The following is a 230,686-nucleotide window of genomic DNA, read 5'->3' as shown; positions in this document are numbered from 1 at the left end:
ACAAGCCGACGAACAAGGCGAGCATTCTGGTGATCAGGGTAGTACGGACAATCATGAGGGGCCTCAGTGGTGAGCGCTGATCGGGATTTGGAGTGGTTTTGGGTAGGTCTGGAATTATAGCGATGCCCCGGCAGAAAGCCATGCCTGGGAGCGGAAGGCTGTGCCCGACACCTGGCGCTTTTTGGGGAGAAATCGCATTATTCATGTGTGCGCGGATGGGCGTGGACCGACATCAGGATACCCAACCCGACCATAAAGGTCAGCATAGCTGTTCCGCCATAGCTTATCAGCGGCAGAGGCACTCCTACCACGGGAAGGATCCCTGTGGTCATACCCATATTGATGAAAATATAAAGGAAGAAAGTCAGGCTCAGGGTGCCGGCAATGAGACGACCGAAGGAATCCCGGCACTCATAGGCGATTACCAGGCCGCGCAAGACAATGAGCAGGTAAGTGGAGATGAGGACAATGACTCCGACCAAGCCAAACTCCTCGGCAAATCCCGCAAAAACGAAGTCGGTTTGGGCTTCCGGCAGAAAATCGAGGTTGACCTGGGTTCCGTTGAACCAGCCCTTTCCCCAAAATCCACCAGAACCTACGGCGATCATGCTCTGAATGATATGGTATCCCGCACCGAGAGGGTCGCGTTGGGGATCCAGGAAAGTCAGGATGCGCTCTTTTTGGTATTCGTGCAGAAAATGCCAGAGTATCGGCCCACTGATTGCGGCTAGGGTGATGAGCCCAATAAACCAGCGGCGGCGTACTCCCGCCAGCCACATCATGAAGATCCCAGCAGCGCCAATTTGGGCGGCTGTGCCAAGGTCTGGTTCCTTGGCGATGAGCAAAAAGGGGATGGCAATGAGCACAAATCCCGCGATGGCAGAGAGCCAGTGGCGGACGTTTTCCTGTTGAGAATAATAATAGGCGAGGAACAGGGGCAGGGCGAGTTTCATCAGTTCCGAGGGCTGAAAGGTCAACGGCCCGACTCCCAGCCAGCGGCGTGCGCCAAGATTGGTTTTGCCCGCCACGAGGGTGATAGCGAGCAGGATGATACCTATGACGTACAAGGTGGGCGCCCAGGCGCGGATACGTTCAGGTGGCGTGTTGGCGACGGTTACCAAGACGACGATACCGATAGCGAATCGCAAAAATTGGGCAAGCACCACGTGGACGCTTTCCTGGCTGCCGCTATACAGCACCGCGAGGCTGATGAGCATGAGTATCACGATGCCCGTCATGAGTGCCGGATCCAGTTTCCGCAGCGGCCGCAGCAGGCGAGTGTGCCAGTTCATGGGTTGATCCCCGGCGCTGTCACCATATGGAGATGGGTAGCGATTGCCGCCCCGGCAAGGAGGTCGGCGATACGCGGATGATCGGCTGGCGCGTAGGCAATGACGAGAAGCCGATGAACGAATGGTCGATATTCATGGGCGGGCTGCAATGTGCTCATGTATGCCGCGGACGTAATGCGTGACGCAGAGAATCGAGGACTAGCGTAAAAAGCGGCCACAGCAGAGCGCCGATCAAGGGTCCCAGGAGCAGCGAAAAGTGCCATGTGATAAAACCTGCCCAAGCCTGCCACAACCAGACCAGCAAACGGTGCGTGAGCAGTAACAGAAATATAAAGAACAGCTGCTCCCAGGACGGTAGGCGACGGACTCTGCCAAGGCTGGTGTAGAGCAGATAAATCATAATAACCCCGGCGATGGCTTGTGCTCCCAGCATATCTCCGAGCACCATGTCCTGAAACAGACCAATCAGCCAGACGATGGTGAAGCTCAGTTCGGAGTTGCTGCTGATCGCCCAATAGATGAGCAGCAGAGCAACAAAATCGGGATGGAGTAACGCATAAAGCGGGCCGCAGGGAATGATTTCCGCGGTAAGTGCAAAAAAAAGGCCGAGAATGAGCGCGATGGCGATCATGGCGTGGTTGCGGGCTTTGGGAATGGACGGTCCCAGAGCATAAGCACCGTATTCAACTGTCCCAGGCGAACGGCTGGTTGCACTGCAATCTGTGCAAAGGGTTGGTCACCATTATGGATAACTGCGGAAATCGTACCGACGTTCAATCCTGGTGGATAACGCCCGCCTAAGCCAGAGGTGACGAGTTTGTCACCGACTTTGAGGGCGGTGTTGCGCGGTTGAAAGGGGATTGCAAGGCGATCGATATCCCCCCTGCCGTCTACCAGCAAGGGCGTATCCGCGCCAGCGGGCTGTACGGGAATGCTGCTGTCCAGGTCGGAAAGCAGAGCCACCTGACTGCTCATAGGAGAAACACGGATTACCTGGCCAGCTACTCCCCCTGCGGCAAGAACGGGTTGCCCGACAAATACGCCGGCGCGCGCACCCATGTTGATGGTTAACAATTGGCTCCCAGGCAAGAAATTCTGCGCGATAACCTGTGCGACGGTTACCTTCCCAGGCGGCTGGGGGATGCTGTCAAGTAGCGCAAGAAGTTGACGGTTTTCGTTACGCAGGATATCTGCTTCTAATAGTTTGGGCTGGGCACGAACGATCTCCGCGTGTAGTCTGATATTTTCGGATTCTAGCGCAGCACGACTTTGCAGGTAATTGTCAGCTTGCCGCCAGAAGTCGGCTTCCTGCATGCTTACCCATTGCACCGGATAAGCCATGGTTAAAGAAACACTTTCCATGTTGGGATATTTTTTGCTGAGCACCGAAACAAATACGGACAACAGAACAAGCACCGCTACGCGAAGGAGCGGCGGGTAGCGATGAGGAAAAAACAATGCAGGCATGGTAGCTCAGGAAGGGCCGTAAGCTTAATCGTCAGCAAACACCTCACCCAGCAGTTCCAGCTCTTCGAGCGCCCGGCCGCTGCCCCGCGCCACGCAGGTTAGCGGATCCTCCGCAACGATGACCGGTAGTGCTGTTTCCTCCATGATCAGGCGATCCAGGTCGCGGAGGAGGGCGCCACCGCCGGTCAACACCATGCCCCGTTCAGCGATGTCGCCAGCGAGTTCGGGGGGGGTCTGCTCCAGCGCGAGTCTGATGGCGCCGACAATTGCACCCAATGGCTCCTGAAGGGCTTCAAGAACTTCATTGCTGGTAATCGTAAAAGTCCGCGGAACGCCTTCAGCGAGATTGCGTCCGCGTACTTCCATGCTGTGTACTTCCTGACCGGGATAGGCGCAGCCCACCTTTTTCTTGATCTCTTCGGCGGTAGTCTCGCCAATCAGCATGCCGTAATTGCGACGGATGTAGTTGACGATCCCCTCATCCATTTTGTCGCCACCGACACGTACGCTCTGGGAGTAGACCACCCCACCCAACGCGATGACACCGACTTCGGTGGTGCCACCGCCAATATCCACCACCATAGAGCCGGTTGGTTCCGCAACGGGCATCCCGGCCCCGATGGCGGCCGCCATCGGCTCTTCAATCAGGTGTACTTCACGTGCACCCGCACTCATCGCCGACTCGCGGATGGCTCGCCGTTCTACTTGCGTTGCTCCATAGGGTACACAGACGATAATCCGCGGGCTTGGGCTCAGAAAGCGTTGATGGTGCACACGTCTGATGAAGTGCTTGAGCATGGCCTCGGTAATCTGGAAATCGGCAATCACGCCGTCTTTCAGGGGTCGGATTGCCGTAATATTTGCTGGTGTGCGACCCAGCATACGTTTGGCTTCTTCCCCGACATACATCCGACGGCTGGTGGCCCCATGCCGCCCGGTATGGATGGCTACTACGGAGGGTTCAGACAGCACGATACCCTTGCCGCGCACGTAAATCAGGGTGTTGGCAGTGCCCAGGTCCACGGCGAGATCGGTGGAGAAAACCCCAAGAATTCTTTTAAATATCATCAAGTTGAAGGCCTTGCTGAAAGTGGAAGAAATCGCTTCGAAGGGACAGTAAGGTCACTGCATCCGCAACAAGCCATGTGCATGGAGCAGTCTAGCATGAGCAATGGCCGAGACCAAAGCCATGAAGCCTGTGGATGGATGGCCACAGCATCCGTTTTGAGGTGTGCCTGAACCTTTGGTGGATGCCGGGCAGGCTGAGTGTTCGGCAGAAATCAGCACGACGGGCACAAAAAAGCCGGCGCTGAGCGCCGGTGCGTTACGCGTGTTATCTGCAACGAAGTTTATAAATCGTAGGACTTCGGGAAGGCAATGCCGTGGTTGCTGGCCATATCTTTGTTGAGCACTGGCAGATCCAGTTTGTCTACGCGCACCTGCTTTTTGGACTGTAGCCAATGGGCGAAAACTTCCCAAATGGGTTTACCCTCCACGGGTTTCATGGCTGCCCATCCGGCCACTTTATACTTTTTAGTGGGTGATATGGATTTACCGCCAACCCGCATGTTGCTGCAGCGGTGATAAATCTTTTCATCAGGATCGAAATCGTATTGAATATTGCCGACCCGAATCATGTCTCCACCTTGTTGATAATAAGGGTTGGGGTTGAAAATATTATCAGCGACCTGTTCCATGATGTTTTTGATTTCTTCGCCTGTATAGGTATTAACGGTTACCTGGGGATAAGTGATGGCAGTTTGTCCCATCACATCCTCCATGGTGATGGTTTCGCCTGGAAGTTTACAGTAACCCCAGCGGAATCCCGGAGAGAAAGACGCTTCACAGTCCATTTCTTCACACAACGCGTTGCAGATAAGTTGGTCAAAAGTACCGTTAAAATTGTCACGCCGATAGAGGAGGCTTTCGGTGATCGCCAAAGGCTGCGCAAGCTTATCTTTGTAAGGCGCGCGGACCTTTTGAATGTATGCGGACATTTCAGCATCCTCTTTGATCAGATTAGAGAATACCGGCAGGTAGTGGAAACGCCAGCCATTCAGCTTGCCTTTACCCACATCCAGATCGAATCGGGCCAATATCTTGCCGTTTGTGCTGGTATTTATGATCAGGGTTTTATTCACCATAAATGGCTTTGGGCCCATAATATCGTGAGTATGCCCGCCAAGAATGATGTCAATACCGTTCACCAGAGACGACATTTTTTTATCTACATCAGCGCCATTGTGAGAGAGTACAACGACCAGATCAACATGATGTTGTTCACGGCATTCCGTTACCATTTTTTGCATATGTTCGGTGTGGATGCCGAAGCCCCAGTCCGGCATAAAATGCCTGGGATTGGCGATGGGCGTGAACGGAAAAGCCTGACCGATCACCGCGATTTTGCGTCCGCTTACTTCATGAATGTGGTAGGGCTTGAATACTAGTTCCTGCCAGGTATTGCTAAAGATATTCTGTGCCAGAAAGTTTGCCTTCAGTTCGGTTTTGATCAGATGTTCCACCTGATCTTGACCGTAGGTGAATTCCCAGTGACCGACAAAATCGTCAACGCCAAGTAAGTTCTGGGCACCGACCATATCCGCGCCTTTGGTCCAGAGGCTGGTTGCAGAACCCTGCCAGCTATCGCCACCATCCAACATGAGTACTTTGTCTCCGCGTTGCGCACGGTACCGCTTAACCAGGCTGGCGATGTGAGCATAACCGCCAATTTTCCCATATTTGTGGGCCAGGGTGTCATAGTCGAGGCAAGAATAGGCATATTCGTTAGATGCCGGGGTGGCTACTCCATAATAATCCAGCATCCATTTCCCACAAAGATGGGGCGTTTGGTTAAGCACGGGCCCAATACCGATATTCGTATCGGGTTCCCGCCACCAGACCGGTAAAAGCTGGGCATGGGAATCGGTCATGTGTAATAAAGTCACATTACCATAGTCGGAAATTTCATAGGGATCAGCATCAGCACCCCAAGCAGATTGCGCAGCACCGGGCGAAAAGAAGCTTGCGGCACCTGCGATGCCCATCAACTGCAAAAAATCACGTCTTCCTAAATTCATGAAATCCTCCAATAGTGCTTAAAGCCCACCAGCCGCAGCCTGCTTCATCACTGTAATGATCTGCCGATCCAATTCGTTGGCGACCTTCGCGGACTCGGCATTTTTCGGAAAGTATCTCAGGGCATAGGTGGGTAAATAGGTCATAAGTTTAAGTTGACCTCCCTGTTCATACATCACAATTTTACAGGGTGCAAAGGCCCCGAATTCTGGAGTGGTTTTGAGAATTTTAGCTCCCAACACCAGATTGCATACCTCATAGATAACATAAGGCTGACTGTTCTTGATGCCGCGTGCTTTGAGCCCCTGCTGAACGTCCAGGGAACCTACGAGATTCATGTTCTCTGCCTCCGCACCACTCTGGATCCCCATCTTTATTTGTGCAGGGGTAACCCCCTTTTGCACATTCACGATGTAGAGGGGGGTATTGGTATTGATAGCTGGCATCCCGGACACCGGTGCCGCAATGCTTGCGGCGGCCGCAGGCCCGCAAAATAACAATGCACTGCATAGGAGGGTGGCTGGTATGAATGGAATCGACTTGAGTATATTCATATTTGTATTTCCCGTTAGTTGGTTGTTCCAGGGGGGCAGTTCCAGAGGAAGAGTTGTCGCCCGGCGGCTTAGATGTGGGCCGATAGCCCGGAACATTGATCCTGATGCCAGTACTTAAACGGCCCATAAAATGTTCCGGATTACAATAGTCCACGCTTTCCGGTACCGTCCCTGCTTTTTTGTCACATCCTTGCATATGTTTTTGCAGCGTGTTCTGGGCAGATCATGTGACCAGACAGGTCGGGAAGTAAGCGCTTTCTCCCGATATCGACAGTCCTCGAAAAGGGGGTAAGATTGATCTGCAACGTACTCATATCGGCACTGCCGTTTGATATTGGCTAGAGATTTCCGGACGGTACGCACAAAATCAGGCTACGGTCAGTTTGGCGTCGGCGCTCCAAACCCCACCTTTGTTGTCTTTCCAGACCATCTTCAGGGTGCCACTGTCTTCCGCACGTAATTTAAAGGCCAGGTAGGGATTGGCGCTCACTGCGGTGCTCCAGTCGACATCCAGGAGTGGCTTGTCATTGAACGTAATATTTACCGTCTGGATGATATGAGCGGGAATAATCTTACCCGCCTTATCCTTCATCAGGCCGGTGCTCATAGGGTGCATGATCAATGACCGCACTTCGATAATCTCCCCTTTTTTTGCATTGCTTGCCATGCGAATCATTGGGTTACCGATATTCTTTGACATGAATGATATCCTCTATAAAGTTTGGGTTTTTCTGAATTAACCGCCGCAACCGCCGATAGTAACTTTGACTTCACGTGGTGCTGAGGCCATGAATTCACCTTTGTTGGTTTTTGCTACCACGCGGACGTTATCCGTCTTGGCCATCTTGATGCGTTCCTGAATATAAGCCTGTCCGCAAGCCGGGGTGAAGGTAAACTGGCTGGTAAGGGGGGTTGGATTGTGATCCACGAATAAGTAAACCGTGGCAATATAGTCATCGGCGGTCATCGGCGAATCAATTTCGATAGTGACGGGTACTGCACCACCGTTTTCGGCGATAGAGGGTGCAGTCAGTTTAACCTTGGATGAAACAGCCACTTGTGCTTTGCCTATGGTATTGCTCATAGCATCTTTAAGGACCTTGGCATCGAAGGCCTTGGCTGGCCAGCCCGGTACATTATCTGCAAAGGCCAGTCGGGGCTTTATCAGACCGATTCCCGCTGCGGTGGCGACCGCCCCGGTGGCTAAGGTGGTACCCAAAAACTGGCGTCTATGTATCGTGTTATTCATCACAAAAAGTCTCCTTAGGTTTGTTCTCTGGTTTAATTCAAAGACCACGTTTCTGCTAAATCCTGGTACCATGCGTAAGGGAACAGATTTTCAGAATACCGAGAAATATAGGTCAATCTTTACCTGACTTCGAAACCACTGTGGAAAGCTGATTCCCTTTGTGGAATCAGCGACGGTGGTGTACGCATCTACCCCAAAAGGCAGAGCGGGTGAAGAGCCAGCCAGTAACATCAGGTTGACAAGTCGACGCAGGCTGCGCTTCATTAATATGTTCCTCTGACGCTGAAAATTCCACGGGTGCGGCAATAATATCTAGCAGCTTTCATGCCAGAGAAGGTTTGCGTGTTTGCTGCCGGGCGACAATCGCTATTGTCGTCGATGATGTGGGGGATGTGCCGACGCAGGGGTTTGAACACCAGATAAAATCAGGCTGTTTTAATTCAAGTTACGAAAGAGATGTGGGGTGTCGGGTTGAATTCCTGTTATCTGGGATCGGCAGCGCCGATTGCAGGAGCGTCGTGTGGTGCATTCCGGGTGGCTTCTGCTGCGCCAAAAGGGCCAGTTCGTTATGGCGTGTCCCGTTTATTGCTTCCATCAGGTGTCGATGGTGTCGTCTTCACCATCCTGATCACCCAGAAGTCCGATGTTTTTCATTTTGGTGCGCAACTGTTTGCGGCTGATTCCCAGGAGAACCGCAGCCTGGCTCTGGTTGAACCGGGTCTTTTCGAGCGCGTTGAGCACGGTTTGGCGCTCGAGCGCCGGCAGGTCGAATGGACTGCTAGAAGTAGGGAAAGCGTTATCGCTTTGGTGTCGGGCGATTTCGGTGGGTAGATCACTCCGCTGGAGGTGGCCATGGCGATTGAGGACAACCATTCGTTCCAGAAGATTCTCGAGTTGACGGATGTTCCCTGGCCACTCATATGCCTCCAGGGCGGCTAGGGCATCTGGAGCGATGGTGACCATGGGATCCCGGCCGATAACCGTACAAATTTGGCGCAGAAAATGGTTTACCAAAGGTGCGATATCGGCTTGTCGCTGACGCAACGGTGGGATAAGGAGCGGAATCACATTGAGGCGATAGTACAGGTCCTCACGAAAGTGGCCTTCACTAACTGCCTTCGCAAGATCAACATGTGTGGCCGCGACGATGCGGGCCGCAAGGCGTTGGGGCTGATGGGTGCCGAGGCGGGTAAATTCCCGTTCCTGCAAGGCACGTAACATCTTGACCTGCATGGGCAGTGGCATATCACCGACCTCGTCGAGGAAGAGCGTGCCACTGGCCGCCATTTCCAACTTGCCCGCCTGAGCTCGGGTGGCGCCGGTAAAAGCGCCGCGCTCATAGCCAAAAATCTCACTTTCCACCAGTTCCAGGGGAATGGCACCGCAGTTGAACGCGACAAAAGGCTGTTCGGCCCGTGGCGATGCCTGATGCAGTGCGCGCGCAACCAGCTCTTTCCCGGTACCGGATTCTCCGGTGATGAGTACATTTGATGGCGCCGGTGCTACCAGATCGATGGTCTCCAATAACGTCTCAATGGCGCGGCTCACGCCAATCAGGCCATATCGGCGCAACTCCCGGTGCAGCGGGGGCAGAGATTCCCCGTGCCGAGCCAAAGTCTGGCGGATGAGGGCAATCAGCTCGCCTTCATCGACCGGCTTGGTCAGATAATGCTCTGCCCCCGCCTTGATGGCTTCTACGGCCTGTTCAATTTCTCCGTAGGCCGTGGAGATAATGACCGGGATCTCTGGGTGCGTTTCCTTAATCCGGCGCAACAGATCTGTTCCCGACAGTCCGGGTAGTCGCTGATCGCTCAGAACCAGGGCGGGATGCTTGGTCTGTATCATGTCCAGAGCTTCTTCGGCATTTTCCGCGGCGATGGTCGGGTAGCCTTCTGCCTCTAGGACAGCGACAAGTACCCGGCGCAGATTCTTTTCGTCTTCTACAATCAATACAGGATTTGTCATGGACTACTCGCTGCTGAATTTCGAATGGCTCTAACTTAACCTATTTTTGACCTGAGCGGGGGAGACGCAGCGGCAAATGCAGGACAAAATCTGCTCCGCTTGCTGTGGAGCGTAGTTCTACCCCCCCATCATGCACCATCATGATTTTGGTAACCACGGCCAGCCCGAGTCCGCTGCCTTTGGTTTTGGTGGTGACGTAAGGCTTGAAAATAGTGCTGTGTTTTTCATCGGGTATGCCAGGACCGTTATCGCGGACACCAATATTGAGTTGATAGTATGGCAGCGACTCTGCGTAAAGGAAGATATGCCCACCTGTTGGTGGTAGGGCATCTATGGCATTGAGGAGCAGGTTGCTGAGTGCCTGCCCGATCAGTGATGGGTCGAGCAGTGCGTGTAGCGACGGAGGGCAATCCACAGAAATAGCGATGGCTTTAGCCTCCAGATCGATGCTGTGGCGCTGTACGCTATGTTTCAGCAAACTGTGGATTTCTATATCCACGGGCATGGCGGCATAGGGCCTGCCAAAATCGAGAAAGCCCTGAGTCATGTCGTAGAGGCGTTGTACTTCCTCTTCAATGATGCAAATAAAATCCCCTTGATTTTCCTCATTCCCATGGCGTACCAGGTAGCGTGCGGCACCGCGCAGAGATGACAAGGCATTGCGAATTTCATGCGCTACCTGCGCCGACATCTCACCGATAGTGGCCATACATTGCATGGCCTGTTGGCGTTGATGTAGCTGCCGAAGTTCCGTTAGGTGCTCTTTGAGACGTTGCTCTGTCAGGCGAAAAGCACGTGCCAGGCGATGCAATTCATCACCGGACAGGGGTTGGCACGGTGTTGTCGGGCGCTCCTCAAGGCCTAGCCGTGCTCCCATATTCTCAATCTCGCCAAGGAGCCGCAGTACCGGACGCGTCATTGCCAAACTCACCAGGTAAGCACCCAGTAAACCCAGTAAAGCTGTAATCAAGCCAAGTATCAGCAAACGGCTGGTCGTGCGATTCAATCGTTGGTTGACCAGTTCAGCAATTTGCTGGCGGTCGCTATTCACCCAGACAGCCCCGAGGCGATGCCCGCCCGCCAGGATAGGGGCCATAAACTGATCGGTCTGATGACTCGCCATATCGGGTAGTGGCAGCCGAATGACCTGCCCCAGTTGCGAAATATTCTTGCTGGCGACAATAACGCCCAAGTGGTTGACCACCACGATCGAGCGCACTAAGGGGTTATTGGAGTTTGCTAGCTTACTGAGTTTGCCGCCATCTTTGAGGAGCAACGGATCTGCGGCGTCGCTAGCCAGATTCTGGGTCAGGCGCATCAGTTCAGTCTGCACCTGACTGGTAAGATCCGTACGTACAGAGGTATACAGAAAGAGGGCAATCAAAAGATAGATGAGCGCCACCAGCAAGAGCACAAAAGCCATGCTCTTGGCACGCCAGGTCATATTCTGCCAAGACCGCAAAATGGGATGCACCACCACGATATAGGACCGGGTCAACTTGCGCAGGATGTGCGCCAAGAAGGTGTGTAATGTGCTTACCTCACGCGGGTCCGGAGACGCGCTGTGGAGCGCCGATACCTGGTTGTCCTTGAAAGAACTGTTCATGGTCTGGGCGAACTAAAGTTCTGAAAGCCCGTGTCCTTCATGGCCTCCGCGGGTAGCGCCAGGATCTTCTTTTCCACACGATCGCGCAACTCCGGCGACAACCGCCGATTGGCGGCCAGTGTCCAGGCTGGTGCATCCCCCCCGTTTTGTATAATAGACCAGGTTCCAGGTAATTCCTTTTCCCGGGCAGTGATGGTTGCTACCCGCACAACGCCCAATTGCGCTTTGTCGTCGGCCAAATGGGTGAATACGGCGCGTTCCGATCCTACGGCCAACCAAACGATGGTGCGTCCGTTTGCGAGTTTATGCAGCTTTTTCGTCACAATGGACTTCCCACTGCAATAGGGGCTGGCGTAGGCGACCGATAGCGGGTCGGATAATCTAAATTTGGTCCCCTGCGCGGCTTCGCGCGCGATGATGGCTAGCCCTTGTTCGCGTTTGTTCGGCACAGATTCCGCGAGCGGAATCATCCAGTTGTTCTCCGCCGGTACCATTTTTGGCGTCAGTAACGCGAAGTCAAAACGGCCCTTGCGCCCATCTGCGACATATGTCTCCTCATTACGGGGAATGACCATTCGGACAGGGCGCTGGGTGATTTGAGATAACGTCGCTTGCAGCGGCGCAAAAATACGATAGGCAGAGAGGGGGGTGAACGTGGGCGGGATACCGAGTGTCAACGCTTCCTGCCGAATCTTGGGATTCAAGGCGACCCCATGTATGTCCTTATAGAGCGTGCGCAGCACATTGTAGTCTTCATCGCTGATGGGCTGAAAGCCCGCAGCCAGCCCCCCCAAGGCATGGAGAGCGGCTGGATCAGCCCGATAAGCCTGTAAAAAAGCGGCGGTCAGGCGCGATCGTACTGCCGCCGGAACCTCGGATGAGGCGGCTAGCAGGTCGCCTGGCCCTACATCAGCGCGGGCGATAACGCGCAAACTGCCTGAACGCAGGTAGGGCGCTGCCACGTTTTCTGCCACGGCCGTTGCATCATAGAAACGTGCGGCCACGTCCATCAGAGCGCTTTGGTCAGAGCCGCTCTGGCGAAAGGTGCTGAAGCTTTTGCGCGTGAGTCCCACTTCGTGGAACAGCGACAGGGGAATCAGCGATGAAGCCGCACAGGCCGGATCTCCCATCACGAAGCTCTGGTTGCGGAGTTGGAGGATCCTATGAATGTGGCTATCCTTGCGTACGACAATCACACTATGATTCCCGCCAGGGGTGGGTGTCACCGCGACCAGTGGTCGGTAGGCTTCGGTATGCGCGGTGCGAATATAGGAAATCGGGCAGAACAGGGCAATCTGTGCCGTCGGTTTCTCGGCCTCATTATAGAAGTTTTCCAGGTTGGCACTGAAGCTGAGGGTGACCTTTTGGCCTACTGTCTGGCTCAGATACTTGGCGAGCGGTGTGAACGCGGCATACATCACCGCCGGGCTGCTGACCGGCGGCAGCAAAAAGCGCAGATCGGCTTGCGCAGAGATGCTGAAAAAAAAGAGAATCATCCACAGCCAGAGGCGTTTTGGAAAGGTCATGTCCGCTTCCTGAGTTGCGTATGTCCATAGTATCAAGCAAAAGGAGTGCCAGATTTATGTCAGGTCTCGATAGTCTCAGTCATTTTAATGTGCTTGGGGAAGCGCACATGGTCGACGTCGGCGAGAAAACGGTGACCAATCGGGTGGCACTGGCGGCGGGCGAAATCGTCATGGCGGTAGCGACGCTGGAGTGCATAGAATCTGGACGGATGGGGAAGGGCGATGTCCTGGGTGTAGCACGCATCGCAGCCATCCAGGCCACCAAAAAAACGTGGGAACTGATCCCTTTGGCACACTCTCTGCCCCTCACGGGCGTCGAGGTCGAATTGACGCTTGCGTATGATCCGGCGCGGATTGTTTGCCGTACCGAAGTGCGCTGCGTCGGCCAGACAGGTGTCGAGATGGAAGCGCTCACGGCGGTTTCCGTGGGGTTGCTTACTATTTACGACATGTGCAAAGCCATAGATCGCGGGATGCTGCTGCAAAATATCCGCCTCTTGCGGAAAGACGGCGGCAAGACGGGCCTCTGGGAGAGAGACCAGACGTCCTGTCCGCCTTCCGCCTGATACCTTACTTGCCGCAGCTTGGTGAAGAACTGTAACGCATCATCACATCCCGATCTTTCCAGTTCGCCTCTTTCAGGACTTCATCAGGGATCATGTAGCGATCTTGCGGCGCCACGTCCTGAAACTTCACCACGCGCAGCACGTCGCTGAAGGCAAGTTTGCGTAATAAGCCGTCTTTGTCCGTGGCGCGGACGATCATGGCGTCCTTGAGGAGGGCATAGACGTAGAAATTGCCGGGGCGCAGCTTGCCTTCTCTATCCTTCCAGGAAACGGTAATGCGCGAATGTTCTTTGAACTCGTTGCGATTCATGCGTGAATCTCCTCGGAATTAGGTACCCCTAAGCTACTCACCACGTCGGGTACAAAGCAAATAAGGACTACTTATTACAAAATCAAAAACGCTGACTTGCTTTATCAGACTTGCTCCGCCAACATCCCGGGGATAACAGGATGTTTCTAATTTGGTGCACGCAGACGCGAGGTACAAGATGGCTAGCGCCACAGAATTTGAAGACCACAGCAAGCAGGAAGTTAAATACACGACTTGCTACATGTGTGCTTGCCGTTGTGGCATCAAGGTCACGGTAGAAGATAATAAGGTGCGATTTATTCAGGGCAATCGCAATCACCCGATCAATCAGGGCGTTCTCTGTGCAAAGGGTTCCGCCGGGATTATGAAGCAGTATTCCCCTGGGAAGTTGCGTAATCCGTTGCGGCGTAAGCCGGGTACCGAGCGCGGTGCCGGTGAGTTTGAGGAAATCTCCTGGGATGAAGCTATCGGTACCCTGACTCAGCGGCTCGCCCACCTTCGTGCCACGGACCCCAACAAACTCGCCTTTTTTACTGGCCGAGACCAGATGCAGGCACTTACCGGTCTTTGGGCGCAGCAGTTCGGTACGCTCAACTGGTCCGCCCATGGCGGCTTCTGTTCGGTGAATATGGCCACCGCGGGCCTGTATATGTTGGGGCATGCCTTCTGGGAGTTTGGCGACCCAGACTGGGAGCGCACCAAGTACTTCATGCTTTGGGGGGTGGCTGAAGACCATTCTTCCAATCCCTTGAAGATCGGGCTAGAGAAACTCAAGCGTCGCGGCGGTAAATTCGTCGGCATCAATCCGGCGCGTACCGGCTATCAGGCTATTGCGGACGAATGGGTGCCAATCAAACCGGGCACTGACGGATTGCTGGCACTCTCCATGGTGCATGTACTCTTGCAGAACGAACAGTTCGACTGGGATTTCCTCCTGCGCTACACAAATGCACCCTTCCTCGTGGTCAATACCCCCGGTAAAAAGGGTGATGGCCTGATTCTGCGGGATGCCGAAGGGCATCCCATGATTTGGGACCTCAAAAAAGAGGCTTTCGCCAACGGGATGGAAGCCGGTTCCACTGGCGCCCTCTTTGGCGCGTATAGCGCGCCAGACGGGAGACCTGTGCGCACCGTTATGTCCGTGCTCGCTGAGCGTTATCTGGACGATCGCTTTTCGCCCAAAAATGCCAGCAAGATTACCGGGATTCCTGCCGAGACCATTGAACGACTGGCCCTGGAAATGGCCCATGTGGCCTTCAAGGAGAGCATTGAAATCGAAGTGGAGTGGACCGATTGGGCGGGTCGCAAACACGACAAATTCATCGGACGTCCCGTGTCCATGCATGCCATGCGCGGTATCTCTGCCCATTCCAACGGTATGCAGTCGGCTCGCGCTATCCATCTGCTCCAGGTTTTGCTGGGCACCATCGATTGCCCCGGCGGCTTCCGTTCCAAAGCGCCGTACCCAAAGCCGATACCGCCACCCAACAAGCCAGCCCAACACAGCGCACCCAATACACCGCTCAAGTCCTTGCCGCTGGGATTCCCCACGGCACCGGAGGATTTGGTCATCGACGAAAATGGCCAACCCAAACGCATCGATAAGGCGTATTCGTGGGAAGCACCGATAGCTAATCATGGCCTGATGCACATGGTAATCACCAACGCGGTCAACAAAGACCCCTATGCTATCGACACGTTGATTTTCTTCATGGCTAACATGAGCTGGAACTCCACCATGAACACGGCTAACGTGCAGGAGATGCTTAAATCTAAGGACGACGATGGCGAATACAAAATCCCCTTCCTCGTGGTCGTGGATGCCTTCCATTCCGAAATGGTCAATTTCGGCGATCTGATTCTGCCCGATACCACCTATCTGGAGCGCTACGACGCCATTTCTCTACTTGATCGCCCTATTTCGGAGCCGGATGCCATTTGTGACTCCATTCGTCATCCCATTCTCCAGCCCGACCGTAACGTGCGGCCCTGGCAGGAAGTGATGGTGGATATTGCTGGTCGTCTCAAATTTCCGGCATTCACCAAAGAGAATGGCGAGCCCCGATTTACAGACTATAAAGACTTCATCATCAACTATGAGCGGGCGCCGGGTATTGGTTTCCTGGCGGGTTGGCGCGGCACGGATGGTAATAGCCATCTGCGTGGCGAGCCGAACCCCAACCAGTGGGATCGGTATATCGAAAATCAAGGGTTCTTCAAGTATCACCTGCCGGAACCCATGGCCTTTTACCGCTTTGCCAATAAGGATTATCTGGAGCTGGCGCAGCGCGTTGGCTTCAATCCGACGGCTGATCCTATTGTTATCGAATTGTATTCTGAGACTTTCCAGCGCTTCCGCTTGGCGGGACAAGGACTTTACGATGGGCCGCAGCCCAAAGATCCGGTGGATCGCGAACGTCTGGCAACCTACTTCGATCCGTTGCCCGATTTCTATGAGCCTTTAGAACAGCAGCGCATCGATAAGAAGGAATATCCTTTCTACGCCGTCAACCAGCGACCGATGATGATGTATCACTCCTGGGACAGCCAGAATGCCTGGTTGCGCCAGATCATCGCCCAGAACTACCTCTATATGAATCGTCAGCGCGGCCTGCAGATGGGTATCGAGGACAAAAGCTGGGTTTGGGTAGAGAGTCACAACGGTAAAATTCGTGTGCAGGTCAAGCTCATCGAAGGCTGCCAGGCAGATACGGTGTGGACCTGGAATGCCATTGGCAAGCAATCAGGTGCCTGGGGATTGAAACCAGAGGCTGCCGAAGCGACTCGTGGCTTCCTGATGAACCATCTCATTTCCGAACTGCTGCCAGCCAAGCAGGGTGAAAGGCGTCTGACGAATTCCGACCCAATCACCGGTCAGGCTGCTTGGTATGACCTGATGGTCAAGATCTCTCCGGCAGCACCGGGAGAAGAGGGCACCTGGCCGGTATTTCCAACCATAAAGCCTCTCCCTGGAGATACCCCTGCCCCTGATGTGCTGCGTTATCACACCCACCGGCCCGTCAACCTGAAATCCTGAGGCGCCAAGGAGAATGCCATGAGACTCGGTTTGGTCATTGATCTGGACACTTGCGTAGGTTGCCATGCCTGCGCAGTGGCCTGTAAGGAATGGAATACCAGCGGTACAACAGCGCCGTTGACGGACTACGACCCCTATGGCGCCAAGCCTTCGGGCGTATGGTTCAACCGCATCCGTCACTTTGAGGTGGGCGATTACCCCCACAATAAAACCATTAATTTCCCCATGTCCTGCATGCACTGCGAGAACGCTGAATGTGTGACCGTGTGTCCGACCGGGGCCTCCTACAAACGCGCCGAGGACGGTATCGTACTGGTCGATCAGAATAAATGTATGGGCTGCAATTACTGTTCCTGGGCCTGTCCTTATGGCGCCCGCGAACTGGATCGTGTCTCCGGCACCATGAAGAAATGCACCCTTTGCATCGACCGCATTTACGACATGGAGATTCCGGAAGAAGAACGGCAGCCCGCCTGCGTGCTGACCTGTCCGGCACACGCCCGTATGTTCGGCGACGTGGACGATCCGGAAAGCCCGGTGAGCCGGGCGGTACGCGACCGAGGTGGTTACCAGCTTATGCCCGAGCTTGATTACAACCCCACAAATCACTATTTGCCCCCCCGTGTCCACGCCCCCATCCCGACCGAAGAGCTCAAGAAAAAGGCTGTTCGCAAGATGAAGGAGTGGGTCAATCGCGTGGTTGAGCGTTAAGGAAATCCCATGCATCCGGCTCTCGCAGTTATATTCCTGACCCTGTTCTCCGGCGGCGGTTTTGGCATCATGGCCCTCACGGCCATCGTCAATGACTTCCAGATTGATGGAGGTCTTAATCCGTTGCAGACGATGGTCGCGGTGATTCTCTCCCTTGTTTTCGTCAGCATCGGGATGTTGTCCTCCACCGCCCATCTCGCGAATCCCAAGAATGTCTGGCGGGCTTTTACCCGCTGGCGCACTTCCTGGCTGGCGCGGGAGGGCGTTTTTGCGGTGCTCTATTATCCATTCGCGGCGCTTTATCTGGGCTGGGTTTTCTTCACCGGTGGTACCCACGACACCGCGGGGCTGATTCTGCTGAATCTGGCTGGGGTGGTCGGGCTGGTGACCATTTTCTGCCAAGGCATGATTTACGCGGTATTGCGTACGATTCGTCAGTGGAATACAGCGCTGGTCCCCGCCAATTTTTACGCCATGGGCCTAGCTATCGGTGCTACGGTGTTGGCCGCGGAGCGAGTTATTATGGGCGCTCCGGCGGACACTCTGGTGGGCATCGCTCTGGCCCTGCTGGCTGCGTCCGCCGTTATGAAAGGAATCTATTATTTTTGGATTGCCCGTCCAGGCGGACCGACCATACGTACCGCCATCGGTTTCAATCGTTCTACCGTGCGCATTCTGGAACAGGGGCATACCTTTGGTACCTTCCTGACGGAAGAGTTCGGACATACCTTGCCAAAGGCTAAAGCGCGGAGCATCAAGGTCATGATGTTTGTCTGTGCCTTTGTCATTCCTATTGCCGCACTGATGATCAGTTTGGCCACCGGAGATCCGGTCTTCGCCTGGGTTGCCGTTCTGTCGGTCATTTTCGGAATCGGTGTGGAGCGCTGGCTGTTTTTTGTCGAAGCGCAGCATGTGGTCAACCTCTATCATGGTCGCCAGCAATGTTGAACTCGGTCTTAAAGAAGGTCTAGTATAGATTTCCGAGGGAGAAATCTCCAAGGAGTGGAAGGCATGTTGCAGAGGTTCCTTGCAGAACCGATACGGGAATCCGCATTGGCGGACCAGTTCGGTCGGTATGTCACCTATCTGCGAATTTCGGTGACTGAGCACTGCAACTTTCGCTGTAATTATTGTTCTCCTGAAGAGGGGACCCCCTTCTTCGCGCGGGACGATCATCTTCAGGCAGAAGAATATGATCGCCTGATTCGTGTCTTCAGTGAGCTCGGTGTCCGCCATATGCGGTTTACGGGTGGCGAACCGCTCATTCATCCGCAGATTCTTTCTCTCGTCGGTTCCGCACGTCGTCACGGTGTGGGCAAGATCAGTATCAGCACAAATGGGTTGCTGTTAGGGCGTCACGCAGAGGCTTTGCGTCAGGCAGGCGTCAATAATTTAAATATCAGTCTCGACAGTCTTGATCCTGAAGTCTTTGCACGGGTGACCAGGGGTGGTGACTTGCAGCGTGTGCTGAACGGTATCGAAGCAGCTATTATCGCAGAAATTCCACGGATTAAGCTCAATGTCGTACTGCTTCGCCAGGATAACGGAAATGACCTGCCCGCGCTGGTGGAGTATGCGATACAGCACGGTATCGACATACGCTTTATTGAAACCATGCCCTTGGGCGAGGCCGGGGCGGGTGCCCAGGACGTGCAATTTTTGAGCGCCGCGGAAGCACAGCAAGTCATAGAGCAGCAATTTGGTCCACTGCAACCCGTGACCAGGCCTGCGGATAATGGCCCGGCCCGTCTTTATCAGCTTCCGGCAGTGCGCTCCCAGGTGGGTTTTATTACCCCCATCAGCGATAATTTTTGTGCAACTTGTAACCGAGTACGCCTCACGGCGGCGGGGCGCCTGGTGCATTGTCTGGGTCAGGATAACGGATTGGAACTTTTGCCCCTTGTACGGGGATCGAATAGTGACAGTCAAATTGCCGAAGCCATTATTCAGGGTATCTGGCGCGATAAACCGGAGCGGCATCAGTTTGTAAATGACCCAAGCCGTTCTGCGAGGGTGTTCATGATGCGACTCGGGGGTTAGCCTTTGAGGTTCTGATGTTGCCGGTAACGGCGCTACACGCTGTGCGGAGCATCGTGTAGACTGATCAATTCACTTTTCTTTCATGTAAACGAGCGACGCATGTACGGTTTTCAAGAAATCACCGCAGATCAGCTTAATACCTTAGCGGAACAGGGGAGTGTGTTCACCTTGATTGATGTGCGCTCGCCCGGCGAAGTTGCCCGGGGGGTCATCGATGGTGCCAAACACCTGCCCTTGCACCTACTGCCCATGTCACTGCAGCATTTGGATAAATCGCAACCGATCATTTTTTACTGTCTGAGCGGTGGGCGCTCGGCACAGGCAGCGGCCTTTGCCGCGGCACAGGGTTTTGGGCAAGTGCTCAATTTACAAGGAGGAATATCCGCCTGGGCCAATCGGGGCTTTCCCATTGTACAGCTGCCTGATCAATAAGGATATTCTAAAATAGGGGTGCTTAATCATCAAATCAAAATATTTGCCTTGCTGTTCATGCTGTTCCTGATAGAGTCTTGCAAGTGGTTTTTTAGGCATTATAACTGAGGAGGTTAACTCATGGTACAAGAAGACAAGATACTCGACGCCCGCGGACTGAATTGCCCGCTACCGATTCTCCGCACCAAGAAGGCACTTGGTGAACTGTCCTCCGGACAGGTCTTGAAGATTGTTGCTACCGATCCGGGCGCCGTAAAGGACTTCGAAGCATTTGCCAAGCAGACCAAGAATCCTCTGCTAGAGCATGCGGAAGCAGCTGGCGAGTTCATCTTCTTTATCCAGAAGGCCTAAATTTAATAAGGTTGGGGAGCGAAGCCCGACCGGGAGCACAAAGCAATGGACGAGAAAAAATTAGCAATTATTGCCACGAAGGGCACTCTGGACTGGGGTTATCCGCCCTTCATTCTGGCATCTACCGCAGCAGCACTCGGCTATGGAGTGGAAATATTTTTCACTTTCTACGGCTTGCAGTTGTTGAAGAAGGACTTGGGCCATCTGCGCGTGAGTCCGCTCGGGAATCCCGCAATGCCCATGCCGATACCGATGCCGACGCTGATGATGGTGCTTCCGGGCATGGAAGGAATGGCCACTTCCATGATGAAGAGCAAAATGAAGGCCAAGGGTGTTGCCAGTCTTGAAGAACTGCGTGGGCTCTGTGTTGAAGCGGAAGTACGGATGATCGCCTGTCAGATGACCGTTGATCTTTTCGAGTTTGATACGACCGATTTTATTGACGGAATTGAACTTGGTGGCGCTGCCTCGTTCTTTGAGTTTGCCGGAGAGTCTGATATCACGCTCTTTATGTGAGCTTATTGATCTGCACTGCAACAGGTATGACGTATTAATTGCTAGCGAGGAGCGAGTAAATGGCGACTTACGCTGAGATGAAGGAGATGTTTGACGAAGTCCGTGCGGATTTTCGTTATGACCATGAACTCAATGGATGCTTGAATTGTGGCATTTGTACGGCTACCTGCCCGTCTGCGCAGTTCTATGATTACAGTCCGCGCGAGATCGTCCAGTTGCTGTGGACCGAGAACGTCGAGCAAATATATGACGCGATGCAGGAGAAAATCTGGGCTTGTGCACAGTGCATGACCTGCGCGGCACGTTGCCCATTCAAGAATTCTCCTGGTGGGCTGGTCATGATTCTGCGCGAAGTGTCTATTCGTCATGGCATGCAGTCGGCGAAAGATGTGCTGCGGCCCTTCGGTCGTGTCATGCTCAAGCTGATCACCACGGGCAATCAACTGTCCCCGGATATGATTCAGCCCGATCACTTCCCAGACTGGGGGCCTAATATCCAAAAAGTGGAAGGTGACCTACGAATCCTGCGTAAGGCCATCCCGGTGCGCACCTTGCAGACTGTGGAAACGGCGTGGGAAGTATCGCTGAAGACATCCGTAGAGATGTATACCATCTGGGAAATGACGGGTGTACTTAAGTCATTGGAAACCATGGATGAAAATCTGTTCGATGTCATCGAGGACTTCATTGACGAGAAGCGCGAAGATTACGAAGACTGGCTTGAGAGCCAGCGTGATAAGGACTGAGGAGACCATCATGAGCGACAACAGCACGCAGCAGGGCGTAGCGGGTCACGGCGCCTTTTTTCAGGATACGAATCTTTCGGCGAACGAAGCTGAGGCGGCTACGGCCTGGGTGCGGAATCATGTTGACCGGCGCACGGTGGACCTGGGTGAGCGGCTGGACGACATTCGCGATCACATGTGGGAACTGGAGAAGGAAGGCGAGATCATCGTCCATCGCATCACCGACGATCATAAGGCGGTTGAGGTGGATACGTTGTTTGGCTGGAAAAAACGGGTTCCCACCAACAACCTCTGGCATCACAAAAGCTGTGGTCAGTGCGGCAATATCCCCGGCTACCCCACCAGTCTCATGTGGTTCATGAATCACCTTGGGGTCGATTATCTGGACGAAACCGACCAGACCTCCTGCACCGCCTGGAACTACCACGGTTCCGGCATCGGCAACGTTGAATCTCTCGCCGCCGTTTTCCTGCGCAACTTCCATCAGGCGTACGTCTCCGGCAAGCAGCACGGCTTTGCGAACGGTCACTTCTTCCCTCTGGTTCACTGCGGCACCTCCTTCGGCAATTATAAGGAAATCCGCAAGTATCTGATCGAATCCGCTGAACTGCGCGAAAAGGTCAAGAAGATTCTGGGCAAGCTTGGCCGCCTGGTCGACGGCAAGATCGTCATTCCCGAAGAAGTGGTGCACTACAGTGAATGGCTGCACGTTATGCGTCACCGCATTGCCTCGGAGATGCAGACCATCGACCTGAGCAACCTTCGCGTCACCGTCCATGCCGCCTGTCATTACTACAAGATGGTGCAGGAAGACGCCGTGTACGACAACGCGGTGCTCGGTGGCAATCGCACAGCGGTCGGCACCTCCGTCGCGCAGGCCCTGGGTGCGCAGGTTATCGACTACTCCACCTGGTACGACTGCTGTGGCTTTGGTTTTCGCCACATCATTTCCGAGCGTGAGTTCACCCGCAGCTTCTCCATGAATCGCAAGATCAAGGTGGCCCGGGAAGAAGCCAAGGCCGACGTCATGATCGGCATCGACACCGGTTGCATCACCACGCTGGACAAGAACCAGTGGATCGGCAAGGCGCACGACATGAATTACTCCATGCCGATCATCGCCGACGTGCAACTCGCGGCTCTGGCCTGTGGCGCCGATCCCTTCAAGATCGTCCAGTTGCAGTGGCACGCTTCACCCTGTGAAGACCTGGTCGAAAAAATGGGCATCAGTTGGGATAAGGCCAAGGCCGATTTCCAGGAATATCTCAAACAGGTGGAACAGGGTAATGTGGAGTACCTCTACAACCCCGAACTCGCCATTAATCAAAATATTAATATGAAAGCGAGCGCTTAAGGAGGAAGTTCAGTGAGTGCACAAGATACAGTTTTAGTCGTAGGTGCGGGTCCAGCCGGTTTGTCGGCAGCAGCCACCATCGCATCGATGGGTAAAAAGGCGGTCATTGTCGAAAAAGAAGATATTCTTGGTGGCGCTCCCATCATCTCGGGCTACGCCAAACTGGTACCGTCGGGCGAGTGGGCTAAAGATGCCATCGGCCGTATGGTCAGCCGTGTGGAAGGCGACGGGAACGTCAGCATCCACAAGTCTGCTAAGGTCACGCAGGTGGCGGGCGAAGCCGGTAACTTTACAGCCACCCTGAGCAACGGCGATAAAGTCGAAGCGGGCGCAATCATTCTTGGCACTGGATTCACCCATTTCGACTCCATCAACAAGCCGGAATGGGGCTTCGGCACATACGAGGACGTACTTACCACTACCCAGATGGAGCAGATGGTGAGCGCAGGTCAGATTCGTTGCCCCTCCGATGGCCGGGTTCCAGAGCGTGTGGCTATCCTGCTTTGCGTCGGTTCGCGTGACCGCCAGATTGGTCGTGAATGGTGCTCCAAGATCTGCTGCACCGTTTCCACCAACTTGGCCATGGAGATCAAGGAAATTTCGCCGAGCACTGACGTGTTCATTTACTACATGGACATCCGCACCTTCGGCCTTTATGAAGACAAGTTCTACTGGAAGAGCCAGGAAGAGTATAAGACCAAGTTCGTCAAGGCGCGTATTGCCGAAGTCACCATGTCTCCCGATGGCCGTTTGCTGGTCAAGGGTGAAGATACTTTGGTCAAACGTCCGATCGTCATTCCGATGGATCTGGTCGTGCATGCCATCGGTATGGATCCCAACACCTTAAATCCAGAAATCGCCAAGACCTTTGGTATCGGTCTGGAAAAGCATGGATTTATCGATCGTGCGGAACAGTACACGAATAGCCAGGGCACGACACGCAAGGGTATTTATGTGTGTGGCGCGGCGACTGGTCCAGAAGATATTGATAGCTCTATCGCTCAAGGCCAATCCGCCGGTGCGCGGGCGGTAGCGGATCTCTACGGACAACAGCAAGTTGCCAGCTGACATCTACCACAACGGGAACGCAGAGCATATCGTTCCCGCCTCGCTGCCGATCAATCTCGATAAGGGATTACTCAAGCAATCCTTTTATGAGCTTGAAGCGGCATTTGAGGGACAGCAGGGCCTTGCTGCCCTGGTGAGTAGTCTGGCAGAGAAGACGGCGAGTTTTCGCCGTCTTCTTCTGGAGGACCAGCAGCCGCTGACCGATGCGCGAATGGTGCATCTCGTTGAACAGATGTTCACCGCGAGACGCAAAATCTGGCCGGTTATAGAGGAGCAGGGTGCTGCGCGAGTGGGTGAAGTGATGCGCGATTTGCTGGGTGGTCACGGCGATCTGGCACAGCGCATGATGCGTTTTGAAGAGGCTTTGCCTGCTACAGGGAAGGCGAAACGCGTTATCAGGGATATGGGGGCCGAACTTTTACACTTCAGTGATCCCGAGCGGTATCCGCTGATGACGCGTTGGGTTTGGGATCAAAGTACGAACTCAGGCGCAGTGCGGGAATTCATCCGCGGCGGTGACTACCTGACTGATTTCCCCTTCGGCGAAAGTCCGGAAATGTTTGAGGGCTTGCGCCAGTGGATGCGGGAGGCACTTTTGGAGTTGGGGGTGTATCGTGATGTACCTTATATGGTCGATATCATCCTGGCCCACCAGTATTCGCAATACATGCGCGCTATGGCAGAAGGCTTTTTGCGTTCCGATTTTGGCGGCCAAACAGATTTTACGGAACAGATCCGTAAGTTGCTGGGCGTAGAGGTACACCGGCGGATGGGTGGTTCTCGTATCAAAAGAGACGACATTCATTAATGAATTAGGGTATAGGAGCAGCTATGGCTATTCATGAGAAAACACTGATCGATCCCGATCGGATTTTACAGCACGATCACCTGGTGGTGGATGGGGTGGATGTTTCCGGTTCCTGGAACACCATGATTACACCGCGGACGCTGACGGACTACGAAGAGCATTTTGAAGAGATCATCCAGAGTTACAGCGGCGGTGAGAACGTGCATCGCTGCTGGCAGTGCGGTTCGTGCACAAATTCCTGCACCATGTATGCGCAGAATGTTGATTTTAATCCGCGTTACTGGATTTATCTGATTCGTCTAGGGCTGAAAGCCGAGTTGATAAAAGATAAGGACATCATCTGGCAGTGTGTTTCCTGCAATAAATGCACCAATATTTGTCCCAAGGATGTCCGTCCTGAAGGGGTTATGAAAGCAACGGCGCATTGGTTGGAAGATAACGGCTTAACCCCGAAGACGTTGTCGACGCATTTTGATGAGGAGTTTACCCATCAATGCATCGAATTCGGGCGCATAGAAGATACCGAAGTCATGGTGGGATTCTTCAAGCGCTCCGGCCAGTCCCTGGTGCAGGCCTGGATCGTCGAATTTGGCAAGCGTTTGACTAAGCACATGCCATTAGGTCAGTTGGCCAAAATGGGAATGAATGTGGTGTTCCGTCCGAAGACCAAATCCTGGGGCAAAACCGGTGAAGTCCTCGCCGAATATGTGAAGGCACAGAAGGAGGCCGCTCATCATGGCTAAGGTTGCATATTATCCGGGCTGTGCGCTGGAAGGTTCCGGCGGGCCTTATGACAAGTCCACCCGCGTTCTGGTGAAAGAACTCGGTTTGGAGATGGAAAACCTCGAAGACTACAACTGCTGTGGTGCGATGGAGGTGAAGAATATTCATCCCATGTTGCAGACCTATATGTCGGCGCGGAATCTGGCCATTGCCAGTAAGCTGCAGGGTTGTGATACGGTGATGGCGCCTTGTAATGGCTGCTATCGCAATCTGAAGCAGACCGAATATGAGTGTGCTACTTCTGAAGAAACCATGAAGACGGTGCAGGAACTCGCCAATAAATCGGGTGACCCTGTTTATGAAGGCGAAGTGCGCAGCTTGCACGCGTTGGAATGGTTCATGGAGGAAGTGGGCACCGACGGCATCAAAAGCAAGGTCAAGAAGAGCTTGAATGGGCTGAAAATTGCCAACTACTACGGTTGCATGTACACCCGTCCCCGGCAGATTTTTCCGGAGAAGGATCAGGGTCCTGACTCCGAGTCTTCTTATGCGCCACATTTCATGGATGATTTGTTGTCCGCTGCCGGTGCCGTCAGTGTGGATTTCCCGCTGAAAACGGCGTGTTGTGGCGGCGCCCATACGTTATCGGATTCGGACACTTCCACCCAGTTGGTGTTGAATATTCTCCAAGCGGCGGAAGATGCCGGTGCGGAAGTGATCGCCACCGAATGTCCTACTTGCCATTCCGGCCTGGAAATGCATCAGGTACGTGCCGAAATCGAGTTTGGTATCAAATCGAACGTCAAGGTGATTTATTTCACCCAGTTGCTCGGTTTGGCCATGGGTCTGTCTGCGCGCAAAGTCGGTATCCCCGACAACGTCAGCGACTCGATGGATCTTCTCGCTGCCAAAGGTATTATCTGACGGTGTAGAAGGGCGCCCCTTTGCGGGGCGCTTTTTTTTACCTGCCGCTGACACCAGGGGAAGGCTATGGAATGTAACGGTTGCGAATTCCGCGCCGAATTATATTACGATCGGGAATGCCAAATCTGGGTGCGACGCGAAGGCGATGGCACACTTACCGTGGGTATGACCGACATATCTCAGTCGATTGCGGGAAAGATTTTGCATGTCCGGGTACGCAGGCCTGGGACACGTCGTCCGGTGGGTAAGCCGGTCGCCACTATTGAGAGTGGGAAATGGGCGGGTCCGGTACCGAATGTCTTTGATTGCGTGATTGAGTTGGCCAACGAAGATGTGTTGGAAGATCCCAATCTTCTCAATATTGAACCCTACGAAGCATGGATCGCACGGGTACGGCCAGTGGCTTCGGTAGACGTTGCGCTCGAAAAGCTGTCTACTGGAGACGCTGCCTTTGAGTTGTACCGGCAGCGCTGTCTGCGTGATGATATTCATTGTGAACGAGGAATGCGATGAGCGATCACTACCTGGAGGATCAGGGCGAAAAGTCGGTGGTCATCGTGATGACCAGCGGGCCAAGCACGGCACATCGCTGTGCGACACCTTTTTATCTGGGCGCCCTGTTGTCTTCCATGGATGCTGAGGTTAAGATTTTTTGCACGATGGAAGCGGTCAGGCTGATGCAGACGGGTGTTGCGGAAAATCTCTCGGCGATGGCTGGCGGTAAGCGCATTATCGACTTTATTCGTGACGCGAAAAATGCTGGGGTGGAAATTCATGTATGTCGCCCGGCACTTCCAGGCTATGAGATCGAGGCCGACAACCTGATTGAGGAAGTGGATGCGGTGGCGTCTGCCGGTGATCTCGCCGACTTGATTTTGTCCGTGGACCGACTGCTGTTTTTTTAGTGCTGCTTGGCAGCAGGCTCTGTTTACCTAAAATGTAACCCCGAAGGAGAAAATGATGGGAACTGTACGTGGCTGTGAAATCCCCGAAGATCTGTTGTACAACGTGGATAATAACGTGTGGCTGCGCAAGGAAGATGATGGCAGTGTGACCATCGGTATGACTTCCTATGCTTGTGCGTTGGCTGGACAGATCGTTTCTTATACGCCGAAGGGCGCTGGTAAGGACATCAAGAAGGACAAGTCGGCAGCCACGGTTGAGTCTGGCAAGTGGGTGGGTCCATTGAAGAGTCCCGTCAGTGGCACGGTCTTGTCAAGCAATGAGGACGTTGCGAAAGATCCGGGTCTTATTAATAAAGATCCCTATGGCAGCGGTTGGATCGCTAAGCTGACTCCGACGGATTTTGCCGGTGACTCCAGCGAACTGAAGACTGGCGCCGATGTCTTGGTGGCCTTTGAGGAAAAGATGACGACGGATGGTTTTGGCGGCTGCTGACCAGCAAAAGCCCGTCATGATTCAAGAAGACGGCCGCAGATGCGGCCGTCTAGCTTTCTCTTTGTGTAAAGGATGAAATTTCATATGAACCCATGGTTAAACGCGGTTTCTCAAGTAGAGGCTTTGGAGGATTTGGTCCTCAATGCGGATTTGGTGGACTCTATGCGCGAACGGTGGTCCGGCCTGTCCGGTAGCCAGGTGGGTCGTATCAATTTCTATACGCCTTCTTTCAAGCACCATGAAACGTCGGAGGTCTCCGCATGCGGGAAGAATGCCTTCCCGGCCATTTCCATCACCGGTGGGGACTGCAAGTTACAGTGCGATCACTGTAAGGCGAAGATACTGGAGCCTATGATTGCGGTGCGGACGCCAGAAGAACTGGATCGACTGGTGGACCAGATTGTCCTGGATGGGGGTCGTGGGCTGCTTCTTTCAGGTGGCTCGGACCATCAGAATGTGGTCCATTATGAACCTTATTTCCCGATGCTGCGCAAGATTAAGGATCGCTATCCGAATTTACAAATTGCCATGCATACGGGCATTGCGACCCCAGAGTTCGCCCGCGGGATGGAGGATGCGGGTGTCGATGTGGCCATGATGGATGTGATCGGTGCGCAGGATACCATCAATCAGGTCTACCATTTGCGCCGATCGGTGGATGATTTTGAGGCCGCGCTGGAAGCCTTGGTGGCCACCAAAATGAAAGTGGTGCCACATATTGTCATCGGGTTGCATTACGGGGAGCTGCTTGGTGAATGGAACTCTCTCGAAATTATCCGGCGGCATCTGCCCAGTGCGTTGGTGCTGGTGGTAATCATGTCGCAGTATGCTTCTTCGAGTCGGCCTTTTGCGACACCAGCGACGGAAGAAATCGGTAAATTCTTTATGGATGCGCGTGCTGCTCTGCCGGAAACCCCGGTGTTGCTGGGCTGTGCGCGTCCGTCCGGTGTGCATCGTTCCATCACCGACACCTATGCGGTCATGGCGGGACTGAACGGCGTAGCCTTTCCTTCCGATGGCATGCTGGCGCTCGCCAAACATCTGGACCGGGATGTTTTTGTGACGCCTTCTTGTTGTTCCATGATCGTGGGTGAAGAAGTCCTGGCACTCGGTGACGAGACGACCACCATACCCTTGGATCATGTTCCTGTCGCGCCGAAGCGTCGTACACAACTGCGGGATATCCCGATTGTATTTACGGCCTGAGACAATGGTGCTTTCCCTGGGCGCCATTTTTTTCCAGTGGCTTGCATTATGACAGCGCACGCCTCTGATGACTGGCTTGTGGTTGATACCGGACTACGCCCCGCCGACGAAAATATGGCTTTAGACAAAGCGTTGCTTCTGGCGATATTGGAAAGTCGGACTCCCAACATCTTTCGTTTCCTGCGCTTTGAGGAATCCGCGCTGGTCGGTTATCACCAATCACCAGAGCAGGAACTCAACCTGGAGTTTTGCCGTGAACAGGGGATCGTCGTGCAGCGTCGTCTCACCGGCGGCGGCGCACTGATTTTTGATCCCACCCAAATAGGCTGGGAGTTGGTGTGTCGGCGGGACGCACTGCCCCAGGGTGATATGGCGTCACTGGCACGGAAGATCTGTGAAGCGGCAGCGGCCGGCTTGTCACTTTTGGGGGTGCGTGCGCAGTTTCGTTCGCGCAATGACATTGAAGTGGGGGGGCGAAAGATTTCCGGCACCGGTGGGATTATGGATGGAGACGTGTTGCTGTTTCAGGGCACGGTGCTCGTCGATCTGGATCTCCCGCGCATGTTGCGCATACTGCGCGTGCCTTTGGAGAAGCTGGACGCCCATGCAGTTTCTTCGGTGGCGGAACGGGTGACGAGCTTAAAAGCCTTGCTGGGGAAGGCGCCAGAGTTGATGGTGGTGCAGAAAGCCTTACTGGATGGTTTCCATGCGCAGTTGGGGTTGTCTTTTGTCCGGGGCGACTTGCCGGATGCTGTTGCCGCATTGCTGCCAGAGGCATTGGCGAAGGTGCGTGACGCGGAGTGGCTCGGCATCAACCACCGCGCGCGTGACGATATGCCATTGCGTAAAGCGACGTTACGCGCCCCCGGCGGCACGCTGCAAGCGGAAATGCTTTGGGATAAGCATGGGAACAGGGTGCGGCAAGTCCATTTTAGCGGTGACTATTTTATCCAGCCGCAGCGCGCTATCGTCGACCTTGAGGCAGCGCTGCGTAATGTCCATCTGAATGACGTGGATGGCATCATTGCGGGATTATTCGAGGAACAGGCCGTCGATGGCTTCGGCTTACAGCCGGAGCATTTCGCGACGGTATTGCGGATGGCGGCACAAGACGCGTGAACCCTTTAGCCACAGATGTACTGGTGATTGGTGCCGGCCCGGCCGGCGCGGCGGCAGCGCGCGCCGCCGCGAGCCGAGGCCTTACGGTGATCTGCATTGATCGCCGTGCGGAGATCGGTGTCCCGGTGCAGTGCGCCGAGTTTGTCCCCATGCCGCTCTTGCGTACCGTGCATGAAACGGATTCTCGGGTGCAGGACGTGGCAGGGATGCTGACGGTGCTGCCATCCGGGCTACAGCATCACAGCGTCTTTCCCGGTATGATGATTGACCGGGCACGTTTTGACCAGGGGCTGGTGGAATTGGCGCAAGCGGCGGGCGCGCAGGTGAAAATCCGTTGCCAATTCCTCTCCTGGGATGGTGCAGTGGCCCGCTTGCGGTGCGGCACGGATGAAGTGTTCACGGTACATCCCCGCGTGCTGATTGGCGCCGATGGGCCCCACAGCCTGGTGGCGGAGGCTGTGGGCTTGCCGCATCAACAGGTCGTTTATACCCGTCAATACACGGTGCCGTTGCTGCGTCCCTATGCGGATACGGATATTTTCCTTTCGGATGTTTTTCCGGGAGGCTATGGCTGGTTGTTTCCCCGCGGCCCGGTGGCTAACCTCGGACTAGGTGCGGATCGGCGTTTTGAGGACAATCTTAAATTGCCGCTGGAGCAGTTGCATCGGCAGATGGTAGCGCGTGGCATCGTCGGCGAAGCCGTCCTCGGGCGTACTGGCGGCGCGATCCCCGTGGGCGGTATTCGGCGCATGGTGCATGGCAACGTAGTGCTTGCCGGAGACGCGGCGGGGCTTACTCATCCCATTACCGGGGCGGGCATCCCCGCGGCGGTGATCAGTGGTGAGGGCGCGGGATTGGCGGCCGCTGATTGTCTGGCGGGCGATGAAAATGCATTAGAGAGCTACGCAGAAGATATGCAGGATCAGTTTGGTCCGGCCCTCGCGCGGGCGGTGCAGCGGAGAAAATCTTTGGAAGCCGTCTGGCGACAGCCTACGGCCCAGGAAGACAGGGTGATGCGATCCGGTTGGATCGCCTTTGATGAATACTTTGCCGCTTAAGGCGGTATGACAGGAGGAACTTCCATGAGTGCGGTAGCGCAAGAAAATTCCCAGACCTTAAACTTTTATCGCCCGGATTATTTCGTCAAAACGCCGACGATGCGGTCGCCTGAATATGTGCAGTTAAGCACCGCTGCGGCGATTACGCTGGGTCTGGTGCCCGGGGTGATGCACCGGACTTCCTGTACCAATTGCCTGAACCTCTTGATGACCTATCCGGAAGGCTGTCGTGCCAACTGCACCTACTGCGGTCTGGCCCGACATCGTGAAGAGAGCCGCGATTACGCTGACCGCAACTTCATCCGGGTGGACTGGCCGACGGTGCGCGTGGATGAAATGCTCGAACGTATCGCCAAGAACAGCGACAAAGGTCAATTCCAGCGTATGTGCATCAGTATGATCACCCACCCCGATTCAGACCATGATACACAAGTCATGCTGAAGCGCTGGATGGAAGTGGCGCCCCATATCCCCGCCTCCATTCTCTCCAACCCGACCACTATGGACAAGCAGGATCTCATCGACCTCAAGGCAATGGGCGCGGATATCTTTACCGTCGCCCTGGACGCCGTGACGCCGGAAATCTTCGAGCGTACCCGTGGCAAGACAGTGCAGAGCCCTCATTCCTGGGACAAGTACTGGCAGACCATCGAATGGGCGGCGGAGATTTACGGTCCCGAAAAATTCGGTGCGCATCTGATCTGCGGCATGGGCGAGACCGAGCAGGAAATCCTCGCCGTCTGTCAGAAGATGAAAGACATGGGTGGCCATAACCACATGTTTGCCTTCTTCCCCGAGAAGGGCTCCATGATGGAAGACTGGGATGCGGTGCCCCAGGATCATTGGCGCCGGGTGCAGTTGGGCCGCTTCCTGATTGACTATGCCGGTGGCCGTTACGAGGATATGGGCTTTGACATCTATGGCCGTGTTGAAGACTTCGGTTACCCACAGGCCGAATTGGAAGACATCATCAACTCCGGTAAGCCTTTTCAAACCTCCGGCTGCCCAGGAAAGGATGATGAAGAAGTCAGCGCCTGTAACCGGCCTTATGGGGATTCGTCGCCTTCGGATATCCGCTCCTTTCCTTTCGCGCTGAACAAGGAAGATGTGGAAGTCGTGCGGCGCCAGATGCGCTTGCAGGATTTGCAATTCTTGGGCTAATCCCATCCGGGCGTATTATGTAGTGTGCATATAGGGGCTTTGGCCCCTTTTTTATTGGGTGCTGTAATCATTAAATCTCATAATATTTATTATTGCTAATAAACCAATATTTTATGGATTGATAAAAGGATTAAAAAAATGATAGAACCAAAGTCTTGCAACACTGTTCCAGTTCCAACACAATCACCGTGTCATTAGCGATACAACTGAGGGCGGAGGATTAAAATGAAAAAATCACGGATTTTAGGAATTGCGGTTGGCGCGACGTTGGCGATGGGCCTGTCGGCCAGTGCGTTTGCTACAGATGGTTATCAGTTGATTGGTATTGGTCAGTACGCCATGGGTATGGCGGGTGCCGTTGTTGCGGCTCCGGATGATCCTCTGTCTGCGGCCATGAGCAACCCGGCCGGATTGGCGTTGATGACTCCGCAGGCGGCATTTTCGGCGGAGATTTTTAATCCAACCCGCAAAACCAATTTTGGTTTTGGCGAGACGGGCAGTCACAGCAATGTCTACGGTGTACCGGCAATTGGTTGGGTGGCCCCGGCATTCGCCAAAAATTGGGTCTTCGGCGGTGGTGTGTATGGGACTTCTGGCCTTGGTGTAAACTATCTGCAGCAAAACACCCCGTTGGGCACTATGCAAGGGTACAGTAGTATCACATTTATGCAAATGTCACCATCAGTTGCGTTTAAAGCAAGTGATCATCTTTCGGTTGGCGCTTCTCTGAATATAGCTGCGGAACAGGGGTCGTTCCAGCAAACGATCGGACATACGGTTCCGGGTGGCGGAAGCGGTGTGACGGCTTATCCGCCATCTACATCGTTAACTGGCCTTAATCTGGCTAGTCCCTCATGGGCCTATGGTGTAGGAGCGACTTTGGGCGTCCTTTACAAAGTAAATGACATGGTTACACTTGGGGCGACTTATAAGACCCCTATCATTTTTACACCTATGACATGGCAGGAAACTGGAGAGGTTGCTGGCTCGCTAGCTACCCCCGTTCAGGGCGGATCTGGGCAGTATAGCGGTCATTTGAACTATCCACAGCAGGTAGCTCTAGGCTTGGCGATCCGGCCTATTCCTCAGTGGTTGATCAGTGTAGAGGGGCAATGGATCAATTGGGCTGCTACAATGAACAGCTTTAATATTTATGGTCCTTGGGCTGGTCAGTCGCATGTAGGATTGCCAATGCACTGGAGCAATCAGTGGGTAGCCAATATTGGAACTCAGTACGATGTGAACAACTGGTTGCAGGTGCGTGCGGGGTATACGTGGGGTTCTAACCCTATCAGTAATGCCAACACGGCGAATAACTTGCTTTTCCCTGCTGTTGTTCAGAATGCGATTACTTTTGGCGCCACTCAGAAACTGGGAATGGGTTGGAAACTCACGGAGGCATACATGCATGCTTTTGCGAACACTATTTCTGGGCCATCTTCTTACGCGCAATTTGGTGCACCAGATCCCGCCAGCGCCACCCTCGCCGAAAACTCCTACGGCCTTCAGGTCGGTTACGACTTCTGATAAATCCCTCCTCAAGGGTATGCGGGAGACGGGTAACCGTCTCCCTTTTTTTGTGGGCGCGCCTTGCGCGGGGAGGAGGTTTTGGGGGAACATATAACAGAGCGCATTACTAGGGATTATCATGAAGTCGATACCGATTACCGATGTGAGCAGCCTGAAAAATGAGCTGAAAAGGTACAAGATGGGGAAGAAGCTGGAGATCCCCCGGTTCAATCAACTGGCGCGCATGGCCTACATGGGGCGACTGGTGATGACACCGCTGGATCCCGAAGACCCGTCCTGCAAGTCCTTTTTGGTGCATGTTCAGGAGCCGCAAGGACTGGCGGCGCATTTCATCGATCTGGACGAGGACCTGCAGGATACCATTCTGATCCTCGACGGTGAGCAGTCCATGGCCATGGCAGGGATCATGCAGGCGGGCGTGGAAGAGCGGGTGCTCTGGCATCAGACCCTCAATGAGCGTGACTTCTATTTCTCCGCTTTTTATCGGCCGAAGGATAAAGAAGCGCAGGATGGGGCCGTACAGAGCTGATTGGGGCGGATAAGTCGTTTCGACTGGATGCGGTTTTGTAAGTCATGCGAATTCGCCTGATTCATTTGGGGGTGCTTGCCCCGGAGGCTCTGCACCGTGCTTATGTTGGTTTGGCGGAGGCGCAGGGTGAGCAGGATGTGCCCATCCTGCTGTTGGCGCAATCTGCCGCCCATCTGAGTCTGGGGGCCGCGCAAGGGCCGGCTGCGGAGTTGGATCGCTCGGCTTGCGAGCGGCTGAAAATTCCAGTTGTGCAGCGCGCCCTGGGTGGCGGTCTGGTTTGGGTAGATCCTGGTCAGTTGAGTTATTTCTTTATCTTTCCGTCGGCCACGCGGGTGCGCCGCGCACCTGAACTGTTTGCTCTGATTGCCCCTTGGGTGATCGCTGTGCATGCGTATTTTGGCCTGAAAGTGGCGGCGCAGGGGGGGCATGATTTCTGGTGTAAGGGGTGCAAGATCGGTGGTACCGGGGCCGCGACCATCAGGCACAGTCTGGTGTTGGGCGGCAGCTTCATCCTGGAGGCGCAGTGGGCGTCCTTTGTGGACTGCGTGGCGGCGCCTTCGGCAGGTTTTCGCACATGGCTGTTAGAAGCGTTGCAGGAAGGGCTGTGTAGCTGGTCGCCGTTATTGGGCAGGGTGGTCAGTCCCGAGGCTTTGCTGGAGGCCTGCCCGGCGTTGCTCAGTGGCGCAGGCTGGGACGTCGTTTTTCCGACGACGCCTACTGAAGCCGAGCAACGTGCGATGGTGCAGGCGGACTTGGAGGACGTGGACTGGAACCAACCGGCCCGTCGTCGGGTGCCTGCCGGTATCAAGCTCAAAGCGGGTGCTTTCTTGACGGAGCGGCATTGGCTTGATGGTCACTGGCTGCGGGTATGGACGGAAAATGGTACTTTGCGGCGCGTCGCGGGTTCGGTCTGGCCGACGGAGCAGGAGAGCCGGTTAATAGGCCTGCAGCCTGCCTCTGTCCAGCTTGGTGAACAGTTGCGAGAAGTCGTCGGCAAAGATGTTTCGCTCTGGGGTGAACGACTATTAGAAACGGCAGTTTGGGCGGATTGAGTCTGTTGGTGCGGGTGGTTTTTCCAAAATCAATGCAATGGAGGTGGCCTGGTGCCCAGTATCAGTGATCGGATGCGCAAGCGTTTTATTCTCATGGCGAGTGATCCAGAGCTGCGCGCGGTCGTCGTGACGACGACGCCCGAAGGCTGGGAGATGACGGAGGCGACGGATCTGGACGACCTCGGCGATTGGCAGGAAGTCCTACTGCATCGTTTTATGCTGCTCAATCTGGATGATCCGGAGATTGCGGATCCTATTGCACTGATTGACACCTTGCGGCGGGAATATCAGTTGAATATTGCGGTATTTTGTCTGGGCGGAAGTCAGGAACGGCGGGATGCGGCGCGTTCGGCGCGGGCGGATCGTTTTTTTGATCGAGATGTGGGTTTACAGCGCCTACCGGAGTTTTTTGCTCAGTTTGGCTGGTAAGTGTTGGGGGTCCTGCCCATCAGTTGAAGCACCGATGGGCGCTACCGACGGCGAGGTATTAACCGACTTTGGCGTGAGCCTCGGTGTCCAACAGCAGGTCGTGGCTTTCGCTCTGGCCGCCGGCACTGACAGTGAGGGTGGCGATACGGATGCCGGCGTTCTTGAAGGTAATTTCGTAGGAGAAAATACCGGGCAATTCGAGGCTGGCTTCTTTCAGCGTCTTGCCTTCGCAGGTGACGCTGATCTGGGCGCTGCCCTTGCCTTCCAGCATGGCCTGAATCCGGAAAGGATGGCCGACGACGCGGCGATAAACTTGCGGGTCGCGGTTGGCGTTATATTGCAGGTTGTTGAGTTTGACCATTTTGATCAGATTCGTACTCATGGTAGCCCCTTCTTAATCACGCTATAAAATGAATTGTACACACATTCAGTTAAAACTCTTTTATCCTAGATGAAAACCGCCCGGAGTGATAGCAGGCGCGGCTGTAAATCCCATCAGGAGTGATGATGACTAAGTCAAACGAATTAATAAGCACATTAGATGCAGCGCACGAGCGGATTGAAGCACTGGCGCGGCAACAGGTTGCCGGAATGGCATTGCCGGAGTTGGTGGCGGCGGGTGTGGCGGAAGCGGCAGCGATGTTGCGCATCATGCTGACCGCAGAGCACAAGCCCTATGCCAGTGATGCGGATTTGCTGGAGTTATGGAAAACGCTGGTGAAGGGCTTACCCCACTGGAATACCATTCGCGATAATTGCCGTGAACTGGTTTATTACCAGAATTGTTTGAACGCAGAGCGTGCCGATGCGTTGCCCGCGCAGCCGGAGCGCATGGTGATTCATACTTTGCGGCACATTTTTCTATATATGCGCAGTTATGCTGAGCAAAATCATGAGGGCAAGGTATGAGTGCGACGAAAATGGCAGGGGGTAACGGCTTGCGCTTGCTCCTCGAGGAGCCCTTTTATCAGCCGGTGGCGAATGAGGTCGGGGTATTCATGGCGGCCTGGGGTCGGCGTCTGCCGGTAATGCTCAAGGGGCCGACAGGCTGCGGCAAGACCCGCTTTCTGGAGCACATGGCGTGGCGCCTGAAGCGACCGCTGGTGACCGTAGCCTGCCATGAAGACCTCACCAGTTCAGATCTCGTCGGACGCTTTCTGATTGAGGGCGACGAAACGGTCTGGCAGGACGGCCCGCTGACTAAGGCGGTGCGGGAAGGGGCAATCTGCTATTTGGACGAGATTGTTGAAGCGCGTACTGATACGACGGTAGTCATTCACCCGCTGACCGACCATCGCCGTTCTCTGCCCATTGAAAAGCTCGGCGTGGAAATTGTCGCACACCCCGATTTTATGCTGGTCATTTCCTACAACCCAGGCTACCAGACGGTGCTGAAGGACCTCAAACCCTCCACCAAACAGCGGTTTATCGGGATGAACTTTAATTATCCGCCCGCTGATGTGGAAACGCGGATTGTGATGAAGGAGGCCGGTATCGATGAGGCCCGGGCCCGGGCACTGGTAGCCGCTGCAGGCAAGGCCCGTAACCTGAAGGAACAGGGCTTGCAGGAGGTTACCTCCACCCGGGCGCTGATTTATGCGGGCGCATTGATGGTGGCGGGGCTCGATGCGCTGGAGGCCTGTACTGTGGCGATCATTAATCCGCAGACGGACGATCCGGAGTTGGGCGAGGCGCTGCTGGAGATTTTTCGGACCTTTTTCCCGGAGCAGGGCTAAGGAGCGCCCATGTCGGCGGCGACGGAGGATATCCTCGACCATCTGGCGGCCGTCAGCTTTGTGGCAGGGCGGGATGCGCGAGTGGCTTTGCCGGCGGTCACTGCATTGGGGGAGGCGGTAACCTTACATTACTTGGAGACCGGACGGGATTTGTTTTTCTATGACCGGGAAGCAGGCAAGGCGTTTTTCCATGCCACCGCCGATCTGGTAAAGGCCTTCGGAGGCCTGGACCCCTGGCTGGATCAGGCGCGCCAGTTTCTCCGTCAGCGCGGCACCTTTCGGGCGGCGGTGGGTTTCTTCGCGCAGGCCAGTGCGGTACGCCGTGGTTGGGGTGCAGAGGGCGAGGCGTTGTGGTTTGCCTTGGGAGCTGCTTGGATTGACCGGCATGTGGACAGCGCGGCGTCCTATTTCCAGATGCCTGCAGCCATTCTGTTTGGCGATGCGGGAGTTGAGGGGCTGCGGGCGTTGTTGACGCCTGCCGACTCCCTCGCCAAGGGGCGTTTGGGGCTGGGGACGTATCTGGACGGTGCCACCAAAGTGCGCGGTATCTGTGGTCTGGCGGGGGTGGCGGAATGGGCGCGGCGCGGCGGCGATGTGCTGGCGGCGGGAAGGGTACGCGGTGAGGCCTGGTTCCGGCTGGAGAGTGATGAGTCGCGCAGCTTTTTGTTGGAGGTCCTGCCGGGCTTTCGTATGGGAACCCACAAGCGGCTCTTCGGGCTCCTGCTCCAGGCCTGGACCGGGCTGCATCCGCCCCTGGAAGAGGGAGAGTGGAGTCTGGAGGGCGGCCGCGCCTTTGTCGAGACCGACGGGCGCAGCCTCTTTGTGCCGGCGGTGATGCCCGACCGGGAGGAGGCTTTGTTGGCCTTCTATCATACGGGCGCGCATCTGGCCTTCGACAGCTATGAGCAAGACGCCATCCATGCCCTTTTTGCCGAGATCGGCGTGCAGCATCCGCCTTTGGATCCCGACCAACGGATCACCTGGCGGCCACTGTTCGCCCAGTTTGGCGACGATATGATTCGTTTTCAGCTGATTTTCGATCTCTGTGAAGATTTGCGTGTGGATAGCGCACTGGAGCGGGAGATGCCTGGTTATCTGGCGCGGGTGCTGCGGATATCCCATCAGCGCAGCCGGCCGGAGGGGGCTGCCGGGTGCTACTATCAGGCGGCCATGAACATGCTGGAAGATGCCATGGCCGGAAGATTGCCTGGGGATCTTGCCGTGTTGATGACGGCACAAACCGGTATTGTTGACGCTTTCCGGGCAGCGCTCACCCTCTATGCGGCGACGGATTTGCCACCGATCTCCCTGTCTGAGCGCGCCCGCGCCTATCTGCCCGGCCATTCGCCCAATGTGGCACGACCGGTGTATCCGCGCCAGAAGCGCGATACGGATGTTCCGGAGATGGATGGCGGCGGTGAGCTAGGTGCCGCTGGTCATGAGGAAAAGCCGCGAGAGGCCCCGCAACAGGCAGAAGGCAATGATCCGGATATGGATATCCCCCCTGAGGATATCCAGGGGACCGGTGGGCGGGTTGGGGTCGGTATTCCCATGCCCGCCAAGGTCATGGGCAGTGGTCGCGGGATACAAGGGCTTAAAGGCGGCTGGCCTTATCGCGAATGGGATTACCGTCAGCAGAACTATAAAGAGAACTGGGCGCGGGTGCATGAGCGTCCCCTGCGTGAACGCGATGAAACCAAGGCTATCGCCATTGCCGCCGAATATGACGGCACGTTAAGGCGTCTGAAGTGGGCTTTGCAGGCACAGAAGCCGACGCGGATGGCGCCGCGCCGTCGCCAGTACGAGGGTGACGAACCTGATTTGGAGGCGGCGGTGCAGTTTGTGGTGGAGCGGCGCGCCGGGCGTTCGCCCAAAGCCGGTATCTACCTGCAACGGCGACCGCAGCAGCGAGATACTTCGGTACTGCTGCTCGCCGATCTGTCCACCTCCATTATGGCGGAGGCTGGAGATTCCGGTGTGCGGGTGGTGGATCGCCTGCGCGCGGCAATGCTGCTCTTTGGTGAGGCACTGATGGAAGTGGGTGATCCTTTTGCCCTTTACGGATTCGCCAGCAAGTATCACGACGAGGTCTTGCTTTACCCCATCAAGCGATTCACCGACAAATTTGATGCACGCGCGCGAGCCTTGCTCGGCGGCCTGTCTGGGCGGCTGGCGACGCGCATGGGTGCCGCCATCCGCCATAGCTCGCGGCTCATGCTGCGCAGTCCGGCGCAGCGACGTTTGCTCCTGATTCTGTCGGATGGCCGTCCGGCCGATTATGACGATGGCGGTGACTCCCGCTATTTGCAGGAAGATACGCGCATGGCGGTGAAAGAAGCGCAGGACTTGGGTATCCACGCCTTTTGCATCAGTCTCGACCCGCGTGGTGGCGAATATCTGCCGCTGGTCTTCGGGTCGGGGCACTATCTCGTGTTGCCCCATATCGACAGCCTGCCGACGCGTTTGCCGGAGATTTATCTGCGCTTGCGGGGCCACAGCGCATGACGGGCGAGGCGCAGACGGTTGCCAGCAGAGTGAACGAGCAGGAGATGCTGCGTCCGCAAAGCGTCGCGACTCGTCGGGCGGTCTTCGTCGGGGCGGCGCGTTACCGGCGGGCGAGCTATGGGAGTAACCATCCCCTGGCGATTCCGCGGGTGTCCCTGACCCTGGACCTCATCAATAGCTATGGGGCCATGGCGCCGGAAGAATACCGACAGGGTCGCCCGGCCAGCCATCGGGAGCTTCTTGGCTTCCATACCAAAGATTACATACAGGCCTTTGAGCGTGCCCAGTTTCGCGGTGGCGTGGAGGACAGCGATCGTCGGTGCTATCAGTTGGGTACGCTGGAGAATCCTTATTTCCCCGGTTTTTTCGATACCGCCTCCCTGGCTACCGGTTCCGGCGTGCTCGCGGCGGAAGCCGTGCTGGAAGGCGTAACCGCCTTCAGTCCCGCGGGTGGAATGCACCATGCCGCACCGGGCCAGGCCCGCGGCTTTTGCTATTTCAACGATCCTGTGTTGGCCATCCAGCGTTTGCGTCGTGCCGGTTTGCGGGTGCTGTACTGGGATATGGATGCCCACCATGGTGATGGGGTGGAGGCGGCCTTTGCGGAAGACCCCGACACGCTGACGGTCTCCCTGCACATGGATACGGATTATGCCTATCCCTATCAGGGCGGGAGACTCACCGACTGGCCGGGATTGGCAGTTAATCTGCCGTTGCCCAAAGAAGTGAATGACAGTGAGTATGCTCTGGCTTTTGCGGTGTTGTGGCCTCGTCTTTTGCAGCACTTCGACCCAGATGTCGTCGTTTTGCAGGCGGGCACCGATATCCTCGCACCCGATCCCTTGAGCAAGCTCCGGGTTTCCAACGGCCTATTCTGGCAGGTCGTACGCCAGATTGTGGCGGAAAGTCCGCGTCTGCTGGTGTTGGGCGGGGGTGGTTATCATCCCGTTGCCCTGGCGCGTTGCTGGACCGGCCTTTGGGCGATATTAACGGGGCGTTCGTTGCCCGCGGAATTGCCCGCTACCGGGCAAACGCTGCTCAAGGCGGTCGAATGGGAACTGGACGATGCAGACGCACCGGGCTATGGTCAACAGTTCCTGGCATTGCAAGACACACCCCGGCCCGGCCCGGTGCGTGCCGAATTGCGCGAACGCCTGGATTTTTTGCTGCACCATCATCCCCTCTTTGCCAACAGGAGTAGCGCCGCGTGAATGCTGCGGAAAATGGATTGATTCCGGGGGCCGCCAGTAGTGCCGGTACCAAGGCCTATGTGGGGCGCTTCGCCGGAATCCTCGCTGACGAACACTTCAGTGACTTTTTAAACACCCGCATCAAGCTGTCCTCTCTGGGCGTTGGCACCTTCCCCGGCGCCGTGGACGACGTGACGGATGTCGCCGTCGCGGCGATTGTGGCGCAGGCCTTGCAGTCGGGCATCAACGTTATCGACACCGGGGCCAACTATCGTTTCGGGCGGGCCGGTCGGGCGGTCGGGGTGGGAATTGCCAAGGCGATGGCGGCCGGTATTCAGCGAGAGGAATTTTTTGTGGTCGGGAAGGGCGGTTTTTTGACTTTCGCCGACGGACGCCCCGAAGATCCGCTAACCTTTTTTCGGGAAAAAGTGATGGCCAAAGGGCTGGGTAAGGAGGCAGACCTTGCTCAGGGCGTCCATTGCCTGAGCCCCGAATATATCGCCTGGCAACTGGATACCCTGCGTGCGCAGGTGGGGCTGGAGACTCTGGATGTCTACCTGATTGATCAGCCGGAGGTGCATATCCCGGTGATCGGCAAGGGACCGATGTACGATAAGCTGATCGACGTGTTCACCATGCTTGAAGCGGCGGTGCAAGCCAACAAGATTCGCTATTATGGCATTTCCACTTTCAATGCCTGCCGGGTAGCGACGGATGATACCCTGTTCCAGTCCCTGACCAGTCTTATCGGGCTGGCTGAAAAAGCTGCGGGGCAAGGCAACCGCCACCACTTGAGGGTGGTACAGTTACCCTTTAATGCCTTGATGCCGGAAGCTTACACCCGCTTCAGCCAGGTAACGGGGCAAGGCAACATCGGCTCGACCATCCAGGCGGCTTTTCAGCTTAAACTGACCATTATGGCAAGTCATCCTCTCGGTAAAGGATTACTGGCGCGGGAAGAGGTGCCTTCTCTGCTGGAGGCTATGCCGGAACTGGCCGATGCCGCGCAGCGCGCCATCCAGTTCGTGCGTTCGACACCAGGCATCGGTGTGACGCTGGTGGGGCTTAGCATGCCTCGGCATCTCGCCGATTTGCTGGCGGTGGCCAGTCAGCTTCCTCTTCCCAAGGGGCGCTATCTGGCCATGTTTGAGAAGGAGGAATAGCAAGCACCAAGTGGGTTCCGGCTATTTTTTTGCGGAGTCCGCTGGTTCCTGCCCCAGCACACTTTTGGGGGCTTTGGTCATTGCGGCGAGCAGGCGCTCCTGTTCCGCGAAAGAGAGGCGGCGCTGGCCTGGCGCAAAACCCTTTTGGGTGGGGGCATTGGTGGCAGGGTGGCCGACCCGTTCGCCCTCCTTGGCTTGGGTATAGTCTTGCAACTCGCGCTGCCATTGCGCTAGCTGCTCGCCGGTATTCACGCGTCCCTGGTGGTTGGGCGGGGCGGCCGGCGTTTGTTGGGCGAACCAACTGGCCTTGCGCAACTCCTTATTGTTGGCGCTGATCCACAGGCTAACGCGGCTGAGGTCTCGGAGCGCAACGGCGCAGAGGACAACGGCAAGGCCAATGGCCCCCCAAATTAGGCCTAGAAAGGCCAGCATAATCACACCAGCGCTGGCCAACGGAAAGGCCCAGGCCCAAGGCTGTTCCAGATAGAAACGATGCGCGCCAACAGGAAATAAGCACCAGTATAGATAACTCCTGAGGGATTTTTTCTGGAGTTTTTGCAAGCGAATTTGTAAACTCTGTACCCCAGCGCCCTGCAGGTCGAGCTTTTCCCAAGCTTTGGGCATGGGTTATCCTCCATTAGTACTGTATTGAAGCGCTCAGATATTACCTCTAAACTGGTGAAAAGTCGCGGGCGACTTAAGGACTTCCATGGCAGACAGGCGGTTACAGGTTTTTCACACCGTGGCAAAGCTGCTCAGCTTTACCAAAGCGGCCGATACGTTGCATATGACCCAGCCGGCGGTGACCTTCCAGGTCAAGCAACTGGAAGAGCAGTTCAACACGCGTTTATTTGACCGCACCCATAACCGCATCAGTCTTACCGAGGCTGGCATGGTGGTTTATGAGTATTCCGAGCGCATCATCTCGTTGTATACCGAGATGTCCAATCGAGTCGGGGAAATGACGGGTGATCTGCGCGGGTATCTGCTCATCGGTGCCAGCACGACCATCGCCGAATACATGCTGCCCCGGGTGTTGGGCGACTTTAAAATGAAGTATCCCGATGTACAGGTGCGTCTGCATGTGGGTAATACGGATAAAATTGTCCACATGATTGAGGATAACAGTATTGATCTGGGACTGGTGGAAGGTTTGATAACCAACAAGAGCCTCGCCACCCTCAAGTGCTGCATGGACTCCATGGTGGTTATTGCCGAGCCGGATCATCCCTTGGGTGCCCATGAGGGTGTGACCGCGCAGGAGTTGCTGGATTATCCTTTCGTTTCCCGTGAGGAAGGATCAGGCACCCGTGAAGTGACTATGGAGTATTTGCACCAGGTCGGCGTGGACGCCAATGATCTGCATATCACCATGGAATTGGGTAGCCCGGAAGCGGTCAAAGGGGCGGTGGAAGGCGGGTTGGGGGTGGCTATTGTCTCCGAGACGACGGTTCTCAAGGAGTTGGCGCTGGGTACTTTACTGGCGCGCCCCTTGAATCCGCCGCTGGCCCGCCCCTATTCCTTCGTTTATCAGAAACAAAAATTCCGCAGTCTGGTGATGGATGAGTTCCTGGAATTCGCCAAAGACCGCTGTAGCAGGGACATACTATCCGTGCCGGTGCGTCGAGAGGGCTGATATGAAGCATTTTGCCGTGGTGCAGCACAGTTACTCCGAGTTTCTGGGCATCGTGGAGACTCAGCTGGAGAAGCGTGACATCGGTTTCAGTTACTTCCGGGTTTTTCTCAGTAACGAGCTGCCAAGCAACGCGCTGACTTTTGATGCGCTGTTTTTGCTGGGTGGTCCCATGTCTCCGCTCGAATCCGACAAATATAAATGGCTCACTCAGGAACTCAATACCATCACCATTTTCCGCAAGGCAAAGCGGCCGGTGGTGGGCTTTGGTCTGGGCGCGCTCTTGCTGGCCCAATATGAGGGGGCGACGTTGCACCTGCAGCCTTATCATAACGCCTATTTTACCACGGCCCATGCCACGGAAGCAGGGCGGGACGACCCGCTGGCGCAGGCGGTGGACGGCGCTCAGGTAATGGTTTGGTCACCGGGAACCGCTACCCTGCCGGAGGGTGTCAAGCCATTGGTGGTGGATGACGATGGTCGCTGGATCGCCTTCCGCCCGGAAGAGGGGGTGGTGGGATTGCTGTTCCGGCCGGAGATGAAGCCGGGGCTGATCGAAGATATCCTCATGGAGGAAAACCGTGAAACGCCCGAGAATATCGGCGAACTCCTGGGGCAGGCGCGGGCACTGTGGCCGGAGATGCAGAAAACCACGGACCGGGTCATCATCGCCCTGGTTCGCGAGTTGTCTCTCATGACGGAGAAACGCAAGCCACGGGTATTCTCCCTCAAGGTGGATACCGGGAATGATGTATGAATAGCCGGGAGCGCCATTTTCTTCGTGTCATGCGTAAGCTGGGAGACGCGGAGCAGGAACAGTTGCTGGCCTTTGCCGATTTTTTGAGAAGTCGGCAACAGCCAGAAACATCGGTGCTGCATCAGGAACCGAAGATTTTGCCCGCTAAAGAGGGTGAGACCGTTGTTGGCGCGATTAAACGCCTGCGGGAAAGCTACGCCATGCTTGATGCCAAGGAGATGCTCAACGACACCTCCAGTTTGATGTCCAGGCATGTGATGGGCGGGGAAGCAGCGGAAACGATCGTTGTTGAATTGGAGATGATGTTCAAACGTCACTATCAGCGCTATCGCGGCGCTCTGGAAGACGCGTGAATTCACGTTGCTCCGGGTGATTGCGCCAATGTCGGATATTCATCATCTCTTGCAGATTCTGCTGCACTTTGACCAGTACCTGATAGTGTTTCTTCAGGAATATGGGGCTTGGGTCTATGCCCTTTTGTTCCTGATTCTCTTCGCCGAGACAGGACTGGTGATTATGCCGGTTTTGCCGGGTGATTCCATGTTATTTATCTGTGGTACCCTGGCCGGTGCGGGCATCATGAGCGCGTCCTGGTTGTTGGGTCTGCTCGTTACGGCGGCAGTGCTGGGCGATGCGGTGAATTACTGGATGGGGCGCCGCTGGGGTGCCCACCTTTTTGGCGGGCACCTGCTCAATGTCAGGTACTTGGATACGACCCAGCGCTTCTATGCACGACATGGTGGTAAGACGGTGATCATCGCCCGATTTTTGCCCATTATTCGCACCTTCGCACCTTTTGTGGCAGGTATTGCCACCATGCCGTATCGTCGCTTCTTTGGCTTCAATCTGATGGGCGCTTTCCTGTGGGTGGGGGGCTTGCTGGGTGCCGGTTATTTCCTCGGGCGTTTTCCCTGGGTTAAAAGTCACCTGAATATAGTGATTGTCGCCATCATTGTGATTTCGCTGGTTCCCGCGGCGCTGGCTTGGCTGCAACAGCGTTTGCAGCCTTCCGAGCATCCTTCCTCCCGCTAGGCCTTTTTGTCTCGCCGTGTGCTGTTGCGCGTGCCATGCGCCGGGTAGCGCGCTGTACCAGCCAGTTAAACAGGGCCTGCTGGTGCGGGTCATCGGCGGCTGTATGTTCCGGGTGCCATTGGACGGCGAAGATGTCCGGATTGCCGGGCATATCCACTGCCTCAATGATGCCATCCCCGGCAATAGCGTTGATGCGTAGTGTGGGGGCCATATTCGCGATGGCCTGGTGATGCCAGGAGGATATCTCCAGAGTATCTCGCCCGACGATGCCCCCCAGCAACGTGTCCGGCAAGACAATGACCTCATGCATGATGGGATTATGTTCAGCATTGCGGTGGCAGATGCGGGTGCCAATACTTTTGGGCAGGTCCTGGAGAAGGTCGCCGCCCAATGCGACATTAATAATTTGCAGGCCGCGGCAAATGCCGAGCATCGGGATACGCCGGGCGATGGCCTCTTGCGCCAAAGCAATCTCAGCGGCGTCGCGGTCTGGGTGCACGGCATGGATGCTGTCGTCGCATGCTGCGCCATAAAAATCGGGGGAGATGTCGCCGCCGCCAGTGAGCACCAAGGCATCACAGCGCGATAAAATGATGCGGGCTTCAGGGCACTGGGGTAGGAAGACGATGGGTAACCCGCCCGCCCGACAGACGGCGGCGGCATACTGCGGGGCGAGGGAAAAGGCTTTGCTGTTGTGCTCGTATGCGCTCAGAGCGATGACGGGAGGCTGCGGGTCACTCATGGCGCGGACTCCCGTCCAGGGTCAGGATAGGCGCATAGAGTTCAGGACGGCGATCACGGAAGAGGCCCCACTCCAGCCGCTGTGCGGCGAGGGCTTGCAGATCGAGATCGGCGTAGAGGATGGTCTCCTCCTGCTCGGCGTGGACTATAAGCGCGCCGGTAGCATCGCTGATGAAAGATCCGCCATAGAAGGTGATCTCGCTTTCCTGGCCGATTTCTCGGCCCACCCGGTTGGCAGCCACCACGGGGACCAGATTGGCAGCAGCGTGGCCCTGCATAACTCTGGTCCAGTGCTCGTGGCTGTTGATTTCCGGAGCCTGGGGTTCAGAGCCGATGGCGGTTGGATAGAACAGGATTTCTGCGCCTTGCAGCGCCATCACCCGCGCCGCCTCCGGGAACCATTGGTCCCAGCAGATGGCGACGCCGAGGCGTCCGTAACGGCTGTCAAACACACGGAATCCCGTATCACCCGGACTGAAATAGAATTTTTCCTGATAACCGGGGCCATCTGGAATGTGTGCCTTGCGGTAAAGCCCCAGATCACTACCGTCGGCGTCAAAAACCACGAGACTGTTGAAGAAGGCGTTATTGGCGCGCTCAAAAAAGCTGACCGGGAGCACGACCTCGCGCTCCCGCGCCAGCTTTTGCATGGCGAGCAGGGCGGGGTGGCTCTCGCGGGGCTGCGCCAGGGTCAGGAAGTCGGGGTTCTGGTCTTTGCAGAAGTATGGCGTGCTGAAAAGTTCCTGGAGGAGAATGATCTGGGCACCCGCGTCCGCCGCCGAGGTTACTTGGCGCAGCGCCTTGGCGATATTGTCGGTCTCGTCTTCCCCTACGGCCATCTGAATGGCTGCTACTTTTACCCGCATCTACCACCTCGTTCGCCATGGTCGATCAAACACCGCTCTGAGTGTCTTTAAGATAACATAATCGAGCGCAACAGCCAGTTGAGAGCATGCGGTCTAATGGGAGTTATAAAGGGCTACCCTCCTTAATACGATTAAGCTGCACGACATCTGTAATGTTTCTATCCACATGTGGCAGCGGAGCAAGCGATACGATAGCTATCGCTGCTTTTCCTGCGTTGTCGCGCCAGCGGTAGGCCTGAATGGGGGCCGCGGGGGTACTGCTGCAACTGCCGCATCCGCCTGAATCGCAACGAGTGCCACAGTTTTTAGGGGCTCCGACCAGTACCAGTTCTGCCGCGCCTCGGCGCTGCCAGTAGGTCAGCATATCCTCGACCAGCCTGACAGAAAGCCTTAATTCGGCGGCGATCTGGCTGGCGCTGGCCATACCCTGTCTCTGCAGTAGCTCCCGAACCGCGAACAAAGGTTTCATGCTGACGCCGCCTTCTGGTTCAGAGAGGGCTTCGCTAAGGTGGCCGCGCGCTGTCCATAAAGCCGCAGACCAATGACCAGCAAGGCAAAAGCTGCCAGTACCCCTATGATCCATGCTCCAGAGGAGCCCGGATGTTTGGCGAAGGTGCCCGTTTGGTAAATCAGCGTGCTCGCTCCCCAGGCCAGGCTGGAGCCATACAGCAGGGAGAAGATCATCCAACCCCAGCCGACCTCCCGGCGGAGCGCGCCCATGGTGCTGGCGCAGGGCACGTAAAGCAGCACAAAAACCAGGTAAGCAAATGCCGAAAGGGCGGTGAAGCTGGTCGCGATCGCCTGGAGGGTGACGCTTTCCGCCCCCGAGGCCTGTTGGGTGGAGGCGGTGGATTCCATGGCGGACAGGCCCAAAGGATCGTCCAGCGTGGTAATAAAGGTAATGGCATTAGTGGGGATTGTCTTGAGCGCGCCCCAGAGTTGCCCGGCAATGTCGGGATCGCGGTAGGTTGCCATCAGGTCGGCTGCATTCTGCCGCTGATAAACACCATTCAGCGTGCCGATCACGATCTCCTTGGCGGCGGCCCCTGCGATCAGCCCGGAAATGGCTGGCCAGTTTCCTTGCTGAATCCCCATGGGCGCAAAAATCGGCACCAGCGCACGGCTGCCTTGGGCGAGCAGGGAATGGTCAATGTCGGTACTGCGCAGCCCGTGATCTGTCCAGCCTATGCCTGGGAGAATGAAGAGCACCACGCCGATGACCGCAATCACCCGGCCTACCCGGAAGGTGAATATCTTCAGGCGTTGCCAACTCTGCAACACCACGCTCCGGATGCCGGGCAGGCGATAGGGCGGTAGTTCCATGACAAAGGGCAGCGCCTCACCGCGCAAGGCGGTTTTCCCGAGCAGCCAGGCCGTTAGCAGGGCGACGATGATACCCAGCACATAGAGGGCGAAGACTACCTGTCCACCATTGTTGCGAAAGAACACCACGGCAAAGGCCATATAAATGGTCAGGCGTGCGGAGCAGGACATGAAGGGTTGTATCAACACGGTCAGGATACGTCCGCGCGGATCTTCGATGATGCGTGATCCCATGATGGCGGGTACATTACAGCCGAAACCGATCACCATGGGAACAAGCGCGTTGCCGGGCAGCCCCAGACGACGCATCAGACGATCCATGGCATAGGCGGCGCGGGCCATGTAACCCGAATCGTCGAGCAAGGCCAGAAAGACGAAAGTCAGGCCAACGGGGGGAATGAAGGAAATCACGAGATTCAGTCCGCCGCCAACGCCCCCGGCAACGAGAGCGATCAGCCAGGTGGGTAGCCCCGTCTCCAGCAGCACATGGCCGACCCCGTGAATCAGGAGCGCAGCGGAGGCTTGATCGAAGAAATCTAAAAAGATATTGCCGCCGCTGAAACTGACGACGAAGATCAGATAGAGCACCAGCAAAAAAACGGGAATACCGAACCAGTCATTCAGTACCACATGATCCAGCAGGTCGGTGACCCGCTGGCGCATTCCAGTATATCCGTTACGATGCAGCGCCGTGGCGGCCATTTCCTGCGCCCAGCCGAAACGTTGGTCCATGATCAGATCGGCAGGAGTTTCAGCGCTGCCATCCTCCACCTCCGTGATGATTTGTCGCAGAGTATGTTCCATCCTGAAGTCGGCGGGTTCGGCGCTGCCTTCGAGCAGGCGCAAGGCAGCGAAGCGCCGGCGTACGGGATTGCTGTCCGGCAGCAAGGCGGTCAGGACACCCAATGCCCGTTCTATCAACAGGCCATGGGGAGGCGGAGTACCGTGAGGTGCTTGCCTAAGTGCCTGCGTCAGGTTGTCCAACAGATTACCGCGTCCCTTGCCCCTGCGGGCGACCATGGCTACCACCGGTAGACCTAACGCTGCGGAGATCTCAGTCGTGAGCAATCCCAGTCCCTGGGCCTCGGCCTCATCAACCATGTTCATTACCAGAACCATCGGGCGACCTGTTTCCAACAATTCGGCAGTCAGGGTCAGATGCCGCTCGAGATTGGAGGCGTCGACAATGTTGACGATTAGATCGACCGGTCCGTCGAGCAGGTAATCGCGCGCCACTGCTTGATCTTCGCCGCCTCCCCCCAGCAGGCTGTACACACCCGGCAGGTCCACCACGGAGACCTTGCGCCCGTCCAGGCTCATGCTGCCGCTGCGTCGCTCCACGGTAACGCCTGGCCAGTTGCCTACCTGCTGATGGGTACCAGTCAGCAGGTTGAACAGAGTGGTTTTACCGCAGTTCGGATTGCCTGCCAGGGCAATGATCGGCAGTCCCGCTGTGGCTTGAATTTCATGGTTTTCTTCGTGACATGCACTCATGCCTGCCCTCCTGTATTCCGGGAATCGGCCCCCGGCAAAACTTCCACCTCAATACGCTGGATGACGCCCCAGCCCAGTGCAAGACGTGCTCCACCCACCTGCAATACCGCACCGCGTTTGCCCGGACCATGGACCACGCGGATATCGGTGCCTCGGCGGATGCCGAGCATGCGCATGCGTTGCAGCATGCCTTTGCCGCCGGTGACATCGCGTACTCTGGCGCTGTCGCCCAGTTTAAGGTCTCCTACGAACAGGGATGGATTCACTGACTCGGCCTCCGCATTCAGAAAAATTCCACATGCAAACGCACCATACCGACGGTCGCATCAGGAAAATAGCCGTTGGGATGCTGTATATATTGCAGATCAGGCTGCAGGTTGAGGTGCCCCGTGAGTTTCGCGACGTAGGTGAGTTCGTAAGCCGTCTCGGCGTTGCGGATGGCTGTGGTTTCCCTGCCAAGGCTCTCTGCCACTGGATTGGGACGCAGCCAAGTACGCGCCATACCGATGGACAGGCTGTCATCCGGGCGATTGGTGAAGGGGTGACCCAGGCGTAGACCCAGTCCCAGATACCAAGGGACTGGATTGATGTCCTGTGGCGCACCACCCATCTGAACAAAGGCCCCCAGCCGACGTTCTCCCGGCAGGCTCCAGTTCCCTTCGGCGATGGCATAGACGCCCGAAGTTGTGGGGGAGAGCCCGTAGCGACCCGGGTCGGACAGCTGGTAATGCCAGGCACCTGCTTTAAGGATGTACTGACCATAGTTGTCGCTGCTGTCCTCAAGATCGTCTTCCGCCTCTTTGCCCCAGTGCAGACCGCCTTCCCACAAGGCCATGTAGCCACGCTCAAAGGCAGAGACCTGATGCTGAGGAACACCTTGAAACAGTGCGACCTTGCTACTCAGGTGCTCGCCATGGATACCCGCCAGAAGCCCCAGGCCTGAGTAAGGATAGGTGGCGGTACCAGGGACGTTGACGGTCATGGTCGGCGCCATGCCAAAGGAGCTGTTGATGAGTTGCAAGGCGTTGGCGGTGACATCGAAGTAATAGTTCACATCCATGTAACCGACACGGGTATTGAGCCAGTCTGTCCAGTGCTGACGGAAGGCGGCATCGTAAAAACGGACCGCGTCGGGTGCCCAGATGTTACTGGCCGTCTGGATGTCGCCAATATAGTTCTGTTGAATGGCGCTGTTGTGAATGCCCATCAGGGAGAGGGTGAATTTACCGCCTTTCCACAGACCCGCCTTTCCGGTGTCATATCCGACGCCTATCTGCCCGACGATATTGCCCGCGCTGCCCTGCTTGATGCCGCCGGAAAAATTGGTGGAAACCTCGCTATCAAGGTGCCCGGCCCAGGAGAGACCATCGGCAATATAGTTGTAAGTGGGTAAATATTTGGGCGAAATACCGGAGATGTTCAGGATCGGTCCATTTCCGGGGGATGCGGGCTCATCCGCCGCCCAGGCATCGGAGGCGGATACGAGGATGCTGGCGCAGAAGAGGAGAAGCACAGTAGTGGGGCGGGAGAGCAAAGGCACGGGCCACCATTTAATTAATAATAAGAATGATTCGCAATATTATATAAATGGGCGTGCCTGTCAACAAGTTTTGATTCTTGCCGTTGATCTACATCTTAACTCCTTGACTGAGCGGTCTCAGCGAATCTCCTTCAAAACCGCAGGCAAATCCGTCTTGTCTGGAGTGCCTTTAATAATTTTCACGGTGTTATCGCGGCGTGTATAAATCAAGGTGGGAACGATTTTTTGCCCGGTAGCCTTAAGAATCCCCATGTTTGAGTGGAGCGCGTTGGTGCTGGCTGCATCGGGCAGGATTTCGGCAATAGCGCCGTGATGGCTTGTCTTATCAAAGCCGCTTTCGTTTTTTTGCATGGCGGCTAGTGGGTTTTTGGCCTCTAGTATCGCGGCCGCTTTCCCGAAACTGGAGGGGGCGAGGTATCCCACCGGCACGTAGCGAACCGTAAGTTGATCCGGATGGATGTGTGGTTGCAGTTCATCATAGAGGGCATGGCAGTAGGGACAGTTAGGATCAAAGATGACATAGAGGATGTGCGGACCATGTCCCTGAGCGATCCAGCGGGCATGGTCCAGCCGTTGGAGGAGCGGTACAGCGTCTCGTACTGTGCCATTTGGGGCAGCCGCCACCAGAGGGGGCACCAAGAAGAGCAAGAAGGCAAGGAAGCCAGGCAAGAGGGCAGATCGGAACCGGAGTCCATCCCTGGAGCGCATCAAGGTTTTGCCGGTAGGTATTCGCCCCCACCTTTTCACTGTCGAAGTGTGCATCGATTTCCTCTCCATGACGATCATTCCCAAGCTTTATAAGCAATTGTCGGGCCAGTAGCTATAAGGACTGGCTCCATATCATGTCATAACTAGCGATGGGGTCTTGCCTCGAGCATGGATACGACCTATAGTCCCAAACATGGACTATGGAGCATCGATTTTGCTAATGGCTGATTTTCGACTCGATTTGGGAGGGGGCTATCGTGCGGGCGGACGCCCGCACGATACTCTGAGTCGTTGCCGTGCCTCCACGTCCAGTATGCATATCGAGCCGAACTTGTTCGGCTTTTTTATTGTGGGCAAGGGGGTAGCCTCGAAGTTTCTCTGTCTTTAATGAGAGACGGTAATGGCGCTGCATAATCAGCCGGATGGCATATTATGCAGCGGCGATTCCCAGGTGATTCGGGAGATTTAAGGAATGCAGAAGAAGCATCGCTGGCGGATTGCTGTGGCGGTATTGACGTTTCTAGGTGGGATCGGTGTGTGTCAGGCGGCGCCGCACGCGGCAGGCCACAAGGCTTTGCATCGGATCAGTCACCATACCCGCGCGGGGTTCCGCGATAAGAGCGCCTCAAGAAACCCGAAAGCAGTCCAAATGCAGTTCATGCGTAACAAGAGGCTGATGCCTGCCAGGCAGGCGAAAAAGATGGTTTTTCGACCTGTCCAGAGGACGGTATCGCGAGCTTCAAAAAACGATTATATGGCGTTGACACCGACGGCGTTACGCTTGATGCACCTCGCGCCTGTCGAATTTGCCGGAGTGGGTGCGGCGCCGCAGCACGTTGCGACTTATGACTTTAAAGTGCAATCCTTTCCTGCGGCCGATGTGGAGCAGGTGACGAACCCTGCTTTTGTCGATCATTCGCTGACGCCGGTCAAGACAGGTATGGTGACGAATGACGCGTCGGTGGATGCGGTAACCGTTACATCAGCACCAGAGCAGTCTCATTTGCGACTCGCTTTGGCGATGTTGGCCAGCCATGCCTATCATTGGGCACGCCACCCCTTGCAGGCCTTGGAAAGCAGTGGCAATGCCACTGTCGGGCGACAAGCGGTAGCCGAACTAGCCAATGATATCGCGCAAGAAGGGCAGGAGGCGGAGATGGACAGCCACTCTGGTGGCCATTCTTGGCTATCACCTCGTTCGATGGTGCTTGCCGCACTCAAATTTATTGGTGCGCCCTATCGCTGGGGTGGTATGAGTCCATCCTCTGGGTTCGATTGCAGTGGCTTTGTTAAATACATATTGGCGAAGTTTGATATTCAGGTGCCGCGTACCGCTTATGCCCAGGCATCTGAGTTGCGGAAAGTTTCCCTGGTCAATCTGAAACCTGGCGATCTGGTGTTTTTTGACACGTTGCATCGGCCTTATTCCCATGTCGGGATTTACATTGGTCACCAGCACTTTGTCAGTGCCCAGACCCCGCGTACGGGTGTTCAGGTGGCAAGTCTGAAGGACCCTTATTGGGCGGCACGTTTTGACGGTGCGCGGAGCTTGCCGGTATCCAACGCTTCCTGATGACTCAGTAAATATTTGCCCGTCACCGCCAAAAACCCCGCGCCCTGTTTTAGCCCACAGGGTCTTACAATGTGCGCAAACACGGTTGGTCGCGATGCACATGAGTGCTTAGGTGTTCTGCTCCATATCATCCGGTGTCTTCCACTCGTAACGATCAGATGCCTGACTCTGCGCAACCATGAAGTCCTCTGCGCATACAAATGTGATCCACTTTTGGAGAGTTAGTTCAGCTTGGGCGCCTTGTCAAAGGGCGTTGCCGTCTGGCCGGGCGCCGGACTCTGGTCCATGCGAGCGAGTAGACGCAAGCCGCCGAGGACGCCGAGGATGCGCGCGTGTACCGTGTCCTCCCAGCCATCCTGGGGCAGGGACCAGTATTTGCATTGGGTATGCGCCGCGCGAGGGATGCCTGGCGCAGTGTGGCAATCGAGGGCGATCAGGAGATCAGGCCAGGCATGGTCGGTTTCATCCGCCCTCGCTTCCAGCCAGTCCGCACCCAAGGCTTCCGCCAACGCGGCGGCATAGCGGGCCTTTGCCGGATCAGTCGGATGCCAGAATAGGATGCGTGCGCGCCGCTTATACATGTAATGCCCTCTTTACCAGGAAATTGTGTAAAAATAGCAGGACCGATGATAAAACGGGAGCAGAAATGGGGTGTCGGGAGTGATCGGGGAGGGAGAGGACTGGTCCGTGCTGTTGGGGCAAGGGGGGGCGTTGGCCCAGGTGCTGCCGCAGTTCCGGGCACGGGAGCAGCAACAGGCCATGGCCGCGCAGGTGGCCCATACGTTGCGCGACGGCGGTGTCGCCTTGATCGAGGCGGGGACAGGGACGGGCAAAACTTTCGCTTATCTCCTGCCGGCCATGCTTTCCGGGCGCAAAGTACTGGTTTCTACGGGTAGCAAGGCCTTGCAGGATCAAATTCTGGAAAAGGATTTTCCGTTGCTGCTGCGGGCTACCGGAAAGCCGCTGCGGGTCAGCCGCCTCAAAGGGCGGGCTAATTATCTCTGTCGGCATCGTTTGCAACGCTTCAGTGCCGAGGGCGTGGCGCTCGCTCTTGCTGCGCCTTTGGCGCGGGTGGCGGACTGGGCTGGACAGACCCGGGAAGGGGACGTTGGCGAACTGACTTCGGTACCCGAGGATTCGCCGGTCTGGCCCTTGGTGACCTCGACTCGGGACAACTGCCTCGGCAGCGATTGCCCAGAGTATGGGCGCTGTCACGTCATAGAGGCGCGACGGCAGGCGCAGGAGGCGGATATTTTGGTGGTGAATCATCACCTGCTCTTCTCCGATCTGGCATTGAAGGCGAACGGCATGGGGGACTTATTGCCGCGGGTCGAAGCGATGGTGCTGGATGAGGCACATCAAGTGCTGGAGCTGGCCGGCCGTTATTTCGGCCAGCAACTGGGCAGTCATCAGCTCTGGGACTGGGCCCGGGACAGCCGTGCCGAGACTCTGACCGAAGCGGGGGATGATGAATGCTTGCTGGCGGCGGCGGCACAGGTGGAAACCCTCACTACCGCGTGGCGAACCGCATTGGGTCCCGGTGAGGAGCGCGGGTCTTGGACTTTGCAAACGGATAAAATGCAAAGTGTTGCCTTCGCCCGTTTGCGTCAGGCCGTGGCGGAGCTGAACCAGGCCCTGACTGCGGCTGCAACACGTGGCAAGGGCTTGGAGCAATGTGCGGCACGCGGCGCAGCTTTGCTGGCGACGGTCGACTTTTTTACGGCGCACAATACCCCGAACATGGTGTTCTGGCAGGAAAAGAAGACACGTACGGTGCAGCTCCATGCCACCCCGCTGGATGTCTCAGCCTCCTTGCAGAGGCATTTGCTGGAGCCGGTAGAAAGCGTGATTCTGACCAGCGCGACTTTGCGGGTCGGTGGCAGTTTCGCCAGCACTGAGCGGGCCCTGGGCTTGACGGGTGCAAGCACCTTTACCGCCGCATCCCCTTTTGATTACGCCCGGCAGTCCTTGCTGTATATGCCACCGGCGATGCCGGAGCCTAATCATCCCACGTACACCCACGCCTGTCTGGAAGCGGCGGTCCCGATCATTGAAGCCAGCGGGGGACGGACTTTTTTTCTCTTTACCAGTCACCGCGCCTTACAAGAAGCGGCGGCGGCCTTGCCCCAGAGGTTGTCCTTTCCCATCCTGGTGCAGGGGAGCATGCCCCGGCCCCGCCTTCTGGACCATTTTCGCAGTTTGGGTAATGCAGTACTGTTGGGTGCCGCGAGTTTCTGGGAGGGAGTGGATGTGCAGGGTGAGGCGCTCTCCTGTGTCATTATCGACAAGTTGCCTTTCGCAAATCCTGCGGACCCGATTCTGCGGGCCCGCACGGAGCAGTGTCAGGCAGCGGGCGGCGAGCCTTTCCGGGAATTGCAGATTCCGCAGGCGGTCATTGCCCTGCGCCAGGGGGTTGGGCGGCTGATTCGCTCCGAGGCGGATCGCGGAGTGCTCATGCTCTGTGATCCACGCTTGCGCACGAAGGGCTACGGACGGATATTTCTCGATAGTCTGCCGCCCATGCAGCGTGTTTCCGATCTCGATGCAGTCCAGGCCTTCTGGCGGGGAAAAGCCTGATGGACGCGCGCCGTTTCCTGGCCATGGATACAGCTACCGAGGCCTGCTCGGTGGCCGTCAGTACGGCAGATGGGGTGCAGGAAGAGTTTGTCGTGGCGGCTAATGGTCACAGTCAGTTGTTGTTGCCCATGATTAAACGGGTGCTGGATCGTGCTGGCATCACCCTCGCCGATATAGAGGCCATCGCTTGCGGCGTAGGTCCGGGTGGCTTCACCGGGGTGCGCATCGGTGTCAGCACCACGCAGGCGTTGGCCATGGCCCGAGGGTTGCCTGTCTACCCCGTCTCCAGTTTGCAGGCACTGGCTGCGACGGTGCCGCAGCCACAGATGCTGGCGGCGCTTGATGCGCGCAGGGGTGAAGTTTACGCCGGGGTGTTCTGTCAGGATGCGCAGGGGATCCCGCAGTTGCAAGGTACGGAAAAAGTCTGTGTACCCGATGCCGTGGATTGGCCTGCTGCTGGTCAGTGGTGGGGGTTGGGCACTGGCTGGCAAGCCTATCATGCCTGCTGGCAGGGCGCTGGCATACTCGGTTGGAGTGGTGACAGTTTGCCGCGGGCCGAGGCCGTATTGCGCCTTGCCCAGGTGCGCTACCAGGCAGGAGATTGCGGCATTTCCCCAATATCGCTGGAGCCGCACTATATCCGTCCTTCTCTGCCGGAGGAGCAACAAAAATGAATCTGCGCGCCATGCAGGCCGGTGATCTGGATGCAGTGGCGGCACTGGAGTCGCATATTTCGCCGGGACCTTGGACGCGGAACATTTTCCGCGATTGCATGCAGGCGGGCTATGATGCCTGGATTATGGAGGATGACGCCGGTGTGTTGGTGGCCTTTGGGGTCTTGTCCACGGGTGCGGCCGAGGCGCATATCCTTAACCTCGGTGTGGCGCCTACCTTGCGCCGACGCGGTTTCGGGCGACACATGCTGCAACATCTTCTCTGCCGGGCCAGCCAACTGGGTGCGCAAAGGGCCTTTCTCGAAGTGCGGGTGTCCAATACCGGTGCGCAGGATCTGTATCGTTCCCAGGGTTTCCATGAAATCGGGGTGCGTTTGAATTATTATCGCAATGAAGAGGGTCGGGAAGATGCGCTGGTCTTGTCCTTGTCGCTCCTGCCGTCCGTAAATCAACTCAAGGAAGGTTAATCTTTTATGTCGTTATCCCCTGTTGCCGCGGCCCCGGCTGACGCGTTTGTTGACGCAATTCAGCGTCGCCGCACCTTTGCCATCATCTCCCATCCTGATGCCGGTAAGACGACGCTTACCGAAAAACTCCTGCTCTTCGGGGGCGCGATTCAGTTGGCAGGGACGGTCAAAGCGCGCAAAAGCAATCGTCACGCCACCAGCGACTGGATGGCCATTGAAAAGAGTCGCGGCATTTCTGTCGCCAGTTCGGTGATGCAGTTTGAATATGCCGAGCATGTCATCAACTTGCTGGACACGCCGGGTCATCAGGACTTCTCCGAAGATACTTACCGGGTACTGACAGCGGTGGATTCGGCATTGATGGTGATCGACGGGGGCAATGGCGTTGAGGCACAGACCATCAAACTGCTGGAGGTCTGCCGTTTGCGCGATACCCCTATCATCACCTTCATGAACAAATTCGATCGCGAAAGCCGCGATCCCACCGAATTACTGGATGAAGTGGAGTCGGTGCTGGGTATTCAGTGTGCGCCGGTAACCTGGCCCATCGGCATGGGTAAGCGTTTTCGCGGGGTGTATCACCTGTTACGCGATGAGGTGTTGGTTTTCGCCGCTGGTGGGGAAAACCGGGAGCAGACGGTGGAGCGGATTGCCGGGATCAATAACCCGGAGCTGGACCGGCGCTTTCCCGAAGAGATGTCCGAATTGCGGGAACAGGTAGAATTGCTGCGTGGTGCCTCCCATCCTTTTTCTCTGGAGGGTTTTCTGGAAGGGCAGCAAACGCCGGTGTTTTTTGGTTCGGCCATCAATAACTTCGGGGTGCGGGAATTGCTGGGGGCCCTTATCGACTGGGCGCCTTCACCTCGCCCCCGTCCCACCACGGGGCGGACGGTGCGGCCTGAAGAAGAGGCTTTCAGCGGTTTTGTGTTCAAGATTCAGGCCAATATGGATCCCCAGCACCGTGATCGGGTGGCCTTTCTCCGGATCTGTTCCGGGCACTTTCAGCGGGGCATGAAGATCAAACATTTGCGCCTGGGTCGGGATATTCAGGTGCATAATCCCATCACTTTTCTCGCCCAGGAGCGGGAACTGGTGGAAGAGGCCTTCGCTGGCGATATCATCGGCCTGCATAATCATGGCAGCATTCAGATCGGCGATAGTTTCAGTCAGGGTGAGGCCTTGCAGTTCACCGGAATTCCCTACTTTGCGCCGGAGCTGTTCCGACGGGTGCGTCTGCGTAACCCCCTCAAGGTCAAGCAACTGCAAAAGGGGTTGCAACAACTGGCGGAGGAGGGCGCTACCCAGGTCTTCAAACCACTGCAAGGCGGGGATATGATCTTGGGTGCGGTGGGCGTACTGCAATTTGATGTGGTAGCGGAACGGCTGAAAACCGAATATGCCGTCGACGCGATTTTTGATCCGGCGGCGGTGCAGGCGGCGCGCTGGATTCAGTGTGATGATCCCAAAATACTCGCCGAATTTACCCGCAAGCATGGAGAACAGCTCGCCGAAGATGCGGGAAATCGTCTCGCCTATCTGGCGCCTTCCCGCGTTAATCTTGATCTTACTATGGAGCGCTGGCCACAGGTGGTGTTCCACGCTACTCGGGAGCATGCGGGAAGCTGATCCAAAGCGAAGGAGGAAGAAGTCATGCTTCGATGCGTGATATTTATGCTGATTGGCGGCCTGTGGCCCCTCGCGGTGCTGGCGCAGGATCTGGAATCCCTGCGCAATCGGGCCGAGCAGGACCCAGCTGCGCTGGCGCGGTTGCAGCGGGCAGCATCAGCGCGGGATGCCAAGGCCGCCTTCTACCTCGGCACCCTCTATTCGCCCCTGATCACCCGCCAGGAACATACCGTCGTCAAAGGCTGGCCGCAAACTTTGCACTGGTACCGTCAGGCGGCTCGCCTCGGATGCGCCCGGGCGGATTTTGACCTGGGTCTGGTTTATGAAAAGGGCCTGGGTGTCGCCAAAAATACGCAACGTGCCGCAGTGTATTTTTCCCGGATGGCGGCCATAGCCCGTATAAAGACGGCGCCGCCCTCTTCGGCAAGTTCAGCAGTTGGGCAGCACACGGGTATCCATAGGGACTAGGGCGGGTCCGCAGCCGTTGATGCCACTCAAAATATAAGAATTATCCAAATCAGTGGCACGCTATATGTTTGACATTGGTCCAAATAATGTCTAGAAACAGACGGGCGCTTCCCCAGGAGATCGGGTCGGAGCGTTCGGAGCGCATTCACAATTTTGGAGGAGGTGTAACGTGAGCAAATGTCCTATAATGACTACGTCCGCCGGGGTTCCAGTTGCTGACAATGAGAACAGTCTCTCCGCCGGACCGCGTGGCCCGCTCTTAATGGAAGATTATCAACTGTTTGAACGTATGGCGCATTTTAATCGCGAGCGGGTGCCGGAGCGCGTGGTGCATGCCAAGGGCGCAGGTGCCTATGGGCAGTTTGAAGTGACCAGCGATATTTCCCGTTTTACCCGCGCCCACCTATTTTCTGCCATCGGTAATCGTTGTGACTTATTTTTGCGTTTCTCCCACGTGGCCGGAGAGCAAGGCTATGCGGACACCGTGCGTGATCCGCGCGGTTTCGCCATCAAATTTTACACGGAAGAAGGCAATTGGGATCTTGTCGGCAATAACACGCCGGTTTTTTTTATCAGGGATCCGCTTAAATTTCAGGATTTCATTCATAGCCAAAAGCGTCGTCCAGATACTGGCCTGCGCGACAATACCATGCAATGGGACTGGTGGAGTCTATCTCCAGAATCCTTGCATCAGGTCACTATTTTGTTCTCTGATCGCGGAATTCCTGCCTCTTACCGGAATATGAACGGATATGGTAGCCATACCTTCAGCGTCTGGAATGATCAGGGTGAGCGCTACTGGGTAAAATGGCATCTCAAAACCATGCAGGAGATTAAAACATTACGGGCAGAAGATGCGGCGCGCATTGCCGGAGAGGACCCCGATTTTCATCGCCGTGATCTCCATGCAGCCATTGCCCGTGGTGAATTCCCGCGCTGGCAAGTGCAGATACAGATCATGCCGGAAAAAGATGCGGAGACTTATGGGATTCATCCATTTGACTTGACCAAAGTCTGGCCGCATAAGGATTATCCGCCCCAAGAAGTAGGCATTCTTACCTTGAATCGAAACCCGGAAAACTTTTTTGCCGAGGTGGAACAGGCGGCTTTTGAACCAGGTAATTTGCCGCCGGGTTTGGGCGTATCGCCGGATAAGGTCTTGCAGGCACGCCTGTTATCCTATGCGGATACGCATCGGTACCGTATCGGCATTAATTATGCGAGCCTGCCGGTGAACCAGCCTCATTGTCCCGTGCATACGTACCATCGCGATGGCCATATGCGTTTCGACGGCAACTCCGGAGGAGCGGTAAATTATGAGCCGAATAGCTTCTCTGGACCCGTACAGGCTCCTGGATATCGTGCACCGCCTCTGAAGATATCCGGGGATGCCGATCGTTATGATCATCGCCAAGGCAATGAGGACTACCAGCAGGCAGGTGACTTATTTCGCTTGATGAACGCCGATCAGAAAGCGCAATTGATCGGAAATATTGTCGGTGCCATGCGTGAGGTGCCCAGGTTTATTCAGATCCGTCAGATTGGCCACTTTATGAAGGCGGATCCTGCCTACGGAAAGGGTGTGGCGGATGGGTTGGGTATCGATCTTGGCGAAGTGGAATCATAGACCTGCATCATGTCGGTGAGACCGATGGGGTTTCTTCCCATCGGGCCGCTGGTGTAATGACCAGCCATGGTTCTTTCGGCTGAGTTACTGCGCCAGCGTCTGCGCCAGGCGCCGATACTGGATGGCTTCCGCCAGATGCTGGGTACTGATCGGATCACTCCCTTTCAGATCCGCGATGCTGCGGGCGACGCGCAGCACCCGATGGTAAGCGCGTGCGGAGAGGTGCAGGGTCTCGGTGGCGCGGCTGAGCAGGCGGGTGCCCACCGCATCCAGGGCGCAAAACTGCGCCAGCCGTTCGCCCTGAAGTTGTGCGTTGCGCACCTGCTGGCGTTGCCACTGGCGATCAACGGCCTGAGCTATGCGTTCGCGCCAGTAGGCGGAACTTTCGCCCGGTGCCGCTTCTTGTAAGGCGCTCACCGGCAGGGCGGGCACTTCCATCTGGAGGTCGATGCGGTCCAGCAGCGGGCCGGAGAGCCGGCTGCGGTATTGGCTGACCTGCGCCGGAGTACAGCGGCACATCTGCTGCGGATCACCGAGATGGCCGCAGGGACAGGGATTCATCGCCGCGACCAACTGAAAACGGGCCGGGAAAGTGGCCCGCCGCGCCGCCCTGGCGATGTGGATTTCTCCGGATTCCAGCGGCTCCCGCAGTACCTCCAGCACCGCACGGGGGAACTCGTACGCTTCTTACGCTGAAACAGACTGGCCGCATAGCCGTAAGCGTTCAGCGAACCCACCCTTGCGGGTTGGCGCCAATCAGGGTAATGCGGTTTTTTTCCAGTTCCACGGCAGGAGTTCGTGGAGTTTTTTATTGGGCCATGTGGGGAGCTTTTCGAGCACATCGCAGAGGTAAGCGAAGGGCTCGATACCGTTGAGTTTGCAGGTTTCGATAATGCTGTAGAAGGACGCGGCACGCTCGCCACCGGCATCATTTCCAACAAATAAAAAATTCTTGCGTCCAATGGCCACGCCCCGCAGCGCCCGTTCCACCGGGTTATTGTCGATGCTGAGTTGACCTTCTTCCAGGTAGAGGGTGAGTGCCTTCCAGCGTTTGAGGGCGTAACCGATGGCTTTGGCGATGCCACTTTTAGGCGCCACTTGCATCTGGGTTTCGCTGAGCCAGGCGCGGAAGGATTCCAGCAGCGGGCCAGCTCGCTGCTGGCGGGCTTCGGCTTTCTGATCCGGCGGGGAGGCTTTGATGTCGGCCTCGATGCCATAGAGTCTGGCGATCCAGGCCAATGCCTTCTGCGCCACCGGACTCGGACCCCGCTGTTCCACGTCATAGAAGTGACGCCGCACATGCGCCCAGCATCCGGCTTCGATAACTTGTTCCTTGCGGTAGAGGGCATCATAGCCCCCATAGTCATCGGTCTGGAGTATCCCTTTCCAGTCGCCCAGGAAGTGTTGCGCGTGGATCCCCTTACGGTCTGGGGCATAATCAAAGACCACGATGGGATGTGGGGCGTCCGCCTGACTGCGATACACCCAGAGGTAGGCCTTGTTCGTCTTGCCGCTACCGGGATGGAGCACCGGTAAGGGGGTTTCGTCGGCGTGCAGGATAGTGCCCTCCAGCAAGGCCATTTTGCAGGCTTCGGCGAGCAGGCTGATCCAGTATTCGCCCTGGCCCAGCCAGCTGCAGAGGGTGGCGCGGGAGATCGGGACACCCGCCCGCAAGTACTGGGTTTCCTGCCGATATAAAGGCAGGTGATCCACATGTTTCGCCGTCATCACGTGGGCCACCAGGCGCGCTGTGGGTAAGCCCTTGTCGATCACCTGTGCCGGTAATGCCGGACTTTCGATGGTACCGCAGGGGCGGCAGGCCAATTTGGGGCGGATATGACGAATCACCTGGAAGCGTCCAGGGATATAATCCAGTTTTTCGCTAGTCTCTTCCCCGACGGTTTCCAGGAGGCCGCCGCACTGCCCGCAGGTACAGGTCAGAGGATCGTGATGCACTTCCACTCGGGGCAAAGTGTCGGGCAGCTGCATGCGGCCGGGGTGGCGGCGGGACGGGCGTGCAGGCGCTACGGGTGCTTCGGTTCCTGGGCGGGAAGCCGTCACCGCCGCACTGTCTTCCAGAACGGTTTCGAGGATACTTTCCATCGCGGCGATTTCGGTATCCAACGCTTCTTCCCAGAGGCTGATCTGGTCGGGAGAGAGTTTTTCCGAACGGCGACCGAATCGCCAGCGCTGCAGTTTGGCGATGGTGCTTTCCAGGCGGGCGATGGTTTCATCGCGCAGGGCGATAGCCTGTTCCTGTTGGGCGATATACCGGGCGCGTTCTGCCCATTCCGCTTCCTTTTCCTGTTGCTTCTGCAGCAGGCTCAGCACCAGATCGCGCAGCGCTTCTGGCTCTGTAGGAATGGGGATGGAAGTCCTTGGATTCATGGAAGAATAGTACCCAAAAATGGGGATTTATACAAGCAATTTCCGTCACTTATAGCAAGGTAGGCAGGCATTTTTCCAGGGCCGGCAACGGGGTCCACGGCCGCCCCTCCACCAACATCGCCCACTGTGCTGTGGAGAGTTCCACGGCGCCGGTATCGGCTCTAGGCCAGTGCAGTCGCCCCTGATCCAGACGGCGGTAGATGAGCCAGAAACCCAGACCGTCCCAGAGCAAGAGCTTCAGACGGTCACACCGCGGCGATTGCGGAAGACGAAGGCGTGGCCGCAAAAGGAATCCGCTGCCAGTACCCCCTGCACCTTGGCCGCCAGACCATCAAAACCCAGGCGCATATCCACGGGCGCTGCCGCCAGCCAGATACGACTGCCCGGACTCAACCACATGGGCTTTCGAGGACGCGCACCAAGGTGTGCAACCAGCCTGCATCCATCGGCGCAGTCAACTTCAGGCTGCGGCCCGACAACAGATGAATCTCCACGGGCGAAACAGACGGCCGGACCGGTGCCAGAGTGACCGGCAAAAACCCTTCGGTCCCATGGACCATCGGCCGCGGTTCTACCGCATCGGCAAATCGCTTGCGCCAGTAATGCAGATACCGTCTTGGACGGCGTTATGCAACTCCCAATTTGGGGTTAAACGGTTTCCCCGACTTGAGGACGCCAAAAGCCAGATGCAGGAGCTTGCGCATGGCCGCGACCACCACTTGCATGGGGCGTTTGCCTCGGGCCAATAGCCGGTCGCAAAAGGATGCGATGATGGGGTTGTGTCGCTTGGCGACCACTGCCGGCAGGTAGAGGGATTTGCGCAACAAAGCATTCCCCGCCTTGGCGATGGGGGTCTTTCCTGCCCATTGACCCGACTGGCGAATGCGGGGATTGAGGCCGGCATAGGCAACCACCTGTTTGGCAGAGTGGAACCGCTCCAAGGGGCTGAGAAAGGCCAGCAAGGTGGCGGCCGTGTTGTCCCCAATACCAGGGATACTGGACAGCAACTCCTGTTGGTTTTTGAGATCGGGGTGTTTATCGATATGGATCTCGATCTGCAGGCGTACCATCTCGATCTGCTGATGAACAAATTCCAGGACGGCCTCCACAGACTTCCGCGCTGGCCCCTCGGCCGCTTCCAGTCGGCTGTTCTCCATCGTTTGCAGTGCCAGGAGGTCCTCCAGACGTTGGACCAGGGCCTGGAGGGTGACGATCTCCTCAGCCGGCGGCACCCAGGGCGCAGGACGGTGCATCCGGCAATACCGGGCAATGAGCCGGGCATCGGCCTTGTCCGTCTTGGCCCGGGTCAGTTCTGTCTTGCCGAAGGCATGGATCTGGGCCGGGTTGACCACGCTGATGAGGATCTGCTGTTGCGCCAGAAAGCGTGCCAAGTCCCGCCCGTAGACGCCCGTGGTCTCCATGCAAAGATGGGCTTCCTGGGCGTCGTGCCTGGTCAGCCACTCCAGGAACTGCTGATGTCCAACGGGTGTGTTGGGGAAGACCTTACTGCGATACTTGCCCTCAGCGTTCAAGAGAGCCACATCGAATTTGGTCTTGGCCACGTCGATGCCAACGAATAGAGTAGGATGAGTCATGCCAATCTCCTTGAAAAGATAACGGCGATCTACGGACCATGCCGGTTCAACCTTATCTGTGCAGGCTCTTGCCCAGGGCAGGCCTTGGATACCGTCCGAACGGGTGGCAAAGGTGAGGCGAGCGATTAATCTGCATTACAGGATTGATTCCTTGGGTGACAACCAGTTTTGCCCGCCTCGCTCCGGGGATCAGCCGAAGGGTACCAATCCACAGGGACTGGTTCCAAGACATAAGGGTGGCTACGGCGATCCCTTCCTGCGCACAGTAATTCTTGGCGGAAAGGCCGCTCGCCTGAAACCCGTCTACTTGTTGCCGCCAATAAGCGGTCTTCTCGTCCTTCGTCATAGCCATCCCTCCTCGCTGAACGCGGATCAGGATCGGTCAGGCCAGAAAATTTGGGAAGGTGGGTTGCTTAAGCGCTTACGCATAGCCAGCATCATGATGTTTTTGCAGCTTTGCGTATGTATAGAGGATTTCCTGATACCGCGCGATATAAGCGCCCACCAGAAACGCCAAGTGCGCTGTAGGACCATAGGGGTGATACCCATCCACCACGACCAATATGGAAGAGCATCCGCCGAAGAGTGCCATCGCATCATCTGCCGTGATGGACCCCGCTTTATTGAGTACACGGGTCACCTCCTCATGAGCGTCTTTCCAAACCCGCTTTGCTTCGCTATGTTGCGGGGGTGCGTCCGCAGGAATAGCCGCCGCAAACAACGTCCGCAGATAGGATATGGCGGTTTGCCGCGCTTCTTCAATATCACCCATCACTTGACCATGCTTTGTAGTGACGGTAAGGGCAACAAAGAACGTCTGGTCCGTTTTCACCCCCGAGCATGAAGCCGCCCTGCGCACTTGGCTCAAGATTCGTGGCCGGCCTGACCCAGACGAGCGGTTATCTGTTGATGACGGACCAGAGCACACCCATGCAGTCGGTGATCCTCTACCACGAGATCCGCGCCCTCTCCCGGGCCGCCATCCAAAAACCGCAAATGGGTCCGCACTTGCTCCGTCATACCGCCGCCAGTCGCTGGCTGGGCATGGGGATGGATATGGTGCAGGTGCGGGACTACCTCGGGCATGGCAATCTCACCATTACGAGCCGCTATGCGCATCTCCTGATCCCGGAAATGTAGACTTCTTAGGTTTGATATCCGTAGATTGATTTCTCAGAAATGGCACAGCCACTTCTCTTTCGCATAGGAATTGGCCATCTATACGCCTTATGCAATTAATGTTGTAGGATAATTTCTTATATCTCTTATCAGCAATAGCATCATAGATTATTTTATGCGTCACGTTATTCATTACAATTCCATGATAATACTTGTTTTGGGGAATCACACTACTTTTGTTATGAATTATCTTTTCCTTGCACGAAAACAAAGTTTCGTTATGCTCCTTGATAGCATACATAGTGTGGTATGCACATTGATAATAACCATTCGTTGATCCGTCTTCTCTCCATATAGCGCGTGTTAGCCCTCTATCAAGACCCCTATAAACTGGAATGATGCCATTGTTAAGGCGCATAATAACATTTTGAGGTGTATCTAGAGCAAGAAGTGCTATCGAAATTATTACGGAAAACCCTACAAAAGACAGGAATTCCGCAGACGAATCATCTCCATTTCTCATTCCAGCAAACAGCATCAGCAAAACGGTGTCACATAACACAAAGACGCCAAGAATTGTGGCAAAAACACTTGTTGTATGTGAAATTGATGAAGGAATAACATCCATAAATATTATCCATATTCCATATATCCCACCAAAAAAAGCGGCTACAGGAACAATCAACCATGCCCACACACTCCTTTTCGGGTTATCATAAAGAGTAATTGCGAGTAGTCCAAAAAGTATAAGCAAAAATGACTCTACAAGCAACAGCCCTAAATGAGACCAGTGTAAAAACCTAAAAAATTTAACATAGCTCGGCCATTCCTTTATTGGATAGCCGCTAGCGTATATAGATAGTGGTATTAGAAATGATATCACGAACATGAAAAAGATTTTTGTTTTACGTAGCTTTTTACTGGGTGTGGATGAATCAGTTCTCACAAATTCCGATGCAGCAAGCCCCATGAAAATTGGAAATATCGTAAACAATGTGATAATTGCAAATAACATGATAATGACCTCTGGATTTAACTTCCCAAATAGCATCATCATATATTCTGGACTTCCGGTGACTTTGTATGACCACTCAAATGAAGTGGCAAGTCCAAGCATTATCGATACCATGGCTACCGCTACTGAACTTGGTATGGTAATGTGATGAATAAACCTTGCAATAATATAAATAGATGTATTTTTATTTTTTATCTTATGACTGGTTGTGGTTGACAAAATATACTCCCTTATTTATCGGGTTTCTCGTGTCACGCATTGGTCACGGGCACCTTGCTTTGGTGGTGATGAAGTTGAGAACCATTTTTCAATACAATACAACGTATGGTTATGGCTTATGATTTTACTGCTGGACGTCTTCAATTCCTTTTTGCCATATACGCAGTAAGCCTTCGGATATATGTAGCCGCTACCTTTTTCTATCAGTTTCTCTGGATAGTTATCTACATAGACTCCATAATATACTTTCTTTGGTTTATTTTCTACACAAGAAAAATAAACTTTTCCATCATTCGGTATTTCATAGTCGTGACTTTTATCGCATTTTATCGCCTTTTCCCCGTCTACTACCAAGCTGAATGATAGCGGCTTCCGATAGCCAATCAAGGTCAGAAAAAATTGTTGTGGAACTTCGAATATAATGAGAATAGCGCACGCCAATACGATTAAAAATAGTGTCACAACAACGAAATTATCGCGATCACCTATTAATCCGACAAGCATACCACATAACGGGATGAGCAAAATGACGCTTATTAGGACCACAGACATCCAAAAGGAGTTAACCTCTGCAAATGACTGGTCGTGAAGCATACCAATTATCATAACGAGAGAAACTATCTGGGCAAACCAGAAAGTCAATATGGCTATCACGCATGATGACGCAGGAATTTTAACATGGACGGCCTTTTCTTCCTGGAAAATTATCACCGGCGCAACGTTGGCTGCGGATAATGACATGGACGCAATCCAGAATAGTAAAAGAATTACATACAACGGGAGTCCATTGTTGGAAAAAACGATTATTGTCATTACACCGTAGATGGCGGTTAAAAATAGGCTAAATAAACCAAGAATGATATAATTTTTTGCTATGAATTTAGAAGTAGGTCTTGAACCTATAATTAGTCCAGCGAGCCATATCGCTACGAAGAGTGCGTAAATAGTATTATTTTGCCAGTACAGTGGGACCCATTGGGGGCTGTTCCAGATGTATTTAACTAGCCATAATGCAATAAGAATAGGCAGATAAAGTGCCCATACTACCGGCATGATAAGATTGCTATTTCTAACCTTAGTTACTACTGACCTTGTGCCATTCAAGCAATTTTGCATCCAGCCAGTCGTTATAACAGGTTGGCTCAATACTGTATTTACGCTGTACCCAAGCCACCCAGAATATACTATTGCAAATAGAGCTATTGCGAGCAATACAATACCAAAGTGTGTCCCGGAGATGTTTCTGAAAATGGTAAATGGGATAATATTATAGGCTATGTGATTTGACGCAATGAGGCTAGTAGACCACGTAATTATAAATGATAGCGTTATTGATATCACACCCATCAGCCCTAGGTACTTATTTGGTAGATCAATGATTTTTCGTAGCCTGTCCATAACGTCACTAGGGCCGGAGCCTAATCCTCCACCAGGTTGGTTGTTATTAGCCGGTGTCATGGCCGCATCCCCCGCCCGGTCGCGGACTTTCCGGCCCTGCCCCCTGCGGTTCCTGGACCAGGCTCAAGTACTGGGAAATTACAATATTGGGCGTAATCTTCCAATATTACTCTCCAGATGGCAGGAGGTACCCATGGCCGATATCACAATGAACATCGGCCATGGGTGGTTCGGCGCATGGTTCTATCAGTCCTTTGTATCAGACCATGGAGTAGGAATAGAGTTTGGATCGGAAGCAAAGCCTTGGGCAACGTGTTCTGCGCGTTGGTACTCCTGTGGGGTAAGGTGGCCTCTTACTCTCGCCATGTTCTGCATCATAGGTGGAAAGCGTAAGCCGCGAATCATTGCTGCCTGCATCAATGCATAGCCAATAACCGGATTAGAAACGGACCCTCGCCCGGCAGATGTGGTGGTGCCAAGGTTGTAGAGGGCATCGGGTACCCCTGCCTGTGCGGAACGTAGCCACCAAGCGTGTGCCGCACGCGGATCAAGTAAAACGCCCCAGCCACGATTGAAAAGCGTTCCCAGGAAACTCTCGGCAACGGGTTGCCCGGCCTGAGAGGCTAACCAAGCCCAATGAGTAGATGCTATATTGTTTCCTGTGGCGTGCTCATAAAAGGCCATCCAAGTTTCGGCGTTTACATGCCCCTTTCCAGCCGCTCTTCTCAAGTTGTTTAGGTCTTCTGTATTGCCATGCAGCGCGGCTATCATCCATCTATGGTCCTGCACGAATGTTCTGGACGGATGGAAGATAACAAGCCTGTCGCCGTTGTGTTTCTGTTGTATGGCAGGAGCAGGCACGATCCCGGCTATCGCTGCCGCAGCATCGGCATTTACAACACCATATCCAAAGCGAGGTGACCATCCGGGCTGTCCTTGTTTTATAGCGCCCTGCTCAAGATAGCGAAGAATATCGGTGGTTGGGACGTGGGCTGACAAGAGCAATGCCGCCACGCCCGCCGCTGCTGGTCCGGCGGCAGAGTCTCCCAAGAATGGACGCATGACATAACCCTGCGCATTTTGTGCAGGAAACGCGACAATTGTACGATCAGGTGCTGCCAGGAGCGGTTGCTGAAAACGCTCTTCCTGTGACAGACGTGTCCAACCAGTCGCCGAGCTGGGATCTGCCTCATAATCCATGTATTGAGGGCCTTGGTTGGCAAAGGGTTCGTCAATAAATTCGTTGTGATAGTCGCTACCGGGGTCTACAGCGGCTACGGCTACCAAACCTGGTGCGGTTGCCGAATTGCCAGCGCTTCCAGAAGTATGGTACTGAAGATCTAGGGGACTCACGCCTTCGCCTTGGAATATGGCCACTAACTTGAGAGCGAACTGCTCTATTTGTGGTTTCCGATTTAGCAAGACTGCAATGCGGAGCACGCGCGGAGTATCTCTGGAGTTTTGGAAGTGCGCATGAAGTTCAGGGCACCTGCTAGACACGCTTGCTAATATACGATTATTTGTGTTCAGCAGGACTAGGCGCGTAAAGGGATTGGTTGAGCTACAGCGATCATGAAAGGGTGGAAGCGCATTGGTCCCTAACATCACCAATGCGGAGGCATGGGCAGGGAGCAAAAAACGATCATAGGGGGCGCTGCTTGTCCCACTGGATTGGCCAAAGTCTTGGGCAAGATAAGTTTTTCTGTTGATAGCCAAAGGCGTAGGGACCCAACTACTCTCGTAATAGCCACCGTTGTTATTGCCTGCTCCCGTGAAAAAAAGTACATTCGGAAATTCCTTGTGGAGGGTAGAATATCCGAGCATTTTTAGCGTTGGAGAAAAGGAGGTTGGCTGGGGGTTTATATCGTCGACGATGATATTTGCATGAAATTGGGTAATTAGGGTGTGAGCGCAGGCATTTGTTTTTTCCGGTGCACCCCCTGCACAAAATCCCAAGCGTGCAGCAGGAGCGATGTTATGGACGATCTGCATCATCCAGTCTCCTTCATCTCCCTGTGCGGTTGGCCTGCTATAAATCTGTACATTACCTGGAAGAATGTTGGCCTGTCTCAGTGCGGGGTAGTTATTTGTTCCGTTAGAAATGACGCCAACACGTACACCTTGTCCGTCAAAACCCTTGGCTCTCAGTTCGCTGGTATGCAGCAACTGGTTGAGTGGTGGAGGAATGGTTCCCCCCAGTGCCGCGCTCGTAAAAGCCATAGCTGTCATGCCTACGACTGTCTTCCAATGTGCAAGAAACATTGTCTACGATCTCCATGGTCAAAGGTTATTGATTTAGCGATATTTCGTTCTGCGCTGCCGACAAAAGTCGACGAGAAAAAGAGAGCGGATGCTCTGCACGAAATACTTCCCACTGGGCGAGTTGCAGATTGTTGTGTGTCAGGGCAACTGCAAGCGCAGACTGGACATGTGTGCTTTTGGCCTGGTAGACCTGTAAACGATTTGATTGATGGGCCTTCCAGCGGTCAATCGTTAGATCCAACGCCTCTCTTGCCGCATGTTCAGTACGCAGCGCCAATTGCATCTGTTGTTCCGTCTCATCATAGTTTGCCCAATTCGCCAAGCGTCGGCTGGTCACGTTAGCCCAAGCATTGTCATAGGCACCGAAACGGCTTTGAACCTGTGCCTGTGCGGATTGTACCGCAGCTACCGTGGTTACAGTGGGCAGCAAGGGGATGCTGAGGGATAGACCAAAGGTATAATTGCTCCCTTTAGTATCCAAGATGGCAGCAGAAGCCTTGTTGAGGTCCACACCCAGCCAATTATACTGTGCTACCAATGACAATTGAGGCCAAAAACCGGCTTTTGCCTCTGCAACCTGTTCCTGAGCAACATGAATCTGCGCCCGAGCTGATTGAATGGCAGGATCATTAAGGTCAACCTTAATTGGCGGTTTAGTAACAACAGGGGGCGGTGGAAGGGGTTCCACATGCATGATCAGTGCTGGGGGATGGCGATAGCCGATGGAGCGTAATAGCGTCTTGGCATCCTTGATCTGCTGCTGAAAATCGGAAATCAACTGCGTCTCCGCTTGTAATTCCTGCTGCTTTGATTGTAACCATGCGATTCGGCTGGACAGGCTATGGTGGTATCGTAAATATGTCAGTTGCGCCATCTGATGTTTCATGTGAACTAGATGCCGTTGCGCCATGATCGTCTGTTGATCGTTGGCCAGCGCTATATACGACTGAATAATCTGACCGAAAGTTGTATTAAACACAGATATCAGGCTGCTTTTTGCAGAACTGATCGTTTCTTTGGCTGCCTTGAAGTCCGCTAGATCCTTACCGCCGTCGAAGAGGTTCTCACTTAGATTGGCAGTAATGGCGTTATAGTAAAAACTATGCTGTGCCGATACTTGCGTGCCCGCAATGAAGGTGTTTCCTACTCTACCAACAGGTCCGTACAATTGTGCCTGATTACTCAGACTCAGGCTTGGCAGGAATGTGCCAATGGCCGCGAGTTTCCCCGATTGTGCTTGCTGTACATTGGCGGTAGCACTGACGATTGAGCCCTCATGAAGGGTGGCTATAGCAAGTGCATGCGCTAAGGTTAGGGATGGTATTGGTGAGATGTCCACTGATTCCGCAGCGAATGCTTGCGGCGCAGAGACAGCGAGCGCCACGATGGTCGACAGAAACAGTCTCCGCAACACCTTTCTTATGCTTGACATTGAATTATAATTGGCCACTGTCAGCGTATGGTGCCAATTCCAACTCGACGATCAATGACTGAATAAAAGGGGCATATCTTTTCCATCGTGCGATAGATCGTTTATACAAAGGTTCTCTAACTTGCTGATAACTTGCTGTGTTGACTACGCGCTTTGCTTTGTGAAACTGTAAACATTCCGAGTTCCAATCCAGGCCGCAGAATTTTAGAAGCGTACGTACGGTGTCCTCAGGATTGTCAACAAGTGTTTCATAGGAAAGATCAATTATCGGGAAACTCGGGAGTACCTGCCTCCAGTGGACCATCATCTGCCGATATTGGTTAAAAAACCATCCACAATCCTCAAGCTTGTTGCTAAATGCATTTCCCTCAAGAAAGTCCTGCATGTAACAGGACAATGTGGTGTCTATGGGGTCTCTAACACAATGGATAATCCTGGCACGGGGGAAAAGCAGGGCGATCATCCCAATATGCAAAAAGTTGTAGGGCATTTTGTCGGTGACGCGTAGATGTTCCTTCGCATTTTCCGGCAATCTGTTGAGATAGCGGTAAGAAAGCTCCGTTAACCCGGAAATGTCTATGGCTGGAAAATAAGAGGGGTATGGCAAGGGGGGGCGCAGATCGTCACCATCAGGCCACCAACGCGCCGTCCGGTCTAAGGTGGTCAACTCGCCAGCGCCATAAACATCCGGGTGGCTGGATAGTATTTGCTCAGCCAAGCTTGTGCCTGAACGAGGCATGCCCAGGATGAATATCATTTGTTCTCCATCTACTAATGAACGAGGAGAATTTTCCATGAGTTCTGCGGTGAACGTGTTGCGTATGGCGTTGAATTCCATTAATGTGCGATCACGCGAAAATGGTCGGATTTTGTTGCGAAAAGTATTGGCCCTTTCTAGAGCTAAAAAGGCGGCTTCAGGCTCATTAAGGCGATCATGCAGGTTGCCTAACGTATAGTAGAGTTGCGAGCGGCCATCTTGCGGTGTGTGTATTTCGTCGTTATTGAGGCGACTTTCTATATGCCGAATGGCATCTCTTCGCTCATCTTCGGTTTTCGCGATCCGACCAAGCAGTAGAAGTAGTTGTGGGTGATTCGGAATTTTCGATAATGCGGATTCGAGCACCTCCCTAGCAGCGTCAGTCGCGCCGCCACGTTCTAGCATGACAGCTTGAGACACCATAGTGTGCGCATTGCCGGGATCCATCCGGAGGGCATTTTCGAAGCATTTGGTTGCCTGGTCAGTTTTCCCCTGGCTAGCAAACATCTTTCCCAATAGAACGTGCGCATCAACCAATCCTGGTTTCAGCTGGATGGATTTTTGAGCGTACCGCACGCCATCATTGATAATTCCTCGCGCAAACAGTGCAGACGCGCGCCGTAGCCAAAGGTCTGGATTCTGAGGAGCAAGATCTATAGCCCTTTGAAATAATCCTAGTCCTTCTTCAAAACGGCCACTTTCACAAAGGACAGCGCCTTGGCCAATGAGGGATGGTATATGATTAGGGGAATAACTAAGCGCATCCGAATAGTGTTTGATTGCTTTTTCTATTCTGTGGCGGTTATGTTCAACTGCGCCTAATTCATAGTGGATGCGAAAGTCGGTAGGCGATAGCGATAGGGCTTGTTGTAGCGCAAGTGTTGCGCCAGAATAATTGCCTACCGATTTGAGTGCAGATCCTAATGTAAAAAAATATTCTGGCGAATCTTTTTTTAGGCTAACAGCCATCTGAAAATGTGAAATTGCGGCGTATTGGTCATGCACTGCGAGAAGCGATATAGCCAAAGCATGATGTACCCAGTCCACACTTGGACCAAGAGCCAAGGCTGCGCGGAGATTGTCGATTGCTTTTGGATGCTCGCCCTGTTTTTGGTGGGCCAAACCGCAAATTGCCCAGAAACCTGCACACTCTTTTTGAGCCTTTAAGTGGGGCGAGCATTCTGCTATGCACTCTCTATATTTGTTCTGGCGAAACAACCCCCATGTTTTTTGAAATAGAGAGGTTTCATTGCTTGCTGTTGGTTGAGGTTCGTCCTGGTCAATGCCTAATCGGTCAAGGTCCATAAATACTCCACTCTTGTCGGGCTTATCCATTATTTTATTTGGGTCCTATTCAAAAATAGCGCGGTCGCTGACCTAGCGCCGCGCTTACTGTAGATTGCCATCCTGGTCACTGCTTTCTTCTATCCAAACCCTAACAGGAAGGTAAAATACTCGGTTGGGTGAAATCCTGCATTAAATGTTAGAAACTGGAGCTGGTTCCGTAGTAATTGCTTCCACCTGTTCCGGTATAACTACTGCCTCCCGTCCCATAGTAACTGCTACCACTCGTCCCGTAGTAACTGCTACCACTAGTACCATAATAGTAGCTCCCACCATTTCCATAGTAATAACTGCCACCATCTCCGTAGTAACTGCCACCCTCTGTTCCGTAGAGGTAACTATAGCCAGCAGCAGTCGTGGATGAGTAGCCGCTGGAGTAACTCCCGCCTGCCGTATATTGATAACTACTTGAATAATTACCGCCATAGTAAGTCTGGTTGTTATAGTTGTCATAGTAGCCACCGTTGACGGTTAAGCCATAACTACTGTTGCTCTGGTAACCGTTAGCGCTGGTGCTATTAGAACTATACGAATAGGCACCATTGGCTGTGCTTTGATAACTATCAGAGTAGCTTCCACCATAGTATGTCTGCCCATTACCGGAACTATCATAGCCACCATTTGCGGTAGGGGAAGAGCTATAGCTGTCAGAGTAGGTGCCACCGTAATAGGTTTGCCCACTGCTGTAACTGATATATCCGCCATTGATTGTGGAGTCGTAGCTGCTACTACTTTGTTGTCCGTTGGCGTTAGTGCTGCTGTAATTGTCCGTATAGGCGCCGTTTGCTGTGCCTTGATAACTATCTGAATAGCTGCCGCCGTAGTAAGTGCTGCCCTTGCTGGTGCTATCATAACCGCCGTTAGTGGTGGTTGAATAGCTGTCACTGTTATAGCTTTGCTGACCGTCAACGGTGGTGCTGGTAGAGTTGTCCGTATAGGCGCCGTTAGCGGTAGTCTGGTAACTATCGGAGTAACTGCCGCCGTAGTAAGTGCTACCCTTACTGGTGCTATCATATCCGCCGTTGGCAGTGGAATTCAGGCTGTAACTGCTGCTATTCTGCTGACCATCAACCGTGGTGCTGATGGAGTTGCTTGTGTAGGCGCCGTTAGCCGTCCCTTGGTAATTATCGGAGTAACTGCCGCCGTAGTAGGTCTTGCCATTACTGGAGCTGTTATAGCCGCCATTGGCAGTGGGAGTAGAGTTGTAGCTATCTGTGTAGCTGCCGCCATTATAGGTCTGTCCGGTGCTGGAACTGTTATAGTCACCGTTGGCGGTGTAACTGCTGTTATTCTGCTGACCATCAACGGTGGTGCTGCTGGAGTTGCTTGTGTAGGCGCCGTTAGCGGTGGTCTGGTAACTATCGGAGTAGCTGCCACCATAATAGGTCTTACCGTTACTGGAGCTATCATATCCGCCATTAGCGGTGGGGGTGGAGCTGAAGCTATCGGTATAACTGCCACCATTGTAAGTCTGGCCGGTGCTGGAACCGTCATAGCCGCCGTTGGCGGTAGGGCTTAGGCTGTAGTTGGTGTTACTTTGCTGGCCACCTACAGTGGTGCTGGTGGAGTTATCGGTGTACGCGCCGTTTGCAGTGCTCTGGTAGCTATCGGAGTAGCTGCCGCCATAGTAGGTCTGGCCATTACTGGAGCCGTTAAATCCACCATCGGCAGTAGGAGTAAGGCTATTACTGCTATTGTTCTGCTGACCACTAGCAGTGGTTACGGAAATGTTATCAGAGAAGGTACCATTGGCAGTGCTCCCGTAAGTGTCGGAATAGCTGCCGCCATAGGAGGTCTGTCCGTTACTAGAACCGTAGTAGCCACCATTGGCGGTTGGATTGAGGCTGGAACTATTTTGTTGGCCGTCGGCCGTGTTCGTATTCCCGCCGGTTGCTGACGCACCATTACCCTCGACGCTGTCACCTGTATTTGCACTATTTCCAGGAAATGACACCTGAACATTAATTTTTTCTGTTCCTGTACCATTGTTGGTAAGACCGAAATAATCAGCTACACCATTACCGATTGAAGTTCCCAGTCTTCCCCCAATTTGACTCCCTGCTATACCACCAATAAATTCTCCCCCGACTGGATTAAGAGCTCCTCCAACCCCGGCACCAAATGCCAATCCATCCCAAGAACCCAGTGTATTGAAAAGATCTGTTAATGCTGCTTTGTCATTTCCCTGAGAATACTGATAATACGAATTCCCAAGACCATAAATAAGGGTAGCCTTATCAAAAGCATCTCCCAACTCTCCAAGATCAGTTAGAAGAGATGGGTTTTGCTGTAGGGCACTAGTTGCTGCATTGGTATACTGCTTTACTGTCGTCACAAAGACACCTCCTTGGCGCTGTTTGTTATCATGCAATTAAAAATGTGAAACTCACTGGAGCGTATCGCCTATCCATATCTCTTACTCATATATCTCTAGCAACTTACTTTCAGAAACCCACACCCATGATATTTAATTTGACCTGATTAGCACGATGTTTAAGCTATATTTTCATACAGCAGCTCGTTCTGATATAATGCATTGATTCTTATGACAGTGAGGTGTCCCATGGCGATGAATCGTGTGCAGTTTCAGAAGGGATTGTCTATCCCCGATTTCCTGCAACGTTTTGGCACGGAGGAGCAGTGTGCTACGGTCCTGGAATCGGCCCGCTGGCCGGATGGATTCCATTGTCCTCAGTGCGATAGTACCCGTCATTCCATTCTGAAAAGTGGTTCGCGCAAGACGTTTCAGTGCAGCCATTGTCGTCACCAGACTTCGTTGATTGCCGGGACCCTCTTTCAAGGGACCTGCTTGCCCCTGACCACTTGGTTTCTGGCCATTTATCTGATCAGTCAGGCCAAAACTGGGCTGTCTGCACTGGCGCTGAAACGTCAACTCGGCGTCAGCTACCCCACGGCCTGGCGCATCCATCACAAGCTCATGCAGTCCATGCAGGAACGCGAAGCGCTCTATACGCTGCAGGGTTCCGTGCAAGCCAATGATGCCTATCTGGGCGGAGAGCACGCCGGTGGCAAGCCTGGGCGAGGCTCTGAGAACAAAGTGCCCTTTGTCGCGGCCGTCTCGGTCGATGCGCAGGGGCATCCCGTCTACGCACGATTGACCGCCATCCAGGGGTTTAACAGCCCGGCCATAGAAGGCTGAGCGCGCCGTACTCTGGATACAGACTGTCAGGTCCTGACTGAGGGGCTGCCCCGTTTCAACGGAATCGCCGATGCCGGGCGGGCCCATGCGGTGATTGTCGCTGGGGGCCGCAAACCCCGGGATTTGCCCCAGTTCTGGTGGGTCAACACGGTACTGGGCAACCTCAAAACCAGTCTTTCCGGTGCCTACCATGCCTTTCGGTTTCGCAAATATGCCCAACGCTATCTCTCCACTATCACGTATCATTTCAACTGTCGTTTTGACCTTGCCTCGTTGCCCATGCGGTTTCTTCGCGCTGCCGTCAATACTGGACCCCGATCCGAGCGATGGCTCCGCACAGCGGAATCATCGTGCTAATCAGGTAATTTGATATGGCGTGCTAACAACTATTCTTACCAGGATAATGTTTCATTTTATTGCAAAATTTTCTTGTGCCATTTATTAGGATAAACAATCCGGCTATACCTATCACGATGGTGGCCATTAAACTGAAATTTGAATCTCTGGTTATGATATCTATCGCAAATACCAAACTGAGCAAGACCATTAGGATAGAGCGCCTAACTTTTAGTGCCTTTATTATCTCATTCTTTACATTTGCGTCTGGAACAATATATCTATCTTTACTAAAAGATGGTTTATATAAAACCGTTCCGTCACTTAATGTTGTGAAGTACACGTTTTCTATCCTTTGATATAAGGATTGTTCATTTTTTTGTGGCATGTTGTTTATCCTCGCTACAAAACTACTATATAAGCAACCATTGACTACCCCTGAAGTTATAACATCACATTTCATGTACTAAGATAACAGCTATCCATCTGCGAGCGCCAACTCGAACGCATCTAGATGGTTGGCATCCTTCCGAAAACTGATACACAACCCCAAAATGCTGCCAAAAATCAAGATATAACCGGTCAATAACCAGCTATCAACGTATGGAAAGGCCGTTGTTTGCGTACTTGACAATTGGGTCTAGAAAGAAATCCAGTACTGTTCTATCCCCAGTTCGAATATCCACCGTCGCCGTCATGCCTGGTCCCATCGCTTGTTTCTTGCCATCAATACGTAACCAAGTCCGCTCCGGTTGCACCCTTATGCGATAATAAAGAGTGGGTGGCGAAGTCGGTTTCGTTTGATTGGTGCCGGATTTTGCCGCTGTTGCCGACGATGGTGGCGTAGGCTGATGATTCTCACCGGCAGGAAGCTCTTGCAGTGAGTTGGAAGTCTGCGCGTTAGGGCTGATCCAAACCACCGTGCCGGGGATTTCTCCATACTGCTCGAATGGGTAGGCGGTGACCTTGATTTGTGTTTTTTGTCCCACTTTAACGAAGCCAATATCCTGACTGGGCAAGTCTGCTTCGAGGACCAGAGGTGTGTCACCTGGTATAACGGTCGCCACGGTCTGACCGGCCTGGATCACCGAGCCGATGCTGGCCACACTTAAACTCTGTACGGTTCCATCTACGGGTGCACGCAGCCAGTCCATCTGATACTGCTCAGCGGCTTGTGCTTTCTTTTTCGTCAGATCATAGCTGTCATTCACGGCCGTCTCCATTTTTTGGAGTACTGATTTGCGGTACTTCTCTTTTGCTTTATATAGTTGATCTCTGGCTGCTGTCAATGCGTCAGTAAGTTGTTGATCCTGCTTGCGTTGGCTGGCCTTCTTACCTTGATCTCTTGCCGCCTGATCATGCAATTGATCATAGTGCGAACCCGAAAGCGCACCCTCGGATACGAGGGGCGCTGCGATCATGGCGAGATGCATATCAGTGTGCGTGCGCTGCACATATTCTGCTAAGATAGCTTCACCGGCCGCCAGACTATTCTGCGCTTCACGAACTTGAGCCTGATCATCTGCGATTTCCGCCTTCTGATGTGCGAGGCTACTTTGTTCGAGGGAGCGTTCTAGGTTCAGCATTGCGGGTGTGGCTGCAGAGGCATTCAGTGCGACAGGATTCCCTGACAATTCAGCTTCTAATCGTTTCTGCTCCACAGACGTCAATGCCAGCATATCTGTTTCGGCTTTTAGAGCAGAATGGTTCACTTCGGGATTCAGGCGAACCAATTCCTGTCCTTTTTCTACGGTATCACCCGGGTGCACAAGTACTGCCGCCACAACACCCGTGTCGAAGCTTTGAATAACCTGAGTATGCGCTTGGGGCACAAACTTGCCGGGAGCAGTGGTCATGATGGGGAGCCTGCTAAAATAAGCCCACAATATGGCGATCAATAACAAGCTCGCAACGATCCAGAGTATCCATCGTGCGAAGGGGGGTGGCGGAGTTTCCTGAATCGCCAGCGCGTGCGGCTGGAAATCTCGAAGAGTCGAGGGTGTCGCTTGGGCACGGTGACGCATCCTGCGTTTTGGGCTGTTCTGATCCTCAGTGGCCAGATCTTTGGATGTGGGGTCCGTTCTCGCGGCGACGTTCATGCGGCGAGGCCCTGTTGTGTGTAAAGATGGCGGTAGACGCCTCTTTTAGCTAGCAGTTCATCGTGACTACCCATCTCAACGATGCGCCCTCTGTCCAGAACCAGAATGCGGTCCGCTCCGCGCAGCATGGACAGTCGGTGTGCGACGATAATGAGTGTACGGCCCTGACGGATGCGGTCCAAATTGTCTTGAATGATGTGCTCCGATTCATAATCCAAGGCGCTCGTGGCTTCGTCGAGAATGAGAATTTTGGGGTTGGTGAGCAAGGCTCTGGCGATAGCCAGTCTTTGGCGCTGGCCGCCGGAAAGAGACGCTCCCCGCTCACCCACGAGTGTCTCATAGCCCTCCGGTAGGTCCATGACAAATTCATGGGCGCCGGACAATCGTGCTGCCGTGATAATCTGTTCCATAGATGAGCCGGGATTACGGACAGCTATGTTTTCCCGGATGCTCCCGCCAAACAGGAAGCTTTCCTGAGGGACGACGGCGATCTGTCGGCGCAGCCAGCCTGGGTCAGCCTGCGCCATGTCGTAGCCATCCACCAGGATGCGGCCATGTTCTGGTACATGCAGCCGTTCGATCAACTTCGCCAGCGTGCTTTTACCAGAGCCGCTGCGTCCGACAACGCCGATCGTCATTCCTGCGCGCGTTTCAAAGCTGACGTCTTCAAGGACGCGTGGACCGTCCGAATGGTAGCGAAATGAAACTCGATCAAATCGTATGTCGCCACGCAACGGCGGCAGACTGGCTTTGTCGGGCAGCAGAACCGGTTCGGCAGGAGCATCCATAAGGTCCCCCAGCCGGCGCACAGCGATGGCCACCTGCTGGAATTGCTGCCACAAAGAACTCACGCGCAGCATTGGAGCGATCGCTCGGCTGGAGAGCATCTGAAATGCGATGAGCGCGCCCACAGATAGGGTTCCTTCCAACACCAGATGGGCACCAAACCAGAGGATGGCAAGAGTGGCAAGGTTGCGCAGGGTGCGACTAATTCCGTTGGAAATACCTCCCAAACGGTCAGCACGGTAGGCAGCGCTGACGTAACGGGCGAGGAGGCGTTCCCAGCGCTGCACCATGCTCGCCTCGAGGGACATGGCCTTGACGGTTTCCATGCCGGTGACGGATTCCACCAGGAATGCCTGACTGTCCGCTCCTGCGTTGAATCGCTCCTCTAAGCGCATGCGCAGTGCTGGGCGGAATACTGCAGTGGTCAACGCGATGAGCAGCATGGCGGCGACCACTACCAAGGTGAGTTCGGCACTATAGAAAAGTAGTATACCAATATAAACAAACACGAAGAGGCCATCTACCACAGAAAGTAGTGCCTGCCCGGTCAGAAAACTGCGGATGCGCTCCACTTCGCGTACCCGGGCGGTAGTGTCGCCAACCCGACGCTGCTCGAAATAACGTAGCGGGATGCGCACGAGGTGGCGGTAAAGAGCGCTACCCAGAGTGACGTCGATGCGATTGCCGCCATGGGATAGCAGTACGCTCTGGAGGATGCCGAAAATGCCCTCGAAGAGGATGATGACTAGCATGCCGACGGCTACCACTATCAGAGTGGAGCGGTTGTCGTAGACGAATACCTTATCAATGATGACCTGAATGAATAAAGGCAAACCGATGCCGAGAAGCTGGAAAAAGAATGCCGCCACCAGTATTTCCCCGAGTTCCTTACGGAACTTCCAGAGGACGGGCACGAACCAGCCGAAGCCGAAAGGACGGTTGGGGTTGGTGAAGGATAATCGTTCATTGATCAGGATTGCGTGGCCGCTATAAATCCGCTCCCAGGCTTCCTGATCCAGCCATTCTGGTCGGCCGTTGCCTTGGCGGGTGAGGGGGATGCGGTTTTTGCTGATCCGCCCAGCTACCCCAAAATCACCATTTTTCAGTTGCACAATGATCGGAAGCTTTAGCCGCTCTAAATCGGTCCAACCTAGGTTGGACGCCTTAGCTTTAAGATGGATTTCCGCACATGCCAGCAGAATTTGGGTAACGCCGATTGTTTGATGGTCAAAGCCAAGGGCACGCACGATCTGATCGGCGTCGAGAGGCCGCTGATGAAAGGCGGCAATTCGAGTGAGCGCCCATATCCCCGAAGGCGGGACAGCGTGGGTCGCTGGAGCGGACTCAAGGGCGGAAGGCATTGTAATCTAGACTCAGCCAGTGATCGCTGGGCCGTAATGGCGGCTATACATGTTACTTCCTCGTTATTATTCGGCATCCTTGGCCAGACGCTGGATCAAATGGTACCCTTACGTCGCCTTTCGGGCAAGGTAGAGTAGATCCCAAATCCCGCGATTGATGTTGGAGGCTGGTCTCGATGTGTCGCATGACGGGTATGCGAGGGGTGATTTAGCTCTAGGATGCGTTATTTTCTGACGAATCTTCAGTCGTTGGTCGGTTTTTCGCTCGATTGCCGGGGTCATACAGGCACAAATGCGGAGTGCAGGCGCAGATCTACCGCGCCGGAGGCGTTCAATGGGACGGTGGGCGGTACAAAGGAGCGTTCAGGGGGCCAGTTCGTGGAGCGTGGCGTAACCGCGAGCACGAATGTCCGCAAAGTCTTCTGCAAAGGTGGCGGCCACCTTCAGGACCCAGGCACCGGCATGGCGGATGAGCCGGCCCGGCACCTGGAACAACCGCCAACGCACGGTGGCGATGCGATGCCGCTGCCAGCCTTCGCCGAGGGCCGAGTGTTTGAAGAGTACGAAGAGGTTATGGGCAATGACACCGATCCGGAAGAAGGCGGCATTGGCACTCTCCTGACCGCAAGGCATGCGCTCCATGCCAAAGCCGATTTTTGAGCTCCTTGATGCCGTTCTCGGAATACTCGCCCCGCTGGCGGTACCAGATCAGCACGTCGGCGGTACTTCCGGTCTGATTGCTGGCGATGACATGGTAGCGGGGCCGTTCCTCTTCCAGCAGATCCGCCTGATGGCGGGGGCGCACCACGATGAGTCGAAAGGCCTGGTGCGTGGCCTCCATGCTATGCACGGTCTCCGCCACGGCACAGTCCGCATAGCGGGTCCAGGCGGATTCGGGAATCGCGGCGATAGCCACCAGGGTCGGGGCATCCAGCCTGCCGCCGATGGCGAAAGTCCTGCCGGTCTCTTCGCAGTAATTGAAGAGATCGGCCTGATAGCTGGCAGAATCCGCGCGGATCGCCGCGAGGCGATGGCCTTTCGGTAGCCGCGCCTCGCAGGCTTTCACGAAGTCGAGGTTGGCGCTGGCGGGGGCGACATTCCCTGCCCGGAAATCATCATGAATCACGACCCCGGCTTCGGCCAGATGACCCACCATGGGCATGTAACCGCGTTCACCCTTGTAGGTCCATTCGGTCGAGCGTTTTTCCGCAATGATCTGGGTGGCATCCATATCCAGCGTGTGGGCCGTGCGTCCGAACTTCCGGAGCCTGTGCTCCACCACCCGTTGATTCACCCGGTCCAAGCCCGCCAAGCCTTTACTCTCCCCCGCTCGGCGCAACCAATCTCCCGCTGCATCGCTGCTGGGCAAGCGATCCAGATGCAGCAGGCGCCGCAATGCGCTATCCCCGTGCACCATGCGCAGATCTTCCAGAGATCGGCCGCCGCCGGTCAGCATCAGAATCAGCGGCAGCACACGTTCTGTGGCGGTATAGGCATGGCCACTGCCGGGTTTGGGCATCTCCCGCTCCAGCCAGCGATGCAGACCCGCACCTTGGGCAAACTCGCCCAATAACACCAGCCCCGATTGTGCCGTCATGGATTCTTCCGTCGCGGCAAGCTTGAAAGGCAGCACGGTTCGTGCCATTTTCTGCATCGGCCCCTCCTGTAAATCTCCCGGTAGGTGAATCTTTTCGTCGAGACCATTATACCGGAAACCCTTACAGATAGGGGCCTTCAACCATTTTCGACCCTATCCAATCGCGGGAATAGGGTAGATCCCCAAATTTGCGATTGATGTCGAAGGTTGCTCTCTTGAGTGTCGCGCGATGGGTGGCTGGGATGATTTTTCCCATGGGATACGTTTTTGCTTGACGGAGCTTCGGTAGTTGGGCGGTTTCCCGCCCTACGGCTTGGTCGGCAAGGATAGGAAAACGCCGCCCATGCGGCTGGCGCTGGCCAAAGCCAAGGTCAGTCTGGAAGACATCATCTATTTTTGATGGGTACGCGAAAGAAAAACGGGAGCAGAAGCTCCCCGTTTTCATACACACCTTTACGGAACGGCTAGCCTTTTCTCTAAACTGATTACTGCGCCAGCGTCTGCGCCAGGCGCCGATACTGGATGGCTTCCGCCAGATGCTGGGTACTGATCGGATCACTCCCTTCCAGATCCGCGATGCTGCGGGCGACGCGCAGCACCCGATGGTAAGCGCGTGCGGAGAGGTGCAGGGTCTCGGTGGCGCGGCTGAGCAGGCGGGTGCCCACCGCATCCAGGGCGCAAAACTGCGCCAGCCGTTCGCCTTGAAGTTGCGTGTTGCGCACCTGCTGGCGCTGCCACTGGCGATCAACGGCCTGAGCTATGCGTTCGCGCCAGTAGGTGGAGCTTTCACCCTGTGTCGCCCCTTGCAGGGCGCTCACCGGCAGGGCGGGCACTTCCATCTGGATATCGATGCGGTCCAGCAGCGGGCCGGAGAGCCGGCTGCGGTATTGGCTGACCTGCGCCGGGGTACAGCGGCACATCTGCTGCGGATCACCGAGATGGCCGCAGGGGCAAGGATTCATCGCCGCGACCAACTGAAAACGGGCCGGGAAAGTGGCCCGCCGCGCCGCTCTGGCGATATGGATTTCTCCAGACTCCAGCGGCTCCCGCAGTACTTCCAATACCGCACGCGGGAATACTGGGAAATTCCAATATTGGGCGGAATCTTCCAATATTGCCTCCGGGTGGTAGAGAGCCAGCGTCGGAGAAACCATGAGTGAGGAAGCTTCGATGAGACTGTATAGTTGGTCAATGCAAGTAGAATTACAGGAGACCCAGCATGGCCGCTCGTAGAACGGCGGCGGTCTTGTTGACGGCATTTAGCTTGGCTATGGCCTTGCCGATGTGAAAATTGACCGTGCGCTCCGTGATGTTGAGGATATCGGCAATTTCGCCGGAGGTCTTGCCCTCACCTGTCCAGCGCAGGACCTCGGCTTCCCGCTGGTTTAACTTCACGGCCAGTGCCGGCAAGAATTTGGGCGCCACGATTCGTGACATGCAGAGATGGACGGCCTGGACCAACCACATGATATGGCAGGCCTTTGCTTGCCACTCGACCGTGGTGACGGTTTCTCCAGCGCGCGCCAAAGTCAACATGCCGCCCATCCCACTGGCATCGCGGCAAGTGTGGGCCAGTCCGGCCTGCAGCCCAAATGAACGTGCCTCTTCCCATAGCTCGCGTGCGGGCGCAAACAGGTCATCGGACCAGATGACGGGGGACGGCGAACGCATGGCATGCTGTACCGTGGGATCGATGGCCTGATATTCCTGCGCCTGATATCTGGCCTGCCAGACTGCAGGGTAGTTGCTGAACAGGGCGGTTTTTGGACGCGCAAGCGGAAGCGGCATACGTAAGCCGTAGGCGCAGTAATCAAATTCCAGCTTGCGCGCCAACTCGGCCACCATGGCCAACACCTGCCGTTCGCATTCGATAGACTGGAATGTCTGTAGGAGATCTTCCTTCCAGGGGTCCAAATGTCCCTCCTCTCAGGTGGTGCGGGGATATGTTGAGTTGTGTGCGGCCAACCGATACCCTTGCATGGATATGGCATTATCAACCTGTCAGAGTTGACACTACCGCATCATAGGGTGATTCGGTAGCCTGTTCCTAATCAAACTTTCCTGGTAGGTGATCATGACAGTGCAGAACGAAATCGCGGTAAGGCCGCAGGGACCTGGATTCATGAGGTTGTCTCCCGATGGCTATGTACGCCTGACACCGGAGCAGTTTCAGGCGATTCCCATGGTGCATCTTTTATCCGGTCTGGACCCGGATGAACCCCTCCCTCTTCACGAAGGGGCCAGCCAGACCGATATTTCCGGTTATACCGAATGGGTCAGCGAGACGGCGCCCGTCATCACCCTGGGGTGGGACTGGCGGATGGAAGGGGCGTCAGCAGGACAGGCCCGTTATCTCCGGACGGGCTTACCACGAAGCAATATCATGCTGGTGGATAACCTGCGGCAGGACCTGAGTCCCGCCAACACGGCCAAGCTACTGGAAGCGGCCATCGACAAGACGGCCTGGCAGGTCGCTGTCCAACGACAAATCATGGATAGATACGTTTGTCAACCTGTCAAGGTTGACAGCTAGACGGAAACGACGGAGATGGTAGATTCACCTTCATAGATAAACTCTATCGGAGGATAAGATGCAGGTTATATCCGGGCCAGCTGAAGTTTTACCGAGTAATCTGTATGCGAAGGTGGCCGGTTACCGCCATCAGGTCTTTGTCGAGCAGCTTGGGTGGGCACTGCGCACGGAGAACGGGATGGAGTCGGATCAGTTCGACCGGCCGGACACCGTATATGTGGTCGCACAAGACGACCAAGGTCATGTATCCGGCTGTGCCCGCCTTCTCCCGACCACGCGCCCCTACCTGTTGGGTGAAGTCTTTCCCCAGTTGCTCAATGGCCTGGCACCGCCATGTTCTCCCGATGTTTGGGAGCTGTCGCGCTTCGCGGCCGTGGATTTGAATGACCGAGCCAGGACACCAGGGCAGTTTTCGTCTTCGGTTGCGCGAAAGCTGCTGGAGGAATCCATCGCCTGCGCGGTCTCGCATGGAGCGAAACGGCTGATCACGGTGTCGCCGATCGGCGTGGAGCGGTTGTTGTCTCGATCTGAGTTCCATGCGCATCGTGCAGGGCCGCCGATGATCATTGATGGGCATCCGATATTTGCATGCTGGATAGAGATATAAATCCCAGAAAACAAATATCGATACTTACCAAATTATCCGAATACCATAATTGCAAAATTATGACTAGTTGAAACTGGATGGTAGTGTTGTCAATTAATAAAACTATGCATAGTTATTACCGACATAACGAGTTATAAACGATAGAGATGAGGTCTTGAATGGGTAATGTCATCCAGAGCGGGATTGCAACAACGATTAAATGGTCACTTCGCGGAGTGAAAGGACGGGTTGGTGTCTCGCCGCCAATCGGCGACCAGCCCTTTTTTAGTACGGAACATTTTCCTTGGATGAACTGCTCAAACACAAAGAACGCATACCCAGCTTTGGGCAGATATCTCCCGATCTTCGGTGATCACCCACGAGAAACAACTTGGCCATCGCTGGCCAAACTACTGGTGTGTCGGACGCTGAAGGCGACTGATCATGGCGTTGGCCAACGAGATGGCGCCCACAATCTGAGCGTTGCTGGCTGGTAGTTGAACGTACTAGAAGGGCCAAGTGGTGGCTACTGCTTGGAAGGTCAACGAACCGTAAGGATCTAGATTGCTGAAAGGTTGCGACATTGAGGAGTGTACATCCATGAAGACGGCTCATGCAATTGAGGTTGAGTGTAACGCCGATGCTGCGTTCCACGCATGCCTAAATGTTAATTGGTGGCCTGAAGTTTTCCCCCCGTGCCTCGATGCCAAGGTCTTGGAAGAGACCGATGCCAGCCAAATCATCGGCCTTATCGCCAAGGCAAATGATCAGGTATTCAGTTGGGAGTCTAAGCGGCGCATCGACCGCGTCGATCGGACGATCGCTTTCTCCCAATCAAAACCGTCCCCTCTGGTCAGGTACATGGCTGGCCTGTGGAGTATCACGACGAAGGATGACGGCTGTGTAATTACACTGACCCATGAGTTTAGCATGCGCGATGATGTGGCCGGTTTGGTCGATGGCGTGACTGACCATGAGGGCGCTGTGTCCTTCATGCTGCGCACCGTTGAGGAGAATAGCGTGAAGGAGCTTAACGCTATCAAGGCCGAGTTGGAGCGCGACCGTTGGCGGCACGAATTCAGTGAGCAGGTCATCATCCCTCATTCCAAGCGCGCCATCTACCAGCTTCTGCGAAACCTTGCTTTATGGCCGTGGCTCCTTCCTCACTGCAAAAATATCGACATAATTTACGAGGATCGCTGGTACCAGGAGTTCCGCATGGAGGTACTGGTCGGCGAGGTGACAGAGAATATCCGCAGTATTCGCATCTTGAGCGAAGACCGCATCGATTACTTCCAACCTGCCCCGCCACCCGCACTGAAAGAACATCGGGGTCATTGGACAGTCACCGAAACTGACGGCGGTGTGGAGGTCGTCTCGTGGCACTCCGTCGTACTCGACCACCTGTTTTGGAAAGAAATTCCTATTGAAGAGGCCAAGCTAAGGGTAGAGATGGCCATCAACAAGAACAGCCTAGGCACCATGCAGGCCATCATGAACAAACTGGAGGGAACACAAAATGCCCGCGCGTAACGCTCTTATCACTGGTGCCAGCCGCGGTATCGGCAAGGCGATCGCCCGTCAGCTCATTGACGACGATTTTATTTGCATCTTGGTTAGCCGCAGCATCGAAGCGCTGGCGGAAACTGTTGCCGATCTGTCCGCTGACGGCGGCACCGTCGTCGGCAAGAACTGTGACGTAACCGATCCTGTGCAAGTGGAAAGGCTGTTCTCCGACGTGATCAAAACTCTGGGCGGTATCGATGTGCTTGTTAACTGTGCTGGGCGCGCCGGCGGAGGTTCCACCAAAGACCTCACTAATGAACTGTGGCTTGATGTCATTAACACCAATCTCAACTCCGTCTTCTTTGTGACGCGCACTGCGCTGAAGTCTGGCGCCGTGCGCAATGGCGGCAGCATCATCAACATCGCCAGCACCGGCGGCAAGCAGGGCGTCGTCCACGGCGCCCCCTACAGCGCGTCAAAGCATGGTGTTGTTGGTTTCACGAAGGCACTCGGCCTGGAACTGGCTACCAACCGCACTGATATTACTGTCAACGCGGTTTGCCCCGGCTTCGTAGAGACTGAAATGGCAGATCAGGTGCGCGCGAATTACGGAAAACTTTGGGGGGTTTCTCCAGAGGAAGTAAAAAAACGCATCGAGGCACGCATTCCCATCGGTCGCTATATCGAACCCGAAGAGGTTGCCGCAATGGTCTCCTTCCTTGCATCTGACCGTGCGCGGGGCATCACGGCTCAAGCCATGAACGTATGTGGCGGCTTGGGCAACTATTAGGGGGAGTTGATCTCATGAAAGGACACAAAAATATCAGCCACCGCATCGCCATCACTGGCATGGGTGTCATTGCGCCGAACGGGACTAATATCGACACCTTCTGGGCGAACTGCCGTGCTGGCAAGAGCGGCGTGGCGCGCATCAGCGACTTTGACACAATAAAATTTACATCCCAAGTCGCCGGGATCGTCCCTGACTTCGATCCGGCCTGCTACAACATCTCGGAGCGTCAGCGCTCGACTCTGGACCGCTATGCCTTGTTTGCCCTGGCTGCGGCCGAACAGGCTGTCTCCCAAGCGGGCCTAGACACCACCGCCATCGACCGTGACCGTCTGGGCGTGTGCATCGGCACAGCCATCGCCGGCACCAAGTACATGGAGCAAGAGTTTCTGCGCCGCACCAATGGTGGCAAGGATGCCTTCGATGGTGGGGTGCTTGACCGGGTGCTCACGGCTAACGCTGGCTTTCATTCGGCGTCGTCGGAAGTGGCCCGCAAGTACGATGCTCGCGGCCCGGTATACACGCTCGCTACCGGTTGCACTGCGGGTCTGGACGCGCTAGGCGAAGCCTTAGAGATGATCCGCTCCGGCCAGGTGGACGTGGTCATCGCCGGTGCGACCGAAGCGCCGATCACCCCAATCGCCGTAGCCGCCTTCGACATCATTGGTGCGCTCGCCAGCGACCGCAATCATGAACCGGAGCGTGCCTCACGGCCCTATGATAAGGGCCGTGCTGGCTTCGTGCTGGGCGAAGGTTGTGGCATTTTTGTGCTAGAGCGCCTGGATCGTACGCTGGCACGCGGCGCCACCATCCTGGCGGAACTATCGGGCATGGGATCGACCTGCAACGCTTACCACATGACCAACCTGGCACCGGAAGGCTACGACCTGCACCGGGCGATGAAGCTAGCCCTGGCAGATGCTGGCATGGCGCCGGTCGAGATCGAGCACGTCAATGCCCATGGCAGCTCCACTCCGCAGAACGATGTCAATGAGACCAACGCTGTCAAGAAGACCTTTGGGGCACATGCCTACAAGGTCGTAATGTGTTCGGTGAAGTCCATTGTCGGTCACTCACTGGGCGCGGCCAATGTGGTGGAAGCTGTGGCGGCGGTCCTTTCGATTATGCATCAGGAGGTGCCACCGACCATCAACTACGTCACGCCAGATCCGGAATGTGACCTGGATTACACTCCAAAAGGGGCGCGCAAGCTTGAGATAAACCATGTTTTAAAGGACGCGAGCGGATTTTCCGGCGTTCACAGCGCTATCGTTCTGTCGAAGTATCCTACCACTCAATTGGAGGATCTGAACCAATGACTCGCAGCGTCGTAATCACCGGCATCGGCGTCGTGTTGCCGAACACCGATACCCTTGATGATTTGTGGGGCTATCAGGAGGCCAATCGCTCGCTTATTACCCCCACCTCCGAGTATCTGAATGGCACGGTCGTCAACGAGAGCCTCCTGGAAGGGAATTTGTCACCTCGCATGTGGAAGAAGCTCGACTCTTTCACCCGCTACGCCTTGATCGCCGCCCAGCGCGCTATGGGTGACGCAGCCCTGGACATGGCGATGGTCGACAAAGAACGCTGCGGCGTTTTCGTCGGCAACACTTTCGGCGGATGGAAATTCACAGAGGTGGAACTGCGTCACCTGCACTGCGAAGGGCCCCGCATGGTCAGCCCCTTTCAAGCGACGAGCTGGTTCCCTGCCGCGCCGCAGGGTCAGATCACGATTCTCCACCAGATTAAGGGGTTCAGTAAGACCTACATGGCCGACCGGGCTAGTAGCCTAATCAGCGTAGCTTCGGCCGCCAACATGATCCGCCAAGGCAGGCTGGACGTCGCCATCGCGGGCGGTACGGAAAGCACTAACACTGACTTCATCAAGGCGGCACTGGCGCCCCTCGCCTCTTACGAGGCGGACTCGCCTTGGCCGGCCTCCATCCCTCCGGAAGCCTACGGGTTCCTAGTCTCTGAGGGTGCCGTCTTCCTGATCCTCGAGGAACGGGACAGGGCCGCTGCCCGCAACGCGCCCGTTTATGCCGAGGTAAGGGGCTTCGCCACATGCAACGCCCCATGCGAGCCTGACTGCTACAGCACCGAACCGACGTCCGTGATCCGCGTTATGCGGGCTGTTTTAGGCGGTACGCAGCCCGACCTGGTCCTGCCCGACGCTTGCGGCTTGGCGGAGGTCGACGCCGCCGAGGTGGTGGCCCTACGGGAGGTCTGCCCGCAGAGCGTCACCCTGATCCCAAAGATGAAGTACGGTCATACCTTCGGCGCCGAAGGTGCGCTAGATGTGGCCTACGCCTGCTTGATGTTCCGCAAGGGCAAGACGGTGCCTGCGTTGTACAAGCTTCGCACCGCGCCTGGGGCCCTAGAGCCAGCCGAGGGCCCCGTGCGGACCATCCTCATCAATGGTCGCTCATTAGGGGGAGCCATCAGCAGCCTATACCTCAGCAAGGGAGACTAATCACATGAGCATACCAGAAGACTTGCGCACCACCGTCCTGACCTCAGTCGCCAATTTCTTGGGTGGCAATCCGGCAGCCATCAAGCCTGAGTCCAACCTAGAAGAAGATCTGCAGTTGGACTCTACCGATATAGTCGACATCTTTGTCGACTTGGAAAAGAAGCTCAAAATTAGCTTAACCGGAGTGAAGTTCGCTGATCTAAAGACAGTCAACGGACTGATCGAAGCCGTTGCCGCTCGGATGCCGGAACTGCTGGCATGAGCCCCGTCCGAGCCCACCGACTACGCACCGCTGGCTCTGGATCGCGAAAGGCTGGCCTCGCTCCCTTTGTATGTTGTATGGAGGACGTTGTATTCGCACGCTTTCATTTCCTTACAGCCAGACAACACAAGGACCATGGACGGCAGCTCCCCGATGCGCTGATTCCCTCGGAGAGGATCACCCCGGGCCCAGGTTGGCACTTTTGGCTTGAATGTGAGACCAATGGTGGTTTCGCGCGTGGCAATTACGGCTCCCATTCTTTCACGTACGTGAGAATCACCTTTTGTCCACGCAGGACACCATCGGTTCGTCCATCCGTGGACACGGATGTGGGTCCAAACGATATCCTCTGCGACGGCAGGCTATTGATGCATGCTCGCGGAGAGATCACGCCGCGTGCGGGGAGCAATGACTTCTACCTCATAACCACGTGCAAGATTACAGAGCATGACGCGGCGAACTTTCTCACACAATTCGTCACCGCGCGGGAATATATCCGGCACCAGCCGGGCTTCATCCGCCACCACCTTTTCGAGAACCACCATCCGGATGCTGCTTTTCGGTTCATCAACGTAGCCGCCTGGCAGAGCATGAAGGATTTTGTCACGGCATTCTCCAGCCCGGAGTTCAAGAAGCTCATCAAGGGCGGCTTCGACTATAGCAGCCAAATCATCGTCGCGCGCCGGGCCACAGCCCCATGGAGTATCTTCTAATGATCATTCGTGCCGACATCATTTCGCAGGGCAACCCTGACCAAATCGCCGAACGCTGGGTCGCCGCCGTGCGGGCACAAGCTGCCCAGCCAGGCTTCCTAGAGGCCAAGCTGCATGGCGTCTACCGCTTGATTAACAAGACATCCTACTACTTCCTTAGCATCATCGAGTGGACGGGCGCGGAGGCCTATGCCCGATCAGTCGGCAAGACCGACTGCTATGCGTTCCTCGATATTCTGCCAGCCGATCCCGTGGCGAACACCTATACCCTCATCAATTCGGCGCAGCACCAAGACAACCGCTTCTCGCCCGACCATGTGACTGTCATTAACCCATACCGCATCCCGGTCGCCGAGGCTGGGAAATACTCCGACATGTGGAACGAGTCCGCGCGGCACATGGAGGAAAAGGACGGCTTCGTCAGCGCGCAGCTTTACCAAGCGGTCCGGGAAAGCGAGGATTTTCACTTTGTTAGCCGAGCCGAGTGGCAATCCGAACAGCGTTTCATGAACCAATTTGACGGCGCCGACTTCCGTAAGATTATTGCTCCCTTCGAAGGGATATTCTCCATTAGCCTATCGCGCCTTCATGCGCACATCACGAAGGACATCCTGTGGATTCCAAGTCACTAATTGTAGGAGCGTATCATGATTTTCGTCATGGATCTGATCAAGACCGTTAATGTCCCGGAGACGGCACGTGACTGGGAAGAGGTCTGCCGCTTTTTCTCCCGCCAGCCGGGGTTTGTCTCGGGCCGACTTCTGGAAACCATCCAGACGCTGCACCCTAAAGAGGACTATAAACTGACCAGTGTCTGTTGCTGGGAGACGGACAATGCTTGGCAGGCTGCCAGGCAAGCTGCCAAGAACGACGCTGGCCTAACTAACGTCTTGCCTAAGCTGGCCGGCAAGTTCTGCGCCTTTAAGGGGATTATCGACCACGGCAGCGAGTACAACCCGGCCAAGGATGGCGGCGCTGACCACGGCGATCAGATGGTGCTGGTGGACGTGATTTACCTGACTGAAGGCCGGATGAAAGCCTATGCCGAGATGTGGCATAGCGCCAACCTCTACATGTCCAACAAGCCCGGTTACATCGGCGCATGTCTGCACGTCACGACCAACGCTGAGAAGGACAGCAACAAGATAAAGTATATCAACCTCGCCGAGTGGGAGTCGAAGGAAATCTTCTTCGCCTCCGTCGATACGCCAGAGTTCATCGAGATCATCAAGGACTTCAAGAACGACTTTTCCCTCTTCTTAAGCAAGGTCGCCAAGACAATCAAGCCGGCAGTGGAGCACATGATGGCGGAGGCGACGTGACATGCCCTACGCCATCGACGTTATCACCACCAATGATCGCGCGAATCTGGTGTCCGCGTGGTGTCACGCTGTGGAGGACCTCGCCCGCTTTCCGGGCTTCGTCACCGCCGAGTTGTTCGAGATGAAGCGCGACATCCGCAACGCCCACTACGACTTTGTGGGCGTTATCGAGGGGGACGACACAGTCTGCGAGTCCGACGCACCCATCGTGGAATCTGCCCTGCATACTGTGGAACGCACCCTGTGTCGACTGGAAATCCGCCTCGACGGTACGTCGGACCACTGTGACGGTCATTCCTGGATGGTCAATCCGTTTGAGATCACCAACGCGCAGATTCCCGAGGTTTTGGACATGTGGAACAAGGCCAAGGACCATATGGTTGCTAAGGAAGGCTTTATCGACGCCCGCTTGTTCCGCGCCCGGTCAGAGACTGCGCGCTACGGTCTCATCAATGTTGCCCACTGGCGGTCTGCCGAATTCTTCATGGCGGCCCTGGACGATAAGGCATATGTCCGCCACCGCGCGCGGTCCATGAACTACATCCTACATCCATCGCTGTGTTCGCGTGTCGCTGCTGTATTTACGACCGATGTTTCCGCACACCCTCGTAGCCTCGCAAGCCGGGCCGAGAGAGTAGGACCATGATAGGTGTTGCACTCATCACCGGCGCCAGCCGGGGCATCGGCTGCGAGATTGCCCACTACTTCGCGGCCGAGGGGTATTCCCTCATCCTACTGGCCCGCACGTCCGAGACGCTAGAAGACGTCGCAGCTGACCTGCGCTCGGCCTTCAATGTGGAGGTCATCACCTTGCCGCTGGACATCCGCAACCACACCAGCGTGCGTGATGCCGTAGCGACGGCGGTGCATGAGGCGAGACGCCTGGATGTGCTGGTCAATGCCGCCGGCATCTTCCGCTACGGAACTAGCGTTCTGTCCATGGAAGATCTGGATGATCTTTTAGAAACCAACGTTAAGGGCGTCCACAATCTCTGTACCGTCTGTGCAGAAGCACTGAGAACGTCCGCTGGACACGTCTTCAATATCTCCTCCATCGTCGGGCTGGAGGGCTTCGCGCCGGTGGGCGGCTATGCCGCCAGCAAGTTCGCGTTGGTGGGCTACGGCCAGTCTCTGGGAAAAGAGTTTTTGGAGTACGGGGTCAAGGTAACAACGCTCTGCCCAGACGTGGTCGATACCGACATGGCCGCATCATCAGGCCTGCCGCTGGAGAAGATGATTGCTCGGGAAGACATCACGCGTGCCATCGACTTTGTCATGTCTCTTTCCCCGGCGGCTATCGTGGACCAGATCACGATCAAGTGCCGGACCATGGAAGAGATCATGAACGTCCGGAAGTGATCTTCTGCTCTGCTTCCCGGGATATGCAGCTGCAATGAAATGGCATTTGCTTTCGCTGACGGGCCTCGCCCGGCTTGGACCACCGGAGGGTGCGGCGTTCGTTTTCCTTATGGAGGATAAGCGTCCTGGATTTCTGCGGTCATATAGCCGTGCGGTGGCCGAGTACTTAGCCCGGTGTCTGACTGGAGATGCCGACCTGCGGCTGCAAAAAGACAGCTACGGTCGTCCTTTTCTAACCGGCTCCAGGCTCAATGTCAGCATCAGCCATAGCGGACGGTGCCTGATGATAGCCATAGCGACTGCGGAGGTGGGCGTGGACATTGAATACATACGCAATTCCGCTACATGGCCAGACCTCTACCGATGGATCAATTGTCCAGAAGACTGCTGGTCCACTCCGACGGAACAGGAGTTCCTCGCCTGTTGGACCGCGAAAGAGTCCATCCTCAAGATGCTGCCCGGCGGCTTCGACTATGGCGTGCAACGGGTCTCCGTGCCCACCTCGGCCTCGGGCGCCTGGCACCCCGTTTGGGTAGATGAGCGACGCTTTTACCTGCGTCTCCTCCCCTGCTGGAAGAGCATGATCGCGAGCATCGCGTTAACGGACTTGGAGGTGGTACTACCGTTTCTCCTTACCAGCCCCCTACCGGAGGTGCAGAATGCCTGAAACCATCTTCTACCCAAAGGGTACGGTGCCGATATATACAGCTAGCATTTTAATGTGGGGACACGGGTAACGCTTATATCACTGACGAGTACTACCGGAGATTATCATATGCTTAAAAAATTCCATTTTGTTGCCGCTATCATCGCAACATTGACGATTGCGACCTTCTTCACGTCAACAATACTTGTTGAGCTGTTCGGCTCACATCATGCGATTGCGGTAGTGAAAAGCCTCATTGTTATACCTGGTTTATTCGTACTTATTCCTACCCTAGTTGCAACTGGTAGCTCTGGTTTTTTTCTCTCCAAGGGCAGAAATGGGCGCTTGGTAGAGGTAAAAATGAAACGCATGCGCTTCATAGCTGCCAACGGTTTGCTCATTCTTGTGCCTGCCGCAATATTCCTTGACCAATGGGCGTCCGCCGGTTCATTTGATATGAAGTTCATAATCGTACAAGCCCTTGAGTTGTTGGCGGGAGCGACCAATTTAACACTTATGGGGCTCAATATGCGGGATGGGTTGCGGCTGGTGGGCGGTTCGAAAATTCCTACCCTTCTGGGATAACGGTCCCGATCTGGAGAATGCAGAGGCGAGGCCATGGCAGGGCTTCGAAGCCACCCCAGTGGTTACTGGGTTTGAGCGAGACGGCAAGAGGTGAGAAAACCGGGGGATGGTTCGACGATGACGGGAATTATCAGTTATTGGAGCGCGATGAACTTCCGGCTGGCTTTCGGCTTGCGCATGCCGATTCCAGCGTGGACTTCGCCAAAGTAGACGTCCAAGCAACAAGGTGGATCTGGAAAAGGTCGGAGAGGGCGACTACGCCCCCAAGCTGTTCAAAGTGAACGTCAAGGACTGGCAAGAACTGAACCGGCTGATGCTCACCGGAACACGTGGAAGCCAGATTAAAAATGTCACCGACCGTATGATGGCGCTAGTCGGGAACATATATCTGTTGCCGACAGCGAGGTCAAAGCCTATATTTACCGAATCGTCAGCGATATGCTGACCGAGCAATTGCAGGACTGTATGGGGCTTGGACTATGCCTATGCGACCAGGATCAAGAAGAAGATAGCCGACCTGGCGGACAGAGCATGTCCAGCAGGCATTTATCGACGCACTGGACGTTGGGCAAATCAGTATTATGGACAATTTCCGCTTGCCGGAGACCATCGCCCCGTCGGCAAACGCCCCAGACATTCCCAAGAGTCTCTATCGGCGAGAAGGGAATATCGGGAACTTCGAGGCTCGCGTGATTGGCGAGCTGGCCGGAGTCGATTCTGTGGTGTGGTGGCACCGGAACCTGTCCAAAGGCAGCGGGTTCCGTATCAACGGATTCCTGAATCACTACCCGGATTTCATTCTGAGGACCGAGCGGGGCAAGATCATTGTGGTGGAGACCAAAGGCGACAACCGGGACAACTCCGACTCCGAGAAGAAACTGCTACTCGGCAAGAAGTGGGAGGCCAAGGCTGGCGACCAATACCGATACATGATGGTGTTCGAGAATAACCCTATAGAGGGCGCAGATCGGCTGGATGTGGCGATTAGCAAAATTGGGAGGTTGTAATGTATTCGTCTGTTTTGTTCCGAAAAAATCTCTGAACCATGATCCGATCAAGAGAAATTGTTCAGGAGATCGAGGAAATTCGGCAGCGTGGGCGTTACAGTACAACGAGGTCTGAACTTTCAACAAGATTGTTTGATATTGAACGTGCGTTCCAACGTCATGACCAATCTCAAAAAGAATTAACAAAATACTTTCCTGTCGCAATTATTGCCTGTATTGAAGTGTATTTCCGGATGGCAATTAAAGATATGGTAGATTCTGGAGAGCCTTTTCTCGATAGAGCCCAAAGCCTTCCGTCAGGACTGAAGCTGGATTTATCGATATTGAAAGCCGTGCATGGAAAAGTGATTACTATAGGTGAATTTATTGCTCATGGCATAAAAATAAGCCGTCTAGATCATATTGAGAGGGCGATTACTGCGCTTTTGGGAGTTGGCTTTCTAACTGCCATTGGGACAACTACGAATCGTTGGGCAAGCGAAATCAGGGGGAAGCCATTGGCCCCGATTTTGTCAAATCCAGATGAAGTATTTAATGATGTATCCAGAACTTTTGAATTACGCCACATTATCTGTCATGAGATTGCATCTGCTTATGAGATTGATCATGAAGAGGTTGAACGCTGTTTTAGAAATTGTGTAACCTTCCTGAGAGCGGCTAACGAATTAATTTCTGAAACAATACACCCCGGTGCGCCTTTGACGCAAACCGCGATGAACATTGCTGCTGGTGAATCTCTAATGGAAGCTAAAAGGCTGCTGTATAAAGCTTGCGAGAACGTAAGGTCGCGCCTCAACCAGGGGGAGCTTTTGGCCTTTGATGAGTCGCAGGAAAAGTGGCAATCATACTGTGACGCGTGGGCATTGTTTGTTGCCGGGGAACGATCAATGGGTGGAACTATATGGCCGGTAATCTACGCGGGAGTAGCACATGCAACAATAGACCGACGTCTGGAAGAGGTTGGCAAGTGGAAACGGCTCAGTGATCCCGCATAGACATGTGATAAATGTGATTTAAGCATATGGTTGAGACTTACAAAATTCGGCGCATTACGGGAACCCGAAAGAATGGTGTCACAGTGCCATCCCTATGCACGCTGGATGCCGCATTAAAATTCGACAGCACCGAGTCCCCCCATTGTGTCTACAACGAATACGTCGCCCATCGCCTCGCGCAAACCCTGCACGCCCCTGTGGCCGAAGGCGTCTTGACGACCACTGGTGATGGCCAGGCCTACGCAAGCCTCCTGTTGCATTCTCCGGGGATTAATCTGCCAGATGTTCTTGATCCGCAAATTGATCGTATCGCTCAGATGTACCCGAATATGGTGGCCGCCCTGGTGGCCTTCGACCTCTTTATCGGCAACGGGGATCGTGCCCGCAATCTGAAGGCGGCCCTGGTCACTCCTCATGTGCGGCTCTTCGCCGCTTTCGATCACAGTCATGCCCTGCTTGGGGTCGAAAGCAATCCGACGAATAGCATCCGTAAATTGGCCGAGGGGGACCTCATCGTGCGTCGCCATCCCTTTTATGGGCGTGTCCAGGCCGTTTTCCTGGAAGGCTGGATCAGCCGCATCGTGGCATTGCCTGATGACTATATCCGGGAGTGCTGCCGAATGGGTAAGCCCTTCCGGGCCGTGTCCGAAGAGTTGCAACAATTCCTCGCTGACGCAATGATTAAGCGGAAAGCAGCACTCCCCGTCATCGTGCAAGGGCATGCCAGTTTCATCAGGAGTCGCCCATGATCGTGGAATACCGCCTCTTGCAGTATCGAGAGCATCCAGAGCGCCAGGAGGGCCGCAACTTCGCGCTGCTGGCGAGGGCTGGCGGCCAGACCCATGTGCGCGCCATCGGAATGAAGCGGAATGGTTTCATTGATCTGAATTATTATCGGGCGATCGCGCCTCGCCAGATTCAGGAGCACTGGGTGTTCGGGGAGTGGTTGCAGTGGTTACAAGACCTCGCCACCTGGGACGGCGCTTGGAACTCCGATAACCCTCTCGTTGATACGTTGTTTGCCAGCCTTGCTGCTCAGGAACGGCAAATTGTGGCAACCGCACCGCGCACCGAGGAATGGTCAGGATCCCACGATGTGGAGGTCATGCTGGATAACCTTGAAGATCGCCTGATCGGCACGATGACCAAGCCGCCAGAGAAACCCTTCTCTGAATGGATTGAGGATGCCTTACTCACGTCAGAACTGGTGTATCGCAAGGGCTTCTCCCGAGAGGTTGAGGTGTCCTTTGATTTGCCAGGCGCCAAGCCGTTTATCACTACCTTTCCGTATGCCATCACGGAAGAACCGCGTATAGGATTCAAAACCATCGCGTTTCATGGAGCGAAAAAAGACATCCAGCAAAAGGTCAATGATGCCCTGCTCAGTTTCCAGCGGGCCGTAGAGTCCGGGTTTCTGGCAAAAGAACGATGTATCGTATTCACCCAGACCATCCCCAAGGTCAATAAAATCTATGCAGAGGAGTTGGAGGAGATGGCACAATTGGTGAATGTGACTGCTGGAGACGCGACGGATCGCCTGCGGAAGGTGGCCGCTTAATCGGGGCCGGATACGGCTGATGACGGGTCAATGCCTAGCGCATAGGCCGCTGCCCAGCGCCATTTCTCCAGGCAGGAAAGCCTTTTGACGATCCACTCGGCCTGTGCCGCACTCCGATGATCAGGATAAGCTCGACGGACGAGCAATCGTTCCGGTGGATTCATGCGCGTATATCTGGCCCCTTTGCCAGTCGCATGCTGCTGGTAACGTTTTTCGACATCCAGTGCGATACCGGTATAGATACCGCCACCCCGGCACTCGATCAGATACAGCCACCACGTCCTATCGACTGGCAACTCTGGCCTCCACTTCGGCGGTCAGACGAGGATCAATCATTTCCAGATACTTTACGGCGGTGTAATCGCTGATTCCAAAGGCCTTGACCAGCACCTTGGGGTGCCGTAACCCGCCGAGATAGGCGTAGTAAATGGCGGTGGTAAAAAGACTATTCGCTGTCACGCCCTGTTTTTTGAGGTAATAGCTGACAATGGCTTCGTGCAGGTGGCCACCATGCCGACGCCCCGGAAAGAGCCAGTCGGTGTCATCGGTCTCTTCCATGGTCGCCAGCGCGCGACGCCGCTCCAAATAGCGGGCCAGGAGATGGCCCACGCGCGGGTCCAGGGTAATCTCCGTGCGACCGAAAATCACCCGATACATCCCGTCCGTGGCACCCTGCGCCAGATCGGTTAAGCGCAACCGGACGAGACGTTTGGCGGGTTGTGCATACAGCAGCATGAGCGTGCTGATCAGGGAGGCCTTGAGTACATCGTCTGCGGGGTTGAGCCAGGCGCGGAGCAGACCGGTATAGCGATCCCGATCCAGAATAAGGCCCTTGGGCAGATTGCGTTGCACGGACTCGATCTTGAGCTTGCGGAAGAGTTTTTCCTTGCGGTTCAGAAAGCGCACGAAGGCGCGGATATTATCCCGATAACCGGGGTGCTCCACCAAAAAACGGTCCAGTTGCATCTGCTGAATATGCTGTACCCCAGCCGCCGGGCCGACCTCCAGAAAATCCAGAAATATTTTCGCCGCCCGTAGCGCAGTGGTCACAGTGCGCGGCACGAAACGCTGTTGCTTGCCTTGCCACCCCCGGGTCCGGTAGCGGGCATTGATTTCTGCAAGGTGGGCGTGAAAACGCCGTAGCAAACCCGCATACCACCGACCTTCGGATGCCGTCAGCAATGCGATCTGCGCGGCTTCGGCGCTGGCCGCCTGCAGGATTTCATCGCTAAAGGCGGGTACGATGCCATGGCGTATCAGATAACTCTGTGGCACCGCATAACGGCGCAATCCTTCCCGACCCAAGGCCATAATGAGCTTTTCGGCGGTGATGTCGCCGGGGGTGGTGAACAGTGTATCGAGCTTCGCGAAGTACAGGAAATACTTTTCCAGGCGCATAGCCGCTGGCTGGGCACCGACGCGTTCCCGCAATTCCAGCGTAAACCCTGAGAAGGCTTCTTTGGCCCAAGGGCGGGACAAGAGTGCTACGGCGCTACGCATGCGCTTTTCGACAGCATCTTTCCAATAGCACGCCTCGCAGCGGGTTTTGCTGTGGGCACGACCTTCGTGACCGCATTGCGGGCAGATGAAGGGGCCTGCGCGTTCCAGGCATTGCTTGCAGACAATGCGCCCCTGTCCATCCGGCCCGACCGGGCGCCGATGTTTGCCACAGGAAGGACAGGTAATATAACTTTTGCACCGACAATGGTTGCAGACGGGCTCCGTGAACCCCTCCTGAAAATCCCGAGAGAGCCGCAGGCTTTTCTGTCCACAGACCGCGCAAGGCTGGGGTTCTTTGTAATAACGTACACACGAGGGGCACACCACCCCTTCCTCTACTGTTAGGCCGGCGCGGGGCACGGGTTTACCACAACGGACACAGTGCCGATCCTGGGCCTTGCAGGAACGACAGGTCGCCGGTGTTTTACCGCCCAGCGAACGCATGGTTTTTCCGCACTTGGCGCAAGGCACTTTTTTGAACTCGCGGGCATAGCAGGTCGCGCAATAGGCCACGCCGTCCGTTACGGCGACGGCCTTGGCCATCGACCGACCACAACAGCCGCAGATTTTATGCGCTTTGCCGGGAGTCATGGTTGGTGCTCAACGTTTGGGCCGCTCAGGGATGGGAAGTGCCGTGACTTTTGGTCCTGTGACATTCGTGCTTATCGGTTCCCGCGTCCGGCGTACCCCTCGTTTGGGCGATGAATCCGGTGTCGCGTCGTCGGTGGAGCGCGCGTTGGAAACGGTGTCAGAAGGGTGACGGTCATCAGCGTCCTGTTCCGTGGGCGGTGGACGGCGCCGGGCTACCCGTATCAGATCACCGATATCACAACGCAAAACCGTCGTCAGTCCCGCCAGGACTTCCGAGCTGAGGCGTGTCGGAAGGGCATCCACTATCCGGCTGAGTTGTGTCGTCGAAATCTCGACCCCCACCTCCTCCAATTGCTTACGCAGTTCGGTAATGGTTTTGATGTGGCGTTCGGCCATCATCACGCGCACGCGCCATTCCAGTGTATTGAGTGTCGCCAATCTACTCATTCCTTATCCTTATCCTTATCCTTGCCCAGTAAAGCGTCCAGTTGTGAGCCAATCGCTCGGGTGATTTCCTCGTTTACGAATTCGTCGGGATGGTGCATATATCCCTGGGTTGTCGCCTGATAGGTGTGTCCGTGCTTGCGGCGTACCATTTCCCCACTGAAGCGCAGATCCTCATGCGTGACCGAAGAGTGCCGGAGGCAATGCGGCGTAAACCCCCGGTCCTCCAGTCCAGCCAGGGCGATTCCATGCTGAAAGCGCGCCTCATAGGTCGATAAGGCGATGCGGCGGCCACGCTCCGAGAAAAAAAGCGCCTGGTCATTGGCATCTGACACGTCCATAAACAGCGGGCGTATCTCCTGAATGTACCACGCCAGCAAGGCAGAAACGGGTAAATGGGTGACCGGTACCATCCGATGCTTCGGGCCACTGCCCCGGCTGCCCTTACCCCAGGCAGAAATAAACCCGTATTCCCCTAATTCGGGGATATTCGGATTGGGCTGGAAGGAAGTGATGTTTAGTCCGATGATTTCGGAAGCCCGCAGCCCTGCCGCATAGGTCAGATAAAACATGGCCTTGTCGCGTTGCAGCGGGCGGCGATCTTTACTTTTAAAATTGAAGGCTTCCGTAATGGCAGCATCGTAAGCATCAAATAACTGCATGATCTCCGCGTGGGTAAGAGCAGACCTTTCATGGGTTAATTCCCGTTCCGAAATATGGGGTACACAATTTTCCGCGTGGCATATCTGTACCAGATCGACACCATATTCCTGGCGGACAATGTTCCGAAATTTGACGTTTTCTATAAGGTAGGCGAGAAAACCCCGGATTGCACCCTGGTAGTGTCGCTGTGTGGCAACTCCCAAATTGCGTACCACACCGATCTCATAACTCCACTTTTCAAAGCCTTCTTCGGTCCAGTACCACGGCGCCTTGCCACTGAACTGAAGGAACTCCAGGATGGTGCGGGTATCTTGATTAACGCTCTTGAGCTGATGCCGTAGCGCACCTCGTCGGCGGATGACATAGGCTTCCAGCATTTCCCGAAACAGCGCCTCGTCCTTGTCGGGCAGGCGAAAGACTGGCGGCACTACAGGCGCGCTCCGGTGCGACTCGGGGATGGATCTCAGCTTGCGAGTGGCCACGATGTGTTTGCAGTCTCCAGAAAGTGGAAATACCCATATCGGCACTGTACACTATGAAGATATGTTTCGTAAAGAGACTAAAAACCACGTTAGATGAAAAAAAACCGCATAAAGCCATCAAATCAACCTGCAAACATGAGGATCTTCCAACTCATTGAACCTATTTGGGATACTCGGATTGGTGAGAATTTCCAATATGGGAATGACGAATGCGGGAAACCTGCGTTTAATGCAACAAACGCAAAATGTTGAACGCTATTTTATTTTTATAAACAGGGTGTTGAAAATATATCACCAGATATTGTAAAAATTATTGGCAATATTGTAAGGTCCGTATTTCGTCCAGGAAAAGAATACCGTGGTGCGCCAAGCTGATTTCGCCGGGACGCGGGTGCGAACCCCCGCCCACCAATGCCGCTGAAGAGGCACTATGGTGGGGGCTACGGAACGGACGTCTACCCCAATGGCGAATATCGAAGCCGTCCCCTTGCAGGCTGTGGATGGCGGCTACTTCCAGTGCCTCGCTGCGGCGCAGAGGGGGCAGTAGGCCGGGCAGTCGCGCCGCCAGCATACTTTTGCCGGTGCCCGGCGGGCCGGACAGGAGCAGGTGATGGCCGCCTACCGCTGCGACAATCAGCGCCCGCTTGGTCGATTCCTGACCGCGTACGTCACGCAGATCGGGGTAGGGAATGGCGGATTCCTGGGCCTCCGCATCGGAGATGACCTCGGGCAGGCGATCCGTGCCGCGCAGGTGGGCGACGGCTTCTGCCAGATTCGCGCAGGCAAAGACTGGGGTGTTTTGGGCGAAAGCGGCTTCCTGGGCATTGCCTTGCGGCACCAGAATGGCACGATGGGCTTGTCCCGCTGCCAGTGTGCTGGAGAGCGTGCCCGTCACCGGACGCAGGCTGCCGTCCAGCGCGAGTTCGCCAATCATCTCCAGTTTTTTCAGTGCGGTCGCAGGAAGTTGCCCGCTGGCGGCGAGAATACCGATAGCCATGGGCAGATCGAAGCGGCCACCTTCTTTGGGCAGGTCGGCGGGGGCCAGATTGACGACCATGCGCCGCGCCGGGAACTCAAAGCCACTGTTCTGAATAGCCGAGCGCACCCGGTCCCGGGCTTCCTTGACCGCCGTTTCGGCGAGGCCGACGACGGCAAAGGTAGGCAGTCCGGGACCCAGATCGCATTCCACGGTGACGCCCGCCGCCTGCACTCCGGTAAGGGCACGGCTATGGACTATCGCCAGCGGCAACGCTCAGTCCTTGCTGGCGTCTTCGTCTACAGTAGCCTTGGGTGCCAGGGCGTCGACGCGATCTTCCAGCACGGCGACCCGCGCGGCGAGGCGGGAGAGCAGTTCCTGCTGCACATCAAATTCATCGCGAGTGACGAGATCCAGGCGATCCAGCGCATTGGAGAGCATGGCGCGCGCCTGCTTGTCTACGTCTTCCTTGACCGTCCCTAAACGGGCGATGGTGTCGCCAATGGCGGCGGCGATATCGTCAGCAATACGGTGTTGCATCTACAGTCTCCTTAAAGGCCCATGGCCTGACGGATGAGAAAACGTTTGACCGGAGCGATCACCCCCGTCCCCAGCATCCCCAAGTCGCGCAGCCGGGCGAGACCGCGGCTGCGGTTGGAGAAAAGATGACTGAGGGCGCCGCAAGTCAGTACGGTGACGAGATTATCAGGCCGCCGCGCACTTTGATAGCGACGCAGCACGGCGGCTTCGCCCCAGTCCTCATGATGTTGGCGGGCTGCGGTGATGACCTTTATCAGTTGTTCAGCATCACGAAATCCCAGATTGACCCCCAGACCTGCGAGCGGATGAACGCCGTGGGCGGTATCTCCCAGCAACACGCTGCGCTCCCCGACGTAACGGCTGCTGTGCAGGGCCGCGAGCGGATAACTGCTGCGTCGTCCGATGTGTTGGAAATGTCCCAGTTCCGGCCCAAAGGCCTGGTACAGTTCGTGGAGAAAACGGGTGTCATCCAGGGCCATCAGGTGCCGCGCACGGGCATGTTTTGCACTCCAGACGATGGAGGCACGGGCTTTGCCGTCGGCATCATCGCTGAAGGGCAGCACCGCGAGCGGACCGGTGGAGAGGAAGCGCTGATAGGCGATGTGGCGATGGGATTTTTCGATCCAGACCGTGGCGGTAATGGCATCCTGCCCATAATCTTCCCGGAAAACCGGTGCTTGAATGAGCGCTTTGCGCAACGGCGACTGGCGGCCCTCTGCAATGGCCAGCAGGGTGCCGTGGAACTCCGTCCCCGCGGCATCGGCGACGTACATGGTTCTGCTATCGGCAAAGGCGCTGGTGACTTCCCGTCCGTAATGAATGTGTAACCCGGCGCCTTCCAGTGCGGCGTGCAGGGCTTGTTCCAGACGACGATTCTCGACAATGTGCCCGAGCCGGTCTTCTCCACTTTCTTCGGCGTCCAGATGAATGCTGCCCGAACCTTCCCCATCCCAGACCCGCATGCGTTCCACGGCACTGCCCAGCAGCGCGGGATCAATGCCCAGGCTGGCCAGAAAACGTCCGGACCCGGTGGCGATTAAACTGGCGCGATCAAGGGGGTCCGCCGCCGCGCATGCCGCGTTGCTGCGTTTTTCAAACACAGCAACGCGCAACCCCGCCTGTTGGGCGGCCAGGGCGAGGCTGGCACCGACCATGCCGGCGCCGGAAATGATGAGATCGTAGTTGGCACTATCCGACATAGCTTCCGCCCATAGCCAAATCCGGGACGGCGCTTTGCGCCGGGAGATGAATGCCAGCCAGCCGCGCCGCGAGTTCCCGCTTCCCCAACGGTATCTGATCCAGTAGCGCCAGAGCCGCGGCCCGTGCCAGGCGTAGCGGCAGGCGCGGGCTACTGAACAGACGGTTCATCGTTTCGGTAAAGGCGATGGTTTCCAAGCGATCGCGGCGACGGATGCGGACATAGTCGCTGAGTAGCGATTTGCCCCCCGGATCGTCACCGCGCTGCGCCGCTTCCCGCAGCAGGGCACCCAGAGTCAGCGCATCCCGCAATCCCAGGTTATAACCTTGTCCGGCCAAAGGATGCAGGGTCTGTGCGGCATTGCCCACCAAGGCCAAACGCTGATCAGGCTCGCCCCAGAGCCGCTGGAAAAACAGGGGATAGACACTACGCGGGCCAGTCACGACGAGTGGTGGCAATTGCGGCGGTCTCTGACGGTTCAGGGCCTCTATAAATTCTGCGTCAGAAAAGTCCAGTACGCGGCTGGCATCGCCGGGGCGCAGGCTCCAGACAATGGAGAACTGGTTGTTGCCGATGGGTAGGAAGGCCAGCGGACCGCTCTCCAGAAAATGCTCGAAGGCAATGCCGGACAGGGGTTGCCGCGGGCTCACTGTGGCGATGATGGCATGGCGGTTATGATCCCAGCCCATGCGTCGTAGGCTTGCCAGCCGTGCCAGTCCGCCATGGCCGCCATCGGCAATCACCGTCAGCGCTGTCTCGACCCGCAAATCAGGCCAGTCCAGTTGCACCCGATCCGGAAACCATTGCAGGCCCTGCAATGGTCCCGGTGATTCCTGCTGAAGGGTGTGACAACGCGCCAGCGGCACGGCCAGGGCATCATTCAGGGTCTCCAGACCAGCGACTTCACCCAGTCTTTGCTCTGGTGCATTCAGCAGGCTGTGTTCCAGGCGCACCTGCCCACGGATGCCTTGCTGGGTAATCTGCACGGTCTGGATAGCGGCGGCATCGGCCAGCGGCATGGCCACCCCCAAGCGGCTGAGCAGGCGACGGCTACCCAAGGCCAGCGCGACAGTGCGCTCTGTCAGCCGCGGTCGTGCCTGCGTCAGGGGATATGTATCCAGCAGCAACACGCGCAGCGGACTGCCCGCCAGTGCGAGAACCAGACTGCGTGCCACTGGGCCATTACCCAAAATGGCCAGATCTGCCGTCATCGTACGCATAATTTCTCCAGCGCGGTCTCCATTCCGGTCATTTAAGACCAAGATGCCCTTTGCAGCAAGTGCTGAATCTGTCAGTCCGGCACGAAGTGCATGTTTACCCCGGATTTTTGTCACCGTAAAATCAGCAGATGTCTTTTATTGCTTCTGGCGCCGAAAATGTCGCAGATCTGCCGGTGCGTGATCTGATAGACAGCCATTGTCACCTGGATGATGACGTCTTCGACGATGATCGTGATGCGGTTCTACGCCGTGCAGAGATGACTGGTGTCTGTAAAATCATCGTCCCCGCTTATACCCCGAAGTATTGGAACCGGCTCAAAGAAACCTGCCGTCATCACCCTGGACTGTATCCGGCCTATGGTGTGCACCCCCTCTATCTGGATGATCGGGATGACCGATGGGAAGCGACCTTGACTACCCTCCTGACGCAAGCAGTCGCGCTGGGAGAAATCGGGCTCGATGCTGGCGATGGGACTCCTGACGCTGCCCGCCAGCGGTCCGCTTTCACGACTCAACTCGCCATGGCGCGGCAATTGGGACTGCCGGTAATTCTCCATGCCCGACGGAGCCTGGAAGAGGTGATTCTGACCTTGCGCCGCTTTCCTGGTTTGCGCGGTGTGCTGCACAGTTTCTCCGGTAGTCTCGTACAAGCACAGCGATTGATAGATATGGGATTTTTGTTGGGGCTGGGCGGCGCGCTCACCCACCCGCGCGCCCAGCGTCTGCGGGCGACGGCGGCCATACTCCCCGCGGAATCTCTGCTGGTAGAGACGGATGCCCCGTGGCAAACACCCCATGCGCATCCCCGCACCCGCAATGAACCGGCGTATCTCAGCGAAATTATCGCCAGTCTGGCACAGTTGCGGCATACTTCGGCTCAGGAGATCGCGCAGGTCACTGCCCAAAACGCCCTTACCTTATTTCATTTTCAGGACACGCCATAATGCCTCATCCTTTTGCCCGCACCGAGATTCTCCTTGGCGCACCTGCTGTCGCGACCCTGTGTGATCGCCATGTGCTCATTGCCGGCGTTGGTGGGGTCGGAGGCTATGTCGCGGAAAACCTTGCCCGTGCCGGGGTGGGGCACATCACCCTCGTCGACCACGATGTGGTCAGCATTTCCAATATCAATCGTCAACTCGTCGCCCTGCATTCCACGTTGGATCAGCCCAAGGTGGCGGTGATGGCCGCACGGATTCGCGATATTCATCCCGATTGCGTGCTTGAAACCCGCCAGGAGTTTATTAATGCTGATAATGCCGAAGGCCTGCTGATGGGCAGCGGCGCTGAAGTGGTTGCGGATTGCATTGATGCCATCGCCTGCAAAGCGGTTCTTATCCAGACGTCGCAGGCCCTGAATTTGCCCGTCTTTTCCAGCATGGGGGCGGGCAACCGTGTTGACCCCCGCCGGGTTCGCGTCGCGAGGCTCAATCAAACGGAAAAATGTCCGTTGGCCCGTGAGTTGCGCGCCCTGCTGCGCAAGAATGGCGCGTCCCTGGACGTGCAAACCGTCTTTTCTGATGAATCACCGCGCCGGGCCTCCCCTCCGGAAGAAGTGTCCGCGCCGGGTGGAAGGGCCAAAACGGTTAATGGCACCATTTCCTTTATGCCCGCGCTCTTTGGAGTGTTATTGTCCGGTATTATTCTCCAGCATTTGTTAGCGACTGGCGAAAATCGCAATAGCGCCTAATTAGAGGTAAAGTGGGGGATACCACAAAATTGACATATAACAATATATTAAAATACCGTGCTTTTGTGGGGTCTGATAAGCAAGTTGTTGAGGGCGAGGGCGCTAATTATGGCAGAAAAATTTATGAGTACGGAGTGGATTCGTCTGGTGGGTAAGCAGTGGGATACGCATCAGGAAATCCAGAAGGATCTGAAAAACTTCAATGCCACCTGGGAGTATTACATTGAAGATCGCCCAGATATCCCTCATGTTATGCTGTTCTGCAAGGCGGGGAAGATTATCTACGCTGGACCTTCCGATGGGCGCCACCGCGATTTCATCATGTGGACGAACCTGGACCACTGGAAGAAAATCCTGTCCGGAGAGATCAGCGGGAAGTCGGCGTTGATGACCCGGAGACTCAAATTCAAGGGATCCATGATGACGGCGATGAAATACATGACGCCATTTAATATTCACCTCAATATTCTCGGTGAGATACCGGTGGATTTTAATATTTGAGGGCTATGAAATATGCCTACATCCAACACAGCGGGGGAATCTATCCTGCATTTTACGGTGGATCCTAATTATTCCGGAAAAAATCTTCCGGGGTGGTTTTTGATGAATACCTATCTGCAGCGCCACCTCGGGCAGGCGATGCGTTTTCAATCTTATGATGGTTTTGATGCCTGTCGTGCAGCGGTTCTCGCCAATCAATATGACCTGGTTTATGCAAACCCGTTCGACTGGGTACAATATGCTCAGAAATTGGATTTTGTGCCTATTGCCAAGCCTCGTAACCATTTTGATGAGGTGTATTTATGCACTTCGGTGACCACCCAGATACAAGAGATTGCTGATTTGCCGGCGCGCATCCGCGTCGCTTCAGCCCATCCCGCCACGCTGATTCATATGGTAGGGTTGTTTCTGCTGGATAAAGCGGATATTGACCGGGTCCGTCTCGAATTTGTATTCACCGGCAGCTATCAGGGCGTACTGAAAGCTATCTTGCAGGGGCGGGCCGATGTAGGTTTTTTGTTTGACGAAGTGTATGCCTCTGCGAGTGGCCTGATTCGTGATCGACTACGCATTATTGATCGTTCCAATGATGCTTTCGCTTTCCATGCCTTCTGTGTTGGACCACGCTTGTTGTCGCAGCAGGAGCGGCTTGCTCAGGTGCTCTTCCAGATGGATCAGGAAGCGGGTGGGCAGGTGCTGTTGCGGGATATCGGTTTTTCCGGCTTTGCGCCGGTGACCGGTGACGAGTTGTCTTGCCTGACCATGCTTGCCGATGAATACATCAGCGGCCACGAGGCCATCGATCTGCGTGCGACATCTTCTCTGGCTATCGATGACAGTGCCTTTGTGGCCGCTCGCGAGGACCCGGACAGCGGGACAAAGTAGCGTGTCTGTGCTTACAATGCCCGCATGAGCTACCGTGACCTGCGGGCCTTCATGGCCGATCTTGAAAAACGCGATTTATTGCGCCGATTGAGCATGCCTGTCTCGCCCGCGCTGGAGATGACGGAGATTTGTGACCGTACCCTGCGCGCCGCAGGCCCTGCCATTTTGTTCACCCAGCCTGCGGGCTATGATATGCCCGTGCTGGGCAACCTCTTTGGTACGACGGAGCGGGTGGCGCTGGGAATGGGGGGCGAATCGCTTGCTGACCTCCGGCAGATCGGTCAATTACTGGCCTATCTCAAGGAGCCTGACCCGCCCCGCGGCTTGCGCGACCTCTGGGAAAAATTACCCACCCTGCGTAAAATCCTCCACATGGCGCCGACCACTCTGAGCCGCCCGCCTTGTCAGGAAATCGTCCAGCGCGGGGGCGCGGTCGACCTCGCTGCCCTTCCGGTGCAGACCTGCTGGCCAGAAGATGCGGCCCCGCTCATGACCTGGGGCCTGACCATCACCAAGGGGCCACACAAGCGGCGGGCCAACATGGGTATCTATCGGCAACAGGTCATCGGCCGTAACCGGGTGATCATGCGCTGGCTGGCGCACCGGGGGGGCGCTCAAGACCTGCGCGAATTTCAGAAAGTACACCCCGGCGAGCCATTCCCCGTTGCCGTGGCCTATGGGGCCGATCCGGCAACCATCCTGGCTGCGGTTATCCCCATCCCCGACACTATTTCTGAGCATCAGTTCGCCGGCCTGCTGCGCGGCGGACGTACGGAACTCGCCAATGCGCTGAGTGTCCCGCTGCAGGTGCCTGCGCGTGCGGAGATTGTGCTGGAAGGGCATATTTATCCCGATGACATGGCGGTGGAGGGGCCTTTCGGAGATCACACGGGCTACTACAACGAGACCGAGCGCTTTCCGGTGTTCACCGTAGAGACCATTAGTCACCGTGAAAACCCCACCTACCACAGCACTTACACCGGTCGACCGCCCGATGAGCCCGCCATACTCGGCGCCGCGCTCAACGAAGTTTTCGTACCCTTGCTACAAAAGCAGTTTCCGGAAATTGTCGATTTTTATTTGCCACCGGAGGGTTGCTCTTACCGCCTGGCCGTCGTCAGTATCCGTAAAGGTTATCCCGGTCACGCCAAAAGAATCATGTTCGGCGTCTGGGGCTTTTTGCGGCAGTTTATGTACACCAAGTTCATCATTGTGGTGGATGAAGACATCAATGTGCGCCGTTGGGAGGACGTAATCTGGGCGATGACCACCCGGATGGATCCGGTGCGTGACATCACCCTCATTGAAAATACGCCCATAGATTATCTCGACTTCGCTTCGCCGGTTGCTGGGCTGGGCGGTAAGCTGGGTATGGACGCCACCAACAAGTTGCCTGGAGAGACGGCCAGAGAATGGGGTCGTCCCATTCATATGCCTGACGGGCTACGCAAACGGGTAGATGACCTATTGGCAACGCTGGAGCGGCCGCTATTCTAAAACACGCACTGTGGGGGTGCGGGGTTCCTAAAATATGCATATGGGGTTATTCTTAATCACTGATGATGAACAGGTCGGTACTTCGGCGGTACTCTGGACAGAGAAAAAGGGCCTAGGTGTTGTCTTAAGCCCTTGTTTTTAAGTGGAGCGGGTGATGGGAATCGAACCCACGCCATGAGCTTGGGAAGCTCAGGTTCTACCATTGAACTACACCCGCATATGGTGAATTCTATGCGGATGTACCTAAAAAGGCAAGGTGACCGCAGACACTGCGATTTCCGGTAATTATAAACAAAGTCAATAAGATACTTAATAGACCAAGAGGCATTGATTATGGATCAGTTACCAACTCGGGAAGAGGATATTGAACAGGCCTCACGCTCCCTGAAAGCTATGGCGCACCCGCTGCGTCTCAAGGTTTTATGTGTATTGGGTTCAGAAGAAATGAGTGTGCAGGATATCGTAGCCGCTGTTGGTACCACCCAGAGCAACATTTCTCAGCACCTCGCTATTTTGCGTGAAAAAGATATCCTCCGCGCCCGTAAGGACGCCAATAAGGTCTATTACCGCGTGGGTGATCCCCGTACCCTGCGTTTGATCGCCATGATGAGTGATGTCTTTTGCCACATCCGGTAAGCACTGAAGGTCGGCTTCAGACGATGCGATTCAGGGGGTATTCCCGGTAAAATAAGGCTTGAATGCCCATCTATTGTATATAATAATAATCTTATTCTTTGGCCGGTCTTGCTGTGGCTTGGCAGGGGCTGTTTCATGTAGCCGTATATGAAATCACTGTCTCAGCTACAATGAGTTCATTCATCGCTGGATGGCATGAGCGCTTTGCAAGGTCGTCCAGTTCCTCAATTTTGTGTCGCCCGCTGCGGCGAGGGAAGACATGTCCCTGCGTTCTCACAAAAAAATATACCCCGTTTTGGTCGCTCTGCTGATGGGCGTCAGTGTCTCGCTACCAGTCGCCGCTCTGGATTTTAATCAGTGCCTTGATCTCGCCCTCAAACAAAATCCGCAGATGCTCCTGGCGCATGCCCGGCAGGCAGAAGCCAAAGGCGCCGTCTCTGCGGCGCGTGGTCACCTGCTCCCCAGGCTCGTGGCCTCTTTCTCCGCCAGCCAGTCGAACAACGCCCTGACCGTTTTTGGTATGAAGCTGTCGCAACGGCAAGCGACCTTCAGTGATTTTGGTGCGAACCAATTTAACCCTGATGCGCTGGGTGTGGCACCGACGGGGCTGAACCAACCGGGGAGTTACCACAATTTTGGCACCAGGGTGCAGCTGGAGATTCCGATTTGGACTGGTGGGGCAACCTGGGGACGTTTGGATCAGGCGCGGGCCATGTTGGAGGCGGCCCAGAGTGGCGACGTCATGGCCCGCCAGAAGCTGATTTTTGCTGTTTTGCAGGCCTATGACCGTGTTATCGCCGCCAATGCCGGCATGGCGGTGGCGGATAAAGCCCGGCGGGCAGCCGCCTCTTACGTTAAGACCAGTCGCTCCCTGCTGACGCATGGGGTGCTGGTAAAAAGCGATCTGCTGTCTGCGGAAGTGTATTTGGAGAAAGCCGGAATGGCCGTCGAAAGTGCCCACAACGCCCAGGCCAATGCTCTGGACAACCTCGCCATGCTCGTGGGCTGGCCGGTAGGACAGGCCCTGACCGTGGGCGAGCCCGTCCAGCCCACACTGCCTGCGGCGCCTCTCGCCAGTCTACAGGGCGACGCACTGACCCGGAACGCTGGTATCGTCGCCCTCCGTCACAAGGTCAGGGCGGCCCAGGATGGCATTCGCGTCGCCCGTGCCGCTTATCTGCCCCACATCAACGCCATGGCCAATCAGGAATGGAATGGCAGCACTCCGGGCAACGCGGCACCGTCTTATACCATCGGTGGAGAAGTGACCTGGAATGCGCTGGACTTCGCGCGTGGGGGCGGGATGGATCGCGCTCGCGCAGAGCGCGAGCAGGCCGTGGCCGCGTTGCAGGAAGCGCAGGATAAGTTGCGTTTGCAGGTGGCGCAGGTATGGCGGAGCGCCCGGGAAGCCGCGCTGCGCGTCAAAATGCGTGCACTCGCAGTTAGACAGATGGAGGAGGCGCAACGTCTGGTGCGTCTGCGTTACGAAAATGGTATAGAGACCGTGACCGGCTTGCTGCGCGGACAGGCAGAGCTGGATCAGGCGCGTGCCGAGCTCGTCTCTGCCCATTATGCGGAGGCGGTAGAACGCGGCGCCCTGTTGCTGGCCATCGGCAAGTTGAATCCCCAAGAAATCGTCAGTGTGAGTAATATGCCCGCCGCAGAAGGAGCCCCCCAATGAACACATGGAAGCGAACCGCGTTCATCGCTGCCCTGGCATGCTCTGCGACAAGCCTTGCGGCCTGCAGCAAATCGCCTCCTGATGCGCCACAAGTGCAGCGTAAAGTCGCGGCGCCGGTCGTGCAGATGGGGAGCCGGAGCATGGCCGCCTTTGCCCACGTTCCGGGTACGGTCACTGCCCATCAGCAGGTGCAACTCAGTTCCCGTCTGAGTGGTTATATCCGTGCCATGAGCGTGCGTGATGGACAGGCCGTAAAGGCGGGACAACTGCTCTTTGAGGTTGATCCAACGAATGTGCTGGGACAGGTGCAGCAGGCCCAGGCCGGTTTGGCCGAAGCCGAATCCGCGCTTACGGACGCCCGCTCCAATTATTATCGATTCAAGGCCTTATATGCGCAGCAGGCCATTCCCGAGAAGCAGTGGGATCAGGTGAAATCCACCTATGCCATGGCTCAGGCCCGTGTCGCTGCGGCGCGGGGGGGTATCAGCACGGCGCAGTCGCAACTGCGTTATGCCCGGGTAACGGCGCCTTTCTCCGGGATTATCACGCGCAAGTTCATGCAGAATGGGGATCTTGCATCGCCTGGCCAGCCCATTCTGGCCTTGGCGGATACCTCCCGATTGGAAGTCCAGTGTAGTGTTGGCGGGACCTTGTACCGCAGTCTCCACATCGGCCAGAAAATCGCTGTCACCGCCGACGGGAAAAGCATTTCCGCAACCGTTCTGGATCTGGTCGGAGCCGCAGACGCGGTGACCCATACGCACATGGTCAAGCTCGGCTTGCCCGCAGACAGTACACTGCAGGCCGGTGATTACGTGCGCGTGGAAGTGCCGGTCACCCGGCGCCAAGCGATGGTGGTGCCAGTGGCCGCCTTGCTGGATCGGGCCGGTATTCCCGGTGTTTTCGTCGTGGATGCGCGAGGCATCGCGCGCTATCGCATGGTGCGGCCGGGGCAACGTACGCCGGAGGGCATGGAAATTCTTTCCGGTCTGAGTACGGGTGAGACGGTAGTCGTGGGTAACCTCGCCGCGGTGAATAATGGCGACCATATTGAGTCAGTCGGAATCACTCATGGTTGAACCAGGGCAGCGGCACAACTTGGCGGGGCGGCTTGCCCAGTCTTTTTACCAGTCCAAGATCACTGTGTTGATCATGGTGGCCATCGCCCTGTTCGGGGCTTTGGCCATGCTCTTCACGCCGCGCCTGTATAATCCTGAGATCGTGGTACCCGCCGCCGAAATTTTCATCATGCGCCCCGGCTCTGACAGCGAGGAGATTCACCATCTGGTGATACGTCCGTTGGAAGCCCTGATGGCATCCCTGCCTGGCGTCCATCACACTTTTGGCTATGCCGTCAACGATATGGGCGTGGTCACCGTCGAGTTTCAGGTCGGTGCCAACGAAGAGAAGAGCCTGCTCGAAGTCTACAACCAACTTAGCCGGAATATGGACAAAATGCCTCCCGGTACGGCGCAGCCGTTGGTGAAATCCATAGGCGTCAATGACGTCCCGATGATGTCGGTGACCCTGAGCTCCAGTCGGTTGACGCCTTTGGAGTTGCGTCAGGTTGGCGTGCGCTTCATGGACCAGTTGCAGAGTGTGCCGGACGTGGCGAACGCCGAGGTGATCGGCGGGAGTCCTCTGGCTATCAATGTCTGGCTAAATCCGGCGAAGCTCTCCAGTGTCGGCCTGAGTCTGAAAAATATTGAGCAGGCGCTGAAGGGGAGTAATGTCATTCTCCCCGGCGGCAATCTGGTGCATAACAACCAAGAAATTCCGCTGCGCATCAATGGGGCGCTGGGCTCGGCACGGGGGGTTGGCGATCTCATTATCGGCGATCATGACGGACAACCGATATTGCTGAAAGAGGTGGCACGAGTCGTAGCGGGCGCCGCAGAAAACAATACCGTGACCAGTGATACCGCCGGGCGTGCCAACCGGATCGGCGTACCCGCGGGTAGCATCATGCCGGCAGTCACCATCACCCTCGCCAAGCGTCCGGGGGCCAATGCGGTGACCGTGGGGGATGCGATCAAGGCAAAGCTGGGGCGCCTGGAACGGGAGGCATTACCGCAGGGGGTGCATGTTTCCATCACCCGTGATTATGGCGCGCGCTCCGATGACGCCGTCAGCACCCTCTTCGAGCATCTAGGTATCGCTGTCGGAGTGGTCGCCATCATCCTGATGATTTTCCTCGGATGGCGGGAAGCGGGCATCGTGATTCTGACAGTGCCGCTGACTCTGGGCGTCGTGCTGGGCACGGGCTGGCTGCTTGGGCAGACGATCAATCGGATTACACTTTTTGCCCTGATTCTCTCGCTGGGGCTACTGGTGGACGGGGGTATTGTCGTCATTGAAAACATCCATCGCCACCTGCATGACTGCGGTAAGGATGGTTTTGCCCGCTGTATCATCAATGCCAGCAATGAGATTGGCAATCCGACGAATATCGCGACGTTGGCGGTCATCCTCGCCTTTTTGCCCATGGCTTTCGTGACGGGAATGATGGGACCCTTCATGTTGCCCATCCCAATTTTTGTGCCTATTGCGATGGTGGCATCGGTGCTGCTCGCTTATACGGTGGTGCCGTGGGGGGCTTACCGTTTCCTGGGCGGCAAAGCGGGCAGGCAGGCGGACAGTGAGGGCGGCGTGCATGCGGCGCGGCCGGATGCCCTGCAGCGGGGATACCTCCGGGTGTTCAAGCCGCTGCTGAAATTCCCGGGGCGGCGCAACCTCTTTTTCATCGTGGTTATGGTGCTGCTCCTGCTGGCGATGCTGATGCCGATGTGGCAGTTCATCCGCCCCCAAGGTATGAATGGACCCCTCAGTGCGCTTGGCGTCAATCTGAAGATGCTTCCAGAAGGCAATGTCAGCGACTTCATGATTCAGGTGGACACCCCTGCAGGGACCGCCCTGGATGAAACCGGGCGGGTTACCGAAGCGGTGAGCAATGTGCTCAGCCAGAATCGCTATATCGAAAACTTCCAGACCTATCTGGGGCGTTCGGCGCCGGTGGATTTCGCGGGTCTGGTGCGTGGTGACCTGATGCGCCAAGGCAGCAATTACGCGCAGATTCAGGTCAACCTGGTGCCGCGGGATGAGCGGCCCATGTCCCACACCGTTTCCGTGGAAGTCTATAAGGCACTGCGATCGGTCCGGGAACGTTTCCCGGGTAGTGTCATCAAGATGTTCGAGGTGCCGCCGGGGCCGCCGGTACGGGCTCAGGTGGTGGCCGAGATCTACGGGCCGGACTATAACAAACTGCGTCAGGTGGCGGGTACGGTCGAACAGGATTTCCGCAAAGACTATGACATGGTCAATGTGGATGACTCGGTGACGGCTACAGTGCCTGAGTATCTGCTGCATGTGGATCAGCAGAAGGCGATGCTCGCCGATGTCGCGCCGGCGCAGGTGGCTGCTCTGGTGCATGACTATGTGGCCGGTACCAGGCTGGCTGCCCTGCATGTGAAAAATGCCCGCGAGCCGGTGGATATCATGCTTCGCGTGCCTCCAGCGGATCGTGCCTGGCGCCAACAGATCCTCGATTTGCAGGTGCAGAGCCGGAGCGGACAGCAGGTGCCCCTGGCGAGTATCGTGCAGATCGAGCGGACGACGCTGGCCAAGCCGATTTACGATCGTGATCAACATCCCGTGGTGTATGTGACTGGAGATCTCATGGGCTCCAGCCCGGTATATGCGGTGTTGTCGCTGAATCACTGGCTGGATGGCAAAACCATCGACGGTGTGCCTCTCAGCACGGGTAATCTAGGCTTTTCGCCAGCGCAGCCTGATGATGTCACCCATTACCAGATTCTTTGGGGCGGTGATATGCGCCTGACCCTCGATGTATTCCGCGATCTCGGCGCTGCTTTTATTATTGCTCTGGTATTTATCTATCTGATGCTGGTGGCCTATTACCAGTCTTTCGTGATGCCGGTGATTGTCATGGGCGCTATCCCCATGACGTTGATCGGGGTTTTTCCTGGGCACTGGCTATTGAATACGCCGTTTAACGCCACTTCCATGATCGGGGTTATTGCGCTGGCGGGCGTCGTGGTGCGCAATTCCCTGTTACTGATTGACTTCATTATTGATTACCGGCGCCAAGGCTACCCACTGGAAGAGGCGGTGTTGCAGGCCGGTGCGGTGCGTTTCCGTCCCATTTTGCTGACCGCATTGGCCATCATGTTTGGCTCTGCCATCATGGTAACCGATCCGGTTTTTGGCGGGTTGGCTGTTTCCTTGATTTTTGGCACTTTCGCCTCCACACTGCTGACATTGATCGTGATTCCATTGCTCTATTTCCTCTGGGAACGGCGCTTGGAAAAACAGACACCAAGGAGTTTGATTGCAGATGAATACTGAACGTTGGGTACGCGTGATTGCCGGCTTTTTTGTGCTGGCAAGTGTGATGTTGGGCGCTCCGGTCAGCCCGATATTTGTGAGTGAGTGGTTCTTGGCATTTACCCTTTTTGTGGGTTTCAACCTGCTGCAAAGTGGCTTCACCTCTATTTGCCCGCTGGATCGCATCCTGCTGAAGCTTGGGGTGCCGGGTTCCGGAGGCTGCGGACGCTAAGCCATGGAACATAAAATTCTTTTCTTTATAGAGTCCCAATGGCCGCTGTTGATTGGTGCTGTGGCGCTGATCGTCATGATTTTCAAGGGACCGTTGACACGGAAGGTGGCGGGTATTCAGGAAGTGGATCCGGTCGCTGCGGTGCAGTTAATCAACCATGAAGATGCCGTAATCATTGATGTGCGCGAGCAGAATGAGTGGTCGCGGGGACATCTGCCCGGTGCCCGGCACATTCCGCTGGGTGATTTGCCCAAGTATATGCAGGACCTGGAGAAGCACCGCGGCCATCACGTTATCTGCCAGTGTGCGAGTGGTATGCGTTCGGCGCGTGCCGCAGCCAGCCTGAAAAAGGCTGGTTTTGACAAAATTTATAGCCTGAAAGGTGGAATCAGCGCCTGGCAGAGTGCCGGATTGCCAGTAGAGAAGTGATTATGAAGGGGGCGGCGGTGCGGATGTACGCGACTGGCGTTTGCCCTTATTGTCACAGGGCCGAAGCGCTTTTGCGCAGTAAAGGCGTCATCCCCGAGATTATTCGGGTGGACCGGGATCCTGCGCAACGCCAGACCATGCAAAAGCTCGCTCACGGTCGGCATACCGTCCCGCAGATATTTATCAACGGTCAGCATGTGGGTGGTTATGATGACATCGCCGCCCTGGATCGCCGCGGGGTCCTGGACTCCTTGCTGCAGGAAGAGGGTTGGGAGCGTAGATAGTACGGTTCAATGTAAAATCGGGGGAACATATGACATCCGTTATATTGCTTTGTCCTGCTTGCGGCGCCGTCAATCGGGTGCCCAAAGAACGTCTGGGGGAAAACCCCAGGTGTGGCAAATGCCACGCACTGATTTTTCCAGATCACCCCGTTAATCTCAGCAGTAGTCGTTTTTCCGAATATGTTCAGAAAAACGAATTACCGGTGCTGGTCGATTTCTGGGCCCCCTGGTGCGGGCCTTGCCGAACGATGGCGCCGCAGTTTGAACAGGCCAGTCGGGCGATGCGTGGGCGCGTGCTCTTTGCCAAGGTGAATACTGAAGATGAACAGCAAATTGGTGGCCGCTTTCAGATTCGTTCCATTCCTACCATGGTGCTTTTTAAGGCAGGGAAAGAACTGGCACGGGTTAGTGGCGCTATGGGTGCGGCAGAACTTCAGCGCTGGCTGGCGGGGCAGGGTATCTGAGATTATTGTCGGGTGCCCCAATATTCCTAAATTAAGTAGATAGTAGGGGGGGGCGGTGGTCAGGAAATTCAGTGAGAGCTCCACGCGGCGGCAGTTCCTGCGACAAGCGGCGCTGGGTGGAGTCTTGCTGTATGGCTGGAATGTGGCCGCCGCCGGGCGACTCTGCGCGCTACGGGTAGGCAGCCACCAACAGGGCGTGCGTTTGGTATTTGATCTGAATCAGCGTTTGACCGCTGCGCCGGTGATTCGCAGCGTGGGTGAAGTGCTGCATATTGAATTGCCGGGGATAGAACACGGGCTTGGCCGTCCCGGGGTGCCGACGCTGGGTCCCCTGCAAGGCGGTGCGGAGATGAATAAAAGCGCCACCGGGTTGGTGCTGCGTTTGCCTTTACGGGAAGCGGTGCGCTGGCGTAGTTTCTCTTTGGGCCCTGGTAGGGGTGCGTCATACCGCCTGGTGCTGGACTTGATGCCTGTCGCCGGAACTGCGGTGAAATCCCCTCGTGCGCATCCCGTGGGCAGGGCCGGCCGGCCCATTGTGGTCTGTCTCGATCCCGGTCATGGTGGCCATGATTCGGGCGCCATCGGCGCCAAAGGGACCCGCGAAAAAGATGTGGTGTTGGATGTCGGTTTGTCGCTGGCCCGACTGATCCGCAGCACCCCCGGAATGCGTCTGGTCATGACCCGTAATACGGATCGCTATGTGCCGCTCATGGCGCGCATGCATTTAGGCTTTGCGCAGCGTGCCGATCTCTTCGTCTCTATCCATGCCGATGCCTTTCCGGAACGTGCGGTGCGTGGCTCGACGGTATGGACGTTATCAGAAACAGGAGCGAGTAATGCGGCGGCACGCTGGCTGGCCAAAACGCAGAACGCCGTCGATCCTCTTCTTGGCGACATCCAGTCGGGTGTTCATGATCCCATGCTCAATGCAGTGCTTATCAATATGACCCAGACGGCTGCGATGAATTCGGCGGTAGCCGCAGCGGATGTCATGATTCGTGGATTGGCCGCAGTGGAGGATTTGCACAATGCCACCGTGCAACACGCCAATTTCGTGGTGCTGCGTGCCCCGAATGTGCCTTCCATGCTGGTGGAGACCGCTTTTATTTCTAATCCTGAAGAGGAACAACGCTTGCGCGATCCGGATTTCCGTCGGCTACTCGCGCGCACCATGCATGATGCCATTGTTGCCCATTTTGTGAAGGCGCCACCTGCGGATAGCGCCTGGTCGGTGACCCGGCATGTGTTGAGTAAAAAGGAAAATCTGGCGGATGTGGCGCACCATTACGGACTGAGTGTAGAGGCCTTGCGTCTGGCCAATAATCTGCCACGCGGAGAGGGGCAGCCCGGAGAACCTCTCCGCGTTCCCATTACGGGGGCTTGAGTCACCATGGCGAGCGTTTGGGCGCTTATGTTATAACTGCTTGAGCGAATAGAGCGGAACGGTGATGAAACAAGATCTAGATGGCATGGTGCGGAATCAAACCCGCGTCGAGGAATGGATTAACGGCCTGCTGCATGGCGCTGGCGCAGTCGGCGCACTGTTGGTTTTCATGCTATGGATGGTTGGCGCGGGTCTCCACAGCACCCGTCTTGCGGTAGCCAGTATCAGTATATTTGTGGTCACCATTGTGATGCTGTACGGGGCTTCGACCATTTATCATATTCTGCCATCGGGGCGACTCAAAAAGGTCTTTCAGTTGGTGGACCGTTCCGCTATCTATCTTCTCATTGCAGGAACTTACACCCCGGTGACGCTGATGGTGCTCCATGACCCGTGGGGCTGGCTTCTGCTGGCACTGGAGTGGGGTCTGGCAGCGCTGGGCATTACCCTGCTGGCCGTGGGTGGGGCGCGTGCTCAATCGGTTTCTCTCTGGCTGTATCTCGTCATGGGCTGGCTGGCGATCCTTGCCGCAGTGCCGCTCTATAATTCTGCACCTGGCTGGTTTTTATGGTGGCTGGCTGGAGGCGGGCTGGCTTATACCGTGGGTGTCCTCTTTTTCCTGCTGGATCGCTGGAAATATTTTCACTCCATCTGGCACATTTTTGTCATCGCGGGTACCGCACTGCAATTCTGGGCGATTCTGCAGTACGCCGGCTGATTGTGCACCTGCTTATTCTTGCTTTTCTGACCAAAGTGCATATAATCGGCCCGCTTGCTCCCATCGTCTAGTGGTCTAGGACACTGGCCTCTCACGTCGGTAACAGGGGTTCGAACCCCCTTGGGAGCACCACTTTTTCTCTCTGATCGCCCCATTTTGAATGCGCTGAAAGCTGTCTATGCCAGTAGCGTGGCGGTGTGGGTGATTCTTGCCTTGCCAAGCCCGCCGTTGGGCAAGTACCATCCCTAGCAGAAAAGGCATGGGTTAAAGCGGGAGCTGGATCATGTTTCATGGCAGTATGGTAGCTTTGGTGACGCCCATGCGGGCGGACGGCGTGGTAGATGACACTGCGCTCCGCGATCTGGTGGAGTGGCATATCGCCGAAGGGACGCACGCATTGGTCGCCGTCGGTACCACGGGAGAATCCGCCACCCTGGAAATGAGGGAACATGTGGCGGTGATTCGGACCGTCGTGGAGCAGGTCAAAGGGCGCATCCCGGTGATCGCCGGGACCGGAGCCAATGCGACCTATGAGGCCATAGAGCTCACCCGTGCGGCCATGGAAGTCAAAGCTGATGCGGCCCTGCTGGTTTCCCCTTATTACAATAAGCCTACCCAGGAAGGCCTGTTCCAGCACTATTCGGCGATCGCCGAGCAATGCCACTTTCCCATGATTCTCTACAATGTCCCTGGTCGCACCGCTGGGGATATTTTACCAGAGACAGTAGCGCGTCTGGCGCCGCGTGCCGATATCATCGGCATCAAAGAAGCGAGCGGTAAAGTCGAGCGGGTTGCTGAAATTCTGGCTTTGTGTGGGGATCAGGTGCAGGTGTACAGCGGCGATGATGGTGCCGCCCTGGCCGCCCTGGCATTGGGTGCGCGTGGCGTGATCTCGGTCACCGCCAACGTGGCGCCCCGGCTGATGGCGCGGATGTGTGATCTGGCTCTGGCCGGTGACTTTATTGGTGCCCGCGCGGTCAACGCGCAACTGGTGGGGTTACACCGGGATCTCTTTCTGGAGTCCAACCCCATCCCGGTCAAATGGGCACTGCACGAGATGGGCCGCATGGGAGCGGCGCTACGTCTGCCCCTAACCCCTTTTTCGTCTGTTCATCATGAGCGTCTGCGCGAAAGTTTGCGTCGGGCGCAGTGTATCTAAATTATTCTCGCGCCTGGTCGCGTTTAGTGGAGTCTTGCATGCGCCGTTACGTAGCTCTTGCCGTGGTTGCCAGTCTGGGTTTGGGGGGGTGTTCCTACATCCCCTTCTTCAAGTCTAATAGTGGCCCGAAATACCAGGATTCCAAGGTGATGGAACCCCTGAAGGTTCCACCGGATCTGCTGGCGCAGGCGCCGCAACCGGGAGTTACCATACCGGGGGGGGCGGTAACTTCCAGAGATCTGTCGAAGGATACCGGCTCTGGTGGTTACGGGCTGTTTCAGCCCCACGCGGCGGCCGGGCAGCAGCCAGTCGAAGAAAACATGCTGCCGGGTGTGAGCGCACAAATTCTGGGTGCCGGCGCGGATTTGCGTTTGAGCACAACCGCGAAGCCGGCACAGATTTGGGCTGCCTTGAAAGCGACACTGGCAGCAGATGAGACTACGGTGGCGAAATTCTCTCCGCAACAGGACGAACTGGTCACCAACTGGCGGGATTTCCGCAGCGGTCTGGCCTTTGTACTGGGGAACACCGTGGCACCTACCCATCGGGAGAAATACACCTTTCATCTGAATGCGGGGGAAAATGGATCCGAAATCTTGACGATACAGCAGGATCGCGTCTGGAATAACCCTACCGGTGGCAGTGTGGAATGGACGAAAGTACCCGCCGATGCCAGGCACAACCGGCAGATTATGGAAGCGCTGCGAAAGCGCCTGAGCCAGGAATCACCCCTCGCGGAAATGCCGGACATTAAGGTTACCCGTTACCAGGATGATCGTGGCCCTTATCTGGTGTTGAATGTGGTTCCCGCCAAGGCACAGCCGGCGGTACAAATGGTTTTGCAGAATCTGGGTTATCCCGTGCAAAGTGCGGGCATGGGGGTATGGGATGTTCAAGTGCAGGAAGGTGGTGCACAGGCAGATCGGAAACAGGGTTTCATCGGCGGCATCTTCCAGCGGACCTGGGACAACATCAAGGCTATCTGGAGCAGTCCGGAAAAGCGGAAACCCATCTCGGTGCGGGTGAAGCTGTTGCGCATGAAAAACAACGAGGGCAGCGTACTGGAGACGACGCCGGGCGTTGGCAAGGATGCCGCCACATGGTCCGCAGAGATTCTCGACAAGCTGCAGTCGGGTCTGTCTCCCAAGAATGGAGACAAGGCATGATCGAGCGCTATACGCGCCCGGAAATGGGTGCCTTATGGACGCAGGATGCCAAATATCAGGCCTGGCTCGATGTGGAGCTGGCAGTTTGCCGGGCGCTGGCGGTACGGGGGCAGATTCCCGCCGACGCCTTGGCCCAGATCGAGGCGAAAGCGGCTTTTGATAGCGCCCGTATTGCGGAAATTGAGCTGGAAGTCAAACACGACGTCATCGCCTTTCTGACGTCGGTGGCCGAGCATGTGGGGCCGTCCAGCCGCTTCATCCATCTGGGCCTGACCTCTTCGGATGTGGTGGATACGGGGTTTGCGCTGCAATTGAAGCGTTCCGGGGTGCTGCTGCTGGAAGGGATGGACCGCTTGTACCGGGCCTTGGTGAAGTTGGCCTGGAAGCATAAGGATACGCTGATGATTGGCCGCTCCCATGGCATTCACGCGGAGCCCATCACTTTTGGTCTGAAGGTGGCGGTCTGGTGTGCCGAGGCGCAGCGCAATCGGCAACGTCTGGTCAGTGCCATTGCCGCGGTGTCGGCGGGCATGTTGTCGGGGGCTGTGGGCACTTTCGCCAACATCGATCCCGGTGTCGAAGACGCGGTCTGTGCGGAGCTGGGGCTGACCCCGGAACTGGCCAGTACGCAAGTCATTTCCCGGGATCGTCATGCCGAATTTTTTGGCGCCTTGGCGGTGATTGCCGGATCTATTGAAAAGATTGCCGTGGAAATTCGCCATTTGCAGCGCACCGAGGTGTTGGAGGCGGAGGAGCCATTTAGCGCCGGGCAGAAGGGCAGTTCCGCCATGCCCCACAAGCGCAATCCCATCCTCTCCGAGAATCTGACCGGTCTTGCCCGTCTGCTGCGCGGTTATGCGGGCATGGCGCTGGAGGACATCGCCCTCTGGCATGAGCGCGATATCTCCCACTCCAGTGTGGAGCGGGTGATTGGCCCCGACGCCTGCATTGTCATGGATTTCATGTTCCACCGGGCGAGCGGCCTGCTGGAACGGCTGGTGGTCTATCCGCAGCGGATGCTGGAAAACCTGCATAAAATGCACGGCCTGATTTTCTCGCAGCGAGTGCTGCTGGCGCTCACCGAGAAGGGCATGCTGCGCGAAGATGCCTATCGGGTGGTGCAGCGCAGCGCGATGCAGGTCTGGGAGGCGAATGCGGATTTTAAGTCGCTTCTGGCGGCAGACCCGCAGATTCGGCCTTATCTGAATGCGCAGGAATTGACGGAATTGTTTGATCTTGCCTATCACACCCGCAACATTGATGCCATTTTCGCCCGTGTTTTTCCGGAAGGGCAACCCCGATGAGCGAACGCAGCGCCCTTTACGAGGGCAAGGCCAAGATCGTCTATGCCAGCGAATCACCCGATGAACTGGTTCTGCATTTCAAGGACGACACTTCGGCCTTTGACGGCGAAAAGGTCGAGCAGCTTGCTCATAAAGGCGAGATAAACAACGCGTTCAATACCTTCATCATGGAGTATTTGCAGGGTGAGGGTGTGCCGACCCATTTTATCCGTCGCCTCAATGCGCGGGAAAGCCTGGTGCGCCGTTTGGAGATGATCCCGGTGGAGTGTGTGGTACGGAATCGGGCGGCGGGATCCTTGTCCAAGCGCCTGGCTATCGAGGAGGGCCGGATTCTGGAGCCGCCGACGCTGGAATTTTTCCTGAAGAACGATGCGCTGCATGATCCGATGATTAACACCTCCCATATTCGCACTTTCGGCTGGGCAACGACAGAAGAAGTGGAAGCGATGCGCCGCTGGACCATGCGGGTCAATATATTGCTGTCCGCACTATTTGCAAAGGCGAATCTGATTCTGGTGGACTTTAAGCTGGAGTTCGGGCGTTTTGACGGGGAGCTTTATCTCGGCGATGAATTCAGCCCCGATGGTTGCCGACTCTGGGACGCCCGGAGTCTGGAAAAAATGGATAAAGATCGCTTTCGTCGCAATCTGGGCGGGGTGGTGGAAGCGTATATAGAAGTCGCGCGCCGCCTGGGCGTGCCGCTCCCAGCGGTATCATAAAGTCAGTGTCTTTCCAGCGGGATAGCCTGCGGGCTCGTCCTGCCGCTTTTCTTGAATGAGGGATCATCCCATGCTGCTGCTTCGCGGTCCTGCGGCACTGTCCGCTTTTCGTGTGCAACACTTGCTACGCATCCTCGTTGCCGGGGGGGTTCCCGTCCAGAGCGCAGTCGCTCAATACGTCCATCTGGTTGATCTCGGCGCACCCCTGACGTCGGCAGAAATGGGGGTGCTGGCGGCTTTGCTGCATTACGGGGAATCTGCTGAAGGAGATGCAGAGGACGCAGTGGAAGTCTGTGTGGTGCCCCGTCTCGGGACCATCTCACCATGGTCCAGCAAAGCGACGGATATTGCCGGACACTGTGGATTGGGTGCGGTGCGGCGTATCGAACGAGGCGTTTCATATCGCGTGCAGAAAATTGGCGATGCGGCTTTCAGCGCGGCAGAGTTACAGGCGATGAGCCGGCTTCTGCACGATCCCATGACCGAGTCGGTGTTGCCGGACTGGGCGGCGGCAGAGGCACTTTTTGCCCATCCGGAACCCGCGTCACTGATCCGCATTCCCTTGCACAAAGAGGGGCGGGCCGCTTTGCGCGCGGCCAATGCCAGCTTGGGTCTCGCGCTCGCTCCGGCGGAACTGGATTATCTTTTTGATTATTTTTCCGGTTTGGGACGCGATCCCAGTGATGCCGAGTTGATGATGTTTGCGCAGGCCAATTCCGAACACTGTCGGCACAAGGTATTCAATGCGGCCTTCCGGCTGGATGGCCAGGATCAAGCCCTCAGCCTTTTCGCCATGATTCGCGAAACTCACCGCCTGCATCCGCAGGGTACCCTTTCCGCCTATAAGGACAACGCCGCGGTCATGGCGGGCGGCGCGCTGAGCCAGCCTTTCGCGGTGGGCGCGTCGGGAGAATATGCCGTGGCGGAAGAGCGCACCGCCATCCTGATGAAAGTCGAAACCCACAACCACCCGACGGCCATTTCGCCCTTTCCCGGAGCCGCCACGGGGAGCGGCGGCGAGATCCGCGACGAGGGCGCCACTGGGCGGGGCGGCAAGCCCAAGGCGGGTTTGACCGGCTTCTCGGTGTCACATCTGCGGATTCCCGGCTATATCCAGTCATGGGAGTCGAACCCTTACGGAAAGCCGACGCGTATCCGCTCGGCGCTGGACATCATGCGCGAAGGCCCCCTGGGTGCTGCGGCCTTCAACAACGAATTCGGCCGCCCGGCCATCGCCGGTTATTTCCGGGTCTTCGAATGTGATCAGGGTGGGCTGCACCGCGGCTACCACAAACCCATCATGCTGGCCGGCGGTCTGGGGCAGATTCGCCCCCTGCTGGTGGAGAAGAAGCCTCTGCCGGAAGGCGCCAAGGTACTGGTTATCGGCGGTCCGGCCATGCTCATCGGTCTGGGTGGCGGCGCCGCTTCCAGCGTGGCCAGCGGGGCAGGGGATGAGCAACTGGATTTTGCCTCGGTGCAGCGCGGCAATCCGGAAATGCAGCGCCGGGCTCAGGAAGTGATCGAGCGTTGTATTGCTCTGGGAGAGGATTCACCTATTTTGTCCATCCATGATGTCGGGGCGGGCGGGCTCTCCAACGCCGTTCCCGAGTTGTTGCACGATGGTGGTCGTGGCGGCCATCTGCAACTGCGAGCGGTGCCCAATGAAGAACAGGCCATGTCGCCCATGCAGATCTGGAGTAATGAGGCGCAGGAGCGTTACGTGCTGGCCGTGGCGGCGGCAGATCTGCCGCGCTTCACGGAGATCTGCGCCCGCGAGCGCTGCCCCTGGGCGGTCCTGGGAGAGGCCACGGTGGAGGATGCCCTGATTCTGGAGGATTCCCTGCTCCATGACCGGCCGGTGGATATGGCTCTCAGCGCCTTGCTGGGTTGCCCGCCGCGCATGGAACGGGATAGTCGGCATGTGCAGCCCGATTTGCGGCCGCTGGACCTGTCTGGCGCCGATTTGCGTGCTGCCGCCTATGCCGTTTTGCGCCATCCCTCGGTAGCCAGCAAGGAATTCCTGATCACCATCGGCGACCGCAGTGTCGGCGGCCTGATTCACCGCGACCAGATGGTGGGGCCGTGGCAGGTGCCGGTGGCCGATTGCGGTGTTACGGCAGCGGACTTCTGGAATACCCACGGCGAGGCCATGGCCATCGGCGAGCGCGCCCCGGTGGCGGTGTTGAATCCCGCAGCCAGCGCCCGATTGGCCATTGCCGAAGCCCTCACCAACCTGTTTGCCGCCGATGTGGCCGCGCTGGGAGATATCAAGCTCTCGGCCAACTGGATGGCGGCGGCAGATCATCCTGGAGAAGACGCGGCGCTCTATGACGCGGTACGTGCCGCGGCACTGGAACTCTGTCCGGCGCTGGACCTTGCCATCCCGGTGGGCAAAGATTCCCTGTCCATGCGCACTATCTGGCAGGAGGAGGGCGTGGAAAAGGCCGTCGTGTCGCCCCTGTCGGTGATCATCTCGGCCTTCGCGCCTGTGGCGGATTTGCGGAAGAGCTGGACCCCTCAGTGGTCTGCTCAACCTGATACGGATCTCTGGCTGGTGGACTTGGGGTGTGGCCGGCTCGGCGCTTCCATTCTGGCCCAGACTTTGGGGCAGATGGGCGACAGCGCACCCGATCTGGATGCTCCGGGGTTGTTGCGCGGCCTGTTCACCGCATTGCAGGCTTTGCGCATGCGGGAACTGGTGCTGGCCTACCATGACCGCTCCGACGGTGGCCTCTGGGCGACCCTCTGCGAAATGTCTTTCGCCAGCCGTTGCGGAGCAGACATTCAACTGCCTTCGGGGGCGGATAGCTGGTCCTTCCTTTTCGCCGAGGAACCAGGAGTGGTTATTCAGACCTCGGCCGCCCAGCGCGCGCAAATAATGCGGATTTTTGCCGATGCCGGTCTCGCTGAACGGGCTCAGGTCATTGGTCAGGTAAAGACTGACCACTGGCGTTTGTCCGTGGAACAGGATGGCCAATCCGTCCTGAACGAAGCTGCCGCCGATCTGCTGCGCACCTGGGCGGAGACCAGTAACCGGATGCAGGCCTTGCGCGATGATCCGCTGTGCGCTCAAGAGGCCTTTGCTGTGGTGGCCGCAGAGGAAACGCCACTGTTCTCCCGTCTGACCTTCACCCCGCAGATGCCGATGATGCAGACCGGGGCCAGGCCCCGCGTGGCGATCCTCCGGGAGCAGGGTGTAAACGGCCAGATCGAGATGGCGGCGGCTTTCCATCGTGCCGGTTTTGCCGCCGTGGACGTGCATATGAGCGACCTTGCGGCTGGTCGTCACCGCTTGGGAGACTTCCAGGCGATGGCCGCTTGCGGCGGCTTCTCCTACGGAGACGTGCTGGGCGCCGGTGCGGGCTGGGCCAAATCGATCCTTTTCCATGATCGTCTGCGGGATGATTTTACCGCCTTCTTTGCCGATACTTCGCGCCTGGCCCTGGGCGTTTGCAATGGCTGTCAGATGTTGGCGGAGCTGCGCGACATTATCCCCGGCGCGGCGCACTGGCCGCGCTTCGCGCGCAACCGCTCGGAGCAGTTCGAAGCGCGGCTGGCCATGGTCGAGGTCGTGGATTCGCCGTCGCTGTTGTTCGCGGGTATGGCGGGCACTTACGCGCCCATCGTTATCGCCCACGGCGAGGGGCGGGCGCATTTCGCCGTGGATCAGCCTGGCTCAGGGCCTGTTACCATGCGTTTTGTGGATGCCCAGGAACAGCCTGCAGTGCAGTATCCAGCCAATCCCAACGGCTCCCCGCAAGGCGTTACCGGCCTCTGCAATGAGGACGGCCGGGTGTCTATCCTCATGCCGCACCCGGAGCGGGTCGTGCGCAGTTTACAGATGAGCTGGCGGCCACCGGAGTGGGGTGAGGCTACACCATGGATGCAGATTTTTGTGAACGCACGGAAGGCGTTGGGGTAATGTTTGGAGCAAAATAAGATATTAATAAAAAAGGCCCGGGCTATAAGCCCGGGCCTTTTTTATCTGGTGGAGCGGAGGAGGATCGAACTCCCGACCTTCGCATTGCGAACGCGACGCTCTCCCAGCTGAGCTACCGCCCCATTGCCGCGTAGGATAAAGGCAACTCCCCCGTAATGCAATGGGCGGCACAGGGTGCTGGAAATGCGGAGCCTTCTTACGCCCGGCCCACCACCACGACATCGCTGCCGAAGGGAAAAATCTCCGGCTTGAGGCTGGCCTCGCTAAGGGCTGCGGCAATTTCCTCCGGATGCAGGAAATGGTTGCCCTGCACATGTTCGGTCAGATTCTGAAAGGCCATGCCGCGGAGCGGCGGCTCGCGCAGCACGCGGTGGTCGTCGGGCCAGGCCGGTTCCCAGATGACGATGGCGCCTTCGGGTTTCAGGCTGGCGTGCAGTCGTTGAAAAATCTCACCACGGTTTTCCCAGACATGATGCAGGGCGCGATTCATGGCGATGAGGTCAGCGGGCTCTGGCAGGGAAAACTGATGAATATCGCCTTCATCAAAATGCAGGCGATCCGCAACACCCTCGCTTTGGGCTTTTTCCGTAGCCTGGCGGATGTTTTCGGCGAAACCATCCAGCCCCAGACCGCGCAGATGTCCGCAGCGTGCGGCGAGTGCCCGCAAATACCAGCCATTGCCGCAGCCCAGGTCCACCGCCAGCCCGCCGCGTGCATCGACTTCGGCAAAGATGGGGACGGCCGGGCAGATTTTCTCCTCGAACGTCTTGCGAAAATTGTTCTCCAGCATCAGCCCGAACCAGGGCAGAATGGTTTCGCGTTCGGCCAGCACCTGTTCACCGGGACGTTCACCCGTGCGCATGAGACCCGCCGCCCGCTCCGCCATATGTGCAGAAAGCACGGCACCCACCGCTACGCCCACACGGCTGTTTTCGGCTTCCGGACGCATGCTGTCGCCATCCTCGCTCAGCCGCCATTGTTCATTGTCGGTCAGTTCCAGCCAGCCAAAGGCATAGGCGGCGTCACACCAGCGCAGCACGTAGCCGGTATCCATCCCGGCGGCAGACGCCAGTGTGGGGGTGTCCGCATTGCCCAGGGTATGCAGGGCGCTAAAAAGTCCGTTGACGACGCCAATGAAAGCGATGTTCAGGGATAACGCACCCTGAGCCTGCTGCCGAAGTTCATCCATGTTGCGTAAAGCCATGTCACACTCCCACGTTCAGAGAAGATATTTTAGACCGACCACCGCGAGTACCGCGAGGGTCCCCATGAGAAAAGCCCTTTGATTGATGCGCATGTGCAAGTGATTGCCTGCCCACAAGCCGAGCAACACTGGTGGAATCAGCAGGAGAAAACCCACCGTCAGTTGCCAGGTCAACAGGGCCAGCGCGATGTACATAAAGGCCCGCAGGATATTGTCAGTGAGGGCAATGCCTTGAAACGTGGCGCGAAAGGCGCGTTTGTCGAGATGCCGCATTTGCAGGTAAGCGACAATGGGTGGACCCCCGCCGCCATACAGGCTGCCTACCACGCCACCGAAAATGCCCAGCGGCATTCCCCAGGGCAAGGCGACCCGTGGTAGTCGCTCCGGCTTCGTGGCCAGCGCGTAGACCACGTAGGCGAGAATGAACACGCCGAGAAAGCGAGTCAGATTCTGGGCATTGGTATCCGCGAGAATAAAGGAGCCGATGGCCAAGCCGATCACACTGCCGGGAATCAGCCAGCGTAACTCCGGCCAACGCATTTCCCGAAAGTCATAGGCGCCCAGCAGCACGGAACCGAGCAGATCCAGCAGCAGTACCACGGGTACCACTTCTTTGATGGGGAAAATAAGCGTCAGTAAAGCCACCGAAATTAATCCAGAGCCAAAGCCAATCACCGCGCGGACATAAAAGGCGGCCAGAACGATTCCTCCGGCGATGGCCCAGAGCAGCGGGTTTTGGATCAGGGTGGCGTAGGAAAGGGAAGCCTGCGTTATCATACCGACCAGTCTATATGGTTTGTGGATGACCTTCCATATAGGGCTGGTGGGATTGATTCATCAGAGTCGGGCGTTGGTCTATAGGCAACCGTAAAAAAATAGCCTAATATCGAAGCATCCTAAGAAATTGCTTTAATCTGATATAGCCGATGCGGCGAGGTGTTCCCATGCTGGCCTCCATTCCTATACCCGACACAGATTTTGGACCCTCGACGGCAAAATATTTCTCTTCCACAGGGTGGTGGCTCTTTCCCCTCCTTTTGTTGGCGGCGATTTTTCTATTTTGCGCGCCGCGTGCCGCAGCCGGGACCAGCGGCCTCCCACCCATAGATGCGCGGGCTTATATTCTGATGAACGCGGATACCGGCGCCATCATTGCGACGAAAAATGCCTATCGGCCCTATGCCATTGCCAGCATTACCAAACTGATGACGCTATATCTGCTTTTCAAGGACATTGACAGCGGGCATCTGCAGATGGACCAGCGCTTCGTGCCCTGTCACACGGCGCTACAGACGAGGGGCTCCAGTATGTTCATGCACCCCGGTCTGCCCTTTACCGTCGCGCAGATGATTCTCGGAATGACGGTGCCTTCCGGCAATGATGCTGCGGTAGAAGCCGCACATCTGGTGGCCGGCAGCGTATCCGCCTTTGTCACCAAAATGAACCAGACGGCGCGTAAAATCGGGATGCTTTCCACCACCTATTATGATCCCGATGGGTTGCCGCATCCTAATAACATGTCCAGTCCCTATGACGTTGCTGTCCTCACCCGCACGATCATGACCCGGTTTCCGCAGTTCATGTCTTTTTTTGACCACAAAAACTTCACCTACGCGGGCATCACCAGCCCTAACCCCAACCTGTTGGTGGGGCGGGTGCCCTTTATCACTGGCATGAAAAGTGGCTATACCGACGCAGCAGGGCATTGTCTCGTTGCTACAGGAACTCAGGATGGCGTGAAGCTGATTGCCGTGATTCTCGGTGTACCGTCATTTCACAATGAAAGACGGGGGTTTTGGAAGGCATCCTGGCAGAGTCTCAAGTTGCTGGACTGGGGATTCGCGCGCACTCTCTGGCTGCCTGCGGCACCGCATCTTGAGCGGACCTCGGCACCGTAATTGCCAAGCTTCACTTGCTGAGGTTGAGGTGTGCGGGCGGCGCTGAGTCGGTGGGTGGTTTCTTCAGGAATATGATCAGCGGAATCATGACCAGAAAGCCGTAAAAAACGAGTACAAAAGCGTCCAGCGTTCCGCGCATATTCGCCTGGCTGTATAGCACAACATTACCCAGCACTCGCCAGGTGGTCGGATTCTCGGTCATACCCGCTGCTGCGAGATAGTGATTAAAGGCAGGATTGAACGGGTTGATAAAGCCGCTCATCTGGTTCCAACCCACTTGCGTTTCCTGGCTCGTCACCGTAGAGACGATGGCGATGCCGATGCTGCCACCCAATGTTCGCATCAGGTTGAAAATGCCCGATCCTTCGGCCTGCTGTGATTTTTTCAGAGTCATAAAGGCCAGGGTGAAGAGCGGGATGGTGACCAGCCCAAAGCCAATGCCGCGGATAAAGCTGGGCCAAATGAGCCAGGCCATGCTGATGTCCAGGCTGTAGAGTGTCGTGAAGTAGGTACCAACGGCGCCGAAAATAACGCCGACCAGTACGATGTTACGTGGATTGACGCCGCGCCCCAGCAGTCGTCCCGCCAGCATCATGGCCAACATCGCACCAATGCCCTGTGGTGCCATCACCAGCCCCGCAGTGAAAGCCTCATAGTGCATCAGCGTCTCCAGCATGATCGGCAGAATCACCATGGTACCGAAGAGGGCGAGACCGAATATACCGATACCCATACTGCCGATGGAGAGATTACGGTCTTTGAGCAGGCGCAAATCCACCACGGGATATTTTACGCTCAAAGAGCGCCAGACAAAAAATAGCATTCCCAATATGGCACAAATAGTCAGAATGATGATGGTCCGCGAGCTGAACCAGTTATCCTGATCGCCGAGACTCAATACGCCCTGTAGGCTGCCCAGCCCCACGGCCATCAACGCAAAGCCTGTCCAATCCACCGGACGGGGGGTGGTGCTCTTGCCGCCGTCAGGAACGGTCTGCATCATCAGGAACGCGAGGATGCCGAAGGGAATATTCACATAGAATACCCAACGCCAACTGAGCGTGTCCGTCAGATAACCGCCCAGGGTGGGACCCAGAATCGGCCCCAGCATGATGCCCATGCCGAGGATGGCCATGGCCTGACCGCGCTTGTTGGATGGATAGGCGCCGAGCATGATGGTCTGCCCCACGGGCGCCAGCGACGCGCCAAATATGCCTTGCAGGAAGCGCCAGAGCACGACTTCTAGCAGGCTATGGGACTGCCCGCAGAGCACCGAGGAAATCACAAAGCCGACCACGCTCCAGAGCATGATGTTGCGCTGGCCGTAGCGTTCCACCAGGAGCCCGGTGAGGGGCAGGATGATCACATTGGCGACCATGTAACTGGTGAGCACCCAGGTGATCTGATCGCTGTTGGCATGCAGAGAGCCGCGCATGTAGGTCAGCGCTACGTTGACAATGGTCAGGTCGAGTACCTGCATGACTACCGCCAGCATGACTGCTACCGTAATGGTAAGACGTGAAGCGGGGCTCTCTTGCGTCACGGATGGGTTCCTCTCTGGTAAGTTGGAAACGGTAATTAAGCAGCAATGTCGGGATAGACCGCAACCAGGAAAATCCGGGATTGTGGCCCGATGCACCCGTGGTCAGACTTGTTTTGGCGGGAAACGTGCTATGTCATGGGCAAGCGGTGCCTGACGTAACAGGTCTTCCTCATCGCTGCGCAGCCAACGCCATTCGCCGGGACGCAGCGCGCCGAGAGGCAGATTTCCCACCGCTACGCGAAGCAGGCGCAACACCTCCGTGTCGCTGGCGGCAAGCAGACGCCGGATCTGGCGATTGCGTCCTTCCTGCAAAATGAACTCCAGCCATTGGGTTTTTCCACCACAGCGTAACTCTCTTATCCGCAACGGTAAGCAAGGTTTGCCATCGAGCGTGGGGCTGGTCGCTAATTGAGCTGCGGCGCTCGCGGAGAGGGGCGGGCGGATCTGCACATGGTAGGTCTTGGCCACATGCTGATCCGGATCCAACAGTTGTTGCGCCCAATGCGGGTCATTACTGAAGAGCAACAGACCGGAGCTGGCCTGATCCAGACGTCCTACGGGGGCCAACCATGGACTTTTTGGCAGCAGGTCGTAGACGGTGGCACGCCCCTTCTCATCCCGACGAGTGGTAAGAACTCCGCGCGGTTTGTGCAGGAGCAAAACCCGGCGGGTACTGGCGGTGACCTCGATACCGTCGACACAAATTTTGGGGCCGGACAGGGCAAAGCGTGCCTCTGGATCGTGTACCCGGCGGCCATCTACCTCCACCCGGCCGGCCCGTATCCATTCCGCCGCCACCGTCCGTGAGCACACCCCGGTTTTGGACAGGATGCGGGCAAGCCCAAAGCCGGGGGCACTTTGGTTTTGTCCAAGCTTTGGACTATGATTTGAAGGGCGTTTCACTCGTTCGCCCAAAGGAGTTGATTATGGCGCATGAAACTTTGCATGAACCCCTCGAATCGTTGTCCCCCGAAACCGTGGACGTCCATCGGGCCATTTCCTCGCTGATGGAGGAGTTTGAAGCGATTGACTGGTACCAGCAGCGCGCCGACGCCTGCAAGGACCCTATGCTCAAGCAAATTCTGGAACACAATCGGGATGAAGAAATTGAGCACGCTGCTATGGTACTGGAGTGGCTGCGCCGCAAAATGCCGCGGCTGGACAAAGAATTGCGTGAGTATTTGTTCAGCAAGGGTTCCATCACCGGCCACGAGTCCGCGACGATGGGACGAGAGTAAAATGGATCGCGTTGTCACGGGACAAAACGCGCACAAAGGTCGTTGTAAAAATTAAGCCCGAGAACAGTGGGTTGTAGGAATTCTCCTTTGATTTCGACTAAACCCGCGCGCTCGGCCCGGCGGATTTGTGGCTGAACCATAGGCCATGACAGGCCTGTACGTTCCGGGAATAACGCCATGGGGAAGCCATCCGTCAGACGCAAGGCGTTGAGCATGAACTCGAAAGGTCTGTCGGCGACTAACACGGGTTCATAGTCGCCGATGGCGTCGGCATCACTCAGTGCGTCGGTCATGTAACTTTCCGGACGGCTGGGTTTGCGGCTGCGCCAGATGCCATCGGACAGGGTGATTTTGCCGTGTGCTCCAGCACCGATGCCGAGGTAGTCGCCATAGAGCCAGTAATTGCGATTGTGCTGGCAGCGTTGGTCGGGCAGGGCGTGGGCCGATATCTCGTAGCGCGGCAGTCCGACCTCCTGGAGTTGCCGACGTAGGGCATTTTCCATGTCAGCGGCTTGATCGTTGTTCGGCAGGTTTGCCGGTGGATGACTTGCAAAAGGGGTCCCCGCCTCCAGGGTGAGCTGGTAGAGGGACAGGTGGGGAGGGGTATAGTCCAGCGCGATTTTCAGGTCTGATTGGGCAGCGGCGAGATCCTGCCCTGGCAGGGCAAACATGAGATCGAGATTATAGCTTTCGAATTCCGCGGCGATGGCGAGCTCCACCGCGCGGCGGGCTGCCGCTGCATCGTGAATGCGTCCGAGTCGTTGCAGAAAGGCATCATTGAAAGATTGGATGCCTAAAGAGAGCCGGGTGACGCCCGCCTCCCGGAAGGCGCGGAAAGATGCCGCTTCCATGGCTCCCGGATTGGCCTCCAGCGTCACTTCCAGGCCGGGCAGAGGCCGCAGGCGGGCGCGGATCGCGGAGAGTAGGCGATCGATGATTTCTGGCGGAAAGAGGCTGGGGGTGCCACCGCCGATAAAAATAGTCTGTACACGGCGTCCCCAGATGCGTGGCAGTTCCCGATCCAGGTCGGCGAGCAGCGCGGCCAGATAACGTTCTGCGGGAATGCTGTTGGTCGCATGGGAATTAAAATCGCAATAGGGACACTTGGCTTTGCACCAGGGCAGGTGCACATAGAGCGAAAACGACGAAGATGGTTTGAGGGTGAGGCTCATGAATACTCGTAGGAGGAATGATAGGTGACGAAAATGGATTGGACGCCCTTATTTTTACTCCGAACAGTACTTTTTCCCAAGGCATTATTGGGACTGCGTGTTTTTGAGCCGCGTTATCTGGACATGATCAGCGCTTCCCTGCGGCAGGGGCGCGATTTTGGCATTTGCCTCAGCCGCCCTCGCGGTGACGGCCATGCCGGGCCGGAATTGGTGGGTACCCTGGCGCGCATTGTGGACTGGGGTGGTGAGGCGGGTGTTCTCCAGGTGCAGGTGCAGGGGCAGGAACGTTTCACCATTCAGGACTGGCGTTACGATGGACCTTTGGCGGTAGCCGTGATTCAACGCTGGGCTGCGGAACCCATTGTGCCCATGTGTCGCGAAAGTGATGTGTTGCGTTCTATTCTTGAAGAGTTGGTGGGCAAGGAGCCCGCTGCGGAGATGGACGCCAGCAGTGCCGGGATGATTCTGGCGCAGGCACTGCCTGCCTCTCCAGAAGAAAAGCAACAGCTTCTCCTCCTTCAGGATCCCTTGGAGCGACTGCACCGGATTATGGATTTGCTCAATCAACGCGGCCCGTAGGAACAAATCTTAACGCTTCCCTTTGCCGTAAATGTAGGTGGAAAAATCGGTATAGTTTTGTGAAAGATTACGGAAAAGGTGGTCGAGACTGATAATTGCCTGCTCCAGGATATTCACAGTAATATAAGGTTTCTCTACCTTTAGCCGTTGATAACGGGCGCGGGTGAGGACCAGTACCTGGGTATCGTCACTTTTGGCGAGGATGCGGGCGCTACGTGGTTGACGGTCGAAAAAAGACATCTCTCCAGCCATCTCTCCATCATGTACTCGGACCACTTCTACTTCGTCGCCGTCGGCGGTGTGGTGAACGATGGCCATTTCACCCTTGACGCAGAAGAACAGAGCTTCTCCCAGAGTGCCCCATTCGGCAATCACCTGATCCATATGAAATTGGGCATGGGTGACATATTCAGCAAGGGTCTGGACTTCGCTGATGGTCAGCGACTGCGCCAGATGATGCTGTTTGAGAAATTGGGCGATTTCTACATGGGCAATGCCGGGCATGGTGTGTTCCTCTGGGAAGCGGATTTTCTATCATTATAATGGTGGAAGAGGGCTGAGGGACAGTACCGCATTTTGAATCTGGCCGTCGCCTCGGGGTATAATGCAACCTTGCCTCCAACGAGTATTCCCATGACACGTCCCAGTGGAAGAAGTGCCGACGCCTTGCGTCAGGTACAGGTCATCCGAAATTTTACCAAACATGCCGAAGGCTCGGTACTGATAGCCTGTGGCGACACCAAAGTGCTGTGTACCGCCAGCGTCGAAGAAAAGGTTCCGTCCTTTCTGCGCGGTATGGGCAAGGGGTGGGTGACGGCAGAATATAGTATGTTGCCGCGTGCAACCCGGGAGCGGGTCGCGCGGGAATCTGCCAAGGGACGTATCGGTGGACGCACCCATGAAATTCAACGCCTCATCGGCCGTAGTTTGCGCGCTGCCGTAGATTTGCAGGCCTTGGGTGAGCGCACCATCTGGGTGGATTGTGACGTGCTTCAGGCCGATGGCGGAACCCGCACCGCGAGTATTACCGGCGCTTGTCTGGCGGTGGCCGATGCTCTGCAACATTTGCGTGCGACCGGGCGGATTCAGGACAATCCCTTGCGGGACTGGGTGGCGGCTGTTTCGGTGGGCATCTACCAGGGGCAGGCGGTTCTGGATCTCGATTATGCCGAAGACAGTAATGCCGACGTGGATATGAATGTGGTGATGACCGGTGCAGGTGCGTTTGTAGAAGTGCAAGGAACTGCGGAGGGTGCGGTATTCAGTGCGGAACAAATGACCGAAATGCTGGGGCTGGCGCGCAAAGGGATCGCTGAATTGGTGGCGCGTCAGCATCAGGAGTGCTCGGAAGCCCGTTCATGACGCCCTTGTTGTTGGCCACCGGTAACGCGGGTAAGGTGCGTGAGTTGCAACCGGTGCTCGCCGCTCGTGGTTTTGCGGTGGTCGGCCAAACGGGGCTGGGTATTTCCAGTATTGCAGAAACCGGACTTACCTTCGTCGAAAATGCGTTGCTCAAGGCACGCCACGCCGCCTCACAAAGTGGTATGGCAACGCTTGCCGAAGATTCCGGGCTTTGTGTGCCCTACCTGCAAGGAGCACCCGGCCTTCACTCCGCGCGCTATGCGGGTCCAGAGGCTGGTGCCGCCGCCAACAACGCCAAGCTGCTGACGGTGCTGGCTGGCGTAGAGGGCGCGGCTCGTGCCGCTTATTATGTGGCTTGCATGGTCTTTCTGGAATCTGCCGCTGATCCTTCGCCATTGGTGGCTCAGGGTTTCTGGCAGGGAGTTATTGGTGAGCACCCCGTCGGTGGTGGAGGGTTTGGGTACGATCCGCTATTTCGGCCCGCAGGCGGACGGCGCAGCGCGGCGCAGTGGAGTCTGGAAGAAAAAAACGATTGCAGTCATCGTGCGCTGGCGCTACGCAGACTGTTGGCGCTACTGGCGGAACGTCAGGCGCCCCAGCCACTATCACTCAATGATTGACGCAGGCGGGACAGAGCCCGCACCTGTAATTGTCTTACCGCCTCGCGGCTGACACCCATCCGTTCGGCCACGGCTTCCAGAGTCATCGGGGCATCGCCATGCATGCCGTAGCGAAACACCATGACCTCCCGTTGCTTTTCGTTGAGTTCCGTCAAATGCCCGCGCAGCGCTTTGCAAATGGCGTCGCGGTCGTATTCGTTATCAGGACCGGCAATATCGCCGACCACCTGTTCGATACGGCTGGGCCCGTCGGACATTTCCTCGTCGAGAGAAAAGACACGAATATCGGCAAAATCCAGCGCGCGCATGGTGCTTTCGCGCACTCCAAGAGCTTCGCGGCGCTGCTCGCGGCGTACATCGATGTTGCTGTCTTTTTCCTCTCCGCGCTGCGTATAAGCGTGCAGGGATTTGGCAAGATAGTCGGGCAGGCGTATGAAGCGAGAGCGGATGAGTGCCCGTTGCATGGCCTCGCGAATCCACCAGGTCGCGTAGCTGGAAAAGCGTGTTCCGAGCCCTTCCCGAAACCGGTCGGCGGCGCGTAGCAGGCCCATATATCCCTCCTGAAGGAGGTCCTCCTGACTCAGTCCTTTGTTGCGATAACCACGGGTGACCGCCTTCACCAGGGGCATGTGGGCAGAGATGAGGGTGGCGCGAGCGCATTCATCACCTTGGCGCAGCCGATGGATGAGCTGCAGTTCCTGTTTCTGGCTGAGGAACGGTCCACTGTTTTCGTCGTCTATGAAATCACCAAGAGGCGGCGGATCAATGGCGGGATCCATATCAGGAATGTCTGAATCCCTCGATTCCCTAGCTTCGGTATACATTTTGGCCTCTTGTTTCGATCACAAAGTGTTGCAACGTTATAATCTAATAATATAATTTAATAGCGTTTTCACGATCACCAATATTAGGATTCTTTTTGATCCGTCTGTCAAGGGGCTGCAACGGTATTTTGTGATTTTAGCAACAAGGTGCCACCGGCATCGCGGGAAATAAGGTATTTTAGCTTGAGGTGTATTTACGGGCGGCCAGGGTTTTTTGACTATGTCCCTTGATCTGCCTATAATCCTGCCCTTTGTCGTTACCTATATCCAAAGAGGTCGGAATCCTTCTATGCCAACTGTTCGCGTCAAAGAAAATGAGCCCTTCGAAGTTGCGCTGCGGCGTTTTAAACGTTCCTGTGAAAAAGCGGGCGTCCTTACCGAAGTGCGGCGTCGTGAGTTCTACGAAAAGCCCACAGAAGAGCGTAAGCGCAAGGCCGCTGCGGCCCGTAAACGTTCGTTGAAGCGTATGCGGCGCCAGTCCATGCGTCTGGTCCGGCTCTACTGATGACACTGCGCGAACGCCTCCAGGAAGATATGAAGTCGGCCATGCGCGCTCGGGAAGCCGAGCGTCTGGTGGCCATTCGTATGCTTCTGGCAGCGATCAAGCAGCGCGAAATTGATGAGCGCCGCGAGCTTGACGATATTGAAGCGTTGAGCATTGTGGATAAGCTGATCAAGCAGCGCAAGGATTCTGCCAGTCAATTTATTGCTGGTGGTCGTCCGGATCTTGCGGAAAAGGAAGAGTCAGAAATCGTTTTCCTCGCGGTCTATCTGCCGGAGGCGCTGCCGCCTGTGGAAATCGATAGGCTGATTGCTGAGACAATAATGGCCGTAGCAGCCAGTGGTCCCAGAGATATGGGTAAGGTACTTACTGCTTTGCGCCCGCAGATGCAGGGACGTGCGGACATGGCCGTGGTGGCGGAAAAAGTAAAGGCCCGCCTTAGCAGCTAATGGACGAAGACGCGGCTGCGGCCGGGATTACCCCCTGGCAGAACAGCTTCTGGCGGGCTCTGGATGCCAGTGATGTGCAGAGCGCGTGGTCTCAGCATTGTGGTCACATCTATGGTCGCAAGTATGTTGCGGCGACAGCTCCTTGGGTGACGCTCGCGGAAATTCATGATCGTCTGAATTGGTCGACGTGGCTGTCACAGCGTATTACCGCCGGTTTTTTTCTCCCAGTCGTTGATATTCCTGATGTAAACAACCTGCTGGATCTGGTCCAGCGCCCTGGTGCTGTGCTCAGCGGGCGAGATTTGCGCGCGGTGCTCAACGTGCTGACGGCACAGAAAGACTACGCTGCGGCTTTGCGTCAGACTGTGGATGCCCTGACCGGACTGGCGGCTGAGCTTGATCCTCCGGCGGCTTTGTCGCGTAGCCTCAAGATGGCGCTGGATGAGGAGGGCGAACTCCTCGACACAGCCAGCCCTGATCTCGCGCTGCTGCGTCAGCGCCTGCGGGCTAGCCGCGGCGAATTGCAACGTTTCCTGCAAAGCTTTCTGCGCAATCCTGACTGGCAGGAATACTGGCAGGATCAGATCATCGTGCAGCGCAACGAGCGTTACGTGCTGCCCCTCAAAGCCAGTCATAAAGGGCGTATCAAAGCAATCGTGCATGATCGCTCGGCCAGTGGTGAAACCCTTTTTGTGGAACCGCTGGTTGCCGTCGATCTGAATAATCAATTGGTTCAGGACCGACGAGCTGAGTTGCAGGAACAGGAGCGCATTCTTCGCGTCCTCAGCGCGGCGGTCGGGGCAGAAGTGCCGGGCATCGTCGCGGCCCTGAGGCATATGGGCCGCCTGGATGCGGTACGGGCGGGGCTGGAACTGGGCGATACCTATGGCGGGATTCTGCCCAAGGTGGGTGTTGCGGCGGCGTTTGATCTGCAGGCCCTGCGCCATCCGTTACTCTGTCTGCGTCATCCGGGGCAGATTGTGGGTAACTCGGTACATCTCGGGGTGGACGCGCACCAACTGGTGATTACCGGCCCCAATACCGGTGGCAAGACGGCTACCCTGAAAGCGGTGGGGCTCAATCATCTGATGGCCTATATGGGGTTGCCGGTGACGGCGGAAGGCACTCTGGGCTATTTCCGAAAGTGCTTTGCGGTCATTGGCGATGCCCAGGATATTCACACGGATCTTTCTACCTTTTCGGCGCAGGTGCAGCGCCTGCAGGAAGTGCTGAGGCATGCCGATGCCAACAGTCTTGTGCTCCTTGATGAATTGGGCAACGGTACCGATCCCCGAGAGGGGGGCGCACTGGCCCAGGCGGTGGCAGAGGCCTTGCTGGCGGCCAAATCCTGCACACTGCTCACCAGCCATCTGGAAGTGATGAAACGCTATGCCCTGAGCCATGAAGGGGTGGCGTTGGCGGGTATGGGTTTCGATGCAGAGCGCCTGGCGCCCACCTATCGCTTGCAGTGGGGTGTGGGTGGCGCGAGCCAGGGCTTGGCTATCGCTCGGCGGGTGGGGATGCCAGCGCCGCTGATGGCCCGCGCCGAGGCGCTCTATGCCGATGATCGCGAAGACTGGGAACGTTGGGAAGCGCAGCGGGAGGGTTTACTGCGGGCCGCACAGCAGGCCATGGATGAGGCCGCGTTGGCGCGCAACGAAGCCGCAGCATCCGCCCGGCGCTTGGAGCGCGAGTTGGAGGCGGCACGACAAGAGCGCGCAAAAGCCGCCTCCGCTGCGCATGCCGAATGGGAAGATATCCTGATGACGGCACGCCAGCAGGTGCGGCAAACCATCGCGACGCTCAAGTCAGGACGGGATACTCATGCCGCATCAGCGGCCTTGCAGCGTCTGGAAGCCCCTTTCCGGGTGGAAGAGCAGCGTGCGGATAGTCTGCCTGCCGTGGGGGCCAAGGGTCTGTTTCTGCCGCTCCGGCAGGTGACCCAGGTATTGCGTGTGGATCCAGCCCGACAACGGGTGCAGATTCAATTGCGGGGCAAGCAGCTTTGGGTGCCGACCGCACAATTCGCCGTGGATGCAGCGATGCAGATACCCAAGGAAAAGGGCAGCGCTCAATATGCAGCGCCGGAAGATCATCCTTGGCGCCTGGATTTGCGCGGACAGCTTCGGGAAGACGCTTTGCTGGCCTTGTGCCGGCATGTGGATGGTGCCGTGGCCGCCGGTCGCCAACAAGTCGAGATTCTGCACGGTAAGGGTAATGGCGTACTTGCGGAAATGGTGCGCGAATTTGCCGAACAGGACCCTCGAGTCAGCCAATGGCGCATGGCGCGACCAGAGCATGGTGGTGGCGGGGTCAGCGAGTTGGAGTTACGCTGACGAATGGCCAACTTTCCTCCCACATTTGTCAATGCCGTACTGGAGCACAGCGATCTGGTGCGCCTTATCGACAGCCGTGTGCCGCTGAAGAAAAAGGGCAAGGATTTCTGGGCCTGCTGTCCGTTTCATCAGGAAAAAAGCCCCTCATTTTCCGTCAGCGCGGATAAGCAGATTTATTACTGTTTTGGCTGCCACGCGCATGGAAATGCCATAGGATTTTTGATGGCCCACGACCGGCTCTCTTTCCCTGAAGCGGTGACGACACTGGCCGAGGAGGCGGGCATTGCCCTGCCTGAAGACAGTCCCACCGGTGAACAGGAAGACCTCCGGCCACTGCGTGCCATCCTCGAAAAAGCCGTCGCCCTGTACCAGTCCATGGTCGCAGAACATCTACCAGCTCAGGAATATTTGCGTGGAAGAGGGTTGGATGCCGACACTATCGCGCGCTTTGAGCTGGGTTATGCACCACCAGCGGCCCGGTTTCTGAGCCAAAGACTTGGCAATGATGCGTCATCGCGGCGGCAGTTACTGGGGGCGGGGTTGGTCAGCAGTCGCGACGATGGCTCGGTTTATGACCGTTTTCGCGGTCGAGTGATTTTTCCGATCCGCGATGGGCGCGGACAAATGGTGGGGCTGGGAGGGCGTAGTCTTGACGGCCACGAACCCAAATATCTTAATTCGCCGGAAAGTGCCCTCTACCACAAGGGCCGGGTGCTTTATGGTCTGCATCAGGCGAAGGAAGGCGTGCGTCGTGCTGGGCGAGTTCTGCTGGTGGAAGGATATCTGGATGTCATTACATTGCACCAGGTGGGCGTTGACTATGCCGTCGCCGCCAGTGGGACTGCCCTGGGTGATAGCCAGTTAGAGATGCTCTTCCGGGCGGCGGCCGAGGTGCTGCTTTGTTTTGACGGTGATAATGCCGGGCGTAATGCCGCCCGGCGCGCGGTGCAGATGGCACCGGAGCATCTGCGTGAGGGGCGTCTGCTGCGAGTTTTGTTCATGCCCGATGGGGAGGACCCCGACTCACTGGTGCGTCAGCACGGGGCCGCGGCGTTTGAATCACTACTTCCGGGCGCACGTCCGGCCATTGATTTCTTTTTGGAAGATCTGCAACACCGACACAATCTTGCAGCAGAAGACGAGAAGGCTCTTTTCCTGCATGCAGCGCGCGATTTTCTGAAGCGGGTGAGCGATCCGATCCTGCGTGAGGTCTATGAGCAACGGGTGCAGGATCTTTGCGGATTAGCCCCGGTTACCCGGCGGGCGGCGTCGCGCGTGGTACGCAAACCCTCGCTCAACGCGACTCAAGGGCCATCCCTTTACAAAACTGCGTTGCGACTTTTGCTGCATCACCCGGAGGACCCGGCTTGGCAGACGCTGGACCGCGATTTGCTGCCGTTTCTCTTCGACAGCGAGCCTACGGTAAAAAATCTGGCGGGGGCACTTGATATTTTGGCCAACATGACCCATCTAAGTTCTCACGAATTGTTCGCGAGATTATCGGCATCGGAACATGCGGAAGTATGCTATGCATTGGTGATGACTGATGCTGGCGGTGTAGACGATGGTGCATCGACGCAGCTTGAAATTGCGGGCTGTGTGGCGCGGGTCAATCAGCGTCTTGCCGCAGCGCGCAGCCACTTTATCAGCCGGGCAGCGGATCAGGGTGGTTTGAGCGCACTTTCCGAGCAGGAGCGAGCAGAGATGGTACGCTTGTCCCGGCGCGGCAGGCGGAAGGATGTTTGAGCCAGATATAACTGCAGGAAAAGGCTGAGGATGCAGGTCTGTGACGATGAGACCTTTCCAGGCGTATAGTTTTTCTTATATAATGCGCGGCTTTCCGCGAGTGCAGGGTGGTTATGAGAGACGGTGAGAGTGCAGTGGATAACGAATCTCAGCGGTCTGAGCTGAAGCGGCTTATCGCGCGCGGTAAAGAGCAAGGCTACCTGACCTATCGCGAGATCAATGATCATTTGCCCGAAGAGGTCTTCGACCCCGAGCAAATGGAAAATGTCATCTCCATGATCAATGACATGGGTATTGAGGTCTTCGAAGAAGCCCCCGATGGCGAGACCCTGCTGGATGGGGAAGGTGGTTCCGTGGTCGCCGCCCAGGAAGCGGAAGAGGCCGCTGAAGAAGCCCTGGCTGTGGTCGAGGCGGATATCGGGCGGACCAGTGACCCGGTGCGCATGTACATGCGCGAGATGGGCAGCGTCGAACTGCTTACCCGTGAGGGTGAAATCGAGATTGCCCGGCGTATTGAAGACGGCTTGATGCAGGTGCTGCGGGCGGTATCGACTTGTCCGACGACCATCTCTCTTTTGCTGGACGCGGCCGATCGGGTGGAGCGCGGTGAGATACGCCTGGATGAAGTGGTCGACGCCTTTATCGATCCCAATGCGCTGGATGCGGAAGCGGTTGGCGCGGACGAGGATGCCGTACTGGTGGGCGGCGACGAGATTGAGGTTGAGGACGACGACGAAGAATCTGAAGGCGGTGATGTCGAAGTAGATAAAGGCCCACAACTCGAAGAAGCGTTGGAACGTTTTGCAGTTATTCGCGCTGCTTACACCATGTTACTCGTCAGCTATGCCGATGGGGAAATGCATGGGGAAGCCTACCAACGGCAGCGTCGTGAGCTTGCGGAGCGCTTCCTGGAAATCAAGCTCAACGTTCGTCAGATCGATGTCATGACCGATGCGCTGCGCGGGTTGACCGAAGAAGTGCGTCAATGCGAACGGGAGCTGATGGAACTGTGCATTGAACGTGCACGTTTCCCGCGTAAGGATTTTGTACGCAGTTATCCTGGTCACGAAAGTGATGTTGGCTGGGTTGATCAGCAAATTTCCGGTGGATTTTCTTACAGTGCTCGCTTGATCGAGTTTCGTGACGATATCGTGTCGATCATGAAGCGACTGGCGAACATTGAGAAACGTGCAGGCTTGCCGGTTGTTGAGATTAAAGAGGCCAGCCGATTGATGTCTATTGGTGAGGCTAAAGCGCGGCGTGCCAAGAAGGAAATGGTCGAGGCCAACCTGCGTCTGGTGATCTCTATTGCCAAGAAGTATACCAATCGTGGTTTGCAGTTTCTCGATTTGATTCAGGAAGGGAATATCGGCTTGATGAAAGCCGTGGACAAGTTTGAATATCGGCGTGGTTACAAATTCTCGACTTACGCGACTTGGTGGATACGGCAGGCCATTACGCGGAGCATTGCGGATCAGGCGAGGACCATTCGTATTCCGGTACATATGATCGAAACCATCAACAAACTCAATCGGATCAGTCGGCAGATGCTTCAGGAAATGGGACGCGAGCCGACGCCTGAAGAGTTGGCAGAGCGAATGGAGATGCCTGAGGATAAAATTCGCAAGGTATTGAAAATCGCTAAAGAACCCATCTCTATGGAGACACCCATAGGTGATGATGAAGACTCGCATCTGGGTGATTTCATTGAAGATCGAAACGTGACTGCGCCAGCGGATTCTGCCGTTAATGCGGCGATTCGCGAGGTGGTCGAGGAGCTGCTCGATAATGGTTTGACGGCGCGGGAGGCCAAGGTACTGCGTATGCGTTTTGGTATCGGGATGAATACCGACCATACGCTAGAGGAAGTTGGCAAGCAGTTTGACGTTACTCGTGAGCGTATCCGCCAAATTGAAGCCAAGGCACTGCGTAAACTGCGTCACCCCTCCCGATCGGAGCGGTTGCGCAGTTTTGTGGACGGTGAGGTGACGATCCCGTCTTGATGTATGCTTCTGTTGTATACCGGCGTGGATATCGGCGCGTTCCACGCCTTTCTTTAGGGCCTGTAGCTCAGTTGGTTAGAGCAGGGGACTCATAATCCCTTGGTCCACGGTTCGAGTCCGTGCGGGCCCACCAATTAAACAATAAGTTATATATTTGCTGTTGACAATCCTCTGCTCCTCAGGTACAGATTCGGTACAGTGCTGAATCTGGACGGAGGAGATTTGTGTTATGGCCACGATAGTCAAAAACCCGGCGGGAACCTGGAAAGCGGTGATTCGCAAGCAGGGTTGGCCGACGGCTGCGAAAACGTTCCGGACCAAACGGGATGCCGAAGACTGGTCCCGTCAGGCTGAAGATGAAATGGTGCGGGGGGTTTATATTCAGCGAGCGCCGTCTCAGAAACTCTCGTTGGACATGGCGCTGGATCGCTATCTGCGCGAGATTACCCCGACCAAGAAAGCGGGTGACTCCCAGCGGCGTGACCATACGAGTGCAAAAGCACTGCGGGCACGCTTGGGTAAATATGCCTTGGCTGCGTTGAATCAAGAGATCATTGGACGCTACCGGGATGATCGCCTGGCCGAGGGTCGTGCTGGCAACACGGTGCGTCTGGAACTCGCTCTTCTATCCCACCTTTTTACCGTGGCCATCCGTGAGTGGGGCATCAGTCTGCCAGCGAATCCCGTATTGCTCGTACGCAAACCCAAAGGAAATTCACGGGACCGCCGTCTGCAGGGAGATGAGGCGGCATGCCTTCTCAAGAGTGTGCGTGCCCACAGCAACCCCATTCTGGCTTGGGCCACCGAACTTGCTTTGGAAACCGCAGCACGCGTTGATGAAATCCTCTCAGTAGAGCTGCGTGATGTGGATCTTACCCGGCGTATCGTTATTTTTCGGGATACCAAAAATGGGGACACGCGGGGCGCTCCGCTGACTGTGCGTGCCACCGAGATTTTTCGCGAGGCGATTGACACCTATCCTCGGAAAGGTACCAACCTGGTTTTTCCGGGAAATCCAGGTCGGGATGGTATTCGGCGCCCGTACACGATGAACAAAGTCTGGAAAACAGCCCTTGAGCGCGCTGGTATTCAAGGTCTGCATTTCCATGACCTGCGCCATGAGGCCACCAGTCGACTCGTGGAAATGGGGCTGTCCGATACCAAGACACGGCAGATCACAGGGCACAAATCTGCCCAGATGATGGGCCGGTATACCCACTTGCGCAGCGAAGAGTTGGTGCAGGATCTGGACGCGTGCCAGTCAGCGGGTCGACAGAGGGCATCCTCTGCAATCGATACAAGCCAGCCAAAAACGCAAAGTCTACGAAATAAGAGCAATATTGTGCCTTTTATAGGACGCGACCCGCGATGAATTTTCTGTATCGTCATCCTTGTGGATATGGATCATTACAAGGAGGCGGTTGCGATGGAGCAGAAGAAAAATTACTGTTGACCTCGGAAGAGGCCGCAGCAATGGTACGCAAATCGGCCATGGCCTTCCGAGACAGTATGTGCCGCGGAAAGGCGCCCTGGTCCCGTTGGCTTTCGGCACGGCGTGTTTCGTTGAGGCGGCGTTATTACTGTCGAAGGGCCGATGTCGAATTGGTCGCACAGTTCGGCGACGCAGTAGTTGGACTAGAGCAAGGTGAAAGTGGACATGGACGTGTGTTGGAACTAGGAAAGTATGCACGCCGCCAGAGTAAACGGAAGTGATTGGCGGCTTCCGGCAGGGATTTCACAGATGGCCTTTGTTGACTGGCGTGCTCTGGAGCGATGGGTATCACGAGCAGTCTTGTATACGTCGCATGGGGAGGACTCTCGGGATCAAATTGATCCCGAGAGTCAGGCATGTCGGCGATACGCTCAGGCCACCGTAAAATCTTATCAGCATCGGCCAATGGCTCTTTCAGCCTGGAAGCGGTCGTTCGCTGTGCGCAATCATAGTGCGTCAGATTCCATTACGCCCCAAATTGGGGCAACACCCAGCATTGTTTGGTGGCTCCACAAAATAAATAAGCAAATTATTCAATAAGATGCCGATAACTCGCAATATGGCATGTTTCCTGCACGGAAACTATGTCTATCCGGAGGAAATGGCATGGTAACAAATCTCGAGTCAACGCAATCACTCAAAGGATCAAGTCTGGGTTTTATGGAGGCAGTTGGTCAATCCCTTGCTAATATATCTCCAACATTAACCCCAGCACTGAATATGGGGGCTGTAGTGGCCCTTGCTGGACAAGGTACATGGTTGGTATATGTAGCGGCGACAATCGCCCTTATTATAGTTGGGCTTAACATGTCTACCTTGGCAAGTAGATTTTCCGCAGCTGGTTCATTCTTCATCTTCATCTCTCGATCGCTGGGTCCAATGATGGGCGGACTTACAGGGTGGGCGCTGATACTCGCCTACATAGGAACTGCAATGGCGCTGTTGGCGGGTCTCGCGATCTTTGTCAACAATACGCTAGCACCATTTGGTGTGAGCATACCCCCCATAATAAGCTACATTATTTTTGGCTTTTTGGCATGGTATCTAGCATATAGAGACATCAAACTTTCGTCGCGAATCAGCCTAATAATTGAAGCAATATCTGTTGCTGTAATAACAGTTTTAGTCTTTACTGTAGTTGGAAAGGACTACTCTCCATCTGTTGTTTACACCCAGGCTGGAATATCAGGCGCTTCTGTAAAAGGGATGTTTGGAGGCGTGGTTCTGGCAATTTTTTCCTTCGTCGGGTTTGAGAGCTCTGTAACTCTCGGCAAAGAGACTAGAGACCCCACGAAAAACATTCCGCGTGCCGTAATGGGTAGCATGTTATTTGCCGGGGCATTCTTTACGATAATGGCCTTTGCAATGATTACCGCCTACAAGGGAAATGCTACTGCATTTGGTAATGACTCGGCGCCGCTCGAAACGCTTTTAGGTTATCTTAACCTTACGGCCTTGTCAGCGCCTGTTTATGCCATTGCATCATTGAGCCTGTTTGCTTGTGTTTTGGCATCTATAAATGCTGGATCACGCTTGCTATTTTCCATGGGCAGATATCAATTTGTGCATAGATCCATGGGGTTGGTGCATACTACACATCAAACGCCCCATATCGCGGTGACTATTAGTTCCATTCTTGCTGTAATTGGACCAATAGCTCTGATTGGTCATGGATCTATGAATACGTATGATATTACCGGAACGGTGGCGACATTTGGGTTTATATTTGTCTATCTTTTAATCAGTATTTCTGCCCCGATATATCTCGCCAAAAAAAGATTGGGATCGGTTACGTCAGTATTTTTTGGCATAACAGGTGCTGGCCTGATGGTGGCCGCTTTCTTTGGTAGCGTGTACCCAGTCCCGGCCTACCCATTTAATTTATTACCTTATATATTTATTGCATATTTACTCTTTGGTGTAGCTATACTGGTACGCCTTAAGCTTTTCTCTCCGACTATACTTGATCGAGTGGAACTTGATCTCGAAGGGAATGAGGGGGCAATCATAGGAAGGAAATGATTTTAATTTTTAAATTATAACAAATTTGCGCGATAACATCAATTAACGTTGTCGCGCAGTTATTGTCTGGAATAGAAACAAATATTTTTAATTGGTAATGCTTGTATTATAAATTATAATAGATAAGAAGCTTATTGGTAGTTTTATCAGATTTTCTGGGCCGTGTGGAATATCACCGCGAAAGGTAAGTGAATCCCCCTTCTTTAGTACATAAGTCTTTTGACCGTGACGATACTCTATCACACCATCCAAGATGTGGATGAACTCAGTGCCCGGATGCTCAAAAGTTGGGAAGACCTCAGATTCGTCGTTCATCGTTATTAAAAAAGGCTCAAATTGTTTGTTTGGCCCCTGATCATATGCAAGGAGATGATATGTATGGCCGCGCTTGGTGCCTCGACGGACCACTTCCATGCCTTCACCTTGCCTAACCATCTGTGCTCCCCCATCGGGGACATCATAGTTGCGAAAAAGTGTGGAAAGCGAAACGCCGAGAGCTCTGCTAAGTCGCGACAGGGTATCCAGACTCATTGCAGTTTGGGCGTTTTCTATTTTAGAGAGCATGCCCCTACTGATTCCTGTTAGGTCAGACACATCTGAGATCGTGAGGTCTTGTTTGTTTCTGAGCTCACGTATGGTGTTGCCAATATATCGTTCGAGGCCGTGGTTCGAATCTGTATTATCCATGATTAATATTTGTACATCGCCGCCTGGAGAATTGCAAGAAAATTCACTACGAGAAAAAAACTTGCACACAGAGAAACGCGCATGTTATATTTTACCTACTGAAAGAGTTTTTGGGTTGATGCCATGCCTGATATTGATTTTTTTACATTGACAGTATCTTGCCCAGACCAAGTGGGTATCGTTGCTCGTGTATCGGACTTCATAGCGAGTAATGGTGGTTGGATCATCGAAGCCAGTCATTATGCGGACCCAGACCTACGCCGATTCTTCATGCGGCATCAGATTGTGGCCCATTCGCTCCCTTTTGATGTTCATGTGTTTCGTGAGCAGTTCCAAGAAATTGCGCAGGAGTTTGAAATGGATTGGAAAATATCCGACAGCCGCATAAAAAAGCGCGTTGTCATTATGGTTTCCAACTTGGGCCACTGTCTCTACGACTTGCTAGGCAGATGGCGGACTGGTGAGCTGAACATTGACATCCCCTGCGTTATCTCTAACCACGATACTTTCCGGTCATTTGTGGAATGGCACGACATCCCCTTCCATCATGTTCCAGTTGACCCAAAACAGAAGCATATAGCCTTTCAGAAAGTCGCCGATCTTTTCGACACAGCCCAAGGCGATGTATTGGTCCTGGCAAGGTATATGCAGGTGCTTAATCCAGAGATGTGTGAACTGTATCCGGGACAAATAATCAATATTCACCACAGCTTTCTACCTGGATTTGTTGGGGCAAAGCCTTACCACCAGGCCTACGATAAGGGGGTTAAACTCGTCGGCGCCACTTGTCATTATGTCACATCTGAACTGGATCAGGGGCCGATCATAGAACAGGATGTTATTCGTATAGACCACTCCAATGGACCTTCAGAGTTGGTGCGCTCTGGCCGCGATGTCGAAAAGTCGGTACTTGCCCGCGGGCTGCGATATCACTTAGAAGATCGAGTCGTGCTTAATGGATCGAAGACCGTGGTATTTCGATAATGTTCAGAGAGGAATGACAACATGCCCTGGCGTTTAATGCGATTTGCGCTGTCCCCGGAGCATCCCGAAGGTCGGATGTTCAAGACGCATGCCGAACTCAAAGATTCATATGACGTGGTGATTATCGGTGCTGGTGGTCATGGCTTAGCGGCTGCCTATTACCTCGCCCGCGATCACGGTATCAACAATGTCTGCGTCCTGGAAAAGGGATATATCGGCGGTGGAAATACCGGACGTAATACCACGATTATAAGATCAAATTACATCACCCCGGAGGGGGTGCGTTTTTACGATGCATCGGTCAAGCTTTGGGAAGACCTCTCCGAAGATTTTGATTTGAATCTTTTCTACTCCAAACGCGGCCACTACACCCTGGCGCATACGGATTCCGCTCTGCGTACTATGCGTTGGCGCGCCGAAGTCAATAAGCATTACGGGGTAGAGTCCGAGTTGGTCGGTCCGGAATTTATCCAGCGCGAATTGCCCATGATGGATATGTCCTGTGGAGGCCATGCGCCTGTCCTCGGCGCACTGTACCACGCACCCGGAGCCATTGCCCGGCATGATGCGGTAGCTTGGGGTTACGGGCGGGGCGCTGACCGGCGCGGTGTGGAAATACACCAAAAGACAGAAGTCACCGGAATTTCAGTAACTTCGGGGAAGGTCCATGGGGTCCAGACTTCACGCGGATTCATCCATACGGAGAAAGTATTGTGTGCTGTAGCGGGCTCCACACCGCGCCTACTGAATATGGTAGATCTGCAGAGCCCAATCTACATCCATCCCTTGCAGGCGATGGTGAGTGAGCCAACGAAACCGTGGTTAAATCCCATCATTGTTTCTGGCAGCTTGCATGTCTACATCAGCCAATCGGCTCGTGGAGAACTCGTACTGGGCGCTTCTCTGGATCCATATGAGCTGCACTCAACCCGATCTACGCTGGATTTCACTGAAGGCCTTTCCGCCCATATTCTAGAGCTTTTCCCGTTTCTCTCTCACGTAAAGATTGTACGACAATGGGCTGGAATAGCGGATATGACACCAGATTTTGCCCCTATTATGGGGAAAACCCCTGTAGAGGGGTTTTATCTGGACGCTGGTTGGGGTACCTGGGGGTTCAAGGCAACCCCTGTAGCGGGGAAAACCATGGCGCACACAGTAGCATCTGATTCTATACACCCGCTCATTACCGAATTTTCCCTTGATCGCTTCCGCTCTTATGCATTGACGGGTGAAAAAGGCGCGGCATCAGTAGGGCATTAGGCAATATGGAGATCGCATTATGAAGATGATCGCTTGTCCTATTCAGGGATTACGCCCTGTTTCCGAATTTTTCTATTGGGGAGAAGTCCGGGATACCCCTGATCCTGATCCTGATACATGCACAGATCAGGAATGGGCGGACTATGTGTTCAATCGAAACGGTGTCGCTGGGATCAAAAAAGAATGGTGGTGCCATATACCGAGTAATACCTGGTTTATTGCTGAGCGCAATACGGTGACTGATCAGACGGTTCGGACTTTCTTGTATGGGGAGGACGGCAGATGTTGAAACCTTATCGACTTCCTCCTGTGGAAGGAGAGTGGATTGATCGCGATAAGTCGGCTGCCTTCAAATTTGAAGGCAAGTCGTTCTGTGGTTTTGAGGGAGATACCATTACCAGTGCGCTCTGGGCATCTGGTCAAAGACTTCTGGGGCGCAGCTTCAAATATCACCGGCCACGCGGCATATTGTCGCTGGCGAATCATGACGTCAATGTGATGGTGCAATGGGATCAACACTTGAATCTCCGTGCGGATGTCACAGCGCTTGCATCCAAAATGCAGGTAAACGCGGTGAATACGACGGGGGGGCTTGAAAAAGACCAAAGCAAAATATTCAATCATCTTTCGTCGCTGTTGCCGGTCGGATTTTATTATAAAGCGTTCCACAGTAAGAAACTTTTCCCGCATTGGGAGCGGTTGTTCCGCAACATAACGGGCCTGGGGAAGGTCGACCTTGAAACACCCCGGATATTTACTCCCAAAGACTACGATTTTTGTTCGGTAGCGGTTATCGGCGCAGGTCCATCTGGGCTTGCGGCCGCCCTGGCGGCTGCAGAGCAAGGTGCCGACACACTGCTCATTGATGAGAACCCGCAATGTGGTGGGAGCGGGCATTATCAACGGGGTGGAGATAATAGTTTGTGGCATGCCACAAAGCAGCTTTTAGAGAAGGTCGAAGCACACCCGCTGATTCGCGTTCTTGCGAGTACGACGGTGGCCGGTTATTACGCAGATCACTGGTTGGCACTGGTATCTGAATGCAAAATGACCAAGTTGCGGGCGAAGTCTGTGGTGTTTGCAACCGGTGCTTTTGAGCAGCCTGCTGTGTTCAGGAATAATGATCTCCCGGGAGTCATGCTGGGATCTGCGGCTCAGCGCCTGATGTATCGCTTCGCGGTGCGACCTGCACAGAGGGCCGTCGTGTTGCTTGCCAACGATGATGGCTATCGGCTGGCATTGGATCTTAAAGCCCACGGCGTTGAAATCGCCGCAATGGTCGATATGCGCTCAGAGGGGGCAGCACAAAATCATTTTTCAAAATCAATTACCAATCATGGGGTTCCGTTATACTCCGGTTGCTGTGTCTACGAGGCGCTACCAGCTAAGAAGGATCATGTTGTGGGTGTGGCCCGTGTTGCATCATTCTCGGATGGTAAGGCAGATCCGGCCACCGTCCGTGAAATTCAGTGTGACGGAATCATTATGAGTGTGGGTTGGGCCCCTGCTGCCAATCTTCTCTATCAAGCCAGCACTCAGATGCGTTATACGGATGCGCTGGAGCAATTTGTTCCAGATGGGCTGGCTCCCGGCATCTTCGCCTGTGGTCGGGTAAATGGTATCTATAACCCGGATGTCCGATTACGGGATGGCCAGCGCGCCGGCAGTGCTGCAGCAGCTTACCTGGGATTTGGAAAAGCCTTAGAGGTGAACATCTCTTCCGAGACGGTGTGCCCAAATTTTTCCTGGCCCATAGTTTCCCATCCGCAAGGCAAAAACTTTGTGGATTTTGACGAAGATCTGCAGCTCAAGGATTTCGAGAATGCCGTGCAGGAAGGTTTTGACAATATTGAGCTCTTGAAGCGTTTCACAACGAATGGAATGGGCCCCAGCCAGGGTAAACATTCTAATATGAATGCCCTGCGTATTTTGGGGCGGTTGACAGGGCAGCGCCCAGACGCTGTAGGTACGACTACCGCCCGTCCATTTTTTCATCCAGTACCATTATCTCATTTGGCTGGACGTGGGTTTCATCCGGAACGCCGGACCCCTATGCATCCCCGCCACGTCGCGCTCAACGCATTTTTTATGCGCGCGGGCGAGTGGCTGCGTCCTGAGTATTACGCACGGACTGATCGCAATCGCAGTGCATGTATTCAAGAGGAAGTGGCAGCAGTCCGAGACTCTGTAGGCCTGATAGATGTTGGCACATTAGGGAAACTCGAAGTATTCGGGCCGCAGGCAGTGGAACTGTTGGAGCGTGTCTACGTTTCAAAATACGCCAATTTGAAAGCAGGTATGACGCGCTATGCCGTCATGTGTGATGAGGCGGGAGTGGTCATTGATGATGGTGTAATTGCGCGGTTGGCTGAGGATCACTTTTACTTTACCACGACGACCTCGGGAGCAGCCCAGATTTATCGGGAGTTGAGCCGTCTCAATACGATGTGGCGATTAAATTGTGGCATCGTTAACCATACCGGCGCATTCTCTGCCATGAATCTTGCTGGCCCAAAATCGCGAGAAGTCCTGCAACAACTTACAGCGATAGATCTTTCTGGCGCGTCTTTTCCGTATCTGGCAATTCGGGAAGGGAGGGTGGCCGGCATCCCGGCGCGTCTAATGCGTGTGGGTTTTGTTGGGGAATGGGGCTACGAAATTCATATTCCCGCTGAATATGGAATATCCCTTTGGGATGCGATCCTGGATGCAGGACGCCCTTTCAACATTCGACCCTTCGGTGTGGAAGCACAACGCGTCCTGCGCTTAGAAAAGGGACATGTGATTATCGGACAGGATACCGATGGTCTCACGAATCCCTATGAGGCAGGCCTCGGATGGGCGATCAAAATGGAAAAGCCCTTCTTCGTCGGTAAACGCAGCCTGCATATTTTCTCGAAAAACCCCCTGCGGCAGCAATTGGTTGGATTTCAAATACCGCAGGAATACACGGGATCTCCCCCGCAGGAGTGCCACCTGATCATCCTTGCCGGAGAAATTGCCGGACGAGTAACCAGCATCGCCTATAGTCAGACAATCAACGCCCACATCGGTTTGGCTTTGGTTACTCCAGAGTTGGCGTCGTCTGCGACCTCTTTCGAAATCCGTCTGACCAACGGTGATTTCGTCACTGCACAGATAACATCATTACCATTCTACGATCCCGGTCAAATGCGCCAGAAGGAGACAATATGCGCGTAGATGCTGACAGATGGAGCCCCATCCATACCGCCGATATCACCTCGGCAGGGAGTGCCCTGTCCACGATTGACCAGGATGCAGCGATCTGGATCGCCGACCTCTCCCTGCAACCGCGCTTTGGTTGCAAAGGGCGTGGAGCGGCCGAGTGGCTGGGGGCACAGGATTTAATTGTGCCCGCTAGCCCTAACAGTTGGGTGATGACAGGGGAATCTGCGATTTTACGTTTGGGTGATTCAGAATTTCTGATCGAAAGTACAGCAGACGTTGTCAACAAGATGAAAAGTCTTCCGCGAGAAGCGTCGGTTTACCCCGTTTTACGCCAGGATTGTGCATTCGAGTTCGGGGGGGCTCAAGTGGAAAATCTACTCAGGCAGGTTTGTAGCATGCACTTTGAGGCCCTGAATTTGACTGCCCAACCCATTGTTCTCACATCAATGATCGGCGTGAGTGTGATTATCTTACCTAAACAGGATCAAGGCCGGCCTAATTTTCGGGTGTGGGCAGATAATACCTATGGATTTTACTTATGGAACACCTTACTGGGTATCGGTAACGAACTGGGTGGCTGTCAGATTTGCCTTGCCAGAAATTCGGTATATCAGTAAACCGGCCAGAAAGAACTTTATCAATACGACGGAGGGTTACAGCACATGAATATTGAAGCTGCACGAAAATTTCTCTCGGAAAATCAGATCAAATATGTGCTAGCGCAGTTCGTTGATATTCACGGCACCGCAAAAACCAAATCGGTACCCGTGAAACATTTCGAGACGATCCTCGGCAATGGTGCTGGATTTGCGGGATTTGCGGTGTGGGGTTTAGGCATCGCGCCGCATGGACCAGATTTTATGGCGGTTGGAGACCTCTCGACGCTTTCGCTGGTACCTTGGCAGCCGGGTTACGCACGCATCGTCTGTGATGGGCATGTGCATGGAAAGCCGTGGCCCAATGACACCCGAGTGGCTTTAAAAAAACAGATCGCACGATTAAGTGAGCGAGGGCTTACCTTCTACACCGGGCTGGAGCCGGAGTTTTCTTTGCTGCGTCGTGGCCCAGATGGTGTGATTTCACCTTGTGATCCCAGCGATGCGCTGCCAAAACCCTGTTATGACTACAAAGGGTTATCTCGCTCCCGAGCATTCCTTGAGAAACTGGTGGACAGCATGATCGCCAGTGGTATTGACGTATATCAAATTGATCACGAAGATGCGAATGGACAGTTCGAAGTCAATTACACCTTTACCGACTGCCTTACTTCTTGCGACCAGTTTACTTTTTTTAAAATGGCCGCTGCGGAAATTGCGCATGAAATGGGTCTGATCTGCTCATTCATGCCCAAACCTTTTGCGAATCGGCCCGGAAATGGTATGCACATGCATATGTCTATCGGGGATGGAGAAAGAAATCTCTTCGCCGAGGCCAGCGATCCCCGGGGGCTTCATCTCTCCCCCATGGCATATCATTTTTTAGGGGGCGTACTGGCGCACGCACCAGCATTGGCAGCGATCTGCGCGCCCACGGTGAATTCTTACAAGCGTTTGGTAGTGGGGCGCTCACTCACCGGTGCGACATGGGCACCAGCCTACATCAGTTATGGAGATAACAATCGGTCCTCGATGGTGCGCATTCCTGGTGGGCGCTTGGAACTCCGCTTGCCCGATGGTGCTTGCAACGCCTACCTCGCCACGGCAGCTGTAATCGCCGCTGGTATCGACGGCATTGATCGTGCCCTGGATCCGGGGGAGCCCAAGAACGCTAATTTATATGAGTGGTCACCCGAAGATCTCAAAAGAGAGGGTGTCAGCATTTTGCCGCAAAACTTGCATGAGGCTCTGTTGGCGCTTGAGGCAGATGAAATTCTGCTGTCTGCCCTTGGCTCTGTGTCGGGAGAGTTTTTAACCCTAAAGCATATGGAATGGGTGGAGTATATGCGCCATGTCTCCGACTGGGAGCTCTCCAGTTATCTGGAATTCTTCTGAGTTTATGCTTGTAAATCATTCATCGGATACTTTGTAAGGGGAACACTATCATGTGCGGCATTATCGGATTACTCATAAAGAAAGAGCCACTACGTGTCCATCTAGGTGAGTGGATGGTGCCTATGCTGATCGGTATGACCGAGCGTGGCCCGGATTCTGCGGGTCTTGCGATCTTCTCCAAGTCACTTCCTGTAGGCCAACTTAAAATAAGCTTGTACTCCGGATTGACGACAGAGGGAGCTGATTTTAACTGGACCGGCATGCGACATCATGCCGACGAAACCCTGGGTATTTCATCCACCATTCAGCACTATGACAACCATGCCATACTGACATTTGTAGGGAATCCTGAGCCGGTTAAGCATTGGATCCATGAACATTATCCAGCAGTTCATATCTTATCCACCGGTAGTAGCATTGATTTATTTAAGGATGTTGGGAGTCCAGCAGCAGTGGTCAGTCGCTACCGTCTAGGCCTGCTACAGGGTAGCCACTTGGTTGGCCATACACGTATGGCTACAGAGTCTGCCGTTACACCAGATCGTGCTCATCCTTTCACCGCAGGAGAGGACTTTTGTCTGGTGCACAATGGGTCTCTGTCTAATCCATATGGCATCCGTCGGATGCTGGAATCCCATGGTATTCACTTCGATACTGATAATGATACGGAAGCGGCATGCCGATTTTTGGAATGGCGACTGCGTGAAGGGGACACTCTGGAAGAAGCTATACAAAAAAGTTTCACCGAGTTGGATGGATTCTTTACTTTTCTCATGGGCACGGCAAATCAGCTCGCCTTGATCCGCGATCCCTTTGCTTGCAAGCCTGCTGTTGTGGCAGAGACGGATGATTATGTGGCGATCGCTTCAGAATTTCGATCATTGGCCCACCTGCCGGATATACAGAATGCGCATATCTTTGAGCCAGCCCCAGAGGAGATGTATGTATGGAAAATATAAAATTTGATCTGCAGGCCACTTCAGTGCGGGAGATCAATAAATTCCTTCATCACCAAATTGCGGATGGCACGGCGCCTAAAATCACCATTGAAAATCCCGATGGCGCTCATAATATTGCCGCTGGCCTAAACGTAAATTGTGAGGTGGAGATTCGTGGGCATGTGGGATACTACGCTGCAGGAATGAATCAGCATGCCTCCGTCTTGGTCAATGGCAATGCGGGTACGGGTGTCGCCGAAAATATGATGAGTGGTCGGGTACATGTCCGCGGTTTCGCCTCCAACTCCGCAGGTGCATCAGCTCATGGTGGGCTTCTCATTGTCGATGGTGACGCGGGTCTGCGCTGTGGAATTTCGTTGAAAGGCGGTGATATCGTGGTGGGAGGATCAGTAGGCAGTTTCTCAGCGTTTATGGCCCAGGCCGGTCGCATAGTGATCTGTGGGAATGCGGGGGATGCGTTGGGCGACTCTCTCTATGAAGCCGTAGTGTACGTGAAAGGGCATATCAAATCTTTAGGTGCCGATGCGCGCGTAGAGGATATGACGGTCGACGATCATCAAGCGCTCGAATCTTTATTGAATCAGGCAGGGACAAGTTATAGCACACACCGGCCAAGCGATTTTAAACGCATCGCTTCAGCCCGAAGCTTGTACCACTGGAACGCCGATGCTAACCAGGAATACTGAGGAGTACATCATGAACGAAAGTCATAACGGCGATAAAAGAATCTCCAAAGAGGAATCCTGGGGGTATGATCGAAGCACGCTGGATTATATCCAACGTGCTGCGGCGCATGGTCTCTATGAGATCCGCGGACTGGGTGCTAAACGTAAGGTTCCCCACTTCGACGACCTAGTCTTTCTCGGAGCATCCATGACCCGCTATCCCTTGGAGGGATATCGAGAAAAGTGTGCAACAAAAACCATTCTAGGTACTCGATTTGCCTCTAGACCTGTGGAATTAGAGATACCAATTACCGTGGCCGGAATGAGTTTTGGTGCACTCTCAGCGAATGTGAAAGAAGCATTGGGCCGGGCGGCAACCGAGGTGGGCACTTCGACCACCACGGGAGATGGCGGCATGACATCAGAGGAACGAGATTCATCAAAAGTCTTAGTCTATCAATGCCTGCCTTCGCGCTATGGTTTCAACCCGGATGATTTACGTAGGGCAGATGCTATTGAGGTCGTTATCGGACAAGGTGCCAAACCGGGGGGGGGCGGCATGCTCCTGGGGCAAAAGGTGAACCCGCGTGTCGCACAAATGAGAACATTGCCGGCGGGTGTCGACCAGCGTTCCGCCTCGCGGCATCCTGACTGGACTGGACCGGATGACCTGACCATCAAAATTCATGAATTGCGAGAAATCACGGATTGGGAGAAGCCGATTTATGTCAAAGTCGGAGCCACACGCACGTTTCATGACGTAAAGCTTGCCGTACACGCGGGCGCGGATGTGATTGTGGTAGATGGCATGCAGGGGGGGACTGCCGCAACTCAAACCTGCTTTATCGAGCACATAGGTATACCAACTCTTGCAGCTCTGCGACAAGCAGTGGATGCCCTCGAAGACATGAATATGAAAGGGACCGTGCAGTTAATCATCTCTGGGGGAATCAGAACGGGGGCGGACGTTGCGAAGGCCTTAGCGATGGGGGCAGATGCGGTATCAATTGGTCAAGGTGTGCTTATGGCATTGGGCTGCAATAGTGAGAGCTGGATAGATTCTGGCGGGCAGCATATTTCCGCAGCGCAGGATTATTTGAAGATTGGAACAGAATCTGGTTGCTGCCATCATTGCCATACCGGCCAGTGTCCCGTAGGCATCACCACTCAGGATGAGCTTCTCGAACAGCGACTTCGCCCGGAGATAGGGGCGAAACGTCTAACGAACTACTTAAAAACCTTGAACATGGAGCTTACGACTATTGCCAGGGCATGCGGAAAAAATAATGTCCATCACCTCGAAAGGGAGGACTTAGTGGCGCTAACCATAGAAGCGGCAGCAATGGCTAATATTCCTTTGGCCGGAACCGAATGGATACCAGGAAAGGGAATGAAATAGGAACGTGGCAAGCGATTATTACTCGGTTCCTTGGATATTAAAAAGGAAGCACAAAATGTCTGCCAGAATGCTTGATGGGCGCACGCTTTCAAAAGAAATCCGTGCAAGTTTATTTGAAAGGTCATTACGCATAAAGAATAATGGCCGTGCACCAGGTTTGGCCGTTATATTAGTCGGAAATGACCCCGCGTCAAAGGTATACGTCAGAAACAAATCGAAAGCCTGCGATGAGTGCGGAGTCATGTCAAAAGTTTTTCTTTTTCCAAAGACCGTATCAGAGCATGAGTTGGTTGAGTTGATAGAAGAGCTAAATGCTTCCAATGAAATAGATGGTATCTTAGTTCAGCTTCCGTTGCCTGAGCATGTAAACGTGCGAAATATCATAGGTTGCATCTCGGCAAGTAAAGATGTGGATGGATTCCATTTGTACAATGTTGGGGGTTTGGTAGTAGGTGGTACGATATTTCCACCTTGCACCCCTTATGGCGTCCAATTATTGCTGGAAACCGCGAAAATTGAAGTCTCAGGTAAAAATGTTGTTATTGTTGGTGCTAGCAACATTGTGGGAAAACCTATGGCGTTGATGTTGCTCCAGAAAGATGCCACTGTGAGCATATGCCACATAAAAACAAATGATTTATCACTCTATACAAGACTGGCAGATATTCTCATTGTTGCTGCAGGAAAGCCCGGATTAATAACTGCTGATATGGTGAAAAATGATGTTGTCGTGATTGACGTAGGCATTAATAGGATGCCAGATGGATCAATAACAGGTGATGTGGATTTTGACAATGTGAAACATAAAGCCTCATGGATCACTCCAGTGCCTGGAGGAGTGGGGCCAATGACTGTAACAATGCTCATTGAAAACACGATAAAAGCGGCCGAATTGAGAATGTCTATTAATAACTTGGAGGTTACAAAGTGGAGCAACAAAATCAGGTGTAAGGATTATCCAAATTACTTAGTCAAGTTTGATATGCCAACCGTAATTATTGCAGGAACAGAGAACGAGGTAAAAGAATGTTATGAGGTGTACCGACAATTGCGCCCAGCTCTCACACGAAAATCCTTTACTGAACAAATCTTGCGACAAATGAAGAGTGATAACTATAAAATAGCTTGTATAAAGAAAGACGGTAAGGTAGTCGCCTGTGCAGGATTTAGGATATTAGAAACACTTTCTTGGGGGAAAGCGCTGTATATTGATGATCTTATAACTGACGAAATGAGTCGTAATAGAGGACACGCAAGCCACCTTATTACGTGGTTACAAGAAGAGGCTAAACGCCTATCCTGTAAACAGCTTCATCTGGATTCAGGATTCGCGAGGATAAATGCTCATAGATTCTATCAGAATTCAGGATTTCATATAAGGTCGCTACATTTTTCGAAGGAACTTTAAGCTGTGTTATTTATCGGGTGTCTATTTAATCGTGATTAAACCATAGAAATGGCAAATTCCAGCGCTAAAAAGTCTAGACATGGCTATTGTGAAGACTTTTTCGTGCCCAGTTCTGAGAGCCCAGAGAGTTACTCTGTCTTGATTTCGAGCTTTACGGGTGATAAGGAAGTTAATGAAGACTACGTCTGTTTCCATGTTGGGGAGTTGAAACAACTTAACACTCACGGAAGCGTGCTTATAATAGCTGATGGGCTTAGTGGTGGGAAAGGGGGGAGGGTTGCCGCGGAGCTATTCTCTAGGTGTTTTGCGGATGGTTATTTTAGTAGTAAAGAGAGCTTACCTCCAGAGAAAAATGTAGGTCATATTTTTGATTCTATTAATAAATGGCTAGTATCCATGGCGAAAATTGATCGAGCCCTTGAAGGCATGGCAGCCTCCTTTTGTGTGGTCATTATTCGTGCTTGGGAATGTTATATATTTCATGCCGGCGATGTCCGGTGTTACTTGTTAAATGATAATCAACTTCAACAGATAACTTCCGACCATGTGGTTTCGGCTCTATATGGTCAGTACATAACGCGAGCTATTGGTCTTGAGTCAGAATTTATCGGTGAAATGAACAAGATTACTATTTCAGATAACGATAAGATTATTGTATGTTCTGATGGTCTGCATAGGTTCGTTACGCACAACCAGCTAAGGAAATCTCTAGTAAATGCTCATTTTCTGGGCTCGTCTACAATTGACGATTTGGTTAATTGTGCACGACTTAATGGTTCTAAGGATGATATTTCTATTGGGATTTTGCAATGCCTGGAGATACCCAAAAAAAGTTATATGTTTTACGAGAGCCAGATTGATCACCTGCCAATAGGAAAATGCCCACACCCTGGTGATTTGGTAGACGGGTTTGCTATTCTTAATCTGATTCACGATGGGTATTATAACAAAATATTTCTTGTAGAACCTGTCAGCTCCCCTGGCAAAAAATATGTCATGAAATTTCCAAACCATAGGACGTTACGGAATAAGAGCATTTTAAATACAATTGCTCGCGAAAAATGGGTTTCTTCTGTTGTATCGAGCCCGTGGCTTGCTGAGGTCATAGAAAACTTTATTGCTTCACCGAGTCAGATTTATTTGATGGCACCATACTATAACGGGAGCACGCTAGAAAAAGCCATTCGTGAAAATAAGTTATCATTTTCTGAAAGCCTTTTAATTACCAAAAAGGTGTCATATGGGCTATATGAGTTACATCGCCATGGGATTATACACAGAGATGTTAAGCCAGATAATATTATGATTGTAAATGATAATGATGTTAGAATAATGGATTTTGGATTCGCTCGTATCCCCGGACAGATTGGTAGCGAATTTGATGTTGATCTAGGAACGCCAGCTTATTCTGCACCTGAGTTAGTGGGTGGCAATCTCGCAGATTCGAGATCTGATGTATATTCATTTGGAGTTACTTTATATTATATGTTTTCTGGTGGTAAAAGTCCGTTTGGGATTGATGGATATAAGAGTCTTGAGCGATATATTAATATTCCAGCATGGCTAGATGGAATTGTAAGGAAAATGCTTTCACGCAATCCTGATGAAAGGTTTTCTGATACTTTGGAAGTTGCTTATGAGATAGATAAATATATTGACCTATCTCGTGAATGGAGAGATACCAAAACAAAATTACCGCTTATCATGAAAATTAGTCAAGTAAATCGGTGGAGAATTATTTCTTTTATATTTCTTATGGTGATATTTTTCCTGTTTTTTGAAAGATGAATTCAAGACGCATTAATACGTTAACCGATTGGCTGATGTTTTTTCTGCACAGGTCCAACGTTCAAGTGGAGGGTGGCTTTCGTTAGTGGCGCCAAGTAAACGTCTCGGCAGTTTGGCTGAATTAAATTGGAGTGTGCACCGGCATCATGAGAATATTCTGACGCAGAATTTATGCTGACACTTTATGAAACATCGGTCGTAACCCTGATGATGCTATTTTATGCTCTGGAAGCAAGATAATCCTGGTTTACTTTAGCCTTTTCTGTTTCGTGCCTTGGTTCGGCTGCGTACGGCTTTCTTGCAGGAACGTGGCCATTTGGTGTGGTTGAGACTATCTGGAACCTAGTGGCATTGCGCAAATGGTATGTTCTTTATTTGCGCAGGCATGATTAGATGCTGGAGGCGTTGATCTTTATTCACGCCTAATAGCGAATGATTGGTTACGACGCTACCATGCTGCCGTTGAGCCCTGGTGGTCGGCAGCAGACTGGAAGCGGACATCCAGTGATAGCAGGTGAAAGACCCATTGGGCAAACTCGCCGTATCGACCTCAAATAGTGCGCGGGGAACATGGCCCCTAAATTATTGCAGAACGCAACATTTGTGCAGGTGAATCTGCAGGTATTGCGTTCCGGTGCTGAACGCGCTTAAACCAAAGCCGACCCCGCTATTCTGGGGTCAGCTACTTATACTACTCGTCTCCGATCAGAACCAAAACCCGGTTTCTAGAATATCTCTTAACTGATCAGGCCTATTACCAGTGCCGAAACCAGAGGAATAGTTGGTAAGGTGAACATAAGAGAGTTCATCCCGAATAAAATACCCGTTATCTGCATAAGTTGGTGTGATCATCACTCCGAAAGCGCTGGAGCCTGCACCGTAACCAAAATATCCGCCCGTCGCCGCCGTACCCTCACCGGTTGAATTTGCGCGTTCATAGTCGACACCAGCTGCGATAGACCAGTTCTTGGTGAGATAATAGTCTGCGTGGATCATGGCGCTGATATTGTTGGAACTTTGAGTCGTACCAAAAGCCCGATTGATCGGAGTGTACATGTACTGCACTTCCGGAGTTATGGTAAAATTCGAACCGCTGTAAGTGTAGTAAAGACCATAAATATTACTATTGTCGTATACCAGTGAGCTATCTACATAACCATTCTTGGAGAAGCGTAAAGTGCTCACATCATTGACCGTGCCTGTATGCCCTGTATTTCCATCTGCGTAGAGGGAAACTGAGTTTTCCGGGTTGATCGTATAGGTCAGCAAGCCCGATATTACGTTATAACGATTAGAAAAATATCCGTCATTCCAAGAAACCGATGCAGATACCGGCCCATAGGAATAGTTGATCTGGATGCCGCGACTAAATGACGGTTGAATAGTCCACGGAAATCCGCCCTCTATATTCATGCGGTTATAATCAAGTGTTCCAGTATAACCAATCAGTGTGGGAAGCTGTCCGATGCTAACAGAAAAATTACTCAATGGCGCAATGGTCAGATAGGCAGACGGGAGTGCGGTAAAGTCTTGTAAGGCAGTGCTTGCGGAATGGAAGGGTTGCCCAAGGTTCGGAAAATTGTAGGCACCGGCAGTCAGATAAAACTGTATAAGGCCGGTAGGCTTACTGATGGATATCAAACCGTTGGTTATCCCGGCACCAAAATTTTTACCGTTGAGGCCTGTGCCAGCAGGGTTGGTCTGTGCAAAACCCATAGCAGAAGCAACACCCTGGACGTCAAGCTCTCCTAGGGGACCGGCATTAAATTTGAGCGGTGGTGGAATGGAGAAACCATCTGCGTATGCTAATCCGGAAAGCCCGGATAGCAAGCCAAATACGAAAGCAATAGATTTTGTTCTTTTTGACATGTTAAGGCTCCTATATTTAATTTCAGAGAAAATGTAACTTTTTGATTCAATATAAAAATAACCGGCAGAAATGCCAGATATTACGCTATCAGTAAGCATTCATGGTGTGCCGATGACCGGTATCTATTCGGATGGTCCTGGTTTTTTCAGCTTCATGAACAATGTTAGACTTTGCATGTCAATTATGTGACCTTATTTATGTACTTTATCCTCCTTATAAAATCCCATAGTGGCAATTTATCAACGGGAATCAATGCCGCAGTACACCCATTTAATAGAGGTAATATCAAACACACTTCACAGGAATATTTTTTAATGTTCCAACGTCTTTACACATGTCATGACATTCCTTATCCAGGGAGCAACATAGGGAACATATTGGACCGTCATGTGCAGGACAACATGCCATATCTTCTTTTTCATATTCGAAACCACAGCTCACGCAATTGAGTACATCGTGATGTGTACCCGCGTGATAGTGCGGATCTCTCGCAATGTAGTATTTTCCCTTCGTCAGGATGGCTATTATCGGCGAAAGCGTAAACGCAAGAAATAAGGCAATAAAAGCACTGAATGACTCACCCCAGGGACCGAATGCCCCGAAGAAAGCAGCCACCGACACAATAGAGGCAATGACCATCGCACCGAAACCTACAGGATTAAAGTTGTAGAGATGGGCTCTCTTGAACTCAATATAAGATGGGCTCAACTTAAGAAGAGGTTTGTTAATCACCAAGTCTGCAACGATGGCTCCAATCCAGGCGACAGCAACGTTTGAATAAAATCCGAGGATGGTACCCAGAACCGAGAACATATTGCCTTCCATCAAGGCGAGGGCTATACCTACGTTGAGGAAAATGTAGATCACTCGTCCAGGATGGCGATGGGTCAGGCGCGAGAAAAAGTTAGACCACGAAAGTGATCCGGAGTAAGCGTTAGTCACATTGATTTTGATTTGTGACATAAAGATAAAAATAGCGGCGAGAATCAGTGCTGCTGCCGGGAATGCATATCCAAAACCTGTAATATACATATGAATTGGTTCATTGGCCTTGGCAAGGGGGGTTCCGTGTGTTGCGGCAATAGATGACAGAAAAGAGCCCATAAGCTGCTTCGTGGCACCAAGAACGACCCAACCAGGACCAGCGGCTAGGACGGCAAACCACCACTTCCACTTCTTTGCTGGTTTAATCGTCGGCATAAAACGAAGATAATCTGCTTGCTCGCCGATTTGCGCGATAAGTGAAAGGGCAATTCCGGCGGCGCTTCCCCAAAGCAATGGGTCGAACCCTGCGCCGCTAGGAGACTTGCCACCGAAATGAATCCACGTAGCGACAGTCTGAGGATCTTTGATCAGTATTGCTGCGATAGGGATAATGAATAGACTGATCCAAATCGGATTTGTCCATTTTTGAACTACTGACAGCGCCGTCATGCCGAATACCACCAAAGGTATAATAATCAGTGAGGAAATAATATAGGATATGGCGATGGGTATACCAAAGAAAAGCGTAAACGCCTGGGACATCACGGATCCCTCAAGCGCGAAGAATATAAAAGTAAACGAGGCATATATCACGGATGTTATCGTTGACCCAAGATACCCGAAGCCTGCACCGCGCGTCAGAAGGTCAACATCAACATTATATTTTGATGAATAGTAGGCTATTGGGATGCCTGTTAGAATTATAATAATCGCAGCTGTCAAAATGCCCAAAAAAGCATTGGTAAAGCCATACTGGATGGCCAGCGAACCACCAATGGCAAGATCTGCCATATAGGCAATACTACCCAGCGCCGCCATCGCGACTCCGTATTCTGACCACTTGCGAAATCCAGAAGGTGCGTAACGTAACGAATAATCTTCAAGAACCGGGTTATTTACAAACCCGCTAAATAGTCGCTTAGCCCTTTTTTCAGCGCCCCTTCTTACTTCTGTAACCATGATGTTTCTCCTTAAATGTCGCTGTTCATCCGGTTGACCACGACTAGCCACAAGACTGGTATATTGGCTCATTGAAATTTATGTATTATGTTTCATCTCAGTTCCTTGATTTTTCGCAGGTGTAAAAATGTGATTTATATCCCGCACTTTTACCTATTGTTCACGTCCATCAGGTGTTACTTTTTTCGAGGCGAGCTTCGTAAAGCATGCTTAGGGTGATCTTGCGCACTTCAAGGCGACTAGCATCGATGTGCGATCTCAGGAGTCGCTGCGCTTCACCAATGCGGCCGCGATGGATTTGTTCGAGAATCGCGGCATGTTCTTCATAGGTCGCGGAGACTCTTTGTGGCTTGGTGAAGTCCAGTCGGCGAATAATGCGCAACCGTTCCATGACGTCGTGATGAATACGCCACATTTCTGGATTCTCCCCTGCCGCCACCAACCCGGCATGGAAATCCTCATCCAGCATCCAGACGGTCTTCGCATTGCTTTCCCGCAAATCCGGCGGACAACACCAGGTCTGCATTAAAGCTCCGATACTTGACACCTTGTCCTTACGCGACAGGCGCTGTAGGGAAGATTCTTCCAGAAGGATTCGCACTTCGTAGATTTGATCGAATTTCTCGAAGTCCAGTGGTCGTACCTGCCAACCCATTCGGGGCAAGACGCTTACGTATCCTTCACGCTGTAGCCGGAAGAGCGCTTCACGTACCGGAGTGCGGCTCACCTCCATGCGTGCGGCAATCTCGTTTTCGCTGAAATGATCGCCCGGCAGCAGGCGGAAATTGAACAGATCCTCTTTTAACCGTCGGTAGGTGTCCTCCGCACGGTTCAGCGGGACCAGTGCGTCGCTTTCTGTGGCGTAGTTATGCATAGCGTCATTACTCCTCAGTATCGATAACCAGTAGTGGCATACCATGGCTCACCAGATCTCCCGTCTTGTACTGCAGACGGGTAATCTTTCCGGCACAAGGCGCACTGATAGTGAATTCCATCTTCATGGCTTCCAGAATTACCAGCGGTTCGCCAGACTGAATCGATTGCCCTGGCTCTACCAGAAATTTCCAGACACTACTGGTCATATCAGCACAAACCGTGATTTCATGTTCTTGGAGGCCCATGTCTTGTTCCATAGACGCCAGCACCGCTGCCTCGGGGCTACGTTCTTCCTCCGACCACAGAGTGATTTCCTGTGCGAAGGCATCGTCCTGGCGTGACTGGAAGGCGGCGATGGCCTCTGCGTTTTCTTCCAGGAATCGTTCATACTCACCCAGGTCGAAGACCGTCTCCTCCATGCGGATCTCATGGCGACCATAGCGAAACGCATCCCGAAGTTGTGTCAGGGTTTCCTCGCTGACCGGATAGAAGCGAACCTGATCAAAGAAGCGCATCAACCAGGGCTTGCCATTCATGAATTGCGGGTTGCGCAGGTAAGTGTTCCAGATGGGTAGGGTACGACCGACGAGTTGGTATCCGCCGGGAGAGTCCATACCGTAGATACACATATACACCCCGCCGATACCGACAGTGCCCTCGGCGGTAAAAGTGCGCGCGGGGTTGTACTTGGAGGTGCGCAAACGATGACGCGGATCGACCGGTACCGCGCAGGGCGCTCCTAGATAGACGTCTCCCAGACCTAGCACCAGATAGGAAGCGTTGTAGATGGTGTCGATCACTTCCTGAACTGACTCCAGCCCATTGATACGGCGAATGAACTCGGCATTGCGCGGCAGCCAGGGTGCGGTATCGCGCACCGACTGGCGGTAGCGACTGACCGCGTCCAGGGTCGCGCTATCCTCGAAGGTGAGGGGAAGATGAACGATGCGTCCCGGCACTTGCATACGCTGGATTGGTGGAAGCCCGTCCTCGATCTCTCGTAACACGGCGAGCAGGCGTGCTTGATCAATGGTCCGGCTGTCATAACGCACCTGCAACGAACGCACGCCGGGCGAGAGCTCCTCAATGCCCGGTTCGGCGCGCGCTTTCAGAGCCTCCATCAATGCATGCACACGAAAACGCGCGCGCAGATCCAGAACGTTGTCCCCATATTCGAGCAAGACATAACTGTCCCCAGCCTGACGATAGGCGACCCCGGGCAATCCCGACTGGGCAGGACGCAAATCCAGTACCGGTTCCCCCTGTAGACAGGCCGGAGGCTGATTCAGGCAAAGACCAGGCAGCGGCGTCAAGGTTCGGATGGCGCCGTCCCGAAGCACTTCCAACTGACGGGCGGTGGCGAAATCCAGGGGCACAAAGCGCACCCAGTCGCCTGGCTTGACTTGTCCCATTTTCCACAGTTCAGCTTTGGCAATGGTGGCGGGACAGACAAAACCACCGAGACTGGGGCCGTCCTTACCCAGAATCACTGGCATATCGCCGGTGAAGTTGATGGCGCCGATGGCATACTCGGTATCGTGGATATTGGATGGGTGCAACCCCGCTTCGCCGCCATCCGACCTGGCCCATACCGGACGGGGACCCATCAGACGGATACCGAGACGATTGGAGTTGTAATGTACCTCCCAGTCGGTGGAGAAAAACCGGTTGATGAATTCGGGAGAAAAGAAATCGGGCGCGCCATGGGGACCATAGAGCACACCGATGGTCCAGTGCTGCGCGTATTGGGGAATCATCGGTACAGGCACTTCAAGCATTGCGACTGCAGATACAGCCGTTCCCAGTGCCAGCATGTCGCCGGTGCGGATCGGCCGCCCGCAGTGTCCGCCAAACTGGCCAAGGGCAAAGGTGCTGCGGCTACCGAGATAAACCGGCACATCAAAACCACCGGCAACGGCCAGATAAGCACGGCAACCCGCCTCCACCCGCCCCATGTCGAGCACCTGTCCGGCGCGCACCAAGATGGTGCGCCAGCCCTCTACGGGCTGACCATCCAGGGTGGCCTTGAGTGGAGCGCCGGTCAGAGCGATGTGGGTCTCAACGTGAAAACGGATCCTCACGCCGACAAGGGTACATTCGAGTCCTGCCGCGCCCTTTGGGTTGCCGACCAGACGATTGGCAAGATCAAAGGCGTAGTCATCCATGGGTCCGGAAGGTGGCACACCGATATGCCAATAGCCGACCCTGCCAGGATTGTCCTGGATGGTGCTGTAGGTGCCACCCTCCAACACCTCGGCCACCCGGGGGTGATACTGGAAGTCGCTCAGTGCAGTTGTGGATAACCGGGCATCGACAAACAATGATGCGCGGGAGATCTGGCGCAAGTAGCCGAGGTTACTGACGATTCCGCCGATGCGGGTCTGATCCAGGGCGCGTTGCAATTTTTCCAATGCCTGCGCACGGTCCTCGCCATGCACGATGAGCTTGGCGATCATCGGATCGTAGAAGCTGGAGACCTCAGTGCCCCCTTCGACATAGCTATCGACTCGCACATCTTCGGGGAAATGGACCTCTGTGAGCAAACCGGGCGATGGCTGGAAGTCCTTGAGGGGGTCCTCCGCATAGATACGGGCCTCAATGGCTACTCCCCGCGATTCCGGACGCCGGGAGAGTTCTGGCGGGTTGCCTGCCGCTGTGCGCAACATCCATTCTACCAGATCGATACCAGTGACCATCTCGGTGATCGGATGCTCGACCTGTAGTCGGGTGTTTACCTCCAGGAAATAGAAAGCGTCACGCTCCGCTTCGTACATGAATTCAACCGTTCCGGCATTACGGTAGGATACCGTCCTCCCCAGACGTTCGGCCGCAGTGAACAACGCTTCCCGCGTTGCCGGAGGCATATTCGGTGCCGGAGTTTCCTCGATCACCTTCTGGTTGCGCCTTTGCAGGGAGCAGTCGCGCTCGCCCAAGGCCAGCACTCGGCCCTGGCCGTCACCGAAGATTTGCACCTCCACATGCCGCGCGCGGGCGACGAAACGCTCCAGAAATACCCCGGAGTTGGCAAAGAAGCTTTGCCCCAGTCGTTGCACCGAAGCGAAGGCCTGACGCAGTTCCGCTTCGTCATTGCAGCGGGTCAGGCCGATACCCCCACCACCAGCCGTGCTCTTGAGCATGACCGGATACCCAATACGCGCAGCTTCGGCGCAAGCCTGATCCACATCGATCAATAGCCCGGTTCCCGGTGCGAGCGGAACGCCAGCTTCGATGGCAAGCGCGCGGGCCGTATGCTTGAGGCCAAACTGACGAATCTGTTCAGGAGTCGGGCCGACGAAGGCGATACCGGCCTGTTCGCAGTTTTCCGCGAAGTCCGCGTTTTCGCTCAGAAACCCGTAGCCGGGGATAACCGCATCGACGCCGGTCTGTACGGCGATCTCGAGAATCCGTTCTGCCTGGAGATAGCTTTCCGCAGCGCTGTGGCCACCCAGTCCTACCGACTCGTCAGCATCCAACACATGCCGCGCGTGACGATCAGGTTCTGAATAGATGGCGACGCTCGCGATACCCAATCGGCGCAAACTGCGCTGAATGCGCACTGCGATTTCGCCCCTATTGGCGATCAAGACCTTGCGAAAGGTATCAGCCATGGTCCTTTTCCTTTGGATCGCTGGCAAGGCTAGCCAGATAGGCACGCCAGCCGCCTAGACGGGTGATGTCGCGGGCGCCCTTTTCAGCCAGCCCCTCGCAGATAAAGCCTTTCACCGCACGACCATCACGGAGAATCACCGTGCCGATGCCCAGCGGGGCATGAACCTCGCGCATCAATCCACCCAGCGCCATCTCGCTCATAGACCACAGTTCGACCTCGATACCCTCGTCGCAAACGTCTATGTCGGTGCGGATCAATCCCGGTTTTGGCGGCACGGTATCGGCGAGTGCCAAGAGCCGATAGTGCGATGCGGTACGGGTGGTCTCCAGATAGCTGGCCCCACGGCTGGTGAGCTGGTGATTGAGGGGTTGACCGCGCAGGTGGGCGCCGACCACTGCCACCATAATGCCTGTGAGCTGAGGATCATGAATATGGGGCGCCGGCGCCATGTGGTCGCATATCCCCAGCTTCCAGGGCATGATTAACTGCCAATGGGTAGCAAAGGCCAGCAACGCCGCGTCCCGAAAGGCGGGCGCGATGACGGTGACACCAAAGGGCAAGCCATCGGCGCGCAGACCGGCAGGTAGAGCGAGTGCGCAGAGATCGGCGAGATTGACGAAATTGGTATAACGCCCCAACTGCGCATTCTTTCCAACCGGATCGGCCTCAACTTCGGCAATGGTTGGTAAAGTCGGCGCTGTAGGCACCAACAGTGCGTCCACCTGTGAGAAAATGGCTTCAATCTGTGGCAACAGGGCTTGGCGTTGATACTGTGCCCGAAAAGTATCGACCGCCGAGAATCGCTCACCGTCACGAATGATTCCTTCCACGACAGGATTTGCTACTCCTGTGTGCTGCGCAAGAAAATCTCCAACTGCAGCAGTGCGTTCCGCCACCCATGGACCGGAGTACAGCAGGGAGGCCAGCTCATAAAGAGGGCTGAAATCTACTGGAACGAGCTTCAGGCCAGCCGCTTGGGCCTGTGCGATGGCCTGGGACCATGCCTCGGCCTGAAGTTGATCGCCATACCATTCGGTGCCGTCCGGGATACCAAGAACGGTCGGGCTCAAAACTGGGATAGAAGGCGTTGGCCGTGACCAGATATCGCGCAGATCGTGCCCGGTGACAAGATTTAAAACATGATGGGCATCATCAACGGTCAGGGCCAGGATGCCTACGCAATCCAGGGATGCACACGCCGGCACGATGCCTCTCGTACTAATGCGTCCACGTGTGGGTTTCACCCCAATGATATTATTGAAACCCGCCGGAACCCGACCTGACCCGGCCGTATCCGTGCCAAGGGCAAAAGGCACCCAACCTCTGGCGACAGCAACAGCCGAGCCTGAACTCGAACCGCCCGATACGTACCTCTCGTCAAAGGCGTTTGGCACCGCGCCCCAATGCGATCGGGTGCCTACCAGCCCTGTCGCGAACTGGTCCAGATTGGTCTTGCCAATCATGATAGCTCCGGCAGCCCGTAGCTGTTCGACCACACCCGCATCTGCGTCCGCCTCGTACGCAAACTCACGGCAAGCGGCGGTGGTAGGCCAGCCGCCCACATCAATGTTGTCCTTGACGGCGAACGGCACGCCACGCAACGGCGCATCAATCGGCAAGGCACGAACGCGGGTGATTTCCATATCCAGCATTTCGCTACTGATCAGGCTGATCCAAACTGGATCCGAAGGATTTAGTCCAGCAACATGCCGCCGGAGCTGTGTGGCACCCTCATTAAAGTCCCTATCGAAGGTTTCACGCCAGTCCGTTAGAGTCAGGCAGGTTTTGGTATGGTTAGGCATCTAGTGTTCCTTCTGGTATACAAGAAGGAATGCAAGCAAGGCGCATGCCAGAGCAGATAATCGCATTTCAACAGTGCAGCCATCGTGCCTATTGGTCACTCAATATACTGATAATAAAAGCCAATAATTCACAAATAGCTACTCGCTGGGGTGGCTTCTGGTGAGGAGACTGCAATTCTGCAATCCACCTTCGGAGTGGCTAATGCACTATTTTGGTGAGGTATGCACCACTACGATGTATGCACGGTTACACTTATTGACGAATTTATCTCAGACCCGGAATCTGCTGAATGCTGCTAGACCTCCAGCGGATTCTGCTCGGCGGAACCAGATTGATTGGTGCCATTCGTGATTATACAGATCCAACGTCTGTCACAACGTGGAAATCTAAAAAGAACTTTTCTCGTGGTGGTCTTGTTGGATTTGGAATGGCGTCGAATTTTCAGCCTCGTGTGAGTTTAACCAAATTCACTCAAGTTTCCGTTAGTATCAGCATGTTCTGTCCTGTACTCACTGCTTCGCCCTCGCGACAGAGCAGACGATCAACCACCCCTGAGAAAGGTGCCTCAATGGTCATCTCCATTTTCATCGATTCTAAAATTATTAACGTGTCGTTGGCCTGAACGTGATCCCCTGCTTTAACCAGTATCTTCCATATGCTACCCGCAAGAGGGCTAGCCAACGATCGCGCACCTGCGGCAAGATTCAAATCAATGTCACTGGTGTCCTCAGCTACCGTTACGTCATTGATCCAATTGGCTTGGCCAGACTGGATCCAGCGCTCACGTTCTTCGGCAAAAGCCTGACGTTGTTGGTCGCGGAAAAGGGCAATATCATCAGTCTCTTTGGCCAGAAAATGACGATAATCCGCAATGCGAAAAGTGTCTTCGCGGATATCCAGAACGTAGCGCCCATGCAGGAAGTCGGTACGGATGGTTTCCAGTTCTGCCGTACTAACGGGAAAAAAGCGGATCTGATCAAAAAAACGCAGGAGCCATGGCTTACCGTCCGTAAATTGCGCAGTCTGCCGCCAGCGGTTCCACATTTGCAGTGTGCGACCGACGAATTGATAACCGCCAGGTCCCTCCATACCATAAACACACATATAGGCCCCCCCGATACCCACAGCATTTTCCGGTGTCCAGGTACGTGCTGGATTGTATTTTGTAGTAACCAGTCGATGCCGAGGGTCCAGGGGAGTAGCAACTGGTGCTCCGAGATACACGTCGCCTAGGCCTAGTACCAAGTAGCTAGCGTCAAACACGATTTTGCGCACTTCTTCAATGCTGTCCAGCCCATTGATACGGCGGATAAACTCGATGTTGGATGGACACCAGGGAGCGTCTTTACGTACTCCAGCCATATATTTGTCGATGGCCAGTTGGGTGGCAGGATCGTCCCAGGAGAGTGGCAAATATACGATACGTGTGGGTACTTCCATGAGATCAACCGCAGGCAATTCCTCTTCTGCACTGCGTAGCAGTTCAAGGAGCCCGGCCAGAGGTAATACACGGTTATCATAATGAATTTGTAGGGATCTGATGCCCGGTGTCAGATCAATAATGCCGGCCGGGCAACGCAATCGCAGGTTTTCTATCAACGCGTGAACACGGAAACGCAGCTCCAGATCCAAGATCGGCGGCCCATATTCAACGAGTAGATACTTGTCACCCGCTACACGATATACCACGCTTATTTCATTTTCCTGAGCGTTCGGTGGGACAACGATAGGTGCTTCCAGGACTGGTGATGCGGTAGTTGGCGGGTCCAGAGGGGTCGAAAGGCTCTCAATCGCCGTGTCTTGGGATAACTCCAAGCGGGCAGCTTCTTCTAAGCTTATGGATAGGAAACGTACTGTATCACCAGGCCGCAATTGGCCCATCTTCCAAAGATCTGCGGCAACAATCACTGCTGGGCAGACGAAACCGCCCAAGCTCGGACCATCTGGACCAAGGAGAATCGGCATATCACCGGTGAAATCCATCGCGCCTATAGCATAGGCATTGTCATGAATATTGGATGGATGTAATCCAGCCTCCCCCCCATCGCTGCGAGCCCATTGGGGCCGTGGACCGATGAGTCGGACGCCGGTCCGATTAGAGTTGTAGTGCACCTCCCAGTCTGTGGCAAATAACATATCTACATCATCTGCTGTAAAAAAATCAGGCGCACCATGTGGCCCATAGTGTACAGCGATCTCCCAGTGCTTGTTGTAAGTCGGACGTACTGCCTTATCTACATACACGTCAGGGCACGCCCGGGGATTGGAACCAATGTGCAGCACATCACCAGTACGCAACACACGACCGACATGACCGCCAAATTGTCCGAGACTAAACGTGGCCCGACTACCCAAGTACAACGGCGCGTCAAAACCACCAGATATCGCCAGGTATGACCGACAACCGATATCACTTAGTTTGCCAAACTCGAGAACACTGCCAGCACACACCGAATGACTGCGCCACAAATCCAATGACTGTCCGTCAATGGTCAGTGGTAGCTCAGCACCGGTGACGGCAATAATGCAGTTATCATTAAATTTAAGGGTAGGACCACTCAGCGTGATTTCCAAAGTTGCTGCGTCAGGGGCGTTGTTGAGCAGACGATTGGCCACCCGATGGGCGAGAGAATCCATAGGCCCCGAGGGAGGCACACCGACATCCCAATACCCCAACCGCCCTGGCCAGTCCTGCAGGCTAGTCTGTACGCCTGGTTCAATCACATAGACAGTAGGTGCATGGTAGCCTAGCCGCGTGAGATATTGCGTGGTCTGACGCCCTGCCTCAAAAACCCCATCGGCAACAATCTGTCGCAGATAAGCGAGGTTGGTCTCAAATCCATAAATTTTGGTGCTCTCTAAGGCTGAGCCCATAAGAGAAAGAGCATCATCTCGATCCTTACCAAGAACGATGATCTTGGCCAGCATGGGATCATAATAAGCGGTGACTTCACTGCCCGCCTCAACCCAGGTATCTACCCGAGCATTCTGGGGAAAGATTACTTCACTCAACATGCCTGCGGCTGGTTGAAAGTCTTTTCCTGGATCCTCGGCGTAAAGCCGTACCTGAATGCTGTGGCCACGTGGAGAATGAACATGGTTTGAAATAGGGGATTCGCCTGCGGCCTGCCGCACCATCCACTCTACCAAGTCGACGCCGCTGACCTCTTCACTCACCCCATGTTCGACCTGTAAGCGGGTATTAACCTCTAGGAAGTAGAAGTCGCCCGAGTCCGCGTCAAGAACAAACTCGACCGTTCCTGCGTTACGATAGCAAACCGACTGCATCAAGCGTACCGCCGTATCACAAAGCGCGAGCCGCACAGATGTCGGCAAATTAGGCGCTGGGGTTTCCTCGATTACCTTCTGATTACGTCGCTGAACCGAGCAATCTCGCTCTCCCAGATGGACTACCTGTCCATCTCCGTCACCGAAGATTTGCACTTCGATGTGGCGTGCAGCCTGGACATATTTTTCCAAATAAATGCCAGCCTCTTTGAAGTTGGCGCGTGCAAGACGAGCTACACGGGCAAAGGCGTCTTGCAGAGTGTCTGCGTCCCAAATAAGTTGCATGCCGATGCCACCGCCACCAGCGGTACTCTTAAGCATGACAGGGAAGCCAATGCGCTTGGCCTCGACCATGGCATGGTCGACATCGGACAATAACCCAGAACCTGGCAGAAGAGGCACGCCCGTTTTGTGTGCGATCTCTCTTGCCGTGTGCTTTAAACCAAAAGAACGCATGTGCTCAGGCGATGGTCCGATAAACACCATACCGGCATTTTCGACTGCCGCAGCAAAATCAGGATTTTCTGATAAAAAGCCATATCCAGGATGGATGGCGTCAACATGATGAGCAATGCCTGCACGTAAAATTGCATCTTCTCGAAGATAGCTCTGGCTTGCGGGGGATGGTCCTATATGTGCTGACTCGTCAGCCATGAGCACATGCGGACTGAGGCGATCTGCATCCGAATAAACCGCAACAGAGTGGATACCCATCTTCCTGAGGGTTCGAATAATTCGGACCGCGATAGCTCCACGATTCGCAATAAGGACTTTATTGAACATATAGTTATCTCGGCAGGCCGTCCTGCAAGCAGAAAAGGTGACTGAGGCGTCTCAGCCACGCCCCGTGAATCACCAAATCATCAACCGTAACGGTGTAGGATTGTAAGCATTGCAAGGATTATTGAGCTGTGGGCAATTAGAAATTAACACTTTTACGTCCATATCAGCTCGCAAATCGACATATTTACCAGGACCTGAGAGTCCGTCAGCAAAATTCAGGTCGCCATTTTCAGACACGGGCACATTCATGAAGAAGTTTATATTACTTGTGAGATCGCGTTTCCCTAAATGGCAGTTACAATTAACTACAGCATGCAAAAAACTATCACGACAGCTATGCATGAATTTTTTATCCAAAGAATATCTTACCGTGTTACTTTCTGCAGAACAGGCGCCACCAATGGTATCATGACGACCACAAGTGTCATCAACAATAGTCATGAGTAAATTACCTTCAATGGAAAGTAAGCGACTGCCGGTGGTTAGATATATGTTGCGCTGGGCAATAATAGTGTCCGTTGCACTGTAGCGATCCTGCTGATCGTTGGCGTTGTAGATGAGGGTATCTGCTGATTGGTTACCTTCCAAATCTACAATACGTAAGGTTTGTCCGGCACGGACATCATGTATCCATGATTCCCCCGCATCGAGAACAAAGTCGAACAACACATTACAACTCTCTATTTCAACAGTATTTTTACTCATATTATTAACCACCCCTATCTAAAAATCAATTCAGTATTATAAAAACCTCTTCCATTCTCAGGGCATAAATTACGGCATAAATCATAAGGTCCAGCCGACGAACATTTAAGCGAAGTAAGTGCAAATGGATTAGGTGAATAGCGAGGTGATGGATCAAGGACATGCTGTGAAGATGCGAGAACTACCAGCACGTTCATTTCAAATCTAAGCTCAACAAAGTCTCCTGACTTACTGTTATCCGACACAAATGAGAGAACACCCTGCTCATTTGCAGTGACCTTGCTAAAAAAATTGACATTTGCGACCAAATCTCGCCTGTCGAGCCCCCATTTTGATAATTCAATAAGCACACTATCCTGAGCATTTCTGTACATATTATTATGTGCTTTTTGATAGTTGAGCGCACCATACTTGGTGGCGATTGTGTCGGTGTTACTCATGCCAGATATGGTATCATGCCAAGTGCAGGAGCTGTCTACTATAGAGCAAAGAATCCTCCCCATGTCGGAGTAGCAAACGTTTCCCTTAGACAGAAAAAATGTATGCTGAGCTTTCAGTGTGTCGGCCATATTATACCGCTCTAATTTATTATCCATATTATAGAAAAGAGCGACAAGATTTCCATTGCCAACAATGTCGGTAACCTTGAGGATTGTATCACGTTTCATAATGAATGAACCATGTGATCCACCAGGGATAGAATCCTCCCATAAAACTTTTACGGACATAATTTTCTCCTTGACCATGTAAACGCCTAAAATAACTTACCAATAAAGCAATAAATATTAAAATATTTTATTTTAATTGCCTTCAATAATAACTAATCCTTAGCTACCTTTTGCAACAGATCATCAGTTGCTCTCATCGTAGTAGTAGCTCTGATTCGTGATAGTATTTGCTCTTTAAATTCAAAAAATGAGACGTCATTTTTCTTGACCATTCCAGCTTCGTCGCGATTTACTGATTCAGTCGTAAACGTGGTATCGACACGTCCGGGATTCGCACTCAAAACAATTATACGATCACCCAGAACAATGGCCTCTTCAACATCATGCGTTACAAATATTACTGTTGTTTTTTCTACCTTAAAAAGGTGGTTAACTACCTTGTGCATGGTTTCTCGTGTTTGCGCATCTAGCGCGCCAAACGGCTCATCCATCAGCAGAACTTTCGGGCTGGAAACCAGAGCTCTTGCTATATTGGCGCGTTGCTGCATGCCGCCACTCAGTTGGTTTGGATACAATTCTACTGATTGATCCAATCCCATTAACGTGACTAACGCGTTGCTTCTGTATACTGCGCGGGAAACTTGTTCATCTCGCGCATTCAGGCTAATACGCAATCTTCTAGAAAAAATTATATTGTCCCACACAGTCATCCATGGAAATAAAGTCGACTGCTGGAAAACGACACCTCTATCAGCCCCTGGTCCCTTTACCAAATCTCGGTCAACTGTTATTGAACCTGCAGTTGGCTGGTCTAGTCCAGAAATTAGGCGTAACAGGGTGGATTTGCCACAGCCAGATGCACCAACAATCATCACCTTTTCCCCGGGATTGATATTTAAATTAATATTATCCAGGGCTGGCCAGGTAGATATTTTTTTGTCTTTTCTAATCCTGAAGGACTTACATATTCCTTTGATTTCTACTCTACCAGTACTTATCATTTGTAGCTCCACGCAAAAAATATGCGATGCATTATTCTGAATGATAAATCAAATAACAGACCTAGAAACCCTATTATTATTATTCCAACAAATATTTTTGGCGTGTCCATGAAACGCTGTGCCTGCATAATGGCAAAGCCCAGCCCCCTATCTGCTGCCACCATTTCTGCAATCACCAAGTAAGTCCATGCCCAACCCATGTTTACCCGCAAAATATTAAATATATCAGGCGCCGCACCCCTAAATATGACATAGCTCAAAATTTCTCCTTTCTTGGCACCCATAGTATAGGCAGCCTCAAGATATTTTTGAGGAACATTCCTTACAGCATCCGCTACCATAACAATGATCTGAAAAAATACACCAATGAAAATAATTGATACTTTTGCGGATTCACCAATTCCAATCCAAAGTAAGACCAATGGAATAAAGGCTGATGCAGGCATATAACGAACAAAATCATTTATAGGCTGTAGTAACGCTTCAACAATTTTAAACGTACCGATATATATTCCAATTGGAACGCCGACTACCGCTGCCAGAAGAAAACCTGAAACAACCTGATAAACACTTACATAGGTATCTTCCCAGAGATTGCTGACTGCCCATCGCTCAAAAGATTTAAATACGCGCTCTGGTGAAGGCAAAAAAAGTGCACTGAAAATATGAGTGCCAGATAATATTTGCCAGAAAGCTAGCGGAATCACGAATCCTGCTACTGAGAGTATCACATAAACCCAACGCGGGATCGTATCTCTTATATTAGTTAATGCCATCATAGACTGATCTCACTTTTATGGAAGTGGAGCTGTGAGCGTGGAATTCAGAACTAAACGCTCACAACTTCATCTGGCCGATGGGTAACTATTCTGTTACTTTCCTTCAGCCTTTTTAATAAATTCAGGATCAAGAAAATTACTTGGGTTAGGCTCGGCAGAAATCGCGCCAACTTTTTTTAAAAATACAGACGTATCCTTCGTGCTGTTGTAGAGAGAGGTGCTCTTATTTTTCTCTGCAGGATCCATTGCTTCCATATTCAGTTTTGGACCAAACAATCGCGTCCCGGATAACGCAGTCAAATATACAGCTGGAGATAATTCGACATGTGGTGCCATAATAGCTGCTGCCTGTTTTGGGTGTTCCTTGATGAATTTTACTGTAGCAAACCATGCCTTTGATAGGTTTACGAATTGCTGGGGATATGCTTTTAGGACACTTTCACGCGCAGCCACTACGTCCGGTATAACACCGGGCGCACTGGCGCTTGAAAATAGTGCGTGTCCGAGTTTTTTATTTTCAATTCGTTGTATCCATGGATTCCACACTCCCGCAGCCTCTACCCGTCCTGCCATTAATGCAGCAGCGGCATTGCCAGTAGACATGTTTACAAAGTGTATAGAGGTTGTGGGGATATTATTTTTTGTTAGTGCATATTCATCAAGATACTGTTCAATTGAATCCATTCTAACTGCAATCGTCTTGCCTTCTAATTGCTTGAACGTAGTAATGGAGTTGCTTACCATCAACGCATCATTTCCATGTGAATTATCGGTCACCAAAACAACCTTTATGGGAACGCCTTTGTCTACCGGAGCCAAGGTATCAATTAAGGCTTGGCAATTTGCATCTATTTTACCAGCTGACAGCGCTTCCACGGAGGTCATGTAACTGGTAAACCATACCAGCTTAAAATTTGCATGGTATTTTTTTAAATATCCGTTATGTTCTGCTACATACCATGCCACCCAACCTGGCCAGTTGCTTAAACCTAGTGTTATAGGTGCAGCTTCGGCATTTGCTGTCAGTATAAAAGGGGCCAACATAAGAGTTCCTGTCAACAATAATGTTTTCAACTTTTTCATGATCGTTTCTCCAAAAAAAATGGGAGATAGCAGCTATAGCTGTTATCTCCCGGGTTTTTATCCCTCCGTGTACCCTGTGCGCCAGGGTGGAAACTCTCGGTCCGAACACCTTTACAGGCTGGAACCCTAGAATCCTACTACAAATTAAGCACTATTCGTACCACCATCAAGGAATTTGCAACTTTCTGATGTTAAATGGGTTGATGCCTAGTGTAGAATTTTTTTCTGGCTTCACATTGCTATAATGGTGCATAGATCGCATAAGTGCACCAAAATAGTGCGATCATTTATCGGAAGGCCTCCCGTATGCCGTGTGCCCTTGGGTGAAATTAGGTACTCCTTCCCGCCCTCCTTAATTCAAGAATAAGATTCCGCTAGCAAATTCTGGACGTCCGGTCGCTGCAAAGCGACCCTTCGCAAGGATATAAGCAATATTCCCAAAACCCGCTTATCGAGCCTCAACTCTTGGGCATATGCGCCTCACGCATTAAGGAGAGCAGTTCATCACTAGAAGGCAATGTTGCGCCTTCTCCGCCGTCGGTGAGCACACCTTCGGCCAAGGCACGTTTTTCATGGTGAAGGGCGATGATTTTTTCTTCCAGCGTCCCTTGTGTAACCAGACGATAGACGGTCACAGGGCGATGCTGACCAATGCGATGCGCACGGCCAGCAGCCTGATCTTCGGCGGCGGGGTTCCACCAAGGGTCGGCTATGATCACATAATCGGCTGCTGTGAGGTTGAGCCCAAAACCACCCGCTTTGAGGCTGATCAGAAAGAGATGGCCTTCACCCGCCTGAAATGCTGCGACGCGGCGGTCGCGCTCTGCAACTGGCGTACCGCCATCCAGATATTGATACGCAATATTTGCATCATCCAATGGCGCCCGCAACAAGGTCAGAAAATCGACGAATTGGCTGAATACCAGCGTCTTGTGACCATTCTCCGCGAGTTCCGCGGCTAGTTCCGCGAATGCTTTGACTTTGCCCCCAACGATGCCGAGATCCGGACTCACGAGGCGCGGATCACAAGCGGCCCTGCGCAGGCGGGTCAGTTGGGCCAGGATGTGGAATTGCGCCTGGCTCTCTCCGCTTTGCAGGACGTTTTCGGATTCGGCAAGGGCTTGACGGCGCAGCGCTTCATAGTGCGCGGCCTCTTCGGGATCTGGAGTCAGGGTCAGGGTCATTTCGGTACGTGGTGGAAGGTCCTGCAACACCTGACTTTTGGTACGTCGGAGAATGAAGGGGGCGACCAGTCGGCACAATAATCGTTGAGCATCGCGGTTGCGGTCCCGTTCGATGGGTACCGCGAAGCGCTCATTGAAACGGGACAGCGGTCCCAGAAGACCGGGATTGCAGAAGCGCAGGATAGACCAGAGTTCTGTCAGGCGATTCTCCACCGGCGTTCCGGAAAGGGCCAGACGAAAATCCGCCTGCAAATCAAAGAGAGCCAGGGAGCGTTTGGTTGTGGCGTTCTTGATGGCCTGTGCCTCGTCCACGACCACGCTGTACCAGCGGCGTGCGGCAAATTGCGTCTGTGCCTGTTGCAGCAGGGTATAGGAAACGATAATCACATCTCGGGGACCGGCCGTTTCAAGGATCGTACTGCGATCCCCTGCACCATAGACCATGACATGGAGACTGGGAGCGAAGCGCTCCAGTTCTGCGCGCCAGTTACCGCAGACTGAGGTGGGTGCCACCACCAGTGCGGGACCGCTGGACGCTCGGGCGAGGAGTACGGCAATGGCCTGCAAGGTCTTTCCCAACCCCATGTCGTCGGCCAGGCAAGCACCGAAGCCGGCCTCGGCCAGACGCATCGCCCAGAGATACCCTTCTTCCTGATAGGGGCGCAGGGTGGCCTGCAGATCAGTGGGGAGTTCCGACTGAAGGCCTTGTGCCGCCTGCAACTGTTTTATCCGGTCCCGAAAGCCTCCATCCATTTCTGCTGACGTGCCTGCCAGGAGATCGTCGAGCCAGGATGTCGCCAGAGGCGGTACGCGTAGCCCGCCTTTTTTTTCGGGTTCCGCGACTGCCGCGAGATCATTCAGTCGCTCTCGCAACTCACGGGTCAAGGCCGCATAAATCCCATCTCCCATAGGGATGAAACGACTATTGCCCTGTGCCGCCTCCATGAGAGTTTTGAGATCCAGCACCAGTCCCTCATCCAGCGTGACCGTACCCTTTACCGAAAACCAGTCCTGACTGCTCCCCACCGCCACCTTCAGATGGGGCACATCGATCGTTTGCACGCGAACCGGTTTTCCCCGAGGCCAATCAATGGCTGCGACCGCCTCCAGGTGTGGTAAACGCTCGACCAGATTCAGCGCTTCTTCGGGGTCGTCCACCACCCATTCACAAACGATATCCGCGCGTCCTGGTGGTGGTAGGAAAGGCAGGGCATCCAACACGGCGTTGAGATAATCTTTTTCTAATCCGAGTTGGCGGCGGGTACCCACTGTCTCACCCTTCATCGCCGCCATCACCTGATGGTGTCCATGTCCGGGCATGAAGCGAGGACCTTCCGCGCCCAAAGGAGCCACCACCAGACGCAGCATCAACCCGTCACCTACTGGAGAGAGTTCTGCGCGCAGTTGCGGCTCGGCGGGGATCTCCCGCGCCGCTTGGGCATGGTCTGACTGGACCTGAAAGTGGCTGACCAATACCTGGAGAGTCTGTTGCAGCTCGGGTTGCGCATCTGCCGGCAGGATGAGCCGGTCGGCAATTAGCTGCGCGGCCCGGCGCTGGGCGGGCGTCAGCCGGATCACCCGGAGCCGTTGTGGTGAATCGCGCAATACCGTAATCAGGCGCAAGGCATCCCACTCACGTTTTTCGTCGCTGCTGAGCCCGTACCCATGGGCGGCCTCATTGCCGTCCATCTGCAGCATGGGCTCTACCCGCATCACATAGCGATCGCCTTCCCTGGACACGGTGATTTCCGGGGTGCCTTCCACCACGTCTACCAGAATGTCGGGGTTCTCCTGGAGAATAACCCCCGGGTGGCGAATGAGGGCAATGAGGGCTGCAGCACGATCCAACCAAAAAGACCGGGCGAAGTGAGGGTTCTTGCGGATGGCACGGATCACTTGTGCATCCCAGGGCGCCAATCGTTCATTACCCGCGATTTTCGCCAGGGAAATCGCTTTGGGTTTGCCCCAGCCGCGTTGGCCTCGTTTCTGTTCCAGAGGCTCGATGGTCTCGACGGTACCTTGTGGCCCCAAGTGAACGAACCAGAGCAGGCGGGTTTCATGGGCATCCGGCGTCAGCGCGATATCGGTGGCCAAGGATTGCAGGGAAGTCAGCACATTCCGCCAGGACTCCTGTCCTCCGGTTACGAAAAAAGAGATGCCTGGATCCTCGTTGCGGAAAGCCTTCTCGGCTGCCGCAAGTTGCGCATCGAGCCAGGTAAAACCGCAGTCCTGAAAAGCCTTACGGGCATTGGTCACCGCTGTGGCGTGATCGGAATCGGGTGTGAAATGTGCCGTGGGAGCGCGCAGTTCCGGGCGCAGCCAAGCGCGCAGAATAGCGCGCTCGAAGTGAACCCAGGGGTGCTGGATTCTGGCGAAGGCCTGAAACGCGTCGGGCTCCAGGGTCGCGTCTCCCAATCGCACATTGACGGCATGCACCCAGATTCCCCAGAAGTCATGGGCCGATGGCGTGCGCGATCCGGCCTCGCCCAGGCAGAATTTGCGGGCGAGATCCAGGTGTTTGGGGGTTTGCTGAGCCAGCAAAGACAAGGGATATATCCAGGTCAGGCTGTAGGGTAAAAGTCGCGTACGTATGCCCATGGCTTTGCGCAGTATTTTGAAAGCCGCTTCCATTTCGGCCTGCGCCGGGGCCCATTGGCCCTGCTGTATGCGTATCCCCGCTCGCAGCACATCGGCCGCAGCATCTTTTTCTATTGGCTTGAGCACATCTACCATTTGGCTGAATTCGCCTCGATGGAGCAGCACTTCGGCCAATTGCAATCGTAGTGGTCCTGGGATGACCTCTCGTCCGGTCTTCACCTGTTCCATGGTCCAGTGGAAGAAAGGCAAGTGTTCGGGATCTACTCTTTGACACAGATTACTCAAGGCGCCCGTAGCCATTCGCCAGCGCCATTCCGGAGTGACCCGGTCCATCAGTACGGGGTCGAAGGCCTCCATGCACGCCGCATAAAAAATGGTGCCCCAGTCATTACGTCCGGAGATCTCTTTCTGCATGGCCTCCAGATCGCTGATCGGTGCCCCGGAAAAGACCGCCAGACGCAGTATGGCGATGGTGTCTGCATCCTCCCAAAGCGGCCAACCGTAATGGCTGCGGCTTGGGTCATAGTTCGCACTGCGATGGAGGGTGCTGCGTAACTCGACAATCGGATGTCGCGTCAAAAGCTCCCGATAAACTTGAACGCGTATCTTGTCATGCAGTTGGGCGTAGCCTTGGCGCCGGGAATGCTCTACGAGCAGGCCAGCGCGTCGGAGCTGCTCCCACGCATCCTTGACGGCCATCTGCGTAAAGGCTTTGCCGGCGTGATTTTTTAAGCCCCACTTCTGGATCAGTTCGTATACGGCTGTTCGGGGGCGCGAGGTCCAGAGCAATACCATGGCATCTGCTACAGTTCGTGTATCGGCATCAAGAGAATGGAGATCTTTCGGGATCAAGGCCAACGGTAGGGTATCCTTGGAAATCAATATGGCTGAAGCATACCAAAATCTGCTGTAGATGGCTGACGCGTTTATAATGCCTTCATGGGCAACAGTGCCGGAAGCAGCGCATTCGGACGGAACAATAGCCCTGCATGGTATGGTAAAAAACGCTTGATCAAAAGGTTGAGCGAGTTTCTGCTGTTAGCAAGCGTAAGAATTGCTTATACTGAACTGGCTAGTCACGCCAGAAGTCTGGAAGGGGGTCTGCCATGAATACTCAGTGGCCTTTACAGGAGGCGCGCAATCATTTGAGCGATGTCGTGAAGCGTGCCCGCAATGATGGTCCGCAAACCATTACCTTACATGGTGAGCCCGCGGTTGTAGTGCTCTCCGTAGAACAGTTTCGGACGTTGACACGGCCGAACCAGACGTTATCCGAATTCCTCGCGAACTCTCCACTGCGAGGGCTCGATCTGGAAGTCGAACGAGATCATCACGATGTGGGGCGCGACGTCAGCCTGTGAGATACCTCCTGGATACCTGCGTTCTGTCAGAGTTGGTCAAAAAGCATCCTGATCCTCGGGTCGTAACATGGGTAGACGCACGGGAGGCTGTGGGGTTTCTTAGTGTGCTCACACTGGGAGAGCTCCAAAAAGGCGTTGCCAAACTTGTTGACGGCGATAAGCGATCAATGCTGCAGGATTGGATAGACGTTGATCTGCGAGGTCGTTTTGTCGGACGTATTCTTCCTGTTAACGAGCATATCGCCAGTGCATGGGGAGGTATAACAGGTGCCGCAGAACAACGCGGAGAGAAGTTGCCAGCGATAGATAGCTTGCTGGCAGCCACGGCGCTGGTTCACCATCTCACAGTGGCCACGCGGAATATTGTTGATTTACAGCGATGCCAAGTTCCGGTGGTCGATCCCTGGGATCAAACATAGAGCGGCAATTGGGTTGTTTCAAGCAAATTAATGCTGGGGGCACTTATTCGTGTATGAATGAAGCACAAGTGGTGCGGAATTCGTGGTCTGCCGTTCTCAATGGCGGAAAGAGACTGTTTGCGGTCATTCGGTTGCCCATATGCCAGTTAGTGCTCAGGAACCGATCACATAATTGAGTGACGTGGCTCACTGAATTGCACAATGATTCCTTCATAAGGATATGAAGGCGGTGGAAACCACCATGACAACGGTACGACAGGTTGGACAATTGGCAACTGCGAGGAAAATAAGCCTTACCTTTTTGCTTCAAAATAACCCTCATTCGGCAGGCGGAGAATTCAGCAAAATTTGGCCGTTTGTCCAGACGGGGACGGCGGCCACCAGGCAAATTGTCTGGTGTGACGACACAATTAAATCGCGCCACATTCCCATTACACAGGAATGTTTGGGTAATGGGTAGATGGTTATCGTTAGGGTTTCTCGACACCAACTTCCGTGGCCTTAACCACCGCGAGGGCTAAATCCCCGACCTTAAATTCTAAATGATCGAGGCTATGCGTAGTGATTATTGAAGCCACGGTACCCGCTGCCGTTTCTATCTCTATTTCGGAGACAACTTCCCCCCTGATGATATTAACGATTTTTCCTTTCAGGTGATTGCGTAGGCTGGTTTTCATGAGAGTTTTCCTTAGTGGACATTGGGATGTTTGAGAGCGTGGGTAAAGTTTAGCACATCACATCATAGCTACACGCGCCTCACACAGCGATACTAGATGAGGCGCGCGGCAGAAAATTCCAAGTCGCTCTTTCTTTGCTCAGAACTTATACGTCAGCATCACCCGGTTATAGACGAAGGCGTTTTTCCCGTTGCCCGGATAGAGATTGACGCCTCCGTTGGCCACCTCGAACTGATCTCGTACCGCCAAGCCTTGCAAGAACCCTTTGGGGAAATAGGTCACGCTAACGTGAGTCCAGTTGCTGTTCCCGGTAAAATAGGTGTTGAACTGGGAAAAACCAGTCGCGAGATGGATCCGCCGATGCCAGAGCCAATAAGCCGCACGCAGACGCCAGCCATGACCAGGCCCTACGCCCACCAAACCTTGAATCATGGCATCCACGTACAAGGGGTCCGCCGTGTACCCGATGGTATAGGGAGAAACGATCGCCCCGTCACCCACGGCACCCGGATGCAGATTCGTCGCGTCATAGGCCCAGAAGACACTGCCTTTGGGAAATTTCAGGCCCGCCTTCACGCCGTAAGCCGTGCTGTTGACCGTTTCCCCGGGCTGGTTGAACAGTTGGGTACCGGTTTGGGCGAAGGCGTTATTGCTTCCCCATTCCCGCACGAACTGGACGGCCACAAAGGGATTGAAACCGGTCCCGGTATGCAGCATATATTGCCCAGCACCGTAGAACATGTTGGCGAAATGATAAAAGTCGTAGTACCAGGATTGCATTTTGGCGCCATTCAAGGCGTATTTCACACCAAATGCCAGCGCGCCGTTCGCGGCTGGTATCGTGCTGGGAAGATTATTAGGACCCGCATAGAGCGCGTCCCCATTGTAGTTCGTCGGATAATAGAGGTTGTCCCGGTAAAAGTTGTTCGAGGTGCGGCCTTTCCAGCGAAAAACTCGGAGTCCCACGAGGTTCAGGTGCGCGATGGGGCTGACTTTGGCGTAGACCCCCTGGTAGGTGACGGGAATCACTCGGCCACCGACACGGTTGAGCCAGGGGGTGTTGATCAGTTGATCGCCCACACGCACCGTTAGCCAGGGCTGGCTGTACTGCAGATAGGCCTGCCCTAGGGTGTTAATGGATGAACCAATACCCATCAGGGTTTTATCAATGCGCGCGGGATCGCTGCTCTGCGTGCCAAGGGAATTGGCCGTATAAAAACTCACGCCCACACGAAATCCCGTCAAAAACGGTGCTGTGATGACATTCAAGCGACCTGCGAGGGAGTAGGCGCTGGCGTTGGGCGTGTCCGGTGTGCCATAGAGGCGGCTGAAATAATAGGAACGGATTTGGCCATCGATGTGGCTTTTCTGAAAAAACTGGGTGAGGGTTTCTGCCTGAGCAGGAATGCTGGTGGCTAGCAGGGTCGTGGCGGCCACGAACCCAAGGGGAAGTGCTCTCTTTCTCATGGTAGTTTTCCTTGATAACGATTTGTATCGAGATATTTCATGGAATATGACGCAAGGCATTAAAATGAGGTCCGTCTAAGGACCCCAGGATTCCCTTTTAGGAGAGATCGCTCTCTTTGGGTGGGTTGTAGCCGGTCTCCTTGAACATGGCCTGCCCAGCCTTGCTGGTCATGAAGCGGATGAAGGCCTCCCCCAATTTTGGATGCGGGGCGTCTTTGGGCACGGCGGCATAAAACACCAAAGGCTGGGTGTCCAGGGTTTTGGTTTTGCCGTCCACCGTCATAGTGAAATGCACGGTGTTATACCAGGCTTTGGCCATGGCCGGGTTGCTCAGGTTGATTTCATCCGGGAGGGTGATGAAGGGAAGATGGAGCGATTTCACAGCGCTCTCATATCCGGAGGAGGCGTCTATCTGTCCACTCTTCAGGCGTGCCAGCAGGGAGGCTTCGGTGAATATCTGCTTTTGGTTCTCCACAGGACCTAGAACACGCTGCGCAAGCTCAGGCTGGTGGTAGTACTTCTGCGCCAGAAGGAAGGTAAAAAGGATGTTCTGCCCCTGGGGATCCGTCTGCGGGTCCGTGCGTCCGAACTGAATCCCCGGCTTCTCCAGCACCGTGTACCAAGGTATTTTGCCGGCGGCTGCGGCTACAAATTCATTGGCATAGCGGCTCTTGGGGCTGTAGGCGATGACCATGGCGGTGCTGGCTACAGGGACCGCCTTGCTCACCATCCCGGCCTTTTCCAGCACCCGGATGGGGCCGGGCGTAATGGAGATGAATACGTCCGTGCGCAGCTTCTTTGCCGCAATGAGGTGGGCGAGGCCATAGGCACCTTGTCCCTCTCCTTGGTAGGTCACATGGTGTGTCTTGGCGAAGGCCGGACCCAAATGCATGTCCATAACCGCTCCCATGGAACCGGCATAGGCAACATGGAGGGGGGTGGCGGCCACAGCGGTTCCCATGCCCGCCACCCACAGACTGGCGAGTAAGGCCATGACAGGCGGCTGTGCTTTCATGCGTATCGACCAATTCCTGGCCGCCCCTGGCGTCTGCGTAATGGCCGGATTCTTGAGGTGGAAATCCAGCTCTATATTTTGTGACATATAACGATGTACCAAAGCAGACCAATTGTTTTGCATGTTGGACGTCTCCATTTTTGGAAAAAATGAGCAACCATCGGGAGATTCGATATGTATGACAGAATATCTCGATGTCGTAAAGCGTACCTGCATACCCAAAATCTGGCTATACCGCATCACAAAAGCAATTGTTATGCCAATTTCTTGTCACACAAACGAACATTTATGTGACGCTTCTATTCCTAGACACATTTTTGGTCATTTCTGACCCTGAATCTGTCAACCTAAATTCGGCAGTTACCTCTGCTGATTTGGCAGGATTCCTTTGATAGGATTGTTTTTTCCCATGTAATGGAGTCTCACCCGATGGGTGATGAAGAAAATCGGCCGCACCCCCATGAGATCAAAATTGATCAAGGGTTTATCCGCGAATTGCCCAACAGGCCCCAGGATCTGGTATTTGTCGAGAGCCTGGTCAATCTCGGCTTGGGCATGGATGTCATTATCGCGGTGGAGGGTGTAGAGAGCGAAGCCCACATCGCGCTTCTGCGCGAGATGGATGTCCATTATCTCCAGGGATACGCCATCGCCAAGCCGCTGGAAGCGGAAGAGGTCGCTGATTTTGTGCGTACCCTTGTCCTCGGCTCCGAAGATACAGACACGCCGCTGCTGGCCCTGTATCGGCATCAGTGATGGGTGCACGCGGCAGAGGAAGCCGCGTTGAACCACGCGCTCTGCGAGGACGCAGAACTGGCAGCCTGCCCGATTTACGGCCTGGCTTGGTGCCCATGCATCCGAACTATCCGGGGTGGAGGGTTTGTTGAGCAAGCACGCATCGGTGCATGCCCTGGGTCGGGAAATCCTTCAGATACGGCAAAATGGAACGCGCGAGGAATTGCATCGACTGCTTGGTCAGTTGCATGTGCATAGCCATCGCTTTCAGGAAAAACTGGGGCAGGCGGTGAAGATCATGCGGGACAACACAGCGGCCAAGGCACTGCCTTCATCAGAAAACACTCCTCAATGACTGTTGGTGCCTCAGGCCGGAGGGACGGCGCTTCCAGCCTTTACTTCGCCGCACAACCCAGGCTTTCTGAACAAGCAAGAAAATTTTCCATTTCCCCGTCCGGCATTAGCCATTGATCGGCGAAGCATGAAGCTCAATCCATGCTTTCAGCTCCGAAAAAACGGTCACCTGTTGCCAGGCGAAGGCCCACAAAACGGCGGGGCTCCCCGGTATTTGTCGTTGGTTGACAAACGTTGCCGCCAAATCCAAGGAATCATCACGTTCCGGTCGTGGGAGCATCGCCCAAAACAACTGCCCGAAGAACGGCAAGCCTGCACCCTGCGCAGGGTTGGTTGATGTGCCTGGGATATCCGCGATGAAGGCTGCGCCGCCCATGCTGATATTCACCAATCGGACAAAAATCGATGGGGAGCTTTCATGCACTTCGCGCAATCCCACCTTGATGGGCGGATTGACGGTATACCGATGATAAGTTCGTTGTTGCGACCAATATACCGGCCCTGGATTCACAGTGATTGACTGGTTGCCAACATTAATTACTTTACCCAAAAAACCGGCGTGGAAAACGTCATCACGCCCGATCACCAGAATGTCTCGGCCAACCAGGCTTTTTCGATCCAGAGAAAAATCCTTTTGTATGGCGCCAGTTGCGGGATGTAACCATTGTGGGATGGTCAGATTCACTGTTCCACCAGGGTCCAGTACTGTTATCAGTACTCCGAAGTCACGATCGGGCTGGTATTCCAGGACAACTGTCAACAATCGAGACTCTGAAAGCCAGTTTGCCAAAATGCGGGAAGGTTCGCGGACCATCTCCCAACGGCTGAAAAGTCGTTGGGCTTGAACGGCGAGTGGTGGGGTGCCAGTCATCAAAGTATCAGAGGGGCGCAGGTCTACGCTATCCGAGGGCTGCGCGGTGGTTGCCGTCTTGCTGTCGGGTGTCCATTCCAATATCTGCACTTTATCCCAATCCACCATCGGTATTCTGGTCAATCCCATTGGCATTCTGTCAAACGAGTTAATATGTTAAGCGCATGCTGGCAAACATGGAAATAGGGCTGCGGATTGTGTGATCAGGCGGCCCTACCCCTTATCCGCTGCATTTTCCCGCATAGTCTTCACCGCTTGCCCCAGCCCTTCCTGAAAGCGGTGGCTATGCACATGCAACTGACCAAGCAGGCGATGGAGTTCCTCACGATTTCCACCGCTACGAACACGAAGAATTTCCCGACCTAGGGCATGCACAGCTTCGTGTTCGGCGAGCAAAGCTTCCACCTCAGGCAATTCTGACATATGGGCGTGCAACCAGGTCGTTATCGGGCAGGCGGCCAAATCATCATGCTCGTAACCCCCATGATTCATCGCGATCTCTTCTGCCGCATGCACCCACCCCAGATGCTGGTACAGGGCCAGCAGCGGCGTGTCCGCATCCCCGGCGCCGAGAACAAAGATGTGCACAAAATCAGCGACCGCCCCCACCTCCAGCGGCCTGGCAATGGCATATCCCTGGAGATAGTCAACCTCCATCTCGCGCAGAAGCGCGATGTGGGCTTCGCTCTCTACACCCTCCACCGCGATGATGACGTCCATGCCCAAACCCAGGTTGATGAGACTCTCGACAAAGATCAGGTCCTGGGGTTTGTTCAATAGCTCGCGGATGAAACCCTGATCGATTTTGATCTCGTCAATGGGCAGGTTTTTGAGCCGCAGGAGCGAGGCGTATGCACTCCCCACGTCATCCAGCGCAATCTTCACGCCCGCGCCGCGTAGTCGTTGCAGATGCCCCATGGCGACCTCCTGTTCGAGGATTTCCCCAATCTCCAGCACCTCCAGTATCAAGACGTCCGGGGGAATTCCTGGATAGTCGGCCAGCGTGCTCAGGACGGTATCCGCAAATCCGGACTGGTCGAGCTCTTCCGGGGTGACATTGATGCTGAGAAAGAGGTCCAGACCCATGTCTCGCCACTGCGCAAGTTGCTGCAGTCCCGTCTGCAGCACGAAATGTCCCAGCGCCTGATGCTCCCGTACGCCAAGGGAGGGAAGGAATTGATCGGGGGAGGCCTCCCGGCCCTCCCTGTGCCAGCGGGTCAGGGCCTCGAGGCCCGCCACCCGGCCTGTTGCCAGGGCAACCAGAGGTTGATAGCGTAGCGTCACCTCTCCGGTTCCCAAAGCCCGCAGAAAGTCCTGGCGTAACACTTCATCGCCTATGGTGATGGTGCCGAGATCCTGGTGGTATAGCTGCACCCAACCTTCGCTCGTCCGGTCGGGGCCGCACCCGGCAGGGCGCGTCTTGGCGCCATACATGGCCTGATCCGCGTGCCGCAGGAGGATGTCGGCGTCACCATCGTCGAAGGGGTAGATGCTTAGCCCCAGACTCGCATGAATGTTGATCACTTCCCCATTGACGTTGAAGGGCTGTGCTATCGAGGCCTGGAGACGGGCCAGGACCTGATCCAGTTCATCCATACTGCGTAATCCTTCCAGCAGCAGCACAAACTCATCGCCGCCCAGACGTGCCACGGTATCCGTCTGGCGTAGTGCGCTTTGCAGGCGGCTGGCCATTTCCTGGAGCAGGACGTCACCAGCGGCATGACCGTAAGTGTCGTTGACCGGTTTGAAGTCGTCGATGTCGAGAAAACCTACAGCCAAGAGGCGCTCCTGACGGTCTGATCGCGCCAAGGCCTGATCGAAAATCCGTCTCAGGCCCTCGCGGTTGGGCAGATTGGTCAGGAAATCGTGGGTGATCTGCGTGGTCAAAAGATGTTGCTGGTCGTGCAGATGCATCTCCCGTATCAGCATGCGAATTATACCCACGCCAAATACCAGGATACCCAGGATGATGCCGATCGCCAGGGGCAAGTGGTCCCTTTCTTTGTGCCACCATAGCTGCTCCACCAGGGCTGATGACCAATCTGCCTCCACCGTCCAGGGATATCCGGGCACCGTCACGCGCACCTGGTTTTCAGCAGCAGTGACCCGCGCGGGAAGGGTTGCACCCTGCGAAGGGGTAAGGGCGGTAAAACGCCCCTTGGCAGGGTGCAACCCCTGTCTGAAGAGAGCTATGGGCACATCGTGCGCTCCAAGCACACGCAAGACAAAGTCTGGGGAAATGGCCAGCGGTTTGAGGCTCACCAAATCAACCAAGCTACTGATCGACAAGGCGGAGCTTTCCGACATCTTGTGCTCCATATAAATCAGGGGTACTACCCAAGCATGCGCTCTATGGTCATAGCGCGGCTGTCCAATCATCCGATGCGAATGCCCGGGCAGCGGTGTAAAATCTGCTTGCGGTTCCATGGGTCGAGCTGACCCCATGCTTGTAGTCCAGAGAACATGATCTCCGGGGGCGTTTAGAATCTGGATGGCGATGACGCCTGGATCCAGTACCCGGATGATTTGTATCTGCTCCAGGGTTGTACTGGACAGCTGCGCGCCCGCAGGCAGTAGGGCATTGCTGATATAGTAGAGATCGTTAAAGGGTCTATCCAGGCCGGCGGATACCTGCCGGGCCATGTTCTGCGCAGCGATCTCAGCACTCAGATGGATGTTCTCTGAGAGGGTTTGGTATAACTTGTGGGACTGATGAATGACCAGCGTTATTGCCAACCCAGTCAGCAGCGCAAACGCCACGCCGACCGCCCAGAGTTTGCGATACTCCATAGCAATAAATCGCGATCGGGTCGGGGTGACGGGATTGTTTCCAGTCGGCGATGATCTGGCGACCCTCAAGGCAGTTTCCGGGTCATAGCCAGTAGTTCGGCCACCAGTAAGCGGTTTTCCAGTTCCAAAAGGTGACCCTGATACAAGGCAGCTTCATCGTCCTCCTCGTCCAAGAAAGACTTGGCCTCACGAGCAAGTTGATGGATACGCTCGTGGCGGGTAACGATACCCGCGAAGTCCGGTGACTGTCCAAATTTGAATAGCCCTTCGCCGCGTAGCCAGCGCCCAAAATGGCAAAAATCTTCGGCATCCGCTTCCAGAGTATGCGCAGGAAACGGATTTTCGTGCCGCAGGGCGCGGAGAAACATTTGCATGCGCAGGAGGTGCCCTTCCAAAATCGGTGACAACACATCCATAGAGGACAGTGTATCTTCGCTTCGAGGGGCGGGGCGAAAACGCGTGACCCAGGCAGGAATAGCCTCGGGGGAGAGCGGCCTGGAAAAAAAATACCCTTGCAGATGGCTGCATCCCATTTTGGTGAGTAAGGTTGCGTGCTCCGCCGTCTCCACACCCTCGGCAATCACTTTAATCCCCAGCATGCGGCTGGCGGTGATTACCGCGGCGACGATGGCCAGATCCTTGGGATCGTTGATGATGTCACGCACAAAGCCCTGGTCGATCTTAATGGACTGTGCGTGGAGCTGCTGGAGGTAGGTTAGCGATGCGTTGCCGGTACCAAAATCATCCAGAGCGACATGTACACCCAATTGATTGCAGATGCGCAGTTGCATTCGTGCCCCTGCCATATCGCTCAAAGGTGCCGATTCGGTGATCTCAATCTCTAGCTGATTTGGCGGCATGTCAGGGTATTTGGCCATGGCTTCCCGCAGATCGTCCAGGAAGCGGGCGTCGAGCAGATGGCGGGTACTGATATTCACTGATATGCGCAATGGCAGGCCAGCCTCTTGCCAGATGGCACCTTGTCGTAGTGCCGTTTCCAGAACGAATCGACCGACAGGACGCGCGAGACGGGGATGGTCCAGGGCTGAGAAAAAGACCGCAGGTGAAAGCAAGCCTTGCTCTGGGTGTTGCAAGCGGATGAGGGCTTCCACACTCATGATCTCTCCGGTGCTGGATACAATAGGTTGGTAGTGCAGAATCAGACGCTTGTCGTTCAATGCCTGTTCCAGCATGGCGCGCATTTCCACCTCCGCTTGCACGGCTTCATTCAGGGCCAAAGTATGCAGGTGCCATCGATCTCGTCCCGCGTCCTTGGCGGCATAGAGTGCCATATCGGCATGCTGTATCAGGGTGCGGGAATCGTTGTCATCCAGGGGATAGAGAGTGACGCCGATACTGCCAGAGACGCTGATCGCTTCGCCCTGGATATCCAGCGCTTCCCGGATGGTGGCGAGAAGGCGGTTACAAAGCGTCTCGAGATCTTCCACGCTATTCAGTCCGGGCAGGATCAGCCCAAACTCGTCGCCGCCCATCCGCGCGAGGGTGTCCCCGGCGCGCAGATACCCTTGCAGCCTTTGCACCACGGCCAGCAGCAACTGGTCTCCGGCTGCGTGCCCGAGCCGATCGTTCACCTGCTTGAACCCATCGAGATCGAGCAGCGCCACGCCAAGGAGTCGCTCATTCCTCAGCGCCTGGGTTTGGGCGATTTCCAGACGGTCCAGGAAGAGGGTGCGGTTTGGTAAGCCGGTCAGCGGATCGCGCAGGGATTGGTTGCGCAGTTGGAGCACCATCTCGCCGAGATGGGCGAACGCATGAAAATAATCTGATCCAACTCGACGAAAGTATCCTTTTTCGCGCGCCCCGATCAGGATCGCACCACGCAGATCCTCCGCACCAAAGGGAAATATCCCGATTTCTTCGACCCGGTTGTGGAGGTCTTTGATCCACTCTGGAGCGCGCGGATCTTCTACGGACTGGATGACCGTCTGTCCGCATTCCAGTGCCTCCCAGCAAGGATCTCCCGCAGTCTTCGGTAGTTGCAGAGCCGGCAAGGGGAGACCAGCCATACACTCCAGGGTTAATACATCTCCCATGGCACCACTCACCACATAACCAGCCAGGCGTACGCTGGCGCTCTTGCGCGGCAGGGCTTCGCAGATCTGCTGGAGCAACGCCTCTGGGCGTGGAGACTCCGCCCCTTGGGGAACGGCAAGCACCCCCAATAAAACATCGAAGAGGGCCAACCGATCGGCATCGGTCTCGCGGGATGCGCGGGCATAGCCGTCGAGTTGGACCATGAGGTCGCCAATCAGCAGACGGAACAAGGCGTCCCGCAGCGCATTCCGGTCGGCCTCCGGAACCTGGTCCTGGAGCACCTTCTGCCAATGGCGCCAGTAGAGGATATAGGCGCCGGCGAGCCAGGAGGGTTCGATGCCCAGACGGTGGTGCAGAGCCCCGAGTTTGCGCATGGACTCCCGCCAGGATTTGTTCAGGTGACTGGCCAGAAGCCCGCTGATGTGTTCCGCCTGTTTCTGGATCAGGGCGTCCAGACGCGCGTGGGAGAAATCCCGGAAGACGGCGGCGGTGACCGGGTGTGAGAGCAGATAGTCGTAGAAATCGTGTGCGAGTGCCCCGGTTTCCGCCTCAAGGAGAACCCGGTAGCGTTCGATGAATTGAAAGTCCGAATCATGCAGACCGAGAAAATTAGGGAGTGTGCTGGTGGTTTCCATGCTTTAGGTGTTCTCTGTATTGCCATCCACATGGACACCCGTCTCGGTGCCGGAGTTGTTGTGGCATATCATTGCGACGAAAGACTGCGGGATTACTGTCAAGTGTGGATGTTGAATCCCGAGCTGACAACATCCTCAAACACGTCAAGCACCTCCGGATCCAGTTTCGTCCCACTTTCACTGCGCATGATTTCCAGTGCTCTGGCGTGTGATGTGGCACCGCTATAATGGCGATGCATGGATATTGCGTCATAACTATCTGCCACAGCTATTATCCTCGATAACAATGGTATATTCTTGCCACCTAGTCCATCTGGATAGCCACTTCCATCCAGGTGCTCATGGTGATGTCTGATAATTTTAGCGATGCTTTCCGCGTGTTCTATTTTTGAGAATTCGACCATTTCAGCGCCACTGGCCGCATGCGTGCGCATTGTTGTCCACTCAGACTGATCGAGCTGAGAAGGCTTGAAGAGTATCGAATCAGGAATGTTTATCTTCCCCAGATCATGAAGGGCTGCTGCGGACTGCAATACATAGGCATCCGTACTTCCAAGGTTCATAGAGGTTCCAATTATGGTGGATAAGCGTTTTACTCTTTCGCAATGTACTTTAGTATTTCGGTCACGCTTTTCCATGGCTAGCATCAGTGCCGTTTCTGCAAATCCGGCTACGGGCTGCTGTTTTCCTTTCCGCATTTTCCTGTCTCATTTAAGCATCCCTGGTTTTGCCGAGGATGTTTACTATTACCATAGTTTCATGTAGCTTTTATTATAGTCGATGCGTGCGCAACAGGCTACTGTTTGAGCATCACCAATGCCTCAATTAAAGGTAATGACATGCCAGTAGCCTTAGATACGCGATTGAGTCGATCCTGTTCATAAGAGCGATCAATTAAAAACTGACAGGCATCCAGCAAGCGACCGAGCGCTCGAGAGCATCGCGGGCAGGTGTCTGGCTGGTTTATCTTGGCTGCAGCTTCTATCTGGTCAAAAAGCAAAACGCGCAGAATGCTGAACCCAGAGGCGAGAAAGAGCGGTGGAACCTGATTTGTAACGTGCGCTTTGCCGATTTTTATCTGGCGAACAAAAAAAGACTCATCATAAATTCCGGACAGAATATCTTCAATCCAGGCGTGATGAACCCTTTTTAAGTGCTCAATTTTTCCATCGAGAAATGCGGCAGTAGTCGGGTCTGCCAGGAGTCGCTCATAAAAGACGTCCGTTATTTCGGTTACTTTTGGTCTTAGCCATTCCCCCACTACACGCAATCGCTCCAAGCGTAACTCATCCAACCCGACCAGTTTTCTGAACGCCTCAAAATCGCGCATTATGACTTCGTCATTCATTGGCAACCCTCTAATTTAAACTAATGACAGCCAATAGCCAAACACATTCACAGTATTTCTCTGGCCATCGCCTCAATCTTCGCTTTTGGTGGCAAGCGCTCGCCGGTTATTGGTTAAAGTAAATATGCATTTCTACCGATATTCAGTAACTAACCATAATGAACCATTACAGCAGCTCACCGGCTGCTTTGGCGGCGCGGGTGGCATCGAGAAACACCAGACCCAGCCTGGCCTCCTTACGAACAATCACGCTGAGGACCGCTTCCGGTCCGGCGTGAATCAGCAGGACGTAACCGTTGTTACCCTTGATCATGACCTGTTCCAGATCGCCGCGCGCCAGCTCGGTGGCTGTCCGCTCACCCAGAGACAGCATGGCGGCGGCCATGGCACCCACACGCGCCTCATCCATGGTGGAGGAGAGTGCAGAACCGATCGTCAGACCATCGGTCGAGATGATGGCGGAGGCCTCTATGTCGGCTGACCCACCGTTGAGATCAGAAAGTAACGATTGAATCAATTCTTCGCGCATAATGTATTCACTTGTACGTAGGTCGGCCAGATTAGCCGTTGGAAGTGGTTAAAAAACGTTGCGCTCATCACTGGGTATCACGAAAAAGCCCAAAATGTCGTTATCCAGTGGAATGATATTGATTTCTCCCTGTGTTAAGGTTATCTGGATTTGTGTCAAACCCCCTAACAGGTTTAGTTGTCCAATTTTCCCTGCTGCTGAAGCAATCAGAGAAAGCAGGGTGCCGACCATGTCCTCATCGCTCATGATATCCGCATGTAACATCAAGCCGTCAGTGCTGAGCAGACCTTTTACTTTGGCGCCAACGGATAATACGGATAGTGTGTTCATGTGACTTTGAAAATCATTTGCAACCATGTATTGTCCTCCAGATAAAGCCCGCGATCAGCCAACTCAACAGACCTGTGCTGTTGCACTAAAGTTGTGCACCCGTGTGGCATTTTTGCCATAATCGGTCACAAATGTGACACTTTTCATATTGAAACGCACGAATGTCATTTTTATGCATGACATGCCTCTCACAGGCAATAAACGTACCTGGAGATGCGATGGCAAAAACCGTTACCAGAGAAATCAAATCCCCTTCCGTATCGTTTCCGCCATAACCTGCATTTCTCTCAACCGCGCACACCATGAGTCTGCTGGATGCTCAGGCGTATCGCGCATGCGCCGCACAAAACTGGGCCAGGCCAAATCCGCGCGCAGCAGGAGGAACTGAGCCTTGCGTAAATACTCAATATCGTGCTGAACTCGTGCGGCTTGTAAATTGGCGGATAGCGACACGATCGCTCTGGGGTAATCCCAGGCCATCTGCAGTGTGTTTTGTCGTTGCCGCTTGATGCGAGGATCCATGTCTCTACAACGCGTCGCCCGGGACGCGGTTTCGCGCAATAAGTCGCTACCTGACCTTGCCAGTGACTCAGCGATCTTGTTCGCCTGACCGAATATCAATCCTGCTTCACGGGCCGCGTGCGCAGGGTTTTCCCTCTCCCGAAATGCTTTGTACAGATTGCCGGGATTTACGCCAGTTGGTGTTGTTGTGCCCACCGGCAGCGTATGCGCAAAGGCGCGCTCGGCATCCAGGCCATGGTGCTCCATCGTGCGATTGACCAGTGCATCGGCCAGCAGTCCATCATCCTCAATAAAAAATAGGCAAATCCGGACACTCTTTCTCTTGCAGCTTTTTTGCCAGCAAGGAGAGGTCAGCAGACTTCAGACGGTTGATAAGTGACATGGTAATGTGCCCTTGCAGGGTGCAACCCTCTAAATCTCGCAGACCAACGGCTGCATCCATTCCGGTGACTTCGCCCACGCCTTTTCTGCCACATAGACCGACGTGGTGGTCTGTACTTTGCGCGCCACAGACATGAACTCCCGGCCTTGGGATCCTGACAGGAAATCGAATATCCAGTGCTGCCCAAGCAAGCGCCCAGACGCCAGCAATCGTCGTCGCAAACCGCTGCCTGCGTTGACGGAAAGCAACACGGAAAAGAGAATCAACAGAGTGGCAGCATATTCCTCGCGTAACCCCTCTCCATGGGCAATGCGCAAGTAGTCCACATAAACGGTCAACTTCATGGGCCGTGACTCCATTTCTCGTTGCAAGTGCTCCATCACGGATTCGATTTTCCAGTGATCCACCACAGCGGCCGAGTCATCCAGATAGTCCGCCCCGCAGAGAGCGCCAAAGAGGTTCGCGTCCGCACGGCTGACCACACTATCGTAATCCTTGCTGGCAGTAGCTATTACCAGCGCAAGACTGTCGACGTTTGTCGCTATTGCGCTACCAGCACCGTGTGAGGTGCCTACCCCATCTGACAGCCCTCCGGCATCACTTCGATTGCGCTTCCAGAGATCATTCTTGCGCTGACCCGGTGTTTGTTCCGCGTCCACCACTTTCTGCGCAATGCTGATGATCCGGCTTTCCTCTATTTCTACCGCTTCGGCTATTCCGATGAGGTCAAAATTGCTGGGGTCGCGCATGAGACCGAAGACGGCCATGTCCTGCAAAAAGCCCCTGTCAACGTTTTGATCGATGAGTTTCCGCATCATGCGATAGAATGCCTCAAAATCCATCGCCTTGGCCGCGCAGTCCAGGTATTTGCGGGCGACCTCGTTAGTGGGGTCTGTGCCGTTACTCCCGATCCACCACTCATAGATCTGCATGGCGTCGTGCCACTTGCCGTAGGTCCAGTAGACGTCCGCTTCACCTAGAAGATCGTCTGCGGCCAAGCAGTCTACTTCCTGATATTTCGGCGTTATCCATGGCGCTTGTGGCCCCGTATACACTTTAATATTAGACAACTCGGCATCCACATCTTCCTCACTGACAGCCTCAATGCGTCTTTCGCGCCAGCTCTTTAGACCGAAAAGTTTCATAGCGCGCGCTACTTACAGGCCATGCTGATCGCAGGTGGCTACGTCGCCCGCCGTATTGCGCTGGATGGTGACTCTATGTGGAAACTGCAATAGTCCACCGTTTGCGCACGGGGAGCCCCTGCCTCAGGCATGGGGTAGTTGACGCCACCGAATATACAGACTTTGGTGTAGCCAGTAGTGTCTGCGACTGTTTTTCGAGATGGGCGGCAACCAGAAGGGGGCAAAACATGCGCCGCGGCGAGTGCTAATTCTAAAAAATATCTGCTCATGTGATTATTCTAACATGCATACGCCAATAATCTTCAAGTGTTTCTCACTTGCCCGAAAAGTAGCCAGATCATCATCACTGGCGCCGGTGAAGACAACATGTACCCAGGCATTAAAGCCTGCGGTTCTGCCCTGTTCTACCTCGCCATTGCGGCAGGGAGTGCATCCCATGAAGTGGTAAACTGTAGCGACAGCGTTCCCCCTCTGCATCTGCCAGATCTGCCTTTGACGGATTCCCGCGACGCCGGATTGACATGCACTGCTCCCAAATCGTTGGTTGATGGTGTCGAGCATTTGCATCAACCGAAACCGACGTTCATCTTTTTCCGGCGCCATGCCGAAAAAATCCGCTTGCCGCTCTCCAGCCTGATGCAGATCCATTAGGCTGACCCCGGCTTTGGCATAGCGGTATCCGGGCTGGTATATGGTTTGCTGAGCGGAGACGGCCGAGTGGACCATCTGCAGGGTGTCGTTGGTATGAACGGTCAGGCGAACGCTATGGACAGAGTGATATTGTGGCTCTTCACGGCGGCGGTAAGTGCCAAGGAAAACCTCCAGGGCGCCTGCGACACTGCCATCCTTTCGGAGTTTTTCGGCGGCGCGGGTGGCATAGAGGGTTGGATAGGGGTAGGGAACGGCGATTGCCGTCCCCTCCCTCCGAACCCGGTGTGCGGTTTTCCCGCGACGGGCTCTCCAGTCAGTTGTTTCCTCATCGGGATTGGCGCGCCAATTGATGGGCTTCGTACATCGTGAACAGCCCAAGATCAGCGAGGAAGACATTCGACCATACTATGCCATTTACCTTAACTCCTGTTTGAAGAGCTGCCAACTGTCCATTAACACCGGAAGCGGGAAATGTCTCACGCTGACTCTAAATGCTGTACTGGAGCAATTAACCTAATTGTAATATTTGTGTATTAGGTTAAAATGGCGGAATGGAAAAAGGTATTCTTCACTGCAAGTTGGCCACCGTAAAGGCATTGACCGAAGCCGGTAAGGTCAACACTACGGCCAGCGCCTTCAAGGGCGCCCGTGAATTGGGGATCAATGATCTTGCCGGGATGTGTACCATGCCAAGACAGATAACAGTGCTAATTGTTTCTTTCAAGGAGTTGTGACCATGAAATGCCCATGCTGTGGCGTGGCTGAATTGATCCATGATACCCGCGATATGCCCTACATATACAAGGGCGAAACCACCACTATTCCAGCGGTGACTGGCGACTTCTGCCCGGCGTGTGGCGAGGTTGTCCTGAACCGCGAATATGGCGGCCGTTACAGTGAGTTGATTGGGCAATTCCAGCGTCAGGTGAACTCGGCCTATGTTGATCCTCACTACATCGCTCTGGTGCGCAAGAAGCTTGATCTGGATCAACGCCAAGCCGCTGCAATCTTCGGCGGCGGAGCCAATGCCTTCTCGCGTTACGAAAACGGCAAGACCAAGCCTTCTTTGGCGCTGGTGAAGCTGCTCAAGGTGCTTGAACGGCATCCCGATTTGCTTAACGAGGTTAAATCCGGGCCTGTGTAATACTGTGTAATACTGTGTAATATTATGCGGCATACCTACACAATGTAACATAGCATTATGTAGGTGTTGTCTGTCACAGGCGGGCGGCAGGCTGTCCGCAAGGGCCTTAGACCTCGCAACCGCTTGCGGTGAAGTGGAACCAGATAATTAGTCAGAATCAAGGCATGGATTATTGCGTGTTTATCCGGTTGATGCACCCGGGCAGCTAGGATGAGTCCAGTCACCGGAATAAAGCTCTGCGTAAGTTAGGGCAGCAACATCCCCACGAACCCAAAAAGTGAGCGTAACCAGTTGACTTTATTCAGTAATTAACCGCCGGAACCCAGGCATGGACACATCAGAAGGAAAGTTCGTCGTATTGAAGAATATCCATTTGCATCGACTAAAATCACACCCTCACCTTTTGGGTGCATCAACCGGATAAGCACATATTATTGAACGACTTTTAACCCACTTTCAGAGCCGGATTTAACCCAGAAAATGTCCATCACGGAGTGTTCTGAAAGCTATTGCTCTCAGCATGGAGCCATTCATGAAGGCGAGAATGTGCAGCGCTTTCTGAACGGAGTTGATGGGCTCACGGTGGGCACGGCCATTATCCGTTAGCCGTCTAGGGACACCGAACTAATACTTACCCATAAAGGAGTGCAATGAATGAGCCTGAATCGAGATGACTTGCTGGATTACGCCAAAGCCCTGCTGGAACATCTCTCCAGCCTGGAGATGCTGTGCGAGGCTGACGAGGCGATGGAAAATGCTATTTTTTATATGAACCATACGGCGCTAGACGTGATGAACTTTCATCACGGCCGACTCAACCCCATGCTACGGGGAGCAGATGTGCGCACGGCCCTTGGCCACTCTATTCATCAGTTTCACAAAGACCCGGAGCGTATCCGCAACATTTTTCGAGAGCTAGTCGCCGGTACGGAAAAGGAACATAACACCGAGCTCACGCTGGGTGGTGTTGCCTTTGCCCTGAACTTTGCCCCGGTGCGCGACGATAAAGGTAAGGTTATTGCTTTTCATGCGTCCTGGCGAGAAATTAGTGGCGCCAAGCTCGCAGAAAGTGTCATCAGCAGCATGGGACTAAGCGCGACACAACATGCGGAAAAGATGATTATAACCGCTGAACAAACAGCAGGGGCCATGCAGGATGTAGGCGGGACATTACATACTTTGAGTGCATCTATAGCTGAAAACCGCAAAGCTTCTCAGGGATTGATTACCGAAGTGGGTGCTATTAGTCGTATCGCCAAAACTATCCGGGAAATCGCCTACCAGACAAATCTGTTAGCTTTGAATGCTGCCATTGAAGCCGCACGGGCGGGAGAACATGGACGTGGCTTTGCTGTGGTGGCCGATGAAGTGCGGAATCTTTCCAAACGGGTACAGGAAGCCACGGAAGAGGTACAAGGCAATATCACAGCCATTGAGAATTCGGCCAACTCGATTGACTCTGCAGGCCAGACTTCAGAGAAACAGGCCAAAAATGCTGAGTCAGTAACCAAAGCGCTAAGCGCCAGGGTCGCTTCTCTCAACCTGCTGGCCTCGCTGATGTCCATTGACAGCGCAAAAAATGAATTACGTCTATCCGTTCGGGGGGCCATCAATAGTGCGCGGAAGGGCAGCCCTATTGATAAAATAGCAGATGGACAGCAATGTGCATTTGGTGACTGGTATGACGGCATTGGCCGCAAGTTATTAGGAGGTGATACGTCATTTCATAAACTAGAAGCCGCCCGTAAGCGTTTCAAAGACATATTGCAATCCATCAATCAGGCGATAGGCTTAAATGATAAAAGTGAAGTTATACGCCTTAGCAACGAGATTTCAAACATTGAACAGGAAATCATCGGAAAGCTCGATGCGATATATAGTGGCGTAACAGCAGCACTGCGCTAAGGGAGAAAGGTATGACTAGTGTGATGCAGGATGTGGACGAACGCTCCAGGCTCGCCGGCACTAACAAGTTTGAGTTGCTGGTGTTTCGGCTGGGCAAGGATGCCAAGTCGGGCACTCGGGAAGTTTTTGGTATCAACGTGTTCAAGATGCGAGAAGCGCTGGTTATGCCCTCCATCACCCCCATGCCGGGGGCACCGGAACATGTGATGGGAGTAGCGAACATCCGTGGCCAGACAATCCCCGTGGTGAATTTGCCCGCCGTGGCCGGTTGCGTTCCCTCTGGGCTCAACATTCTTCTTGTCACGGAATATGAACGCTCCATCCAGGGCTTTGCCGTGGAAGACGTTGAAGAAATCAAGCGACTCGACTGGAGTCGTGTGGTGTCGACGGAAGTCGCGGCGACAGGCGGTTTAGTCACCAGTCTTGCCCGGCTGGATGAAGACGACGAAAAGGGGCGTCTCGCACTGGTGCTGGATGTGGAGCAAATTCTGCGACTCGCCTTACCCCCACGCTTCAAGGGGGGCGATGAGCTTACGCAGGCGCACGAAGTACATATTCCGCCGGGCTCGGTTGTTCTCTTCGTCGACGACTCGGGTGTGGCACGCAGTCAGATTGAAAAGGCGTTAACCCATCTGGGACTCCCCTTTATTGGGACCCAAAGCGGCAAGGAGGCGTGGGAACGATTGCAAGCCATGGCAAATGAAGCCAAGGCGGCGGGTATCCCTACCCGCAACAAGGTGGCCATGGTGCTGACGGATCTGGAAATGCCGGAGATGGATGGATTCACCCTCACCAGGCACATCAAGGAAAATGATGTGCTGAAGGATTTGCCTGTGGTGATTCACTCTTCACTTTCCGGTTCTGCTAACGAATCCCATGCCAATAGCGTGGGTGCCGATGGTTATGTTACGAAATTTGTGCCAGATGAACTGGCCCGTGCCATTTCTAAGGTATTGTGATACCCCCGTGAGTTGAAGTTACCCACTATGATGGACCCATTGGTCAGTGTTACCACCCGCTGTGGGACCCTTGGCCATCCCAAGGTGTGTCTGCTGGGCACTTTCCACGGAGTCACCGGCGAAATGCCTACAAGAACCCTCACGAAACTATCCGACTCCTTAAATCGCTGTTTCTGGGAACACGGGCTGCCTATGCATTTGCTCAGTGCGTAGATTATACAACTCGCCCGTTTGACGACTGAGAAAAGCTTACAACATAACTTATTATATCATATCAGGAAAAAACAATTTATGGTCAGTGTTCGACTATTACGCTCCGAAAAAAGTCGCTTAGCATCCGTCATCGGTGAATCGTCAGCCTGGAAAGTTATTCTCAATGCATTGAACGCTCTTTCTAGGGCACCTTCTTCTATATCGGTCTTACTAACCGGCGAAACCGGCACCGGGAAGGAAGTAGTGGCGCGTGCGCTTCATGAGCAATCTGATCGGGCCGGGAAGCCCTTTATCGCAATCAACTGTGCTGCAATACCATCTGACTTGCTTGAGTCAGTGCTTTTTGGCTATGAAAAAGGCGCCTTTACTGGAGCATTGTCAAGAACAACGGGAAAGTTTGAACAGGCTGATGGAGGTACAATTCTTCTAGATGAAATAGGAGATATGCCATTACCATTACAAGCCAAGCTATTGAGGGTTCTTCAGGAAAAACAAATTGATCGGGTCGGCGGACGAGAACCGGTAGATATCGATGTTCGCATTCTTACCGCCACGCATCGAAACCTGCGGCAGGAAGTAATCAGCCGGCGCTTCCGCGAAGATTTGTATTATCGCTTGAATATCTATCCAATAGAGCTTCCGCCATTACGCGAAAGGGCTTCCGATATTCCCTTGTTGGTTAATTATTTTTCCGATCGATTATGCAGCAAGGGGTATCCATCATTAACAATTACTGACGCAGCGCTCGATATTCTGATGCGCTACTTTTGGCCTGGGAATGTACGGGAATTGCAAAACCTGGTGGAACGGTTAGCCGTGCAGCGGTTAAATGGGCACTCCGGACAGATTGCACCGGAAGACCTTCCTAGTTATTTATGTCATCCTTTGGTGGATTCGTTACGCACTGATTATGCCGATAACCCGTGCTCTGATAGATTGACACCCGTAGAGAAATTGGGATTCTCGGTGCTTCAACCCAAAATTTCCGGTGACAATTTCAGTTTACCGGACACGTTGCGCCAGATTGAGCGCACATATATAGAGCAGGCCATGCAACGCGCCAACGGAAATATGTCGGAAGCCGCCAGACTACTGGGCGTTCCGCGGACCACCTTGTTCACTCGCGTGCAGTCGCTGAATATTCCATACATAGAGCGTCGGCGACCAGTTAGGTCACTGAAGAACATTTGATCGATAAAGATAGCTATAGCTGAGTTGTAGTCAACCAAATTGATGGTTCTCTGGTCAAGTTATATGAGGGGCAGACGGCGGCATAAAAAGCCAAGTATTGACAGGGCTTACAGCCAGTTCGACATGGGCACTATACATAATCGCGAGGTATACATAACGCTGCATACTTGCCACTGGAGGTAAAGAGCATACCGAGGGGGCAGAAAATCTGGGAGACAGCAGGATGATACTTTTTTGTCTGGGAAAGTCGTTATGTAATTTTTGACATAATGGCCCAGGATGAAACATTAAATTTTATGTCAAATCCGGAGAACTAAAAATCAATGAGTTATGGAGCATTCAGGATGATACTCTATTGTCAGTGAACACTTCTCTGTTAAGCAGCAGGAAGTGCGAATCATAGAGACACAAACAAATGGATAATCATATTTAAGTTATAAAATTTCTAAAATGTTATCATCTGTTTCAGGTGATGTCGTGGGAGGAGTGAGGCTTCATGAAAATACACAAAGCCTCATCCTATAGCTCAGGAAATCGCAATCTTCTTGCGTTTGGCAGCTTCTGTTTTGGGCAGAGTCAACTCTAAAACACCATCTTTGTATGTCGCCTTAGTTTGATCGCCATTCACATCTGCAGGGAGTTGAACGGTGCGAGAAAACTCTCCACATCGACGCTCCCGGTAGATATAGTTCCCTTCTTCCCGAGCGCTATCTTCTTCCTTGATGCCGCTGATGTAGACTTGATTCCCATGTACCTGGACATCCAGCCTGTTCTTGTCTACACCGGCAATTTCTGCCTTCAATACAAAAGCGTCATCGTGATCAAGGACATCGATATGCGCGATATGGGGCTGCGTGGCCTGTCGAGTAATGAAAGGAGAAAACACCCCTGGCCATACCGTCTCCATAAGGCTTTCCAAAGGTTCTACCTGGCGAACATTCCTGACCGCAGAACGTGAGACTTCATTTGCCATTTTACACCTCCTTAATATGCATCAATAGAACACCAGTCAGGCGACTGTATGCCTGATCTCTGGCATGCAAAGTTATGGGTACGAGTTCAGATGATTTCAAGGGGAGTTTTTAGGTTTAGGCCTTTGGGAGGGGGCTGCAGATTCGCTACCGATCGTTGATGCGAATGCTCCATTGGCCGTTCCGATTGCCGGAGAAGTTCTCCATGCTGTTGCCCCTGGCGGTACAGCCAAATCTTTGATCCGGTCCGCGATGTAATTGCGCCAATTTCCGCTGCGCCACCCGCAACAGTTCTGCTCCAAAGCAGTGTACCTGCAGGTCGGCGAAGACCGCAGCGGTTTGCTTGTCGGCAAGGCGCATGATTATCGATGAACGCCAACATGAGGGTTTGGCCTGAGCAGGAATGCTGATGGCTAGCGTGGATTGTTGTAGCCGGTCTCCTTGAACATGGCCTGCCCAGCCTTGCTGGTCATGAAGCGGATGAAGGCCTCCCCCAATTTTGGATGCGGGGCGTCTTTGGGCACGGCGGCATAAAACACCAAAGGCTGGGTGTCCAGGGTTTTGGTTTTGCCGTCCACCGTCATAGTGAAATGCACGGTGTTATACCAGGCTTTGGCCATGGCCGGGTTGCTCAGGTTGATTTCATCCGGGAGGGTGATGAAGGGAAGATGGAGCGATTTCACAGCGCTCTCATATCCGGAGGAGGCGTCTATCTGTCCACTCTTCAGGCGTGCCAGCAGGGAGGCTTCGGTGAATATCTGCTTTTGGTTCTCCACAGGACCTAGAACACGCTGCGCAAGCTCAGGCTGGTGGTAGTACTTCTGCGCCAGAAGGAAGGTAAAAAGGATGTTCTGCCCCTGGGGATCCGTCTGCGGGTCCGTGCGTCCGAACTGAATCCCCGGCTTCTCCAGCACCGTGTACCAAGGTATTTTGCCGGCGGCTGCGGCTACAAATTCATTGGCATAGCGGCTCTTGGGGCTGTAGGCGATGACCATGGCGGTGCTGGCTACAGGGACCGCCTTGCTCACCATCCCGGCCTTTTCCAGCACCCGGATGGGGCCGGGCGTAATGGAGATGAATACGTCCGTGCGCAGCTTCTTTGCCGCAATGAGGTGGGCGAGGCCATAGGCACCTTGTCCCTCTCCTTGGTAGGTCACATGGTGTGTCTTGGCGAAGGCCGGACCCAAATGCATGTCCATAACCGCTCCCATGGAACCGGCATAGGCAACATGGAGGGGGGTGGCGGCCACAGCGGTTCCCATGCCCGCCACCCACAGACTGGCGAGTAAGGCCATGACAGGCGGCTGTGCTTTCATGCGTATCGACCAATTCCTGGCCGCCCCTGGCGTCTGCGTAATGGCCGGATTCTTGAGGTGGAAATCCAGCTCTATATTTTGTGACATATAACGATGTACCAAAGCAGACCAATTGTTTTGCATGTTGGACGTCTCCATTTTTGGAAAAAATGAGCAACCATCGGGAGATTCGATATGTATGACAGAATATCTCGATGTCGTAAAGCGTACCTGCATACCCAAAATTTGGCTATACCGTATCACAATGCAATTTCCATGCCAAAAAACCCGGCGGAGCCGGGCCGGGTGTCTAACCTAGTGCTTTCTGGTATCCACGTTAGAAGGTTAGTACGGTGCGGATGGACTTACCCTCGTGCATGAGATCGAAAGCGGTGTTGATCTCTTCCAATGGCAGGGTATGGGTGATCATCTCGTCGATATGGATTTTGCCTTCCATGTACCAGTCGACGATTTTCGGCACGTCGGTGCGGCCCTTGGCACCGCCGAAGGCGGAACCCCGCCAGTTGCGTCCGGTCACCAGTTGGAAGGGGCGGGTACTGATTTCCTGTCCGGAACCGGCGACACCGATGATGACGCTGGTGCCCCAGCCTTTGTGGCAGCATTCCAGCGCCTGGCGCATCAGGGCGGTGTTGCCGATGCACTCGAAACTGAAGTCGGCGCCGCCCTTGGTGAGGTTGACCAGATAGGGAACCAGATCGCCTTCGACCTCCTTGGGATTCACGAAATGGGTCATGCCGAATTTCTCGGCCAGATCGCGCTTGCCGGGGTTGATGTCCACGCCGACGATCATGTCCGCCCCTGCCATGCGTGCGCCCTGAACCACATTGAGGCCAATACCGCCAAGGCCGAAAACCACGACCTTGTCGCCAGGACGGACCTTGGCCGTATACAGCACCGCCCCGATACCGGTGGTAACGCCACAGCCGATATAACAAACCTTATCAAAGGGCGCATCCTCGCGGATTTTGGCCAGGGCGATTTCCGGCAACACAGTGTAATTGGCGAAGGTGCTGGTGCCCATGTAGTGGTACAGCGGCTTGCCATTGGCCGAGAAACGACTGGTGCCGTCGGGCATCAGACCTCGCCCCTGGGTATCGCGGATGGCCTGGCAGAGATTGGTCTTACCGCTCAGGCAGTATTCACACTCCCGGCATTCCGGGGTGTAAAGGGGGATGACATGATCGCCGGGCTTCAGGGAGCGTACCCCCGGCCCGACTTCCACCACCACGCCCGCGCCTTCATGACCCAGCACAGTGGGAAACAGGCCTTCGGGGTCCATGCCCGAGAGGGTGTAGGCGTCGGTATGGCAAACGCCGGTAGCCTTGATTTCCACCAGCACCTCGCTGGCGCGTGGTCCTTCGAGTTGCACGGTTTCAACAACGAGGGGTTGATTGGCGCCGTAAGCAACGGCAGCGCGAACATCCATGGGCATATCTCCAGTATGTAAGGGATGGTGATGAGGGGTAAAAAATCAGCAATCCATGGGAATCGACCCGCTACAGCCGCGGATTCTTTCACCGTGGGCGTAGACCGTCATACGCCCGTCCCGGGCATAACCGATAAGGGTCAGGCCATGGCTTTCGGCCAGTTGAATGGCGAGGCTGCTGATTCCAGAAATGGCCGCCACAACGGGTATGCCAAAGCCCAGAGCCTTGAGGGCAATCTCGAAGCTGAGCCGGGAAGAAACGCCCAGCAGTGCGGCCTGCCCATAGGCAATGCCCTGCTGCAACGCAGCACCAATACTTTTGTCGACGGCATTGTGGCGGCCTATGTCTTCGCGGACCAGAACGCCAAGAGACGTAGCCAAAACGGCGGCGTGTGCGGTTCCGGTAGTCTGATTTAAATCCTGTTGTTGTTGCATGGTGGCAAGGAGCGCGTGAATGGCCTCCGCATCCGTCGTCGCCAGATCCCGTTTTAGGGACGGGAAAGGCACCAGCCCGGTGAAACAGGGTGTCCCGCAGAGTCCGCAAGCGCTCCCACCGATCACGCAGCGACGCTTACGTTCGACTCGTTCCGCTGCCGCCGGACTGAGCTGAATATACAATGCCCAACCCTCGGCCACATGTACCGATTCCCAGGCGATGATTTCCTCCAGGGACCGCAGTACGCCTTCGCTCCATAGAAAGCCGCAAAAAAAGTCCTCCAGATGGTCTGGCGTGGCCATCATCACCGCGTATGGATCACCGTTGATTACCAGCGAAACGGCGGCTTCCTGTAGTATGGCTTCCTCGTGTACCAAGGGCATGCGCTGGCTTTCCAGCACAGTCGCCGGAGACCAGCTTATTCCGCCGAGGCCTGCATCTGTGCGCATAGCGCTCGTCCTTTTTCAGTGAGGGTGATGACGGAGCGACCCCGCTGTTCTTCCTGGACAACGTAGTCCATGCCGCCCCAACGGTCGGAATGACCGAGGAGCAACAGGAGTCGCTCCAGCTGGCTGCGACGGATGCCCAGATGCTTACCGATTTTCGCGAGAGACAGTACCTGCTCGGCACACAATGCCTGCATCAGGGCGATCACCAGGTTTTCCATCGCGCTTTCTTCAGAGGTGCTCTCAGACACATTGCCCCGCCGCTGCAAAAGTCACCTGAATGGACTTGGAGGTGGGGGTATTGGCCCGGTCCGCATGGCTGGAGAGGGGGACCAGCACGTTAAGCTCGGGATAGTATCCGGCCACACAGCCTCGCGGGATATCGTAGGGCACCAAGACGAAATTCCGGGCGACCCGCTCGCCATCCCGCCAGTGCGAGGTGATGTCCACAAGGTGGTCCGGCTGGAACCCCAGTTCCGCCATGTCAGCGGCATGCATGAAGCAGACGTTGCGGGCGCCGGAAACGCCCCGATAACGGTCTTCTAAGCCATAGATCGTGGTGTTGTACTGGTCGTGGCTGCGGATGGTCATGAGATTAAATACCCGCGCTGCCGTCTGCGGCTGAAAGCGATCTTCAGTGATGGCTTTCAACTCCCGCGCGATGAAATTGGCTTTGCCGGATGCGGTGGTCCAGCGTCGGGAGCGCGGCGGCAGATCCAGATGAAAACCACGCGGTTTGTGGACGCGGTCGTTGAAGTCTTCAAAACCCGGAACAACGCGGGAAATACGGTCGCGAATCCGGTCATAGTCTGCGACCAGCTCGCGCCATGGTGTTTTGCTCTGGGGCAATGTCGCTTCGGCGAGCCCCGCGATGATGGCGGATTCGGACTTCAGGTGGGATGAAGCCGGGGCGCGCATACCCTGGGAAATATGCACCATGCTCATGGAATCTTCCACCGTCACCCCCTGCGGCTGACCGTTTTGAATATCAATTTCGGTACGTCCCAGACAAGGCAGGATGATTGCCTCCTTCCCATGGACGATATGCGAGCGATTGAGCTTGGTGGTGACATGCACGGTCAACGCACACCCGCGCAGGGCTTTATGGACACGGGCCGTATCGGGTGTGGCGTTGGCAAAATTGCCGCCCATGCCAATAAAGACCTTGGCGCATCCCTCTTCCAGGGCGGTGATGCTGCCGATCACGTCATAACCATGTTCGCGGGGTGGTTCAAAATCGAACTCCTTGGCGAGACGGTCCAGGAAATCCGGCGCCGGACGTTCCCAAACACCCATGGTGCGATCCCCCTGAACGTTACTATGGCCGCGAATCGGGCAGGCGCCGGCCCCCTCCTTGCCGATATTACCTTTGAGCAAGAGCACATTGACCAGCATCTGAATAGTCGCCACCGCGTGCTTGTGCTGAGTGATCCCCATGCCCCAGGTGATTATGCCGGCCTTGCCTTCATCATAGATTTTGCCGATTTCCATGAACTCGGCATGGGTCAGGCCACTTTCCGCCTCAATATCCGCCCAAGGCGTATTGAGGGCAATTTCCTTGAAGGATTCAAAACCTTGGGTGTGGGTGTCGATAAAATCCTGATCCAGGGTGCCCTGTTCCAGCACATAGCGGGCGATCCCCAGCGCGATGGCGTAGTCGCCGCCAATACGCGGCTGATAATAATGGGTGGCGATTTCTGTGCCGTGGTTGGTGAGCATTTCCCTGGCATCCTGCGGATTTACGAAACGTTGTAGACCACGCTCCCGTAGCGGGTTGAAAACCAGTATCCGGCAGCCGCGTTTGGCGGCATCCCGCAAAGTGCCCAGCATGCGTGGATGATTGGTGCCCGGATTGTGACCGAAGAGCAGGAGGGTGTCGGCATGATCGAAGTCTTCCAGGGTGACGGTGCCTTTACCGATACCGATGGATTCCGGCATGCCCAGGCTGGTGGGCTCGTGGCACATATTGGAGCAGTCCGGCATGTTGTTGGTGCCGAGCTCCCGGGCGAAAAGCTGGTAGAGGAAAGCCGCCTCGTTGGAGGTGCGCCCGGAGGTGTAGAAAATCGCCTCATGAGGAGATTTAAGCGCTTGCAGATGCTGGGCAACACGCTGGAACGCCGCCTCCCAGCTGATGGGCACATAGTGATCGGTCGCGGCGTCGTAAAACATCGGCTCGGTCAGGCGACCAAGTTCTTCCAGGTAATAATCGTCATGTTCAGCCAGCCAGCTGACGGTATGTTGCGCGAAAAAGTCGGCGGTCACCCGCTTGCTGGTGGCCTCCGCCGCCACGGCTTTCACGCCATTTTCACAGAACTCGAATGTGGAATGGGCGTCCGGGTCCGGCCAGGCGCAACCGGGGCAGTCGAAACCCTCCGCCTGATTGGATTTGAGGAGTAGGGCGGTACCTTCGGCCAGAATCCCCTGATGCTGCAGGCTCTGCATGGAAGCACGCAACGCGCCCCAACCTCCGGCAGGTTGCTTGTAAGGATTGATTTTTAGTTCGGACATGCGCTCCTCCTCATTTTACATACCAGACAGTCTGATATTCTTAAAAGTTGCAGGGTCGGCATGGCTTCTCCAGGGACCAAAACGCATTGCCATGACGGCCTCTCTGCGTGCGGTATTGCATACCGATCGGTTGGTACTAACCTTATCAGGATCGGCGGGAGTGTCAAGGCGATGGGTACCTTCCACCCCGCGCCACCTCGTCTCACCAGACGACGGGTCCCCAAAGGCTCGTTCCTTCCTATGTTTGACAGTCAAAGAGCGCCCTTGACACCGTACTGTAGTACGGTGTCTACAATCATGCGTCATGCAACATATACCCAGTGTTTAGATTGGAGGTGACTGTGGCTGTCAAGATTGAACCTGGCAAAGCGACAGAAGTCTGCGCCGCAGCAGTGCAGCGAATGTCTGCACCTGCGGTAAAAGGCATATGGGGGCTGCTCCTGGCTGTGGTATTGGGCTTTTTAGCATCAGCCTGCTGTGTATTACCCCTGTTGCTGATCGTCGCCGGTATCGGCGGCGCATGGATGGCCAACCTGCGGATACTTGGGCCCTACGCGCCCTATCTGGATATCTTGGCGCTGGCTTTTTTGGTCTACGCCCATATGCAAAACCATCGGGAGAGTAAAGGGGCGGACTGCGGCACCTGTGCGCCGGTAGCACGATGGAAGACCCTCCTGCTCTGGGCTGGCACCATTCTGGTGCTAATCGCTCTGGCGTTGCCCCATGTGCTAGCTCGTCTTCTGATGCCCTAATCAGGCCGCCTTCACCGTTTATAGAAGGAGATATTTTTATGCATGCTCAAGTGCCTATTCAAAAAATCCTGGCGTCGCTCTGCGCGATAGCCTTGATCATCGGTGCAGGCGTCACTATGCCCGCGTCTGCGGCCACCACAATGAATGCTGTGGCCCCAACCGGCATGGCCAGCACCACATTTAAGGTGCCGGGTATGACCTGCGCCGACAAGGCCTGTAATGCGGCCATTTATATGGCCCTGCATCGCTTGCACGGGGTGAAGAAAATTCAGATCCGGGATAGGGCGCTGACGGTAACGGTGCAGTACGACCAGAAGGCGGTCAAGGTCCCTACCCTTTTGAACGTATTCCGTCAGGTCGGTTATCCCGCCTCGATAGTACAGCCATAATCTCTGGATCATCTATCCTTAATGGAGGCAAAAAATGCTCATGCTATCGGCTTTACATGTCGCCATCATTGGTTCCGGATCAGGCGCCCTTGCTGCCGCCATCCGAGTAACGGAAGGAGGTGGCCGAGTGACCATGATTGAATCAGGTACGCTGGGCGGCACCTGCGTCAATGTCGGCTGCGTGCCTTCCAAGATCATGATTCGTGCCGCGCAGATGGCCCAGTGGCAGCGTGCCCATCCTTTTCGTGGTTTAAGTCATAGCGTACCCGACGTGGACCGCGCCGTCCTGGTCCAGCAACAACAGGATCGCGTGGCTGAACTGCGTGAAGCCAAGTATGATCATGTGCTGGCTACGCATCCGGATATCACCTTTGTGCAGGGTCACGCCCGCTTTGTCGATGCCACAACCCTCGTGGTGTGTGCCGTCGACGGATCGGAACAACGGCTCCAAGCGGATCGTTTTCTGATTGCGGTGGGCGCCCATGCGCACTGCCCGGATATTGAGGGTCTGGCGCAAACGCCTTACTGGACGTCAACGGAAGCCTTGGTAGCATCCGAATTGCCGCGTCATCTCCTCGTTGTGGGCGGGGCGGTGGTCGCGGTGGAACTGGCGCAGGCCTTTCGCAGATTGGGCTGCGCAGTTACTCTGCTGGCGCGCAGCGCACTCCTGTCCAAAGATGATCCGGCACTGGGTGCGGGGCTGGAGGCCGTATTTCAGGAAGAAGGGATTCGTGTGCTCAAGCACACCGTCCCCACGTCGGTGCATTACGAGAAGGGCCAATTTTTGGTCAGCATAGGCGCAGAGACAATCCACGCGGATCGCTTGCTGGTGGCAACCGGGCGCACGCCCAACACGGCGGATCTTGGATTGGAGCAGATCGGGGTAATCACCGACAAATCCGGGGCCATTTTGGTGGATGCGCATATGCAAAGCAGTGTGCCCCACATTTATGCTGCCGGTGATTGCACGACCCATCCTCAATTCGTCTATGTCGCAGCGGCGGGCGGCACCCGGGCGGCTATCAATCTGCTGGGCGGCGATGCCAGCCTGGATTTACGGGTGCTTCCCGTCGTCGTGTTTACCGATCCCCAAGTCGCTACAGTGGGGCTGGACGAGCGGACAGCGGCGCGGCAAGGATTCACCACCGACAGCCGCACTCTGACCCTCGATAACGTACCCCGCGCACTGGCGAACTTTGATACACGGGGTTTTATTAAACTGATCGCGGACAAGCATACCGGCAAACTGTTGGGTGCGCAGATTCTCGCCGCGGAAGGCGGAGAAATCATCCAGGCTGCCGCACTGGCCATACATGGCGGTCTCGGCATTCAAGATCTTGCCGATCAGCTTTTCCCCTATTTGACCATGGTGGAGGGATTGAAACTCTGTGCCCAAACCTTCACCAAAGATGTCTCGCAATTATCCTGCTGCGCGGGATAATTGCGAGCTACATATGAACAAGCAAAGGGACCGATCTGGTTTCAGCATTGGCCAGGTGGCCAAGGCTGCCGGTGTTAATGTGGAGACCGTGCGTTTCTACGAGCGCGAAAATCTTATCAAACAGCCTGCAAAACCCACCATCGGGATGCGCCAGTATGCCTCCGAAGTGGTGATGCGCATACGCTTTATCAAACATGCCCAAGCCTTGGGATTTACTTTGCAGGAGACGCGGGAGCTGCTCGCGTTACGTGCAGACGATGCAGAAGTGTGTGCCGCCATGCGCCACCACGCCGAAGTCAAGCTCCATTCAGTTCAGGAAAAAATCAGGTCACTACAAGGTCTGGAGACCGTCCTGGCGAACTTGATCAAGGAATGCAAAAGCGGGGATGCCCGCCAGCGCCATAGTTGCCCCATTCTGCAAGCATTGGACGAAGAGGAGATTCCGGGAGAGTGAAGTGCCATAGGTTCTTGTCGACGACTTGAGGTGATTATATTAGCCGTCGCGGCGTACCCGGATGCTTTGAAAACGGCGATAGGTCACTTGTCCCGGCCCGCCGCTCGGCTTGCGGTGGACATGGCGGATTTCCGTCCAGTCCACTTCCCCGCTGATGGCGCGGGACTGACTCTGTTGCAGGGCAATGCGTGCCGCGGCGACGCGCACCGATTCGGGTACGGGCGTTTGACTGTTCTCCCGGCGCAACACCACATGGCTGCCGCCTAAATCCTGAATGTGAAACCACAGGTCCCAAGGCTTGGCGGTGCGGAAGGTCAGGCGGTCATTTTCCTTTGCGTTTTTCCCCCAGAGGAGCGTGAAGCCCTCTATTACCGTGCGGTTGAAGTCGCTATCATCCGTCGGTTTTCCGTTCTTCGCGGATCTTACGGGTGTCGGGCCTGCGAGTGTTGATGATCCTGTTGCTGGTCCGGTCTGTTCGCCTCCCGTCGCTTCCGTAAGGTCTTGCAGCAACCGTTCCATCTCTTGCAGGCGGATGGCGATTTCGCGTCGCGCGCGCCGACTGCGTTGTGCCTGCTGCATATACCACTGCGCCTGCCGGTGCAGCGACTTGCCCGGCGTCACGGTAATAGTGAGTGTTGCACCTGCGACGCTGGTGTGGTCCGGGGCGCTGATGTGCGTGACGGACGGCATCGCGTCGGGCAGGGCAAAAAGGGCGAAGGCTTGAGTGCGATAGACCTCCGGGTCCTCCCAGCGCGTTATATCCTGGCGCATTTTTTGGATGCGGCGTTGCAGGTGTAGCCGTTGCTGAATGCGGGCGCGTTCCTGGGCGGAAGGTTGTGGATGGACTGCGGGTCGCACAAAACGCAGCGCCTCCTGTGCCGGAATCTCCTGCATCGGCGCCCAGTCGGGCAGGGGCACGGGGTAGAGGATGGGCTTATCGGCTTCCGCCGAAGACCGCCACCAGGACGCGCAGGGATCCAAGCGCCGTGACCATGCCTCTTGCACGGCTTGCTGCTCGGCCCTGTGCTGCGGGCGATAACGGGGCGCGACGCGGCGGAACCAAGTGGCGGCACACGGTAAGGGCTGGGCAAAGGGCAGACTGTCTTCCGGCGGTACGTACACCACACCGGGCAGGAAGCGCGGCGCGGCCTTACCGTCGAGACTGTCCCAGCGCCAAGCCCAGCGAATATGTTGCGCCGCATCGAGTAGGGCGATATTGCCGCGTCCGCCAAAGCATTCGGCAATCAGGCTGAATTGATCCAGCCGCTTGCTGATATGGACGCGGCTGCAATCCAAGCGCACGATGCGATCCGCCCAGGGCACGCTGATGCGCTGAATGCGAAAACCCGCCAAACGCTGATTGAGCGGACTGCTCCAGGTGGTCAGGGCGTCCGACTTATGGAATGCGGTATCCTGCCAGAGCCCCAGAGGGGCACGCTGCACGATCAGCGCAATATGCGTCTTGGCGGTGTGCAGATAAATCCCGCCCGGCGCGTCGCTGATGCCCTGAATGACCTGTTGCGCGATCTGGTGGTCCAGACACCGGGCGGCGGCGGCGAGTTGCAAGGTGTCCATCTGTGAAGCTAAGCCGCGCGCACTGGCAACGTGCTCATGCCTCTTTGCGCGCCTCGATCACGACCGGTTTATCCGTCACCGCGCCCAAGTTGCGCAGCACTCCCATCAGTGCCGCCAACGCGGTTGGCGGCTTTTGCAGGCTGGCGTCCAGTACACACTCCGCATGCTCCGGGGCCTCGTAGGGGTCGTCCACGCCCGTAAAGCCGGTGATTTCGCCGCGCATGGCCTTGGCATAAAGGCCTTTGGGATCGCGCTTGGCACAGACCTCCAGCGGGGTGGCCACATGGACTTCGATAAACAGACCGCCGGCTTCTTCCACCAGACGACGCGCATCGGCACGGGCCTGACGATAGGGCGAAATGGCAGCGACCACGGCAATGCCGCCATGGCGTGCCACCAGACTGGCGACGAAGCCGATGCGGCGGATATTCTCGTCGCGGTCTTCGCGGCTGAAACTCAAGCCTTTGGACAGAAAACGCCGGACCACATCGCCGTCCAGCAAAGTCACGGCGCGCTCGTCACCCGCCTCCAGAGTGCGGGCCAGCATTCCCGCCAGGGTACTCTTGCCGCTGGCAGACAGGCCGGTAAACCAGATGACCAGCCCGCGCCGGTCCGCACCGCGGTAGGCCTGCCGCAATATCTGAATGACCTCCGGCGGAGAGAACCATTCGGGGATGTCCTCCCGGCTGGCCAGTCGTCGCCGCAACTCCGTGCCGGAAATGCCCGCCAGGGCCTCGCCGTTGGCCTCTTCCATCGGCACATAACGGCGCCGGGTTCGGGAATACGCATACTCGGGCAGGAAAATACCGGCAATACCCATCTCATCGGCGTGCCGGGCAAAAAGCTCCTGTGCCGCAAAGGCCGGGTAGAACAGACCGCCCGCCGCTGCGCCAGGGTCGGCATGACCGCGACCGATGATGAAATGGCTGGCGCCATAATTGCGGCGAATCAGCGCGTGCCAGAGTGCCTCCCGCGGGCCGGCCATGCGCATGGCCAGGGGCAGGGGCGAGAGCAGGGCGGTCGCCTGGGGATAATGGCCCAGCACCGCACGATACACCCGCATGCGGTAAGACGCCTCCACATCGCCGGGCTTGGTGGGGCCGATAGCCGGGTGCAGCAGCAGGCGCGCGTCCGCCCCGGCCTGCTCCAGCCCGGCCTGGGTCACGGCGATGTGGGCGTGATGCAGGGGGTTGCGGGTCTGAAAGGCGACTACCGGATGCGCCCCGTTCCAGTGCTGTTGCAGCATGGCCGGGGTTTGATACTCGGGCGGAAATTCGACGGCGGCGGCGCGGGTCAGGGTGTCCGCATCCCAGGCCGACACGCGCCCCGCCACATAGTAAGGGCCGCGCGCCAGCAACTCGGCCACGCCCGGATGACTGGAATCGGTCGTCCCATAAACCGCCGCAGCCTCCAGCAGTTTATCCGGACGATAGCAGGCGCTGACGGCAACGGAGCCGAGGGGAGTGCCATCACTGCGCTCCAGGCGCAAAGTGTCCCCTACCGTCAAAGACTGGCCGAGCGCCTCGCTGACGTCGAGCACCACGGGAATGGGCCAGAGCGCGCCATTGTCCAAGCGCATGTCTCGCAGCACGGACTGCCAGTCCGCTGCATCCAGGTAACCCTCCAATGGGGCAAAAGCGCCGGTCAGCAACAGTTCCAGATCGCAGCGCTGGCGCGCCGTCAGGACATGAACCGATGGAATGGACATAGGTCGGCCCTTACGCGGAGAGCGGAAAGAGCGGCAGGTGCGCCAGGGCGATCACTTCCGACCACTGGGCCATATCGCCTTCCGTACAAATGGCCGCGACGGCGGCAATCTCCGCCTCGGCTTGCGCCATAAGCGCGCGCATGGCCGCCAGGGTCGAGCCGGTGCTCACCACATCATCCACCAGCGCCACCTGCCTGCCGCTGATCGCTGCGCGATCTTTGGCATCCAGATACAGGGTTTGGGGCTTGCCGGTGGTGATGGACAGGGTCTCCGTGGATAAGGCCTCGCCCATGTAAGACTTATAGTTCTTGCGCAGGACGATATACGGGCGCCCACTGTGCACCGACAGGGCGTAGGCCAGGGGAATACTCTTGGCCTCCGCAGTGACGATCACATCGTAGGAGATGTCCGCCATGCGTCCGTTCAGCGCATGGGCTGCGGCCTCCGTAAGTTCCGTATCGCCGAGGATATTGAGGACAGCGATGGCCAGGTTCGACTGCACTTTGAAGAGGGGGAGATGGCGCTGCACCCCGTTGATGTTGAGGGGGTAAGTGCTGCTGTGGCTATCGGTGTGGGTCATGGATGCTCCTTTTACGCGCATTCTGCCATAGGGGGAGGGGAGGTGGATAGTTTGGGGGTGGGTGTCTTCCAAGAAAAGCTGTCTGAATATTGCAGAATCACGGGCTGGATTGTGTAATGCCATGAACCGTTGTAGATTCCACGATATAAAGTGTGTACTGACGATGCGGATGGGTAGCAGGCGCTTTCGGGGTCACCTGACATGCACTAGGGCGATGCGGTTGGAGCGGGAAAAGCAGGCTGACCGTTGTTCGCATCCGATAAAAATTAGGATGCTATAAAAGTACATTGGGGGGTCAAATGGTTGTGTGTGCTTGTTGTGCGTCGCCAGTAAAAAATTTAGGCGACGTGGATGGTGTGGTATGTATGCTGCCTAAATTACGTTAGGTATTAGGGAGAACCCAAATGCGCGGGAGATGTCTCTGTGGTTCGGTGGAATTTGAGGTTGCCGGTAATTTTCCAAGGCTCTACCAATGCCATTGCTCGCTTTGTCGAAAGCAGGGTGGTTCCTCATCGAATACCGCAGCCATTGTGGGCGCTGAAAATTTCTTCTGGCTTTTTGGTCAAGAGCTTATTTCTTCCTGGGTTAAGGACACAGGGTTTCGTTCTGACTTCTGTTCAAAGTGTGGCTCTCCGGTGCCCAATCCGCTTAGAAGTACACCGTATTATTGGGTACCTATCGGCTTACTCGATGAAGAACCATCACTGGAAATTGCCGCCCATGTGTTTGTGGGCTCAAAAGCATCATGGGAGGTTATTTCACAACAGGAGGTGCGCTATGAAACCATCCCGGAATTATCCGAGTTCATCGCGTTGCTACATGCAGACAGCAATGCCTAACAACGCCATCAACTCGGACGTGCAAAAGCGCCGCTTCGCTCTGCTTTTGCACGCCGGTTATGGCGAACGTTAGGCATTTACTCTTCGCCCATGAAATATTGTCCGCTTTGTCAAAGTGATCTTGTCAGTCGTCCGGTGGAGGGAGACATGCGGCTCGCTTGTTCATCGCAGCAGTGTAAGTTCGTGCACTGGAACAATCCCATTCCTGTCGTCGCGGGCCTAGTTCGGTGCAATGGTCAGTACGTCTTGGCAAGAAATGCCCTCTGGCCGCCAGGTATGTTTTCCCTGATCACCGGGTTTCTTGAGCATGGCGAGTCGCCGGAGAGCGCCATCCTTAGAGAAACGGAAGAGGAGCTTGGTCTTACGGGCCATAAATGCAAATTCATAGGTCATTTCGCTCTCCCAGAATTTAATCAACTTATTATCGCTTTCGCCGTCGAGGCCTATGGGCACGTCAAGTTGAACGAAGAAATCGCAGAGGTACAACTGGTCGCGCATGACCAACTCGCTACGTTCGATTTCGGGTGCCTTGAGCTAACCAACACAGTCGTCTCGCATTGGCTGAAAAATGTCTAACCCGACGCTCAACCTCGCTCCCTTCAGTCGCTGGACGTTGCGCGATAAAGCCGCGCAGCGCCGGTTAGCTCTACGTTAGGCATTCAACAGGAGCGGCAATGCACCCGATAGAACTTCTGATCAACAAGGCGGATACCGCGATAAACCAAGAAGATTTCGAGACTTTGAGCGACATCTATTCCGATGACGCTGTGCTTGTAGTAAAGCCGGGAATGAATGCTGTGGGAAAAGAACAGATCAAGAAAGCATTTGAAGCAATTGCGGCTCACTTCGAGCATGGTTTGGATGTGAAGCAGGCTGGGATGGCAATCCTGGAAACTGGAGATACTGCGTTGGTGCTGGCCAAGACTGTTGTCTCAGCAAAGAATCTCCCGGCTACAGAACGGAAGGCCACCTATGTTTTCAAGAGAGGCAACGATAATCGGTGGGTATGCGTGATTGATAATTCCTACGGGCACAGTTTGCTTGAGGAAAATGCCTAACCACGCCATCAACGCGGACGTGCAAAAGCAGAGCGAAGCGGCGCTTTTGCACGCCGGTTATGGTGAGCGTTAGGCTCTTCTCGCTGGCGGTTCATCTAGCTTTAACGGAGTAATACAAATCCCATGTTCAAAGGCATCTTAATTGAGAAGGACGAAGCAGGTTACCGCACCTCACTGACGGACCTCGACGAGGGGCGATTGCCCGATGGCGATGTGACCGTGCGGGTGAGCCATTCGACGCTCAACTACAAGGACGCGCTGGCCATTACTGGCAAGGGGCCGGTGGTGCGCAGCTTTCCAATGGTGCCCGGCATCGATCTGACCGGCACGGTGGAGCACTCGACGCACCCCGATTACGAGGTGGGCGATATGATGATTCTCAATGGCTGGGGGGTCGGAGAAACGCATTGGGGCGGCTTGGCCCAGAAGGCGCGCCTGAACGGGAACTGGCTAGTGCCGCTGCCGGGGCAGTTCACGCCGCAGCAGGCGATGGCCATTGGCACTGCGGGCTATACCGCGATGCTTTGCGTGCTGGCGCTGGAGCGGTATGGCGTCAAACCCGAACACGGGGAGATTCTCGTGACCGGCGCGGCAGGCGGCGTGGGCAGCGTGGCGACGGCGGTTCTGACCCGGCTTGGTTTCACTGTCGTCGCGGTGAGCGGTAGACCGGCGGAGACCGAATACCTCAAGAGCTTGGGTGCAGTGGAGATGCTGGATCGTGCGACGTTCGCGACGCCCGGTAAGCCTTTGGGCAAGGAGCGCTGGGCCGGTGCGGTGGATGTCGTCGGCAGCCACACGCTGGCGAATGTCTGCGCGACGACCAAATACCGGGGTATCGTCGCGGCGTGCGGGCTGGCGGGCGGAATGGATTTACCGGCCACCGTCGCACCGTTCATTCTGCGCGGCGTGACGCTGGCTGGCATTGACAGCGTGATGTGCCCCCGGCGTGAGCGACTTGAAGCATGGCGACGCTTGGGCAGCGATCTCGATGTCTCGAAACTAGCCACGATTAGCAAAGAAGTCGGCCTGACAGACGTGTTGCCCCTCGCGTCGAAGCTGCTCAACGGCGAGGTGAGGGGACGCGTGGTCGTAGACGTGAACCGCTGACTGGCCAACCAAAACGATCGAAACACTTAACGATTGCGTGCAGGGAATGCCGGTCAGTCCTGCCTATTGTTTTCGTGAGCGTCAGGTCCGGCATCCCTGACTCAGGTGTTAGGCTTACGGGAGAACCCTGCCGGTGGATATATCTCAGTTACCATTTAACCAACTAATTGGCTTGGAATTGGTCGGGCCAGAAAATGGATTCTTGGTCAGCCTCCCAGAAAGTCCAAAATACGCCAACCACCTTGGCACCGTTCATGGCAGCGCACTTCTGGCCGTGGCCGAGGCTGGCTCTGGAGAATTCCTGCTGCGAAATTTTGGTCACATCAAGGGATTCATTCCTGTCGTTCGTAAGATCGAGGCCAAATTCCGTAAGCCCGCTACAGGGCGGGTTTCGTCCCGGTGTTCGCTGGCAGAAGATGTCGTAGTTGGTTGGGCTACTGAATTAGCCTCCCGTGGACGCCTATCTGCATCAATACCGATTGAGGTTGTGGACTCTAAAGGCATTCTTGTCGTGTCTGCCGTTGTAGAGTGGTTCATATCCAATGGCACCAATGCCTAACCAGCGCTTCGAGAGGGCGCAAAAGCGCGCGGCAGCCCCTCACTTTTACGTTGACGCTGTAGAAAAACCCCTTTTCAGCCAAAACATCGACACAAAAAAGCGGCGTGAATTATTCCACGCCGTTTTCAATTCCTGCCGTGCAATTCACCTCACTGTTTCAATGCGATGCCTTGATCAAGTCATGGCGACCTGCGTTGCTCGCAATGCGGGCATCTACCCCTCGTCTACTGCGCATACCCATGATGTGCCAGCTTCTCAATGTTGTGCACCAGACAGTAGAGCTTCCACTGCGCATCCACTTTCTTCTGCCCTCTGAGGGTGAAGCGGTTGAGCTGCTTGTTGTGGCGGATGTTACCGAACACCGGTTCCACCGTGGCAAAGCGGCGTCCGTATTTCGCTTGCCCTTCGGGGCTGTCGATGCGTGCCTGCATCTTGTTGGTGAAGCTTGGCTCGCCGTCGGCCTTGCCATGGAAGAAACTTACTTGCCGGGTCTTGGTCTTTTCCGGGGTGCGCAGACATTTGTCTCGTTGTTTGCACGGCACGCAGTCCTGTTGCGCGGCCTGAAACTTGACGGCTGCGAATCCATTGATGATGCAGTGGCTGCCGTTGCCGTAAAGCGTCTTGCCCGCCGGGCAGACGCAGGTATGCGCGTCTGTGTCGTACTGAAAGTCTTCGGGGCGATAGACGGCTGCCTGTTTCTTTGCTTTCTTGTTGCCTGATTTGTCGTGCAGGGGGTCGGGAGCCTGCTTGTGCTTGTCCTGATCCTTGAAACGCGGATCGCGTTGCGCATGCCATTGTCGGCAATGAGGGCGTCGACATCGAGTTGGGCGAGTTGCTTGAGGTTGGCTTCGCTGTGGTAACCGGCGTCTGCGGTGATGAGGCTGGTCGGGGTGATAAGCGCCTGTTCATCGGCCAGTGCGTTCTGGATTGCCTTGATCACGGGTACCAGCAGTTCCTGTTCGCTGCCGGTGCCATGCGCCTGGGCATCGACAATGATCTGGTGTTTGGCGTCGACTGCTGCCACGCCGGTGTAGCCTTGTATCACGCCCTTTGATGTCGCCATCTTGGCGGATTCGTTGTCGGTGCGGTTGCTCTTGCGGATTGCACCCTTGCTGCCCTTGCGGTCTTCGGGGTGGGCAGCCAGCCACTGACGGAGTCGCGCGGCGTCTGTTTGCAGGCGGGTGATGCGCTGGGCTTCTTTCTGTCTGAGGTCGGCTTCGACAGGCTTCTGGTCTTCTTCCCGATGGCGTTCGAGCATGACGCGGGCAGCGGCTTCGAGTTTGGCGGCCTGGTGTTTGAAGTCGGCACGGGTGCCGCTCTTTTGCTTGCTGGCGTTGCTCGGCAGTTTGACGCCGTCGATGGCGAACATCTCACGCCCGATCAGGCCCCGCCGGTCGCACAGGTAGAGTATCTGGGTGAAGACGCGGGCGATGTCATCGGCAAGGTTCGAGACAAATCCGGCAATCGTGGTGAAGTGGGGCTGGGTGTCGCCGGACAGGGCGATGAAGGTGACGTGGTCGCGGCACACGCGCTCGATGCCTCGGCTGGAAACG

The 230,686-nt window shown here is 54.9% G+C and carries 213 protein-coding genes, 4 tRNA genes, 5 pseudogenes and 1 riboswitch (2 of these 223 running past the window's edge); of the genes and pseudogenes, 124 read left to right on the top strand and 98 right to left on the bottom strand.

Annotated elements, in window-relative coordinates; translation table 11 throughout:
* The 13 genes from PJU76_RS10295 to PJU76_RS10235 all read right to left on the bottom strand — a co-directional run.
* Positions 1-55, bottom strand: partial view of a D-alanyl-D-alanine carboxypeptidase family protein gene (locus PJU76_RS10295; RefSeq protein ID WP_271779462.1) — the 5' portion only. Its footprint begins 1,112 nt before the window's first position; only the first 55 of its 1,167 coding nucleotides appear in the window; its start codon is at positions 53-55; the stop codon falls past the left edge of the window.
* A 142-nt stretch (positions 56-197) separates the two neighbouring features.
* On the bottom strand, positions 198-1,292 hold the full coding sequence (gene rodA / locus PJU76_RS10290; protein WP_271779461.1) for a rod shape-determining protein RodA: 1,095 nt from the start codon (positions 1,290-1,292) through the stop codon (positions 198-200).
* Entirely contained in the window at positions 1,289-1,450 is a 162-nt protein-coding gene (locus PJU76_RS10285; protein WP_271779460.1) for a hypothetical protein, read from the bottom strand. The genes rodA and PJU76_RS10285 overlap by 4 nt, the downstream gene beginning before the upstream one ends.
* Positions 1,447-1,923 (bottom strand): rod shape-determining protein MreD, encoded by a 477-nt coding sequence (mreD, locus tag PJU76_RS10280; protein ID WP_271779459.1) that lies wholly within the window; start codon positions 1,921-1,923, stop codon positions 1,447-1,449. The genes PJU76_RS10285 and mreD overlap by 4 nt, the downstream gene beginning before the upstream one ends.
* Positions 1,920-2,759, bottom strand: a complete 840-nt coding sequence (gene mreC / locus PJU76_RS10275; RefSeq protein WP_271779458.1) for a rod shape-determining protein MreC — start codon at positions 2,757-2,759, stop codon at positions 1,920-1,922. The genes mreD and mreC overlap by 4 nt, the downstream gene beginning before the upstream one ends.
* Before the next feature lie 24 nt (positions 2,760-2,783).
* On the bottom strand, positions 2,784-3,827 hold the full coding sequence (locus PJU76_RS10270) for a rod shape-determining protein (RefSeq protein WP_271779457.1): 1,044 nt from the start codon (positions 3,825-3,827) through the stop codon (positions 2,784-2,786).
* Between the two features lie 281 nt (positions 3,828-4,108).
* Complete coding sequence (gene soxB / locus PJU76_RS10265; RefSeq protein WP_271779456.1) at positions 4,109-5,836, bottom strand: thiosulfohydrolase SoxB; 1,728 nt, start codon at positions 5,834-5,836, stop codon at positions 4,109-4,111.
* 18 nt (positions 5,837-5,854) lie between these two features.
* Positions 5,855-6,388: a DUF302 domain-containing protein gene (locus tag PJU76_RS10260; protein WP_271779455.1), complete on the bottom strand. Its 534-nt coding sequence runs from the start codon at positions 6,386-6,388 to the stop codon at positions 5,855-5,857.
* Between the two features lie 367 nt (positions 6,389-6,755).
* Positions 6,756-7,088, bottom strand: coding sequence for a thiosulfate oxidation carrier complex protein SoxZ (soxZ, locus tag PJU76_RS10255; RefSeq protein ID WP_271779454.1), 333 nt, complete (start codon positions 7,086-7,088; stop codon positions 6,756-6,758).
* 36 nt (positions 7,089-7,124) lie between these two features.
* A complete protein-coding gene (soxY, locus tag PJU76_RS10250; protein WP_271779453.1) occupies positions 7,125-7,637 on the bottom strand; it encodes a thiosulfate oxidation carrier protein SoxY in 513 nt (170 codons plus the stop codon).
* A gap of 594 nt (positions 7,638-8,231) precedes the next feature.
* Complete coding sequence (locus PJU76_RS10245; RefSeq protein WP_271779452.1) at positions 8,232-9,602, bottom strand: sigma-54-dependent transcriptional regulator; 1,371 nt, start codon at positions 9,600-9,602, stop codon at positions 8,232-8,234.
* Between the two features lie 40 nt (positions 9,603-9,642).
* Complete coding sequence (locus PJU76_RS10240) at positions 9,643-11,208, bottom strand: ATP-binding protein (RefSeq protein WP_271779451.1); 1,566 nt, start codon at positions 11,206-11,208, stop codon at positions 9,643-9,645.
* On the bottom strand, positions 11,205-12,734 hold the full coding sequence (locus PJU76_RS10235; protein ID WP_271779450.1) for a PhnD/SsuA/transferrin family substrate-binding protein: 1,530 nt from the start codon (positions 12,732-12,734) through the stop codon (positions 11,205-11,207). Before PJU76_RS10235 ends, PJU76_RS10240 begins: the two co-directional genes overlap by 4 nt.
* A 56-nt stretch (positions 12,735-12,790) precedes the next feature.
* Between PJU76_RS10235 and moaC the strand changes: the two genes are divergently transcribed.
* Positions 12,791-13,300 (top strand): cyclic pyranopterin monophosphate synthase MoaC, encoded by a 510-nt coding sequence (gene moaC, locus PJU76_RS10230; protein WP_271779449.1) that lies wholly within the window; start codon positions 12,791-12,793, stop codon positions 13,298-13,300.
* A gap of 4 nt (positions 13,301-13,304) precedes the next feature.
* Here the strand turns inward: moaC and PJU76_RS10225 are convergent, their stop codons facing one another.
* Positions 13,305-13,610 carry a hypothetical protein gene (locus tag PJU76_RS10225; protein WP_271779448.1) on the bottom strand — a complete coding sequence of 102 codons (306 nt, stop codon included), beginning with the start codon at positions 13,608-13,610 and terminating at the stop codon, positions 13,305-13,307.
* 178 nt (positions 13,611-13,788) lie between these two features.
* Here PJU76_RS10225 and PJU76_RS10220 point away from each other — a divergent pair, with 178 nt between their 5' ends.
* The 24 genes from PJU76_RS10220 to PJU76_RS10105 all read left to right on the top strand — a co-directional run bounded on the left by PJU76_RS10220 (position 13,789) and on the right by PJU76_RS10105 (position 35,802).
* The gene (locus tag PJU76_RS10220) at positions 13,789-16,647 is read left to right on the top strand and encodes a molybdopterin oxidoreductase family protein (RefSeq protein ID WP_271779447.1); all 2,859 of its coding nucleotides are present in this window, start codon (positions 13,789-13,791) and stop codon (positions 16,645-16,647) included.
* 18 nt (positions 16,648-16,665) lie between these two features.
* Positions 16,666-17,358 (top strand): 4Fe-4S dicluster domain-containing protein, encoded by a 693-nt coding sequence (locus PJU76_RS10215; RefSeq protein WP_215849300.1) that lies wholly within the window; start codon positions 16,666-16,668, stop codon positions 17,356-17,358.
* Positions 17,359-17,367: 9 nt separating this feature from the next.
* Positions 17,368-18,306, top strand: coding sequence for a dimethyl sulfoxide reductase anchor subunit family protein (locus tag PJU76_RS10210; protein WP_271779446.1), 939 nt, complete (start codon positions 17,368-17,370; stop codon positions 18,304-18,306).
* Positions 18,307-18,369: 63 nt separating this feature from the next.
* A complete protein-coding gene (gene moaA, locus PJU76_RS10205; RefSeq protein WP_271779445.1) occupies positions 18,370-19,398 on the top strand; it encodes a GTP 3',8-cyclase MoaA in 1,029 nt (342 codons plus the stop codon).
* 99 nt (positions 19,399-19,497) lie between these two features.
* On the top strand, positions 19,498-19,830 hold the full coding sequence (locus PJU76_RS10200; protein WP_271779444.1) for a rhodanese-like domain-containing protein: 333 nt from the start codon (positions 19,498-19,500) through the stop codon (positions 19,828-19,830).
* A 120-nt stretch (positions 19,831-19,950) separates the two neighbouring features.
* Entirely contained in the window at positions 19,951-20,181 is a 231-nt protein-coding gene (locus PJU76_RS10195; protein WP_271779443.1) for a sulfurtransferase TusA family protein, read from the top strand.
* A gap of 45 nt (positions 20,182-20,226) precedes the next feature.
* The gene (gene dsrE2 / locus PJU76_RS10190; RefSeq protein WP_064220136.1) at positions 20,227-20,697 is read left to right on the top strand and encodes a sulfur carrier protein DsrE2; all 471 of its coding nucleotides are present in this window, start codon (positions 20,227-20,229) and stop codon (positions 20,695-20,697) included.
* Between the two features lie 59 nt (positions 20,698-20,756).
* Positions 20,757-21,443, top strand: coding sequence for a 4Fe-4S dicluster domain-containing protein (locus PJU76_RS10185; RefSeq protein ID WP_271779442.1), 687 nt, complete (start codon positions 20,757-20,759; stop codon positions 21,441-21,443).
* A gap of 10 nt (positions 21,444-21,453) precedes the next feature.
* Complete coding sequence (locus tag PJU76_RS10180; protein WP_271779441.1) at positions 21,454-22,797, top strand: heterodisulfide reductase-related iron-sulfur binding cluster; 1,344 nt, start codon at positions 21,454-21,456, stop codon at positions 22,795-22,797.
* A gap of 12 nt (positions 22,798-22,809) precedes the next feature.
* Positions 22,810-23,865, top strand: a complete 1,056-nt coding sequence (locus PJU76_RS10175) for a CoB--CoM heterodisulfide reductase iron-sulfur subunit A family protein (protein WP_271779440.1) — start codon at positions 22,810-22,812, stop codon at positions 23,863-23,865.
* The gene (locus PJU76_RS10170; protein ID WP_271779439.1) at positions 23,855-24,673 is read left to right on the top strand and encodes a hypothetical protein; all 819 of its coding nucleotides are present in this window, start codon (positions 23,855-23,857) and stop codon (positions 24,671-24,673) included. The genes PJU76_RS10175 and PJU76_RS10170 overlap by 11 nt, the downstream gene beginning before the upstream one ends.
* A 23-nt stretch (positions 24,674-24,696) precedes the next feature.
* Positions 24,697-25,416: a 4Fe-4S dicluster domain-containing protein gene (locus PJU76_RS10165; protein WP_215850137.1), complete on the top strand. Its 720-nt coding sequence runs from the start codon at positions 24,697-24,699 to the stop codon at positions 25,414-25,416.
* Positions 25,409-26,320, top strand: coding sequence for a CoB--CoM heterodisulfide reductase iron-sulfur subunit B family protein (locus PJU76_RS10160; RefSeq protein WP_271779438.1), 912 nt, complete (start codon positions 25,409-25,411; stop codon positions 26,318-26,320). Before PJU76_RS10165 ends, PJU76_RS10160 begins: the two co-directional genes overlap by 8 nt.
* 66 nt (positions 26,321-26,386) lie before the next feature.
* Positions 26,387-26,833: a glycine cleavage system protein H gene (locus PJU76_RS10155; RefSeq protein ID WP_064219237.1), complete on the top strand. Its 447-nt coding sequence runs from the start codon at positions 26,387-26,389 to the stop codon at positions 26,831-26,833.
* On the top strand, positions 26,830-27,225 hold the full coding sequence (locus tag PJU76_RS10150; protein ID WP_064219236.1) for a DsrE family protein: 396 nt from the start codon (positions 26,830-26,832) through the stop codon (positions 27,223-27,225). The genes PJU76_RS10155 and PJU76_RS10150 overlap by 4 nt, the downstream gene beginning before the upstream one ends.
* A gap of 55 nt (positions 27,226-27,280) precedes the next feature.
* Complete coding sequence (locus PJU76_RS10145; RefSeq protein ID WP_271779437.1) at positions 27,281-27,718, top strand: glycine cleavage system protein H; 438 nt, start codon at positions 27,281-27,283, stop codon at positions 27,716-27,718.
* An 84-nt stretch (positions 27,719-27,802) separates the two neighbouring features.
* Positions 27,803-28,924 carry a radical SAM protein gene (locus tag PJU76_RS10140; RefSeq protein WP_271779436.1) on the top strand — a complete coding sequence of 374 codons (1,122 nt, stop codon included), beginning with the start codon at positions 27,803-27,805 and terminating at the stop codon, positions 28,922-28,924.
* A gap of 48 nt (positions 28,925-28,972) precedes the next feature.
* Positions 28,973-30,043, top strand: coding sequence for a lipoate--protein ligase family protein (locus PJU76_RS10135; RefSeq protein WP_271779435.1), 1,071 nt, complete (start codon positions 28,973-28,975; stop codon positions 30,041-30,043).
* Positions 30,040-31,101 (top strand): geranylgeranyl reductase family protein, encoded by a 1,062-nt coding sequence (locus tag PJU76_RS10130; RefSeq protein ID WP_271779434.1) that lies wholly within the window; start codon positions 30,040-30,042, stop codon positions 31,099-31,101. Before PJU76_RS10135 ends, PJU76_RS10130 begins: the two co-directional genes overlap by 4 nt.
* Positions 31,102-31,125: 24 nt before the next feature.
* Entirely contained in the window at positions 31,126-32,262 is a 1,137-nt protein-coding gene (locus PJU76_RS10125; protein WP_271779433.1) for a radical SAM protein, read from the top strand.
* A 225-nt stretch (positions 32,263-32,487) separates the two neighbouring features.
* Positions 32,488-33,789, top strand: a complete 1,302-nt coding sequence (locus tag PJU76_RS10120) for an OmpP1/FadL family transporter (RefSeq protein WP_271779432.1) — start codon at positions 32,488-32,490, stop codon at positions 33,787-33,789.
* Positions 33,790-33,910: 121 nt separating this feature from the next.
* Positions 33,911-34,321 (top strand): hypothetical protein, encoded by a 411-nt coding sequence (locus PJU76_RS10115; protein ID WP_271779431.1) that lies wholly within the window; start codon positions 33,911-33,913, stop codon positions 34,319-34,321.
* Between the two features lie 44 nt (positions 34,322-34,365).
* Positions 34,366-35,373, top strand: coding sequence for a lipoate--protein ligase family protein (locus tag PJU76_RS10110; protein ID WP_271779430.1), 1,008 nt, complete (start codon positions 34,366-34,368; stop codon positions 35,371-35,373).
* A 51-nt stretch (positions 35,374-35,424) separates the two neighbouring features.
* Positions 35,425-35,802: a hypothetical protein gene (locus PJU76_RS10105; RefSeq protein WP_271779429.1), complete on the top strand. Its 378-nt coding sequence runs from the start codon at positions 35,425-35,427 to the stop codon at positions 35,800-35,802.
* A gap of 58 nt (positions 35,803-35,860) precedes the next feature.
* Here PJU76_RS10105 and PJU76_RS10100 read toward each other — a convergent pair whose 3' ends face one another.
* Positions 35,861-36,184: a hypothetical protein gene (locus PJU76_RS10100; RefSeq protein WP_064219227.1), complete on the bottom strand. Its 324-nt coding sequence runs from the start codon at positions 36,182-36,184 to the stop codon at positions 35,861-35,863.
* 125 nt (positions 36,185-36,309) lie between these two features.
* On the opposite strand from PJU76_RS10100, the gene PJU76_RS10095 reads away from it, so the two are divergent.
* Genes PJU76_RS10095 through PJU76_RS10075 form a run of 5 tightly spaced genes read left to right on the top strand, consistent with a single transcriptional unit; the run spans position 36,310 to position 42,396 of the window.
* Positions 36,310-36,711: a hypothetical protein gene (locus tag PJU76_RS10095; protein WP_215848755.1), complete on the top strand. Its 402-nt coding sequence runs from the start codon at positions 36,310-36,312 to the stop codon at positions 36,709-36,711.
* Positions 36,708-37,538 (top strand): CbbQ/NirQ/NorQ/GpvN family protein, encoded by an 831-nt coding sequence (locus PJU76_RS10090; protein ID WP_271779428.1) that lies wholly within the window; start codon positions 36,708-36,710, stop codon positions 37,536-37,538. The genes PJU76_RS10095 and PJU76_RS10090 overlap by 4 nt, the downstream gene beginning before the upstream one ends.
* A gap of 9 nt (positions 37,539-37,547) precedes the next feature.
* Positions 37,548-40,043, top strand: coding sequence for a nitric oxide reductase activation protein NorD (locus tag PJU76_RS10085; protein WP_271779427.1), 2,496 nt, complete (start codon positions 37,548-37,550; stop codon positions 40,041-40,043).
* The gene (locus PJU76_RS10080) at positions 40,040-41,254 is read left to right on the top strand and encodes an acetoin utilization protein AcuC (RefSeq protein ID WP_271779426.1); all 1,215 of its coding nucleotides are present in this window, start codon (positions 40,040-40,042) and stop codon (positions 41,252-41,254) included. Before PJU76_RS10085 ends, PJU76_RS10080 begins: the two co-directional genes overlap by 4 nt.
* Positions 41,251-42,396 (top strand): aldo/keto reductase, encoded by a 1,146-nt coding sequence (locus PJU76_RS10075; protein WP_271779425.1) that lies wholly within the window; start codon positions 41,251-41,253, stop codon positions 42,394-42,396. The genes PJU76_RS10080 and PJU76_RS10075 overlap by 4 nt, the downstream gene beginning before the upstream one ends.
* Before the next feature lie 21 nt (positions 42,397-42,417).
* Here the strand turns inward: PJU76_RS10075 and PJU76_RS10070 are convergent, their stop codons facing one another.
* Positions 42,418-43,020: a TM2 domain-containing protein gene (locus PJU76_RS10070; RefSeq protein ID WP_271779424.1), complete on the bottom strand. Its 603-nt coding sequence runs from the start codon at positions 43,018-43,020 to the stop codon at positions 42,418-42,420.
* 85 nt (positions 43,021-43,105) lie between these two features.
* On the opposite strand from PJU76_RS10070, the gene PJU76_RS10065 reads away from it, so the two are divergent.
* Genes PJU76_RS10065 through PJU76_RS10050 form a run of 4 tightly spaced genes read left to right on the top strand, consistent with a single transcriptional unit; the run spans position 43,106 to position 45,818 of the window.
* Entirely contained in the window at positions 43,106-44,032 is a 927-nt protein-coding gene (locus PJU76_RS10065; protein WP_064220058.1) for a LysR family transcriptional regulator, read from the top strand.
* Between the two features lies 1 nt (position 44,033).
* Positions 44,034-44,786 (top strand): type 1 glutamine amidotransferase, encoded by a 753-nt coding sequence (locus PJU76_RS10060; RefSeq protein WP_271779423.1) that lies wholly within the window; start codon positions 44,034-44,036, stop codon positions 44,784-44,786.
* Positions 44,783-45,139, top strand: coding sequence for a hypothetical protein (locus PJU76_RS10055; protein ID WP_064220060.1), 357 nt, complete (start codon positions 44,783-44,785; stop codon positions 45,137-45,139). The genes PJU76_RS10060 and PJU76_RS10055 overlap by 4 nt, the downstream gene beginning before the upstream one ends.
* A gap of 28 nt (positions 45,140-45,167) precedes the next feature.
* Positions 45,168-45,818 carry a VTT domain-containing protein gene (locus tag PJU76_RS10050; protein WP_064220061.1) on the top strand — a complete coding sequence of 217 codons (651 nt, stop codon included), beginning with the start codon at positions 45,168-45,170 and terminating at the stop codon, positions 45,816-45,818.
* Here PJU76_RS10050 and PJU76_RS10045 read toward each other — a convergent pair.
* The 7 genes from PJU76_RS10045 to PJU76_RS10015 all read right to left on the bottom strand — a co-directional run bounded on the left by PJU76_RS10045 (position 45,736) and on the right by PJU76_RS10015 (position 52,406).
* Entirely contained in the window at positions 45,736-46,560 is an 825-nt protein-coding gene (locus tag PJU76_RS10045; RefSeq protein ID WP_271779422.1) for a gamma-glutamyl-gamma-aminobutyrate hydrolase family protein, read from the bottom strand. The two genes, PJU76_RS10050 and PJU76_RS10045, sit on opposite strands and share 83 nt — an antisense overlap.
* Complete coding sequence (gene aguB, locus PJU76_RS10040) at positions 46,553-47,425, bottom strand: N-carbamoylputrescine amidase (protein ID WP_271779421.1); 873 nt, start codon at positions 47,423-47,425, stop codon at positions 46,553-46,555. The genes PJU76_RS10045 and aguB overlap by 8 nt, the downstream gene beginning before the upstream one ends.
* Positions 47,426-47,528: 103 nt before the next feature.
* The gene (locus PJU76_RS10035; RefSeq protein WP_271779420.1) at positions 47,529-47,894 is read right to left on the bottom strand and encodes a FeoC-like transcriptional regulator; all 366 of its coding nucleotides are present in this window, start codon (positions 47,892-47,894) and stop codon (positions 47,529-47,531) included.
* A complete protein-coding gene (gene feoB, locus PJU76_RS10030) occupies positions 47,891-50,242 on the bottom strand; it encodes a Fe(2+) transporter permease subunit FeoB (RefSeq protein ID WP_271779419.1) in 2,352 nt (783 codons plus the stop codon). Before feoB ends, PJU76_RS10035 begins: the two co-directional genes overlap by 4 nt.
* Positions 50,239-50,508, bottom strand: a complete 270-nt coding sequence (locus PJU76_RS10025; RefSeq protein ID WP_271779418.1) for a FeoA family protein — start codon at positions 50,506-50,508, stop codon at positions 50,239-50,241. Before PJU76_RS10025 ends, feoB begins: the two co-directional genes overlap by 4 nt.
* Positions 50,509-50,525: 17 nt before the next feature.
* Entirely contained in the window at positions 50,526-51,782 is a 1,257-nt protein-coding gene (locus PJU76_RS10020) for a carbohydrate porin (protein ID WP_271779417.1), read from the bottom strand.
* 117 nt (positions 51,783-51,899) lie between these two features.
* Entirely contained in the window at positions 51,900-52,406 is a 507-nt protein-coding gene (locus PJU76_RS10015; RefSeq protein ID WP_271779416.1) for a thioredoxin fold domain-containing protein, read from the bottom strand.
* An 838-nt stretch (positions 52,407-53,244) separates the two neighbouring features.
* On the opposite strand from PJU76_RS10015, the gene PJU76_RS10010 reads away from it, so the two are divergent.
* Entirely contained in the window at positions 53,245-54,063 is an 819-nt protein-coding gene (locus PJU76_RS10010) for a C40 family peptidase (protein WP_271779415.1), read from the top strand.
* Between the two features lie 221 nt (positions 54,064-54,284).
* On the opposite strand, the gene PJU76_RS10005 is transcribed toward PJU76_RS10010, so the two are convergent.
* The gene (locus PJU76_RS10005) at positions 54,285-54,644 is read right to left on the bottom strand and encodes a hypothetical protein (RefSeq protein WP_271779414.1); all 360 of its coding nucleotides are present in this window, start codon (positions 54,642-54,644) and stop codon (positions 54,285-54,287) included.
* A 70-nt stretch (positions 54,645-54,714) separates the two neighbouring features.
* On the opposite strand from PJU76_RS10005, the gene PJU76_RS10000 reads away from it, so the two are divergent.
* The 6 genes from PJU76_RS10000 to PJU76_RS09975 all read left to right on the top strand — a co-directional run bounded on the left by PJU76_RS10000 (position 54,715) and on the right by PJU76_RS09975 (position 61,502).
* Positions 54,715-56,640, top strand: coding sequence for an ATP-dependent DNA helicase (locus PJU76_RS10000; RefSeq protein ID WP_271779413.1), 1,926 nt, complete (start codon positions 54,715-54,717; stop codon positions 56,638-56,640).
* The gene (gene tsaB, locus PJU76_RS09995; RefSeq protein ID WP_215849150.1) at positions 56,640-57,314 is read left to right on the top strand and encodes a tRNA (adenosine(37)-N6)-threonylcarbamoyltransferase complex dimerization subunit type 1 TsaB; all 675 of its coding nucleotides are present in this window, start codon (positions 56,640-56,642) and stop codon (positions 57,312-57,314) included. The genes PJU76_RS10000 and tsaB overlap by 1 nt, the downstream gene beginning before the upstream one ends.
* Positions 57,311-57,781 (top strand): ribosomal protein S18-alanine N-acetyltransferase, encoded by a 471-nt coding sequence (gene rimI, locus PJU76_RS09990; protein WP_271779412.1) that lies wholly within the window; start codon positions 57,311-57,313, stop codon positions 57,779-57,781. Before tsaB ends, rimI begins: the two co-directional genes overlap by 4 nt.
* A gap of 6 nt (positions 57,782-57,787) precedes the next feature.
* Positions 57,788-59,407, top strand: a complete 1,620-nt coding sequence (locus PJU76_RS09985) for a peptide chain release factor 3 (RefSeq protein ID WP_271779411.1) — start codon at positions 57,788-57,790, stop codon at positions 59,405-59,407.
* Positions 59,408-59,431: 24 nt separating this feature from the next.
* Positions 59,432-59,875: an SEL1-like repeat protein gene (locus PJU76_RS09980; RefSeq protein ID WP_271779410.1), complete on the top strand. Its 444-nt coding sequence runs from the start codon at positions 59,432-59,434 to the stop codon at positions 59,873-59,875.
* A gap of 169 nt (positions 59,876-60,044) precedes the next feature.
* A complete protein-coding gene (locus PJU76_RS09975) occupies positions 60,045-61,502 on the top strand; it encodes a catalase (protein ID WP_271779409.1) in 1,458 nt (485 codons plus the stop codon).
* 84 nt (positions 61,503-61,586) lie between these two features.
* On the opposite strand, the pseudogene PJU76_RS13755 reads toward PJU76_RS09975, so the two are convergent.
* The 7 genes and pseudogenes from PJU76_RS13755 to PJU76_RS09935 form a co-directional block, all read right to left on the bottom strand.
* Positions 61,587-62,177: pseudogene (locus PJU76_RS13755) on the bottom strand (ATP-binding protein); the annotation flags it as partial.
* Positions 62,178-62,258: 81 nt separating this feature from the next.
* Positions 62,259-63,890 carry an IS66 family transposase gene (gene tnpC / locus PJU76_RS09960; protein WP_271779408.1) on the bottom strand — a complete coding sequence of 544 codons (1,632 nt, stop codon included), beginning with the start codon at positions 63,888-63,890 and terminating at the stop codon, positions 62,259-62,261.
* Positions 63,891-63,939: 49 nt separating this feature from the next.
* A complete protein-coding gene (tnpB, locus tag PJU76_RS09955; RefSeq protein ID WP_271779407.1) occupies positions 63,940-64,122 on the bottom strand; it encodes an IS66 family insertion sequence element accessory protein TnpB in 183 nt (60 codons plus the stop codon).
* A gap of 5 nt (positions 64,123-64,127) precedes the next feature.
* A complete protein-coding gene (gene tnpB, locus PJU76_RS09950; protein WP_271779406.1) occupies positions 64,128-64,289 on the bottom strand; it encodes an IS66 family insertion sequence element accessory protein TnpB in 162 nt (53 codons plus the stop codon).
* 227 nt (positions 64,290-64,516) lie between these two features.
* Positions 64,517-65,485, bottom strand: a complete 969-nt coding sequence (locus PJU76_RS09945) for an IS110 family RNA-guided transposase (RefSeq protein ID WP_271779405.1) — start codon at positions 65,483-65,485, stop codon at positions 64,517-64,519.
* A 52-nt stretch (positions 65,486-65,537) separates the two neighbouring features.
* The gene (gene tnpA, locus PJU76_RS09940; protein ID WP_271779404.1) at positions 65,538-65,831 is read right to left on the bottom strand and encodes an IS66 family insertion sequence element accessory protein TnpA; all 294 of its coding nucleotides are present in this window, start codon (positions 65,829-65,831) and stop codon (positions 65,538-65,540) included.
* A 75-nt stretch (positions 65,832-65,906) separates the two neighbouring features.
* On the bottom strand, positions 65,907-66,257 hold the full coding sequence (locus PJU76_RS09935; RefSeq protein ID WP_271779403.1) for a hypothetical protein: 351 nt from the start codon (positions 66,255-66,257) through the stop codon (positions 65,907-65,909).
* A gap of 101 nt (positions 66,258-66,358) precedes the next feature.
* On the opposite strand from PJU76_RS09935, the gene PJU76_RS09930 reads away from it, so the two are divergent.
* Entirely contained in the window at positions 66,359-66,625 is a 267-nt protein-coding gene (locus tag PJU76_RS09930; protein ID WP_271779402.1) for a tyrosine-type recombinase/integrase, read from the top strand.
* Here the strand turns inward: PJU76_RS09930 and PJU76_RS09925 are convergent.
* The 6 genes from PJU76_RS09925 to PJU76_RS09900 all read right to left on the bottom strand — a co-directional run bounded on the left by PJU76_RS09925 (position 66,585) and on the right by PJU76_RS09900 (position 77,366).
* Complete coding sequence (locus PJU76_RS09925; RefSeq protein WP_271779401.1) at positions 66,585-67,838, bottom strand: hypothetical protein; 1,254 nt, start codon at positions 67,836-67,838, stop codon at positions 66,585-66,587. The two genes, PJU76_RS09930 and PJU76_RS09925, sit on opposite strands and share 41 nt — an antisense overlap.
* A gap of 15 nt (positions 67,839-67,853) precedes the next feature.
* On the bottom strand, positions 67,854-69,296 hold the full coding sequence (locus tag PJU76_RS09920) for a hypothetical protein (RefSeq protein WP_271779400.1): 1,443 nt from the start codon (positions 69,294-69,296) through the stop codon (positions 67,854-67,856).
* Positions 69,297-69,482: 186 nt separating this feature from the next.
* Positions 69,483-71,498, bottom strand: coding sequence for a hypothetical protein (locus tag PJU76_RS09915; protein ID WP_271779399.1), 2,016 nt, complete (start codon positions 71,496-71,498; stop codon positions 69,483-69,485).
* A gap of 25 nt (positions 71,499-71,523) precedes the next feature.
* The gene (locus PJU76_RS09910) at positions 71,524-72,912 is read right to left on the bottom strand and encodes a TolC family protein (protein WP_271779398.1); all 1,389 of its coding nucleotides are present in this window, start codon (positions 72,910-72,912) and stop codon (positions 71,524-71,526) included.
* 22 nt (positions 72,913-72,934) lie between these two features.
* Positions 72,935-74,992, bottom strand: a complete 2,058-nt coding sequence (locus PJU76_RS09905) for a tetratricopeptide repeat-containing sulfotransferase family protein (protein WP_271779397.1) — start codon at positions 74,990-74,992, stop codon at positions 72,935-72,937.
* Between the two features lie 178 nt (positions 74,993-75,170).
* On the bottom strand, positions 75,171-77,366 hold the full coding sequence (locus PJU76_RS09900) for a beta strand repeat-containing protein (RefSeq protein ID WP_271779396.1): 2,196 nt from the start codon (positions 77,364-77,366) through the stop codon (positions 75,171-75,173).
* Positions 77,367-77,594: 228 nt separating this feature from the next.
* On the opposite strand from PJU76_RS09900, the pseudogene PJU76_RS09895 reads away from it, so the two are divergent.
* Positions 77,595-78,548, top strand: a pseudogene (locus tag PJU76_RS09895) (IS1595 family transposase).
* Positions 78,549-78,570: 22 nt separating this feature from the next.
* On the opposite strand, the gene PJU76_RS09890 reads toward PJU76_RS09895, so the two are convergent.
* From PJU76_RS09890 to PJU76_RS09860, 6 genes and pseudogenes are all read right to left on the bottom strand, one after another.
* The gene (locus PJU76_RS09890) at positions 78,571-78,915 is read right to left on the bottom strand and encodes a hypothetical protein (RefSeq protein ID WP_271779395.1); all 345 of its coding nucleotides are present in this window, start codon (positions 78,913-78,915) and stop codon (positions 78,571-78,573) included.
* Positions 78,916-79,123: 208 nt separating this feature from the next.
* A complete protein-coding gene (locus PJU76_RS09885) occupies positions 79,124-80,551 on the bottom strand; it encodes an HlyD family type I secretion periplasmic adaptor subunit (RefSeq protein ID WP_271781010.1) in 1,428 nt (475 codons plus the stop codon).
* Positions 80,552-80,622: 71 nt separating this feature from the next.
* Positions 80,623-82,773, bottom strand: coding sequence for a peptidase domain-containing ABC transporter (locus PJU76_RS09880; protein ID WP_271779394.1), 2,151 nt, complete (start codon positions 82,771-82,773; stop codon positions 80,623-80,625).
* Between the two features lie 363 nt (positions 82,774-83,136).
* Positions 83,137-84,427: pseudogene (locus tag PJU76_RS09870) on the bottom strand (IS1380 family transposase).
* Positions 84,428-84,855: 428 nt separating this feature from the next.
* Positions 84,856-85,482: an ATP-binding protein gene (locus PJU76_RS09865; RefSeq protein ID WP_271779391.1), complete on the bottom strand. Its 627-nt coding sequence runs from the start codon at positions 85,480-85,482 to the stop codon at positions 84,856-84,858.
* Positions 85,483-85,573: 91 nt separating this feature from the next.
* Positions 85,574-86,284 (bottom strand): autoinducer binding domain-containing protein, encoded by a 711-nt coding sequence (locus tag PJU76_RS09860; RefSeq protein ID WP_271779390.1) that lies wholly within the window; start codon positions 86,282-86,284, stop codon positions 85,574-85,576.
* A gap of 160 nt (positions 86,285-86,444) precedes the next feature.
* Here PJU76_RS09860 and PJU76_RS09855 point away from each other — a divergent pair, with 160 nt between their 5' ends.
* The 18 genes from PJU76_RS09855 to PJU76_RS09770 all read left to right on the top strand — a co-directional run bounded on the left by PJU76_RS09855 (position 86,445) and on the right by PJU76_RS09770 (position 100,708).
* Complete coding sequence (locus tag PJU76_RS09855; protein ID WP_271779389.1) at positions 86,445-86,903, top strand: DUF4902 domain-containing protein; 459 nt, start codon at positions 86,445-86,447, stop codon at positions 86,901-86,903.
* Between the two features lie 58 nt (positions 86,904-86,961).
* Complete coding sequence (locus PJU76_RS09850; protein ID WP_271779388.1) at positions 86,962-87,510, top strand: acyl-homoserine-lactone synthase; 549 nt, start codon at positions 86,962-86,964, stop codon at positions 87,508-87,510.
* 579 nt (positions 87,511-88,089) lie between these two features.
* Complete coding sequence (locus tag PJU76_RS09845; protein WP_271779387.1) at positions 88,090-89,022, top strand: aromatase/cyclase; 933 nt, start codon at positions 88,090-88,092, stop codon at positions 89,020-89,022.
* Positions 89,009-89,785, top strand: coding sequence for an SDR family NAD(P)-dependent oxidoreductase (locus tag PJU76_RS09840; RefSeq protein WP_271779386.1), 777 nt, complete (start codon positions 89,009-89,011; stop codon positions 89,783-89,785). Before PJU76_RS09845 ends, PJU76_RS09840 begins: the two co-directional genes overlap by 14 nt.
* Positions 89,786-89,799: 14 nt before the next feature.
* Positions 89,800-91,104, top strand: coding sequence for a beta-ketoacyl-[acyl-carrier-protein] synthase family protein (locus PJU76_RS09835; RefSeq protein WP_271779385.1), 1,305 nt, complete (start codon positions 89,800-89,802; stop codon positions 91,102-91,104).
* Positions 91,101-92,261 (top strand): beta-ketoacyl synthase N-terminal-like domain-containing protein, encoded by a 1,161-nt coding sequence (locus PJU76_RS09830; protein ID WP_271779384.1) that lies wholly within the window; start codon positions 91,101-91,103, stop codon positions 92,259-92,261. The genes PJU76_RS09835 and PJU76_RS09830 overlap by 4 nt, the downstream gene beginning before the upstream one ends.
* Before the next feature lie 4 nt (positions 92,262-92,265).
* Positions 92,266-92,523, top strand: coding sequence for an acyl carrier protein (locus tag PJU76_RS09825; protein ID WP_065414053.1), 258 nt, complete (start codon positions 92,266-92,268; stop codon positions 92,521-92,523).
* A gap of 329 nt (positions 92,524-92,852) precedes the next feature.
* Positions 92,853-93,236 carry an antibiotic biosynthesis monooxygenase family protein gene (locus PJU76_RS09820; protein ID WP_271779383.1) on the top strand — a complete coding sequence of 128 codons (384 nt, stop codon included), beginning with the start codon at positions 92,853-92,855 and terminating at the stop codon, positions 93,234-93,236.
* Positions 93,236-93,868, top strand: a complete 633-nt coding sequence (locus PJU76_RS09815; protein WP_271779382.1) for an antibiotic biosynthesis monooxygenase family protein — start codon at positions 93,236-93,238, stop codon at positions 93,866-93,868. The genes PJU76_RS09820 and PJU76_RS09815 overlap by 1 nt, the downstream gene beginning before the upstream one ends.
* Positions 93,869-93,883: 15 nt before the next feature.
* On the top strand, positions 93,884-94,558 hold the full coding sequence (locus tag PJU76_RS09810; RefSeq protein WP_271779381.1) for an antibiotic biosynthesis monooxygenase family protein: 675 nt from the start codon (positions 93,884-93,886) through the stop codon (positions 94,556-94,558).
* 1 nt (position 94,559) lies between these two features.
* The gene (locus PJU76_RS09805; RefSeq protein WP_271779380.1) at positions 94,560-95,204 is read left to right on the top strand and encodes an antibiotic biosynthesis monooxygenase family protein; all 645 of its coding nucleotides are present in this window, start codon (positions 94,560-94,562) and stop codon (positions 95,202-95,204) included.
* The gene (locus PJU76_RS09800) at positions 95,201-95,917 is read left to right on the top strand and encodes an SDR family oxidoreductase (protein WP_271779379.1); all 717 of its coding nucleotides are present in this window, start codon (positions 95,201-95,203) and stop codon (positions 95,915-95,917) included. The genes PJU76_RS09805 and PJU76_RS09800 overlap by 4 nt, the downstream gene beginning before the upstream one ends.
* A 34-nt stretch (positions 95,918-95,951) precedes the next feature.
* Positions 95,952-96,584, top strand: a complete 633-nt coding sequence (locus PJU76_RS09795; RefSeq protein ID WP_271779378.1) for a 4'-phosphopantetheinyl transferase family protein — start codon at positions 95,952-95,954, stop codon at positions 96,582-96,584.
* Positions 96,585-96,692: 108 nt separating this feature from the next.
* Positions 96,693-97,148 carry a hypothetical protein gene (locus tag PJU76_RS09790; RefSeq protein WP_271779377.1) on the top strand — a complete coding sequence of 152 codons (456 nt, stop codon included), beginning with the start codon at positions 96,693-96,695 and terminating at the stop codon, positions 97,146-97,148.
* Between the two features lie 581 nt (positions 97,149-97,729).
* A complete protein-coding gene (locus PJU76_RS09785; protein ID WP_271779376.1) occupies positions 97,730-98,155 on the top strand; it encodes a hypothetical protein in 426 nt (141 codons plus the stop codon).
* A gap of 38 nt (positions 98,156-98,193) precedes the next feature.
* Positions 98,194-99,150, top strand: coding sequence for a lysozyme inhibitor LprI family protein (locus PJU76_RS09780; protein ID WP_271779375.1), 957 nt, complete (start codon positions 98,194-98,196; stop codon positions 99,148-99,150).
* An 83-nt stretch (positions 99,151-99,233) separates the two neighbouring features.
* The gene (locus tag PJU76_RS09775; RefSeq protein WP_271779374.1) at positions 99,234-99,899 is read left to right on the top strand and encodes a hypothetical protein; all 666 of its coding nucleotides are present in this window, start codon (positions 99,234-99,236) and stop codon (positions 99,897-99,899) included.
* The gene (locus PJU76_RS09770) at positions 99,896-100,708 is read left to right on the top strand and encodes a hypothetical protein (RefSeq protein ID WP_271779373.1); all 813 of its coding nucleotides are present in this window, start codon (positions 99,896-99,898) and stop codon (positions 100,706-100,708) included. The genes PJU76_RS09775 and PJU76_RS09770 overlap by 4 nt, the downstream gene beginning before the upstream one ends.
* On the opposite strand, the gene PJU76_RS09765 is transcribed toward PJU76_RS09770, so the two are convergent.
* From PJU76_RS09765 to PJU76_RS09730, 8 genes are all read right to left on the bottom strand, one after another.
* Positions 100,705-101,004, bottom strand: coding sequence for a GIY-YIG nuclease family protein (locus tag PJU76_RS09765; RefSeq protein WP_271779372.1), 300 nt, complete (start codon positions 101,002-101,004; stop codon positions 100,705-100,707). The genes PJU76_RS09770 and PJU76_RS09765 overlap by 4 nt on opposite strands.
* On the bottom strand, positions 100,991-102,799 hold the full coding sequence (locus tag PJU76_RS09760) for a hypothetical protein (RefSeq protein ID WP_271779371.1): 1,809 nt from the start codon (positions 102,797-102,799) through the stop codon (positions 100,991-100,993). Before PJU76_RS09760 ends, PJU76_RS09765 begins: the two co-directional genes overlap by 14 nt.
* 9 nt (positions 102,800-102,808) lie before the next feature.
* Positions 102,809-103,246: a helix-turn-helix domain-containing protein gene (locus tag PJU76_RS09755; protein WP_271779370.1), complete on the bottom strand. Its 438-nt coding sequence runs from the start codon at positions 103,244-103,246 to the stop codon at positions 102,809-102,811.
* Positions 103,243-104,388: a tyrosine-type recombinase/integrase gene (locus PJU76_RS09750; RefSeq protein WP_271779369.1), complete on the bottom strand. Its 1,146-nt coding sequence runs from the start codon at positions 104,386-104,388 to the stop codon at positions 103,243-103,245. Before PJU76_RS09750 ends, PJU76_RS09755 begins: the two co-directional genes overlap by 4 nt.
* A gap of 310 nt (positions 104,389-104,698) precedes the next feature.
* Positions 104,699-105,637 carry a YifB family Mg chelatase-like AAA ATPase gene (locus tag PJU76_RS09745; RefSeq protein ID WP_271779368.1) on the bottom strand — a complete coding sequence of 313 codons (939 nt, stop codon included), beginning with the start codon at positions 105,635-105,637 and terminating at the stop codon, positions 104,699-104,701.
* Positions 105,638-105,640: 3 nt separating this feature from the next.
* Entirely contained in the window at positions 105,641-105,904 is a 264-nt protein-coding gene (locus PJU76_RS09740) for an accessory factor UbiK family protein (RefSeq protein WP_271779367.1), read from the bottom strand.
* A gap of 11 nt (positions 105,905-105,915) precedes the next feature.
* Entirely contained in the window at positions 105,916-107,103 is a 1,188-nt protein-coding gene (locus PJU76_RS09735; protein WP_271779366.1) for an FAD-dependent monooxygenase, read from the bottom strand.
* The gene (locus tag PJU76_RS09730) at positions 107,093-108,322 is read right to left on the bottom strand and encodes an FAD-dependent monooxygenase (protein WP_271779365.1); all 1,230 of its coding nucleotides are present in this window, start codon (positions 108,320-108,322) and stop codon (positions 107,093-107,095) included. The genes PJU76_RS09735 and PJU76_RS09730 overlap by 11 nt, the downstream gene beginning before the upstream one ends.
* A 128-nt stretch (positions 108,323-108,450) precedes the next feature.
* Here PJU76_RS09730 and PJU76_RS09725 point away from each other — a divergent pair, with 128 nt between their 5' ends.
* The 5 genes from PJU76_RS09725 to ubiD all read left to right on the top strand — a co-directional run bounded on the left by PJU76_RS09725 (position 108,451) and on the right by ubiD (position 112,895).
* Positions 108,451-109,266, top strand: a complete 816-nt coding sequence (locus tag PJU76_RS09725) for a TatD family hydrolase (RefSeq protein ID WP_271779364.1) — start codon at positions 108,451-108,453, stop codon at positions 109,264-109,266.
* Positions 109,266-110,012: a tRNA threonylcarbamoyladenosine dehydratase gene (locus PJU76_RS09720; RefSeq protein ID WP_271779363.1), complete on the top strand. Its 747-nt coding sequence runs from the start codon at positions 109,266-109,268 to the stop codon at positions 110,010-110,012. The genes PJU76_RS09725 and PJU76_RS09720 overlap by 1 nt, the downstream gene beginning before the upstream one ends.
* Before the next feature lie 108 nt (positions 110,013-110,120).
* Positions 110,121-110,513, top strand: a complete 393-nt coding sequence (locus PJU76_RS09715) for an SCP2 sterol-binding domain-containing protein (RefSeq protein WP_064220083.1) — start codon at positions 110,121-110,123, stop codon at positions 110,511-110,513.
* A gap of 12 nt (positions 110,514-110,525) precedes the next feature.
* Positions 110,526-111,398, top strand: a complete 873-nt coding sequence (locus PJU76_RS09710; protein WP_271779362.1) for a phosphate/phosphite/phosphonate ABC transporter substrate-binding protein — start codon at positions 110,526-110,528, stop codon at positions 111,396-111,398.
* A 24-nt stretch (positions 111,399-111,422) separates the two neighbouring features.
* Positions 111,423-112,895 (top strand): 4-hydroxy-3-polyprenylbenzoate decarboxylase, encoded by a 1,473-nt coding sequence (gene ubiD, locus PJU76_RS09705; protein WP_271779361.1) that lies wholly within the window; start codon positions 111,423-111,425, stop codon positions 112,893-112,895.
* A gap of 143 nt (positions 112,896-113,038) precedes the next feature.
* On the opposite strand, the gene PJU76_RS09700 is transcribed toward ubiD, so the two are convergent.
* Positions 113,039-113,112 (bottom strand) — tRNA-Gly (locus PJU76_RS09700).
* 116 nt (positions 113,113-113,228) lie between these two features.
* Here PJU76_RS09700 and PJU76_RS09695 point away from each other — a divergent pair.
* From PJU76_RS09695 to purL, 16 genes are all read left to right on the top strand, one after another.
* Entirely contained in the window at positions 113,229-113,531 is a 303-nt protein-coding gene (locus PJU76_RS09695; RefSeq protein ID WP_014029765.1) for an ArsR/SmtB family transcription factor, read from the top strand.
* Between the two features lie 259 nt (positions 113,532-113,790).
* The gene (locus tag PJU76_RS09690; RefSeq protein WP_271779360.1) at positions 113,791-115,212 is read left to right on the top strand and encodes a TolC family protein; all 1,422 of its coding nucleotides are present in this window, start codon (positions 113,791-113,793) and stop codon (positions 115,210-115,212) included.
* Complete coding sequence (locus PJU76_RS09685) at positions 115,209-116,291, top strand: efflux RND transporter periplasmic adaptor subunit (RefSeq protein WP_271779359.1); 1,083 nt, start codon at positions 115,209-115,211, stop codon at positions 116,289-116,291. Before PJU76_RS09690 ends, PJU76_RS09685 begins: the two co-directional genes overlap by 4 nt.
* Entirely contained in the window at positions 116,251-119,577 is a 3,327-nt protein-coding gene (locus PJU76_RS09680; protein WP_271779358.1) for an efflux RND transporter permease subunit, read from the top strand. The genes PJU76_RS09685 and PJU76_RS09680 overlap by 41 nt, the downstream gene beginning before the upstream one ends.
* Positions 119,567-119,788 (top strand): YgaP family membrane protein, encoded by a 222-nt coding sequence (locus PJU76_RS09675; RefSeq protein ID WP_064219727.1) that lies wholly within the window; start codon positions 119,567-119,569, stop codon positions 119,786-119,788. The genes PJU76_RS09680 and PJU76_RS09675 overlap by 11 nt, the downstream gene beginning before the upstream one ends.
* A gap of 3 nt (positions 119,789-119,791) precedes the next feature.
* Positions 119,792-120,217 carry a rhodanese-like domain-containing protein gene (locus PJU76_RS09670; protein WP_064219726.1) on the top strand — a complete coding sequence of 142 codons (426 nt, stop codon included), beginning with the start codon at positions 119,792-119,794 and terminating at the stop codon, positions 120,215-120,217.
* Positions 120,218-120,219: 2 nt separating this feature from the next.
* On the top strand, positions 120,220-120,501 hold the full coding sequence (gene grxC / locus PJU76_RS09665; RefSeq protein ID WP_271779357.1) for a glutaredoxin 3: 282 nt from the start codon (positions 120,220-120,222) through the stop codon (positions 120,499-120,501).
* A gap of 29 nt (positions 120,502-120,530) precedes the next feature.
* On the top strand, positions 120,531-120,965 hold the full coding sequence (trxC, locus tag PJU76_RS09660; RefSeq protein WP_271779356.1) for a thioredoxin TrxC: 435 nt from the start codon (positions 120,531-120,533) through the stop codon (positions 120,963-120,965).
* Positions 120,966-121,020: 55 nt separating this feature from the next.
* The gene (locus PJU76_RS09655) at positions 121,021-122,349 is read left to right on the top strand and encodes an N-acetylmuramoyl-L-alanine amidase family protein (protein WP_271779355.1); all 1,329 of its coding nucleotides are present in this window, start codon (positions 121,021-121,023) and stop codon (positions 122,347-122,349) included.
* Positions 122,350-122,413: 64 nt separating this feature from the next.
* A complete protein-coding gene (trhA, locus tag PJU76_RS09650; RefSeq protein WP_271779354.1) occupies positions 122,414-123,067 on the top strand; it encodes a PAQR family membrane homeostasis protein TrhA in 654 nt (217 codons plus the stop codon).
* Positions 123,068-123,123: 56 nt separating this feature from the next.
* Positions 123,124-123,199 (top strand) — tRNA-Glu (locus tag PJU76_RS09645).
* A 151-nt stretch (positions 123,200-123,350) separates the two neighbouring features.
* Positions 123,351-124,226: a 4-hydroxy-tetrahydrodipicolinate synthase gene (gene dapA / locus PJU76_RS09640; protein ID WP_271779353.1), complete on the top strand. Its 876-nt coding sequence runs from the start codon at positions 123,351-123,353 to the stop codon at positions 124,224-124,226.
* A gap of 38 nt (positions 124,227-124,264) precedes the next feature.
* Positions 124,265-125,392, top strand: coding sequence for a hypothetical protein (locus tag PJU76_RS09635; protein ID WP_271779352.1), 1,128 nt, complete (start codon positions 124,265-124,267; stop codon positions 125,390-125,392).
* Positions 125,389-126,696: an adenylosuccinate lyase gene (gene purB / locus PJU76_RS09630; RefSeq protein WP_271779351.1), complete on the top strand. Its 1,308-nt coding sequence runs from the start codon at positions 125,389-125,391 to the stop codon at positions 126,694-126,696. Before PJU76_RS09635 ends, purB begins: the two co-directional genes overlap by 4 nt.
* Positions 126,693-127,415, top strand: coding sequence for a phosphoribosylaminoimidazolesuccinocarboxamide synthase (gene purC / locus PJU76_RS09625; RefSeq protein ID WP_271779350.1), 723 nt, complete (start codon positions 126,693-126,695; stop codon positions 127,413-127,415). Before purB ends, purC begins: the two co-directional genes overlap by 4 nt.
* Positions 127,416-127,485: 70 nt before the next feature.
* Entirely contained in the window at positions 127,486-131,337 is a 3,852-nt protein-coding gene (gene purL / locus PJU76_RS09620; RefSeq protein WP_271779349.1) for a phosphoribosylformylglycinamidine synthase, read from the top strand.
* 64 nt (positions 131,338-131,401) lie between these two features.
* Here purL and PJU76_RS09615 read toward each other — a convergent pair.
* From PJU76_RS09615 to PJU76_RS09605, 3 genes are all read right to left on the bottom strand, one after another.
* Positions 131,402-131,477: transfer RNA gene (locus tag PJU76_RS09615), tRNA-Ala, on the bottom strand.
* A gap of 74 nt (positions 131,478-131,551) precedes the next feature.
* A complete protein-coding gene (locus tag PJU76_RS09610; protein ID WP_271779348.1) occupies positions 131,552-132,559 on the bottom strand; it encodes a class I SAM-dependent methyltransferase in 1,008 nt (335 codons plus the stop codon).
* A 15-nt stretch (positions 132,560-132,574) separates the two neighbouring features.
* Positions 132,575-133,336 carry a sulfite exporter TauE/SafE family protein gene (locus PJU76_RS09605; protein ID WP_271779347.1) on the bottom strand — a complete coding sequence of 254 codons (762 nt, stop codon included), beginning with the start codon at positions 133,334-133,336 and terminating at the stop codon, positions 132,575-132,577.
* Between the two features lie 167 nt (positions 133,337-133,503).
* On the opposite strand from PJU76_RS09605, the gene PJU76_RS09600 reads away from it, so the two are divergent.
* A complete protein-coding gene (locus PJU76_RS09600) occupies positions 133,504-134,457 on the top strand; it encodes a D-alanyl-D-alanine carboxypeptidase family protein (RefSeq protein ID WP_271779346.1) in 954 nt (317 codons plus the stop codon).
* Between the two features lie 10 nt (positions 134,458-134,467).
* Here PJU76_RS09600 and PJU76_RS09595 read toward each other — a convergent pair whose 3' ends face one another.
* Positions 134,468-136,000: a DHA2 family efflux MFS transporter permease subunit gene (locus PJU76_RS09595; RefSeq protein WP_271779345.1), complete on the bottom strand. Its 1,533-nt coding sequence runs from the start codon at positions 135,998-136,000 to the stop codon at positions 134,468-134,470.
* Positions 136,001-136,102: 102 nt separating this feature from the next.
* Positions 136,103-136,903 (bottom strand): pseudouridine synthase, encoded by an 801-nt coding sequence (locus PJU76_RS09590; protein WP_271779344.1) that lies wholly within the window; start codon positions 136,901-136,903, stop codon positions 136,103-136,105.
* A 23-nt stretch (positions 136,904-136,926) separates the two neighbouring features.
* Between PJU76_RS09590 and PJU76_RS09585 the strand changes: the two genes are divergently transcribed.
* The gene (locus PJU76_RS09585; protein WP_215848955.1) at positions 136,927-137,238 is read left to right on the top strand and encodes an encapsulin-associated ferritin-like protein; all 312 of its coding nucleotides are present in this window, start codon (positions 136,927-136,929) and stop codon (positions 137,236-137,238) included.
* Between the two features lie 14 nt (positions 137,239-137,252).
* On the opposite strand, the gene hemW is transcribed toward PJU76_RS09585, so the two are convergent.
* On the bottom strand, positions 137,253-138,410 hold the full coding sequence (hemW, locus tag PJU76_RS09580; RefSeq protein WP_271779343.1) for a radical SAM family heme chaperone HemW: 1,158 nt from the start codon (positions 138,408-138,410) through the stop codon (positions 137,253-137,255).
* Positions 138,411-138,443: 33 nt separating this feature from the next.
* On the opposite strand from hemW, the gene PJU76_RS09575 reads away from it, so the two are divergent.
* A complete protein-coding gene (locus tag PJU76_RS09575) occupies positions 138,444-138,989 on the top strand; it encodes an LON peptidase substrate-binding domain-containing protein (RefSeq protein WP_271781009.1) in 546 nt (181 codons plus the stop codon).
* Between the two features lie 9 nt (positions 138,990-138,998).
* Here PJU76_RS09575 and PJU76_RS09570 read toward each other — a convergent pair whose 3' ends face one another.
* Positions 138,999-139,493, bottom strand: a complete 495-nt coding sequence (locus PJU76_RS09570) for a Crp/Fnr family transcriptional regulator (RefSeq protein ID WP_064219913.1) — start codon at positions 139,491-139,493, stop codon at positions 138,999-139,001.
* Between the two features lie 129 nt (positions 139,494-139,622).
* On the opposite strand from PJU76_RS09570, the gene rph reads away from it, so the two are divergent.
* Positions 139,623-140,351: a ribonuclease PH gene (gene rph, locus PJU76_RS09565; RefSeq protein WP_271779342.1), complete on the top strand. Its 729-nt coding sequence runs from the start codon at positions 139,623-139,625 to the stop codon at positions 140,349-140,351.
* Positions 140,348-140,971, top strand: coding sequence for an RdgB/HAM1 family non-canonical purine NTP pyrophosphatase (gene rdgB, locus PJU76_RS09560; protein WP_271779341.1), 624 nt, complete (start codon positions 140,348-140,350; stop codon positions 140,969-140,971). Before rph ends, rdgB begins: the two co-directional genes overlap by 4 nt.
* Here the strand turns inward: rdgB and PJU76_RS09555 are convergent.
* A complete protein-coding gene (locus PJU76_RS09555) occupies positions 140,938-141,795 on the bottom strand; it encodes a sigma-70 family RNA polymerase sigma factor (protein ID WP_215848959.1) in 858 nt (285 codons plus the stop codon). The genes rdgB and PJU76_RS09555 overlap by 34 nt on opposite strands.
* Before the next feature lie 289 nt (positions 141,796-142,084).
* Here PJU76_RS09555 and rpsU point away from each other — a divergent pair, with 289 nt between their 5' ends.
* The 8 genes from rpsU to PJU76_RS09515 all read left to right on the top strand — a co-directional run bounded on the left by rpsU (position 142,085) and on the right by PJU76_RS09515 (position 152,345).
* Entirely contained in the window at positions 142,085-142,300 is a 216-nt protein-coding gene (rpsU, locus tag PJU76_RS09550; RefSeq protein WP_035195145.1) for a 30S ribosomal protein S21, read from the top strand.
* Positions 142,300-142,746 (top strand): GatB/YqeY domain-containing protein, encoded by a 447-nt coding sequence (locus tag PJU76_RS09545; RefSeq protein WP_271779340.1) that lies wholly within the window; start codon positions 142,300-142,302, stop codon positions 142,744-142,746. Before rpsU ends, PJU76_RS09545 begins: the two co-directional genes overlap by 1 nt.
* The gene (locus PJU76_RS09540) at positions 142,746-145,082 is read left to right on the top strand and encodes an endonuclease MutS2 (RefSeq protein WP_271779339.1); all 2,337 of its coding nucleotides are present in this window, start codon (positions 142,746-142,748) and stop codon (positions 145,080-145,082) included. Before PJU76_RS09545 ends, PJU76_RS09540 begins: the two co-directional genes overlap by 1 nt.
* A 3-nt stretch (positions 145,083-145,085) precedes the next feature.
* Entirely contained in the window at positions 145,086-146,828 is a 1,743-nt protein-coding gene (gene dnaG, locus PJU76_RS09535; protein ID WP_271779338.1) for a DNA primase, read from the top strand.
* Between the two features lie 134 nt (positions 146,829-146,962).
* On the top strand, positions 146,963-148,831 hold the full coding sequence (gene rpoD, locus PJU76_RS09530) for an RNA polymerase sigma factor RpoD (protein WP_372443937.1): 1,869 nt from the start codon (positions 146,963-146,965) through the stop codon (positions 148,829-148,831).
* A gap of 56 nt (positions 148,832-148,887) precedes the next feature.
* Positions 148,888-148,964 (top strand) — tRNA-Ile (locus tag PJU76_RS09525).
* 96 nt (positions 148,965-149,060) lie between these two features.
* A complete protein-coding gene (locus PJU76_RS09520) occupies positions 149,061-150,203 on the top strand; it encodes a tyrosine-type recombinase/integrase (protein ID WP_271779337.1) in 1,143 nt (380 codons plus the stop codon).
* A 726-nt stretch (positions 150,204-150,929) separates the two neighbouring features.
* On the top strand, positions 150,930-152,345 hold the full coding sequence (locus tag PJU76_RS09515) for an APC family permease (RefSeq protein WP_271779336.1): 1,416 nt from the start codon (positions 150,930-150,932) through the stop codon (positions 152,343-152,345).
* A gap of 87 nt (positions 152,346-152,432) precedes the next feature.
* Here PJU76_RS09515 and PJU76_RS09510 read toward each other — a convergent pair whose 3' ends face one another.
* On the bottom strand, positions 152,433-153,032 hold the full coding sequence (locus PJU76_RS09510) for a helix-turn-helix domain-containing protein (protein WP_271779335.1): 600 nt from the start codon (positions 153,030-153,032) through the stop codon (positions 152,433-152,435).
* Positions 153,033-153,155: 123 nt separating this feature from the next.
* Here PJU76_RS09510 and purU point away from each other — a divergent pair, with 123 nt between their 5' ends.
* The 12 genes and pseudogenes from purU to PJU76_RS09455 all read left to right on the top strand — a co-directional run bounded on the left by purU (position 153,156) and on the right by PJU76_RS09455 (position 166,678).
* On the top strand, positions 153,156-154,016 hold the full coding sequence (gene purU / locus PJU76_RS09505; RefSeq protein WP_215894172.1) for a formyltetrahydrofolate deformylase: 861 nt from the start codon (positions 153,156-153,158) through the stop codon (positions 154,014-154,016).
* A 21-nt stretch (positions 154,017-154,037) separates the two neighbouring features.
* On the top strand, positions 154,038-155,279 hold the full coding sequence (locus tag PJU76_RS09500; protein ID WP_215894171.1) for an FAD-dependent oxidoreductase: 1,242 nt from the start codon (positions 154,038-154,040) through the stop codon (positions 155,277-155,279).
* Between the two features lie 19 nt (positions 155,280-155,298).
* Positions 155,299-155,568, top strand: a complete 270-nt coding sequence (locus PJU76_RS09495) for a sarcosine oxidase subunit delta (RefSeq protein ID WP_271779334.1) — start codon at positions 155,299-155,301, stop codon at positions 155,566-155,568.
* Positions 155,562-158,480, top strand: coding sequence for a 2Fe-2S iron-sulfur cluster-binding protein (locus PJU76_RS09490; protein ID WP_271779333.1), 2,919 nt, complete (start codon positions 155,562-155,564; stop codon positions 158,478-158,480). The genes PJU76_RS09495 and PJU76_RS09490 overlap by 7 nt, the downstream gene beginning before the upstream one ends.
* Entirely contained in the window at positions 158,471-159,085 is a 615-nt protein-coding gene (locus PJU76_RS09485; protein ID WP_271779332.1) for a hypothetical protein, read from the top strand. The genes PJU76_RS09490 and PJU76_RS09485 overlap by 10 nt, the downstream gene beginning before the upstream one ends.
* Before the next feature lie 45 nt (positions 159,086-159,130).
* Positions 159,131-160,459 (top strand): type III glutamate--ammonia ligase, encoded by a 1,329-nt coding sequence (glnT, locus tag PJU76_RS09480; protein ID WP_215867347.1) that lies wholly within the window; start codon positions 159,131-159,133, stop codon positions 160,457-160,459.
* A gap of 50 nt (positions 160,460-160,509) precedes the next feature.
* Entirely contained in the window at positions 160,510-161,418 is a 909-nt protein-coding gene (locus PJU76_RS09475) for a class II glutamine amidotransferase domain-containing protein (RefSeq protein ID WP_271779331.1), read from the top strand.
* Complete coding sequence (locus tag PJU76_RS09470) at positions 161,406-162,104, top strand: GltB/FmdC/FwdC-like GXGXG domain-containing protein (RefSeq protein WP_065413207.1); 699 nt, start codon at positions 161,406-161,408, stop codon at positions 162,102-162,104. The genes PJU76_RS09475 and PJU76_RS09470 overlap by 13 nt, the downstream gene beginning before the upstream one ends.
* A gap of 10 nt (positions 162,105-162,114) precedes the next feature.
* Entirely contained in the window at positions 162,115-163,482 is a 1,368-nt protein-coding gene (locus PJU76_RS09465; RefSeq protein ID WP_271779330.1) for an FMN-binding glutamate synthase family protein, read from the top strand.
* Between the two features lie 55 nt (positions 163,483-163,537).
* Positions 163,538-164,383 (top strand): annotated as a pseudogene (folD, locus tag PJU76_RS13630) (bifunctional methylenetetrahydrofolate dehydrogenase/methenyltetrahydrofolate cyclohydrolase FolD); the annotation flags it as partial.
* Complete coding sequence (locus PJU76_RS13625; RefSeq protein ID WP_334212481.1) at positions 164,381-164,890, top strand: GNAT family N-acetyltransferase; 510 nt, start codon at positions 164,381-164,383, stop codon at positions 164,888-164,890. The pseudogene folD and the gene PJU76_RS13625, both read left to right, overlap by 3 nt.
* Before the next feature lie 102 nt (positions 164,891-164,992).
* Positions 164,993-166,678: a bifunctional protein-serine/threonine kinase/phosphatase gene (locus PJU76_RS09455; protein ID WP_271779328.1), complete on the top strand. Its 1,686-nt coding sequence runs from the start codon at positions 164,993-164,995 to the stop codon at positions 166,676-166,678.
* Between the two features lie 705 nt (positions 166,679-167,383).
* Here PJU76_RS09455 and PJU76_RS09450 read toward each other — a convergent pair.
* The 12 genes from PJU76_RS09450 to PJU76_RS09395 form a co-directional block, all read right to left on the bottom strand.
* Positions 167,384-168,547 carry an outer membrane beta-barrel protein gene (locus PJU76_RS09450; protein ID WP_271779327.1) on the bottom strand — a complete coding sequence of 388 codons (1,164 nt, stop codon included), beginning with the start codon at positions 168,545-168,547 and terminating at the stop codon, positions 167,384-167,386.
* A gap of 286 nt (positions 168,548-168,833) precedes the next feature.
* Positions 168,834-170,492, bottom strand: coding sequence for a purine-cytosine permease family protein (locus PJU76_RS09445; protein ID WP_271779326.1), 1,659 nt, complete (start codon positions 170,490-170,492; stop codon positions 168,834-168,836).
* 169 nt (positions 170,493-170,661) lie between these two features.
* Positions 170,662-171,366: a GntR family transcriptional regulator gene (locus PJU76_RS09440; RefSeq protein WP_271779325.1), complete on the bottom strand. Its 705-nt coding sequence runs from the start codon at positions 171,364-171,366 to the stop codon at positions 170,662-170,664.
* Between the two features lie 7 nt (positions 171,367-171,373).
* Positions 171,374-174,976 (bottom strand): urea carboxylase, encoded by a 3,603-nt coding sequence (gene uca / locus PJU76_RS09435; protein WP_271779324.1) that lies wholly within the window; start codon positions 174,974-174,976, stop codon positions 171,374-171,376.
* Positions 174,969-176,780 carry an allophanate hydrolase gene (atzF, locus tag PJU76_RS09430; protein ID WP_271779323.1) on the bottom strand — a complete coding sequence of 604 codons (1,812 nt, stop codon included), beginning with the start codon at positions 176,778-176,780 and terminating at the stop codon, positions 174,969-174,971. The genes uca (PJU76_RS09435) and atzF overlap by 8 nt, the downstream gene beginning before the upstream one ends.
* 472 nt (positions 176,781-177,252) lie before the next feature.
* Positions 177,253-180,852 carry an urea carboxylase gene (uca, locus tag PJU76_RS09425; protein WP_271779322.1) on the bottom strand — a complete coding sequence of 1,200 codons (3,600 nt, stop codon included), beginning with the start codon at positions 180,850-180,852 and terminating at the stop codon, positions 177,253-177,255.
* Between the two features lie 69 nt (positions 180,853-180,921).
* The gene (locus PJU76_RS09420) at positions 180,922-181,557 is read right to left on the bottom strand and encodes an urea amidolyase associated protein UAAP2 (RefSeq protein ID WP_271779321.1); all 636 of its coding nucleotides are present in this window, start codon (positions 181,555-181,557) and stop codon (positions 180,922-180,924) included.
* Positions 181,558-181,571: 14 nt separating this feature from the next.
* On the bottom strand, positions 181,572-182,285 hold the full coding sequence (locus tag PJU76_RS09415) for an urea amidolyase associated protein UAAP1 (protein ID WP_271779320.1): 714 nt from the start codon (positions 182,283-182,285) through the stop codon (positions 181,572-181,574).
* Between the two features lie 92 nt (positions 182,286-182,377).
* Positions 182,378-183,226: an ABC transporter ATP-binding protein gene (locus tag PJU76_RS09410; protein ID WP_198659867.1), complete on the bottom strand. Its 849-nt coding sequence runs from the start codon at positions 183,224-183,226 to the stop codon at positions 182,378-182,380.
* Positions 183,223-184,005, bottom strand: a complete 783-nt coding sequence (locus PJU76_RS09405; protein ID WP_198659868.1) for an ABC transporter permease — start codon at positions 184,003-184,005, stop codon at positions 183,223-183,225. Before PJU76_RS09405 ends, PJU76_RS09410 begins: the two co-directional genes overlap by 4 nt.
* A 93-nt stretch (positions 184,006-184,098) precedes the next feature.
* On the bottom strand, positions 184,099-185,088 hold the full coding sequence (locus PJU76_RS09400) for an ABC transporter substrate-binding protein (protein ID WP_065412746.1): 990 nt from the start codon (positions 185,086-185,088) through the stop codon (positions 184,099-184,101).
* Between the two features lie 44 nt (positions 185,089-185,132).
* Positions 185,133-185,229, bottom strand: a riboswitch (guanidine-I (ykkC/yxkD leader).
* Between the two features lie 317 nt (positions 185,230-185,546).
* The gene (locus tag PJU76_RS09395) at positions 185,547-189,665 is read right to left on the bottom strand and encodes a DEAD/DEAH box helicase (RefSeq protein ID WP_271779319.1); all 4,119 of its coding nucleotides are present in this window, start codon (positions 189,663-189,665) and stop codon (positions 185,547-185,549) included.
* Positions 189,666-189,976: 311 nt separating this feature from the next.
* On the opposite strand from PJU76_RS09395, the gene PJU76_RS09390 reads away from it, so the two are divergent.
* Positions 189,977-190,231, top strand: a complete 255-nt coding sequence (locus PJU76_RS09390; RefSeq protein ID WP_271779318.1) for a type II toxin-antitoxin system Phd/YefM family antitoxin — start codon at positions 189,977-189,979, stop codon at positions 190,229-190,231.
* Positions 190,228-190,650 carry a type II toxin-antitoxin system VapC family toxin gene (locus PJU76_RS09385; RefSeq protein WP_271779317.1) on the top strand — a complete coding sequence of 141 codons (423 nt, stop codon included), beginning with the start codon at positions 190,228-190,230 and terminating at the stop codon, positions 190,648-190,650. The genes PJU76_RS09390 and PJU76_RS09385 overlap by 4 nt, the downstream gene beginning before the upstream one ends.
* Before the next feature lie 470 nt (positions 190,651-191,120).
* Here the strand turns inward: PJU76_RS09385 and PJU76_RS09380 are convergent, their stop codons facing one another.
* From PJU76_RS09380 to PJU76_RS09370, 3 genes are all read right to left on the bottom strand, one after another.
* Positions 191,121-191,327, bottom strand: coding sequence for a TOBE domain-containing protein (locus PJU76_RS09380; RefSeq protein WP_271779316.1), 207 nt, complete (start codon positions 191,325-191,327; stop codon positions 191,121-191,123).
* A 138-nt stretch (positions 191,328-191,465) separates the two neighbouring features.
* The gene (locus tag PJU76_RS09375; RefSeq protein WP_271779315.1) at positions 191,466-192,794 is read right to left on the bottom strand and encodes an OprD family porin; all 1,329 of its coding nucleotides are present in this window, start codon (positions 192,792-192,794) and stop codon (positions 191,466-191,468) included.
* A 97-nt stretch (positions 192,795-192,891) separates the two neighbouring features.
* Positions 192,892-193,932, bottom strand: a complete 1,041-nt coding sequence (locus PJU76_RS09370; protein WP_271779314.1) for an extracellular solute-binding protein — start codon at positions 193,930-193,932, stop codon at positions 192,892-192,894.
* 306 nt (positions 193,933-194,238) lie between these two features.
* On the opposite strand from PJU76_RS09370, the gene PJU76_RS09365 reads away from it, so the two are divergent.
* Positions 194,239-194,565: an EAL domain-containing protein gene (locus PJU76_RS09365; protein WP_271779313.1), complete on the top strand. Its 327-nt coding sequence runs from the start codon at positions 194,239-194,241 to the stop codon at positions 194,563-194,565.
* A 127-nt stretch (positions 194,566-194,692) separates the two neighbouring features.
* Positions 194,693-194,899 carry a hypothetical protein gene (locus PJU76_RS09360; protein WP_271779312.1) on the top strand — a complete coding sequence of 69 codons (207 nt, stop codon included), beginning with the start codon at positions 194,693-194,695 and terminating at the stop codon, positions 194,897-194,899.
* Positions 194,900-195,004: 105 nt separating this feature from the next.
* Here the strand turns inward: PJU76_RS09360 and PJU76_RS09355 are convergent, their stop codons facing one another.
* The 10 genes from PJU76_RS09355 to PJU76_RS09310 form a co-directional block, all read right to left on the bottom strand.
* Complete coding sequence (locus PJU76_RS09355) at positions 195,005-195,712, bottom strand: PilZ domain-containing protein (RefSeq protein WP_271779311.1); 708 nt, start codon at positions 195,710-195,712, stop codon at positions 195,005-195,007.
* A gap of 270 nt (positions 195,713-195,982) precedes the next feature.
* Positions 195,983-198,559, bottom strand: coding sequence for an EAL domain-containing protein (locus PJU76_RS09350; protein WP_271779310.1), 2,577 nt, complete (start codon positions 198,557-198,559; stop codon positions 195,983-195,985).
* 65 nt (positions 198,560-198,624) lie between these two features.
* Complete coding sequence (locus PJU76_RS09345) at positions 198,625-201,249, bottom strand: EAL domain-containing protein (RefSeq protein ID WP_271779309.1); 2,625 nt, start codon at positions 201,247-201,249, stop codon at positions 198,625-198,627.
* Positions 201,250-201,347: 98 nt separating this feature from the next.
* Complete coding sequence (locus PJU76_RS09340) at positions 201,348-201,947, bottom strand: HD-GYP domain-containing protein (RefSeq protein ID WP_271779308.1); 600 nt, start codon at positions 201,945-201,947, stop codon at positions 201,348-201,350.
* A gap of 98 nt (positions 201,948-202,045) precedes the next feature.
* Positions 202,046-202,597 (bottom strand): protoglobin domain-containing protein, encoded by a 552-nt coding sequence (locus PJU76_RS09335; RefSeq protein WP_271779307.1) that lies wholly within the window; start codon positions 202,595-202,597, stop codon positions 202,046-202,048.
* A 166-nt stretch (positions 202,598-202,763) separates the two neighbouring features.
* Entirely contained in the window at positions 202,764-203,126 is a 363-nt protein-coding gene (locus PJU76_RS09330) for a roadblock/LC7 domain-containing protein (protein WP_271779306.1), read from the bottom strand.
* 48 nt (positions 203,127-203,174) lie between these two features.
* Positions 203,175-203,483 (bottom strand): roadblock/LC7 domain-containing protein, encoded by a 309-nt coding sequence (locus PJU76_RS09325; protein WP_271779305.1) that lies wholly within the window; start codon positions 203,481-203,483, stop codon positions 203,175-203,177.
* Between the two features lie 216 nt (positions 203,484-203,699).
* Entirely contained in the window at positions 203,700-204,224 is a 525-nt protein-coding gene (locus PJU76_RS09320; RefSeq protein WP_271779304.1) for a hypothetical protein, read from the bottom strand.
* A 165-nt stretch (positions 204,225-204,389) separates the two neighbouring features.
* Positions 204,390-205,505 carry a hypothetical protein gene (locus tag PJU76_RS09315; protein WP_271779303.1) on the bottom strand — a complete coding sequence of 372 codons (1,116 nt, stop codon included), beginning with the start codon at positions 205,503-205,505 and terminating at the stop codon, positions 204,390-204,392.
* A 273-nt stretch (positions 205,506-205,778) separates the two neighbouring features.
* Complete coding sequence (locus PJU76_RS09310) at positions 205,779-206,552, bottom strand: DinB/UmuC family translesion DNA polymerase (protein WP_271779302.1); 774 nt, start codon at positions 206,550-206,552, stop codon at positions 205,779-205,781.
* A gap of 155 nt (positions 206,553-206,707) precedes the next feature.
* Here PJU76_RS09310 and PJU76_RS09305 point away from each other — a divergent pair, with 155 nt between their 5' ends.
* The 5 genes from PJU76_RS09305 to PJU76_RS09285 all read left to right on the top strand — a co-directional run bounded on the left by PJU76_RS09305 (position 206,708) and on the right by PJU76_RS09285 (position 211,568).
* The gene (locus PJU76_RS09305; RefSeq protein ID WP_271779301.1) at positions 206,708-206,890 is read left to right on the top strand and encodes a hypothetical protein; all 183 of its coding nucleotides are present in this window, start codon (positions 206,708-206,710) and stop codon (positions 206,888-206,890) included.
* 2 nt (positions 206,891-206,892) lie between these two features.
* Positions 206,893-207,300: a type II toxin-antitoxin system MqsA family antitoxin gene (locus PJU76_RS09300; RefSeq protein ID WP_271779300.1), complete on the top strand. Its 408-nt coding sequence runs from the start codon at positions 206,893-206,895 to the stop codon at positions 207,298-207,300.
* A gap of 654 nt (positions 207,301-207,954) precedes the next feature.
* Positions 207,955-209,205 (top strand): methyl-accepting chemotaxis protein, encoded by a 1,251-nt coding sequence (locus PJU76_RS09295; protein ID WP_271779299.1) that lies wholly within the window; start codon positions 207,955-207,957, stop codon positions 209,203-209,205.
* 11 nt (positions 209,206-209,216) lie between these two features.
* On the top strand, positions 209,217-210,164 hold the full coding sequence (locus PJU76_RS09290) for a chemotaxis protein (RefSeq protein WP_271779298.1): 948 nt from the start codon (positions 209,217-209,219) through the stop codon (positions 210,162-210,164).
* Between the two features lie 291 nt (positions 210,165-210,455).
* Positions 210,456-211,568: a sigma-54 interaction domain-containing protein gene (locus PJU76_RS09285; RefSeq protein ID WP_271779297.1), complete on the top strand. Its 1,113-nt coding sequence runs from the start codon at positions 210,456-210,458 to the stop codon at positions 211,566-211,568.
* 526 nt (positions 211,569-212,094) lie between these two features.
* Here the strand turns inward: PJU76_RS09285 and PJU76_RS09280 are convergent.
* The 7 genes from PJU76_RS09280 to PJU76_RS09250 form a co-directional block, all read right to left on the bottom strand.
* Entirely contained in the window at positions 212,095-212,541 is a 447-nt protein-coding gene (locus tag PJU76_RS09280; RefSeq protein WP_064218894.1) for an Hsp20/alpha crystallin family protein, read from the bottom strand.
* A 145-nt stretch (positions 212,542-212,686) separates the two neighbouring features.
* Positions 212,687-212,899 carry a type II toxin-antitoxin system RelE/ParE family toxin gene (locus tag PJU76_RS09275; protein WP_271779296.1) on the bottom strand — a complete coding sequence of 71 codons (213 nt, stop codon included), beginning with the start codon at positions 212,897-212,899 and terminating at the stop codon, positions 212,687-212,689.
* A 53-nt stretch (positions 212,900-212,952) separates the two neighbouring features.
* On the bottom strand, positions 212,953-213,978 hold the full coding sequence (locus tag PJU76_RS09270; RefSeq protein ID WP_271779295.1) for an extracellular solute-binding protein: 1,026 nt from the start codon (positions 213,976-213,978) through the stop codon (positions 212,953-212,955).
* A gap of 193 nt (positions 213,979-214,171) precedes the next feature.
* On the bottom strand, positions 214,172-215,281 hold the full coding sequence (locus tag PJU76_RS09265; protein WP_271779294.1) for an S-(hydroxymethyl)glutathione dehydrogenase/class III alcohol dehydrogenase: 1,110 nt from the start codon (positions 215,279-215,281) through the stop codon (positions 214,172-214,174).
* Positions 215,282-215,326: 45 nt separating this feature from the next.
* Positions 215,327-216,166 carry a formate dehydrogenase accessory sulfurtransferase FdhD gene (gene fdhD, locus PJU76_RS09260; protein WP_271779293.1) on the bottom strand — a complete coding sequence of 280 codons (840 nt, stop codon included), beginning with the start codon at positions 216,164-216,166 and terminating at the stop codon, positions 215,327-215,329.
* Entirely contained in the window at positions 216,136-216,414 is a 279-nt protein-coding gene (locus tag PJU76_RS09255) for a hypothetical protein (protein WP_271779292.1), read from the bottom strand. Before PJU76_RS09255 ends, fdhD begins: the two co-directional genes overlap by 31 nt.
* Positions 216,407-218,671, bottom strand: coding sequence for an FdhF/YdeP family oxidoreductase (locus PJU76_RS09250; RefSeq protein WP_271779291.1), 2,265 nt, complete (start codon positions 218,669-218,671; stop codon positions 216,407-216,409). The genes PJU76_RS09255 and PJU76_RS09250 overlap by 8 nt, the downstream gene beginning before the upstream one ends.
* Before the next feature lie 341 nt (positions 218,672-219,012).
* Here PJU76_RS09250 and PJU76_RS09245 point away from each other — a divergent pair, with 341 nt between their 5' ends.
* The 3 genes and pseudogenes from PJU76_RS09245 (at position 219,013) to PJU76_RS09230 (ending at position 221,707) form a co-directional block, all read left to right on the top strand.
* Entirely contained in the window at positions 219,013-219,423 is a 411-nt protein-coding gene (locus PJU76_RS09245) for a mercuric transporter MerT family protein (RefSeq protein ID WP_271779290.1), read from the top strand.
* A gap of 140 nt (positions 219,424-219,563) precedes the next feature.
* Positions 219,564-221,253, top strand: a pseudogene (gene merA, locus PJU76_RS09235) (mercury(II) reductase).
* Positions 221,254-221,266: 13 nt separating this feature from the next.
* Positions 221,267-221,707 carry a MerR family DNA-binding protein gene (locus PJU76_RS09230; RefSeq protein ID WP_271779287.1) on the top strand — a complete coding sequence of 147 codons (441 nt, stop codon included), beginning with the start codon at positions 221,267-221,269 and terminating at the stop codon, positions 221,705-221,707.
* A 39-nt stretch (positions 221,708-221,746) separates the two neighbouring features.
* On the opposite strand, the gene PJU76_RS09225 is transcribed toward PJU76_RS09230, so the two are convergent.
* The 3 genes from PJU76_RS09225 to PJU76_RS09215 are packed head-to-tail and all read right to left on the bottom strand — an operon-like array spanning position 221,747 to position 225,570.
* Positions 221,747-223,282 carry an NFACT RNA binding domain-containing protein gene (locus PJU76_RS09225; protein WP_271779286.1) on the bottom strand — a complete coding sequence of 512 codons (1,536 nt, stop codon included), beginning with the start codon at positions 223,280-223,282 and terminating at the stop codon, positions 221,747-221,749.
* A gap of 34 nt (positions 223,283-223,316) precedes the next feature.
* Positions 223,317-224,990, bottom strand: coding sequence for a sulfate adenylyltransferase (sat, locus tag PJU76_RS09220; RefSeq protein ID WP_271779285.1), 1,674 nt, complete (start codon positions 224,988-224,990; stop codon positions 223,317-223,319).
* 10 nt (positions 224,991-225,000) lie between these two features.
* Positions 225,001-225,570 carry a phosphoribosyltransferase family protein gene (locus tag PJU76_RS09215; protein WP_271779284.1) on the bottom strand — a complete coding sequence of 190 codons (570 nt, stop codon included), beginning with the start codon at positions 225,568-225,570 and terminating at the stop codon, positions 225,001-225,003.
* A gap of 404 nt (positions 225,571-225,974) precedes the next feature.
* Here PJU76_RS09215 and PJU76_RS09210 point away from each other — a divergent pair, with 404 nt between their 5' ends.
* From PJU76_RS09210 to PJU76_RS09190, 5 genes are all read left to right on the top strand, one after another.
* A complete protein-coding gene (locus PJU76_RS09210; protein WP_271779283.1) occupies positions 225,975-226,409 on the top strand; it encodes a GFA family protein in 435 nt (144 codons plus the stop codon).
* Between the two features lie 90 nt (positions 226,410-226,499).
* Entirely contained in the window at positions 226,500-226,985 is a 486-nt protein-coding gene (locus PJU76_RS09205) for an NUDIX domain-containing protein (protein WP_334212461.1), read from the top strand.
* A 98-nt stretch (positions 226,986-227,083) separates the two neighbouring features.
* The gene (locus PJU76_RS09200; protein ID WP_271779281.1) at positions 227,084-227,467 is read left to right on the top strand and encodes a YybH family protein; all 384 of its coding nucleotides are present in this window, start codon (positions 227,084-227,086) and stop codon (positions 227,465-227,467) included.
* 123 nt (positions 227,468-227,590) lie between these two features.
* Entirely contained in the window at positions 227,591-228,574 is a 984-nt protein-coding gene (acuI, locus tag PJU76_RS09195; protein WP_271779280.1) for an acrylyl-CoA reductase (NADPH), read from the top strand.
* 133 nt (positions 228,575-228,707) lie between these two features.
* Positions 228,708-229,133, top strand: a complete 426-nt coding sequence (locus tag PJU76_RS09190; protein WP_271779279.1) for a DUF4442 domain-containing protein — start codon at positions 228,708-228,710, stop codon at positions 229,131-229,133.
* A 224-nt stretch (positions 229,134-229,357) separates the two neighbouring features.
* Here the strand turns inward: PJU76_RS09190 and PJU76_RS09185 are convergent, their stop codons facing one another.
* Both PJU76_RS09185 and PJU76_RS09180 read right to left on the bottom strand, forming a co-directional pair.
* Positions 229,358-229,723, bottom strand: a complete 366-nt coding sequence (locus tag PJU76_RS09185; protein WP_271781008.1) for a transposase — start codon at positions 229,721-229,723, stop codon at positions 229,358-229,360.
* On the bottom strand, positions 229,612-230,686 hold the 3' portion of the coding sequence (locus PJU76_RS09180; RefSeq protein WP_271779278.1) for a transposase. 296 nt of this gene lie beyond the right edge of the window; 1,075 of the gene's 1,371 nt are visible here — the last part of the coding sequence; its start codon lies beyond the right edge, outside the window — the gene reads right to left on this strand; the stop codon is at positions 229,612-229,614. The genes PJU76_RS09185 and PJU76_RS09180 overlap by 112 nt, the downstream gene beginning before the upstream one ends.

This window comes from Acidithiobacillus ferriphilus, assembly GCF_028215975.1.
In the GTDB taxonomy this organism is placed as follows: Bacteria; Pseudomonadota; Gammaproteobacteria; order Acidithiobacillales; family Acidithiobacillaceae; genus Acidithiobacillus; species Acidithiobacillus ferriphilus.
Note: the sequence above shows the minus strand (reverse complement) of the source record. Positions and strands in the feature narration are given on the sequence as shown.

Excerpts from the sequence above, each read along its gene's own strand:
- PJU76_RS09335 (WP_271779307.1), bottom strand. The coding sequence starts at position 202,597 with ATGAATGACGAAGTCATAATGCGCGATTTTGAGGCGTTCAGAAAACTG.
- PJU76_RS09805 (WP_271779380.1), top strand. The coding sequence starts at position 94,560 with ATGCCCTACGCCATCGACGTTATCACCACCAATGATCGCGCGAATCTG.
- PJU76_RS09370 (WP_271779314.1), bottom strand. The coding sequence starts at position 193,932 with ATGCAAAACAATTGGTCTGCTTTGGTACATCGTTATATGTCACAAAAT.
- PJU76_RS09265 (WP_271779294.1), bottom strand. The coding sequence starts at position 215,281 with ATGGATGTTCGCGCTGCCGTTGCTTACGGCGCCAATCAACCCCTCGTT.
- PJU76_RS10200 (WP_271779444.1), top strand. The coding sequence starts at position 19,498 with ATGTACGGTTTTCAAGAAATCACCGCAGATCAGCTTAATACCTTAGCG.
- PJU76_RS10100 (WP_064219227.1), bottom strand. The coding sequence starts at position 36,184 with ATGAGTACGAATCTGATCAAAATGGTCAAACTCAACAACCTGCAATAT.
- PJU76_RS10245 (WP_271779452.1), bottom strand. The coding sequence starts at position 9,602 with ATGACAAATCCTGTATTGATTGTAGAAGACGAAAAGAATCTGCGCCGG.
- PJU76_RS09320 (WP_271779304.1), bottom strand. The coding sequence starts at position 204,224 with ATGGAGCACCATGGCCTGGATGCCGAGCGCGCCTTTGCGCATACGCTG.
- PJU76_RS09470 (WP_065413207.1), top strand. The coding sequence starts at position 161,406 with ATGGAAAATATAAAATTTGATCTGCAGGCCACTTCAGTGCGGGAGATC.
- PJU76_RS10210 (WP_271779446.1), top strand. The coding sequence starts at position 17,368 with ATGCATCCGGCTCTCGCAGTTATATTCCTGACCCTGTTCTCCGGCGGC.
- PJU76_RS09880 (WP_271779394.1), bottom strand. The coding sequence starts at position 82,773 with ATGCCTTCCGCCCTTGAGTCCGCTCCAGCGACCCACGCTGTCCCGCCT.
- PJU76_RS09885 (WP_271781010.1), bottom strand. The coding sequence starts at position 80,551 with ATGCGTCACCGTGCCCAAGCGACACCCTCGACTCTTCGAGATTTCCAG.
- PJU76_RS13625 (WP_334212481.1), top strand. The coding sequence starts at position 164,381 with ATGTCTATTAATAACTTGGAGGTTACAAAGTGGAGCAACAAAATCAGG.
- uca (WP_271779324.1), bottom strand. The coding sequence starts at position 174,976 with ATGGCTGATACCTTTCGCAAGGTCTTGATCGCCAATAGGGGCGAAATC.
- trxC (WP_271779356.1), top strand. The coding sequence starts at position 120,531 with ATGACATCCGTTATATTGCTTTGTCCTGCTTGCGGCGCCGTCAATCGG.
- purL (WP_271779349.1), top strand. The coding sequence starts at position 127,486 with ATGCTGCTGCTTCGCGGTCCTGCGGCACTGTCCGCTTTTCGTGTGCAA.
- PJU76_RS10090 (WP_271779428.1), top strand. The coding sequence starts at position 36,708 with ATGAGTGCGACGAAAATGGCAGGGGGTAACGGCTTGCGCTTGCTCCTC.
- PJU76_RS09845 (WP_271779387.1), top strand. The coding sequence starts at position 88,090 with ATGAAGACGGCTCATGCAATTGAGGTTGAGTGTAACGCCGATGCTGCG.
- PJU76_RS10010 (WP_271779415.1), top strand. The coding sequence starts at position 53,245 with ATGGCGTTGACACCGACGGCGTTACGCTTGATGCACCTCGCGCCTGTC.
- PJU76_RS09305 (WP_271779301.1), top strand. The coding sequence starts at position 206,708 with ATGGAAAAAGGTATTCTTCACTGCAAGTTGGCCACCGTAAAGGCATTG.
- PJU76_RS10005 (WP_271779414.1), bottom strand. The coding sequence starts at position 54,644 with ATGTATAAGCGGCGCGCACGCATCCTATTCTGGCATCCGACTGATCCG.
- PJU76_RS09405 (WP_198659868.1), bottom strand. The coding sequence starts at position 184,005 with ATGATGGCATTAACTAATATAAGAGATACGATCCCGCGTTGGGTTTAT.
- PJU76_RS09280 (WP_064218894.1), bottom strand. The coding sequence starts at position 212,541 with ATGGCAAATGAAGTCTCACGTTCTGCGGTCAGGAATGTTCGCCAGGTA.
- PJU76_RS10060 (WP_271779423.1), top strand. The coding sequence starts at position 44,034 with ATGAAGCATTTTGCCGTGGTGCAGCACAGTTACTCCGAGTTTCTGGGC.
- glnT (WP_215867347.1), top strand. The coding sequence starts at position 159,131 with ATGAATATTGAAGCTGCACGAAAATTTCTCTCGGAAAATCAGATCAAA.
- PJU76_RS09605 (WP_271779347.1), bottom strand. The coding sequence starts at position 133,336 with ATGATAACGCAGGCTTCCCTTTCCTACGCCACCCTGATCCAAAACCCG.
- PJU76_RS10180 (WP_271779441.1), top strand. The coding sequence starts at position 21,454 with ATGAGCGACAACAGCACGCAGCAGGGCGTAGCGGGTCACGGCGCCTTT.
- PJU76_RS09855 (WP_271779389.1), top strand. The coding sequence starts at position 86,445 with ATGACAGTGCAGAACGAAATCGCGGTAAGGCCGCAGGGACCTGGATTC.
- purB (WP_271779351.1), top strand. The coding sequence starts at position 125,389 with ATGATCGAGCGCTATACGCGCCCGGAAATGGGTGCCTTATGGACGCAG.
- PJU76_RS09350 (WP_271779310.1), bottom strand. The coding sequence starts at position 198,559 with ATGGAGTATCGCAAACTCTGGGCGGTCGGCGTGGCGTTTGCGCTGCTG.
- PJU76_RS09285 (WP_271779297.1), top strand. The coding sequence starts at position 210,456 with ATGGTCAGTGTTCGACTATTACGCTCCGAAAAAAGTCGCTTAGCATCC.
- PJU76_RS09790 (WP_271779377.1), top strand. The coding sequence starts at position 96,693 with ATGCTTAAAAAATTCCATTTTGTTGCCGCTATCATCGCAACATTGACG.
- PJU76_RS09735 (WP_271779366.1), bottom strand. The coding sequence starts at position 107,103 with ATGTCGGATAGTGCCAACTACGATCTCATCATTTCCGGCGCCGGCATG.
- PJU76_RS09340 (WP_271779308.1), bottom strand. The coding sequence starts at position 201,947 with ATGCGGAAAGGAAAACAGCAGCCCGTAGCCGGATTTGCAGAAACGGCA.
- PJU76_RS09300 (WP_271779300.1), top strand. The coding sequence starts at position 206,893 with ATGAAATGCCCATGCTGTGGCGTGGCTGAATTGATCCATGATACCCGC.
- PJU76_RS10235 (WP_271779450.1), bottom strand. The coding sequence starts at position 12,734 with ATGACCTTTCCAAAACGCCTCTGGCTGTGGATGATTCTCTTTTTTTTC.
- PJU76_RS09515 (WP_271779336.1), top strand. The coding sequence starts at position 150,930 with ATGGTAACAAATCTCGAGTCAACGCAATCACTCAAAGGATCAAGTCTG.
- ubiD (WP_271779361.1), top strand. The coding sequence starts at position 111,423 with ATGAGCTACCGTGACCTGCGGGCCTTCATGGCCGATCTTGAAAAACGC.
- PJU76_RS10140 (WP_271779436.1), top strand. The coding sequence starts at position 27,803 with ATGAACCCATGGTTAAACGCGGTTTCTCAAGTAGAGGCTTTGGAGGAT.
- PJU76_RS09740 (WP_271779367.1), bottom strand. The coding sequence starts at position 105,904 with ATGCAACACCGTATTGCTGACGATATCGCCGCCGCCATTGGCGACACC.
- PJU76_RS09310 (WP_271779302.1), bottom strand. The coding sequence starts at position 206,552 with ATGTCTTCCTCGCTGATCTTGGGCTGTTCACGATGTACGAAGCCCATC.
- PJU76_RS09800 (WP_271779379.1), top strand. The coding sequence starts at position 95,201 with ATGATAGGTGTTGCACTCATCACCGGCGCCAGCCGGGGCATCGGCTGC.
- PJU76_RS09815 (WP_271779382.1), top strand. The coding sequence starts at position 93,236 with ATGATCATTCGTGCCGACATCATTTCGCAGGGCAACCCTGACCAAATC.
- PJU76_RS10135 (WP_271779435.1), top strand. The coding sequence starts at position 28,973 with ATGACAGCGCACGCCTCTGATGACTGGCTTGTGGTTGATACCGGACTA.
- PJU76_RS09355 (WP_271779311.1), bottom strand. The coding sequence starts at position 195,712 with ATGGTCCGCGAACCTTCCCGCATTTTGGCAAACTGGCTTTCAGAGTCT.
- purC (WP_271779350.1), top strand. The coding sequence starts at position 126,693 with ATGAGCGAACGCAGCGCCCTTTACGAGGGCAAGGCCAAGATCGTCTAT.
- PJU76_RS09850 (WP_271779388.1), top strand. The coding sequence starts at position 86,962 with ATGCAGGTTATATCCGGGCCAGCTGAAGTTTTACCGAGTAATCTGTAT.
- PJU76_RS10080 (WP_271779426.1), top strand. The coding sequence starts at position 40,040 with ATGACGGGCGAGGCGCAGACGGTTGCCAGCAGAGTGAACGAGCAGGAG.
- PJU76_RS09465 (WP_271779330.1), top strand. The coding sequence starts at position 162,115 with ATGAACGAAAGTCATAACGGCGATAAAAGAATCTCCAAAGAGGAATCC.
- PJU76_RS10160 (WP_271779438.1), top strand. The coding sequence starts at position 25,409 with ATGGCTAAGGTTGCATATTATCCGGGCTGTGCGCTGGAAGGTTCCGGC.
- PJU76_RS10035 (WP_271779420.1), bottom strand. The coding sequence starts at position 47,894 with ATGAAACCTTTGTTCGCGGTTCGGGAGCTACTGCAGAGACAGGGTATG.
- PJU76_RS09585 (WP_215848955.1), top strand. The coding sequence starts at position 136,927 with ATGGCGCATGAAACTTTGCATGAACCCCTCGAATCGTTGTCCCCCGAA.
- PJU76_RS09755 (WP_271779370.1), bottom strand. The coding sequence starts at position 103,246 with ATGAGTAGATTGGCGACACTCAATACACTGGAATGGCGCGTGCGCGTG.
- PJU76_RS09690 (WP_271779360.1), top strand. The coding sequence starts at position 113,791 with ATGTCCCTGCGTTCTCACAAAAAAATATACCCCGTTTTGGTCGCTCTG.
- PJU76_RS09390 (WP_271779318.1), top strand. The coding sequence starts at position 189,977 with ATGAATACTCAGTGGCCTTTACAGGAGGCGCGCAATCATTTGAGCGAT.
- PJU76_RS09760 (WP_271779371.1), bottom strand. The coding sequence starts at position 102,799 with ATGACTCCCGGCAAAGCGCATAAAATCTGCGGCTGTTGTGGTCGGTCG.
- PJU76_RS10220 (WP_271779447.1), top strand. The coding sequence starts at position 13,789 with ATGGCTAGCGCCACAGAATTTGAAGACCACAGCAAGCAGGAAGTTAAA.
- PJU76_RS09395 (WP_271779319.1), bottom strand. The coding sequence starts at position 189,665 with ATGGTATTGCTCTGGACCTCGCGCCCCCGAACAGCCGTATACGAACTG.
- PJU76_RS09985 (WP_271779411.1), top strand. The coding sequence starts at position 57,788 with ATGTCGTTATCCCCTGTTGCCGCGGCCCCGGCTGACGCGTTTGTTGAC.
- soxZ (WP_271779454.1), bottom strand. The coding sequence starts at position 7,088 with ATGTCAAAGAATATCGGTAACCCAATGATTCGCATGGCAAGCAATGCA.
- PJU76_RS10285 (WP_271779460.1), bottom strand. The coding sequence starts at position 1,450 with ATGAGCACATTGCAGCCCGCCCATGAATATCGACCATTCGTTCATCGG.
- PJU76_RS09600 (WP_271779346.1), top strand. The coding sequence starts at position 133,504 with ATGCTGGCCTCCATTCCTATACCCGACACAGATTTTGGACCCTCGACG.
- PJU76_RS09375 (WP_271779315.1), bottom strand. The coding sequence starts at position 192,794 with ATGAGAAAGAGAGCACTTCCCCTTGGGTTCGTGGCCGCCACGACCCTG.
- PJU76_RS09380 (WP_271779316.1), bottom strand. The coding sequence starts at position 191,327 with ATGAAAACCAGCCTACGCAATCACCTGAAAGGAAAAATCGTTAATATC.
- PJU76_RS09490 (WP_271779333.1), top strand. The coding sequence starts at position 155,562 with ATGTTGAAACCTTATCGACTTCCTCCTGTGGAAGGAGAGTGGATTGAT.
- PJU76_RS10225 (WP_271779448.1), bottom strand. The coding sequence starts at position 13,610 with ATGAATCGCAACGAGTTCAAAGAACATTCGCGCATTACCGTTTCCTGG.
- PJU76_RS10240 (WP_271779451.1), bottom strand. The coding sequence starts at position 11,208 with ATGAACAGTTCTTTCAAGGACAACCAGGTATCGGCGCTCCACAGCGCG.
- uca (WP_271779322.1), bottom strand. The coding sequence starts at position 180,852 with ATGTTCAATAAAGTCCTTATTGCGAATCGTGGAGCTATCGCGGTCCGA.
- hemW (WP_271779343.1), bottom strand. The coding sequence starts at position 138,410 with ATGAGCCTCACCCTCAAACCATCTTCGTCGTTTTCGCTCTATGTGCAC.
- PJU76_RS09475 (WP_271779331.1), top strand. The coding sequence starts at position 160,510 with ATGTGCGGCATTATCGGATTACTCATAAAGAAAGAGCCACTACGTGTC.
- PJU76_RS09345 (WP_271779309.1), bottom strand. The coding sequence starts at position 201,249 with ATGGAAACCACCAGCACACTCCCTAATTTTCTCGGTCTGCATGATTCG.
- aguB (WP_271779421.1), bottom strand. The coding sequence starts at position 47,425 with ATGCGGGTAAAAGTAGCAGCCATTCAGATGGCCGTAGGGGAAGACGAG.
- PJU76_RS09330 (WP_271779306.1), bottom strand. The coding sequence starts at position 203,126 with ATGCGCGAAGAATTGATTCAATCGTTACTTTCTGATCTCAACGGTGGG.
- PJU76_RS09290 (WP_271779298.1), top strand. The coding sequence starts at position 209,217 with ATGACTAGTGTGATGCAGGATGTGGACGAACGCTCCAGGCTCGCCGGC.
- PJU76_RS09570 (WP_064219913.1), bottom strand. The coding sequence starts at position 139,493 with ATGCCCGGCATTGCCCATGTAGAAATCGCCCAATTTCTCAAACAGCAT.
- rph (WP_271779342.1), top strand. The coding sequence starts at position 139,623 with ATGACACGTCCCAGTGGAAGAAGTGCCGACGCCTTGCGTCAGGTACAG.
- PJU76_RS09555 (WP_215848959.1), bottom strand. The coding sequence starts at position 141,795 with ATGTATACCGAAGCTAGGGAATCGAGGGATTCAGACATTCCTGATATG.
- PJU76_RS10145 (WP_271779437.1), top strand. The coding sequence starts at position 27,281 with ATGGGAACTGTACGTGGCTGTGAAATCCCCGAAGATCTGTTGTACAAC.
- PJU76_RS09450 (WP_271779327.1), bottom strand. The coding sequence starts at position 168,547 with ATGTCAAAAAGAACAAAATCTATTGCTTTCGTATTTGGCTTGCTATCC.
- PJU76_RS09720 (WP_271779363.1), top strand. The coding sequence starts at position 109,266 with ATGCCTCATCCTTTTGCCCGCACCGAGATTCTCCTTGGCGCACCTGCT.
- PJU76_RS10185 (WP_271779442.1), top strand. The coding sequence starts at position 20,757 with ATGGCGACTTACGCTGAGATGAAGGAGATGTTTGACGAAGTCCGTGCG.
- PJU76_RS09210 (WP_271779283.1), top strand. The coding sequence starts at position 225,975 with ATGCGCGGGAGATGTCTCTGTGGTTCGGTGGAATTTGAGGTTGCCGGT.
- PJU76_RS09275 (WP_271779296.1), bottom strand. The coding sequence starts at position 212,899 with ATGCGCCTTGCCGACAAGCAAACCGCTGCGGTCTTCGCCGACCTGCAG.
- PJU76_RS09770 (WP_271779373.1), top strand. The coding sequence starts at position 99,896 with ATGATCGTGGAATACCGCCTCTTGCAGTATCGAGAGCATCCAGAGCGC.
- PJU76_RS10125 (WP_271779433.1), top strand. The coding sequence starts at position 31,126 with ATGAGTGCGGTAGCGCAAGAAAATTCCCAGACCTTAAACTTTTATCGC.
- PJU76_RS09510 (WP_271779335.1), bottom strand. The coding sequence starts at position 153,032 with ATGGATAATACAGATTCGAACCACGGCCTCGAACGATATATTGGCAAC.
- PJU76_RS09670 (WP_064219726.1), top strand. The coding sequence starts at position 119,792 with ATGGAACATAAAATTCTTTTCTTTATAGAGTCCCAATGGCCGCTGTTG.
- PJU76_RS09680 (WP_271779358.1), top strand. The coding sequence starts at position 116,251 with ATGGCGACCATATTGAGTCAGTCGGAATCACTCATGGTTGAACCAGGG.
- sat (WP_271779285.1), bottom strand. The coding sequence starts at position 224,990 with ATGTCCATTCCATCGGTTCATGTCCTGACGGCGCGCCAGCGCTGCGAT.
- PJU76_RS09795 (WP_271779378.1), top strand. The coding sequence starts at position 95,952 with ATGAAATGGCATTTGCTTTCGCTGACGGGCCTCGCCCGGCTTGGACCA.
- PJU76_RS10055 (WP_064220060.1), top strand. The coding sequence starts at position 44,783 with ATGAATAGCCGGGAGCGCCATTTTCTTCGTGTCATGCGTAAGCTGGGA.
- PJU76_RS09825 (WP_065414053.1), top strand. The coding sequence starts at position 92,266 with ATGAGCATACCAGAAGACTTGCGCACCACCGTCCTGACCTCAGTCGCC.
- PJU76_RS09485 (WP_271779332.1), top strand. The coding sequence starts at position 158,471 with ATGCGCGTAGATGCTGACAGATGGAGCCCCATCCATACCGCCGATATC.
- PJU76_RS09250 (WP_271779291.1), bottom strand. The coding sequence starts at position 218,671 with ATGTCCGAACTAAAAATCAATCCTTACAAGCAACCTGCCGGAGGTTGG.
- feoB (WP_271779419.1), bottom strand. The coding sequence starts at position 50,242 with ATGAGTGCATGTCACGAAGAAAACCATGAAATTCAAGCCACAGCGGGA.
- PJU76_RS10215 (WP_215849300.1), top strand. The coding sequence starts at position 16,666 with ATGAGACTCGGTTTGGTCATTGATCTGGACACTTGCGTAGGTTGCCAT.
- rodA (WP_271779461.1), bottom strand. The coding sequence starts at position 1,292 with ATGAACTGGCACACTCGCCTGCTGCGGCCGCTGCGGAAACTGGATCCG.
- PJU76_RS10150 (WP_064219236.1), top strand. The coding sequence starts at position 26,830 with ATGAGCGATCACTACCTGGAGGATCAGGGCGAAAAGTCGGTGGTCATC.
- PJU76_RS09810 (WP_271779381.1), top strand. The coding sequence starts at position 93,884 with ATGATTTTCGTCATGGATCTGATCAAGACCGTTAATGTCCCGGAGACG.
- grxC (WP_271779357.1), top strand. The coding sequence starts at position 120,220 with ATGAAGGGGGCGGCGGTGCGGATGTACGCGACTGGCGTTTGCCCTTAT.
- PJU76_RS09495 (WP_271779334.1), top strand. The coding sequence starts at position 155,299 with ATGAAGATGATCGCTTGTCCTATTCAGGGATTACGCCCTGTTTCCGAA.
- PJU76_RS10085 (WP_271779427.1), top strand. The coding sequence starts at position 37,548 with ATGTCGGCGGCGACGGAGGATATCCTCGACCATCTGGCGGCCGTCAGC.
- fdhD (WP_271779293.1), bottom strand. The coding sequence starts at position 216,166 with ATGCGCACAGATGCAGGCCTCGGCGGAATAAGCTGGTCTCCGGCGACT.
- PJU76_RS09440 (WP_271779325.1), bottom strand. The coding sequence starts at position 171,366 with ATGCATAACTACGCCACAGAAAGCGACGCACTGGTCCCGCTGAACCGT.
- PJU76_RS09205 (WP_334212461.1), top strand. The coding sequence starts at position 226,500 with ATGAAATATTGTCCGCTTTGTCAAAGTGATCTTGTCAGTCGTCCGGTG.
- PJU76_RS09785 (WP_271779376.1), top strand. The coding sequence starts at position 97,730 with ATGGACAATTTCCGCTTGCCGGAGACCATCGCCCCGTCGGCAAACGCC.
- PJU76_RS09730 (WP_271779365.1), bottom strand. The coding sequence starts at position 108,322 with ATGCGTACGATGACGGCAGATCTGGCCATTTTGGGTAATGGCCCAGTG.
- PJU76_RS10110 (WP_271779430.1), top strand. The coding sequence starts at position 34,366 with ATGCGAATTCGCCTGATTCATTTGGGGGTGCTTGCCCCGGAGGCTCTG.
- PJU76_RS09780 (WP_271779375.1), top strand. The coding sequence starts at position 98,194 with ATGATCCGATCAAGAGAAATTGTTCAGGAGATCGAGGAAATTCGGCAG.
- PJU76_RS09225 (WP_271779286.1), bottom strand. The coding sequence starts at position 223,282 with ATGGACACCTTGCAACTCGCCGCCGCCGCCCGGTGTCTGGACCACCAG.
- PJU76_RS09270 (WP_271779295.1), bottom strand. The coding sequence starts at position 213,978 with ATGCAAAACAATTGGTCTGCTTTGGTACATCGTTATATGTCACAAAAT.
- PJU76_RS09610 (WP_271779348.1), bottom strand. The coding sequence starts at position 132,559 with ATGGCTTTACGCAACATGGATGAACTTCGGCAGCAGGCTCAGGGTGCG.
- PJU76_RS10195 (WP_271779443.1), top strand. The coding sequence starts at position 19,951 with ATGGTACAAGAAGACAAGATACTCGACGCCCGCGGACTGAATTGCCCG.
- PJU76_RS09315 (WP_271779303.1), bottom strand. The coding sequence starts at position 205,505 with ATGAAACTTTTCGGTCTAAAGAGCTGGCGCGAAAGACGCATTGAGGCT.
- PJU76_RS09575 (WP_271781009.1), top strand. The coding sequence starts at position 138,444 with ATGGATTGGACGCCCTTATTTTTACTCCGAACAGTACTTTTTCCCAAG.
- PJU76_RS09840 (WP_271779386.1), top strand. The coding sequence starts at position 89,009 with ATGCCCGCGCGTAACGCTCTTATCACTGGTGCCAGCCGCGGTATCGGC.
- tnpA (WP_271779404.1), bottom strand. The coding sequence starts at position 65,831 with ATGACGAAGGACGAGAAGACCGCTTATTGGCGGCAACAAGTAGACGGG.
- PJU76_RS09685 (WP_271779359.1), top strand. The coding sequence starts at position 115,209 with ATGAACACATGGAAGCGAACCGCGTTCATCGCTGCCCTGGCATGCTCT.
- PJU76_RS09400 (WP_065412746.1), bottom strand. The coding sequence starts at position 185,088 with ATGAAAAAGTTGAAAACATTATTGTTGACAGGAACTCTTATGTTGGCC.
- PJU76_RS10165 (WP_215850137.1), top strand. The coding sequence starts at position 24,697 with ATGGCTATTCATGAGAAAACACTGATCGATCCCGATCGGATTTTACAG.
- PJU76_RS09295 (WP_271779299.1), top strand. The coding sequence starts at position 207,955 with ATGAGCCTGAATCGAGATGACTTGCTGGATTACGCCAAAGCCCTGCTG.
- PJU76_RS09365 (WP_271779313.1), top strand. The coding sequence starts at position 194,239 with ATGGGTGATGAAGAAAATCGGCCGCACCCCCATGAGATCAAAATTGAT.
- PJU76_RS10155 (WP_064219237.1), top strand. The coding sequence starts at position 26,387 with ATGGAATGTAACGGTTGCGAATTCCGCGCCGAATTATATTACGATCGG.
- soxY (WP_271779453.1), bottom strand. The coding sequence starts at position 7,637 with ATGAATAACACGATACATAGACGCCAGTTTTTGGGTACCACCTTAGCC.
- PJU76_RS09695 (WP_014029765.1), top strand. The coding sequence starts at position 113,229 with ATGGATCAGTTACCAACTCGGGAAGAGGATATTGAACAGGCCTCACGC.
- PJU76_RS09905 (WP_271779397.1), bottom strand. The coding sequence starts at position 74,992 with ATGGACCTTGACCGATTAGGCATTGACCAGGACGAACCTCAACCAACA.
- PJU76_RS09675 (WP_064219727.1), top strand. The coding sequence starts at position 119,567 with ATGAATACTGAACGTTGGGTACGCGTGATTGCCGGCTTTTTTGTGCTG.
- trhA (WP_271779354.1), top strand. The coding sequence starts at position 122,414 with ATGAAACAAGATCTAGATGGCATGGTGCGGAATCAAACCCGCGTCGAG.
- PJU76_RS09415 (WP_271779320.1), bottom strand. The coding sequence starts at position 182,285 with ATGTCCGTAAAAGTTTTATGGGAGGATTCTATCCCTGGTGGATCACAT.
- tnpB (WP_271779406.1), bottom strand. The coding sequence starts at position 64,289 with ATGTGGTTGAGTCCGGGCAGTCGTATCTGGCTGGCGGCAGCGCCCGTG.
- PJU76_RS09890 (WP_271779395.1), bottom strand. The coding sequence starts at position 78,915 with ATGCCACAAAAAAATGAACAATCCTTATATCAAAGGATAGAAAACGTG.
- dnaG (WP_271779338.1), top strand. The coding sequence starts at position 145,086 with ATGGCCAACTTTCCTCCCACATTTGTCAATGCCGTACTGGAGCACAGC.
- PJU76_RS09420 (WP_271779321.1), bottom strand. The coding sequence starts at position 181,557 with ATGAGTAAAAATACTGTTGAAATAGAGAGTTGTAATGTGTTGTTCGAC.
- purU (WP_215894172.1), top strand. The coding sequence starts at position 153,156 with ATGCCTGATATTGATTTTTTTACATTGACAGTATCTTGCCCAGACCAA.
- PJU76_RS09980 (WP_271779410.1), top strand. The coding sequence starts at position 59,432 with ATGCTTCGATGCGTGATATTTATGCTGATTGGCGGCCTGTGGCCCCTC.
- PJU76_RS09715 (WP_064220083.1), top strand. The coding sequence starts at position 110,121 with ATGGCAGAAAAATTTATGAGTACGGAGTGGATTCGTCTGGTGGGTAAG.
- PJU76_RS09215 (WP_271779284.1), bottom strand. The coding sequence starts at position 225,570 with ATGACCCACACCGATAGCCACAGCAGCACTTACCCCCTCAACATCAAC.
- rdgB (WP_271779341.1), top strand. The coding sequence starts at position 140,348 with ATGACGCCCTTGTTGTTGGCCACCGGTAACGCGGGTAAGGTGCGTGAG.
- rimI (WP_271779412.1), top strand. The coding sequence starts at position 57,311 with ATGAATCTGCGCGCCATGCAGGCCGGTGATCTGGATGCAGTGGCGGCA.
- mreC (WP_271779458.1), bottom strand. The coding sequence starts at position 2,759 with ATGCCTGCATTGTTTTTTCCTCATCGCTACCCGCCGCTCCTTCGCGTA.
- PJU76_RS10070 (WP_271779424.1), bottom strand. The coding sequence starts at position 43,020 with ATGCCCAAAGCTTGGGAAAAGCTCGACCTGCAGGGCGCTGGGGTACAG.
- PJU76_RS09545 (WP_271779340.1), top strand. The coding sequence starts at position 142,300 with ATGACACTGCGCGAACGCCTCCAGGAAGATATGAAGTCGGCCATGCGC.
- PJU76_RS10260 (WP_271779455.1), bottom strand. The coding sequence starts at position 6,388 with ATGAATATACTCAAGTCGATTCCATTCATACCAGCCACCCTCCTATGC.
- PJU76_RS10095 (WP_215848755.1), top strand. The coding sequence starts at position 36,310 with ATGACTAAGTCAAACGAATTAATAAGCACATTAGATGCAGCGCACGAG.
- tnpC (WP_271779408.1), bottom strand. The coding sequence starts at position 63,890 with ATGAATCCAAGGACTTCCATCCCCATTCCTACAGAGCCAGAAGCGCTG.
- PJU76_RS10115 (WP_271779431.1), top strand. The coding sequence starts at position 33,911 with ATGAAGTCGATACCGATTACCGATGTGAGCAGCCTGAAAAATGAGCTG.
- soxB (WP_271779456.1), bottom strand. The coding sequence starts at position 5,836 with ATGAATTTAGGAAGACGTGATTTTTTGCAGTTGATGGGCATCGCAGGT.
- PJU76_RS09935 (WP_271779403.1), bottom strand. The coding sequence starts at position 66,257 with ATGGGTGATATTGAAGAAGCGCGGCAAACCGCCATATCCTATCTGCGG.
- PJU76_RS09915 (WP_271779399.1), bottom strand. The coding sequence starts at position 71,498 with ATGTTTCTTGCACATTGGAAGACAGTCGTAGGCATGACAGCTATGGCT.
- PJU76_RS09500 (WP_215894171.1), top strand. The coding sequence starts at position 154,038 with ATGCCCTGGCGTTTAATGCGATTTGCGCTGTCCCCGGAGCATCCCGAA.
- moaA (WP_271779445.1), top strand. The coding sequence starts at position 18,370 with ATGTTGCAGAGGTTCCTTGCAGAACCGATACGGGAATCCGCATTGGCG.
- PJU76_RS10050 (WP_064220061.1), top strand. The coding sequence starts at position 45,168 with ATGTCGGATATTCATCATCTCTTGCAGATTCTGCTGCACTTTGACCAG.
- PJU76_RS09920 (WP_271779400.1), bottom strand. The coding sequence starts at position 69,296 with ATGACACCGGCTAATAACAACCAACCTGGTGGAGGATTAGGCTCCGGC.
- PJU76_RS09520 (WP_271779337.1), top strand. The coding sequence starts at position 149,061 with ATGGCCACGATAGTCAAAAACCCGGCGGGAACCTGGAAAGCGGTGATT.
- PJU76_RS09835 (WP_271779385.1), top strand. The coding sequence starts at position 89,800 with ATGAAAGGACACAAAAATATCAGCCACCGCATCGCCATCACTGGCATG.
- rpsU (WP_035195145.1), top strand. The coding sequence starts at position 142,085 with ATGCCAACTGTTCGCGTCAAAGAAAATGAGCCCTTCGAAGTTGCGCTG.
- moaC (WP_271779449.1), top strand. The coding sequence starts at position 12,791 with ATGTCAGGTCTCGATAGTCTCAGTCATTTTAATGTGCTTGGGGAAGCG.
- atzF (WP_271779323.1), bottom strand. The coding sequence starts at position 176,780 with ATGCCTAACCATACCAAAACCTGCCTGACTCTAACGGACTGGCGTGAA.
- PJU76_RS09540 (WP_271779339.1), top strand. The coding sequence starts at position 142,746 with ATGGACGAAGACGCGGCTGCGGCCGGGATTACCCCCTGGCAGAACAGC.
- PJU76_RS09445 (WP_271779326.1), bottom strand. The coding sequence starts at position 170,492 with ATGGTTACAGAAGTAAGAAGGGGCGCTGAAAAAAGGGCTAAGCGACTA.
- tsaB (WP_215849150.1), top strand. The coding sequence starts at position 56,640 with ATGGACGCGCGCCGTTTCCTGGCCATGGATACAGCTACCGAGGCCTGC.
- PJU76_RS09325 (WP_271779305.1), bottom strand. The coding sequence starts at position 203,483 with ATGGTTGCAAATGATTTTCAAAGTCACATGAACACACTATCCGTATTA.
- PJU76_RS09710 (WP_271779362.1), top strand. The coding sequence starts at position 110,526 with ATGCCTACATCCAACACAGCGGGGGAATCTATCCTGCATTTTACGGTG.
- PJU76_RS10045 (WP_271779422.1), bottom strand. The coding sequence starts at position 46,560 with ATGAGTGACCCGCAGCCTCCCGTCATCGCTCTGAGCGCATACGAGCAC.
- dsrE2 (WP_064220136.1), top strand. The coding sequence starts at position 20,227 with ATGGACGAGAAAAAATTAGCAATTATTGCCACGAAGGGCACTCTGGAC.
- mreD (WP_271779459.1), bottom strand. The coding sequence starts at position 1,923 with ATGATCGCCATCGCGCTCATTCTCGGCCTTTTTTTTGCACTTACCGCG.
- PJU76_RS09945 (WP_271779405.1), bottom strand. The coding sequence starts at position 65,485 with ATGACTCATCCTACTCTATTCGTTGGCATCGACGTGGCCAAGACCAAA.
- PJU76_RS09725 (WP_271779364.1), top strand. The coding sequence starts at position 108,451 with ATGTCTTTTATTGCTTCTGGCGCCGAAAATGTCGCAGATCTGCCGGTG.
- acuI (WP_271779280.1), top strand. The coding sequence starts at position 227,591 with ATGTTCAAAGGCATCTTAATTGAGAAGGACGAAGCAGGTTACCGCACC.
- PJU76_RS10120 (WP_271779432.1), top strand. The coding sequence starts at position 32,488 with ATGAAAAAATCACGGATTTTAGGAATTGCGGTTGGCGCGACGTTGGCG.
- PJU76_RS09200 (WP_271779281.1), top strand. The coding sequence starts at position 227,084 with ATGCACCCGATAGAACTTCTGATCAACAAGGCGGATACCGCGATAAAC.
- PJU76_RS09635 (WP_271779352.1), top strand. The coding sequence starts at position 124,265 with ATGCGCCGTTACGTAGCTCTTGCCGTGGTTGCCAGTCTGGGTTTGGGG.
- dapA (WP_271779353.1), top strand. The coding sequence starts at position 123,351 with ATGTTTCATGGCAGTATGGTAGCTTTGGTGACGCCCATGCGGGCGGAC.
- PJU76_RS10270 (WP_271779457.1), bottom strand. The coding sequence starts at position 3,827 with ATGATATTTAAAAGAATTCTTGGGGTTTTCTCCACCGATCTCGCCGTG.
- PJU76_RS09230 (WP_271779287.1), top strand. The coding sequence starts at position 221,267 with ATGAACAAGCAAAGGGACCGATCTGGTTTCAGCATTGGCCAGGTGGCC.
- PJU76_RS10065 (WP_064220058.1), top strand. The coding sequence starts at position 43,106 with ATGGCAGACAGGCGGTTACAGGTTTTTCACACCGTGGCAAAGCTGCTC.
- PJU76_RS09410 (WP_198659867.1), bottom strand. The coding sequence starts at position 183,226 with ATGATAAGTACTGGTAGAGTAGAAATCAAAGGAATATGTAAGTCCTTC.
- PJU76_RS09830 (WP_271779384.1), top strand. The coding sequence starts at position 91,101 with ATGACTCGCAGCGTCGTAATCACCGGCATCGGCGTCGTGTTGCCGAAC.